This window comes from Aminobacter sp. MDW-2 (assembly GCF_014250155.1).
Lineage (GTDB): Bacteria > Pseudomonadota > Alphaproteobacteria > Rhizobiales > Rhizobiaceae > Aminobacter > Aminobacter ciceronei.
This window is the reverse complement of the sequence record NZ_CP060197.1, coordinates 2,186,797-2,415,425: the sequence shown is the minus strand read 5'-3', so window position 1 is coordinate 2,415,425 and position 228,629 is coordinate 2,186,797. Positions and strand designations below refer to the sequence as shown.

At 63.5% G+C, this 228,629-nt stretch carries 212 protein-coding genes, 1 tRNA gene and 1 riboswitch (2 of these 214 only partly in view); of the genes, 120 read left to right on the top strand and 93 right to left on the bottom strand.

The window, feature by feature from the left end; translation table 11 throughout:
* The 6 genes from phnH to H5P29_RS11710 form a co-directional block, all read left to right on the top strand.
* A protein-coding gene (gene phnH / locus H5P29_RS11735) for a phosphonate C-P lyase system protein PhnH (RefSeq protein WP_154386854.1) crosses the window boundary here: on the top strand, positions 1-234 show its 3' portion. The gene continues 372 nt to the left of window position 1, outside the view; 234 of the gene's 606 nt are visible here — the last part of the coding sequence; its start codon lies off the left edge, out of view; it ends in the stop codon at positions 232-234.
* A gap of 1 nt (position 235) precedes the next feature.
* The gene (locus H5P29_RS11730; protein WP_067958786.1) at positions 236-1,345 is read left to right on the top strand and encodes a carbon-phosphorus lyase complex subunit PhnI; all 1,110 of its coding nucleotides are present in this window, start codon (positions 236-238) and stop codon (positions 1,343-1,345) included.
* Positions 1,346-1,579: 234 nt separating this feature from the next.
* On the top strand, positions 1,580-2,461 hold the full coding sequence (locus H5P29_RS11725; RefSeq protein ID WP_154386855.1) for an alpha-D-ribose 1-methylphosphonate 5-phosphate C-P-lyase PhnJ: 882 nt from the start codon (positions 1,580-1,582) through the stop codon (positions 2,459-2,461).
* Positions 2,458-3,234 carry a phosphonate C-P lyase system protein PhnK gene (gene phnK, locus H5P29_RS11720; protein ID WP_154386856.1) on the top strand — a complete coding sequence of 259 codons (777 nt, stop codon included), beginning with the start codon at positions 2,458-2,460 and terminating at the stop codon, positions 3,232-3,234. The genes H5P29_RS11725 and phnK overlap by 4 nt, the downstream gene beginning before the upstream one ends.
* Before the next feature lie 66 nt (positions 3,235-3,300).
* Complete coding sequence (phnL, locus tag H5P29_RS11715; protein WP_067958777.1) at positions 3,301-4,008, top strand: phosphonate C-P lyase system protein PhnL; 708 nt, start codon at positions 3,301-3,303, stop codon at positions 4,006-4,008.
* Positions 4,005-4,622, top strand: a complete 618-nt coding sequence (locus H5P29_RS11710) for a DapH/DapD/GlmU-related protein (RefSeq protein WP_067958773.1) — start codon at positions 4,005-4,007, stop codon at positions 4,620-4,622. The genes phnL and H5P29_RS11710 overlap by 4 nt, the downstream gene beginning before the upstream one ends.
* A gap of 7 nt (positions 4,623-4,629) precedes the next feature.
* Here the strand turns inward: H5P29_RS11710 and gltS are convergent, their stop codons facing one another.
* The 3 genes from gltS to H5P29_RS11695 all read right to left on the bottom strand — a co-directional run bounded on the left by gltS (position 4,630) and on the right by H5P29_RS11695 (position 7,785).
* Complete coding sequence (gltS, locus tag H5P29_RS11705) at positions 4,630-5,835, bottom strand: sodium/glutamate symporter (protein ID WP_067966225.1); 1,206 nt, start codon at positions 5,833-5,835, stop codon at positions 4,630-4,632.
* Positions 5,836-6,100: 265 nt separating this feature from the next.
* Positions 6,101-7,123, bottom strand: a complete 1,023-nt coding sequence (locus H5P29_RS11700) for a Tim44 domain-containing protein (protein WP_154386857.1) — start codon at positions 7,121-7,123, stop codon at positions 6,101-6,103.
* 227 nt (positions 7,124-7,350) lie between these two features.
* Positions 7,351-7,785, bottom strand: a complete 435-nt coding sequence (locus H5P29_RS11695; protein WP_067958767.1) for a GFA family protein — start codon at positions 7,783-7,785, stop codon at positions 7,351-7,353.
* A gap of 269 nt (positions 7,786-8,054) precedes the next feature.
* Here H5P29_RS11695 and H5P29_RS11690 point away from each other — a divergent pair, with 269 nt between their 5' ends.
* The 7 genes from H5P29_RS11690 to H5P29_RS11660 all read left to right on the top strand — a co-directional run bounded on the left by H5P29_RS11690 (position 8,055) and on the right by H5P29_RS11660 (position 14,789).
* Positions 8,055-8,351, top strand: coding sequence for a helix-turn-helix domain-containing protein (locus H5P29_RS11690; RefSeq protein ID WP_246670881.1), 297 nt, complete (start codon positions 8,055-8,057; stop codon positions 8,349-8,351).
* 221 nt (positions 8,352-8,572) lie between these two features.
* Complete coding sequence (gene phnC / locus H5P29_RS11685; protein ID WP_067958761.1) at positions 8,573-9,415, top strand: phosphonate ABC transporter ATP-binding protein; 843 nt, start codon at positions 8,573-8,575, stop codon at positions 9,413-9,415.
* Positions 9,416-9,506: 91 nt separating this feature from the next.
* Positions 9,507-10,418 (top strand): phosphonate ABC transporter substrate-binding protein, encoded by a 912-nt coding sequence (phnD, locus tag H5P29_RS11680; RefSeq protein WP_067966223.1) that lies wholly within the window; start codon positions 9,507-9,509, stop codon positions 10,416-10,418.
* Between the two features lie 76 nt (positions 10,419-10,494).
* A complete protein-coding gene (gene phnE, locus H5P29_RS11675; protein WP_154386858.1) occupies positions 10,495-11,448 on the top strand; it encodes a phosphonate ABC transporter, permease protein PhnE in 954 nt (317 codons plus the stop codon).
* Positions 11,449-11,452: 4 nt separating this feature from the next.
* Entirely contained in the window at positions 11,453-12,844 is a 1,392-nt protein-coding gene (phnE, locus tag H5P29_RS11670; RefSeq protein WP_154386859.1) for a phosphonate ABC transporter, permease protein PhnE, read from the top strand.
* A gap of 99 nt (positions 12,845-12,943) precedes the next feature.
* Positions 12,944-13,651, top strand: coding sequence for a DUF1045 domain-containing protein (locus H5P29_RS11665; RefSeq protein ID WP_067958747.1), 708 nt, complete (start codon positions 12,944-12,946; stop codon positions 13,649-13,651).
* Position 13,652: 1 nt separating this feature from the next.
* Positions 13,653-14,789 (top strand): alpha-D-ribose 1-methylphosphonate 5-triphosphate diphosphatase, encoded by a 1,137-nt coding sequence (locus H5P29_RS11660; protein ID WP_067958745.1) that lies wholly within the window; start codon positions 13,653-13,655, stop codon positions 14,787-14,789.
* Between the two features lie 45 nt (positions 14,790-14,834).
* On the opposite strand, the gene H5P29_RS11655 is transcribed toward H5P29_RS11660, so the two are convergent.
* A complete protein-coding gene (locus H5P29_RS11655) occupies positions 14,835-15,458 on the bottom strand; it encodes a helix-turn-helix domain-containing protein (protein WP_154386860.1) in 624 nt (207 codons plus the stop codon).
* A 114-nt stretch (positions 15,459-15,572) separates the two neighbouring features.
* Here H5P29_RS11655 and H5P29_RS11650 point away from each other — a divergent pair, with 114 nt between their 5' ends.
* The 3 genes from H5P29_RS11650 (at position 15,573) to H5P29_RS11640 (ending at position 19,536) form a co-directional block, all read left to right on the top strand.
* Positions 15,573-16,727, top strand: coding sequence for an FAD-binding oxidoreductase (locus H5P29_RS11650; RefSeq protein ID WP_246670882.1), 1,155 nt, complete (start codon positions 15,573-15,575; stop codon positions 16,725-16,727).
* Between the two features lie 79 nt (positions 16,728-16,806).
* Positions 16,807-18,405 (top strand): ABC transporter substrate-binding protein, encoded by a 1,599-nt coding sequence (locus H5P29_RS11645; RefSeq protein ID WP_185910338.1) that lies wholly within the window; start codon positions 16,807-16,809, stop codon positions 18,403-18,405.
* Between the two features lie 27 nt (positions 18,406-18,432).
* A complete protein-coding gene (locus H5P29_RS11640; protein ID WP_154386861.1) occupies positions 18,433-19,536 on the top strand; it encodes a serine hydrolase in 1,104 nt (367 codons plus the stop codon).
* A 60-nt stretch (positions 19,537-19,596) separates the two neighbouring features.
* Here the strand turns inward: H5P29_RS11640 and H5P29_RS11635 are convergent, their stop codons facing one another.
* Positions 19,597-20,205: a hypothetical protein gene (locus H5P29_RS11635; protein ID WP_067966218.1), complete on the bottom strand. Its 609-nt coding sequence runs from the start codon at positions 20,203-20,205 to the stop codon at positions 19,597-19,599.
* Positions 20,206-20,226: 21 nt separating this feature from the next.
* On the opposite strand from H5P29_RS11635, the gene H5P29_RS11630 reads away from it, so the two are divergent.
* Entirely contained in the window at positions 20,227-20,565 is a 339-nt protein-coding gene (locus H5P29_RS11630; RefSeq protein WP_154386862.1) for a hypothetical protein, read from the top strand.
* 67 nt (positions 20,566-20,632) lie between these two features.
* Here H5P29_RS11630 and H5P29_RS11625 read toward each other — a convergent pair whose 3' ends face one another.
* A complete protein-coding gene (locus H5P29_RS11625) occupies positions 20,633-21,844 on the bottom strand; it encodes a YeeE/YedE family protein (protein WP_154386863.1) in 1,212 nt (403 codons plus the stop codon).
* A 105-nt stretch (positions 21,845-21,949) separates the two neighbouring features.
* Positions 21,950-22,873, bottom strand: coding sequence for a sulfurtransferase (locus tag H5P29_RS11620; protein WP_067958735.1), 924 nt, complete (start codon positions 22,871-22,873; stop codon positions 21,950-21,952).
* 289 nt (positions 22,874-23,162) lie between these two features.
* Here H5P29_RS11620 and H5P29_RS11615 point away from each other — a divergent pair, with 289 nt between their 5' ends.
* The 3 genes from H5P29_RS11615 (at position 23,163) to H5P29_RS11605 (ending at position 26,190) form a co-directional block, all read left to right on the top strand.
* On the top strand, positions 23,163-24,749 hold the full coding sequence (locus H5P29_RS11615; protein ID WP_067958733.1) for an ABC transporter substrate-binding protein: 1,587 nt from the start codon (positions 23,163-23,165) through the stop codon (positions 24,747-24,749).
* Between the two features lie 74 nt (positions 24,750-24,823).
* On the top strand, positions 24,824-25,357 hold the full coding sequence (locus H5P29_RS11610) for a hypothetical protein (protein WP_185910337.1): 534 nt from the start codon (positions 24,824-24,826) through the stop codon (positions 25,355-25,357).
* Positions 25,358-25,632: 275 nt separating this feature from the next.
* A complete protein-coding gene (locus H5P29_RS11605) occupies positions 25,633-26,190 on the top strand; it encodes a transglutaminase-like cysteine peptidase (RefSeq protein ID WP_067958727.1) in 558 nt (185 codons plus the stop codon).
* 15 nt (positions 26,191-26,205) lie between these two features.
* On the opposite strand, the gene H5P29_RS11600 is transcribed toward H5P29_RS11605, so the two are convergent.
* Together H5P29_RS11600 and H5P29_RS11595 are read right to left on the bottom strand one after the other, a co-directional pair.
* On the bottom strand, positions 26,206-26,688 hold the full coding sequence (locus H5P29_RS11600; RefSeq protein ID WP_067958723.1) for a hypothetical protein: 483 nt from the start codon (positions 26,686-26,688) through the stop codon (positions 26,206-26,208).
* 7 nt (positions 26,689-26,695) lie between these two features.
* Positions 26,696-27,511 carry a response regulator transcription factor gene (locus tag H5P29_RS11595; RefSeq protein ID WP_067958720.1) on the bottom strand — a complete coding sequence of 272 codons (816 nt, stop codon included), beginning with the start codon at positions 27,509-27,511 and terminating at the stop codon, positions 26,696-26,698.
* Between the two features lie 709 nt (positions 27,512-28,220).
* Between H5P29_RS11595 and H5P29_RS11590 the strand changes: the two genes are divergently transcribed.
* The 5 genes from H5P29_RS11590 to H5P29_RS11570 all read left to right on the top strand — a co-directional run bounded on the left by H5P29_RS11590 (position 28,221) and on the right by H5P29_RS11570 (position 37,729).
* Positions 28,221-30,023, top strand: coding sequence for a hypothetical protein (locus H5P29_RS11590; RefSeq protein ID WP_067966216.1), 1,803 nt, complete (start codon positions 28,221-28,223; stop codon positions 30,021-30,023).
* A 141-nt stretch (positions 30,024-30,164) separates the two neighbouring features.
* A complete protein-coding gene (locus H5P29_RS11585) occupies positions 30,165-32,216 on the top strand; it encodes a type I secretion protein (RefSeq protein WP_154387572.1) in 2,052 nt (683 codons plus the stop codon).
* A 603-nt stretch (positions 32,217-32,819) separates the two neighbouring features.
* Positions 32,820-34,715, top strand: coding sequence for a type I secretion system permease/ATPase (locus tag H5P29_RS11580; RefSeq protein WP_371818631.1), 1,896 nt, complete (start codon positions 32,820-32,822; stop codon positions 34,713-34,715).
* A gap of 12 nt (positions 34,716-34,727) precedes the next feature.
* Positions 34,728-36,071 (top strand): HlyD family type I secretion periplasmic adaptor subunit, encoded by a 1,344-nt coding sequence (locus H5P29_RS11575; protein ID WP_154387574.1) that lies wholly within the window; start codon positions 34,728-34,730, stop codon positions 36,069-36,071.
* 35 nt (positions 36,072-36,106) lie between these two features.
* Complete coding sequence (locus H5P29_RS11570; RefSeq protein ID WP_154387575.1) at positions 36,107-37,729, top strand: GNAT family N-acetyltransferase; 1,623 nt, start codon at positions 36,107-36,109, stop codon at positions 37,727-37,729.
* Between the two features lie 37 nt (positions 37,730-37,766).
* On the opposite strand, the gene H5P29_RS11565 is transcribed toward H5P29_RS11570, so the two are convergent.
* The 13 genes from H5P29_RS11565 to H5P29_RS11505 all read right to left on the bottom strand — a co-directional run bounded on the left by H5P29_RS11565 (position 37,767) and on the right by H5P29_RS11505 (position 52,929).
* On the bottom strand, positions 37,767-38,705 hold the full coding sequence (locus H5P29_RS11565; protein ID WP_185910335.1) for an IS481 family transposase: 939 nt from the start codon (positions 38,703-38,705) through the stop codon (positions 37,767-37,769).
* An 87-nt stretch (positions 38,706-38,792) separates the two neighbouring features.
* Complete coding sequence (locus H5P29_RS11560; protein ID WP_154386432.1) at positions 38,793-39,599, bottom strand: 3-methyl-2-oxobutanoate hydroxymethyltransferase; 807 nt, start codon at positions 39,597-39,599, stop codon at positions 38,793-38,795.
* Between the two features lie 43 nt (positions 39,600-39,642).
* A complete protein-coding gene (iolB, locus tag H5P29_RS11555; protein ID WP_154386433.1) occupies positions 39,643-40,455 on the bottom strand; it encodes a 5-deoxy-glucuronate isomerase in 813 nt (270 codons plus the stop codon).
* A gap of 4 nt (positions 40,456-40,459) precedes the next feature.
* Positions 40,460-40,663, bottom strand: coding sequence for a hypothetical protein (locus tag H5P29_RS11550; protein WP_067958695.1), 204 nt, complete (start codon positions 40,661-40,663; stop codon positions 40,460-40,462).
* 148 nt (positions 40,664-40,811) lie between these two features.
* Positions 40,812-41,729, bottom strand: coding sequence for a myo-inosose-2 dehydratase (gene iolE / locus H5P29_RS11545; protein ID WP_182575638.1), 918 nt, complete (start codon positions 41,727-41,729; stop codon positions 40,812-40,814).
* A gap of 91 nt (positions 41,730-41,820) precedes the next feature.
* On the bottom strand, positions 41,821-43,671 hold the full coding sequence (gene iolD / locus H5P29_RS11540) for a 3D-(3,5/4)-trihydroxycyclohexane-1,2-dione acylhydrolase (decyclizing) (protein ID WP_154386434.1): 1,851 nt from the start codon (positions 43,669-43,671) through the stop codon (positions 41,821-41,823).
* Between the two features lie 61 nt (positions 43,672-43,732).
* Positions 43,733-45,661, bottom strand: a complete 1,929-nt coding sequence (gene iolC, locus H5P29_RS11535) for a 5-dehydro-2-deoxygluconokinase (protein WP_154386435.1) — start codon at positions 45,659-45,661, stop codon at positions 43,733-43,735.
* 170 nt (positions 45,662-45,831) lie between these two features.
* Positions 45,832-46,821, bottom strand: coding sequence for an inositol 2-dehydrogenase (gene iolG / locus H5P29_RS11530; RefSeq protein ID WP_154386436.1), 990 nt, complete (start codon positions 46,819-46,821; stop codon positions 45,832-45,834).
* 154 nt (positions 46,822-46,975) lie between these two features.
* Complete coding sequence (locus H5P29_RS11525; protein ID WP_067958676.1) at positions 46,976-48,019, bottom strand: ABC transporter permease; 1,044 nt, start codon at positions 48,017-48,019, stop codon at positions 46,976-46,978.
* 28 nt (positions 48,020-48,047) lie between these two features.
* Positions 48,048-49,589, bottom strand: a complete 1,542-nt coding sequence (locus tag H5P29_RS11520; protein WP_169808377.1) for a sugar ABC transporter ATP-binding protein — start codon at positions 49,587-49,589, stop codon at positions 48,048-48,050.
* A gap of 93 nt (positions 49,590-49,682) precedes the next feature.
* Positions 49,683-50,621: a substrate-binding domain-containing protein gene (locus H5P29_RS11515; protein WP_067958671.1), complete on the bottom strand. Its 939-nt coding sequence runs from the start codon at positions 50,619-50,621 to the stop codon at positions 49,683-49,685.
* Between the two features lie 320 nt (positions 50,622-50,941).
* On the bottom strand, positions 50,942-51,757 hold the full coding sequence (locus H5P29_RS11510) for a TIM barrel protein (protein WP_067966212.1): 816 nt from the start codon (positions 51,755-51,757) through the stop codon (positions 50,942-50,944).
* Between the two features lie 140 nt (positions 51,758-51,897).
* On the bottom strand, positions 51,898-52,929 hold the full coding sequence (locus tag H5P29_RS11505) for a LacI family DNA-binding transcriptional regulator (RefSeq protein ID WP_067958669.1): 1,032 nt from the start codon (positions 52,927-52,929) through the stop codon (positions 51,898-51,900).
* 161 nt (positions 52,930-53,090) lie between these two features.
* Here H5P29_RS11505 and H5P29_RS11500 point away from each other — a divergent pair, with 161 nt between their 5' ends.
* The 4 genes from H5P29_RS11500 (at position 53,091) to H5P29_RS11485 (ending at position 56,890) form a co-directional block, all read left to right on the top strand.
* Complete coding sequence (locus H5P29_RS11500; RefSeq protein ID WP_067958667.1) at positions 53,091-54,179, top strand: fatty acid desaturase family protein; 1,089 nt, start codon at positions 53,091-53,093, stop codon at positions 54,177-54,179.
* A 25-nt stretch (positions 54,180-54,204) separates the two neighbouring features.
* On the top strand, positions 54,205-54,519 hold the full coding sequence (locus H5P29_RS11495) for a MocE family 2Fe-2S type ferredoxin (protein WP_154386437.1): 315 nt from the start codon (positions 54,205-54,207) through the stop codon (positions 54,517-54,519).
* Between the two features lie 17 nt (positions 54,520-54,536).
* Positions 54,537-55,757, top strand: a complete 1,221-nt coding sequence (locus H5P29_RS11490) for an NAD(P)/FAD-dependent oxidoreductase (RefSeq protein WP_185910334.1) — start codon at positions 54,537-54,539, stop codon at positions 55,755-55,757.
* Between the two features lie 113 nt (positions 55,758-55,870).
* Positions 55,871-56,890, top strand: coding sequence for an aldose epimerase family protein (locus tag H5P29_RS11485; RefSeq protein WP_067958657.1), 1,020 nt, complete (start codon positions 55,871-55,873; stop codon positions 56,888-56,890).
* Positions 56,891-56,893: 3 nt separating this feature from the next.
* Here H5P29_RS11485 and H5P29_RS11480 read toward each other — a convergent pair whose 3' ends face one another.
* The 5 genes from H5P29_RS11480 to chvE all read right to left on the bottom strand — a co-directional run bounded on the left by H5P29_RS11480 (position 56,894) and on the right by chvE (position 62,820).
* Positions 56,894-57,664 (bottom strand): SDR family NAD(P)-dependent oxidoreductase, encoded by a 771-nt coding sequence (locus tag H5P29_RS11480; RefSeq protein ID WP_185910333.1) that lies wholly within the window; start codon positions 57,662-57,664, stop codon positions 56,894-56,896.
* A 10-nt stretch (positions 57,665-57,674) separates the two neighbouring features.
* A complete protein-coding gene (gene araD1, locus H5P29_RS11475; RefSeq protein WP_154386439.1) occupies positions 57,675-58,670 on the bottom strand; it encodes an AraD1 family protein in 996 nt (331 codons plus the stop codon).
* Between the two features lie 156 nt (positions 58,671-58,826).
* Positions 58,827-60,041 carry a multiple monosaccharide ABC transporter permease gene (gene mmsB / locus H5P29_RS11470; RefSeq protein ID WP_067958652.1) on the bottom strand — a complete coding sequence of 405 codons (1,215 nt, stop codon included), beginning with the start codon at positions 60,039-60,041 and terminating at the stop codon, positions 58,827-58,829.
* Complete coding sequence (gene mmsA, locus H5P29_RS11465) at positions 60,038-61,576, bottom strand: multiple monosaccharide ABC transporter ATP-binding protein (RefSeq protein ID WP_154386440.1); 1,539 nt, start codon at positions 61,574-61,576, stop codon at positions 60,038-60,040. The genes mmsB and mmsA overlap by 4 nt, the downstream gene beginning before the upstream one ends.
* Positions 61,577-61,803: 227 nt before the next feature.
* Positions 61,804-62,820 carry a multiple monosaccharide ABC transporter substrate-binding protein gene (gene chvE, locus H5P29_RS11460; protein ID WP_154386477.1) on the bottom strand — a complete coding sequence of 339 codons (1,017 nt, stop codon included), beginning with the start codon at positions 62,818-62,820 and terminating at the stop codon, positions 61,804-61,806.
* A gap of 338 nt (positions 62,821-63,158) precedes the next feature.
* Here chvE and H5P29_RS11455 point away from each other — a divergent pair, with 338 nt between their 5' ends.
* On the top strand, positions 63,159-64,145 hold the full coding sequence (locus H5P29_RS11455) for a LysR family transcriptional regulator (RefSeq protein WP_067958645.1): 987 nt from the start codon (positions 63,159-63,161) through the stop codon (positions 64,143-64,145).
* 93 nt (positions 64,146-64,238) lie between these two features.
* On the opposite strand, the gene H5P29_RS11450 is transcribed toward H5P29_RS11455, so the two are convergent.
* From H5P29_RS11450 to H5P29_RS11415, 8 genes are all read right to left on the bottom strand, one after another.
* Positions 64,239-65,417 carry a serine hydrolase gene (locus H5P29_RS11450; RefSeq protein WP_154386441.1) on the bottom strand — a complete coding sequence of 393 codons (1,179 nt, stop codon included), beginning with the start codon at positions 65,415-65,417 and terminating at the stop codon, positions 64,239-64,241.
* Positions 65,418-65,443: 26 nt separating this feature from the next.
* Complete coding sequence (locus tag H5P29_RS11445) at positions 65,444-66,640, bottom strand: serine hydrolase (protein ID WP_154386442.1); 1,197 nt, start codon at positions 66,638-66,640, stop codon at positions 65,444-65,446.
* A 163-nt stretch (positions 66,641-66,803) separates the two neighbouring features.
* Positions 66,804-67,829 (bottom strand): extracellular solute-binding protein, encoded by a 1,026-nt coding sequence (locus H5P29_RS11440; RefSeq protein ID WP_246670843.1) that lies wholly within the window; start codon positions 67,827-67,829, stop codon positions 66,804-66,806.
* Between the two features lie 117 nt (positions 67,830-67,946).
* Positions 67,947-68,981: an extracellular solute-binding protein gene (locus tag H5P29_RS11435; protein ID WP_067958641.1), complete on the bottom strand. Its 1,035-nt coding sequence runs from the start codon at positions 68,979-68,981 to the stop codon at positions 67,947-67,949.
* Positions 68,982-68,998: 17 nt separating this feature from the next.
* Positions 68,999-69,799 carry an ABC transporter permease gene (locus tag H5P29_RS11430; RefSeq protein ID WP_067958639.1) on the bottom strand — a complete coding sequence of 267 codons (801 nt, stop codon included), beginning with the start codon at positions 69,797-69,799 and terminating at the stop codon, positions 68,999-69,001.
* The gene (locus H5P29_RS11425) at positions 69,792-70,712 is read right to left on the bottom strand and encodes an ABC transporter permease (RefSeq protein WP_154386443.1); all 921 of its coding nucleotides are present in this window, start codon (positions 70,710-70,712) and stop codon (positions 69,792-69,794) included. Before H5P29_RS11425 ends, H5P29_RS11430 begins: the two co-directional genes overlap by 8 nt.
* A 3-nt stretch (positions 70,713-70,715) precedes the next feature.
* Positions 70,716-71,810 carry an ABC transporter ATP-binding protein gene (locus tag H5P29_RS11420; protein WP_067958634.1) on the bottom strand — a complete coding sequence of 365 codons (1,095 nt, stop codon included), beginning with the start codon at positions 71,808-71,810 and terminating at the stop codon, positions 70,716-70,718.
* A 126-nt stretch (positions 71,811-71,936) separates the two neighbouring features.
* Positions 71,937-73,613: an amidohydrolase gene (locus H5P29_RS11415; RefSeq protein WP_154386444.1), complete on the bottom strand. Its 1,677-nt coding sequence runs from the start codon at positions 73,611-73,613 to the stop codon at positions 71,937-71,939.
* Between the two features lie 254 nt (positions 73,614-73,867).
* Between H5P29_RS11415 and H5P29_RS11410 the strand changes: the two genes are divergently transcribed.
* A complete protein-coding gene (locus tag H5P29_RS11410; RefSeq protein WP_067966206.1) occupies positions 73,868-74,521 on the top strand; it encodes a TetR/AcrR family transcriptional regulator in 654 nt (217 codons plus the stop codon).
* A 17-nt stretch (positions 74,522-74,538) separates the two neighbouring features.
* Positions 74,539-75,570 (top strand): histone deacetylase family protein, encoded by a 1,032-nt coding sequence (locus H5P29_RS11405; RefSeq protein WP_154386446.1) that lies wholly within the window; start codon positions 74,539-74,541, stop codon positions 75,568-75,570.
* Between the two features lie 92 nt (positions 75,571-75,662).
* Here H5P29_RS11405 and H5P29_RS11400 read toward each other — a convergent pair whose 3' ends face one another.
* Complete coding sequence (locus tag H5P29_RS11400) at positions 75,663-76,850, bottom strand: TMEM43 family protein (RefSeq protein WP_154386447.1); 1,188 nt, start codon at positions 76,848-76,850, stop codon at positions 75,663-75,665.
* A gap of 412 nt (positions 76,851-77,262) precedes the next feature.
* Between H5P29_RS11400 and H5P29_RS11395 the strand changes: the two genes are divergently transcribed.
* Together H5P29_RS11395 and H5P29_RS11390 are read left to right on the top strand one after the other, a co-directional pair.
* Positions 77,263-77,964, top strand: coding sequence for a helix-turn-helix transcriptional regulator (locus H5P29_RS11395; protein WP_154386448.1), 702 nt, complete (start codon positions 77,263-77,265; stop codon positions 77,962-77,964).
* The gene (locus tag H5P29_RS11390; RefSeq protein WP_067958621.1) at positions 77,961-78,716 is read left to right on the top strand and encodes a helix-turn-helix transcriptional regulator; all 756 of its coding nucleotides are present in this window, start codon (positions 77,961-77,963) and stop codon (positions 78,714-78,716) included. The genes H5P29_RS11395 and H5P29_RS11390 overlap by 4 nt, the downstream gene beginning before the upstream one ends.
* Positions 78,717-78,843: 127 nt before the next feature.
* Here the strand turns inward: H5P29_RS11390 and H5P29_RS11385 are convergent, their stop codons facing one another.
* From H5P29_RS11385 to motA, 6 genes are read right to left on the bottom strand one after another with little or no spacing between them, the layout of a single operon-like run.
* Positions 78,844-79,281: a hypothetical protein gene (locus tag H5P29_RS11385; protein ID WP_067958619.1), complete on the bottom strand. Its 438-nt coding sequence runs from the start codon at positions 79,279-79,281 to the stop codon at positions 78,844-78,846.
* Positions 79,278-80,354 carry a flagellar biosynthesis protein FlhB gene (gene flhB / locus H5P29_RS11380; protein ID WP_067958617.1) on the bottom strand — a complete coding sequence of 359 codons (1,077 nt, stop codon included), beginning with the start codon at positions 80,352-80,354 and terminating at the stop codon, positions 79,278-79,280. The genes H5P29_RS11385 and flhB overlap by 4 nt, the downstream gene beginning before the upstream one ends.
* A 26-nt stretch (positions 80,355-80,380) precedes the next feature.
* A complete protein-coding gene (locus H5P29_RS11375; RefSeq protein WP_067958615.1) occupies positions 80,381-81,394 on the bottom strand; it encodes a flagellar motor switch protein FliG in 1,014 nt (337 codons plus the stop codon).
* A 49-nt stretch (positions 81,395-81,443) separates the two neighbouring features.
* Positions 81,444-81,848 (bottom strand): flagellar motor switch protein FliN, encoded by a 405-nt coding sequence (gene fliN / locus H5P29_RS11370; protein WP_067958613.1) that lies wholly within the window; start codon positions 81,846-81,848, stop codon positions 81,444-81,446.
* A gap of 52 nt (positions 81,849-81,900) precedes the next feature.
* On the bottom strand, positions 81,901-82,833 hold the full coding sequence (locus H5P29_RS11365; RefSeq protein WP_154386449.1) for a FliM/FliN family flagellar motor switch protein: 933 nt from the start codon (positions 82,831-82,833) through the stop codon (positions 81,901-81,903).
* Positions 82,834-82,869: 36 nt separating this feature from the next.
* Positions 82,870-83,745, bottom strand: a complete 876-nt coding sequence (gene motA / locus H5P29_RS11360) for a flagellar motor stator protein MotA (protein ID WP_067958601.1) — start codon at positions 83,743-83,745, stop codon at positions 82,870-82,872.
* 154 nt (positions 83,746-83,899) lie between these two features.
* Between motA and H5P29_RS11355 the strand changes: the two genes are divergently transcribed.
* The 42 genes from H5P29_RS11355 to H5P29_RS11150 all read left to right on the top strand — a co-directional run bounded on the left by H5P29_RS11355 (position 83,900) and on the right by H5P29_RS11150 (position 121,677).
* Entirely contained in the window at positions 83,900-85,024 is a 1,125-nt protein-coding gene (locus H5P29_RS11355) for a DUF1217 domain-containing protein (protein WP_067958597.1), read from the top strand.
* Between the two features lie 7 nt (positions 85,025-85,031).
* Positions 85,032-85,754, top strand: a complete 723-nt coding sequence (gene flgF / locus H5P29_RS11350) for a flagellar basal-body rod protein FlgF (protein ID WP_067958594.1) — start codon at positions 85,032-85,034, stop codon at positions 85,752-85,754.
* Complete coding sequence (gene fliI / locus H5P29_RS11345) at positions 85,755-87,155, top strand: flagellar protein export ATPase FliI (protein ID WP_067958590.1); 1,401 nt, start codon at positions 85,755-85,757, stop codon at positions 87,153-87,155. It begins immediately after the preceding gene.
* Complete coding sequence (locus tag H5P29_RS11340; protein ID WP_067958581.1) at positions 87,139-87,768, top strand: hypothetical protein; 630 nt, start codon at positions 87,139-87,141, stop codon at positions 87,766-87,768. Before fliI ends, H5P29_RS11340 begins: the two co-directional genes overlap by 17 nt.
* Positions 87,769-87,838: 70 nt before the next feature.
* Positions 87,839-88,219: a flagellar basal body rod protein FlgB gene (gene flgB, locus H5P29_RS11335; RefSeq protein ID WP_067958577.1), complete on the top strand. Its 381-nt coding sequence runs from the start codon at positions 87,839-87,841 to the stop codon at positions 88,217-88,219.
* Between the two features lie 5 nt (positions 88,220-88,224).
* Positions 88,225-88,641 carry a flagellar basal body rod protein FlgC gene (gene flgC, locus H5P29_RS11330; RefSeq protein WP_067958576.1) on the top strand — a complete coding sequence of 139 codons (417 nt, stop codon included), beginning with the start codon at positions 88,225-88,227 and terminating at the stop codon, positions 88,639-88,641.
* Complete coding sequence (locus tag H5P29_RS11325; RefSeq protein ID WP_067958573.1) at positions 88,641-88,955, top strand: flagellar hook-basal body complex protein FliE; 315 nt, start codon at positions 88,641-88,643, stop codon at positions 88,953-88,955. Before flgC ends, H5P29_RS11325 begins: the two co-directional genes overlap by 1 nt.
* An 11-nt stretch (positions 88,956-88,966) precedes the next feature.
* Positions 88,967-89,755 carry a flagellar basal-body rod protein FlgG gene (gene flgG, locus H5P29_RS11320; protein WP_067958571.1) on the top strand — a complete coding sequence of 263 codons (789 nt, stop codon included), beginning with the start codon at positions 88,967-88,969 and terminating at the stop codon, positions 89,753-89,755.
* 5 nt (positions 89,756-89,760) lie between these two features.
* The gene (flgA, locus tag H5P29_RS11315; protein WP_067966205.1) at positions 89,761-90,234 is read left to right on the top strand and encodes a flagellar basal body P-ring formation chaperone FlgA; all 474 of its coding nucleotides are present in this window, start codon (positions 89,761-89,763) and stop codon (positions 90,232-90,234) included.
* The gene (locus tag H5P29_RS11310) at positions 90,231-91,508 is read left to right on the top strand and encodes a flagellar basal body P-ring protein FlgI (RefSeq protein WP_067958568.1); all 1,278 of its coding nucleotides are present in this window, start codon (positions 90,231-90,233) and stop codon (positions 91,506-91,508) included. The genes flgA and H5P29_RS11310 overlap by 4 nt, the downstream gene beginning before the upstream one ends.
* Before the next feature lie 9 nt (positions 91,509-91,517).
* A complete protein-coding gene (locus H5P29_RS11305) occupies positions 91,518-92,102 on the top strand; it encodes a MotE family protein (RefSeq protein WP_154386450.1) in 585 nt (194 codons plus the stop codon).
* Positions 92,099-92,803, top strand: coding sequence for a flagellar basal body L-ring protein FlgH (flgH, locus tag H5P29_RS11300; protein ID WP_067958564.1), 705 nt, complete (start codon positions 92,099-92,101; stop codon positions 92,801-92,803). Before H5P29_RS11305 ends, flgH begins: the two co-directional genes overlap by 4 nt.
* 9 nt (positions 92,804-92,812) lie before the next feature.
* Positions 92,813-93,322 carry a flagellar basal body-associated FliL family protein gene (locus H5P29_RS11295; RefSeq protein ID WP_067958562.1) on the top strand — a complete coding sequence of 170 codons (510 nt, stop codon included), beginning with the start codon at positions 92,813-92,815 and terminating at the stop codon, positions 93,320-93,322.
* Positions 93,319-94,050: a flagellar type III secretion system pore protein FliP gene (gene fliP, locus H5P29_RS11290; protein WP_067958555.1), complete on the top strand. Its 732-nt coding sequence runs from the start codon at positions 93,319-93,321 to the stop codon at positions 94,048-94,050. The genes H5P29_RS11295 and fliP overlap by 4 nt, the downstream gene beginning before the upstream one ends.
* A gap of 293 nt (positions 94,051-94,343) precedes the next feature.
* Positions 94,344-95,336 carry a flagellin gene (locus tag H5P29_RS11285; RefSeq protein ID WP_067958545.1) on the top strand — a complete coding sequence of 331 codons (993 nt, stop codon included), beginning with the start codon at positions 94,344-94,346 and terminating at the stop codon, positions 95,334-95,336.
* A gap of 258 nt (positions 95,337-95,594) precedes the next feature.
* Positions 95,595-96,692, top strand: a complete 1,098-nt coding sequence (locus tag H5P29_RS11280) for a flagellin (RefSeq protein WP_067958540.1) — start codon at positions 95,595-95,597, stop codon at positions 96,690-96,692.
* Between the two features lie 296 nt (positions 96,693-96,988).
* The gene (locus H5P29_RS11275; RefSeq protein ID WP_067958538.1) at positions 96,989-97,972 is read left to right on the top strand and encodes a flagellin; all 984 of its coding nucleotides are present in this window, start codon (positions 96,989-96,991) and stop codon (positions 97,970-97,972) included.
* Positions 97,973-98,262: 290 nt separating this feature from the next.
* Positions 98,263-99,240, top strand: a complete 978-nt coding sequence (locus H5P29_RS11270) for a flagellin (RefSeq protein ID WP_067958536.1) — start codon at positions 98,263-98,265, stop codon at positions 99,238-99,240.
* Positions 99,241-99,566: 326 nt separating this feature from the next.
* A complete protein-coding gene (locus H5P29_RS11265; RefSeq protein ID WP_067958535.1) occupies positions 99,567-100,568 on the top strand; it encodes a flagellin in 1,002 nt (333 codons plus the stop codon).
* 178 nt (positions 100,569-100,746) lie between these two features.
* On the top strand, positions 100,747-102,396 hold the full coding sequence (gene fliF, locus H5P29_RS11260; protein ID WP_067958533.1) for a flagellar basal-body MS-ring/collar protein FliF: 1,650 nt from the start codon (positions 100,747-100,749) through the stop codon (positions 102,394-102,396).
* Positions 102,396-103,025, top strand: coding sequence for a hypothetical protein (locus H5P29_RS11255; protein WP_154386451.1), 630 nt, complete (start codon positions 102,396-102,398; stop codon positions 103,023-103,025). The genes fliF and H5P29_RS11255 overlap by 1 nt, the downstream gene beginning before the upstream one ends.
* A complete protein-coding gene (locus H5P29_RS11250) occupies positions 103,022-104,344 on the top strand; it encodes a MotB family protein (RefSeq protein WP_067958526.1) in 1,323 nt (440 codons plus the stop codon). Before H5P29_RS11255 ends, H5P29_RS11250 begins: the two co-directional genes overlap by 4 nt.
* Positions 104,341-105,723 (top strand): chemotaxis protein MotC, encoded by a 1,383-nt coding sequence (locus tag H5P29_RS11245; protein WP_154386452.1) that lies wholly within the window; start codon positions 104,341-104,343, stop codon positions 105,721-105,723. The genes H5P29_RS11250 and H5P29_RS11245 overlap by 4 nt, the downstream gene beginning before the upstream one ends.
* Positions 105,720-107,015 carry a flagellar hook-length control protein FliK gene (locus H5P29_RS11240; RefSeq protein ID WP_154386453.1) on the top strand — a complete coding sequence of 432 codons (1,296 nt, stop codon included), beginning with the start codon at positions 105,720-105,722 and terminating at the stop codon, positions 107,013-107,015. Before H5P29_RS11245 ends, H5P29_RS11240 begins: the two co-directional genes overlap by 4 nt.
* Positions 106,945-107,535: a transglycosylase SLT domain-containing protein gene (locus tag H5P29_RS11235; protein ID WP_154386454.1), complete on the top strand. Its 591-nt coding sequence runs from the start codon at positions 106,945-106,947 to the stop codon at positions 107,533-107,535. Before H5P29_RS11240 ends, H5P29_RS11235 begins: the two co-directional genes overlap by 71 nt.
* A 212-nt stretch (positions 107,536-107,747) precedes the next feature.
* Positions 107,748-108,416, top strand: coding sequence for a response regulator transcription factor (locus H5P29_RS11230; protein WP_067958516.1), 669 nt, complete (start codon positions 107,748-107,750; stop codon positions 108,414-108,416).
* 65 nt (positions 108,417-108,481) lie between these two features.
* Positions 108,482-109,735 carry a flagellar hook protein FlgE gene (locus H5P29_RS11225; protein ID WP_067958514.1) on the top strand — a complete coding sequence of 418 codons (1,254 nt, stop codon included), beginning with the start codon at positions 108,482-108,484 and terminating at the stop codon, positions 109,733-109,735.
* Between the two features lie 36 nt (positions 109,736-109,771).
* A complete protein-coding gene (gene flgK, locus H5P29_RS11220; protein WP_067958512.1) occupies positions 109,772-111,226 on the top strand; it encodes a flagellar hook-associated protein FlgK in 1,455 nt (484 codons plus the stop codon).
* Positions 111,227-111,230: 4 nt separating this feature from the next.
* Positions 111,231-112,274 carry a flagellar hook-associated family protein gene (locus H5P29_RS11215; protein WP_067958510.1) on the top strand — a complete coding sequence of 348 codons (1,044 nt, stop codon included), beginning with the start codon at positions 111,231-111,233 and terminating at the stop codon, positions 112,272-112,274.
* Positions 112,275-112,300: 26 nt separating this feature from the next.
* Positions 112,301-112,648 carry a flagellar biosynthesis regulator FlaF gene (flaF, locus tag H5P29_RS11210; protein ID WP_154386455.1) on the top strand — a complete coding sequence of 116 codons (348 nt, stop codon included), beginning with the start codon at positions 112,301-112,303 and terminating at the stop codon, positions 112,646-112,648.
* A complete protein-coding gene (flbT, locus tag H5P29_RS11205) occupies positions 112,645-113,085 on the top strand; it encodes a flagellar biosynthesis repressor FlbT (RefSeq protein WP_067958505.1) in 441 nt (146 codons plus the stop codon). The genes flaF and flbT overlap by 4 nt, the downstream gene beginning before the upstream one ends.
* Positions 113,085-113,498 carry a flagellar hook assembly protein FlgD gene (gene flgD / locus H5P29_RS11200; protein WP_154386456.1) on the top strand — a complete coding sequence of 138 codons (414 nt, stop codon included), beginning with the start codon at positions 113,085-113,087 and terminating at the stop codon, positions 113,496-113,498. The genes flbT and flgD overlap by 1 nt, the downstream gene beginning before the upstream one ends.
* The gene (gene fliQ, locus H5P29_RS11195; protein WP_067958500.1) at positions 113,495-113,761 is read left to right on the top strand and encodes a flagellar biosynthesis protein FliQ; all 267 of its coding nucleotides are present in this window, start codon (positions 113,495-113,497) and stop codon (positions 113,759-113,761) included. The genes flgD and fliQ overlap by 4 nt, the downstream gene beginning before the upstream one ends.
* A 269-nt stretch (positions 113,762-114,030) precedes the next feature.
* On the top strand, positions 114,031-115,674 hold the full coding sequence (locus H5P29_RS11190) for an MFS transporter (protein WP_154386457.1): 1,644 nt from the start codon (positions 114,031-114,033) through the stop codon (positions 115,672-115,674).
* 220 nt (positions 115,675-115,894) lie between these two features.
* Complete coding sequence (gene flhA, locus H5P29_RS11185) at positions 115,895-117,985, top strand: flagellar biosynthesis protein FlhA (RefSeq protein ID WP_067958496.1); 2,091 nt, start codon at positions 115,895-115,897, stop codon at positions 117,983-117,985.
* The gene (fliR, locus tag H5P29_RS11180) at positions 117,982-118,734 is read left to right on the top strand and encodes a flagellar biosynthetic protein FliR (protein WP_154386458.1); all 753 of its coding nucleotides are present in this window, start codon (positions 117,982-117,984) and stop codon (positions 118,732-118,734) included. The genes flhA and fliR overlap by 4 nt, the downstream gene beginning before the upstream one ends.
* Positions 118,735-118,737: 3 nt before the next feature.
* The gene (locus H5P29_RS11175) at positions 118,738-119,127 is read left to right on the top strand and encodes a hypothetical protein (RefSeq protein ID WP_067958490.1); all 390 of its coding nucleotides are present in this window, start codon (positions 118,738-118,740) and stop codon (positions 119,125-119,127) included.
* A gap of 61 nt (positions 119,128-119,188) precedes the next feature.
* On the top strand, positions 119,189-119,743 hold the full coding sequence (locus H5P29_RS11170; protein ID WP_154386459.1) for a rod-binding protein: 555 nt from the start codon (positions 119,189-119,191) through the stop codon (positions 119,741-119,743).
* A 10-nt stretch (positions 119,744-119,753) separates the two neighbouring features.
* Positions 119,754-120,164, top strand: a complete 411-nt coding sequence (locus H5P29_RS11165; RefSeq protein ID WP_154386460.1) for a hypothetical protein — start codon at positions 119,754-119,756, stop codon at positions 120,162-120,164.
* Complete coding sequence (locus tag H5P29_RS11160; RefSeq protein ID WP_182575624.1) at positions 120,161-120,700, top strand: hypothetical protein; 540 nt, start codon at positions 120,161-120,163, stop codon at positions 120,698-120,700. Before H5P29_RS11165 ends, H5P29_RS11160 begins: the two co-directional genes overlap by 4 nt.
* Positions 120,701-120,900: 200 nt before the next feature.
* On the top strand, positions 120,901-121,182 hold the full coding sequence (locus H5P29_RS11155) for an SCP2 sterol-binding domain-containing protein (RefSeq protein WP_067958475.1): 282 nt from the start codon (positions 120,901-120,903) through the stop codon (positions 121,180-121,182).
* Between the two features lie 150 nt (positions 121,183-121,332).
* The gene (locus H5P29_RS11150; protein WP_154386461.1) at positions 121,333-121,677 is read left to right on the top strand and encodes a hypothetical protein; all 345 of its coding nucleotides are present in this window, start codon (positions 121,333-121,335) and stop codon (positions 121,675-121,677) included.
* Between the two features lie 850 nt (positions 121,678-122,527).
* On the opposite strand, the gene H5P29_RS11145 is transcribed toward H5P29_RS11150, so the two are convergent.
* Positions 122,528-123,169, bottom strand: a complete 642-nt coding sequence (locus H5P29_RS11145) for a GNAT family N-acetyltransferase (RefSeq protein WP_154386462.1) — start codon at positions 123,167-123,169, stop codon at positions 122,528-122,530.
* Positions 123,170-123,285: 116 nt separating this feature from the next.
* The gene (gene odc2, locus H5P29_RS11140; RefSeq protein ID WP_154386463.1) at positions 123,286-124,419 is read right to left on the bottom strand and encodes an ornithine/lysine decarboxylase; all 1,134 of its coding nucleotides are present in this window, start codon (positions 124,417-124,419) and stop codon (positions 123,286-123,288) included.
* Between the two features lie 549 nt (positions 124,420-124,968).
* Between odc2 and H5P29_RS11135 the strand changes: the two genes are divergently transcribed.
* The 4 genes from H5P29_RS11135 (at position 124,969) to H5P29_RS11120 (ending at position 128,989) form a co-directional block, all read left to right on the top strand.
* Complete coding sequence (locus H5P29_RS11135) at positions 124,969-126,168, top strand: amidase (RefSeq protein WP_154386464.1); 1,200 nt, start codon at positions 124,969-124,971, stop codon at positions 126,166-126,168.
* Between the two features lie 4 nt (positions 126,169-126,172).
* Positions 126,173-127,081, top strand: a complete 909-nt coding sequence (locus H5P29_RS11130; protein ID WP_067958465.1) for a LysR family transcriptional regulator — start codon at positions 126,173-126,175, stop codon at positions 127,079-127,081.
* 77 nt (positions 127,082-127,158) lie between these two features.
* Positions 127,159-127,824 (top strand): DUF1007 family protein, encoded by a 666-nt coding sequence (locus H5P29_RS11125; RefSeq protein ID WP_067958463.1) that lies wholly within the window; start codon positions 127,159-127,161, stop codon positions 127,822-127,824.
* 4 nt (positions 127,825-127,828) lie between these two features.
* On the top strand, positions 127,829-128,989 hold the full coding sequence (locus tag H5P29_RS11120) for a nickel/cobalt transporter (protein WP_182576014.1): 1,161 nt from the start codon (positions 127,829-127,831) through the stop codon (positions 128,987-128,989).
* 118 nt (positions 128,990-129,107) lie between these two features.
* Here H5P29_RS11120 and H5P29_RS11115 read toward each other — a convergent pair whose 3' ends face one another.
* Positions 129,108-129,362, bottom strand: a complete 255-nt coding sequence (locus H5P29_RS11115) for a hypothetical protein (protein WP_067958446.1) — start codon at positions 129,360-129,362, stop codon at positions 129,108-129,110.
* Positions 129,363-129,415: 53 nt separating this feature from the next.
* Positions 129,416-129,937, bottom strand: coding sequence for a hypothetical protein (locus tag H5P29_RS32530; protein ID WP_246670846.1), 522 nt, complete (start codon positions 129,935-129,937; stop codon positions 129,416-129,418).
* Here H5P29_RS32530 and H5P29_RS11105 point away from each other — a divergent pair.
* A complete protein-coding gene (locus H5P29_RS11105; protein WP_185910331.1) occupies positions 129,920-130,636 on the top strand; it encodes a response regulator in 717 nt (238 codons plus the stop codon). The genes H5P29_RS32530 and H5P29_RS11105 overlap by 18 nt on opposite strands.
* Complete coding sequence (locus tag H5P29_RS11100) at positions 130,633-132,063, top strand: ATP-binding protein (RefSeq protein ID WP_154386465.1); 1,431 nt, start codon at positions 130,633-130,635, stop codon at positions 132,061-132,063. Before H5P29_RS11105 ends, H5P29_RS11100 begins: the two co-directional genes overlap by 4 nt.
* 12 nt (positions 132,064-132,075) lie before the next feature.
* Here the strand turns inward: H5P29_RS11100 and H5P29_RS11095 are convergent, their stop codons facing one another.
* Complete coding sequence (locus H5P29_RS11095; protein ID WP_067958433.1) at positions 132,076-132,282, bottom strand: hypothetical protein; 207 nt, start codon at positions 132,280-132,282, stop codon at positions 132,076-132,078.
* Between the two features lie 146 nt (positions 132,283-132,428).
* Positions 132,429-133,136: a GNAT family N-acetyltransferase gene (locus tag H5P29_RS11090; RefSeq protein ID WP_371818630.1), complete on the bottom strand. Its 708-nt coding sequence runs from the start codon at positions 133,134-133,136 to the stop codon at positions 132,429-132,431.
* A 59-nt stretch (positions 133,137-133,195) separates the two neighbouring features.
* On the opposite strand from H5P29_RS11090, the gene H5P29_RS11085 reads away from it, so the two are divergent.
* Positions 133,196-134,380 carry a pyridoxal phosphate-dependent aminotransferase gene (locus H5P29_RS11085; protein WP_154386466.1) on the top strand — a complete coding sequence of 395 codons (1,185 nt, stop codon included), beginning with the start codon at positions 133,196-133,198 and terminating at the stop codon, positions 134,378-134,380.
* A gap of 20 nt (positions 134,381-134,400) precedes the next feature.
* Here H5P29_RS11085 and H5P29_RS11080 read toward each other — a convergent pair whose 3' ends face one another.
* The 5 genes from H5P29_RS11080 to H5P29_RS11060 all read right to left on the bottom strand — a co-directional run bounded on the left by H5P29_RS11080 (position 134,401) and on the right by H5P29_RS11060 (position 138,911).
* Positions 134,401-135,096, bottom strand: a complete 696-nt coding sequence (locus H5P29_RS11080) for an isoprenylcysteine carboxylmethyltransferase family protein (RefSeq protein ID WP_154386467.1) — start codon at positions 135,094-135,096, stop codon at positions 134,401-134,403.
* Positions 135,093-135,911 (bottom strand): sterol desaturase family protein, encoded by an 819-nt coding sequence (locus H5P29_RS11075; protein WP_246341061.1) that lies wholly within the window; start codon positions 135,909-135,911, stop codon positions 135,093-135,095. The genes H5P29_RS11080 and H5P29_RS11075 overlap by 4 nt, the downstream gene beginning before the upstream one ends.
* Positions 135,912-136,024: 113 nt before the next feature.
* A complete protein-coding gene (locus tag H5P29_RS11070) occupies positions 136,025-136,780 on the bottom strand; it encodes an SDR family oxidoreductase (RefSeq protein ID WP_067958423.1) in 756 nt (251 codons plus the stop codon).
* A 330-nt stretch (positions 136,781-137,110) separates the two neighbouring features.
* The gene (locus H5P29_RS11065) at positions 137,111-137,863 is read right to left on the bottom strand and encodes a tellurite resistance TerB family protein (RefSeq protein ID WP_067958420.1); all 753 of its coding nucleotides are present in this window, start codon (positions 137,861-137,863) and stop codon (positions 137,111-137,113) included.
* A gap of 118 nt (positions 137,864-137,981) precedes the next feature.
* A complete protein-coding gene (locus tag H5P29_RS11060; protein WP_067958417.1) occupies positions 137,982-138,911 on the bottom strand; it encodes a rhodanese-related sulfurtransferase in 930 nt (309 codons plus the stop codon).
* Positions 138,912-139,050: 139 nt separating this feature from the next.
* On the opposite strand from H5P29_RS11060, the gene H5P29_RS11055 reads away from it, so the two are divergent.
* Together H5P29_RS11055 and H5P29_RS11050 are read left to right on the top strand one after the other, a co-directional pair.
* Positions 139,051-139,920, top strand: a complete 870-nt coding sequence (locus H5P29_RS11055; protein WP_067958414.1) for an N-acetylmuramidase domain-containing protein — start codon at positions 139,051-139,053, stop codon at positions 139,918-139,920.
* Positions 139,921-140,076: 156 nt separating this feature from the next.
* Positions 140,077-140,718 (top strand): 2-dehydro-3-deoxy-phosphogluconate aldolase, encoded by a 642-nt coding sequence (locus H5P29_RS11050; RefSeq protein WP_067958411.1) that lies wholly within the window; start codon positions 140,077-140,079, stop codon positions 140,716-140,718.
* Positions 140,719-140,915: 197 nt separating this feature from the next.
* On the opposite strand, the gene H5P29_RS11045 is transcribed toward H5P29_RS11050, so the two are convergent.
* Positions 140,916-142,655 carry a DUF882 domain-containing protein gene (locus H5P29_RS11045; protein WP_154386468.1) on the bottom strand — a complete coding sequence of 580 codons (1,740 nt, stop codon included), beginning with the start codon at positions 142,653-142,655 and terminating at the stop codon, positions 140,916-140,918.
* 356 nt (positions 142,656-143,011) lie between these two features.
* A complete protein-coding gene (locus H5P29_RS11040) occupies positions 143,012-144,520 on the bottom strand; it encodes a sigma-54 dependent transcriptional regulator (RefSeq protein ID WP_154386469.1) in 1,509 nt (502 codons plus the stop codon).
* 142 nt (positions 144,521-144,662) lie between these two features.
* Here H5P29_RS11040 and H5P29_RS11035 point away from each other — a divergent pair, with 142 nt between their 5' ends.
* From H5P29_RS11035 to H5P29_RS11010, 7 genes are all read left to right on the top strand, one after another.
* The gene (locus tag H5P29_RS11035) at positions 144,663-146,498 is read left to right on the top strand and encodes a M3 family oligoendopeptidase (RefSeq protein ID WP_154386470.1); all 1,836 of its coding nucleotides are present in this window, start codon (positions 144,663-144,665) and stop codon (positions 146,496-146,498) included.
* Between the two features lie 21 nt (positions 146,499-146,519).
* Positions 146,520-147,674 carry an aminodeoxychorismate synthase component I gene (locus H5P29_RS11030; RefSeq protein WP_154386471.1) on the top strand — a complete coding sequence of 385 codons (1,155 nt, stop codon included), beginning with the start codon at positions 146,520-146,522 and terminating at the stop codon, positions 147,672-147,674.
* A complete protein-coding gene (locus H5P29_RS11025) occupies positions 147,623-148,291 on the top strand; it encodes an aminotransferase class IV family protein (protein ID WP_154386472.1) in 669 nt (222 codons plus the stop codon). Before H5P29_RS11030 ends, H5P29_RS11025 begins: the two co-directional genes overlap by 52 nt.
* A 59-nt stretch (positions 148,292-148,350) precedes the next feature.
* The gene (locus H5P29_RS11020; RefSeq protein WP_067958397.1) at positions 148,351-148,632 is read left to right on the top strand and encodes a CopG family ribbon-helix-helix protein; all 282 of its coding nucleotides are present in this window, start codon (positions 148,351-148,353) and stop codon (positions 148,630-148,632) included.
* Positions 148,629-148,928, top strand: a complete 300-nt coding sequence (locus H5P29_RS32525; RefSeq protein ID WP_067958394.1) for a type II toxin-antitoxin system RelE/ParE family toxin — start codon at positions 148,629-148,631, stop codon at positions 148,926-148,928. Before H5P29_RS11020 ends, H5P29_RS32525 begins: the two co-directional genes overlap by 4 nt.
* Positions 148,910-149,842 (top strand): DUF3445 domain-containing protein, encoded by a 933-nt coding sequence (locus tag H5P29_RS11015; protein ID WP_246787039.1) that lies wholly within the window; start codon positions 148,910-148,912, stop codon positions 149,840-149,842. The genes H5P29_RS32525 and H5P29_RS11015 overlap by 19 nt, the downstream gene beginning before the upstream one ends.
* A gap of 139 nt (positions 149,843-149,981) precedes the next feature.
* Positions 149,982-151,427 carry a homospermidine synthase gene (locus H5P29_RS11010; RefSeq protein ID WP_154386474.1) on the top strand — a complete coding sequence of 482 codons (1,446 nt, stop codon included), beginning with the start codon at positions 149,982-149,984 and terminating at the stop codon, positions 151,425-151,427.
* Between the two features lie 156 nt (positions 151,428-151,583).
* Here the strand turns inward: H5P29_RS11010 and H5P29_RS11005 are convergent.
* The 4 genes from H5P29_RS11005 to H5P29_RS10990 all read right to left on the bottom strand — a co-directional run bounded on the left by H5P29_RS11005 (position 151,584) and on the right by H5P29_RS10990 (position 155,315).
* Positions 151,584-152,953, bottom strand: a protein-coding gene (locus H5P29_RS11005; RefSeq protein WP_185910330.1) for an IS1182 family transposase whose coding sequence is annotated in 2 segments (ribosomal slippage) — positions 151,584-152,395 and positions 152,395-152,953 — 1,371 coding nt in all. Because the reading frame shifts where the segments join, the coding sequence is not laid out codon by codon here.
* A 97-nt stretch (positions 152,954-153,050) separates the two neighbouring features.
* Entirely contained in the window at positions 153,051-153,338 is a 288-nt protein-coding gene (locus H5P29_RS11000; protein ID WP_067958390.1) for a PTS sugar transporter subunit IIB, read from the bottom strand.
* Positions 153,339-153,359: 21 nt separating this feature from the next.
* A complete protein-coding gene (locus H5P29_RS10995) occupies positions 153,360-153,821 on the bottom strand; it encodes a PTS sugar transporter subunit IIA (RefSeq protein ID WP_154387488.1) in 462 nt (153 codons plus the stop codon).
* A 57-nt stretch (positions 153,822-153,878) separates the two neighbouring features.
* The gene (locus H5P29_RS10990; protein WP_067958385.1) at positions 153,879-155,315 is read right to left on the bottom strand and encodes a PTS galactitol transporter subunit IIC; all 1,437 of its coding nucleotides are present in this window, start codon (positions 155,313-155,315) and stop codon (positions 153,879-153,881) included.
* Positions 155,316-155,573: 258 nt separating this feature from the next.
* On the opposite strand from H5P29_RS10990, the gene H5P29_RS10985 reads away from it, so the two are divergent.
* From H5P29_RS10985 to H5P29_RS10950, 8 genes are all read left to right on the top strand, one after another.
* A complete protein-coding gene (locus tag H5P29_RS10985; protein WP_067958382.1) occupies positions 155,574-155,963 on the top strand; it encodes a hypothetical protein in 390 nt (129 codons plus the stop codon).
* A gap of 213 nt (positions 155,964-156,176) precedes the next feature.
* Positions 156,177-158,141 (top strand): 5'-nucleotidase C-terminal domain-containing protein, encoded by a 1,965-nt coding sequence (locus H5P29_RS10980; protein WP_067958378.1) that lies wholly within the window; start codon positions 156,177-156,179, stop codon positions 158,139-158,141.
* 220 nt (positions 158,142-158,361) lie between these two features.
* Positions 158,362-159,426, top strand: coding sequence for a ferrochelatase (gene hemH / locus H5P29_RS10975; protein WP_154387489.1), 1,065 nt, complete (start codon positions 158,362-158,364; stop codon positions 159,424-159,426).
* Between the two features lie 65 nt (positions 159,427-159,491).
* A complete protein-coding gene (locus H5P29_RS10970; RefSeq protein WP_154387490.1) occupies positions 159,492-160,706 on the top strand; it encodes an FAD-binding oxidoreductase in 1,215 nt (404 codons plus the stop codon).
* A 113-nt stretch (positions 160,707-160,819) separates the two neighbouring features.
* Positions 160,820-161,770 (top strand): SPFH domain-containing protein, encoded by a 951-nt coding sequence (locus H5P29_RS10965; protein WP_067958370.1) that lies wholly within the window; start codon positions 160,820-160,822, stop codon positions 161,768-161,770.
* Between the two features lie 36 nt (positions 161,771-161,806).
* The gene (locus H5P29_RS10960) at positions 161,807-162,271 is read left to right on the top strand and encodes an NfeD family protein (RefSeq protein WP_154387491.1); all 465 of its coding nucleotides are present in this window, start codon (positions 161,807-161,809) and stop codon (positions 162,269-162,271) included.
* Positions 162,272-162,392: 121 nt separating this feature from the next.
* Positions 162,393-162,998 carry a TetR/AcrR family transcriptional regulator gene (locus H5P29_RS10955; protein ID WP_154387492.1) on the top strand — a complete coding sequence of 202 codons (606 nt, stop codon included), beginning with the start codon at positions 162,393-162,395 and terminating at the stop codon, positions 162,996-162,998.
* A gap of 93 nt (positions 162,999-163,091) precedes the next feature.
* A complete protein-coding gene (locus H5P29_RS10950) occupies positions 163,092-164,300 on the top strand; it encodes an MFS transporter (protein WP_154387493.1) in 1,209 nt (402 codons plus the stop codon).
* Between the two features lie 33 nt (positions 164,301-164,333).
* On the opposite strand, the gene H5P29_RS10945 is transcribed toward H5P29_RS10950, so the two are convergent.
* A complete protein-coding gene (locus H5P29_RS10945) occupies positions 164,334-165,332 on the bottom strand; it encodes an SIS domain-containing protein (protein WP_154387494.1) in 999 nt (332 codons plus the stop codon).
* 150 nt (positions 165,333-165,482) lie between these two features.
* Here H5P29_RS10945 and H5P29_RS10940 point away from each other — a divergent pair, with 150 nt between their 5' ends.
* Positions 165,483-167,168, top strand: coding sequence for an outer membrane beta-barrel protein (locus H5P29_RS10940; RefSeq protein WP_154387495.1), 1,686 nt, complete (start codon positions 165,483-165,485; stop codon positions 167,166-167,168).
* Here the strand turns inward: H5P29_RS10940 and bluB are convergent.
* Positions 167,165-167,920: a 5,6-dimethylbenzimidazole synthase gene (gene bluB / locus H5P29_RS10935; RefSeq protein WP_371818628.1), complete on the bottom strand. Its 756-nt coding sequence runs from the start codon at positions 167,918-167,920 to the stop codon at positions 167,165-167,167. The two genes, H5P29_RS10940 and bluB, sit on opposite strands and share 4 nt — an antisense overlap.
* Before the next feature lie 25 nt (positions 167,921-167,945).
* Positions 167,946-168,131, bottom strand: a riboswitch (cobalamin riboswitch).
* Positions 168,132-168,194: 63 nt separating this feature from the next.
* Entirely contained in the window at positions 168,195-169,082 is an 888-nt protein-coding gene (gene galU, locus H5P29_RS10930; protein ID WP_154387496.1) for a UTP--glucose-1-phosphate uridylyltransferase GalU, read from the bottom strand.
* A 247-nt stretch (positions 169,083-169,329) separates the two neighbouring features.
* Here galU and H5P29_RS10925 point away from each other — a divergent pair, with 247 nt between their 5' ends.
* From H5P29_RS10925 to H5P29_RS10915, 3 genes are all read left to right on the top strand, one after another.
* Complete coding sequence (locus H5P29_RS10925; RefSeq protein WP_154387497.1) at positions 169,330-170,547, top strand: lytic murein transglycosylase; 1,218 nt, start codon at positions 169,330-169,332, stop codon at positions 170,545-170,547.
* Between the two features lie 15 nt (positions 170,548-170,562).
* Positions 170,563-171,804, top strand: a complete 1,242-nt coding sequence (locus tag H5P29_RS10920) for a DUF459 domain-containing protein (RefSeq protein ID WP_154387498.1) — start codon at positions 170,563-170,565, stop codon at positions 171,802-171,804.
* Between the two features lie 94 nt (positions 171,805-171,898).
* The gene (locus tag H5P29_RS10915) at positions 171,899-173,269 is read left to right on the top strand and encodes an IS1182 family transposase (protein WP_185910139.1); all 1,371 of its coding nucleotides are present in this window, start codon (positions 171,899-171,901) and stop codon (positions 173,267-173,269) included.
* Between the two features lie 160 nt (positions 173,270-173,429).
* Here H5P29_RS10915 and H5P29_RS10910 read toward each other — a convergent pair whose 3' ends face one another.
* Both H5P29_RS10910 and gltB read right to left on the bottom strand, forming a co-directional pair.
* Complete coding sequence (locus tag H5P29_RS10910) at positions 173,430-174,884, bottom strand: glutamate synthase subunit beta (RefSeq protein ID WP_067958344.1); 1,455 nt, start codon at positions 174,882-174,884, stop codon at positions 173,430-173,432.
* A 116-nt stretch (positions 174,885-175,000) separates the two neighbouring features.
* A complete protein-coding gene (gene gltB, locus H5P29_RS10905) occupies positions 175,001-179,731 on the bottom strand; it encodes a glutamate synthase large subunit (protein WP_067958341.1) in 4,731 nt (1,576 codons plus the stop codon).
* Positions 179,732-180,232: 501 nt separating this feature from the next.
* On the opposite strand from gltB, the gene H5P29_RS10900 reads away from it, so the two are divergent.
* Complete coding sequence (locus H5P29_RS10900; RefSeq protein ID WP_154386972.1) at positions 180,233-181,282, top strand: low specificity L-threonine aldolase; 1,050 nt, start codon at positions 180,233-180,235, stop codon at positions 181,280-181,282.
* 74 nt (positions 181,283-181,356) lie between these two features.
* Here the strand turns inward: H5P29_RS10900 and H5P29_RS10895 are convergent, their stop codons facing one another.
* Positions 181,357-181,824: an Hsp20 family protein gene (locus tag H5P29_RS10895; RefSeq protein ID WP_154386971.1), complete on the bottom strand. Its 468-nt coding sequence runs from the start codon at positions 181,822-181,824 to the stop codon at positions 181,357-181,359.
* Between the two features lie 464 nt (positions 181,825-182,288).
* Here H5P29_RS10895 and H5P29_RS10890 point away from each other — a divergent pair, with 464 nt between their 5' ends.
* Entirely contained in the window at positions 182,289-183,248 is a 960-nt protein-coding gene (locus H5P29_RS10890) for an alpha/beta fold hydrolase (protein WP_154386970.1), read from the top strand.
* Between the two features lie 6 nt (positions 183,249-183,254).
* Here the strand turns inward: H5P29_RS10890 and hisN are convergent, their stop codons facing one another.
* Together hisN and H5P29_RS10880 are read right to left on the bottom strand one after the other, a co-directional pair.
* Entirely contained in the window at positions 183,255-184,028 is a 774-nt protein-coding gene (gene hisN, locus H5P29_RS10885; RefSeq protein ID WP_154386969.1) for a histidinol-phosphatase, read from the bottom strand.
* A 222-nt stretch (positions 184,029-184,250) separates the two neighbouring features.
* Positions 184,251-185,141 carry an N-formylglutamate amidohydrolase gene (locus H5P29_RS10880; RefSeq protein WP_067958326.1) on the bottom strand — a complete coding sequence of 297 codons (891 nt, stop codon included), beginning with the start codon at positions 185,139-185,141 and terminating at the stop codon, positions 184,251-184,253.
* A 228-nt stretch (positions 185,142-185,369) separates the two neighbouring features.
* Between H5P29_RS10880 and cpdR the strand changes: the two genes are divergently transcribed.
* Both cpdR and H5P29_RS10870 read left to right on the top strand, forming a co-directional pair.
* Positions 185,370-185,732, top strand: a complete 363-nt coding sequence (gene cpdR, locus H5P29_RS10875) for a cell cycle two-component system response regulator CpdR (RefSeq protein ID WP_018429348.1) — start codon at positions 185,370-185,372, stop codon at positions 185,730-185,732.
* Positions 185,733-185,858: 126 nt separating this feature from the next.
* Positions 185,859-185,933 (top strand) — tRNA-Val (locus H5P29_RS10870).
* Positions 185,934-186,006: 73 nt separating this feature from the next.
* Here the strand turns inward: H5P29_RS10870 and H5P29_RS10865 are convergent.
* The gene (locus tag H5P29_RS10865; protein WP_154386968.1) at positions 186,007-187,494 is read right to left on the bottom strand and encodes an NAD(P)/FAD-dependent oxidoreductase; all 1,488 of its coding nucleotides are present in this window, start codon (positions 187,492-187,494) and stop codon (positions 186,007-186,009) included.
* 109 nt (positions 187,495-187,603) lie between these two features.
* On the bottom strand, positions 187,604-188,056 hold the full coding sequence (locus tag H5P29_RS10860) for a cupin domain-containing protein (RefSeq protein WP_067958320.1): 453 nt from the start codon (positions 188,054-188,056) through the stop codon (positions 187,604-187,606).
* 247 nt (positions 188,057-188,303) lie between these two features.
* Between H5P29_RS10860 and H5P29_RS10855 the strand changes: the two genes are divergently transcribed.
* The 3 genes from H5P29_RS10855 (at position 188,304) to H5P29_RS10845 (ending at position 190,736) form a co-directional block, all read left to right on the top strand.
* Complete coding sequence (locus H5P29_RS10855) at positions 188,304-189,254, top strand: AraC family transcriptional regulator (RefSeq protein WP_246670890.1); 951 nt, start codon at positions 188,304-188,306, stop codon at positions 189,252-189,254.
* 102 nt (positions 189,255-189,356) lie between these two features.
* Positions 189,357-189,608 carry a hypothetical protein gene (locus tag H5P29_RS10850; RefSeq protein ID WP_154386966.1) on the top strand — a complete coding sequence of 84 codons (252 nt, stop codon included), beginning with the start codon at positions 189,357-189,359 and terminating at the stop codon, positions 189,606-189,608.
* Positions 189,609-189,968: 360 nt separating this feature from the next.
* A complete protein-coding gene (locus H5P29_RS10845) occupies positions 189,969-190,736 on the top strand; it encodes an aspartate/glutamate racemase family protein (RefSeq protein WP_067958311.1) in 768 nt (255 codons plus the stop codon).
* Here H5P29_RS10845 and H5P29_RS10840 read toward each other — a convergent pair.
* Positions 190,733-191,473 carry a GntR family transcriptional regulator gene (locus H5P29_RS10840; RefSeq protein WP_067958309.1) on the bottom strand — a complete coding sequence of 247 codons (741 nt, stop codon included), beginning with the start codon at positions 191,471-191,473 and terminating at the stop codon, positions 190,733-190,735. The two genes, H5P29_RS10845 and H5P29_RS10840, sit on opposite strands and share 4 nt — an antisense overlap.
* Positions 191,474-191,605: 132 nt before the next feature.
* Here H5P29_RS10840 and H5P29_RS10835 point away from each other — a divergent pair, with 132 nt between their 5' ends.
* From H5P29_RS10835 to H5P29_RS10800, 8 genes are all read left to right on the top strand, one after another.
* Positions 191,606-192,619, top strand: coding sequence for an ABC transporter ATP-binding protein (locus H5P29_RS10835; protein ID WP_154386965.1), 1,014 nt, complete (start codon positions 191,606-191,608; stop codon positions 192,617-192,619).
* A gap of 471 nt (positions 192,620-193,090) precedes the next feature.
* Positions 193,091-194,656: an ABC transporter substrate-binding protein gene (locus H5P29_RS10830; RefSeq protein WP_067958304.1), complete on the top strand. Its 1,566-nt coding sequence runs from the start codon at positions 193,091-193,093 to the stop codon at positions 194,654-194,656.
* A 60-nt stretch (positions 194,657-194,716) separates the two neighbouring features.
* Positions 194,717-195,682 (top strand): ABC transporter permease, encoded by a 966-nt coding sequence (locus tag H5P29_RS10825; RefSeq protein WP_067958301.1) that lies wholly within the window; start codon positions 194,717-194,719, stop codon positions 195,680-195,682.
* Complete coding sequence (locus H5P29_RS10820; protein WP_067958299.1) at positions 195,679-196,602, top strand: ABC transporter permease; 924 nt, start codon at positions 195,679-195,681, stop codon at positions 196,600-196,602. Before H5P29_RS10825 ends, H5P29_RS10820 begins: the two co-directional genes overlap by 4 nt.
* A gap of 18 nt (positions 196,603-196,620) precedes the next feature.
* Positions 196,621-197,820, top strand: coding sequence for an amidohydrolase family protein (locus H5P29_RS10815; RefSeq protein WP_154386964.1), 1,200 nt, complete (start codon positions 196,621-196,623; stop codon positions 197,818-197,820).
* Positions 197,817-198,779, top strand: a complete 963-nt coding sequence (locus tag H5P29_RS10810; protein ID WP_154386963.1) for an ABC transporter ATP-binding protein — start codon at positions 197,817-197,819, stop codon at positions 198,777-198,779. Before H5P29_RS10815 ends, H5P29_RS10810 begins: the two co-directional genes overlap by 4 nt.
* A 147-nt stretch (positions 198,780-198,926) precedes the next feature.
* Positions 198,927-199,745, top strand: coding sequence for a glycosyltransferase family 32 protein (locus H5P29_RS10805; RefSeq protein WP_246787038.1), 819 nt, complete (start codon positions 198,927-198,929; stop codon positions 199,743-199,745).
* A gap of 64 nt (positions 199,746-199,809) precedes the next feature.
* Positions 199,810-201,132, top strand: a complete 1,323-nt coding sequence (locus tag H5P29_RS10800; protein WP_154386962.1) for a Mur ligase family protein — start codon at positions 199,810-199,812, stop codon at positions 201,130-201,132.
* Between the two features lie 54 nt (positions 201,133-201,186).
* Here the strand turns inward: H5P29_RS10800 and H5P29_RS10795 are convergent, their stop codons facing one another.
* The 12 genes from H5P29_RS10795 to H5P29_RS10740 form a co-directional block, all read right to left on the bottom strand.
* Entirely contained in the window at positions 201,187-202,842 is a 1,656-nt protein-coding gene (locus tag H5P29_RS10795; protein ID WP_067958286.1) for a GMC family oxidoreductase, read from the bottom strand.
* 8 nt (positions 202,843-202,850) lie between these two features.
* Positions 202,851-203,627, bottom strand: coding sequence for a 3-ketoacyl-ACP reductase (locus tag H5P29_RS10790; RefSeq protein ID WP_067958284.1), 777 nt, complete (start codon positions 203,625-203,627; stop codon positions 202,851-202,853).
* Positions 203,624-205,129, bottom strand: coding sequence for a GMC oxidoreductase (locus H5P29_RS10785; RefSeq protein ID WP_067958282.1), 1,506 nt, complete (start codon positions 205,127-205,129; stop codon positions 203,624-203,626). The genes H5P29_RS10790 and H5P29_RS10785 overlap by 4 nt, the downstream gene beginning before the upstream one ends.
* 1 nt (position 205,130) lies before the next feature.
* Positions 205,131-206,246 (bottom strand): ABC transporter ATP-binding protein, encoded by a 1,116-nt coding sequence (locus tag H5P29_RS10780; protein ID WP_067958279.1) that lies wholly within the window; start codon positions 206,244-206,246, stop codon positions 205,131-205,133.
* Between the two features lie 4 nt (positions 206,247-206,250).
* Entirely contained in the window at positions 206,251-207,132 is an 882-nt protein-coding gene (locus H5P29_RS10775) for a carbohydrate ABC transporter permease (RefSeq protein ID WP_067958276.1), read from the bottom strand.
* A complete protein-coding gene (locus H5P29_RS10770; protein WP_067958274.1) occupies positions 207,129-208,046 on the bottom strand; it encodes a carbohydrate ABC transporter permease in 918 nt (305 codons plus the stop codon). Before H5P29_RS10770 ends, H5P29_RS10775 begins: the two co-directional genes overlap by 4 nt.
* 166 nt (positions 208,047-208,212) lie before the next feature.
* A complete protein-coding gene (locus H5P29_RS10765) occupies positions 208,213-209,466 on the bottom strand; it encodes an ABC transporter substrate-binding protein (RefSeq protein WP_154386961.1) in 1,254 nt (417 codons plus the stop codon).
* Between the two features lie 85 nt (positions 209,467-209,551).
* Complete coding sequence (locus H5P29_RS10760; protein ID WP_067966190.1) at positions 209,552-211,072, bottom strand: aldehyde dehydrogenase family protein; 1,521 nt, start codon at positions 211,070-211,072, stop codon at positions 209,552-209,554.
* Entirely contained in the window at positions 211,072-211,851 is a 780-nt protein-coding gene (locus H5P29_RS10755; protein ID WP_067958266.1) for an enoyl-CoA hydratase/isomerase family protein, read from the bottom strand. The genes H5P29_RS10760 and H5P29_RS10755 overlap by 1 nt, the downstream gene beginning before the upstream one ends.
* Positions 211,844-213,454 (bottom strand): acyl CoA:acetate/3-ketoacid CoA transferase, encoded by a 1,611-nt coding sequence (locus tag H5P29_RS10750; protein ID WP_154386960.1) that lies wholly within the window; start codon positions 213,452-213,454, stop codon positions 211,844-211,846. The genes H5P29_RS10755 and H5P29_RS10750 overlap by 8 nt, the downstream gene beginning before the upstream one ends.
* A 1-nt stretch (position 213,455) precedes the next feature.
* Positions 213,456-214,457: a Gfo/Idh/MocA family protein gene (locus H5P29_RS10745; RefSeq protein ID WP_067958262.1), complete on the bottom strand. Its 1,002-nt coding sequence runs from the start codon at positions 214,455-214,457 to the stop codon at positions 213,456-213,458.
* Complete coding sequence (locus H5P29_RS10740) at positions 214,454-215,497, bottom strand: LacI family DNA-binding transcriptional regulator (protein ID WP_154386959.1); 1,044 nt, start codon at positions 215,495-215,497, stop codon at positions 214,454-214,456. Before H5P29_RS10740 ends, H5P29_RS10745 begins: the two co-directional genes overlap by 4 nt.
* A 316-nt stretch (positions 215,498-215,813) precedes the next feature.
* On the opposite strand from H5P29_RS10740, the gene H5P29_RS10735 reads away from it, so the two are divergent.
* Positions 215,814-216,980: a dihydrodipicolinate synthase family protein gene (locus H5P29_RS10735; protein ID WP_185910329.1), complete on the top strand. Its 1,167-nt coding sequence runs from the start codon at positions 215,814-215,816 to the stop codon at positions 216,978-216,980.
* A 4-nt stretch (positions 216,981-216,984) separates the two neighbouring features.
* Here the strand turns inward: H5P29_RS10735 and H5P29_RS10730 are convergent, their stop codons facing one another.
* From H5P29_RS10730 to H5P29_RS10680, 11 genes are all read right to left on the bottom strand, one after another.
* Complete coding sequence (locus tag H5P29_RS10730; protein WP_154386957.1) at positions 216,985-217,479, bottom strand: ester cyclase; 495 nt, start codon at positions 217,477-217,479, stop codon at positions 216,985-216,987.
* Between the two features lie 207 nt (positions 217,480-217,686).
* Positions 217,687-219,114, bottom strand: a complete 1,428-nt coding sequence (locus tag H5P29_RS10725) for a gamma-aminobutyraldehyde dehydrogenase (RefSeq protein WP_154386956.1) — start codon at positions 219,112-219,114, stop codon at positions 217,687-217,689.
* A 19-nt stretch (positions 219,115-219,133) separates the two neighbouring features.
* Positions 219,134-219,949 carry an ABC transporter permease gene (locus tag H5P29_RS10720; RefSeq protein WP_154386955.1) on the bottom strand — a complete coding sequence of 272 codons (816 nt, stop codon included), beginning with the start codon at positions 219,947-219,949 and terminating at the stop codon, positions 219,134-219,136.
* Positions 219,939-220,910: an ABC transporter permease gene (locus tag H5P29_RS10715; protein WP_154386954.1), complete on the bottom strand. Its 972-nt coding sequence runs from the start codon at positions 220,908-220,910 to the stop codon at positions 219,939-219,941. Before H5P29_RS10715 ends, H5P29_RS10720 begins: the two co-directional genes overlap by 11 nt.
* On the bottom strand, positions 220,907-221,905 hold the full coding sequence (locus tag H5P29_RS10710; RefSeq protein ID WP_154386953.1) for an ABC transporter ATP-binding protein: 999 nt from the start codon (positions 221,903-221,905) through the stop codon (positions 220,907-220,909). Before H5P29_RS10710 ends, H5P29_RS10715 begins: the two co-directional genes overlap by 4 nt.
* 207 nt (positions 221,906-222,112) lie before the next feature.
* Positions 222,113-223,267, bottom strand: a complete 1,155-nt coding sequence (locus H5P29_RS10705; RefSeq protein WP_067958243.1) for an ABC transporter substrate-binding protein — start codon at positions 223,265-223,267, stop codon at positions 222,113-222,115.
* A 137-nt stretch (positions 223,268-223,404) separates the two neighbouring features.
* Positions 223,405-224,316 (bottom strand): LysR family transcriptional regulator, encoded by a 912-nt coding sequence (locus H5P29_RS10700; RefSeq protein WP_067958240.1) that lies wholly within the window; start codon positions 224,314-224,316, stop codon positions 223,405-223,407.
* A 544-nt stretch (positions 224,317-224,860) separates the two neighbouring features.
* Positions 224,861-225,925, bottom strand: coding sequence for an ABC transporter ATP-binding protein (locus H5P29_RS10695; RefSeq protein WP_067958237.1), 1,065 nt, complete (start codon positions 225,923-225,925; stop codon positions 224,861-224,863).
* A gap of 19 nt (positions 225,926-225,944) precedes the next feature.
* A complete protein-coding gene (locus H5P29_RS10690; RefSeq protein WP_067958235.1) occupies positions 225,945-226,736 on the bottom strand; it encodes an ABC transporter permease in 792 nt (263 codons plus the stop codon).
* Complete coding sequence (locus tag H5P29_RS10685; RefSeq protein WP_067958232.1) at positions 226,733-227,647, bottom strand: ABC transporter permease subunit; 915 nt, start codon at positions 227,645-227,647, stop codon at positions 226,733-226,735. Before H5P29_RS10685 ends, H5P29_RS10690 begins: the two co-directional genes overlap by 4 nt.
* A gap of 63 nt (positions 227,648-227,710) precedes the next feature.
* Positions 227,711-228,629, bottom strand: partial view of an ABC transporter substrate-binding protein gene (locus tag H5P29_RS10680; RefSeq protein WP_154386952.1) — the 3' portion only. The gene runs 188 nt beyond the window's last position; only the last 919 of its 1,107 coding nucleotides appear in the window; its start codon lies off the right edge, out of view — the gene reads right to left on this strand; the stop codon is at positions 227,711-227,713.

Below are 228,629 nucleotides of genomic sequence, written 5' to 3'. Positions count from 1 at the left end.
ACGACACTGATCCTGCAGGTCGACAGCCTGACCGATGGCGCGCCGCTGCATCTCGAGGGCCCCGGCATCGAGACGACTGACAGCATCGCGCCGACGCCTCTGCCGCGCCATTTCGTCGAGCAGTGGAAGCAGAATGGCGCCCGCTTCCCGCGCGGCGTCGACGTGATCCTGGCGGCGCCCGGAGCGGTCGCCTGCCTGCCCCGCACTGTCCGCGCAAAGACGATGGAGGCCTGATATGTATGTTGCTGTCAAAGGCGGCGAAGCCGCCATCGCCAACGCCCATCGCCTTCTCGCCGACCGCCGCCGCGGTGACCGCTCGGTGCCGTCGCTGCGCATCGAGCAGATCGTCGAACAGTTGGCGCTCGGCGTCGACCGCGTCATGTCGGAAGGCTCGCTCTATGACCGTGAGCTTGCCGCGCTCGCCATCATGCAGTCGCGCGGCGACCTGATCGAGGCGATCTTCCTCGTCCGCGCCTATCGCACCACCTTGCCGCGCTTCGGCTACACGAGGCCGATCGACACGGCTGCCATGCAGGTCGAGCGCCGTGTCTCGGCGACCTACAAGGACCTGCCCGGCGGCCAGCTGCTCGGCGCGACCTTCGACTACACCCACCGCCTGCTCGACCCGGAACTCGCCACCGATGCCGAAGTGGCTACTCCCGAGCAGCGCGAAGGCGACGGCCAGCGTATGGCGCGTGTGTCCGAGATCCTCGCCCATGAAGGGCTGATCGAGGCCGACGGCGAGCTGCCCGAGGACCACCTCACGGGTGACATCACCCGCGAGCCGCTCGAGTTTCCGATGGAGCGCGACATCCGCCTGCAGGCGCTGTCGCGCGGCGACGAGGGTTTTCTTTTGGCGCTCGGATACTCGACGCAGCGCGGCTATGGCCGCAGCCATCCCTTTGTCGGCGAGGTCCGCATCGGCGAGGTCGAGCTCGAGCTCGACGTACCTGAACTGCCCTTCCCCATAAGCCTCGGCCGCATCCGCGTAACCGAGTGCCAGATGGTCAACCAGTTCAAGGGCTCGGCCAAGGCGCCGCCGCAGTTCACCCGCGGCTACGGGCTGGTCTTCGGCCAGTCCGAGCGCAAGGCCATGGCAATGTCATTGTGCGACCGCGCGCTGCGCGCCGGCGAACTGGGCGAGGACATCACCGCCCCCGCGCAGGACGAAGAGTTCGTCATCTCGCACTCAGACAACGTCCAGGCGACCGGCTTCGTCGAACACCTGAAGCTGCCGCACTATGTCGACTTCCAGGCCGAACTCGACCTCGTCCGCCGCATGCGCGGCGAGCATGAAAAGCGTCAAGCTACAGATCAGACCGAGACAAGGGAGGCAGCCGAATGAGTTCTCCCAACTCAATCGCCCAAATGTCAGGAGCCGAGGTCGCGTTCCGGAGCACCATCATTCTCCCAGGCTCGCTTTGTCGGCTTTGGCTTGCTCCGCGCGAAAAATGCGACAGCAGTTACAGCAAGGGCCACCAGCACCAAGACACGAATCCACCCCGAAGAATCCATGCGGCTCCCCCTCGTTGCGATGGTCAACGCGGTAAAGAGTTAGCGCAAATCGGATCTGCCTGCCATGTCTGACATCGCAACCTACAACTTCGCCTATCTCGACGAGCAGACCAAGCGGATGATCCGCAGGGCGATCCTCAAGGGCATTGCCATTCCCGGCTACCAGGTGCCGTTCGCCAGCCGCGAAATGCCGATGCCCTATGGGTGGGGCACCGGCGGCGTGCAGGTGACCGCCGCGATCATCGGTCCTGAGGACGTGCTCAAGGTCATCGACCAGGGCGCCGACGACACGACCAATGCCGTCTCGATCCGCGCCTTCTTCCAGAAGGTCGCCGATGTCGCAGTGACCACCGAGACGGCGAAGGCGACGATCATCCAGACCCGTCACCGTATCCCGGAATATCCGCTGACCGAGGGTCAGACGCTGGTCTACCAGGTTCCGATCCCCGAGCCGCTGCGCTTCCTCGAACCGCGAGAGACCGAGACACGGAAGATGCACGCGCTCGAGGAATACGGGCTGATGCACGTCAAGCTCTACGAGGACATCGCCAGGCACGGCCGCATCGCCACGACTTATGCCTATCCGGTCAAGGTCGAGGGCCGCTACGTGATGGACCCCTCGCCGACACCGAAGTTCGACAATCCCAAGATGCACATGTCGCCCGCGCTTCAGCTGTTCGGCGCCGGCCGCGAGAAGCGTATCTATGCCGTGCCGCCCTTCACCAGGGTGGTCAGCCTCGATTTCGAGGACCATCCCTTCGAGATCCAGACCTTCGACCAGCCCTGTGCGCTGTGCGGGGCCGCGCAAGTCTATCTCGACGAGGTCATCCTCGATGACAAGGGCGGGCACATGTTCGTCTGTTCCGACACCGACCATTGCGAGACGCGCCAGGCCTGCGGCCATCGCGGCCACCTCTCGCCCGATATCCTGGAGCCTGCCCAATGACCGATGAACCGCTTCTGCGCGTTACGGCGCTGTCCAAATATTACGGTTCGCGCATCGGCTGCGAGGACATCTCCTTCGACCTCTGGCCGGGCGAAGTGCTGGCCATCGTCGGTGAATCCGGCTCGGGCAAGACCACCTTGCTCAACTGCCTGTCGACGCGGCTGCTGCCGACGTCGGGCACTGCGAGCTACCGCATGCGCGACGGCCAGTGGCGCGACCTCTACCGCATGAGCGAGGCCGAGCGCCGCTTCTTGATGCGCACCGACTGGGGTTTTGTTCACCAGAACCCCGCCGACGGGCTGCGCATGACGGTGTCGGCCGGCGCCAATGTCGGCGAACGGCTGATGGCCGTCGGTGACCGCCACTATGGCAACATCCGCGCTACCGCAGTCGATTGGCTCGGCCGCGTCGAGATCGACGAGGAGCGAATCGACGACGAACCCCGCGCTTTCTCGGGCGGCATGCGCCAGCGCTTGCAGATCGCCCGCAACCTCGTTACCGGCCCGCGGCTGGTGTTCATGGACGAACCGACCGGCGGCCTCGACGTGTCGGTGCAGGCACGCCTGCTCGACCTGTTGCGCGGACTGGTCACCGACCTCGGCCTCGCGGCCATCGTCGTCACCCACGACCTCGCCGTCGCACGGCTGCTGTCGCAGCGCATGATGGTGATGAAGGACGGCCATGTCGTCGAAGCCGGTCTCACCGACCGTGTGCTCGATGATCCGCGCGCGCCCTACACCCAGCTCCTCGTCTCCTCCATCCTGCAGGTCTGAGCATGCTCCCGAAAAGTGGTTCCCGGTTTTCGGGCAAGATCATGCTCATCAAGGAAAGATTCTGACATGGCCACTCCCCTCATCGTCTCGGAGGTCTCCAAGGCCTTCACCATGCATCTGCGTGGCGGCATCCGCCTGCCGGTGGTCGCCAATGTCTCGTTCTCGGTCAGGGCTGGCGAATGCGCCGTGCTCGGTGGCCCCTCTGGCGCCGGCAAGAGCTCGATCCTGAAGATGGTCTACGGTAACTACGGCGTCGACCAGGGCCAGATCATCGTCGATCACCATGGCCAGCTTGTCGATCTTGCCACTGCCAATCCGCGCACCGTGCTTTCGGTGCGCCGCGACACCATCGGCTATGTCAGCCAGTTCCTGCGCACCGTTCCGCGCGTCTCGGCACTCGGCGTCGTCGCCGAGCCGCTGGTCGCCCGCGGCACCGAACGCTCCGAGGCTCATGCCCGCGCCTCGGAACTGCTCGGCCGGCTGAACCTGCCGGAACGTCTGTGGAGCCTGCCGCCCGCCACCTTCTCCGGCGGCGAGCAGCAGCGCGTCAACATCGCCCGTGGCTTCATCACCGACCATCCGGTGCTCCTGCTCGACGAGCCGACGGCATCGCTCGACGCCACCAACCGCGAGGTGGTGATCGGACTGATTGAGGAGAAGAAGCTGAAGGGTGTGGCCCTGCTCGGCATCTTCCACGACGCCGACGTGCGCGAGGCGGTCGCCGACCGCATCATCGACGTCACCACATTTGCCGCCGGAAAGGTCGCAGCATGAGCCGCAAGCTGTCCGAACAGCCCTGGATCCACCCATCGGCCGAGGTGACGCAGTCGACGCTCGGCCGCTGGACCGAAGTCTCCGAGCGCACCCGCATCAGCGAAAGTTCGCTCGGCGACTACTCCTACGTCATGCAGGACTGCAGCCTGTGGTGCACGACGGTCGGCAAATTCTCCAACATCGCAGCAAGCGTGCGCTGCAACGCCACGAACCATCCGACCTGGCGGCCGACGTTGCATCACTTCACCTACCGCGCCTCGGACTATTGGGAAGATGCCAGCCACGAGACCGAGTTCTTCGAATGGCGCCGGTCGAACGCGGTGACCATCGGCCACGACACCTGGCTTGGCCACGGCTCGACGGTGCTGCCGGGCGTTACCGTCGGCGACGGCGCGGCGGTCGGCTCGGGCGCTGTCGTCACCAAGGATGTCGCGCCCTACACCATTGTCGCCGGCGTGCCCGCCAAGCCGCTGCGCGAGCGCTTCGACCGCACGACAGCGGATCGCTTCCAGGCGCTGGCTTGGTGGGACTGGGACCACGCCAGGCTGCGCGTTGCCCTCGACGATTTCCGCAACCTCTCGGCGGAAGAGTTCCTGGAAAAGCACGGCGGCTGAGGAGCCCTCACCCCGCCAGGAAAAACTGGATCGCGATCATGTTGACCAGGTCGACGAAAAACGCCGAGACCAGCGGCAGGATGATGAAGGCGTTCGGTGACGGGCCATAGTGCCTGGTCACCGCCGTCATCGACGCGATGGCGGTGGGCGTGGCGCCGAGCGAAAGGCCGGTAAAGCCGGCGCTCAGCACCGCCGCCTGGTAGTCTCTTCCCAAAAGCGGGAACAGCACGATCAGGATGAAGGCCACAGCGAGCAGCGCCTGCATGGCAACGACGACCAGCAGCGGGCCGGCAACCCCGGCAAGCGTCCAGAGCTGCATGCTCATCAGCGACATGGCGAGGAAGGCCGAGAGCGTATAGTCGGAGATCAGCGACATTGCCGGCGAGCGCGCTGGCCATGGCATGCGCGGAAAGATGTGGGGGATCGTGTTCGACAGGACGACCCCCATGATCAGGCAAGGCACGAACAATGGCAGCTTCACGCCCATCGCCGTGACCGGGCCGTGAACCAAATAGCCGAGCACCACGGCGACGTTGACCAGCAAAAGCGCCTGCATGAAGTTCGACTTGTCGATCGGTGCGGCCTCCGCCCGGGCGACGGCCGATTCCTCGTCGGGGCCGCTCGCGTCGGCGGTTAGCTTGCCACGCTCGATGAGGAACTTTGCCACCGGCCCGCCGAGGACGCTGGCGACGATCAGCCCGAGCGTCGCCGCAGCGGTGCCGACTTCAAGGGCGGTCGGAAAACCGTGCTCGGCCGCGATCGCCGGCGCCCAGGCAATCGTCGTGCCATGGCCACCGACAAAGGCGATCGACCCCATGATGACGCCTGCAGCAGAGGGCAGGCCGAACAGCCAGGCTCCAAGCGTACCGACGCCATTCTGCAGGAAGACGAAAAGCACGGTCAGCACGCACATCACCGCCAACGCCCGTCCCCCGACCAGCAGGTCGGCCAGCCGCGCATTGACGCCGACGGTGGCAAAGAAGATGACCAGCAGCCTGTCGCGCGTGGTCATCTCGAAGACGATCTCCGTGCCTGACAATTGGTAGAACGCCCAAACGGCCACGGCCGCTAGAAACCCGCCGGTGACCGGCTCTGGGATGTTGTAGTTGCGCAGGAAAGCAATGTGACGGTTGAGCAGCACGCCGACGAAATAGACGATGATCCCGAGCGTGAGCGTCAGGAAATCTGGCGAGACGAGAACATTGTCGGCCATGGCCATCCGAGCTTCATCTGGACACCCGAACGAAGGTGCCGGATCGGATGAGCCCGATCTCCTCTGCCCCTCAACCTTGCCCAGAACAATTTCAAGAGCAATCGGAATTGCGGCCCGGCTTTGCCAGGCTATGCCCGATCGTTGGCGATCACGAACCTGATGCCATCCCCGTTGTGGGCAAGGGTTCGAGCTGCCACGCACCTGAGCCCAACAAAAAAGGCCGCGCGGTGCGCGGCCTTTTTTGTTCGTTGGACGCGTCCTGCGATCAGGCTTCCTGGATAGCCGAGAGCTGCCAGTCGCCGCCGTTCTGGCGGACGAAGGTCCACAGCTCGGTCGTCTCGCTCGGCTCGTTTGCGTCGCCGTCCACCACTTCGCCGGTCGTGCGGTTGCGGGTCACGTCGATCGACGAATAGTTCATCGCCGCAGTGGCGTAGTCGCGGTCGCCTTCGTTCCAGCTTTCGGCAATGTCGGCCTGCAGGAGCTGGACGTTGGTCACGTCGTTGCGGACGCCGTTCTGGGCGTTGTCGGCCAATTCTTCCGAGAGATAGGACACCATCTCCGGCGTCACCAGGCGACGCAACGCCTTGTGGTCCTCGCGGCCAAACGCTTCCTGGACCTCGGTCAGCAGGCGCTGGAACGTGTCGAGATCTTCGCCCGACACGGTAATGTCCTTGCTGGCAGGCTGCTGCGGCGCGGCCTCGGCGCGGCTGCCACCGATGCTCGGAATGCTGAACGAACGGCTGCCGCCATTGGCCTTGCCGCTGTCTCCAGACGGTGCCGCGTCGCGGTAGTTGAAGTTACCGCCGCCGGCACCCGCGCCGGCCATCGCCGGACCGGTGGCTTGGCGCGAACGGAAGAAGCGCAGGGCGAGCCAGATGGCGCCGACGATCAGCAGCAGTTGCATCAGCATGCCGAACATGCCGGCGATGCCGCCAAAGCCTTGGCCCATCATCATGCCGAGCAGGCCACCCATCAGCAGGCCGCCGATCATCGCGCCGCCGAAGCCGCCCATGAAGCCGGGGCGCTGCGGTGCAGTCGCGCCAGGACGGGCTGCACTGGTGGCGGCCGGGTTGGTTGCCTGACCGGTGTTGGGCGTCATCGAACGCTCGACCGGCGCGGTCGGCTGCGGCGCGGTGCGGGTCGGCGGCGCCGACTGGAAGGTACGCGTACCCCTGCTGCCGAAGCTGCCGCCGCGCCGTGCATCGGCGTGGTCGACGGCAATCATGGAGAAGGCGAGGAACAGGCCCGCGAAAAGCGTGGCGAAGCGGGTCGTTCGGGACAATTTCATCAGCGGATCCTCAAAGTGTCGTCCGCCCTCATATAATGACTAACAACTGTAGTGTCAGGGTTTGCAGGCCAAGTTTTGGCAGATTCTTGCCGAAATTCGGCAAAACATTGATTCGTCATGCTTTTTCCAGGATTTCCGCAAGTGGACCTTATGTCCGACCGGCAGCTGCGGCCGTCAGCGGGCTGCGCTTGAGTACAATGCTGACAGCCAGCTGCCTGGTTTTCGTACTACTCCTTGTGATTTCCCTTTCGGGGCGAGCCCGCCTCGGGCACACCTTCGAGACAAAGCCAATCGTGCTTGCTGTTGGGCCAGTGGAGCACGACCGGCGCCGGGAACCCCTGATCCTCCAGGCAGCCAACCGAGACCGACAGCGCCGCCGTCAACGCTTCCGCCCGCATGAAGACGACCGATCCACAGGTGGTGCAGAATGTCTGCTCCAGCCATTGTCCCGACGCGCCGGCTCGCCGCCACGACCTGGTCTCGCCTTCCTGGCTGACGACGGCGGAATCCGCATAGATGGCGCGGTAGGAGAATGCCGTCCCGGTGCATCTCTGGCACTCGGTGCAACTGCAGGCATAGACTCGTCTCGGCTCCCCGGCGAGGATGAGTTTCGCGCTGCGACACGAACAGGTGGCGGTGCGTTTCGTCTCCCCGTCATGCATGCTGGTAGCCCTGGTCGAACAAAGTTCGGACAATGGACGAGCCCATACGGCCCGTGCCGAGCACGCAGACATCTATATTCACGATTTTTCTCCGAAATGCGAAGGCCCCTTGCGACGAGGGGCTGGTTCATGTTTGGCGCGCGCTCGGACCAAACATATGTACCGTCACTGCATTGAGAAGTACGCACTTTGAAGTAAGCCGTTGATATCATGACAGGAGCTGGAAGATGAGGCACAAGGAACCGGACAGCTGCGGTTTTGCCGCAGCCATGCAGGCCATCGGCGGCAAGTGGAAAACCGCGCTGCTGTGGCAACTGCACCTGCGGCCCTATCGCTTTGCCGAACTGCGCCGCTTGCTGCCGGGCATCAGCGAGAAGGTGCTGACGCAACAATTGCGGCAGATGGAGACCGACGGGCTGATCAGCCGGCATGCCTATGAAGAGGTGCCGCCGCGCGTCGAATATTCGATCACGCCGCTGGGCTTGAGCCTGAACGATGCCGTGACAGCAATGTCGGCATGGGGCAAGCAGCACGAGAACTGGAAAGACCGCCAACAGGCGGCCTGACACAGACAGAGATCACAGCGGGCCATCGCGGTTCGCGAAAGCCGATTTCAGAAACGGGATTCCAAAAAACAGCGATATTTGCCCTCAAAAGCCGTGTTTTTCGCGCGTCGGCCTGTGCATCGTAACAAAACTGACATGGTCCCGACATTGCAGCTTCACGTCCCGGGTCTAGGCCCATCGCAGACAAGGGCGAAAAGGCCCGACGGGACAGGGAAGCCAAGATGCTCGAAATCCGCAACGTGACGCGCCGCTTCGGCAAGAATGTCGCCGTCAACGGCGTCAACCTCAAAATCCAGCCGGGCCAGATGGTCGGCATCATCGGCCGCTCCGGCGCCGGCAAGTCGACCCTGCTCAAGACCATCAACCGCCTGATCGACACGAGCCAGGGCTCGATCGTCTTCGAGGGCACCGAAGTGTCGTCGCTGCGCGGCACGCAGCTGCGCCGATGGCAGCGCGACTGCGCCATGATCTTCCAGCAGTTCAACCTGGTCCCGCGTCTCGACGTGCTGACCAACGTCCTGCTCGGCCGCCTCAACCACCGCTCCACCGCGCTCAACCTGCTCTCGATCTTTACGCGTGAAGAGCGCATCCGGGCGATCGCCGCGCTTGAGCGCCTCGACATCGCCCGCACCGCCCTCCAGCCGGCTGGAACCCTGTCCGGTGGCCAGCAGCAGCGCGTCGCCATTGCACGTGCCCTGATGCAGGAGCCCAAGCTGATCCTCGCCGACGAGCCGATCGCCTCGCTGGACCCGCTCAACGCCAAGGTGGTGATGGACGCGTTGCGCGACATCAACCTGCGCGACGGCATCACCGTCATCACCAATCTGCACACGCTCGACACCGCACGCACCTACTGCAACCGCATCATCGGCATGCAGGGCGGCGCTGTCGTGTTCGACGGCGCGCCCGAAGACCTCACCATCGAGGCCGTGCGCCTCGTCTACGGTGCCGACGCCGACGGCACTGAAATTTCCGAAGCCATCACCTCGACCAGCATCCGCCCGGTCAAGGTCAGGGTTCCCGTATCCGCCGCACCTCTCGAACCGGCCTACGCCCCGGCCTGAGGCTGCTCGCGTTCGTCTCGCCCACGTCAAGGGCCGGTAATCATCAACTGCAATGACCCGGCAAGGTGCTGGGCCAAACTGGAGAACTGTGATGTTCAAGAAAGCACTTCTGGGTGCCGCTTCGCTCGCCGTGCTGGCGATCGGTTCGGCCAATGCAGCCGACCTCAAGGAATTCCGCATCGGCCTGATCGGCGGCGAAAACGAAGCCGATCGCCTGCGCAACTTCCAGTGCCTCGTCGACCAGCTGCCCAAGGCCATCGGCGTCGAGAAGGTGTCGCTGTTCCCGGCCGCCGACTATGACGGCACCATCCAGGGACTGCTCGGCGGCACGCTCGACTACGCCGAACTCGGCGCTTCGGGTTACGCCAAGATCTACCTGCAGAACAAGGACGCGGTCGAGCCGATCCTGACCACCGTCCAGACCGACGGCGCCACCGGCTACTACTCGATCATGGTCGCCAAGAAGGACTCGGGCATCACCAAGCTCGAAGACCTCAAGGGCAAGAAGCTCGGCTTCGCCGATCCTGACTCGACCTCGGGCTACCTGATCCCGGTCACCTCGTTGCCGAAGGACCTCGGCGGCGTCGCCGTCAAGGACTTCGTCGCCGAGACCGGCTTCGGCGGCGGCCATGAGAACCTCGTCCTCGAAGTGCTCAAGGGCACCTTCGACGCCGGCACGACCTTTGGTTCGGGCGTCGGCGAGTTCAAGGATGGCTACACCTCGGGCAACCTGAAGAAGATGGTCGACAAGGGCATCCTCGACATGGACGACCTGGTCGAAGTCTGGAAGTCGCCGCTTATCCCGAACGGCCCGATCGTCGTGCGCACGTCGCTCGATGCAGACATCAAGAGCAAGTTCAAGGACTACATGGTCAAGCTGCCGGAGACAGATCCGGCCTGCTTCGCGGCCATCCAGGGCGGCGACTTCAAGGGCTTCACCGAAGTCACCCCGGAATTCTACCAGCCTGTGATCGACGCCCGTAAGGCGCAGATCGGCAGCTAAGCCCCGAAGGCAACTCGGACGCGCCGCGCAGCAATCGCGGCGCGTCCCTTTTTATCCGGGATCGGACGGAACCCCAATGACAATGCCCCTCTCGGAAGCCGGCCTCGCGGTCGAGCAGCACTGGCGCGAACTCGCCAATCGCCGCCGCCTCTATTCGGCGGGTGGCCTGTTCTTCCTCTTCATCGCGCTGTCCGGATCGCTCTGGTTCGCCAATGACAGCAACGCCGGCAAGTTCTTCGACCGGCTGCCGCATTTCTTCGATTTCGTAGACCAGCTGATCCCGCGCGACGGCCTCGAGGTCTGGCGCGCCATGTTCGACCTGCCTTCGCCCTATGCCGACGGCAGCCTGAAATTCGATTACCCCGAAGGCCGGATGTATCTGTTCGGCTCGGTCTACATGCCCGAATACGTCTACAAGATGCTGGAGACGATCAACATCGCGCTGGTCTCGACGCTGATCGGTTTCGCCGTCGGCTTCCTGCTCTGCTTCCTGGCGGCTTCCAACCTCGTCACCCAGCGCTGGCTGCGCTTTTTCGTCCGCCGCTTCCTCGAAATCCTGCGCGCCTTCCCCGAGATCGTCATCGCCGGCTTCTTCCTCGCCATCCTGTCGATGGGCGCGATACCGGCGATCATCGCGGTGTCGCTGCACACTATAGGCGCGCTCGGAAAGATGTTCTTCGAGGTGGTCGAGAATGCCGACATGAAGGCCGACGAAGGCCTGCGCGCCGTCGGCGGCAACTGGCCCGAGCGTGTCTGGTTCGGCATCGTGCCGCAAGTGATGCCCAATTTCCTGAGCTACGGCCTGCTGCGCCTCGAGATCAATGTCCGCGCCTCGACCATCATCGGCGCTGTCGGCGGCGGCGGCATCGGCGAAGCACTACGCCTGTCGATCAGCCGCAACCACGAAGCCAAGACCATCGCCATCATCATCCTCCTGTTCTGCACCATCGTAGCGGTCGACCAGTTCTCGGCCTGGCTGCGCAAGAGACTGGTTGGCGAACAGGCCTTCGCCTTCGGCCGTGGGGACTAAGATCATGACCACCCTTTCCCTGACCGACATGCAGGCGATCTCCGAGCGCCATCCCGACGTTTTCGCCGGCTCCTGGCGCAAGGCCCTGACCGGCTGGGCCGTTGGTCTGGGCCTTGTCGCCTATCTCGCCTTCGCCTGGTGGTTCTTCGCCGTCGGTGCCGTGCTTGCCGGCGGCAACTGGGGCATCGCCGGCACCTACCTCGCCGACTGGGTTGCCTACGAGGTGCGGCCGCAGATCGACTTCAAGGACGACCGCCTCGACATCAGCTACCCCCGGTTTTCGGCCTACCGCGCCGACCGGCATCCGCAGTGGCTGAGCTTCGAGCAGCCATCGGCAACTGCTTCGACCGCTTCGGCCAACAAGGCGTCGGCCAGCCGCGTGACCGTCGAGATCGACGGCAGCGACCGCATCGAGGTCACCCCGACCAGTGTCGTCGTGACAAACGGCGGCGAGACGCTTGATATCGCCATCGTACCGGCAAAGAGCATCACTGTTACAGGCGAACTTCCGTCCTGGGCGACCCAGAAAAAGCCGGGCGAAAAGATCACCGTCGATTTCGGATTTGCCGGCAGTGCTCAGATCGACGCCGACGACGTCAACGTCCGTCATCGCTTCTTCGGCTGGGAAAACTTCTTCTTCGACGGCCATTCGCCCTATTGGGGCAAGTCGACCGGTGAGATCGTGTCGCTGGTCTTGTCAGGCGAACGTATCGACCCGAAGACTTCGAACGCAGCACTTGCCTGGAACAATATTGTCAACAACTCCGAATGGCAGCATGGCGATGTCTGGATCAAGATGCTGCAGACCATCGTCATGGCCTTCGTCGGCACGCTGTTCGCCAGCCTGCTCGCCTTCCCGCTGGCCTTCCTGGCAGCCCGCAACATCACCCAGAACCGCCTGGTCAACCAGGTCGCCAAGCGTTTCTTCGACTTCCTGCGTTCGGTTGACATGCTGATCTGGGCACTGTTCTTCACCCGCGCCTTCGGCCCCGGCCCGATCGCCGGCATCTCGGCGATCTTCTTCACCGACACCGGCACCTTCGGCAAGCTCTACTCCGAGGCGCTGGAAAACATCGACGACAAGCAGCGCGAAGGCATGCGTTCGGTCGGCGCTTCGCCTGTTTCAGTCCAGCGCTACGGCGTCGTGCCCCAGGTACTGCCGGTGCTGATCAGCCAGTCGCTCTATTTCTGGGAATCGAACACCCGTTCGGCCACCATCATCGGCGCCGTTGGCGCCGGCGGCATCGGCCTCAAGCTGTGGGAAGCGATGCGCACCAATTCCGACTGGGAAAACGTCGCCTATATGGTGCTGCTGATCCTTGTCGTGGTGTTCATCTTCGACAACATCTCGACTGCATTGCGCCAACGCCTGATCGGCAACAAGGCCAGTCACTGAACAAATGTGGCCGGCCCTTGCAAAGGCAGCAAAGTCGGCCACTACTTCGTCAAACTGTCACGCAAATCATCTATCGCACGGCCTTCCAGGAACCTTTCCATGCGCTACGCCATCTATTTCACGCCTGAGCACGATGATCCGCTGTGCCGCATCGCGGCCGGCTGGCTCGGGCGCGATGCGTTTGGCGGCGCAGTCACGGCAGCAAAGGCGTTTGGCGCGCTGTCGGCCGCGGAGGTTGCGTTCCATACGGCGGCAGCCCGGCGCTACGGCTTCCATGCCACGCTCAAGGCACCGTTCCGCCTCGCCGACGGCATGACCGAGGTTGGCCTCATCGATGCGGTCGACGCCTTTGCAAATGCCACCGTGCCGTTCGACATACCACGCCTGAAACTCGCCCAGATCGACGGCTTTTTCGCCCTCGTGCCGGCGGAGCCGCTGCCTGAGCTCGACCGCTTCGCCGGCGATGTGGTGATGGCGTTCGAACCATTCCGCGCACCGTTGAGCGACGCCGAGATTGCCCGCCGCAACCCCGATGCGCTGTCGCCGAGGGAATGCCGCAACCTCAGCCAGTGGGGCTACCCTTACGTTTTCGACACCTTCCGTTTCCACATGACCCTGACCGGCCGCATCGCGGCCGAAGAAGCCGCGCGCGTGCGCGTCGCAATCGAGGAATGCCTGGGCGACACACTCGACAAGCCGGTGCCGGTGGATGGCCTGGCCGTGTTCGTCGAGCCGTCTCCGGGTGCGCCGTTCGAAGTGCGGACCTATCGCGCACTGGGCAAGCAAGCTGAAAGAAAGACCGCCTGAGATGACCGACCTTGTCCTGAAGAATGCCCGCATCGTCCTGGCCGACGAGGTGATCGACGGCTCGATCGTCGTCCGTGACGGCAGGATAACAGAGATTTCGACCGGCCCGAGCGCCATCGGCGAGGACATGGCCGGCGACTACGTCATTCCCGGCCTCGTCGAGCTTCACACCGATCACCTCGAAGGCCACTACGCGCCGCGACCGCGCGTGCGCTGGAACCCGATTGCCGCCGTGCTCGCCCATGACGCACAGGTGGCGTCGGCCGGCATCACCACCGTCTTCGACGCGCTGCGCGTCGGCATGGACGAGGATGCCGACATGACGGCCGCCGACATGCGCCTGCTTGCCGATGCGATCGAAGACAGCGTGCGCGCCGACCGCGTCCGCGCCGATCACTTCATCCACCTGCGCTGCGAAGTCTCCGCCGGCGACTGCCAGGACAGCTTTGCCGTCTTCGACGGCGACGACCGCGTCAAGCTGGCCTCGCTGATGGACCACGCGCCCGGCCAGCGCCAGTTCGTCAACCTCGAAACCTACGCTTACTACTACCAGCGCAAGCTCAAGCTGAACGACGTCGAGTTCCAGAAATTCTGCGACAAGCGCATGGGCGATTCCGCCCGCAATTCGGCCCCCAACCGGCAGGCGATCTCAGCTGCCTGCCACGCGCGCGGCATCGTCTTGGCGAGCCATGACGACGCCACCACGGCACATGTCGATGAGGCGATCGCGCAAGGCATTCGCGTTGCCGAATTCCCGACCACGCTCGAAGCCGCCAACGCCTCGAAGGGGGCCGGCCTCGGCGTGCTGATGGGCGCGCCCAACGTCATGCGCGGCGCCTCGCACTCAGGCAACGTCTCGGCCCGTGCCCTTGCCGAACACGGCCTGCTCGACATCCTGTCGTCCGACTATATCCCCTTCAGCCTGATCCAGTCGGCCTTCTTCCTTGGCGAAGTCGTCGACGGCATCTCGTTGCCGCAGGCAATGGCGATGGTGTCGAAGAACCCGGCAGACGCCGTCGGCCTGACCGACCGCGGCGTCATCGAAGCCGGGCGCCGTGGCGATCTGGTGCGAGTGCGGGTCGACGAGCATGTGCCGGTCGTGCGCACCGTCTGGCGCGAAGGCCGCCGCGTCGCCTAAGCCACTCCAGGAACTGGCGCGTTTTGCAACTTCCAGCAAGACGCCCTAGGCGCCGACCTTCTCTTCCTCATTGAGGCCGATCAGGGTCTGCTCCATATCGGGCTCGTCGCCGGAGCAGACGCACAGCATTTCCGCATCGCCCTCGCCGACCGAGAGGTAGGCGTGGCCCATGGTGCTGTCGATATAGACGCTTTCGCCAGCCTTGAGCCGCACCGGCGCATATTGCTCGGTGTGGACCTCGATCTCGCCTTTCAGCACGATCAGGAACTCCTCGCCGGCATGGCTGGTCAGCGGACCGAACTGCTCGAGTGTGCGCGCCCGTGCATCGGCCAGAATCGGCACCATCCGCTTTCGCACCAGATCGGTGGCGAGATAATAATAGTCGTAGTTGCGCGTCAGCTGGCGCAGCGTCGTGCTCTTCGACGTCACCGACCGGCGCGTACGCGCCGTGGGCTGCTTTGAATCGCCACTCAACAGCTCGGTGACATGGATGCCGAGCCCGCCGCATATCTGCAGCAGCTTGTCGTAGGTCAGCGACATCTGGTCGTTCTCGACTTTTGACAACGTCGACACCGCGACGCCGGTGAGGTGGCTGACGTCCTGAAGCGTCCAGCCATGTTGCCGTCTCAGGTTGCGCAGGCAGTCGCCGAGATTCGGCTGTTCGGACATTGGCATCTCCATCACCTGACTATGTTAGCTAGTCCAACTCCTTCCTTGTCGCAAGATTCACCCATATTTTTCCTATCCGCTAATTATTGACCAGATCAGAAAATGATTTTACGAATGGCCATGCATTCCACGTCCCACACCCCCAGAGTTATCGTCATTGGCGGCGGCATTGCCGGCCTTTCGCTCGCAGCCGCAGTCCAGCAATGGGCCGAGGTGACGGTGATCGAACGCGAATCCCAGCTCGGCTACCACGCCAGCGGGCGCTCCGCTGCCCTGTTCACCGAAACCTACGGCAACACGCTGGTCCGCGCCCTGTCGGTGGCAAGCCGGCAGGCCATCATCGATGGCGGCTTCATCGAGCATGTGCGTGGCGCCCTGCATTTCGGCGGCCCCGACGACGACGATGCCATCGACAAGCTCGCTGCAGAGTACCAGGCACTGGTGCCATCAGTGCGGCGGCTGTCGCCTCGGGACGTTAGCGAGCTGGTGCCGCTGATCGCGCCGGAGCGGACCTGCGGTGCCGTCTACGAACCGGGTGCCGTCGACATCGACACCGGCAAGATGGTCCAGGCCCAGGCCTCGGCACTGAAGGTATCGGGCGGCAAGATCGTTACCGGCGCTGATGTGCTCGAAATCAAGCGCACGCCGGAAGGCTTCCGCGTCGTCACGGCATCGGGCATCCACGACAGCGACATCGTCGTCAACGCGGCAGGCGCCTGGGTCGACGTCATCGCCGGCCGTGCCGGCCTGTCCGGCCTCGGCTTCATGCCCAAGCGGCGCACCGCCTTCCTGTTCGACCCGCCCGCCGGCGTCGATGTGCGCAAATGGCCGCTCGTCGTCGACCTGCACGAGCGCTTCTATTTCAAGCCTGATGCAAGCCGCCTGATCGGCTCACTCGCCGACGAGGCCGACACAGAACCCTGCGACGCCTATCCCGAGGACATCGACGTCGCCACCGCCGCCTACAACATCGAGAAAGCGACCGGTCTCGATGTCGGCCGGCCGTCGACGCCCTGGGCCGGCTTGCGAACCTTTGCGCCAGACCGCACGCCGGTCGTCGGCTTCGACCCCCGCCTGCCCGGCTTCTTCTGGCTCGGCGGCCAGGGCGGCTACGGCTTCCAGGTGTCGCTGACATTGGCCCGTTTGGGATCGGCACTGATGCGCGGCGAGCCACTGCCTGATGATCTCGTCGAACTCGGCGTAACCTATGGCGCGCTCGCGCCGGACCGTTTCGTGCAGGCGAACGGCATCGGCGCCGTGGGCACGTAGACCTCAGGCAGCAAGCATCTCGGCGCTGTGGGAGGAGAACCGCTGCGCGCCACAACCAACCATAAAGGGAGCGATAACAATGACTTCTTCTGGCATGTTTCTGCGTTCGGCGCTTGTCGCCTCGACCATGATGTTCGGCGGCCAGGCCTACGCCAAGACACTTGTCTATTGCTCGGAGGCCAGCCCCGAGACCTTCAACCCGATGCTGACGGTGGCGGACTCCACCATGGATGCGGCCGCCAAGACGATCTTCAACCGCCTCGTCGAATTCAAGCCGGGCACCACCGAAGTCGGACCTGCCCTGGCAGAGAAATGGGACGTCTCCGAAGACGGCAAGGTCTACACCTTCCATCTCCGCAAGGGCGTGAAGTTCCATTCCAACGACACCTTCACGCCATCGCGCGAGTTCAACGCCGACGACGTGCTCTACACCTTCGAACGCCAGCGCGACACCGCGAACCCCTATCACAAGCTGTCGAACGCATCTTACGAGTACTTCTTCGGCCTCGGCATGGGCTCGATGATCAAGAGCATCGAGAAGGTCGACGACTACACGGTGCGCTTCACCCTGACCGAAGCCAACGTCACCTTCCTCGCCGGGGTCGCGCTCGACTACCTCTCGATCCTGTCGCTCGAGCAGACCGAAAAGATGGTCGCCGCCGGTACGCCCGAAATCATCGACCAGCGCCCGGTTGGCACCGGCCCATTCATCCTGCAGGCCTACCAGCAGGACGCCCAGATCCGTTACGTCGCCAACAAGGACTACTGGAACGGCGCGCCCAAGATCGACACGCTGATTTTCGCCATCACGCCGGAGCCTGTGGTCCGCGTCACCCGCATCAAGGCCAATGAATGCCAGGTCGCCGCCCCGCCGCCGGCCGCAGCACTTGCCGAGATCAAGGACAATCCCGAGATCGATATCCTCAGCCAGCCGGGCCAGAACATCGGCTCCGTCGGCTTCAACACCGAGCACAAGCCGCTCGGCGACGTGCGCGTGCGCACGGCACTTGCCAAGGCGATCAACCGCCAGGCCATCGTCGAAGCGGTCTATCAGGGCGCCGGCAGCCTGGCAGGCAGCGTGGTGCCGCCGATGCAGTTGGGTGCCGTCACCGACGCAGCGATCGACTACGATCCGGAAGGTGCGAAGAAGCTGCTGCAGGAAGCAGGCCTCGACGCCGGCACCAACATCAAGCTCTGGGCCATGCCGGTGTCGCGCCCTTATAATCCCAACGCCCGCCGCATGGCCGAGATGATCCAGGCCGATTGGGCGGCTGTCGGCGTCAAGTCGGAGGTCGTCACCTTCGAGTGGGGCGAATACCTGACCCGCACCGGCAAGGGCGAGCACGACGCCTATCTGCTCGGCGGTTCGAGCGACAATGGCGATCCGGACAACATGCTGTCCTTCTCCTTTGCCTGCGACGGCGTGAAGGGTGGCTCGAACCGCTCGCGCTGGTGCAATCCCGAGTTCGACAAGCTGCTCGCTGCCGGCCGCGTCACATCAGATCCGGAGAAGCGCGCCAAGATCTACCGCGCCGCTCAGGCGATCCTGAAGGCAGAGGTGCCTGAAGCGCCGATCGCCCACTCGGTGGTCTCGATCCCGGTGCGCAAGAGCGTGCTCAACTATGTGATGGATCCGTTCGGCCGGCAGAATTTCGCCGCCGTCGACGTCGCCGAGTAAGGCAAGCAACGGAGAAAGCAGACAGTCATGCGCGAAGACCTGAACCGTCTGCTCGAAACCTACCGCGCCGAGGGCGCGGTAGGCGCCTCCCTCGCCTTCGCGCGTGGCGACGGCGAGGTCGTTGCCGTCACCGCGGGCGTATCGGACAAGCAGTTCAACCTGCCCGTCACACCGGACCAGCTGTTCAAGATCGGCAGTTGCACCAAGACCTTCGTCGCGGCGGCGCTGATGAAGCTCGCCGAGGACGGCAAGGTCGATCTCGGCGCGCCGATTTCAGCCTGGTTCCTCGACCTGCCGCGATCGGGCGAGGTGTCGGTGCGCCAGCTGATCAACCATCGCGGCGGCTTGCCGGAGTTCGAATACGACATCCCGATGGACCCGAGTCGGACCTGGACGCCGGCCCAACTGGTCGAGCTCGCCTTCAACATCGGCGGGCAGACTGCACCCGGCGGCCCTGCGGTCTACAACAACACCGGCTATGTGTTGGCCGGCATGCTGATCGAAGCGGCATCCGGCCTGTCGCTCGGCGCCTATCTCCGCGAAAAGGTCCTCGGACCGCTCGGCCTCGAGGACACATGGTCGCCGGCGACCGAAAGTTTTCCGTCCGGGCGCATCGTGCGCGGCTACTATCATCGTCCGAAGCCTGTGACAGGTGCCAGCGCGACGCTGGCCGACGGCGGCGAGATGTGGCGCATGGACGGCGTGCTGCCCTATTCCGACGATTTACAGGACTCCTCGGACAGCTTTCCCTTTTCCGGCGCCTATGGCTGCGGCGACATGGTGTCGACGCCGAGTGACATGGTGGTCTTCATGCGTGGGCTGTTTGACGGCAGCCTCCTGCCGGCACCGCTGTTCCGCGAAATGAGCGAGAACCGCGCAGAAGTCAGCTTTCCCGGAACCCGGATGCGCGAGACAGGTGCCGGCCTGTTCCAGAGCAGCTACGCCGACCGCCCGTTCTTCGGCCACCAAGGCAGCATTCCGGGCTACGTCGCCGTCATGCAGCACGAGCCCAGGTCCGGCCTGACGGTGGCCATGGCCTGCAATGCCGGCTCGGGCAACCGCCTGTCCTTCTATGCCAGCAGCATGCACACCGTGTTCGACCAGGCCATCAGGATCATCCTGAGGGGATAGCGCACCGGCCCCGAAATCGGGACCGATTTCAGGAAAGCACGACGCGCAGTTCCAATGCGTTCAGACGCCCAGGCCGGCGGCCATCTGGCGAAGGTCAACGCCGAGTTCGGACGTCACCTCCAGCGCGCGGTCGTCGCGCGCTGGAGCGCCATTCGCCTGATGATGCGCGGCCAGTACGCGGTCGCGCTCGCGGATCAGCGCCCTGATCTCCTCGCCATAGAGCGCCAGCACGGCACTCAGCCAGCGATTGACCAGGTAGGACGGCCGGGCAAAATGCAGGTCGAAGCGCGGCAAGAGCGCGATCGTCGCCTCGGCCTCCAACCAGTTGTCGCCGACGACCCATTGGTTGACGGTGAACAGACGCAGCAGCCGGCCATAGGCGTCGACGCCGACCGCCACCACGTGGTGGATCGGCCCGTTGGCGCCTTCCGGCCTGACGAAGCAATGGAAATGACCGTGTTCGGCCTGCCCCTCCTGCGGCGGGTGGCTGTGATAATACCACTGCGCACCCGTCTCAGCGTCGAACACGTCGCCTTGGGGAAAATGCTCCCAGGCGGCCACCGACTTGGCCTCGCGCAGCGTCTCGAGCAGCACGTTGCTGCTCGATTTCGCCAGCACCTGCTCGCAAAACAGCGCCTGTCGCGCCGCCTCCACTCTCACCTCGTCCATCCTTGGCCTCCGGGCCGCAGCTTGGCCTATTGCGGCTGGGCCGCGCAAGGCGAGGCTGCGGGAGCGGCAGCGCATGGAGATGCGGCAGGTGCGGGAGCTGCCGCGCAGGGCGAGGCAGCGCCGCAAGGGGCGACGGCCGCCGGAGCGGGTGCCGCCGAGCAAGGCGAAGCTGCTGAACATGGCGACGCTGCCGCGCATGGGGATGCTGCGGCACAAGGAGCGGCCGCGGCACAAGGCGATGCGGCCGAGCAGGGCGAAGCTGCGGCACGAGGCGAGCCTGCAGCGCACGGGTTACCGGCGGCGCAGGGCGTTGCCGGCGCGGCGGCAGCGGGTGCAGCCTTCGGCACGGCAAAGCGGTAATGGTCGACGGCGACGGCCGAGGTGGCGGCGAGGAAGGCCGTGCCGAACAGCAGAGTGTTGCGCGCGCTCATTTCTTGAACCCATCGAGACCGAAGAGCGGACGTAGAGCGACACCGCCGAGGCTGCCGACAAAGGCCGAGGCGAACCACAGCCAGCCATGCACACTGCCCGAGGCGATGCCGGAAAACAGCGCACCGACATTGCAGCCGAACGACAGCCGCGCGCCATAGCCCATCAGCACGCCGCCGATGGCCGCCGCCAGGAACGAGGCGAAAGGCACATGCACCTTGGGCGCGAACTTGCCGGCGAGGCCTGCCGCCAGCGCGGCTCCCAGGATGATGCCGAAATTCATCACCGAGGTGATGTCGGCGAGCACGCTGGAGCCCAGCGCCTTGGCCGGCCCGGGCCAGGTCCAGAACGCCCAGGTCTCGACCGGCACGCCGACCGCCTGCGCCACCTTGGCGCCCCACAGGCCGAAGCCGAAGGTCACCGACCACGGATGGCCGGCAGTGACCAGCGTCGCGACGTTGAGCCCGGCGAGCAGAAGCCCTGCCCCGATCAGCGGCCACGGACCGTGCAGCAAGCGGCCCAGGCCCTGGCGTGGCGCGGGTTTTGCCGTCTCGATGGCGCCATGGGCACGACGCTCGACCAGCACGGTGAGGCCGGCGACGGCCGCCAGGCCGACAAGTGTAACGATCACTCCGCCCGTCACGCCAAGTGTTTTGCCGAGACTGATCTCGGGCAGCGACGGCAGCGCCAGCCACCACGGCAGATGGGCCGTGCCGACGACAGCGCCGACGATGAAGAAGATCAGCGTCACCAGCATGCGCGAACTGCCGCCGCCGACGGTGAACAAAGTACCCGAGCCGCAGCCGCCGCCGAGTTGCATGCCGAGACCGAACATCGCGGCACCCACCAGCACCGACACGCCGACCGGCGCGAAGGCGCCGACGAGCGCCTGGCCGTTGAAGCTGCCGAGCGACAAAAGCGGAATGAAGACGACCGCTGCCGCGGCGATCATCAGCATCTGGGCGCGGATGGCATTGCCACGCTGCTCGACGACGAAGCGGCGCCAGCCGCCAGTGAAGCCGAAGGCGGCGTGGTAGAGCGTCAGCCCAAGCAGGCCGCCTATCACAAACAGCACCGCCTGGCGCGTGTCGATCACCTGGCCGATGGCGAGCCCGCCGAGGATCAAGGCAAGCCCGACAAAGACGACAGGTCCCTTGTCGAGGTTGACGCCAGCGACAGGTGCCGGCGCGGTGGCATTTATCTCAGTCATTTCAGATCAGTCCGGGACATTCTGGAAGTGTAGGCGTGGCCGCTGCAAACGAAGATGTCCAGGATCGCTCCCGGACATCGTCATGTCGGCCCTGCCCTCTGGCGATCAGTTGCCGGGCTGCACGGGGCGTGCCGGATCGGCGGCCCATTCGGCCATCGAGCCATCATACATCTTGGTGTTCTTGTTGCCCTCGACCTCGCTCAGGCCGAACCACACCACCGACGCCCAGTGGCCGGTGTTGCAGAAGGCGATGTTCTGCTCGTCCTTGGCCAGGCCAACGGACTGCGACAGGCTTCCAACCGCTTCCTTCGACGCAAAGGACGCCTTTTCCGCGTCATAGAGCTTGCTGTTTTCGAGATTCTTCGAGCCGGGAATGGTGCCGGCAACACGGACGACAGGGCTCTTCGCCTCGCCCTTGAACTGCGCGGCCGGGCGACCGTCGATCAGTTTGATGCCTTTGGCGCGTGCCTTTTCGACATCGGCGGTCGTGGCCAGAAGCTCCTTCTTCAGCTCGCCCGTGAAGGCGACCGCCGCGGGCTTGGTGACATCGGTTGCCAGTTCGCCGCCGGCGGCTTCCCAGGCGCGGGCGCCGCCATCGAGGATCGACACGGCGTCATGGCCGAGCACCTTGAAGGTCCAGTAGACGCGGGTGGCGCCGCCGAATTCCGAGGAGTCGGTGCCATTCGGTACGATGACGACATGGCTGTCATTGCTGACGCCAAGGTCGCCGATGGTTTTGGTGATGGTCTCGAGCGGCGGCAGCATCCCGGGAACGCCATTCACCTCGGCCCGCCAGCCGACCGTCGAATAGGGAGCGCTGACGGCACCGGGCACGTGGCCCTTGGCGTAGGGGTTGGCGCCATCCTTGGCGGCATCGCGCACGTCGATCACGACGAGGCTCTTGTTGCCGAGGTTGGACTTGAGCCAGGCGGCGTCGACAAGCGGCTTGTCGGTCAGGCGTTCGGCCTGCGCGCCGGTGGCAAAAGCCAAACCGGCAGTAACGACTGCAGCCAACAGAGAAAAGCGCATCGGACAACTCCAGGAGAAAACGATTCCAAAAACAGACAATGAGAGCAACAGTAATCCGGAATCGCGACATGAACACGCCATCCGAGACCCAAAGCGGCGGGGATCTCGAAACAGAATACGCGAAACATGGATAAAATTGGGAAACAATTCCATGCATCATGCCGCATGTTCATATGCGGGCAAAAGAATATAACCCCTTCACAAATCGGCCTATTACGACGAATTTCTGATCGACGCCGCCGAGCCGATGATTTGGGCCGCAGCAACGGCTCATGAGGGGACAAGAGGCATGCGTTTGTTCAAGGCGATGGTTGCGGCGATGTTGGGGATGGCGCTCGCCGTTTCGGTTGCGTTCGCCCATACGCCTGACGATACGCTTGTTGTCGCCGATGCCATCGACGACGTCGTGACCCTTGACCCGGGCGAGGTCGGCGAGGTCGGCGGCGTGCTGACCAGCAGTCAGATCTACCAGTCGCTGCTCACCTTCGACGTCGACGACCCGACCCGCATCAGGGGCCTGCTCGCCGAAAGCTGGGCGATTTCGCCCGACGGCAAGACCTTCACCTTCAAGATGAACCCGAAGGCGCGCTTTGCCTCGGGCAATCCGGTGACAGCGTGGGACGCCGAATTCTCACTGAGGCGGGTCATTCACCTCAAGTCGCGCTCGGCCTTCATCATCGGCCAGTTCGGCTTTTCGCCTGACAATGTCGACGACCGCATCAGGGCGCTGGACGACCAGACCCTGGTCATCACCCTTGCCGAAACCTATTCGCCGAGTTTCCTGTTCTACTGCCTGTCGTCCTACATGGGCGCAATCGTCGACAGCAAGATCGTCAAGGCGCAGGAAGTAAACGGCGACTATGGCAATGGCTGGCTGAAGGCACAGAACTCCGCAGGATCGGGGCCGTTTGCGCTCAGCAAATGGCAACCGAGGGAGTCGATCCTGCTGACCCGCAACGACAATTATTGGGGCGAGCCGGCCAAGGTCGAGCACGTGCTCATCCGCCATGTCGCCGAAAGCTCGGCCCAGCGCTGGTTGCTCGAAACCGACGAGATCGACATCGCAAACCGGCTCGGGCCCAACGATTTCGACACGCTCACCAACAACCCGAAGCTGTCCATCGTCCATGGTCGCTCGGGCAACATCTATTACATGGGCCTGAATGTCAGGAACCAGTATCTCGCCAATCCCAAGGTGGTCGAGGCGATGAAGTACCTCGTCGACTACCAGGGCATCGTCGACACCATTTCACGCGGCACCATGGAAGTTCACCAGACGCTGGTGCCCAACGGCTTCCTCGGCGCCATCGCCTATACGCCGTTCAGCTTCAACGTCGAAAAGGCGAAGGCGGTGCTGGCCGAAGGCGGGGTCAGCGGCGAGTTCTCGCTCGACATGGTGGTGTGGGACACCCAACCCTTCACCGATTTCGCCAAGGCAATCCAGGCCACCATGTCGCAGGCGGGCGTCCATCTCAATCTGCAGGTGATCGGCGGCCGCGAATGGCTCGAGCGCTACCGCAACCACGACCTCGACATCTGGCTTGGGCTATGGGGGCCTGACTATCCCGACCCGCACTCCAACGCCAAGGCCTTCGCCGTCAACAAACAGGATGCTCCCGACGGCTCCGACAGCCTGGCCGACCGCTTCGGCTGGAACGCCGGCCGGCTTTCGCCCGATGCCATGGCTGCGGTGCGCGAGCAGGACACGGCCAAGCGCAAGGCCATGTATGAGGCGATCCAGAAGGTGCATACGGACACCTCCCCCTTCATCATGATGTTCCAGGAAGTGCGCAAGGTCGGCGTCAGCGCGCGGGTCAAGGGCCTGATGATGGGCACGACCTTTGCCGACGACCGCTATTGGGCGGTATCCAAATAAACGGCCCCAGCCGGGGCTATATCCGCTGCATCCAACAATAAACCGGGCGGCTGTCGCCGCCCGGGATCTCCAGCATGTTGCCCGATCAGGTTCGGTCAGGCTCAGCCACCGGCGCCGCCACCCGAGCCGCCGCCGGCTCCACCGGCACCGCCACCCGAGCCGCCGCCGGCTCCACCGGCACCGCCACCCGAGCCGCCACCGGCTCCACCGGCACCGCCGCCACCAGTATCGCCATCTTCGCTGCCGCCGCCGCCGCCGCCACCGCCGCCGCCACCGCCGCCGCCGCCACCGCCGCCACCGCCGCCGTCGCCGTCGCCATCACCGTCGCCATCGCCATCACCGTCGCCATCACCGTCGCCGTCGCCGTCGCCGTCGCCATCACCACCGCCGTCACCGTCGCTTCCGGTGCCGCCGTCATCGCCGTCATTCTCGCTACCGGCCAATACGGCCGCGATCAGCGACGTGGTCAGTGGTGGGCATTGCGCCAGTTCGTCAGCCGACATGATGCTGCTGCGATTGAGCGCGATGCAGCACATTTCATAATTGCTTTGGGAAAGTGGCTGGCATTGCGCGGCCGTCATGCGTGGCCGGATGTTGCTCTGGGCTGATGCGGGGAAAACAAAACTGACCGCCGCAAGAGCCGAGGAAACCAGCAGAATCGTGTGAATCCTGCGCACGCAGGTTGGGTACGTCGTCATTTCTTCCTCCTGAGGGAAAAAACGCGCCCGTCCCCAAACTGGCGCTATGATCACGCGTTCCGATCATCGGAAACACTTTGTTAAGCATACAACCTTTTGAAATCGGTGCAAAGGCCGCCCGCATGGGTTGATTTATCTAGCTCTAATATGCTGTCTGCTAGTACCCGTTGAGAGGGGAACAGCACATGTACAAGTTCGCGGCACTTGTTGCGATCGCCTTGCTTACGGCTGGCTGCAGCCAGTCTGTCACCTCCGGATCAAGCATGAGTACGGTCGGCTATGCCTTTGCCCCGCCGGCGGCAAATACCTTTTGCACTAGACAACCCGGACTATGCAGCACCGCCGGCAAGACCAAGGTGATGGCGCTGACGGAGGCGCGCATGAACGACCTCAAGCGGGTCAATGTCTCGGTCAACCAGCGCATCCGGCAGCGCGAGGACATCGCCACGACAGGACGTGACGACGACTGGCGGCTGCCGACATCGGTGGGCGACTGCGAGGACATCGCCATTCTCAAGAAGAACGAGCTGCGCAAGCTCGGCTGGCCGGCATCCACGCTTCTGTTGACCGTCGCCACCTATGGCGGCACCGGACACACGGTGCTGACGGTCCGCACCGACAGCGGCGACCTCATCCTGGACAACCGCACCGGCGCCATCAGGAACTGGAAAAGCACGCCCTACCGCTACTTTGCGCGGCAGTCGCAGTCGGAAAGCGGAAGGTGGACGCGGATCGGCGTTTGAGGATGCCCAGCCCGCTCAGTGCGGGAATTGATTTTCCTCGACGATCTTCCAGATCTGCCGGTTGATGTCCCTGATCGCCTCGATCGAGGCCGAGATGCGATGCATCTCGTTGTCGTCCAGCTCCTCGTTCTTGCCGTAGCGGACGCTGTCCTTGCTGTCGAAGATGCGCATCAGCTGGGTGCTGGCGCGAGTGCCGGTCTCGTCGAAAGAATAGATGCAGTGGCTGTACTTGTTGCGCAGCTTGCCCTGGTGGGTCAGTTGGTCGGCCACCGACAGCACGGCGTCGCGGCAGGCCTGCGGTGTCTTCGCCATCTTTGCGAGGCGCTCGACAAGATCAAGGCGCGCACGCGTCGTATTAAGAGTGAGGAAGATGATGATCGCCGTTTCCTTGTCGACCTTGGCAAGACCGGCGATCAGATAGATGAGCAGGCTTTCGGTGTTGGTCCAGGTGTAGTTCAACTGGCCAACGGTAAGCAGCACGTCCTGGAAACGCGGCATCGCGCGCTCATGACAAGGTATGCTGAGCGTGCGGCACGACGCCGTCGCTGCTGACGCGACGATCGCCGACGCTGTCGCGCCGCTTGTGATAGACCGCCGCCGCCTCGGTGCGATTGTGCGCGCCAAGCTTGGTGATGATGTTGTGCAGGTGGATCTTCACCGTATGCTCGGACAGCCCGAGCGCCGCGGCGATCAGCTTGTTCTGCAGGCCGCGTGCAACCATCGCCAGGATCTGCAGCTCGCGCTCCGTGAGTTCGTCGAAATCGTCGGTTTCGCCGTCCTGCGCGACGGGCGCCTTCGGTGACGGGGCTTCAAGATTGGCGATCGGTCCGAGCACTCCGGCGCGGCGTCGTTCGACGATCGGCTCGAACAAGGACAGCGGGAAATACTCGCCGCCGCGCAACACCAGGCGCACCACCGACAGCCAGACGTCAAGCTTCAGGTTCATCGGCAGAACACCACGAACGTTCCGCGCGGTGACGACATCACGGATCGAAACCTCCTGCCTGCCGTCTTCCTGGATCAGCATGACCTGTGCCGAGGGGTGCAGAAGCGCCAGCCGTTCGGACTGGGCCGCGACCTGCGGCAGTTGCTTGGCTTCGACCAGGATCAGCGAAACCGGAGCCTCGAAGCCGACGCACGCATCGGCAAGCGTCGGCACCTGCTCGACAGTGATCCAGTGAAATTCGCGTTCGATTGCGAAAATCAGGCTCTCCGACACGAAATCGGCCGGAGCGACGATCAGCAACGTCTTGCAGGTCTTCTGTGCGGAGCCATCTGCTCCGTTAGCGCGGCGTGCGCTGGGAATAGCCACTCGGTACATGAGGTCTCCCACCCAATGTTCACAAAGCTATTTCTTCCCCCATTGCCGCCTAAGGGGAGCATTAGTTAATAGCATATACGTCTTGTTAACGGTTCGGTATATCCAAGATGAGCTATCGAGGGCGCTGATGTAGCCCATCCGGTCAATTGGACCGCCGCGCGAGCTAGCCCTTCGGCCTAAGCTGACCTGCCCGATCGAGCGATCAACGCTGCGTTTTTTCATCCGCAACAAGCAGCCGGAACTTGGCCGTTTCCCAGATCGACGACACGTAATTGTACAGTGATTGCAATAGCTCAATATTTCCCGCCGATTCTCGGCTGCAATAGCTAGATCGCTATCGCGAGTTCTTGGGCCGCCCGCCCAAACAGCCTAGCGCGAACTGTCAGCTTACAATTTCGGGGTCACGGCCACAGACTTTGTTGGTTCAAGCAACATGGGCGTGGGTGCTTGAGAATCCGCAATAAGTCGCGATTTGGGCCAGCTGTAGCGGCCTTGCGTTCACGACATTGTGAGAATCCAAGTCTCCCACCCCCGCCAGCAAGGGGAGGGCTTCCACCGACCAGAATGAGTTCAGGGTACCCGGCTATCAGTCCCCTCAGCCTGGCGACCCTTCGTTTCTCCATCGAAAACTCAACCGTCCGCGTGAACCCGAGACCGTGTTAGAGATGAAAACGGTCAAGTGATCGCGGTCCCAACCGAGGACAAGACGATGTCTGATCGTAACAGCAACAATCTCAATGCGTTTGGCCTGCAATTCATCGGCAACGAGATCGAATTGGGCGGCGACAGCGAGAACGAAAACAAGAACGAAAACGAGAACAAGAACGAAAACAAGTCTGAGAACGAGAACGAGAACAAGTCCGAGAACGAGAACGAAAACAAGTCCGAGAACGAGAACAAGAACGAGTCCGAAAACAAGAACGAGAACGAGAACAAGTCCGAGAACGAAAACGAGAACAAGAACGAATCCAAGAACGAGAACGAAAACAAGAACGAGAACAAGACCGAGACCAAGGTCGACGTCGACGTCGACGTTGATGTCGAGCTCGAAGGCCGTCTCGGCGACTACAAGGAAGACAACGACTTCGCCGACATCCATGCCGGCGGCGACATCAAGGGCGACGTGCTCTTCAGCAAGGACGGCGACGTCAATTACGATCCGGGCGACGACATCAGCTTCAAGGACGTGCTGACCGGCGCGATGGGCGCCAACAGCAACGCATTCGTCATCACCCAGACCGCCGACATGGTCGACAACGACAAGCTTGAAGAAGCGACCGTCAAGAACGACGGCTACTTCAAGCAAGACTTCGACGCCAAGGGCGGCCACGCATCCGCTGAAGAAGGCATCAATGCCGACGGCGGCGGCGGCGGCGGCGGCGATGCCAAGGGCGGCGAAGCCGACGGCGGCGACGGTGGCAACGCCAAGGGCGGCGAAGCCGACGGCGGCAAGGGCGAAGGTGGCCTGGCACTGAGCGCGGCCTTGGGCGGCGACGCCAAGGGTGACACCAAGGCTGACAGCGGCGACAGTAAGGGTGGCAGCGCCGACACCGACGCTGACGGCGGCAAGGGCGACGGCGGCAGGGGCGGCGATGGTGGTACCGGCCTCGGTCTCGGCCTCGGTCTCGGCCTGGGTGCCGGACTTGGAGTTGGCGCGAGCGAAGCTGACTCGGGCGATGCCAAGGGTGACGGCGGCAACGCCAAGGCCGACAGCGGCGACGCCAATGCCGATTCCGGCAAGGCTGACGCCGGCAATGGCGGCGACAGCGGCGACACCGAAGGCGGCGATGCAAAGGGCGACGCTGGCGACGGCATCGACGCATTCGTACCGATCATCCCCGTGCTGAACTTCGGTGAAGGCGGCGACGCCAAGGGCGACGGCGGCAACGCCAAGTCCGACACCGGCCGCGGCGGCGACGCCGATTCCGGCAAGGCAGACGCCGACAGCGGCGACGCCAACGCCAATGGCGGCGATGCCAAGGGCGATACCGGCGATGCACTCAGCGCAGGCTTCGGTGCCGGCTTCGGCGCAGGCTATGGCGAAGGCTCCGGTGAAGGCAATGGCGGCGGCGGTGGCGGTGGCGGCGCAGGTACCGGTGGTTCGGCGACCGCAGGCGCAGCAACGGGCGGCGCAAGCACGTCCGGCGGCGCATGGGCCTATGGCGACGGCGACGGCGGCAACGCGCTGAGCGGTGCCTGGGCTGACGGCACTGGCGGCAATGCTACGGGCGGCGCAGCCTGGGCTGGCGGCGGCGGCGGCGGCGGCACGGTCGGCGCAGCTACGGGTGGAGCCGGTGGCGCAGGTGGCGCAGGCGGCAGCTGGGGATCGGGCAACAGCGACGACGGCTATGTCACTGGTGAAAGCTTCGCCAGCGCCGACGCCATCATCGACACCAGCGCCTTCAACCAGCAGATTGTGATGGGTGCCAATCTGCAAGGCAATACGGTCGACATGACCGTTGTCGGCGGCAACTTCACCGAGACGCTGACTGGCGAAGACGACAACGCCTGATCGCCCGGCGCCGGTCGGATGATTTGCGACCAACAGCCAAACGAAACGGACTGCGCGGAGTTTTCCGCGCAGTCCTCAAACGTGACCGGCGGCGGTGCCTAGGCGCTGCTGTTCCGTTCGCAAAGGGCGGAGGCTAGGCAGATGAATTCCGTTTATTTAGACAAGGTCTCTGAAGCGATTGCCCATTTCGTCGGGTTGTTCGAGACAAACGTCGAGGAAGCGCGACAGAAGCAGGCCTATGACGGGTTCAGGGCGAACCAACAGGCCCAACAGGAGCTTCCGGACCCTCAGACCGTCGCCATCAAAGTCGATGCCTCCCATACCCTCAAGGATTTTGATCCGAATGTGCCGTATCTGGCGATGCGGCCCGAGATCGAGCAGGTCACCGTCTGGTCGAAGGTTGCCTTCACTCCTCCGGACATAGAGATACCCGACGGACCGTTCCTTCACAATTTCACCCGCCTTCCCGATGGCACCACGGTCGGATCGGGCGGTGTCGTCCTGCCTCAGATTGAGCCGCCCGGCGATTTGGCCGCTATCGTCAACCAGGAAATCCGGCTGTCCGACGACGATTATGTCGGCTTTGGCGGCAGCGGGTTGAAATTCACCCCGGCGGCGCTGGACAACAGTTCGCTCGACGAGTTGCAGCAGGCCGCGGCCGACCTGTCGCCGATCGACGACCTGACGCTTCCAGGCACGACCGAAGAGATGGCCACCTTCGTGACGACCGCCCAGGCGCGGCTCACCGGATTCAGTGGCGATGGCCATGGCAATGCGGAGGTCTTCACCACGAAGGGCGAAGCACTCGAAGGCACCTACTTCAATGGCCAGCTTGTCGACGAAGCCGACGTCCCGGACATGGAGGACTACGTCAACTTCCTCAAGGACGACGACGACGACGACGAAGAGGATGCAGGCGGCCCCGACGGCCCGCTCGACATCGACACGCCTCCGGACTCCGGCGACTTCATGGACGGCTGGGGCGACGGCACGGTGAACCCGAGCGTCGAGATCACCACCGGCGGCAACACCGTCATCAACAATGCTGTCGTGGTCAACGAATGGGTCTCGGCAGAGGTCATGGCCGTGATTGGCGACCATTACTCGCTGAACGCCATCGTGCAGATCAACGGCACATGCGATGCCGACAGCGTCGGCTCGGCGATCGGCGGCTGGCCGTTTGATCCAGGTGGCGAGAACGAGAGCTTCAACATCGCGATGTTCAAGCACATCGATCCTTCGGCAGGAGAAACCGACGCGACTCCCGACGCCCCGCCCAGCTTCCCCGCTTACTACGTGGTCACCGAAATTTCGGGCGACCTGCTGATGATGAACTGGATCGAGCAATACGCGTTCGTCATGGACAATGACATTGTCATCGCTTCCTCGTCCGGTGTGCAGTCGGTCGTTTCGACCGGCGACAACACCGCCTTCAATGGCCTCAGCCTGTACGAACTCGGCAGCTACTACGACCTCATCATAGTTGGTGGCAACGTCTACGACGCCAGCATCATCCATCAGCTCAACCTGCTGATCGACAACGACATGATCGGTGCCGTCGACGGCTTCGAGACGACTGGCGAAGGCTCCGCCTCGACGGGCGGAAACCTGCTGTGGAACCAGGCGAGCATCGTCAATGTCGGTGCAGGCACCTGCGAGCCGCTGCCGGATGGCTATGACACCGCCTCGGCTGATCTCGCTGCCGGCAACAAGGAACTGCCGACGTCCATTCTTCAGGACGCCGCCTTCGCAGGCATCGGCGTGCTGCGCGTACTCTACATCTCGGGCGACATATACAATCTGCAATACATCAAGCAGACGACCGTGGTGGGCGACAGCGACCAGGTAGCGCTTGCCATGAACGAGATGGTCGCCAATCCTGACGCGGATTGGACGATCGCCACCGGCGGCAACCAGTTGGTCAACGACGCCACGATCGTCGACGTCGACGGCTACTCCAAGATCTATGTCGGCGGCGACAGCTACTCCGATGAGATCCTAATCCAGGCCAACCTCGTGTCGAGCGAGCCGGATCTGGGAGGGCAGGACCCGGACACACTTGTCAGTGAAGCTGTGGCTTTCCTCGATGACAGCAATGGCGACGACACCGGCGACGCTTCCCAAGGCACCAACATCGCACCGCAAGCCGCAGATTCCGGATCGGCCGACGTCATGCAGCACATGCTGGGCTGAGCCGAATGAGAGGGGCGCAAGATGACTGACGACCGTGAAAGCTGGAGTGGTTTTCATAATTTGCCTGATGAAGGCGACAACCAGGACTGTTCGCCGGCACCTCCGCGGACATCGGAGCCCAAGCCCTTGCCGCAGGCTCGGCTGTCGAGTGCAATAGCTCCCCAGGAGCAGGCGCTCGACAGGCTGGAACGCTACATCGACAACGTGGTGGGCGAGTTGCGCGACGCTGCCGGCGACAAGCCGACCGCTCAGGCAGAACGCAAGTCACCGGAAACCTCGACCCCTGCGCCGCAGGCTGTACGGGCGGGCCCGCATCAACCACCCCAGAGGCCATCAGAGCCCTCGATCATACCTCCGGAGCGGAGCGCTACGGCTCAACGCCCCCCAGCGTCTGCCCCCGCCGAAACAGCGCCCGGCACGCCGCCGCATCAGGCTCAGCGTGCGGCTCCGGAGGAACCCATTGCCGCGCCCCAGCCCCAGGCAGTTGCTCCTCAGGCCAGGCCTGAATCCAAAGAGGCGCCGCAACCGGCAACCACGGCAGCATCGGCTCCCCCTCGCCCCGACATGCGGGTAAGTGAGCCGCAGGGACCGGCAAAGACTGAAATGAAAGATACGTCGATGCCGGTTGGCAAGGTGATCGACGCCGACAACGGCCCGATCAAGCCGAAGGAAAAACTGCCTGAAGCCAAAGGCCCAAGCGGCGGCGACATCGACAGCGGTGGTAGCGGCGGTGGTGGTGGCGGCGGCGGTGGCAGTGGCGGCGTCTTCCACAAGCGCCTTGGCCCGATCGACTTCTCCGCCTCGCTGAAGATCGGCCTCAACGTCGTCAAGCGCAACCTGTTGATCGTCATGTTGTTCACTCTGGCCAGCAACGTGCTCGTGCTCGCAATCCCGCTCTATCTGTTCCAGATCTCCGATCGCGTGCTGACCAGCCGCTCCGTTGACACTCTGGTCATGCTGACGATCGTGATCGTCGGCGCCGTGATCCTTCAGGCGATGTTCGACGCGATCCGTCGTTTCATCCTGATGCGGACCGCCGTCGAGGTGGCTGCGCAACTCGGCGCACCGATCCTGAGTGCCGCGGCGCGCGCCGCGCTGCACAGCAACGGCCGCGAATACCAGACGCTCAGCGACCTCGGACAACTGCGCTCATTCCTCGTTTCGGGCACCTTGCTGTCCCTGCTGGATGCCCCGCTTGCCCCATTGTTCGTGCTTGCCGTGTTTCTTGTGCATCCGCATCTCGGCTTCATCGTCGTCACATCGGCGTTGCTGCTGCTCGTGATCACCATCATCAACCAGCGCTCGACGGCTGCCTCCTTCAGCGAAGCCAATTCGTTCCAGAGCAAGGCCAACCTGCATCTCGACTCGATGTCGCGGAATTCGCAGATCATCAACGCGCTCGCCATGATCCCGGAAGCCGTGCGCATCTGGGGCAAGGACACGGCCGGCTCGCTCAGGGCGCAAGTCCTCGCACAGGACCGCAACATCGCCTTCGCCGCAACATCCAAGGCAGTGCGGTTGCTGACGCAAGTCGCAATGCTAGGCTGGGGTGCGCATCTCGCCCTGGATGGCCATCTCAGCGGCGGCATGGTCATCGCCGCGTCGATCATCGCCGGCCGCGCTCTCGGCCCTATCGAGGGTGCCATCGAAGGCTGGAACCAGGTCGTACAATCGCGCGCCGCCTATGGCCGCATCGCCAGCCTGCTGCAAAGCTCGCCGCTCAATTTCGAACGGCTGAACCTGCCGCGGCCAGAAGGCCGCCTCGACGTCGAACGCCTGCTGTTCGTGCCACAGGGCACCAAGCGAGTCGTGCTCAACGGCATCACCTTTGCCCTGGCCCCGGGCGACTCCCTTGCGATCATCGGCAATTCGGGCGCAGGCAAGACCACGCTCGGCAAGATGCTTGTCGGTTCGATCCTGCCGACATCAGGCAATGTGCGCCTCGACCTGATGGATTTGCGTAACTGGGATCAGCGCCAATTCGGCGAGAACATCGGCTATCTGCCGCAGGACGTTCAGCTGTTCCCTGCGACGATCAAGGCCAACATCGCCCGCATGCGCGAGGATGCCAGCGACGCCGATATCTACCAGGCGGCCATGCTCGCCGACGTCCACGAAATGATCGCCACCTTGCCGCATGGCTACGAGACCTTCGTCGCAGCCGACGGCGCACCGCTTTCCGGTGGCCAGAAGCAGCGCATTGCCCTCGCCCGCGCCTTCTTCGGCAATCCGCGCATGGTCGTGCTCGACGAGCCGAACTCCAACCTCGACGCCGCCGGCGACGTGGCACTTGCCCGCGCGCTCCAGCACGCCAAGGAAAACAAGATCACCGTCATCACCATCACCCAGCGCCCGGCGCTTCTGCAGAGCGTCGACAAGATCTTGTTGCTGGTCAACGGCACGGTGGCCCTGTTCGGTAAGCGCCAGGACGTGCTCCAGGCACTTGCCCAGCGCGGGCTGAGCATCGAGGGCGGCTCGTTCGGCCATCAGATTCCGTAAGGGGACAAAGTCATGAGCGATACGGCAATCGTCAAGGTCCACGACCTCGAATGGTACGCCGACGTGCCGCGCTCGATCGGCAAACAGACCAAGATCGGCCTCCTGCTCATAGCACTCACTTTTGGCGGCTTCGGCACCTGGGCTTTCACGGCGCCGCTCGCCGCCGCCATCATCGCCCAGGGTTCGTTCGTCGCCGCCGGCCAGAACAAGATCGTGCAGCATCTGGAAGGCGGCATCATCAAGGAACTGCTGGTTGGCGAAGGCGATGTCGTCACCTACGACCAGCCGCTGGTGCGCCTCGACGAAACGGCGGCCCAGGCCAGCGAGCGTCAGCTCTTCCTTCGCCAGGTTCGCCTTGATGCCATCGCTGCGCGGCTGAATGCCGAGATCAGCGGCGCAGCAAGCATCGCTTTCCCCAAGAATGTCACCGACAACCTCGACGACCCTGAGATCAAGCCGATTGTCGATGGCCAGCAGTTGGCCTTTGAAGCGGCGCGCAGCAAACTGCAGAGCGAGATCGGCCTGCTGAAGCAGAACATTGCCGCCTATGCCTATCGATCGGGGGGTTACGACGAGCAACTGGCTGCCGTGCGCCGACAACTGACGCTCATGCGGGAAGAATATGCCGGCAAGAAGAAGTTGCTCGACAAGGGTCTGCTCCGGGCTACCGAAATCAAGGCGATCCAGCGCGCCATGGCCGATGCCGAGGGGCAGATCGGCCGCCTCGCCGCCCAGGTTTCCGAGATCGGCGCCGAGGTCATCAGGCTCGACCAGCAGATCAAGCAGGCAGAAGAAGCCTACAAGCAGGCCGCGCTCGAGCAATTGCAGAACCTGGAGGGCGACCTCGATACCATCCGCGAGCAGCTTCGCCAGGCGAAGAGCATCCTCAGCCGCGTCACCATCAACGCACCGGTCGCCGGCACCATCGTGCGCATGTATTACCACACATCGGGCGGCGTCATCGAAAGCGGCAAGCCGATCGTCGAAATCCTGCCATCGGACGTGCCGCTGGTGATCGAAGCGCTGATCTCCCGCACCGACATTGACAGTGTCCGTGTCGGCCAGAAGGCAACGGTACAGCTTACCGCACTCAACCGGCGCACCACGCCGGTGCTCGACGGCGAGGTGATTTATGTCTCCGCTGACGCGCTGCCGGACACATCGGGTCCGGTCGCGCGCGAAGTCTATGTCGCTCGCGTCAGCCTGTCGGCGGACCAGATTGCACGTGTCCGCAGTTTCACGCCAACGCCGGGCATGCCGGCTGAGGTGCTGGTCCAGACCGAGGAGCGGACGTTCTTCCGGTATCTGACAAAGCCGATTGCCGACAGCATGTCGCGCGCCTTCATGGAACGTTGAGCGAAGGGGAAACCATGTCATCGAGGGGGACAGAGATGCAGGTCGACGTCATTACGGATGTTGAAACGCTGGCCAAGCTGCGGCAGGACTGGGAGCGCCTGTACAAGGCCGATCCGGAGGCGCAGTTCTTCGTCTCCTGGGCCTGGCTGGTGCCCTATATGCGCTTCTACAAGGGCGCCTGGTTCGTGCTTGCCGCGCGCCTCGGCAATCCGGGATCGCCCTATGTCGCGCTCATGCCGTTGCGTATGCGCACCCGCATGAGCGGCAAGACCGGACTATTCTTCAACGAAATCAGCATGGCCGGCAACAATGCCGCCGACTACACCGGCGCCATCTGTGATCCCGTCCATGCCGAAATGGCGTTGAAGGCCTTCGGCCGCCACGTTGCCCAGATGGGCTGGGCGCGGCTCAATCTCGAAAACCTGCGCATGTCGCGCGAGCGCGTCTTTGCCTTCATCGGCCAGTTCTCGCGCGACATCTTTGCCATGCGCGAGTTCAGCCGCGTCAATGCCGCCGACAATGTCGACAACTGCCGCTGCTTCGCGGCCGCCTTGCCCGACACATTCGACGGCTATCTCGACAATGTGCTGAGCACCAACACCAGGCAGAAGCTGCGGCGCTTCCTGCGCAAGGTCGATGCGGGGGAATTGCGCATCACCCGCGCCGATGCCGACACCTATGAGCGCGACATCGACACGCTGCTCGACCTTTGGCGGATAAAATGGGGCGCCCGCAAGGGCGACCGGCTCGCCGCCATCCTGCACAACAATCGCCGCGTGCTACGGGACAGTTTCCGAAACGGCACGCTTTACCTGCCAGTCCTGTGGCAGGGCGACCGGCCGCTGGGTGGGCTCGCCATCTTCGTCGATCCGGTCAAGAAGGCGTTGCTGTTTTTCATGGCCGGCCGAGACGAGGCCGTCACCTCCGTCCCCACCGGCCTGATACTGCACGGCCACTGCATCAAGCTGGCGATCGAGAACGGCCTCACCACCTATGATTTCTTGCGCGGCGACGAGCCGTACAAATTTGCCTTCGGTGTGACCGAGAGCAAGATCAACTGCGCCCAGATCTACACCAAGAGCGGACGCAACAACGGTGATCGCCTCGATACCCGGTCGCTCAACGGCATCTTCGCCGAGGTCACGCGTTTGCATCAGCAGGGGCAGCTGGAACGGGCGGAAAGCGGCTACCGCCAGATCCTTGCCACCGACGCCAGCCATTCCCGCGCGCTCTACGGCATCGGCCAGCTTTTGTCGGCCAAGGGCGAACACCGCGAGGCGCTGGCGCATTACCAGACGCTCGCCAATTCGGTGCCGACATCGGCCAAGGCCTGGCTCAGGCTTGGCATGGAGCTGCAGGCGCTGTCCCGGCACATCGAAGCGGCGGAAGCCTTCCGCAAGGTGCTGTCGCTCTCACCCGATTTCGCCGGCGCCGAATTCTCGCTCGCCAAGAGCCTCGCAGCACTCGACCGCATCGAGAACGCCATCGAAACGTTGGAAGCATTGGAGCACAAGCTTGAAGCCGCCTCGCGCGACGACACGCTGCTGGCCAAGACCAGGATCATGCTCAAGCGGCTGAAACTTGAAAGCCGGCCGAGCTACATCATGCTCAATCCGGATCGGAAGTCGGTGACGCGCGTTCTGAGTTCGGCGCTTTAGACGCCGATATGCGAACCGCCTTCCGGAGCGGGCAGGCCTAGGTGTCGTTTCCAAGAAGGTTGTTCAGTCTTTGGAACGGGCTGATGCCTCCAAGGGCCGAGTGTGGGCGTGCCAGGTTGTAGTTGGCTGCCCATTGGTGAATGGCCTTGGCGCGTTCGTTCGATGAGGCGTATGGCCTGGCATAGGCCCATTCGCGCAGCGAAGTCTGGATGAAGCGCTCGGCCTTGCCGTTGGTGCGCGGGGTGTAGGGCCTTGTGCGGATGTGTCGGGCACCGGCACCTTGGAGTGCCTGGGCGAACAGTTTGGAGCGATACGCCGAGCCGTTGTCGGTCATCACCCGCTCAACCCTGGCGCCCAGCCTGGCGTACCAGGCCAGTGCCCGGTTGAGGAACCCGGTGGCATCATCCCGGCTCAGGCTGGGCAGCAGTTCGACATAGGCGAGGCGCGAGGCATCGTCGATGGCGACATGCAGGTGTTCGTAGCCGATGCCTCGGGCGCGATGATGGCCTTGGTGCTGACCCGTGATCCGATGGCCAACGCCGTCGATACGGCCCAAGGTCTTGATGTCGATATGGATCAGTTCGCCCGGCCGCTGCCGTTCGTAGCGCAACACCGGGGGCCGGGGATCGAGCCAGGCCAGCCGGTTCAGTCCCAGCCGGCGCAGCACCAAGCCTACCGTCGAGCGCGCCAGGCCCAAGGACCGGGCAATTGCCGGCCCGGTCATGCGCTGGCGCCGCAACTGCTCGATCCGCGACACCTGCATGGCTGCCAGCCGATGCCGGCAGCGGTGCGGAGCCGAACTGCGATCGTGCAGAACCCGGTCGCCGGCCCGGTAGCGGTCGAGCCAGCGATAAGCCGTTCGTTCCGAAACCCCGGCCGAACCGGCAGCACGCCGCACGCTCCAGCCCTGTTCAATTCGTTGCACCAAAAGCACTCGACCTGACGGCGTCAGACGCGCATTCTTATGGACGTTCATTCGGGGAGCTCCACTGAAGGTTGGTTGGCTTCGCAACCCCAGCTTCTCAGTCCCTCCTCGAATGAACAACCTTCATAGCTTCGACACCTAGGCCTGCCCGCTCAGAAAATCCTCGAACTTGCGCATCTCTCCGGCGTCGACGCCGACCATATGGTTCGCCGCCGGATAGGCGCCGCTGGCAATGTCGCCGGCATATTCTTTGAACGCCGCAATCCGCTCCTGCTGGATGCGGTCATGCTCAGCCGCGAGGTTGCGATACACCTTGGCGTGGCGCGGATAATGGCCGCGATTGAGCCCGAGCACGTCCTCTGCAAACAGGTATTGCGCATCGCAGCCCGCACCGGCGCCCATCGAGATCAGCACCAGCGAGCTGCGCCTGGAGATCGCGCTCGCCACTTCGGCCGGCACCACCTCGATCTCGGCTGCAAAAGCGCCCGCCTGCTCCAGCGCCTTGACCTGCCGCCAGACGAGCTCGGCCGTTTCTGCCGTCTTGCCGACCGCCTTGAAGCCGCCCGTCCAGGTCGAATGTGTCGGGATCAGCCCGACATGGCCGCAGACCGGGATATGTTCGTCCGCCAGCCGGCGGATGGTCCGGTCGCTCGCCGAGCAGTAGACCGCATCGGCGCTCGCCGCCTTGAGCTTCACCGCCGTGCGCAGGATCTCGTCTGATGTCGCCCCCATCATGCCGTACTCGTCGCCGGGCACGGCAAAACATGTTGGGGCCGCATCGCGGAAGCGCGGGTCGAGCATCAGCGCATAGGTGACGGACAACAGGTCGATGCCGGCGCGCTCGGCCGCCTCCGCCTCCTCAAGCGACGTCACCCGCAGCTTCGACAGTTGCCTCTTGCCTTTCAACGCGCGCAGATCCGCGACCGTTGGCCTGTTGCGTGCCATCGTTTCGTCCTCGCTCCTGGAATATATTGGGCTTTCTGACGCCTCAGGCCTTCAGAAGCCACTCGTGCTCTTTGGCGTTGTGGAACTTCCAGGTCCGCTTCGGCCCCGCCATGACATTGAGATAATAAAGGTCGTAGCCGTGGCAGGCAGCGCAAGGGTGATAGCCCTTGGGCACCAGCGTCACGTCACCATCCTCAACTGCCATCGCCTCGTCGATCTCGCGATGCCCGGCATCGTTGAACTCGGTGTAGACGCGCTGGAAGGCAAAACCCTGCGGCGGGTTGAGCCGATGGTAATAGGTCTCCTCCAGCAGTGATTCAGCGGGGAGATTGTCCTCGTCGTGCTTGTGCGGCGGATAGCTCGAGGTGTGGCCGCCTGGTGTGATGACCTCGACCACCAACAGCGAATCCGCCGGATCGCCTTCGGGCAGAATGTTGGTGACGTAGCGTGTGTTGGTGCCCTTGCCGCGCGTTTCCTGCTTGACGTCGTCGGGACCGATCACCCGTACCGGCAGGTTTCCGCCGAGGCCGGGAGCCGTGCAGACGGCGAGCTCGACATTCGTGTCGGCCCTGACCGACCAGTCGCCGCCAGCCGGCACATAGACCGACCAGGGCTTGCCTTCGAAGGGCGACATGCGCTCGCCGAGCATGCCGAGATCGTCCTCGCCGACCCGCACATGCGCCTTTCCCGAAACCAGCACCAGGCAGGTTTCGCGGTCGGCCGTCCAGTCGCCGAAGGTATCGCCGGGTTCCAGCTTGTGCAGGTCGAAACCGACATAAGTCCAGCCGGCGGATTCAGGCGTGACGTGCGTGACGCGCCCGGTGCCGTGCTTCGGCTTGATCAGCAGTCTCGACATCTCGTCACTCCTTGTCGGTGGCGGCGTCGTCGCCAGGCTTGTAGGCGATGAGGAACTGGTAGGCACCGAGCGCAGCCATGCCGCCCGCGAGCGTGCCCCAGAATGCGGATCCGGTGGCAAACTCGAAGATCGACCAGGCGGCGCAGAAGCCGACCAGCGCTATGCGCCTCCACAACGGGCGAAGGAACGGATGGTTCTGGTCGTTCATCAATTGCGTGTTGCCTCGCCGATCAATTTCTGCGGATGGTAACCGGCCCCCGCGCGACGCTCAAGCACTACGCGCCGCGCGTCGGAGCCCCGCAAAGGACGCCGTGATGGAGGCAGCCATCCCGACAAATCGACGCCGACTTTCGGGGTCATGCGGCGGGAAAGCCCTGTGTTTCCACCGTGTAGCCCGCCGCAGTCATCACCCGCATCAACTCGGCATGACCGACCTGAGCCATCTTCAGCGGCGGGCTCTTCTTCGGATCCTGCTCTGCCTCGACGACGAACCAGCCCTCATAGCCATGGTCGGCGAACTTCTGCACGATCGCACCGAAATCGAGCGAGCCGTCGCCCGGCACGGTGAAAGCGCCCAGGGCCACCGCGTCGAGAAAAGACTGCCTGGTCCAGTCGAGCGCCTTGATGACGTCCAGACGCACGTCCTTTACATGGACGTGGCTGATGCGCTTGTGGTGGCTGTCGATGGCACGCAACACGTCGCCACCGGCAAAGGCGAGATGGCCGGCATCGAGCAGGAGCGGGATGCCCTCGCCCGACTGCTTCATGAAGGCATCGAGCTCGTGTTCGAACTGCACCACCGCAGCCATGTGGTGGTGATAGGACAAAGGCATGCCCTGCTCGGCGCACCACTCGCCGAATGCGGTCAGCTTTCGGGCATAGGCCTTCATCTCGTCGTCGGAGAGTACAGCCTTGGTTGCCAGCGGCTTCGAGCGGTCGCCCTGGATCGAGCGGCCGACCTCGCCATAGACGATACAGGGGGCATCGACCGCCTTGAACAGCTCGATCATCGGCTGGATGCGATCCTTGTTGGCGGCGAGGTCGTCGTTGACGAGCGTGCCCGAGAACCAGCCGCCGCACAAAGTCACGTCCGCCTTCTTCAGGATCGGCAGCATCTCCTCAGGCGTGCTCGGAAACCGGCGTCCCTGCTCCATGCCGGTAAATCCAGCCGAGCGCGATTGCGCCAAGCATTCCTCCAGCGACACGTCATCGCTCAGTTCCGGAAGGTCGTCGTTCCACCACGCGATGGGGGACATGCCCAGTTTGGCTTTCACTTCAGTTCTCCAGTGTCATTCTCTGCCGTCGCAAAAGACAGCCTCAATTCGCTACCATCAGCGCCAACATCCCAGGTCCAATCACAACCCCTCAATCCCCCACCCGCTGCAGCTTCAGTTTTTCCTCATAGCCCTTACGCGCGGCATTGACCTCGGCGCGTGCGCTCACCTCGGGCACGGCAACGTCCCACCAGTGCCCCCCCTCGCCGGTCGAGATCAGCGGGTCTGTGTCGATCAACACAACCGTCGTCCTGTCGCTCTTGCGGGCGCGGTCGAGCGCGGCCTCCAGGTCGGCAATCGACGCTGCCTTCTCGGCATTGGCGCCCAGGCTTTTCGCATGCGCGACGAAGTCGATATCAGGCAAGATCTCATGCCTGGAGTCGCGCAAGAGGTTGTTGAAGTTGGCGCCGCCAGTGGCCATCTGCAGCCGATTGATGCAGCCATAGCCCCTGTTGTCGAGCAGCACGATGGTGAGCTTGAGACCCAGCATGACAGACGTCGCAATCTCGGAGTTCAGCATCAGATAGGAGCCGTCGCCGATCATGATGACGACCTCCTTGTCAGGCCGCGCCATCTTGGCGCCCAGGCCGCCCGCAATCTCGTAGCCCATGCAGGAGAAGCCGTATTCGGAATGGTAAGAGCCGGGTTCGCCCGCCTGCCACAGCTTGTGCATCTCGCCCGGCAGGCCGCCAGCCGCATGCAGCACGATGACATCGCTGCCCAGCGTGCGCTGCACGGCGCCGATCACCTGAGCGTCTGAAGGCAATGTGGCATTGGTCGCCGCCGTCACCTTGGCGGCTGCCTTGCGCCACTCGGCCTTGGCTGACTTGGCGTTCTCTGTCCAGGTCACAGGCGCCTTGTAGCCGGCGACGGCGGCACCGAGCTCCATGAGACCTTCCCTGGCATCCGCCACCAGCGGCAGGGCCATGTGTTTGCCCGCGTCGAAGGACTGGACGTTGAGCCCGATGATGGTCTTGGCCGCGTTCTTGAACAGCGCCCATGAGCCGGTGGTAAAGTCCTGCAGCCGCGTGCCTACGGCCAGAACGACGTCCGCCTCCTCGGCAAGCCGATTGGCCGCCGCTGTGCCGGTGACGCCGACCGCCGCCATGTTCAGCCCATGCTCGTCGGTCAGCGCCGACTTGCCGCCTTGCGTCTCACAGACCGGGATGCCGGTCGCCTGGACGAAGCGGTCGAGTTCTTCCGAAGCACCGGAATAGAGCACGCCGCCACCGGCGACGATCAGCGGCTTCTTCGCCGCTTGAAGCACCTCGGCAGCGACAGCCAGTTCGTCGCGGTCCGGACGCGGCCGGCGTGGCGTCCACACGCGCTCGGCAAAAAAGCTCTCGGGATAGTCATAGGCCTCGGCCTGAACGTCCTGGCAGAGCGACAGCGTCACCGGCCCGCACTCGGCCGGATCGGTCAGCACCTGCATGGCGCGCGCCAGCGCCGGGATGATCTGCTCTGGACGGGTGATGCGGTCGAAATAGCGCGACACCGGACGGAAGCAGTCATTGGCGGATACCGTGCCATCGCCGAAATCCTCGACCTGCTGCAGAACCGGGTCGGGCACGCGGTTGGCAAAGACGTCGCCGGGCAGAAGCAAAACCGGCAGGCGGTTGACATGGGCGAGTGCCGCCGCCGTCACCATGTTGACCGCGCCCGGGCCGATGGAGCTCGTCGCCGCCATCACGCGCCGCCGAAAGTTGGTCTTGGCAAAGGCGATCGCCGCATGCGCCATCGCCTGCTCGTTGTGGGCGCGATAGGTCGGCAGTTCCTCGCGCACCTGGTAGAGCGCTTCGCCGAGACCGGCGACGTTGCCGTGGCCGAAGATCGCCCACACGCCACCGAACAAAGGCACCATCTTGCCGTCGATCACGGTCATCTGCCGTGTGAGATAGCGCGTCAGCGCCTGCGCCATAGTCAGGCGAACGGTCTTGGTCATCGTCTTCTCCTCCCGCTTCAGCGGCGCATCCTGAGATGCCGGCCTCGCCTCAGCTGTCTGTTTATGCCGCCCGACGGTCGCGCGCGGCAAGCCATGCCTTGGTCAGCTGCTCGAAACGCTGGGCCATGTCGTCGACTGCCGCCTTGTCGTCCATGCGGCCGGCCATCCACTCTTCCGCCGCGTGGGCAAAGATGCTGCGCCCGACGGCGAACCCCTTGACAATGGATGCGTCAGACGTCGCGGCGAAGGCCACTTCGAGCTCGGCCAGCGGTGCCTCGAGCCCAAGCAGCACCACGCCCCGGCAGTAGGGATCGTTGGTGGTGATGACCGCCTCGATCTTCTGCCACGCGGCGGCCGAAGCCTGCGGCTCGAGCTTCCACCAGTCGGGCTTGATGCCGAGCGCGTAGAGTTCTTCCAGAGCGCGCGGAATGGTGTTCTCGTCGAGCTTGCCGTGCTTGCCGGCGATGATTTCGATCAACAGCTCACGGCCGACCTTTCGCGCGGCCTCGAACAGGGTGCGCAGCTTCTGCTGCTGCTCGGCCTTGAGCTCAGCGGAATCGTCGGGATGGTAGAAGCACAGGCACTTGATGCAGTGCTCGACCGGCCACTCCACCAGCTGCGAGCCGATGTCCTGCGAGAATTCGAAACGCAGCGGCCGCGAACCCGGCAGCTCCACCGGCCGTCCCAGCCAGGAGAAGGGATGGCGGGCGAATTCGAACATCGCATCGCGACCGAACTTCTCGTCGATCAACATGCCGTAGCCGTCGCGGCCATCGGCAACCTTGGCCGCCGCTTGCACAGCCAGCACCTTGAAGTCTCGGACACGCTGAGCATCCGCACCCGTGCGAGCGGCGATGTCTTCCAGCTGGATGCGGTGGTCGCAGGCGAGCGCCATCATTGACGGGATCTCATGCCGGCGCGTGGTTGCCCAATGCACGTGGTTGATCGCCTCGTCCTTGCGCAGCGCGCGTTCCTTGCTGCCGTTCCTGAGGAAGAATTGCAGCTCATCGAAGGTCGGAATCTCCGGCGAGCAGAGCAGACGCGACACGGCGAAGGCACCACAGGCATTGGCCCAGGTCGCCGATGTCGCCAGGCTCTCGCCGCCCAGCCAGCCACGCAGGAAACCGGACATGAAGGCATCGCCCGCACCCAGCACATTGTAGACCTCGATCGGAAACCCCTTGCCGACGATGCCAGCCTCGAGATCGTCCGAGATCGCCCCGTCATAGACGATGCAGCCCATCGGCCCGCGCTTCAGCACGATCGTCGCGCTGGACAGCGACCGGATGGTCTTCAGCGCGGCGAGCAGCTCGCTTTCGCCCGACGCGATCATCACCTCTTCCTCAGTGCCGACGATCAGGTCGCAGCCGGCCAGCACACCCTTGATATGGTTCGACACCTTGTCGGACGCGATGTAGCGGCTTTCACCGGCGGCGTGGCCGGCAAGGCCCCAGAGGTTCGGGCGGTAGTCGATGTCGAACACCACCTTGCCGCCGCTTTCCTTGATCAGCTTCATCGCCTTGCGCTGGGCGGCATCGGTGTTGGGCCGCGAGAAATGCGTGCCCGTGACGACGATCGCCCGCGCCGACTTGATGAAATCGGGGGCGATGTCGGCTTCCGACAACGCCATGTCGGCGCAGTTTTCGCGATAGAAGATCAGCGGAAACGTCTTGTCGTTCTCGACCGAAAGAAGCACCAGCGCCGTCAGCCGCTCCTTGTCGGTGACGATGCCGCCGTCTGATACACCCTCGCGCAGCATCTGCTCGCGGATGTAGCGGCCCATATGCTCATCGCCGACGCGGGTCAAAAGCGCCGAGCGCAGCCCGAGCCGCGCCGTGCCGATGGCGATGTTGGCGGGGCAGCCGCCGACAGACTTGGCGAAGGACGCCACGTCCTCCAGCCGCGATCCGGTCTGCTGGCCGTAGAGATCGACCGAGGCGCGCCCGATGGTGATGACGTCGAGTGTAGGCTGGTTCTTGGGGTCGGTCATTTTGTCCTCCCGGTCGCTCCGCCGCGCCGGCCTGCCCGCAGATCAGTTAGCAGGCCACACAATGCAATTTAAATTCCAATTGTCCGTCATCAGGAATTTTTATTCCATCAACAGATTGTGGCTGTGCGCCCCGAGTCCAATTGCCCCGAGGCGACTGTCCGCCCGTTGGCTTAGAGCCGTACGGTCTTGCCGTCCTTGGCCGACTTCAGCGCCGCATCGGCCAGCTTCAGCGCCATCAGGCCGTCCTTGCCGTCGGGCGAGATCCTGGCACCCTTGGTCACCGAAGCGACGAAGGCGGCGATCTCGGCGGCATAGGCTTCGGTGTAGCGGGTCATGAAGAAGTCGTGCAGCGGCGGGCGAGTATAGCCCTTGCCGTTGGCGACCTCGATTGAAACGGCGCGCTGGTTCTCCGCCGCCACCATGCCATCCGAACCATGCACCTCGATGCGCTGGTCATAGCCATAGGTTGCGCGACGCGAATTGGTGATGACGCATTGCTGGCCGGTCGCGGTCTCCAGAATGACACTGACGCTGTCGAAATCACCGAGCTCGCCGATCTTCTTGTCGACCAGCACCGAGGCGGTTGCCGTCACCGCCACCGGTTCGGCACCGAGCAGGAAGCGGGCCATGTCGAAGTCGTGGATGGTCATGTCGCGGAAGATGCCGCCCGAACGCGTGATGTATTCGGCCGGCGGCGCGCCGGGATCGCGCGAGGTGATCACCACCTGCTCGACCTTGCCGATGGCGCCGTCGTCGATCGCCTTGCGCACAGCGGCGAAATGCGGGTCGAAACGCCTGTTGAAACCGACCATCAGCGTGCCGCCGGCCTTCTCGACCACGGCAAGGCACTTTTCGACACGCTTGGCGTCGAGGTCGATTGGCTTTTCGCAGAACACCGCCTTGCCGGCGAGCACGAAGCGCTCGATCAGGTCGGCATGGGTGTCGGTCGGCGTGCAGATCACCACCGCGTCGATGTCGGCCGCTTCCTCGATCTGTTCGATCGTACGTACGTCGCAGCCGTAGGCCTCGGCGAGATCGTTGGCCGCCTTTTCGAAGGCATCGGCCACCGCAACGAGCTTGGCCTGCGGGTTGGAGGCCACGGCCTTGGCGTGGACCTTGCCGATGCGGCCTGCGCCGAGGACACCGAACCGAACTGTCATGACAACCTCATTTCCTTGGCCCGCGCCGTCCGGGCCTGCAATCTTGATCTTTGGGGAGGGGCCGCCCGCCGACGGGAAGCCGGGCGGCCTGATTCTGACATGATCCCGAAAAGTGGAAACCGGTTTTCGGATAAGATCATGTCCAAAGCACTCTTTACGCCTTCTTGCGCTTGTTCTGGCGATGCTGGTCGATGATCACGGCCGCAACGATGATGATGCCCTTGATGATTTCCTGATAGTAGGCGCCGACCTTGAGGAAGGTGAAGCCCGAAGTCAGCACGCCGAGGATGATCGTGCCGATCACAGTGCCGGTGATGCGCCCGACGCCGCCCGAGAGCGAGGTGCCGCCGATGACCGCAGCAGCGATGGCGTCGAGTTCATAGGCCACGCCCATGCCCGGCTGGCCTGAGGCGGCGCGGGCCGCGGTCATCACGCCGGCCAGTCCCGACAGCAGACCGGCAATGGCATAGACCTTGATCAGGTGGCCGCCGATATTGATGCCCGAAACGCGTGCCGCCTGCGGGTTGGCGCCGATGGCATAGGTGAACTTGCCGTAGCGTGTGTAGGTCAGCGCGATGTGGCAGATGACGGCAACCAAGAGGAAGATGATGACCGGCAGCGGCAGCGGAAAGCCGAGGATGTTGAAGCTCTTGCCAAACCAGGTGAAGCTGTCGTCGAGCAGCGCCACCGGCTGGCCGAGCGTATACCATTTGGCGAGGCCGCGCGCCGACACCATCATGCCGAGCGTGGCGATGAAGGGCGGTATCTTGGTCCGTGCTACCAGGGAGCCGTTGACGATGCCGGCGAGAAGGCCGACGCCGAGGCCGGCGAGGATCGCCCAGATCGGCGACATGTCGGTCAGCGCGGGATAGACGGCGCGCGGATTGGCCGATGTCTGCGCCAGGCTCGCCGCGACCATGGCGGCGAGACCGACGACCGAGCCCGACGACAGGTCAACGCCGGCGGTGATGATGACCTGGGTCACTCCGACCGCGATGATGCCGATCACCGACACCTGCAGGATGATGATCGACAGGCGCTGCTTGTTGGCGAGGAAGCTGTCGCCGACGAAGATCCAGCCAAGAATCTCGAAGACGATGGCGATACCGATCAACACGCCGAGGATGGACACCTCCGGCGGCAGGCGCTTCTTGCTTCCGATGATGTTTGCGGGACCCGCAATCTCGTTCGTCGACATGGTTCTTCCACCCTTGAGCTGATTGGCGTCAGTGCGACGCGAGTTCCATGATCTTGACCTGACTGGCCTCGGCGCGGTCGAGGAAGCCGGTGACGCGGCCCTCATGCACCACCATGATGCGGTCGCTCATGCCCAGGCACTCGGGCATCTCGGACGAGATCATGACCACCGCCACCCCCTGCCCGGCGAGCTTCGAGATCAGGCGGTGGATTTCGGCCTTCGCGCCGACATCGATGCCGCGCGTCGGCTCGTCGAGGATGAGGATCTTCGGCTTGGTCAAAAGCCAGCGCGCGATCAGCACCTTCTGCTGGTTGCCGCCGGACAGGTTGATGATCGGCTCGGCCATGTCTGGGGTCTTCACCCTCAGCGCCGCGCTGATCTCGACCGAATCCTTGCCGAGTTGTTTTTGCTGCACGAAACCGTTCTTGACATAGTCTGACTGCAGCACCGCCATCTGGGTGTTTTCCTGGATGTCGAGCAAGAGGAAGCAGCCGGTTTCCTTGCGGTCCTCGGTCAGGAAAGCCATGCCGTGCTTCATAGCCGTGGCCGGGCTGTCGACACGGACCGTCTTGCCGAACAGCTCGATGGTGCCGGCGTCCGACGGCGTCACGCCGAAGATCGTTTCGGCGATGTTGGAGCGGCCCGAGCCGACGAGACCGGCAATGCCGAGGATTTCGCCTGAACGCACGTCGAATGAAACGTCGGAGAAGACGCCCTTCAGCGTGAGCCCCTTCACCGACAGCACGACGTCGCCGATCAGCACCTCCTCCTTGGGGAACATCTGGGTGATCTCGCGCCCCACCATCATGCGGATGATGTCGTCGCGGGTCACCTCGGTCGACGCCTTGGTGGCGATGTACTTGCCGTCGCGAAACACCGAGAACTCGTCGGCGATCTCGAACAGCTCGTTCATCTTGTGGGTGATGTAGATGATGCCTTTGCCCTGGGCGCGCAGCGCACGGATGATGGTGAACAGGTGGTCGACCTCGCGCTCGGTCAGCGCCGAGGTCGGCTCGTCCATGATCAGCACGTCGGATTCGTAGGACACCGCCTTGGCGATCTCGACCATCTGGCGGCTGGCGACGGTCAGCGTACCCACCTGAACCTCGGGATCGATGTCGATGTTGAGGCGCTTGAACAGGTCTGATGTCTTGCGGCGCATCTCGCCATGGTCGACGAAGCCAAGCCGGGTCAGCGGCTCGCGGCGGATCCAGATGTTCTCGGCCACCGTCATCGGCGCCATCAGGTTGAGTTCCTGGTGGATCATGGCGATGCCGTGTTCGAGCGCATCGAGCGGCCCCCGCAGCTTGATGTCTTCGCCGCGCAGCTTGAAGCTGCCGGAGTCGGGCGTGTAGATTCCGGCCACGATCTTCATCAGCGTCGACTTGCCGGCGCCGTTCTCGCCCATCAGCGCATGTACGCTGCCGCGTTTCAGACGCAGCTGGACGTTGTCGAGGGCGACGACACCCGGGAATTCCTTACGAACGTTTTCGACCTCGAGAAGATAGCCGCCATCCACCGCGGCACCGCCCGCAGGCGCCGCTTCCATCGTACCGGTGCTTTGCATGATTGGTCCTCCCAGGCCCGCCCGACTGTTGCGCGGGTCAAGGTCCTCTTGGGGAAAATGCGCCGCCGTTTGCGACGGCGCATTGGTCAGATCATATCAGTTCTTGGTGGTGTACTGGTCCATGTTCGCCGGGGTCACCAGCTCGAACGGCACCCAGACGGGCGACGTCACGGCTTCGCCCTTGGCGAGCTTCATGGCGGTTTCGACCGCACCGCCACCCTGGGCGGCGGCGTTCTGGAACACGGTCACATCGAGGTCGCCGGCCTTCATGTAGGCGAGCGCTTCCTGGGTCGCATCGACGCCGGCCACGATCACGGTCTTCATGTCCCAACCGGCCGCCTTCATGGCGTTGATGGCGCCGATGGCCATGTTGTCGTTGTTCGAGATGACGGCGTCCGGCTTGTGGCCCGCGGCGATCCAGTTGGTCATCAGGTCCTGTGCCTTGACCGGATCCCAGCCAGCGGTCTGTTCGTCGATGACGTTCAGCTTGACGCCGCAGTCGCTGCCGGCGTTGACATCATGGATGTCCTTGGTGCGCATCACAGCCGCCTGGTTGGCGAGGTCACCGACCATGATCAGGATGCCAGCCTCGGTCTTGCCGGCTTCCTTGAGGATGCGGCAGACTTCCTTGGTCTCAAGCGTGCCGGAATCGACTTCGTTCGAACCGACGAAAGCACCCTTGGCACCGAGCGCGCCGACGTCGATCGGCTCGCGGTTGACGTAGACGATCGGAATGCCGGCGTCGGTGGCAAGCTTGGTCATCGGCCCGGTGGCCGAGGTGTCGACCGGATTGACGATGATGGCGTCGACCTTGGCGGCGATGAAGTTCTGGACCTGGCTGAGCTGCTTGTTGACGTCGTCGTCGGCGATCTCGATGACGACCGGCTGGCTGGCGTCAGCCGCGGACTTCTCGATACCCTTGCGCAGGACGGTCAGGAAGGTGTCAGAATTGGCCATGCTGACGCCGATATCGCCGGCAAACGCAGTGCCGGACATCAGCGCGGTCATGGCTACGCCGAGCAGGAATTTCCTCATGTTCACTCTCCTCCAACAATGGTGCCCGGCTGCACCCCGACGTGCCGGAAGCCCGCGGTCGGCCGCAGGCTCGTCTCTACGAGAGGCACCATCGCTCCTCCGCGATGCAAGATGCGCCACTCGCTTCCCGATGCCGGCCCAAATTCAGAATGTTCGGGCCGTGTTTTTTGTATATGAAATGTTTATTCCATATTGAGGCCAGACGTCAAGAGACATTCCATTGCCTGCCTATCAATCCTTCGGGGAGCAACGAATTGCGCCGCCCGGTCGCCCGGGCGGCGCTGGAGATGACGGCTATTTCGCTGGATGGAGCCGTTGCGTCAGACCCGCGAGCGGATGAACGCAATGCTCTCGGCAAGCGCTGCGCGCGGCTCGGTAAGCTTCTGCACGACAGGCGAAAACGGCTCGAAGGAGAGCAGCCCCTGATAGCCGCCAGACACCAGCGCACGGATCTGGCCGACATTGTCGAGCCGGTCGGCTGCATCGACCAAGACCCGGTGCGGGTCGCGCATGTCGGAGACCGTCACCGCAGGGTCGTCGACGCCTGAAATGTGCACTAGGCCGGTCATGCCTGGGAAGATGTCGGGCTCGCCGGCAAGATGATGATGGAACGTGTCGTGCACCATTCGAAAAGTGTCAGTTCCATCGACATCCTCGATCGCTTCGGCCGCCTCGCGCTTGGAGCGCAGCGAGCAGATCTCGAAGCCGAGCGGCTCGACAAGTCCACGCACGCCGCGATCGCCGAGGATCGCGGTCAGCGCCGTCAGCGCCGTCCTGAGGTTACGCTGGCGCTCGCCATCGGCCTTCCCCGTGCCGTCATTGACCGGAACCAGGACCAGCGCCGCAGCACCGGCGTCGCGGGCATAGTCGGCGAGTTCGATCGCCTCGGCTTCGCGCGCGGCGCTCCATTCGTTGAAGCGCTGCAGGGCGTTGATGGTTGCAATGGACATTCCATTTTCCGCTGCCTGCGCCTTGATGGCCGCAGCCGGCGTGCCGTCGATGATGGCGTTGCCTGAGAGGTCGTTGCGGATTTCGACATCGCTCAGGCCAAGGTCCCGGCACAATGCGAAGAACGCTGCCGGCTTCAGCCCGGGTGCCACCATATGGTTCAGCGCGAATGTGAGCTTGCTGGGCATGCCGAATTTCTCCTCCGGGATCGCGGGGCGGCGCATCGATATTTATGTTCCAATCTACCTATAAAATAGAACAGTCAATCCGAAATATGATGCGAATCTATCATTTGATGATAGATTCGCATGGCCGGCAGGCCACACCGTCAGATATTCTCCGGCAGGAAGATGTCGAACGGCAGGAAGGTCTGACCGGGGGCGTTGGCCGCCCCCTCCTCGATCGCATGCGCCATCAGCCCGACAAGTTCGCGGCACAACGACGCCAGCGGCGTCGCAATCACCATCGTTGCAAGGTTGTCGGCCAATGCCACGCGTGTGTCCAAGGTGATCTCGTTGCAGATCAGCACCGGCAACGGATCGGGCTTAGCCTGGCGTAGCGCCGAGATCGCCCCTTCGATGCCACCGCCGGCAACGTAACAACCGACGAGATTGTCATGCTTGCGGAGCAGGTCGTCGACGACCTCGTGGGTGGCTTCCCAGGACTCGTTGTTGACGATGGTTTCGAGCAGCGTGAAGTCGGGCGCATGTTCGCGGAAGAAAGCGCGAAAGCCGATCTCGCGCAATTCGTGGCCATGGAAGCGATGGCTGCCGACGAACAACGCCACCTTGCCCGGCCCCCGCGCGCATTTGGAGATCATCCACGCGGCGGTGCGTCCGACCTTGAGGTTGTCGATGCCAACGTACCCCTCGCGAATGCCCGTCGCGAAGTCCGACAGCAGCGCGAAGACGGGAATGCCGCGCTGCTTGAGTTCAGCAACCGCCGCCGTCACGCTGGGATGGTCGGGGCTTACCAGCGCCACTGCATCGCAGCTTGCCGCCAGCCGCCGCAGCCGTTCCAGAATCTCCTCCGGCGAGAGCGTCTCGGCAAATTCGATGACACCAGCACCGCGAAACCCCGTCGCCTGGGTTATCGCCTTCTCCAGTTCACCGGCGAAGGCACGGTAAAACACGTCTTTCGGCCGCAGCAGCACGAAGCCGAGCCGATACACCGGCAGTTCCTTGCGCATGCGCTGCGCGATCAGCCCGGCCGCATGATAGCCGATGGATGTCGCCGCCTCGTAGACGCGGCGCTGCGTTTCCTCGCGCACCGGCAGGCGCCCGTTCAGCACACGGTCGATGGTTGCAACGCTGACGCCCGAGGCGTGGGCGAGATCGGCGATTGTCGGGCGCTTGCTCATGTCCAATCCCTGGGTTTTGTCGCAGCTTAGCGCATCATGATAGAAAATGATAGAAACCATCATGCAATGATTGAAAATATTGCATCATGAGTTAGCATTCTTCCAGTGAACGATGTCCAGCGCCCATCGCGGACCTGTTTCCGACTTCCAGGGAGAGAGCCATGACCGTGACGCCTTTGGCGCGCGACTACAGCCTTGTGGGAGAAAGCGCGCATCGCGCCGTCGAAAGCGGCCTTGCGGCTGCCGAGTGGTACCACACCGACATTCCGCGCAAGCAGATGAAGGAGCTGATGCAGCGCTCCGACGGTCCGGCCATCCGCGACACCGCAATCTGGCTCGGCCTGCTCATCGCCTTCGGTACTGCCGGCGCGGCGCTGTGGGGCAGCTGGTGGTGCGTGCCCTTCTTCCTCTGCTACGGCGTGCTCTACGGCTCGGCAACCGACTCGCGCTGGCACGAATGCGGCCACGGCACCGCCTTCAAGACGCAGTGGATGAACGACGCGGTCTATCAGATCGCCTGCTTCATGATCATGCGCAATCCGGTGACCTGGCGCTGGAGCCACACCCGCCACCACACCGACACCGTCATCGTCGGCCGCGATCCAGAGATAGCGGTCATGCGCCCGCCAGACCTTCTGCGCGTCGCGCTCAATTTCTTCGGCCTGCTCGATGCCTGGCACGCCATGGTTGACATGGTCCGCAACGCGGCCGGCATCATCGGCGCGGAGGAAAAGACCTTCATCCCCGAGAGCGAGCAGCCCCGCGCCATCCGCATCGCCCGAATCTGGCTCGCCATCTATGTGGCCACCATCATGCTGGCACTTTATCTCGGCTCATGGCTGCCTTTGATGCTTGTCGGCCTGCCTCGCCTCTACGGCGCCTGGCATCACGTGCTCACCGGCCTTTTGCAGCATGGCGGCCTCGCCGACAACGTCATCGACCACCGCCTCAACAGCCGCACGGTGCTGATGAACCCCGTCAGCCGCTTCATCTACTGGAACATGAACTACCACGTCGAACATCATATGTTCCCGATGGTGCCCTATCACGCGCTGCCGAAGCTGCATGAGCTGATCAAGCACGACCTGCCTGCGCCTAGCCCCTCCATGTGGGACGGCTACCGCGAGATGCTGCCGGCCTTCGTCCGCCAGCTCCGCAACGAGGACTACTTCGTCAAGCGCGAGCTGCCGCCGACGGCACGGCCCTACCGCGAGGACTTCCATAGCGAGACGGCGCTGGCTGCCGAATAGCCGTTCGAAACCCAGGGAGAGAGACATGAGCGACTGGATCGAGGCCTGCGCGGCCGACGACATCGACGAGGAAGACGTGATCCGCTTCGACCATGCCGGGCGCACCTTCGCGCTTTACCGTAGCCCGGAGGACGAGTTCTTCGCCACTGACGGCTTGTGCACCCACGAGCAGATCCATCTGTCGCAGGGCCTGGTCATGGGCGACATCATCGAATGCCCCAGGCACAATGGCCGCTTCAACTACAAGACCGGTGCGGCGCGCGGCGCGCCCGTCTGCGTCAACCTCAGGACCTATCCGGTGAAAATCGACGCCGGCAAGGTCTTCATCCAGCTGGGCTGACTGACATGGCGGCGGGAATGATCATCATCGGCGCCGGCGAAGGCGGCACGCGGGCCGCCTTCGCCCTGCGGGAAGCCGGCTATGACGGCACCATCACGCTTGTCGGCGCGGAGAGGCATCTGCCTTACGAGCGTCCACCGCTGTCCAAGGAGGCGATGACATCGACCGATGCACCCGCCATCAAGGCGATCGCCGACGCCGCACGCCTCAAGGAACATCGCATTGACCTGGTCGGCACCACCACCGCGACATCGATCGACCGCGCCAACCGCTCGGTCCGTCTCACCAACGGCTCCGACCTAGAATACGACAAGCTGTTGATCGCCACCGGAGCCACACCGCGCCGGCTGCCGCTTGCCGGTCTCGGCTCGCGCTGCGTCTATCTCCGGACCTTCGATGATGCGTTCGCCATCCGTTCGCATCTCGGTCCCGGCTGCCGGATAGCCATCGTCGGCGGCGGCTTCATCGGCCTCGAACTCGCGGCATCCGCCCGCAAGCTCGGTGCGGACGTCACCGTCATCGAGGCTCAGTCACGCATCCTGATGCGCGGCGTGCCGGAAGACATCGCAACCGTCGTCCACGAGACGCACGCAACCGAAGGCGTCGACATCGTCTGCGGCGACGGCATTGCGACCATCAACGACAGGGCTGACGGGGTACGCATCACGCTTGCCAGCGGCCTGCAGGTCACGGCCGATCTCGCCATCATCGGCATCGGCGCCGTGCCGGTCACGACACTTGCCGAAACCGCGGGCCTCACCCTCAACAACGGTATCGCCGTCGACGCGCAGCTACGCACCAGCGACCCTCTGATCTTCGCCGCCGGCGACTGCTGTTCGTTCCCGCTTGCCGTCTATGGCGGCCGCCGCGTCCGGCTGGAGGCCTGGCGCAGCGCCCAGGAGCACGGCGCGCTCGCTGCGCGCAACATGCTCGGATCAGAGGAGGCCCATGCCTGCGTTCCCTGGTTCTGGTCCGACCAGTACGGGCTCAGCCTGCAGATCGCCGGCTTGCCCGACGAAGGCGAGCGCACCGTCCGCCGCGACCTCGACGACGGCGCCTTCATCCTGTTCCATCTCAAAGAGGACGGCCGACTCGTCGCCGCCAGCGGCATCGGCCCGGGCAATGCGGTTGCGCGCGACATTCGCCTCGCCGAAATGCTGATCGCAAGATCCGCCCGCCCCGACATCGGCGCGCTGGCCGCGCCCTCGGTCAAGCTCAAGAGTCTGCTTGCCGCGTGACACGGAGCACGCACCCGTCAGGACGCGCAAGGCAGCTGGCAAAAGCCGCTTGAGAATCGTGCCGGTTTGCAGGAACCTGCGCTGGGCGCGAGGGCCGCGCGGAGCAAACGACAATGCCGATCAGCGAATTCGGTCAGATGGCCGACGGCACGGTGGTGCAAGCGATCGACATCGCCGCCGAAGGCATCGAGGCAAGGATCCTCACCTTCGGCGCGACACTTGCCGACCTCGTCGTCGCAACGCCTGACGGCCCGCGCTCGGTCATCCTCGGCTTCGACGATCTTGACGGTTATCTCAACCATGGCGGCTATTTCGGCGCTATTGCCGGACGTTGCGCCAACCGCATCGCCGGCGGCAGCTTCGAGCTCGACGGACAGACGTTCGAGCTCGATCTCAACGAGGCGGAGCGCACGCATCTCCATGGCGGCAGCGACGGTTTCTTCCGCCGCAACTGGCTCGTCGTCGACGCCAACGACAGTTCGGTGCTGCTGGCGCTGATCTCGCAGGCAGGGGATCAGGGCTACCCCGGCAAGGTTATCGCCACCTGCCGCTATTCACTCGACGCCGGACGCCTCACCATTGCGCTCGGCGCCCGTGCCGATGCCCCCACATTGGTCAACCTCGCCGCCCACGCCTATTTCAATCTCGATGGTGGCGGCTCGATCCTCGACCATCGTCTGAAGATCGCCGCCGAGGCCTACACACCTGTCGACGCGAACAACATCCCCACCGGCGAGGTGCCTGCCGTCGACGGCACGCCGTTCGATTTCCGTGAGCTTCGCCCGGTCCGCAACGGAATGGACGAGGCACACAGCCCTTATGACCACAACTGGGTACTTGCCATGCAGCCGGCGCCCGAGCCGTGGCATGCGGCGAGGCTCGAAGGCCCGCTGTCCGGCATCCGGCTCGATCTCTGGACCACCGAGCCAGGACTGCAGCTCTATGACGGCGCCTTCCTGCCGGTTGTCCCGCCCTTGCGCGGCGGCATCGCGCCCGTCCGCCACGGCGCGCTGTGCCTCGAGCCGCAACGCTTCCCCGACGCCATCCACCACCCGCACTTCCCGAGTGCCGTGCTGAGGCCTGACGAGATCTATTCGCAGGTCACCGAATATCGCTTTTCGATGGTCGAGTGACCGTTACACCCAACCGCCATCGACGACAAAATTCTGTGCCGTGCACATCATGGAATCGTCGGCCGAAAGAAACAGCGCCATGCGCGCGATGTCGTCGGGCAGCACCCGCCCTGCCAGGCACTGATTTGCATCGATCTCGGCATTGGCTGCATCGTCAACCCAGAGCTCAAGCTGGCGCTTGGTCATCACCCAGCCCGGTACCAGCGTATTGACCCGGATGCCATGCTTGCCGAGATCGCGGGCGAAGGAGCGCGTCATGCCGTGCACGGCAGCCTTGGAAGCGGCATAGGCAGGATAGCCGCCCGAGGCCTTCATCCAGCCGATAGAGCCGAGATTGACGATCGCACCGCCGCCGGCGGCGATCATGCCGGGTGCCACCGCCTGGATGGCGAAGAACGAGTGGCGCAGATTGACCGCGACACGCGCATCGAAATACTCCGGCGTCACCGCGCGCCAGTCGTGGCGGGTGTCGCTCGCGGCGTTGTTGACCAGCGCCATGGTCGGACCCTGCAAGGCCTCGATCGCGGCTATCGCCTCGCGGTAGGCCGCGATATCGGTGATGTCGCAGGCATGGAAGGCGACGGAAGCGCCCATGCCCGCCAGCTCCTCGGCAAGCGCCATGCCCTCGGCTTCGGCAAGGTCGACAAATCCGACTTTCGCTCCCTGAGCGGCAAAGGCCCGCACCATCGCCTCGCCAATCCCTGTCGCTCCGCCGGAGACGAGCACCGGCCGCCCGGCCAGGCTCGGATATCTAGCCATCATGGCGTCGCTCATCGCCATCACCTTACAATGTCCTGACCGCGATGGGGGCCGCTGCCCGCGCCTGTTTCAACGGATTGCGCAGCGGCAGTCCGAATTCCGCCGCCTCGATCTCGAACACGTCACCGGGCTCCGTCTTCACCCCGTCAGCGAATGACAGCGTCGCCGTTCCGAACATGTGCACGTGCACGTCGCCCGGTTGGCGGAAGACACCATATTTGAAGTGATGATGTTCGAGATTGGCGATGGTGTGGGACATGTTGGCCTCGCCGGACAGGAACGGCTTTTCCCAGATCGGCTTGCCGGCGCGAATGATACGCGAGGCACCCTTGATGTCGTCAGGCAGTTCGCCGACGAGGATTTCCGGGCCAAACGAGGCATTCCGCAGTTTTGAATGGGCGAGATAGAGATAGTTGATACGCTCGGTGACGTGGTCGGAGAACTCGTTGGCGAGCGTGAAGCCGATGCGATAGGGCGTGCCGTCGTCGCCGACGAGATAGACGCCTGCAATCTCCGGCTCCTCTCCGGCATCGAGCGCGAAGTGCGGCGACACCAGCGGCTTGCCGGGATCGACGACCATGTTGCCGTTGCCCTTGTAGAACCATTCCGGTTGCACACCGACCTGGCCTCGCGCCGGCCTGCCGCCCTCCAGCCCCATGCGGAACATCTTCATGGAATCGGTCAGCATCTCCTCGCCACTGGCGTCCAGCTTCTTGTGCATGCTGTCCCGCGTCGCCGCCGAGCCCAGATGGGTGAGCCCGGTGCCGGTCAGATGCAGATGCGCCGGATCGGGATGCCTGACCGGCGACAGCACCTGGCCGGCGCGGCCGGCGGCCTCGATGTCGACGGCCTCGCCAAGGCCGCGGTCGGCGACGATGGCCGCAAGCGTGGTTCCGGCGCGCACCGCCTCCAGGGCCAGCGCGTAGATCGACTTGGCGTCGTTGACCAGCCGCGCGGTCCCGCCTTCCCGCACCGCCACACGGCTCTTGCCGTCGGCCAGGATTATCTGGGACATCAACATTCCTGCACTCCTTCCGTCTCGCCCCGGCCGGCCTCGTTTCCGGCGCCCGGCAAGACTTTCCCGTCGCGCCACGCACATGCGCAGCACGCCTTGCCTGTTATCTTCGAGATTGCGGGCCCGCTCCCCCGGGCGCCGCGGCCGGTCGCTCCCTGCGGCCTAGGCCTTCTTCTTGTTGTAGAGGTCGAAGGCGACAGCACCGAGCAGAACCAGGCCCTTGATCACCTGCTGCCAGTCGATGTTGATGCCCATGATCGACATGCCGTTGTTCATCACGCCCATGATGAAGGCGCCGATGACCGCGCCCGCCACCTGACCGACACCGCCCAACGCCGAAGCACCACCGATGAACACCGCAGCAATCACGTCGAGCTCCATGCCGGCACCTGCCTTAGGCGTCGCCATGTTCAGACGGGCGGCAAAGATCAGTCCGGCAAGTGCTGCCAACGCCCCCATGATGGCGAAGATGTAGAATGTCAGCCGCTCGGTGTGGATGCCCGAGAGAGCAGCCGCCTTGACGTTGCCACCCATCGCATAGATGCGCCGGCCAAAGGTCATACGCTTGGTCACGAAAACGAATGCGGCGATGAGCACGCCCATCACGACAAGCACGTTGGGCAGGCCGCGATAGGACGCCAGCATATAGAGCAGGAACAGCACGATACCGGCCATGACGGCATTCTTCAGCACGAAGAAGCCGAAGGGCTCGGCATCATAACCGTGGCTCTCGCGGTTGCGCCGGCTTTTCAGCGCCGCAAAGAGCATTCCGGCGACGATCAGCAAGGCAATGACGATGGTGGTAGCGTGCAGCTTGACCCCGCCGATCGTCCACGGTCCGATCGGGTCGGGGATGAAGCCCGCCGACAGCATCTGGAATTCCGGCTGGAAAGGCCCGACCGAGCGTCCGCCGAGCAACCACAGTGCCAGCCCCTTGAACACCAGCATGCCGGCAAGTGTGACGATGAAGGACGGGATTTTCATATAGGCGATGAAGTAGCCCTGGACGCCACCGATGACGGCGCCGACGCATATGCATATCAGTCCGGCAAGAAACGGGTTGAAGCCGAAATCGACCATCAGCACCGCCGCGACCGCGCCGATGAAGCCGGCGACCGAGCCGACCGAGAGGTCGATATGCCCGGCGACGATGACCAGCAGCATGCCGAGCGCCATGACGATGATGTAGGAATTCTGCAGGATCAGGTTGGTCAGGTTGACCGGTTTGAACAGCACACCGCTGGTGGTGAACTGGAAGAAGATCATGATAGCGATCAGGGCAAGCACCAGCCCGTATTCGCGCAGGTTCGCCTTGATGGCATCTTGCGCCGTCGCCTTGGCGGAATTGACCGTCGGGGCAGCTGTTTCCGTGCTCATGCGGCTTTCTCCTCGCCGCGGACGATCGCCCGCATGATCTTTTCCTGGCTGGCTTCGCTGGCCTTCATCTCAGCGACGATGCGTCCCTCGTTGAGCACATAGATGCGATCGCAGATGCCGAGAAGTTCCGGCATTTCCGACGATATCACCAAGATGCCCTTACCCTCGTCGGCGAGCTTGTTGATGATCGTGTAGATTTCATACTTGGCGCCGACATCGATGCCGCGCGTCGGCTCGTCGAGGATCAGCACGTCGGGGTTGGCAAACAGCCACTTCGACAGCACCACTTTCTGCTGGTTGCCGCCGGAAAGGTTGCCGGTGATCTGGTAGACGCTGGACGAGCGGATGTTGGTCTTCTTGCGATACTCGTTGGCGGCCCTCAGTTCGGCATTGTCGTCGATCACGCCCAGCTTCGACGAGACGCTTGGCAGGTTGGCGACCGTCACATTGTGCTTGATGTGGTCGATCAGGTTGAGGCCGTAGACCTTGCGGTCCTCGGTGGCATAGGCGAGGCCTGCCTTGACCGCCTTGCCGACCGTCGAGGTGTCGGCTTTCTTGCCGTGCAGCAGCACGTCGCCGGTGATGTTGGTGCCGTAGGACCTGCCGAACACGCTCATCGCGAACTCGGTGCGCCCGGCCCCCATCAGGCCCGCAATACCGACGACCTCGCCCTTACGCACCGACAGGTTGACGCTCTTGATGATCTGCCGCTCCGGATGCAGCGGGTGGTGCACCGACCAGTTTTTCACTTCGAAGATGGTCTCGCCGATGTTCGGCTCGCGGTGTGGATAGCGGTTCTCAAGGCTGCGCCCGACCATCGAGGTGACGATGCGGTCCTCGGTGATATCGGCCTTGTCCATCGTCTCGATCGACTGGCCGTCGCGGATGATGGTGATCTGGTCGGCGATGCGCTTGATCTCGTTCAGCTTGTGCGAAATCATGATCGAGGTCATGCCTTGCGCCTTGAACTCGACGAGCAGGTCGAGCAGCGACTGGCTGTCCTTCTCCGACAGCGAGGCCGTCGGCTCGTCGAGGATCAGAAGCCGGACGTCCTTGGCCAGCGCCTTGGCGATTTCCACCAGTTGCTGCTTGCCGGTACCGATGTTGGTGATCAGCGTGTCGGGATCCTCGCGCAGGCCGACCTTCTTCAACAGCTCGGCGGCACGCCGGCGCACCTTGTCCCAGTTGATGATGCCGTTTGTTGCCTGCTCGTTGCCCAGGAACATGTTCTCGGCGATCGACAGCATCGGCACGAGCGCAAGCTCCTGATGGATGATGACGATGCCGCGTTTTTCGGAGTCATGGATGCCGTTGAAATGGCATTCCTGGCCTTCATAGCGGATGTCGCCGGAATAGCTGCCGAAGGGATAGACGCCGGAGAGGACCTTCATCAGCGTCGACTTGCCGGCGCCGTTCTCGCCGCAAATGGCGTGGATATCGCCGCGCCTCACCTTGAGATTGACGTTCTCGAGCGCCTTGACGCCCGGGAAGGTCTTGGTGATGTCGCGCATTTCCAGAATGATGTCGTCACTCATGGTCCCTCGCTCGAAGTGGCGCCCCGCCTGTCCAGGAAAATGCACCCGGAAACGGAGGTAGCGTACTCTCTTTGGAACGGAGCTCCACCCCCTCCTTGCGCGGGTCTCGACACGCGCCCGCGCCCGGCATTGGCTGCCTTCGGCGTTGATGCGGGGAGCCCGCCAAGCGGGTGTCCGGTCCCTTGAACCGCTCCCCGCAATTGCAGGGGAGCGGCAAGGCGGAAGGCTTACTTTATCTCCTCGGCCTTGATGTAGCCGGAGTCTACCAGGACCTTCTGGATGTCGTCCTTGACCACCGACACGGGCACCAGCAGGTAGGACGGAACCACCTTGACGCCGTTGTTGTAGGTCTTCTCGTCGTTGATCTCGGGCTTGCCGCCGGACAACGCCGCATCGACTAGGTTCGCGGTTACCTTGGCCAGTTCGCGGGTGTCCTTGAACACCGTCGAGTACTGCTCGCCGGCGATCATCGCCTTGACCGAAGGCACCTCGGCATCCTGACCGGAGATAACAGGCCATGGCTGTTCGGCCGTGCCGTAGCCGACGCCGCGCAGCGACGAGATGATACCGCGCGACAGGCCGTCATAGGGCGCGAGCACCGCATCGACACGGCTGCCGTCGGAGTAGTTGGCCGACAGGATGTTGTCCATGCGGGCCTGCGCCACCGCCGCATCCCAGCGCAGCGTACCGACCTTTTCCATGCCCATCTGGCCCGACTTGACGACCAGCGTGCCCTTGTCGATCAGCGGCTGCAGCACCGACATGGCGCCGTCGTAGAAGAAGAAGGCGTTGTTGTCGTCGGGCGAACCGCCGAACAGCTCGATGTTGAACGGACCTGGCTTGTCAGGATAGCCGAGGCCCTTGAGCAACGAGTCTGCCTGGAGCACGCCGACCTTGAAGTTGTCGAAGGTGGTGTAATAGTCGACATTGCCGCTGTCGCGGATCAGGCGGTCATAGGCGATGACCTTGACGCCCTTGTCGGCCGCCTGCTGCAGCACCGCCGACAGCGTGGTTCCGTCGATCGAAGCGATGATCAGGGCCTTGGCGTCCTTGGTCACCATGTTCTCGATCTGGGCGAGCTGGTTCGGGATATCGTCTTCGGCATACTGCATGTCGATGGTGTAGCCCTTGGCTTCGAGGGCCGCCTTGAGCGCGTCGCCGTCATTGATCCAGCGCAGCGACGACTTGGTCGGCATGGCGATGCCGATCGTCCCCTTGTCCTGGGCATGGGCCTGATAGGACATGGCGGCGAGGCCAACCGCGAGGGCGGCTACGAACGTCTTGATGATCTTCACCTTCTCTCTCCCTTGTGAAGTGCCGGCGCGCGGACGCAAGCGCTCGCGCGTGGCCCCGCCATGAACGGCGCGGCAAAGCCAGGTATGATGCGTATTCCTCCAAAAGGCCGCGAGCCCTGCGTTTCCTCCGCTCGATGCTCCAGCGCCCGGCTGGCTGACATCGAACTCGCGACGGTCTCAACGTCGGGGAATGTGGCATAACAGTCAAATGCAAAATCGGCTGCACGGCATATCATTTCTGGTATGCTTCAAAGCCAGTTCAAGGCTGCGCAGGAGGGAAGGACGCGATGGTCGACATCCGGGACGACGCCAGGGTAAGCGGCACCAGCCTGCGCATCAACGACAACGAAACCTTGCTGCGCAGCGGCCTCAAGCTGCGCCATATGCGCATGGTGGTGGCGCTGGAGGATCACGGCCAGATCAGCGCCGCCGCCCAGGTCATGAACATCTCCCAGCCCGCTGCCTCGCGCATGATCTCCGAGATCGAGGACATCCTCGGCGTCGAGGTCTGCGAGCGGCTGCCACGAGGCGTCCGGCTGACGCCCTATGGCGCAGCCCTTGCCCGCCGTGGCCGCGCCATCCTGCTCGAGATGCAGCAGGTCGACCGTGAGATCTCCGACCTCAAGTCCGGCAAGGGCGGCTCGGTCGCCATGGGCGCGGTGACCGCACCCGCGATCGAGCTGGCGGTACCTGCCATCCGCAAGATCCGCGAGCGCTATCCGCGCATCGAGATCAGCGTGCAGATCGAGACAAGTGCCGTCCTGGCACGCGAACTCCTCGCCTCGCGCCACGATTTCATCGTCGCCCGCGTCCCCGACGATCTCGATCCGCGTTTGTTCGAAAGCCGCATCATAGGCATTGAGAAGGCCTGCCTCATCGTTCGCCGCGGCCATCCCCTGGCCGGCTCCGGCACTGTTCCGCTGGAACGCCTTGCCGAATTCGACTGGGTTTTCCAGCCCGGCGGTTCGCTGCTACGTCAGACGGTACAGGGCATCTTCATGAGCCGAAACGTCCGCATGCCCGACCGCATCCTCAACACCAGCTCATTGCTCTTGACGCTGGTGATGGTGGCGCAGTCGGACGCCATCGCGCCGATCGCGACTGACGTCGCCAATTTCGTCAACGCCAAGAGCGGTCTCGACGGCACGATCGAGATCCTGCCGATCGCCTTCGACATCAACGTCCAGCCCTACAGCCTGATCACCGTGCGCGGCCGCATGCTGTCACCGACAGCCCAGTTGCTGCACGACCACATCCTGCGTGAGATCGCATAGGCGACCTCACGGGACCGGAGTGCCTTGCCCCCAGGAAGTGAGGAGAGTTAGCCCGGCGAAACCGTGTCGGATGGACACTCGAGAGTTCGGCCCTCACACCCTGGCGCACATCGCCTCGAAGAACGCGACATTGTCGAGGTCAAGCGGATCGTCGACCGGCAGCGCCTGCGACGACATCTTGGAGATCACCACCTCGGCCTTGGGGTCGATGTAGAGCCACTGGCCGTGGATGCCGATGCCGCAATAGGCTTGGGCAGCATTGGCGCTCTGGTACCACTTGTTGCGATAGCGCCCGTGGGCGAACAGGTTGGTCATCGTACCGCGCTGCCAGGCCACTGCATCGCCGCCATGGATGGTGTCTTCGACCCAAGCCTGCGGCACGATCCGGCCGCCTTCGGCAACACCGCCCTGCCGCATCATCTCGCCGACACGCGCGAGGTCGCGCACCGCCACCGATACGCCGCCCGCCGCGCGCGCCGAGCCTTCCGAATCGACGCTGACGAAGGCATCGCGCACCGCGCCCAGCGGCTGCCACAGCTTGTCCGCCATCAGCTCGGCATAACGCTGGCCAGAGGCGCGCTCGACGATGATGCCGAGCAGGTCTGAATTGGGCGAGCGGTAGCGGAAGGTCTGGCCGTGCGGCTCGTCCAGCGGCTGCAGTGAGACGAGGAACTCGCGCAAAGTTTCCGATCCGCCGCCCGGGTTCCACATCGTGGCGCGGCGATAACGGGCAAAGGCGCTTTCGGGGTCGAGATAAGCCTCCTCGAAATCGAGGCTGACGGTCATGTCGAGCACGTGACGCACAGTGGCTTTGGCGTAGACCGAGCCGGTCGCTTCGGGCACGTAGTCGGTCACCGGCGCATTCGGGTCGAGCTTGCCCTCGCCTTCGAGGCTGCCGGCAAGGACCGCCGTCAGCGACTTCGAGATCGAAAAGATGATGTGCCGTGCCTCGGGCCGCATCTCGGGCGCGAACCAATCGCCGACGAAGCGCCCCTTCTTCATCACCGCAAGCGCATCCGTCGACGAGCGCTCGAGGAAACCGGCCACGCTCTCGTTTCGGCCGTTGATATCAACGATTTCCGTCAGAAGCCCGGCGAGATCGACGGGCGCGCTCTCGACCTTGCCCTCCAGGGCCGGGATTCGCGTGCTGCGCACCATCTCGCCGACATTCTGGAAAGCCCAGCGGTTGAACGGCTTCTCGCGCCAGTTGCCGAGCGTCACGGCCTGGCGCGCAAAACCGAATGCCTGCTCGAAGGCGTTTGATGACGTCATGATATGTCCTTGCTGCTATGTTCCGGTCAGGCGAGTGCGGCTGCGATGGTGTGCACAGCCTTCAGGGTCGCCACCGAATAGGGAACCGAAGTGAAGTCGGGCCAGGTCGACAGCTTCACCGTGACCATGCCGGCGTCGAAATTGATATGGATCAGTTGCCCGAACACGCCGCGGCACATCAGCGTCCGCGAGCGCGGGTCTTCGATCCAGAACTGGTTGCGATAGCTGGCCTCGGGCATCGAGGTGCTGAAGTTGGGGCCATGCATTCCCCGCCGGGTCTCGGCGATCCAGCCGGCAGGCACGATGTCGGCGCCGTCCTCCAGGATCGTCTGGCCGAAGCGGGCATAGTCGCGCAGCGTCGCGTTGAAGCCGCCGTCGGCAATGGCGTAACCGGCGCTGTCGACGGTGAAACAGGCGCTCTCCTCGGCGCCGATCTTCTGCCACAGCTCTTCGGACACCAGTTGCGGCAGCCGCCTGCCGGTCGCCCGCTCCATGATGAAGGCGAGCACATCAGTCTCGATCGAGCGGTACTCGAAGGCAGCGCCATGCGGCCTGGTCGTTTCGGTCAGGCGCTGGATCAACTCGAACATATGCCGTGGCCAGTGGAAGCTGGGGTCGGCATCCGCGGGGACCGGCTTCCAGCCGCCGGCGACGTCGACCTGGCCGATGTCGGAATAGGGGTCGGTATAAGCCTCGCTGAAACGGACACCCGTGGTCATGTCGAGCACCTGCTGAACGGTCGCCCCCTTCCAGCCGGTCGTTGCCAGCTCCGGCAGATAGTCGGTCACCAGCTTCTTCGGGTCGACGATACCTCGCCCCGCAAGAATGCCGCATACCGTGCCCGTCACCGATTTCGCCACCGATTGCGACAGATGCAGCGTGCGTGGCGTCATGCCGTTGAAGTAGCGCTCATAGGCGATCTTGCCGTCCTTGAGCACGAGGAAGCCATCGGTGTAGGTCTCGTCGAGCAGCCCCGAAAGCGTCGTCGGTTTGCCCCCGCTGTCCACGACCGCCAGGCCGTCGAGATCTGTCTCGGCGCGCGGCAATTCACGAACCGGACCTTCGCCGCGCCATACCTCCGCCGTCGTCACGATCTCGCGCACGTGCTGAAACGCCCAGCGGTTCCACGGCGGCATGTCCCATTGCGCCTTCGGTACCTTCATCGCCGGTGGCGAGCCCTGCATGATGGGTGGCGGCGCATCGCTGTTTCTGTAGGAGCTCATGTCTCTCAACCTTGTCTCTTCGCCACCCATGGTGGAGACGATGTCGGACCTTCGACAAACTCAAAACCAGATGCGGGACGGCACAAACGCTTCAAGGCCTGGTGCTGCCCCTCATCCGCCCTTCGGGGCACCTCCTCCGGCAAACGGGGAGCAGGAACAGCCCCTACTTCTGCAGGTCGGTCCAGATCTTGGTGTAGATCGCATCGACCTCCGGCGGGCACATCAAGGCCATCGTGCCATGCGCCTTGCTCGCTTCCGGAATAACGATTTCAGGCGCGTCCTTCATCTCGGCGGGCATGAACTTTTCCGAGCCTGCAATGCCGTTGGCATAGCGGTGATAGGCGGAAAGCCCCGCCGCGATTTCGGGATCCATGATGAAGTTCTGGAACAGCTTGGCGTTCTCGACGTTCTTGGCGTCCTTCAACACCACCACGTTGTCGCTCCAGTAGGTGAAGCCTTCCTTCGGATAGCCGAAATTCACCTCAGGACGCGCCAGCCGGATGCGCAGCGCGGCCCCGTTCCAGGTTGTCGAGGCCTGGAAGTCGCCGGCCTTCATCTTGTCGATCGCGCCATACTCCATAGCGACCCAGTTCGGTTTCGCCGCCACCAGCAGGTCGCGCGCCTTCTTCAGCACCTCCTTGTCGTCGGTGCATTGCTGGCCGCCGACATAGCGGATCGCCGCCGTCACCACGTCCTTCATCTCGGGGACGACATTGACCTTGCCCTTCAGCTCGTCGGGTGTCTCGAAGATGATCTTCCAGCTGTTGATGTCGCCCTTGTAGGTGCTGGTGTTGACAACCGTGCCGACCGTGCCCCAAGCCCAGGGCACCGAGTATTTGCGGCCGGGGTCGAATTCGGGGTTGGCCCAGTCGGGCGACACGTTCTTGAAGTTCTCCATGCCGCCCGGATTGGTCTCGAGCAGCAGACCTTCCTTGATCCAGATCGGCAGATGCGTCTGGGAGGGAACCGCGATGTCGAAACCGCTGCCGCCCTGGCGCACCTTGGCGAGTGCGGTGTCGTTCGAGTCGTAGTCGGTGATCGTCACCTTGACCTTGTACTTTTCCTCGAACTTCTTGATCACCTCGGGGTTGGTGTAGTTGCCCCAGTTGTAGATGTTGAGCTGGCCTTCGGCGCGGGCAAAGCCGGTCGCCGCAAACAGCGCGATCGCCGCGACGGCAGTGGACATCATTGGTTTCACAGCAGGTCTCCTCTTCATTTCAGACTGTGAGCACCCTGCCAGTGGCAGGCTACATCAACATCACGGCCGGACCGGGTCCGGCCGTGATTGTTTCTGATCGGGCAGAACTTACTTCTGCAGTTCGGTCCAGATCTTGGTGTACAGGGCGGTCACCTCGGGCGCGCAGGTCTGGAGGATTTCGCCGTTCTTCTTGAACTCCTCCGGCACCACGACTTCCGGCGCGGACGTCATGTCGGCTGGCATGAACTTCTCCGAACCGGCGATGCCGTTGGCATAGCGATGGAAAGCCGAGTTCATCGCCGCGTTTTCCGGATCCATCATGAAGTTCTGGAACAGCTTGGCGTTCTCGACGTTCTTGGCTTCCTTCAGCACCACCACGTTGTCGGACCAGTACTGGAAACCTTCGGTCGGATAGCCGTAGTGGATGGCTGGGTTCTTCAGCCGCTGGCGCAGGGCCGAGCCGTTCCAGTCGCTGGTTGCCTTGAAGTCGCCGGCGCCCATCTTTTCGATGGTGTTGTATTCCATGGCGATCCAGTTCGGCTTGGCGGCAACGAGAACGTCGCGCACCTTCTTCAGCACTTCCTTGTCGCCGGTGCACTGCTCGCCGCCGACATACTTGATCGCGGCATGCAAGACGTCGTTCATCTCGGGAACGACGTTGACCTTGCCCTTCAACTCGTCCGGCGTGTCGAAGACGATCTTCCAGGTGTTGATGTCGCCCTGGTAGACGTCGGTGTTGACGACCACGCCGACGGTGCCCCAAGCCCACGGCACGGTGTACTTGCGGCCCGGATCGAAGGCCGGGTTGGCCCATTCGGGCGCGACGTTCTTGAAGTTCTCCATGCCACCGGGATTGGTCTCGAGGATGAGCCCTTCCTGGATCCAGATCGGCACGTAGGTCTGCGACGGCATGGCGACGTCGAAGCCGGTGCCGCCCTGGCGCACCTTGGCAAGTGCGGTGTCGTTCGAGTCGTAGTCGGTCACTGTTACCTTGACGTCGAACTGCTTCTCGAACTTCTTGATCATGTCGGGGCTGATGTAGTTGCCCCAGTTGTAGATGTTCAGCTCGCCGGCTGCGGAGGCGAGGCTGGTCGAGGCAAGCAGCGCAAGGCCGGCGGCCATCGACATGGATTTCAGATTCATCATTCCACTCCCGTTGATTAATCCCGTTTCCTGCTCAAGAAGAAGAACAGCGTGACGATGACGACCGACAAGAGCAGGAAGACGGTCGATATCGCATTGACCTCCGGCGTGATGCCGCGGCGGATCTGCCCCAGCATGTAGGTTGGCAAGGTGTCCTGCCCGCCCGACTTGACGAATTCGGTAATGACCACGTCGTCGAGCGAGATGACGAAGGCGAGCATCAGGCCGGCGATGATTCCCGGCCAGAGCAGTGGCAGCGTCACGCGGCGGAACGCCTTCCATGGCGTGGCGTAGAGATCGGCCGCAGCCCGTTCGAGCGTCAGGTCCATGTTCTCGAGGCGCGCCCGGATCGGCAGATAGGCAAAGGGAATGCAGAACGCCGTGTGCGCCGCGATCAGGTAGCCGAGGCCGTTGTAGCCGCTGGCGATCTTGATCTGCGCAAAGAAGATCAGCAGCGCCACGCCGGTGACGATCTCCGGCACCATCAGCGGCTGGTTGATGAAGGCGTATTTGAACGTCAGGCCGCGATAGGTGCGCGTCCGCGTCGTCGCCAGTGCCGCCATCGTTGCCGCGATGGTGGCGATGATCGCCGCCGAGGAGGCGATCTTCAGCGACCGCCAGGAGGCGTCGACGACCTGCTGGTTGGACCAGGCGGCGACGAACCAGCGCAGCGAGAAGCCGCCCCAGTCGGACACCGAGCTCGACTCGTTGAAGGCGAAGATCACCAGCACGGCAATCGGCAGGTAAAGCAGGAAGAAGCAGGCGCAGGCGATCGTCGTAAAACCGGTCTGCTGCCTGATCGAGAAGCGCTTAGCCATGACGCACCTCCGAGCCTGCGGTGTTGCGGACGTAGACGAGAAGCGCCACCATCACGATCGCCATGACGGTGATCGAAAGTGCTGCCCCCAGTGGCCAGTTGCGCCCTTGCCCGAACTGCAGCTCGATCAGGTTGGCGAACATCATGTTCTTGCCGCCACCCAGAACGCTCGGTGTCACATAGGCGCCGATGGCCGGGATGAACACCAGGATCGAGCCAGCGACGACACCGGGCCTGACCAGCGGGAAGATGATCCGCTTCAGCACCTGCCAGCGCGTGGCATAAAGATCGTAGCCGGCCTCGACGAGGCGGAAGTCGAGCTTTTCCATGCTGGCATAGAGCGGCAGCACCATCAGCGGCAGGTAGACATAGACCATGCCCACCATGATGGCGAAGTCGGTGTAGAGCATCTGGATCGGCTGGTCGATGATGCCGAGATTGATCAGCGCCGTGTTGATCAGGCCTTCGTTGCGGATCACCTGCAGCACGGCAAAGGTGCGGATCAGCAGGTTGGTCCAGAACGGAATGGTGATCAGGAACAACCAGATGTCGCGCGTCCGCTCCGACCGCGTTGCGATGAAATAGGCCGTCGGAAAACCGAAGACCAGCGTCGCCACCGTCGCCATGAGAGCGAGTTTCAGCGAGCGCCAGAAGATGGTGAGATGGGCGCTGGCAAAGGACAGCGTGTCGTCGAAGATGTCGCGTTCGAGGAAAACCGAGACCCAGCCCTCGGTCGAGAACTTCCACTGGACGTCGCCGTAGGGTCCGGGCGTCAGGAACGAATAGAGAAGCACGATCAAGAGCGGGCCGGATGCGGCCAGAAGGATGATGATCAGCGCCGGCGCCGAGAGATACCAGCGGTTCCTGATCTCCCGCGCCTCTGCCTGCTTTTCGATTTCGGCTGCGGTCGCCATGGCTCAGTCCTTCAGGATCTGGGCCGCATCGTCGCCCAGGACGATGCCGACGCGCTCGCCGCGCTCGAATTCCACCATCGCGCCGCGCGTGTTCTGCTGGCGCACGGTGAAAGCCTCGCCGTCATCCAGCCTGACATGCACATGCGTGTCGGTGCCGAAATAGACGACGTTTTCGACCAGGCCCGAAATGTCGCCCTTGCCCTTCACCGCCTTGGCGTGCTCGGGCCGGATGACGACGGTGGCATCGCCGTCGGGCTTGAAGCCATCGGCGACCGTCGCCGAGATCGTCGCGCCGGACTTCAGCGTCACCTTGGCCTTGCCGCCGTCGATGCTGTCGATGCTGGCGTCGAGGAAATTGGTTTCGCCGATGAAGTCGGCGACGAAGCGAACCGCCGGCCGGTCGTAGATCTCGCGCGCCGACCCGACCTGCAGGATCTTGCCCGACGACATCACCGCGATGCGATCGGACATGGTCAGCGCTTCTTCCTGGTCATGGGTGACGAAGATGAAGGTGATGCCGGTCTCGTGCTGCAGACGCTTGAGTTCGATCTGCATTTCCTTGCGCAGCTTGTAGTCGAGCGCCGACAGCGGCTCGTCGAGCAACAGCACCTTGGGCTGCGGCGCGAGCGCGCGGGCCAGCGCCACGCGCTGTTGCTGACCGCCGGAGATCTGGCTGGTGCGGCGCTTGGCGAGCTTTTCCATGCGCACCAGCTTCAACATCTCGGCGACGCGGGCGTCGATCTCGGCGCGTGGCTTGCCCAGCATCTCAAGGCCGAAGCCGATGTTCTCGGCCACCGTCATATGCGGAAACAGTGCGTAGGACTGGAACACCGTGTTGACCGGCCGCTTGAATGGCGGCAGCGGCGCGATATCGCTGCCATAGAGCAGGATCTCGCCTTCCGAAGGAAAATCGAAGCCGGCGATCAGGCGAAGCAGCGTGGTCTTGCCGCAGCCGGAAGGTCCAAGCAGCGTGAAGAACTCGTTTTCCCTGATCGAAACCGAAACGGTATCCAGCGCTGCGACCTGCGCCTCTCCCGTCCCGAATACTTTACGAACCCCACGAACTTCGATCGCATTCTTACCCGGTGTGTCCGGCACGCAAACGCCCCATTTGTTTCGTCCACTTTTGCAGTGAAACTTTTTTCCCCGTTCAATTGTCACCACACCCCGTCAGGCTTGGCAACAACGGCTCGTCGTCATGTCGCCAGGCATCCGCCCTGCGGCTCATGCCTGGTAGCTCACCCGCCCTCCGCAGATGGTCGTCACAGGCCGCACCTGGTGCAACACCGCCGGATCGGTTGCCTCGATGTCGGCCGAGAGCACCACCAGGTCGCCGAAATAGCCTGGTTTCAGCTGGCCCTTGCGGTCTTCCTTGAACTCGGCGTAGGCGCCCTCGACGGTGTAGCCGGCCAGCGCCTGGTGCAGCGAAACGCTCTGGTCGGGCATGTCTTCAGCCCATGGCTTTCGCAGCATCGCTGCCTGCATGCCCTCGATCGGATCGATCGGCGCCACTGGCCAGTCGGAGGCAAACACCACATGCGCGCCTGCCTCGATCAAGGTCCGGGTCGGATAGGCATAGGGCCAGCGCTGGCGACCGATGCGCGATACCGTCGGCTCAAGAGGAAAGCTCATCGCACCCGGCGGGTGCGGAGGCTGCATCGAAGCGATCACGCCGAGGTCGACGAAACGCTGGATGTCGCTGGCCGTGGTCAGCTCGACATGCTCGACACGGTGGCGGCTGTCGCGCTTGCCATTGACCTTCGCGGCCGCCTCGTAGCCGTCTAGTACGGCGCGTGTCGCGCCATCACCGATCGAATGCACGGCGATCTGCAGGCCGCGCCGGTCGATCTCGGTGGCGATACGTTTGAACTCCTCGGGCGAAAACAGCGGCTCGCCGACCCAGTCGGGACGATCCGCATAGGGCTCGATCATCACGGCCGTCCAGGAGTCCAGCACGCCGTCATAGAACATCTTGACGAGACCCGACGACAGCCAGTCGCCGTCGTAGCGCTCGGCCATGACGGACGCCTTGTCCAGCGCGTCTGGCGTCATGAAGTTCTTGTAGTGGAACGGGATCTGCACCCGGCAGATCAGATCGCCCTCTGCCTGGACTTCCGACAGCAGCTCCAACTGGTAGAAATTGCCGTCCATGTTCTGGATCGAGGTGATGCCGTGGCGCGCGCACCAATCGAGGCCGCGGCGCATGATGGCGCGGTCGCCAGCGCGCTCGTCGCCTTCGGGCACAGGATCGGGCTCGCCGCCGGTCGACAGGCCGAGCCGCACACGCTCCTCGCCGGCAAGCTTGAGCACCGGGTTGAACGCCTCGTTCTCGCGCAGCTCGCCCTCGGCCAGGCCATCGTCGCCCATGACGATCTCGTTGCCGGGCGTAAGTTCCCGCCCGTGCAACACATCGGCCATTTCGAGCGCCTTGGTGTTCGCCCAATAGGTGTGATGGTCGGGGGCCGCCATGATGAAGGCCCGGTCGGGCAAGATGGCGTCGAGGTGATGGCGCGTCACGCGCTCGCTGCCGAGAATGGTGTAGTCGGCGCCTTGGCCGACAAGCATGCGCTGGTTCGGGCGAGCAGCCGCATAGGCCAGCACCGCTTCGCGCAGAGCATCAAGGCCACTCACGCCGGCAAGCTGAAGATGCGCCAGTTCGGCCGCACCCGAGAAGAGATGCATGTGCGCTTCGATGAAGCCAGGAACCACCGATCCGCCGCGCGCGTCGATAATCTTTGTGTCGGGGCCGCGCAGCGCTTCAACGGTGGCGTTGTCGCCAACGGCCGCGATCAGTCCATCTACGACTGCCACCGCTTCGGCCGTGGGCCGGGTCGAGTCCATGGTCAGCACGCGGCCGTTGATGACGATCAGATCGGCATTGCGAACCGGTTGGACAGACATCGCGACTCCGCGCACTTGACTGACTGATACCGTTCACGCCCGCACCGGCTGCCCCGTCCCAAGGAGTGGCGCAACCAGACAGCAGGCTGAGGCCGGTTCGCTGTCCCAAGGAATTCCTCTTTCCCTAAAGACAGCATCGAGAAAAAATGCGACTAATTATTCGCGTTTGTCAATATGCGGGTTTTCCGGGGATGCGTTGTGGAGGACGCCCCTGGTGTATGCTGGCGACGAGCAGGGAGCGAGAAGTCCAGTCCGTGAAGAGCAGTCTCACAAAGAAGGCCACGACGGCGCTTAGCCCGCGCAAACAGCCGCGACAGGAACGGTCGAGCAAGGTCGTCGACAGGATCCTCGACGCCGCCCTGATCCTGACCAGGGAACAGGGAACCAAGACGCCGACGACGCTGGCCATCGCCCAGCGCGCCGGCCTGTCGGTCGGCTCGATCTACCAGTACTTCCCCAACAAGGAAGCCATCCTGCTCGACCTTGCCCGGCGCTGGCTCGGTGCCTTCCCGGAAGTGATCGCCAAGCGCATTGCGGCTCCCCGCCCGACCAATCGCGACGAATTCCAGCAGGAGGTGGACAAGCTCTTCGTCGACACCTCCCGGCTCTATCTCGACAACGCCACGCTGATGCCGGTCATCGAGGCGATCACCGGCAATCCCGACCTCCGTCCGATCCAGAACGAGTATGACGACCAGATCATCGCGCTCTATGCAGCCTGGCTGCAGCATGTGAACCCGGCGCTCGACGACGGCATCGCCAGCCGGCTCGGCGTGGTGATGATGGAAGTCGGCCACGTCTGCCGTCTCGTCGGGCTCAAGCGCGACCGCAAGGCCTTCGATCTCATCCAGGACGACGTCAAGACCATGTGGCTTGCCCTCGTCGACCCCTATCTCGACCTCAACTAGAACCAGGAAGGATTTTCATGAAGACAGTCTTTTCGCCGCTTCACGCCGGCCACAGCGGCCAGATGGAGCTTGTCGCCGGCGCCATCGTGCCCGGCTTCGAAAAACCCTCGCGGGCCGAGATCATCAAGGCGCGGGTCGAAGACCAGAAGCTCGGCGATATCCTGGCGCCCGAGATACATGACCTCGCCGCCGCCAAGCGCGTGCACGCGGCCGACTATATCGATTTCCTGCCGACCGTCTGGCCGGAATGGGAAGCAGCAGGGAAAACCGGCTCGGCCATCCCCTTCGCCTGGCCGACACGCGGCCTGCGCGGCGACGTGCGCCCGCAGACCATCGAGGCATTGCTCGGCTACTATTCCTTCGACGGCGGCGCGAGCTTCGTGAAGGGGACCTGGGATGCCATCAAGTCATCCTATGACGTGGCGCTGACAGCAGCTCAACTCGTCAAGGCCGGCGAACGTGCCGCCTTCGCGCTCTGCCGTCCGCCGGGCCACCACGCCGGTGCCGCCTTCATGGGCGGCTACTGTTTCATCAACAACGCCGCCGTCGCCGCCCAGTGGTTCCGCGACCAGGGCGCAAAGCGCGTCGCCGTGCTCGACGTCGACTATCACCACGGCAACGGCACTCAGGAGATTTTCTACTCACGCGCCGACATCCAGGTCATCAACCTGCATGGCGACCCGATGACCGAGTATCCGTTCTTCCTCGGCCATGCCGACGAACGCGGTTCGGGCGAAGGCGAAGGCTTCAACATCAACTACCCGATGCCCTTCGGCACCACTTTCGACAAATGGAACGAGGCACTGGAAGACGCCTGCCGGAAGCTCGCTGCCTATGCGCCTGACGTGGTCGTGGTCTCGCTCGGCGTCGACACCTTCGAGAAGGACCCGATCAGCCACTTCAAGCTGACCAGCGCCGACTATCCGAAGATCGGTGCCCGCATCGCCAAGCTCGGCCTGCCGACCTTGTTCGTCATGGAAGGCGGTTACGCCGTCGACGAGATCGGCGTCAATGCCGTCGGCGTGCTGACCGGCTTCGAGGGACGGTAATCCTCAAGCTCTCCCTTCTCCCCGCTTGCGGGGAGAAGGTGCCCAGAAGGAGCGGATCAGAGGCAGCACCGGGCTGCCCAGCCGTTCTCAGGTCACTGCGCCGAAACAGTTCCCGCAGCCGCCAGTGCCGCTGCCTTCTTCCGTCCAAGCCGCGTCAGCAGCCAGGCAACCGCAAGCCCGCCAAGCGCGATGCCTATCGCCAGCAGCGGCCGGTACCAGAACCATGCGACCGCGATCGTTGCAGTGCCCACCAGCAAGGCCAGTACGAAGGCGACAAGCCCGGTGCCCATGCGCACCATCGAGCCTATGAAGGGGATCACATCGGCAATCACGCCGAGTGGCGCCAGCAGCAGCCCGAAGCCGATTGCCAGCAACAGCAGGCAGCCGACGCGCACCAGCCAGGTGATGATGGTGTTGGCACTGACTGCGTCGGCGAACATCTTTTCCGCCGGCACCCTGCCGCTGTCGACAAGCAGCAGCTCGTCGCCGGCCACCGTCTGGTAGGGCGCAAACCGCTCGCCCGTCTGGCGGCCGATGACACTGATGTCGCCGAGCGGTACCAGCCGGTACTCGATGCGGTAGTCACCGATGGCTGGAGAAGCCGGATTTGCGCCGAGATAGATGCGCCCGTCCAAGACGTTGACGCGCTCGGTGCCGGGATAGGCGGCGGCAATGTCCGGCAACTGGCTCGGCGTGATGGTCAGCGGATTGCTGTCGCCGATGCGGTCGAACACCGGCTCGTCAAGCGTAAAGGCGCCAAGCTTGCCTTCACGGATCTGAAACGTGCGCGAGCCGAGCGCCATGGCGGGGTTCTGATGATTGGCCGGCTGCTTGAACTCGGCCGAGTCGATCGGCCGGTCCTGCCATTCCTTGGCGTAGCTGTAAGTGGTGACGGTTTCCTCGCCACCGCCCAGCTTGGTGTTGGTCTCCGATTTGGAATTCTCCACCCACTGGAACATCTCGACGGTGCGCACCAGCCGCACGCCCTTGGCCTCGATGGCAAAGTCCGGATCGCTGACTGCGTCAGAGGTCATCACGGGCCCCGTGGTGTGCACCAGCTCGCCCTCATTGGCGGCGTCGATCTTGTCGACGGGCACCGACACAACCGCACCGGCGCCCTCCGCCAGCGAGCGCGCCGTGGTCACCGCCCGGCCCTCGTTCCAGAACAGCACCACGACCATGGCAAGGACGAGGACGAGCCCAACCAGCACGCCTCCGACCGAGCGCCTGATGCGCCCGAACCACGACACGCTGGTCACTTCACGAAACTGATCGCTCATCTGCTATCCCTGCCCCACGCGACGCAGCGTTAAGCCGAACGGGCCAGGCGATCAATGGCCATTCTCGCGAAGCTTTCCCGAAGGTTTCCGCAGCGTTTCCGGCTGCCTTGAGTCTGTCGAAGGACTCTGAATTAACTTTTTGTCAATTCTGTTTGCGGAGCGATTCGCGAGGGGTTAAATTGAACCCGAATCAGCCGGTCCACGGGGGGCGCGGCGAACCACCAACTCTCTGAAATACCGGGATTTTTCTCGGTTGAGAGCGCGTCAGGCTTCGCGCGACCCGCACGGATTCGGCCGATGGATGCATAAGGCGTCCGCGTCGCGTTTCTAGCGTCATAGTCACGAGTATTTCGACCGGTTCGGGCGCCGCCCAGACCAGGTACCCTTATGGATTCCGGCAGAAGTTTCTGAAATGACCGCCCTCGCCGCTCGCAACGAACAGACCACCGTCGCAGCAAGGCTCGCATCCAGAAGCGATCTCACCGCTTTTTTCATGAACCTGACCGACGAGATCGGTGCAGACGGCTACATGCTGGTCGCCATCGCCCAGGATCAGGAGCGCGACAATCTCCAGATCATCGCCTCGAACTGGATCTACGACGCCATCCAGCTCGCCGGCCATGCACTGATCGCCGGTCTGGCTCGGGGCCCGTTCGCCAGTGCGCCGGGCGCACGCCCGCAGAGCGTGCTGGCCTCCCAGGCGCCCGCCATTCTCGGCGGCGAGGAAGCCCGCCTGCTCGACGTGCTCGGCCATGCCGAAATCTTCGCACTTCGCCTGCATGTCGGCCGCCAACGCCTGTTCGTATTGTTCTCGGCTGCCGAGGCCGGTCGCATCGATCCGAACGTCATGCCGCGCACCCAGCTCGAATGTTGCTATGCCCTGTCGCAGGCGCCCAGCGTGCTGGCCGCAGCGACAATGCAGGACCCCTTGTCGGACCGCGAGCGGGAGTGCCTGTTCTGGGTCTCCGAGGGCAAGACCACCGACGAGGTGGCGCTGATCCTCGGCGTGTCGTCCAACACCGTCAACAGCTACATCACCCACGCGATCCAGAAACTGTCGGCCTCCAATCGCGCCATGGCGATTGCGACCGCAATCAGGAGCGGCATCATTTGAGCTACGCCCAGGCAAAGCAGCTGAGCCGCGCACGCGATTATGAACAGGATGTTCCGTCCGCCCCTCACCCGATCGGCCTGCAAGCCGTAACGCTCGCGGACGCCGCCAAGCGCTGCCGCTGGATCTCGGTCGATCTCGGCGCGCGCGATTTCGCGCTGTGCCTGGCAGGTCCACCCGCAGAAAGCGGCCGGCTGACGGCATGCTTTGATTCCGACTATCCCGGCTCCATGTCGGCTGCCCGCCTGCTCGGCGGCGGCATCGGCGAACACCTGATGCGCCATGCGCGCCAGTCGACCGCGCCATGCTGGTGGACGGATGACGCTGATGCCCCTGAGGTCTTTTCAGCACTCACCTGGACCAGCCGCATCGAACCACTCGCCCAGAGTGGCCGCGGCATCGCATTTCCTGTTTACACCGATCGCGGCCAGGTCGGCCTCTTCATCTTCGGCGGCCCGGAGCTTTCGCCCAACCCGCAGACGCTGCACGACCTGCACGGCCGCTGCTTTGCGCTGTTCGATGCGGTGTCGCGCATCATCTCGCCCCAGTCACGCGACCTCCCGTCGATGTCGCGCCGCGAGATCGAGTGCCTGAAGCTGACCTCTCGCGGCTACACCAGCGAAGAGATCGCCAAGCTGCTCAAGCTTTCGGTGCACACCGCCAACCAGTATCTCACCCAGACGACGCAGAAGCTCAACGCCGTCAACCGCATGCATGCGGTCGCCAAGGCGCTGCGGCTGGGCCTGATCGACTAGCGCTGGTCGGGGTTTCGGGTCAGGCCGAGCCAAAAATGGCCGGTACCGAGAACCGGAGCGTACATTCAACCTACGTGAGCACCGGAAGCGCAGGGAGCAGGCATTCGCAGGCCGGCATCACTCGAATCTAGGCAGCTTCGGCCTGCGGAGTCCGCCTGATCATCGCATGCTGGATGGCGGCGGCGAGATATTCCGTGTTCTTTTCCGGCTCCGGATCCGGTTTCTCGAACGACACATAGTGGACTTCCACTGACGCGTTGGTCGCCGTCATCGACAGCTGGAAATAGACCACCGCCCCTTCCGGCCTGAGCTCGAGGTCAAGAACGATGCGCGGGCTACCCGTCCAGCTGACATGCGCCTCACCGCCCAGTCCGAGGCGCAGCGCGCCCGGCATGAAATAGAGCTCCGCCGCAGAATCGACCAGGTCGGCCACGTTGGCAAAATGCTCGAGCCTGATGAAGGCGATGTAGTCGGCAAGGTCGACGAGGCGCAATTCGCGCACCACCGGCTGGATCGCCGTTGCAACAAGTACTTCACGGGTCGAAGCGTACTGCTGATTTTTCATGACGGATTGCGCTGAGCCTTGTTTCCGTAAACGATCCGCACCAGTTCGGCGACGGCCTGGTAGAACTGCGATGGAATGACACTATCCACTGAAACTTGCTTGTACATGGAGCGGGCGAGCGCCACGTCTTCGAACACTGGAATGCCGTTCAGTTCGGCTATTTCGCGGATCTTCAAAGCGACCAGGTCCTGCCCCTTGGCGAGCACGACAGGTGCTGCATCCTCGTTGCGGACGTAGCGCAACGCGATGGCGAAGTGAGTCGGATTGGCGATCACCAGCGTCGCCTTGGGCACCGCGGTCATCATGCGCTGGCGAGCGCGGTCGCGGGCGATCGAGCGCAGCCGGGCCTTGACGATAGGATCGCCTTCCGACTGCTTCATCTCGTCCTTGACCTCCTGCTTGGTCATGCGCTGTTCCTGGAACCAGTGGAAGCGTGACCACACGATGTCGGCGACGCCGATCACCCCCATGACGAAGACGATCGCCACCAGGATGTCGACGGTGATGCCGCGGATGACGTCGCCAAAGGCCACCGGATTGGTGATCATACCGGCCAGCAGCCGGCGATGATCGTCCGACAGCACGAAGTAAAGCACGATCATCACGAAGCCGAGCTTGCCCAGCGACTTCAGGAATTCGACAAGGCCCTGGGCGCCGAACATGCGCTTCCAGCCCTTGGTCAGGGAAATGCGTTCGGCTTGCGGGCGGATGCGCTCGCCGACGAACTGCGGCACGTTCTGGATCAGCGACGCACCGACGCCCGCCACGATCAGCATCACGAACAGGCTGGCGACCGCGCGTGCGATCTCGACCGCCACCGCCTGGTAGAGTTCGATGACGTCGCGCTCGGTGCCGAGCGGCCAGGCCTCGGGCTTTTCGAGGAAATTGGACAGGAAGACGCCGAGTTCGGCGACCGACGAGCTGGCAAAGAACACGGCATAGACCATGATCGCCAGGAACGAGGTGAAGATCGCGACTTCCTTGGAGACGGGCAGCTTGCCCTTCTCCATCGTGTCGCGGATTTTCTTCTCTGTCGGCTCTTCTGTTTTGGAGTCTTTGTCCTCGTCCGACATTGCTCAGCAGACCGCGTCGGATAAGGTCAGGCGGCGTCTTGCGCGGATGGCAATTCGAGGAGGCCCTCGTTTGACATGCGCAAGGCAGTAGAAGCGATGGTCTTGCGGGCACGCAGGATGTCGGCCGGTTGAATGCCTTCCGATCCCTGGCTCAGTTCGGACTCGATCATGCGGCGCGAGCGCGCGCTGATCGACGACAGCACGGCCTCGGCGAGCGGCAGCGGCGTTCCACGCAGGGCCATGGTGATGAGTTCGGTCGAGAGTCCATCGAACAGAGCCACGCGCGCCTTCTGCGACATCGACGTGATGTCCTCGAAGGAGAACAGGCGGGCGCGGATGGCATCGAGATCGGCCATGCCGACTTCCCGCAGGTCGCTCATCACCTCTTCGAGCTGCGACTTGTCCAGTTCGTTGAGGACGCTGGCGACGCGCGTTTGTCCGACCGATGTATCCTTCTGGGCGCTCTCGGTCAGCACGTGGTTGCGCAGCTGCTGCTCGACCAGCTTGGTCGCCGCCTCGGGCACGTTGGCCAATTCCATCATGCGCTTGATGATCTCGCTGCGCACCGGCTTTTCCATCGACAACACCACGCGTGCCGCATAGGTCGGCGCCAGGTTGGACAGGATCATCGCCGCGGTCTGCGGATGCTCATTCGCAAGGAAAGTGCCGATCTGCGTTGCTTCGAGCCTTTCGACCTGCGGCCACACCGGCGGCAGGTTATCCTTGATCATCAAGGGTTCGCCATTGCCCATCAGGGCGTTCATTTCTTCCGGCGACAGCGACTCGTTGAGGATGGTGTCCATCTTGTCGGCGGAATCGAGCAGGCCGGCACCTTCGGTGAATTCGGCCTCGAACTCGGCGACGATCCGTTCGAGATCGGCCTGGGGAATCGTACGCAGCAGCCGCGCGCCTTCGATGAGCGCCTTGAGCTCCTCCTGCTTGAAGAACTTCAGCAGACGGCTGGCCGAGGGCTTGCCCATGGCCACCAAAATAGCCGCAGCCTTCTGTGGCCGCGTCAGCGACGCCAGCGACGTGGTCATGCGGAGGTCTCTCTGGAAGCAGGGGTAAGCACAGTCAAAAGTCCAGTCCTCAGGCGCTCTTCGTCGCCGCTACGATTTCGGTCAGGCGGATGCCGAAACGCGACGGATCGCTCTCAAGTACCGTGATTTCGCCACGTGCGATACGCCTTCCGTTGACCACGACGTCGACAGGTTCGCCGATGCGGCGGTCGAGCGCAACCGTCGAGCCCTTCTGCAGCGCCATCAGCTCCGACACCGGCATTTCGGTGCTGCCGAGCACGATCTGCACTTCGACCGGAATGCCGAAGATCACGCTGCTGTTGCCGGCTGCCGCCGCTGCACCGCCGGCGCTTGGCCGCTTTTCCTCTTCGCTCAGCACGCCGCGCAATTCTTCGATGGCACGATTGAGCTGATCGTCCTCGACTTCTTCGATTTCGGGCTTTTCGACCTCGGGCTTGGACTGTGCCTTGCTCATCGGTGTTCTCCAGTTCTGTCGTTCGCGGCGGCTGGTGCTGCTGGGCAGCAGCTCAACCCGCGACGATCCCTTCAATTGTTTCTTCTGTAGAGTCGAACGGACGCCGGATGCGTACTGTGTAATTCTGGCCGAGCTTGCCGAACTCGCAGGCAAACAGTGTCTTGCCGCGAGCGGCGATGACAGCGTTGGACTGGGTGTTCTCGGCGAGCTCGATGACCTGCCCGACCTGGAGACCAGTCAGTTCGCCAAGCGTCATGCGCCCGATCGGCATCGAGGCCTCCAGCCTCACGGTCGAGCGCATCAGCTCGTCGGAGAAGCGCGAGCGCCATTCGGTGGTCGGAGCAGCACTCGTCTCGACCTCTGCCGGGCGGCGATCCGAAACCAGCACGCGCTGCGGCAGCGTCAGCGTCAGCGTACCGCGCGAAGCCGTCGTCGACACGGTCAGCACGATGCGCGCCGACGGCCCGTCGCGAAACACATGCTTCTTCATCATCGCGCCGGTGATCGCTTCGGGCGCCGGCAGCTTGACGCCAAGGCCACCGTCCGGTCCCTGCGCGTTCATCGCGCGCGCCACATCCTGGATCAGCAGCGAGACAACGCCAAGCTCGATCGACGACAGATCGCGGTCGATCGGGGCAATGTCGCGGCCGGCATCACCGCCGAACATCAGGTTGACCAGGATGGCGATCGCCTGCGGATCGAACGTCATCACCAGGCCATCGGGCGAAAGCTTGGTCGGGGCGACGGTCATCGCCTGGTTGCTCTTGCCTGCCTTGGCATCCGTCATGCGGCCAAGCTTGATCTCGCCAACCTCGACGAAGACAGACGTTGGCAGTGCGTGGTTGATGGCCTCGGCAATAGCGGTTGCCGCGCGTTCGGCAAGGCGGCGCGCAGCGGCAAGCACTTTCTCCGGCTCGCCGGTATCGCCCAGCAGGCGCTCGATGACGACATCCCGCGGTTCCGCCGGGCTTGCGGTGGTATTCATGACTTGCGATGCCCTTTGTCAGCGTCCCGCATTGGCTCAGGCGGCCTTCTTCTCGACGATCGCCGTGTTCAGCGTGCTCTGCTCCACCGAATCGATCGATGGACGATCATAAGACGAGATCGTCTTGCGGCCGAACTCGATTGCAACCTGCGGCAGCGAGCCGTTCATGTAGGCAAGCAGCGTCTGCTTCACGACGATGTAGAGGCGGTTCTTCTTCTCGCGCACCGTCTTGATCTTGGTGGCGATCGGCGCGACCACGGCATAGGACAGGAAGATGCCGAGGAAGGTGCCGACCAGTGCCGCACCGATCAGGCCGCCGAGGATTTCGGGAGACTGGTCGAGCGCGCCCATCGCCTTGACCACGCCAAGCACCGCAGCAACGATGCCCAGCGCCGGCAGGCCGTCACCAACGGCGATCAGCGCGTGATAGGACTTGAGCTTGTCGGCGCGGATGGTCTGGATTTCCTCGTCCATCAGCGCCTCGATCTCGTGCGAACGGGCATTGCCGATGATGATGATGCGGCAATAGTCGCAGATGAAATGCGTCAGGTCGTAGTTCTTGAGCACCAGCGGATAGGCCTGGAAGATCGGCGAGTCGTCGGGGTTGTCGATATGCGCCTCGACCTCGGACCGGGTCTTGGTGCGCAACTCGCGCATCAGCGAATGCAGCACGCCCAGCGTCTCGAGATAGTCCTGCTCTTTCGGCACTGCCTGCTTGAGCGCTTCGACGATCGCCTTGCCGGTATCCTTGACGGTGGCCATCGGGTTGGCAACCAGGAACGTACCGAGGGCCGCACCGCCAATGATGACGAGTTCCCAAGGCTGCATCAGGACGTCCAGGTGTCCACCCATCGCCATGAAGCCGCCGAGCACACAGCCCAGCGTCACGACGAGTCCGATCAGAATGCCCACAGCAGGTCCTTCCGCACTTTCAAAGCAACATACAGGCACAGATAGCGGCCGTGCCTTGTGTGAGGCTTGAAGGATCATCGCAATGCCATTCAGCCTCGCGCAAGCAATGGGGCGTAGCCTTCACCGTCTATGCTGCGGCGGAAGGGCTGTTGTCGTGCTCAATACCTATACAAGCTACCACCTGATCGCGCGGGATCTCGGCAAGGCCTTGGATCGCGTGGAGAACCAGCCCACTGTCGAGCGCGACACCGAGTACTATCTCAAGAACATCACCAAGGTGAAAAGCATCGACGAGTTCGTCAAGAACGACCGTCTGTTCAAATACGCCATGAAGGCGCACGGCCTGCAGGACATGGCCTACGCCAAGGCCTTCATGGTCAAGGCCCTGAAGGAAGGCGTGGCCAAGGAAGACAGCTTCGCCAACAAGCTGACCGACAAGCGCTACGCCGAATTCGTCAAGAGCTTCAACTTTGCCGAGCTCGGTGACAAGGCCACCGTCTACACCAAGGCGCAGCAGGGCGCGGTCGACAAATACCTGATCCGGGTCAAGCTCGATGGTGTCGACCCCAACTCCGAAGCGGTCAAGAAGGAGGTCAAGTATTACCTCGACAACATCGTCAAGGTGACATCGGCCAAGGACCTTATGTCCGACACCAGGCTCTACACCTTCGCCATGAAATCCTTCGGCATCGAAGGGTCGATCCCCAACAAGGAGATGATGGAAAAGGTACTGGCCGGCGGCGTTCGCGACCCGAAGAGCTACGCCAACCAGATGACGGACAAGCGCTACGCCGCGTTTGCCAGCACCTATAACTTCGAAGCACTCGGCAAGGATGCGACGACCTACAATGCCGCGCAGCGTCCGGCGGTCGACAAGTATGTCCGCCAGACCCTGGAAGAGGACGCCGGCAAGGACAATGAGGGCGTGCGCCTCGCGCTCTATTTCGAGCGCAAGGCCCCCTCGATCACCAGCTTCTACGAAGTGCTCGCCGACCCAGCGCTGGCCAAGGTCGTGCGCACCGCGCTCGGCCTGCCTGAATCATTCGCCTCGGCCAACATCGACCGTCAGGTCAAGCTGTTCGAGGACAAGCTGAAGATCGAGACCTTTGCCAATCCCAAGAAGCTCGGCGAATTCCTCAAGCGCTTCACCAGCCTCTGGGAAATCAACAATCCGTCCTCCCCGGTGCAGGCCTCCGTCGGCACCCTGTTCGGCTCGTCGTCGCCGGCCTACGGCGTTTCGACTGACGTGCTGTTTGCCATGCAGAAACTGAGGTTCTGAGAACATCATGCAGAACGGTCTCTACGTCGCCCTTTCCGCCCAGGTGGCTCTGGAAAAGCGTCTCAACACCATTGCCGACAACGTCGCCAACGCCTCGACTGTCGGCTTCCGTGCCACCGGTGTGAAGTTCGAGGACGTCGTTTCCGGCCTCGGCCCGAAATCCGTCTCCTTCACCTCGCCGGGTGATACCTACCTGTCGACCCAGCATGGCGCGATGCGTGAAACCGGCAACCCGTTCGACTTCGCCATTCGCGGCGACGCATGGTTCGGCATCGAAACGCCTGCTGGCGTCGTGATGACGCGCGACGGCCGCTTCTCGATGACGGCGGAAGGCCAGCTCGTCACCGTCGAGGGCCATCCGGTGCTCGACGCCGGCGGCGCGCCGATGCAGCTTGACCCACGTGCCGGACCGCCCACCGCGGGTTCCGACGGCTCGCTGCGCCAGGACGGACGCCTCGTCGGCGCCATCGGCCTCTATGAGTTCAACCCTGGTACCAATTTCGTCCGTTACGGCAACTCCGGCGTCATTCCGCCGACGGCGCCCGAGCCGGTGGTCGACCGCATGGACGCCGGCATCGTCCAGGGCTTCGTCGAGGAGTCCAACGTCAATCCGATCAAGGAGATGAGCAAGCTCATCATGGTGCAGCGCGCCTTCGAGAACACCGCCGCTCTGATGCGCCAAACCGAAGCGTCGTTCTCCGACGCCATCAAGACGCTCGGCTCGAAGTAAGTGAGCAACGCGCTGGCCAACATCCGCGACGAGCCCCAGGCGGTCCACGACAACCGGCTCGAAGCGCTCGAGCGGATCCAGCACCGCTTCGCCGACGACCGCCTGCTGGTCAGACGCGGCGGGCAAGTGACCGAGATCGCATCTACCCACTACAAGGTCGGCGGCCTGTCGCTCAGCGCGCGCCTCGGCGACATCGTCGAACACCGTGGCCATGGCCGCAACCGGCGCGGCGAGATCGTGCAGATCGGCCGCGACGAGGTGCTGGTGGCGCCTTATGAAAGCAGCGGCGAGGTCGGCGTCGGCGATGCCGTCTTCACGCGTGGGCCGATCGCCATCACGCCGCATCCGAGCTGGCGCGGCCGTGCCATCGACGCGCTCGGCCGCCCCATAGACGGCGGCGCACCGTTGGTCCGCAGTGCCAGGAACGATGCCACCGAAGCGATCCCGCCTGCGGCGCTCGCCCGCCAACGCGTCGAAACAGGCTTCCTGACCGGCGTCCGCGTCATCGACATCTTCACCCCGCTGTGTTTCGGCCAGCGCATGGGCATCTTCGCCGGCTCCGGCGTCGGCAAGTCGACGCTGCTTGCCATGCTCGCCGGTGCGGATGCCTTCGACACCGTCGTCGTCGCCCTGATTGGCGAACGCGGCCGCGAGGTGCGCGAATTCCTCGAAGACACCATCGGCGTCGCTGCCATGGCCAAGACGGTCGCGGTCGTCGCCACCTCGGACGAGAGCGCGATGATGCGCCGCCGCGCGCCCGACACCGCGATGCGTGTCGCCGAGCATTTCCGCGACAAGGGCCACCGCGTCCTGCTGGTGCTCGATTCCATCACCCGTTTTGCCCATGCCCTGCGCGAGGTCGCCATCGGCGCCGGCGAGCCGCCGGTGGCGCGCGGCTATCCCGCCTCCGTCTTCACCGAACTGCCCAAGCTGCTCGAACGCGCCGGCCCCGGCATGGAGGGCACGGGATCGATCACCGCCATCATCTCCGTGCTTGTCGACGGCGACGACCACAACGATCCCGTCGCCGATTCCGTGCGCGGCATTCTCGATGGCCACGTGGTGCTCGACCGTTCCATCGCCGAGCAAGGTCGCTATCCGCCGGTCAATCCACTGGCTTCGATCTCCCGTCTCGCCTCCAAGGCCTGGACGCCGGAGCAGCGCCAGCTCGTCAGCAAACTCAAGGCACTGATCTCGCGCTTCGAGGACACGCGCGACATCCGTCTGCTCGGCGCCTACCAGCCGGGCGCCGATCCCGACCTCGACCTCGCCGTGAAGCAGGTGCCGGTAATCTACGAAGCGCTCGGCCAGTCGCCTGCCGACGGGCCCTCGCTCGATCCGTTCTCCGACCTCGCACGCCATCTGAAATCCAGGGATAGAACACATGTTCAGGCGGAATGACCCGGCAAGCGAATTCCTGGAGATGATCGGCTCCAAGGATGAGCCGCGCACGCTGATGCAGCGGCTCGGCCTGAAGCGCGGGCCGCTGACCATCACGCCGAAGCACGAGAAAAAGCGTGATCACCGCAGCGATTTCATCATCGCCGCCCTCGGCATCGCACTCGGGCTCACCTGCGCGCTGTTTCCCTGGTACATCTTCTTCAATCAGGACAAGTTCGGCATCCGGGCGATGAAATTCTCCGGCGGCGGTCAGAACGACCAGGCGGTCCCGCTTGTCATGGGCGAGCAGGTCGAACGTGTCGGCGCGCCGATGACGGCCGAAGACATTCCGCCGATGAAGCTCGACCTGTTTGCCACCGGCTCGCTGCGCCCCAACAAGGATGAAGCTGGTCTTGCCGGCATAGCCGAACAGCCCTTTCCCGGACCGAAGATCGAATTCAAGCTCGTGCACATCGCCAATGGCCGCGCCATGGTCGAGGACGACGCCGGTGTCTGGGTGGTGCAACGCGGCTCCGTGCTGCCCGATTCGAGCCGCGTTGCATCGATCGAACAGCGCGACGGTAAATGGGTGCTTGTCACCTCGCGCGAAGAGGTCTTCCAGGTCGCGCAGTAGCGGCCGGGCCCCGCGCAAGGCCCGCGCAAGACTGAGGCCATAGTGTTTGGAAATCTGCTCGGAGATTTCCATGGACCCCGTCAACCTGTTCGATCTGGCTGCCCAGCAGGCTCGCTGGCTCTCAGTGCGCCAGAACGCCATCGCCGGTAACGTCGCCAACGCCAACACGCCCGGCTATCGGACCAACGACATCGAGCCCTTCGAGAAAGTGCTCGACCGTTCGCGCGTCGCCATGGCGTCGACCCAGACGGGCCACCTCACCGGCGGCGCCACCGAAGCCGGTTACGCCATCAGGCCGGAGGATCCCAAGCACGCCGTTCTGCCTTCGGACAATACAGTTGCCGTCGAGGAAGAGCTCATGAAAGCCGGCGAAGTCCGCCGCTCGTTCGAACTCAACACGGCCATCGTCAAGGCCTTCCACCGCATGATCATGCTGAGCACGAAGGCCTGACCGGGATGGATCCGCTCGTCGCCGCCCTCAAGGTCGCCGGTTCCGGTCTCGGAGCCCAGTCGGAACGCCTGCGCATCGTTTCGGAAAACCTCGCCAATGCCCAGTCGACCGGCAACACGCCGGGCGCCGATCCCTATCGTCGCAAGACCGTCAGCTTCGCCGCCGAACTCGACCGCGCCACCGGAGCCTCGACCGTCGAGATCGCCTCGATCGGCCACGACCAGACGGCTTTTCCGCTGGAGTTCCAGCCCGGCAACGAGGCCGCCGACGCCGCCGGTTTCGTCAAGATGCCCAACGTCAATGTCATCATCGAAATGGCCGACATGACCGAGGCCAACCGCTCCTATGAAGCCAACCTGCAGGTCGTCAAGCAGGCGCGCGAACTCATTTCCATGACGATTGATCTTATGAGGAATCAGTAATGATCGGCTCCATCAGCCCAGTCGGCACCCAGCTACTGTCCAAGCCGACCAGCGTTGTGCCCGAGGCCGGCGCGGCTGCGGCAGGCGGCGGTGTCGCCTCGTCCTTCGCCGCCGCCCTCGCCGACGCAGCGACCGAAGCGCACAACACCTTGCGCCAGGCCGAGCAGCTGTCGCTCTCCGGCCTTCAGGGCAAGGCCGACACGCGTGAGGTTGTCGATGCCGTGATGAGCGCCGAGCAGGCCCTGCAGGCCGCCGTCGCCATCCGCGACAAGATCGTCACGGCCTATCTCGAAGTCAGCCGCATGGGCATCTGAGGAACAACCCGATGAAAGCGCTTGCAATTGCCGCCACGGGCATGAATGCCCAACAGACAAATCTCGAGGTGATCGCGAACAACATCGCGAACATCAACACGACCGGCTACAAGCGCGCCCGCGCCGAGTTCTCCGACCTGCTCTACCAGGTCGACCGCACCCAGGGCGTGCCCAACCGGGCCAATTCGGCGATCGTGCCGGAAGGCGTCTCGATCGGCCTCGGCGTCAAGACATCTGCGGTGCGCAACGTCCACATCCAGGGCGTGCCGACCAACACCGGCAACGAGTACGATCTCGCGCTGACCGGCAAGGGCTGGTTCCAGATCGAAGGCGCCGACGGTCAGACGCTCTACACCCGCGCCGGCTCCTTCAACAAGAACGCCACCGGCCAGCTCGTCACCGTCGACGGCTTCAACGTCATCCCAGCGATCAACGTGCCGCAGGACGCCGTCGAGGTCATCGTCAACAATTCCGGCCAGGTCTTCGCCCGGCTCGACAACCAGACGGCGCTCCAGCCGCTCGGGCAGCTGACGCTTGCCAACTTCGCCAACGAGGCCGGCCTCGCGCCGCTCGGCGACAATCTCTTCGCCGAAACCGAAGCGTCGGGCGCGGCCAATGTCGGCATTCCCGGCGACCCCGGCTACGCCACCATCCGCCAGGGCTACCTCGAAAGCTCCAACGTCGATCCGGTCAAGGAAATCACCGAGCTGATTTCGGCACAGCGCGCCTACGAGATGAACTCCAAGGTCATCCAGGCGGCCGACGAAATGGCCGCCGTCGTCTCCAAGAACATCCGGTGAAGATTATGCGGCGACGGCACGCCCTCCTCTACATCCGCTCGGCAGTCCTTGCTTTCGCCATGCTTGGCGGCGCAGCGCAGGCTGCCGACCAGGAGGTCGTGCTCGTTCCCAACCGCGTCATCTATCCCGGCGAGACGATCGCCTTGTCCTCGCTCAAGGAAGTCACCCTCAAGCCGGGCAAGGTGCGCCCCGACGCAGTCGCCACCATGGCCGACGAGCTCGACGGCCGCATCGCCAAGCGTACGCTTTTGCCCGGCCGCTATGTTCCGATCACCGCGCTGCGCGAGGCCTGGCTGGTCGACCGCGGCGCTTCCGTTCAGGTCGTCTTCGCCTCCGGCCCGCTGATGATCTCGGCCGCGGCCGTGACGCTCGAGCCAGGTGCAGCCGGCGACGTCGTCAAGGTCCGCAACCTCGACAGCGGCAAGGTCTTCACGGGCACGGTCATGGCCGACGGCTCGATCCGCGTGGGTGCCATATGATCCGTAGACTGTTGCTCGCCGCAATCGCCGTGTTCGGCCTGCAAACCGCTTATGCCGACGGCCCCGATGGCGTTCCGGCCGGTCAGCTGAAGGCCGGCGGCAAGGCGGCTGCCGGCGGTTACGCCACAACCGAATTCGGCGGCGGCAATGGCGGCGACGGCGACTTCATCGCCACCTCGGGCGATGGCGGCCGTCAGACCACGCTCAATTCGGGCACCGCCGCCAATCTCGTCAATGTCCGCATCAAGGACGTCGCCTCGCTCCAGGAAGCCCGCGACAACCAGGTTGTCGGTTACGGTCTCGTCATCGGCCTGAACGGCTCGGGCGACAGCCTGCGCAATTCGCCCTTCACCGAGCAGTCGATCCGCGCCATGCTCGAAAATCTCGGCATCGCCTCCGAGGATGGCCGGGCGCGCGTTCGCAACGTTGCCGCCGTCATCGTCACCGCCAACCTGCCGGCCTTCGTCCAGGCCGGCGCACGCATCGACATCAACGTTTCCTCGCTCGGCGACGCCTCATCGCTGGCCGGTGGCACACTTGTGATGACCCCGCTCAAGGCGCCCGATGGCGAGATCTACGCCGTCGCCCAAGGGTCGGTGCTGGTCTCCGGCTTCAACGCGCAGGGCAAGGCCGAGCAGGTCACGCAAGGCGTTCCGACCTCCGGCCGCGTTCCCAACGGTGCCATCGTCGAACGCGAGGTCAAGGCCCGCTTCGCCGACGAGAACGTGCTCACGCTGCAGCTGTTCAATCCTGACTTCTCGACCTCGGTGCGCATTGCCGACGCCATCAACGACTATGCCCGCCACCGCTTCGGCAAGCGTGTCGCTGGCGAGCAGGATTCGCGTGTCGTCGTCATCCGCAAGCCCGAAGGCGTTTCGACCGCACGCTTCTATGCCGAGCTTGAGAACCTGATGATCATGTCGGACGTCCCCGCGCGGGTCGTCGTCGACGAGCGTACCGGCACCATCGTCATCGGCAACGAGGTCAAGATCTCGCGCGTCGCGATCAGCCACGGCACGCTCACGGTTCGCATCACCGAGCAGCCGCGCGTCGTCCAGCCCGAGCCGTTCTCGCGCGGCGAAACTGCGGTCGAAGATGCTACAGTCATCGAGACAGAGCGTGCCGATTCCAAGCTCGCCTTGCTCGACGGCCCGGATCTGCAGACGCTGGTCGCCGGCCTCAATCGCCTCGGCGTCAAGCCGGATGGCATCATCGCAATCCTCCAGGGCATCAAGTCGGCAGGCGCGCTGCAGGCCGACCTGGTGGTCCAGTAAGCCATGGCCATGACCAACGCCCTCTCGCACATCCGTCGCCACGCACTTGCCGCGGCAGCACTCGGCGTCGTCTTTGCCGGTGCCGCATCCGCCGAACAGGCCGCGCCGAAGGCGCCCGTGGTCCAGGGCACGCCGACGCGGGTCATCGAGCGCGAGGCCCCGAAGGAACCCGTCGAGGCTGCCGTGCCGCCGGTCGAACAGAGCGAGGTCGAGCGCTTCTGTTCCAACATTGCCGACGCTGCCCGCGACCGCCGTTACCAGTTGCAGGCCGAGGAGTTGAAGAAGCTGCAGGCCGAGGTCGACAAGCGCATCGCCCTGCTCGAGGAGCGCAAGACCGAATACGAAACCTGGCTGAAGCGCCGCGAGGTCTTCCTCGCCCGCGCCGAGGAAGGTGTCGTCCAGATCTATTCACGCATGAAGCCCGATGCCGCCGCCGAGCGCCTGGCGGTGATGAACACCGACCTCGCCGCCGCCATCATGATGAAGCTCGACGCGCGCAAGGCGAGCGTCATCCTGAATGAAATGGAAAGCAAGGTCGCGGCGGAACTGACCCGCATCATCGCGAGCGCCGCACGCCGGGAAGACCCCACATGATCAGAAAAGCCCTCCTCGCCGCAGCCATGGCCAGCCTTGCCGGCTGTGGCTCCAACCTCAAGGAAATCGGCAAGGAGCCGACGATGTCGGCCGTCGGCTCCGGCATCGAGGATGGCAGCTCGTCGATGTACCGCTATCCTGAATCGCCTGCCGCACCGCCGAAGCGCTTTTCGCTGTGGCAGGACAAGCAGAGTCGCATGTTCACCGACCCGCGCGCGCTGCAGCCGGGCGACATCCTGACCGTCAAGATCGAGATCGACGACAGGGCCCGTTTCCAGAACGAGTCCGAGCGCAACCGCGTCACCAACCGGACCATTGCCGCTGGCCTCAATGTCGAATGGGACGGTGCCAAGACCGGTGGCAAGGGCGATGGCAGCGCCGGCTCCAAGTCGATTTATTCCGGCGACGGCGCCACCACGCGGTCCGAGAAGCTCAACCTGCTCCTCGCCGCCGTCGTCACCGACGTGCTGCCCAACGGCAATATGATGATCCGGGGCTCGCAGGAGGTGCGCGTCAACGCCGAGCTGCGCGTCTTGACCATCGCCGGCATCGTCCGTCCGTCCGACATCGGTCCGGAAAACACTATTCCCTACGAGCGTATCGCCGAAGCCCGCATCTCTTATGGTGGCCGCGGCCGCATCACCGAGGTCCAGCAGCCGCCATACGGCCAGCAGTTCCTCGATCAGGTCCTCCCCTTCTAGGTCCGGGACATGTCAGACATAGATCAGTTCCTCCCCCAGAAGCCCGGCCCCTCGCTGGTCGTCCAGCTCGGCATCCTGGCGGTGCTGACCGTCGGAGCCATCGGCATGGGCTGGCTGTCGGGTGGCTACCTCAAGGGCGAGAGCACACCTGTCGAGCAAGCTGCTCCCGAAGCGCCCAAGGCCCACGCCGCCAAGGAAGAAGCGCCGGCCGAGCATGGTCCGGCCAGCGAAGCTGCAGGCACTCTGGTGCAATTGCCGGCCATCACCGCCAATCTCGCGGCACCCGACACGATGTGGATTCGCCTCGAGGTCTCGCTGGTGCTCGACGCGCCGCAATCCGCAGACCTCGCCGAGCGCGTCCACCAGGACCTGCTCGCCTACGTGCGCACGCTCCGGATCCACCAGGTCCAGGGCGCCAGCGCTTTCCGCCACCTCAAGACCGACCTCGACGAACGCGCCGCGATCCGCAGCGATGGCCACGTCAAGGAAGTGCTGATCAGAACGTTGCTCTTCGAATGAAAAAGTTCCTGGCCACCGCAGCCATCCTCGCTGGCGCAATTGCGCCGGCGAGCGCGCAGCAGCTCGACCTGAGCCAGCTCGGCAACACCGATGGCGCCACCATCGGTTACATCATCCAGATGTTCGGCCTGCTCACCGTGCTTTCGGTGGCACCGGGCCTGCTGATCATGGTGACCAGCTTCACCCGCTTCGTCATCGCCTTCTCGATCCTGCGCACCGGCATCGGCTTGCAGTCGACGCCGGCCAACCTGATCCTGATCTCGCTGTCTTTGTTCATGACCTTCTACGTCATGGCGCCGACCTTCGATCAGGCCTGGCAGAACGGCGTCAAGCCGCTGATGGACAACCAGATCACCCAGGTTGAAGCTGTCGACCGCATTTCCGACCCGTTCCGCACCTTCATGATGCGCAATGTCCGCGACAAGGACTTCAGCCTGTTCGCCGACCTCGCCCGCGAACGCGGCCAGACGGTGTCGGAAGACAAGGTCGACCTGCGCATCCTGGTCCCGGCCTTCATGATCTCCGAAATCCGCCGCGGCTTCGAGATCGGCTTCCTGATCGTGCTGCCCTTCCTCGTCATCGACCTGATCGTCGCCACCATCACCATGGCGATGGGCATGATGATGCTGCCGCCGACAGTGGTGTCGTTGCCATTCAAGATATTGTTCTTCGTGCTCATCGACGGCTGGAACCTGCTCGTCGGCAGCCTCGTTCGATCTTTCACCTAGATCACCGCGCGTCCGCTTGCGGGCGCGCCATCACCGGAATCCGGGATGACGGCCGCAGTCCGCTTTGCGCGAACTGCGGCCAACGTGTTTTTGGGGCGCGCACAAATCCCGGGAAAATCAGCAAGTTAATGCGCGTTAACCATACCGCTTAGACCTTTGGTAGCTTCTATCGTGGAGATTGCCGGGCATGGCGGGTGATCCTCACGGAGAGATCATGGGCATGATGCCGCTCCGCCATACCGGTCGGTCCGGTATGTCCCTGTACTTCAGCATATCCTAGGGGCGTAATTCCCATGTCCAGCATCAATACCAACGCGTCAGCAATGACCGCGCTGCAGACCCTCGCAGCCACCAACAAGTCGCTCAACGTCACCCAGGGCCGCATCGCCACGGGTCTCCGCGTCGCAGAAGCTTCCGACAACGCCGCCTACTGGTCGATCGCCACCACGATGCGTTCGGACAACAAGGCCCTCTCGACGGTCCAGGATTCGCTCGGCCTTGGCGCTTCGAAGGTCGACACCGCCTACACCGGCATGAACAAGGCCATCGACACGCTCAACGACATCAAGGTCAAGCTGGTCGCCGCCAACGGCGCTTCGGCTGCCGACAAGGAAAAGATCGACACCGAAATCAAGGCGCTGCAGAGCCAGCTGAAGGCCTATGCCGACGGCGCCACCTTCTCGGGCTCGAACATGCTTTCGGTCGACACGACGACCGGCCATGCCGTCGCCGGCACCGCCGACGACGTCAAGATCGTTTCGGCCTTCAACCGCGATGCATCGGGCACGGCCTCGATCTCGACCATCGACGTCAAGGTTCAGGACATCAAGCTCTATGACGCCTCGGCTGCCTCCACCGGCCTGACCGATGGTATCCTCGATGCACACCGCCTCGGCACCGGCGCGCGCGTCGCTGCCGCCTCGAACCCGACGGCCGGCGCTGCCGCTGTCGGCACCGACACCTACACCGTGGCGACGCTTTCGGTTAAGGGCTTCAGCGATACCCAGATCGGCGCCATGCTCGGCGTTGTCGAAGGCGCGCTGAAGGAAATGACGACTGCCGCCACCAACCTCGGCGCCGCCAAGAGCCGCATCGAGCTGCAGAAGGCCTTTACGTCCAGCCTGATGGACTCGATCGACCGCGGCGTCGGCCAGCTCGTCGATGCCGACATGAACAAGGAATCGACCCGCCTGCAGGCCCTCCAGGTCCAGCAGCAGCTCGGCATCCAGGCGCTGTCGATTGCGAATGGCAACTCGCAGTCGATCATGTCGCTGTTCCGCGGCTGACCGAACCGTCTCAGGCATTCCGTATCAGGACGGGCCGCACCTCAGGTGCGGCCCGTTTTGCGTCTGCCCGGAGCATTCAAAATAAATCCCAAGATTATCCGCAATGTTTCTAACGCTTAGCGATTTGGTAGGGAGTATCGGAGAGATTACCCGGCATGGCGGGTGATCCCTCGGGGATCATGGGCATGATGCCGCTCCGCCATACCGGTCGATCCGGTATGTCCCTGTACCTTTGCATTTCCTAGGGGCGTAATTCCCATGTCCAGCATCAATACCAACGCGTCAGCAATGACGGCGCTGCAGACGCTTGCAGCCACCAACAAGTCGCTCAACGTCACCCAGGGCCGTATCGCCACGGGTCTCCGCGTTGCAGAAGCCTCCGACAACGCCGCCTACTGGTCGATCGCCACCACCATGCGTTCGGACAACAAGGCGCTTTCCACCGTTCAGGATTCGCTCGGCCTCGGCGCGTCGAAGGTCGACACCGCCTACACCGGCATGAACAAGGCCATCGACACGCTCAATGACATCAAGGTCAAGCTGGTCGCCGCCAACGGCGCGTCTGCCGCCGACAAGGCCAAGATCCAGACCGAAATCAAGGCGCTGCAGGGCCAGCTGAAGGCCTATGCCGACGGCGCGACCTTCTCGGGTGCCAACTACCTCTCGGTTGCCTCCGACAAGAACGCCGCGGGCGCCGCAGCAGCCGCCGACACCGGTGTCCAGCAGGATGCCAAGATCGTTTCGGCCTTCAACCGCGACGCGTCGGGCACCGCGTCGATCTCGACCATCGACGTCAACGTCGAAGGCATCAAGCTCTATGATTCGGGTGCCGGCACCCCGGCCAACGTCAAGAACGCCGGTATCCTCGACCGCCAGACCGCAATCTGGAGCTCAAAGGCTGCCCAGACTGCCTACGACAGCGCCTATGCTGCCTCGGTGGCAGGTGGCGGCACCGACACCGCATCGGCGACGGCTGCCGCAACCGCGGCCGCAGCAGCTGACGGCACGGCTACGTCCATCGCTGGCGTCTCCGTCGCCAACCTCGACATCACCGCTGCCGGCGTCACCGACGCCTTCATCGGCTCGATGCTGAGCAAGGTCGAAGGCGCGCTCAAGTCGATGACGACCGCTGCAACCAACCTCGGCGCTGCCAAGAGCCGCATCGAGCTGCAGAAGGCCTTCACCTCGAGCCTGATGGACTCCATCGATCGCGGCGTCGGCCAGCTCGTCGATGCCGACATGAACAAGGAATCGACCCGTCTGCAGGCCCTCCAGGTCCAGCAGCAGCTCGGTATCCAGGCGCTGTCGATCGCCAATGGCAACTCGCAGTCGATCATGTCGCTGTTCCGCGGCTGATCGAACCGTCTCAGGCACATCTTGGGAAAATGGGCTGCACTTCGGTGCGGCCCATTTTTATTTCGGATCTTCTTCCGCTCGACACGCCACCGGGCAGCCCGGTCAGCCAAATATTCTACAAATCGGCGTTGGTTAATCGGCCATTTTCTCGAAAGTTAGAGTTTTAGAAATGTCTATACGACATTGATGCTTCATGGCGGGTGATCGACAACGATCATGGGCATGATGCCGCTCCGCCATACCGGTCGGTCCGGTATGTCCCTGTTTTTTGTTGTTTTTTCGGGGCGTATTTTCCCATGTCCAGCATCAATACCAACGCGTCGGCAATGACCGCGCTGCAGACCCTGTCTGCCACCAACAAAGCTCTCAACACCACCCAGGGCCGTATCGCAACGGGTCTCCGCGTCGCGGAAGCTTCCGACAACGCCGCTTACTGGTCGATCGCCACCACCATGCGTTCGGACAACAAGGCCCTGTCGACGGTCCAGGATTCGCTCGGCCTCGGCGCGTCGAAGGTCGACACCGCCTACACCGGCATGAACAAGGCCATCGACACGCTCAACGAGATCAAGGTCAAGCTCGTCGCCGCCAATGGCGCGTCGAACGCCGACAAGGCCAAGATCCAGACCGAAGTGAAGGCCCTGCAGGACCAGCTCAAGTCCTATGCTGACGGCGCGACCTTCTCCGGCACCAACATGCTGTCGGTCAACAGCGGCGCCGCCGCTTCTCCCGACGTCAAGGTCGTTTCGGCCTTCAACCGCGATGCATCGGGCACGGCCTCGATCTCGACCATCGACATCAAGGTCGAGAGCATCAAGCTTTATGAAGCCGGCACTGGCGTCGCCACCACCGGCAAGGGCATTCTCGACTCCGAGCGTACCTCTGCTGGCGTCGAAGGCACGGCCAATGCCGTCACCCTCGGCACTTACGATGCCGCCGACACCTTCCAGGTCGCCACGATGAAGCTGACGGACGGCACGCTGTTCGCCAACGACCAGCAGCTGACCCAGATGCTCGGCGTTGTCGAAAGCGCGCTCAAGGACATGAACACGGCCGCCACCGACCTCGGCGCCGCCAAGAGCCGCATCGAGCTGCAGAAGTCGTTCACCTCGAGCTTGATGGACTCCATCGATCGCGGCGTCGGCCAGCTCGTCGATGCCGACATGAACAAGGAATCGACTCGTCTGCAGGCCCTCCAGGTCCAGCAGCAGCTCGGCATCCAGGCGCTGTCGATCGCCAACGGCAACTCGCAGTCGATCATGTCGCTGTTCCGCGGCTGATCGAATCGTCTCTGGCATTTTGCATCAGAGCGGGCCGCACCTCAGTGCGGCCCGCTTGCGTTTGGGTCCGCACCCGTGTTGTCGCGCTGAAAGATCGAGGAAACTCCAAATATTTCAATGTTCTAACAAACGAACCTCATACGGTTGTTAGCAGTTCGGTAAGGTTAAGATGCGATAGTCCTTGGCATGGCGGGTGACCCCTTCTTGGCGATCATAGGCATGATGCCACGCCGCCATACCGGTCGATCCGGTATGTTCCAGTATTGCTTTTTCCTAGGGGCGTAATTCCCATGTCCAGCATCAACACCAACGCGTCGGCAATGACGGCGCTGCAGACGCTTTCCGCCACCAACAAGTCGCTGAGCACCACCCAGGGCCGCATCGCCACAGGTCTGCGCGTTGCTGAAGCTTCCGACAACGCGGCCTACTGGTCGATCGCAACCACCATGCGTTCGGACAACAAGGCGCTCTCGACCGTGCAGGATTCGCTTGGCCTCGGCGCTTCGAAGGTCGACACCGCCTATACCGGCATGAACAAGGCCATCGACACGCTCAACGACATCAAGGTCAAGCTGGTCGCCGCCAACGGCGCATCGGCTGCCGACAAGGAAAAGATCGACACCGAGATCAAGGCCCTCCAGAAGCAACTCCAGGCCTATTCCGACGGCGCCACCTTCTCCGGTACCAACATGCTCTCGGTCAAGAGCGGTGCTGCTGCAACCGCAGCCGACGACGTCAAGATCGTCTCCGCCTTCAACCGCGACGGCGCCGGCTCCGCTTCTGTGTCGACCATCGACGTCAAGGTCGATGACATCAAGCTGTTCGAGACCGGCGGTGCTGCCGCCATCAAGACCGGCATCCTGGATGGCCAGCGTCTCGGCACCACCGGCGTCCGTGCCGCCCTGTCCGCCCCGACCCCCGGCACCGATGCCGCAACCGACACCTACTCGGTCATGACAGTTTCGGTCAAAGGCTACTCCGATGCGCAGCTCACCAAGCAGCTTGGCGTTGTCGAAGCAGCACTCAAGGAAATGACGACGGCCGCTACCAACCTCGGCGCTGCCAAGAGCCGCATCGAACTGCAGAAGGCCTTCACCTCCAGCCTGATGGACTCCATCGACCGCGGTGTGGGCCAGCTCGTCGATGCCGACATGAACAAGGAATCGACCCGTCTGCAGGCCCTCCAGGTCCAGCAGCAGCTCGGTATTCAGGCGCTGTCGATCGCCAACGGCAACTCGCAGTCGATCATGTCGCTGTTCAAGGGCTGATGCCCCGGCGCCAAAACATCTCCAGTCGTGAAATCGGGCCGTACCCCATGGGTGCGGCCCGATTTCATTTTGCCCTGTCCGCCGCCTTCTCCTCGCCTGGCGGCGCCGGATAGCTTCGCGCAAGTTACGGCGAGCATAGATTCCGCCACGTAACGGTAAATGCGAAGGCCTGTCGTCGTGTGGTCTTTAATCTGCCGTTAACCATAAGTTCGTAGTTATGGTTAACCAATTGCTATGACGGTTCGGCTGCCACGGGCAGAACGTACGGCATCCGCAACCGGTTCGCGGCGGCAGATCGCGCGGCTCTGACAGAGGGGTTTATTTCGATGTCCAGTATTATGACCAATGCTTCGGCGTTGACGGCGCTTCAGAGCCTCAACACCACGAACAAGGCTTTGAACACCACCCAGGCCCGCATCTCGACCGGCTTCCGCGTCGCGGAAGCCTCCGACAACGCCGCCTACTGGTCGATCGCCACCACCATGCGCTCCGACAACAGGGCACTCTCGACGGTCCAGGACGCGCTCGGCCTCGGCGCCTCGAAGGTCGACACCGCATATACCGCGATGCACAAGTCGATCGACACTCTCAACGACATCAAGGTCAAGCTTGTCGCCGCCGCCAATGGCTCGGACGCCGACAAGAACAAGATCGACGTCGAGATCAAGGCGCTGCAGGCACAGCTCAAGAGCTATGCCGACAGCGCCAGCTTCTCCGGAGCCAACTGGCTTTCGGTCAATTCGACGACAGCTGCCGGCCATTCGGCGGCCGGCGTCCACAATGACGCCAAGATCGTTTCGGGCTTCATCCGCGACAACTCGGGCACAGTCACGCTGGCAACGATCGACATCAAGGTCCAGAGCGTGAAGCTCTACGACGCCGCAGCCACCAACAACGTCAACAAAGGCATCCTCGAAGGCCTTCGCCTCGGCACCACGGGCGTGCGCGACAACACCGCCGTCAACCCGACGACCCCGGGTGCAGCGGTTGCCGCCACAGACGGCTACGCCGTTGCGACCCTTTCGGTGAAGGGCTTCAGCTTCGACCAGATCCTGCAGATGGTGAAGGTCACCGAAACGACCCTCGCCGAGATGACCGACGCCGCCACCACGCTCGGCGCGGCCAAGAGCCAGATCGACCTTCAGAAGACCTTCACCACCAGCCTGATGGACTCCATCGACCGCGGCGTCGGTCAGCTCGTCGACGCAGACATGAACAAGGAATCGACCCGCCTGCAGGCCCTTCAGGTCCAGCAGCAGCTCGGCATCCAGGCGTTGTCGATCGCCAATTCGAACTCGCAGAACATCCTGTCGCTGTTCAAGAGCTGACGCCTCGGCCCCGAAAGCCGGTTTCGGCGTTCGGAAACGCCTGAATCCAGGTTGCACTTCGGCAACAACAATCCCGACGAAATGCCATGGGCCGCGCAACTTGCGCGGCCCATAACATTTTCGCACAAGCTTCGCGGGCTAGGGTCTCTCCGGAAAGTATTGCGGGGAACTTACGCACGTGCCCGAACAGCTACAGAGCATCGTCGCCAATCTCAGGAGTTTCGGCCCACGCCGTCTCGCCATGCTGGGTGGTATCGCAGCACTGGTGATCGCCATCGTCGGCGTGGCATCCGTCTATCTCAACCGTCCTGCCTACGAGACGCTCTATGTCGGCCTCGAACGCTCCGACGTGAACCAGATCGGCATGGTGCTGGGCGAAGCGGGCATCGGCTTCGACGTCGCCTCCGACGGCACCACCGTGCTGGTCCCTGCCGGCAGCACCGCGCAAGCCCGCATGCTGCTCGCCGAAAAAGGCCTGCCCACCAGCGCCAATGCCGGCTACGAGCTGTTCGACAATGTCGGCTCGCTCGGCCTCACCTCCTTCATGCAGCAGGTCACCCGTGTCCGCGCATTGGAAGGCGAGATCGCCCGCACCATCCAGTCGATATCAGGCATAAAGGCCGCCCGTGTTCACATCGTCATGTCCGAGCGCGCCAATTTCCGCCGCGACGAGCAGAAGCCGTCGGCCTCGGTCGTCATCCGCGCCGCCAGCATGGATGCCGACAAGAGCGCCATGTCGATCCGCCATCTCGTTGCCGCAGCCGTCCCCGGCCTCGATGCCGAGCGTGTGACGGTTCTCGATTCGAGCGGCAATTTGCTCGCCGCCGGCGACGACCCCAACAATTCGAGCGCCGCCCGCTCCATCGGCGTCGAGCGCACCGTCGAAACCCAGATCGAGGACAACATCCGCCGTGCGCTGGCAGCCTATCTCGGGCCGGACAATTTCCGCGCCAGCGTCAAGGCTGACGTCAACACCGACTCGCGCCAGACCGAAGAGACGATCTTCGATCCGGAATCACGCGTCGAGCGCTCCGTCCAGGTGGTCCGCGCCAACGAGAATTCCAACCAGAAGCAGTCGTCGACACCTGCCACCGTCGAGCAAAACTTGCCCGATGCCGAGGCCGCTGCCACCGACGGCCCGCAGTCGACCTCGGCCAGCGACCGCAAGGAAGAGATCACCAATTACGAGATGAACTCCAAGCGCATCGCCACGGTGTCGAATGGCTATTCGGTAACCAAGATGTCGATCGCCGTGGTTGTCAACCAGCAGCGCCTGGCAGCCATCCTCGGCAAGGACGCGACGCCCGAGGCCATCGCCGCCCGCGTCGCCGACATCCAGAAGATGGTGACCTCGGCCACCGGCTTCGACGAAAAGCGCGGCGACCTGATCAACGTCTCGGCGGTCGAGTTCATCGACGGCCTCGACGGCGAGGTCATCGAGAGCCCCGGCATCATGGCCTCGATCGGCCAGCACGCAGGAACGATGATCAACGCCGCAGCCTTCATCGTCGTCGTTTTCCTCGTCGCCTTCTTCGGTCTGAGGCCGATGGCAGCCGCACTGTCCGGTTCGTCCGCAGCTCCTGCCCTGCCCACCTTCGCCGGGCCGAGCTTCGAGGAGATGCAGCGCGCCTTGCCGAATGCAGAGGGCATGGCCTCGTTCGAGGAAGAGCCCGCCGCATTGTCCGACCAGCGGCCGCACGCCATGGACGACCTGCGCAACAAGCTGCGCCCTGCCCCGCAGGACCGCCTCGCCCGCATGGTCGACATCAATGAAGAGCGCACCGCACTGATCCTGCGCAAATGGGCCGGTAACGAGGTTGCCGCGTAATGTCGATCGCAGCGCTTTTTGAACGGCTGACCGATTTCGCACCGCTCGCGCCAAATCCGCATCCGCATGCCGGCCAGCCCGAAACCTCGGCCACGGAATATCCCAAGGCGGTTCCGGATCTGGATATCCCGGCAATCATCGCCGAAGCCGTCGCCCAGGCCGAGGCCGATTTGACCACACGCCTGAGCGAGGAGTACGAGATGGTGCTCGAGGCCGAGCGCCAGCGCCACGCCGAGGAGGTCGCCTCGCTTGGCGCCCGCTTCGGCAGCGAGGCCGGCGAGGTCATCGCCAAGCGCATCGCCGAGATGGAGACGCGTATCGTCCACCTCACCACCGACGCCGCCGCCCGCGTTGTCGCGACGCTGGTCAGTGACGACATCCGCCAGCGCTCGATCGATGCCCTGTCCAGCGCCATCATTGCCGCCTGTGCCGACCGCGAAGCGGTGCGCATCAAGGTCAGCGGCCCACAGTTCTTGTTCGACGCGCTCGCTGCAGCCATCGGCCATCGCATCGACAATGTCGACTTCATCGAAGCAGTCGGCTTCGATCTCAGCGTCGCGATCGACGACAACCTGTTCGAGACCCGCCTCGGCGAATGGTCTTCGGCGCTTTCCGAGACCTTGCCATGAACGGTCCTGACGGCGCCGAGCCACGCCACGAGATCGTCATCGTCAGGCGAGCCCATTCCGACCATGACGACGGCCACCATGGCGGCGCCTGGAAGATCGCCTTCGCCGACTTCATGACGGCGATGATGTGCTTCTTCCTCGTCATGTGGCTGATCAGTGCCGCCAACGAGCAGACCAAGGCGGCTGTCGCCAGCTACTTCAACCCCGTCAAGCTGGTCGACCGCAATGCCAGCCGCAAGGGCCTCGAAGAACTCGGTGACGGTCCCAATTCGGTCGGCCTGACTGCCGAGAACCCGCAGGAAGCCAGCGCCAAGGCAGGCTCCGATGGCCGCGGCAATGCCGGCCCGTCGACGGAGAAAAACTCCGCTGACGCCAGCCCTGCCGCCAACCGCTCCGACGAGCACCTGTTTGCCGACCCCTACGCTGTGCTCGCCGAAATCGCCCAGGACACCGGCGCCAAGGCCAACATCTCGGAACGCAACGAAGGCGGTGCCCAGAATGCCGGTCCGGCCAGCGGCGCCTCTGGCGGAGAAGCCTATCGCGATCCGTTCGCACCCGATTTCTGGACCGAGCAGGTGGCAACGCCTGCCGCCGAAGCAAGTGCCGAGCGCGCCGCGATCGAAGGCGAACCGGCAAAGCCCGGCGACAAGACCGAGCGTTCGGCCAAGACCGATCCGGTGAAGGCCGAAGAACAACAAGCCAAGCCCGCCGAGCAGGCGCCACCAGTCCAGGCAGCACCGGCTCCCGCAGCGCGCGAAACCGCCGCCAAGCCGGGCGATGCTCCCGAGCGCGACACCAACGAAGCTGGAGAATTGGCCGAGGCGCCAAAGCCCAGGGACGAGGCACCGACACGCGAAACCGTCAACGATGCCGACGCCATCCGCCGCGAACTCGCCGAGGCGATCAAGTCGGGCGGCGCCCTGCCCGACGGTCTCTCGGTCGTCGCCACAGACAAGGGCGTCGTCATCTCGGTCACCGAGCAGTTCGATTTCGGCATGTTCGAAATCGGCTCCGCCGTGCCGCGCAAGCAGCTTGTGCTCGCCATGGAAAAGATCGCCAAGACGCTTGCCACCCACGAGGGCAACATCTCGATCAACGGACACACCGACGCGCGTCCGTTCCGTGGCGGCGGCTATGACAACTGGCGCCTGTCCACCTCGCGCGCCCACTCAGCCTACTACATGCTCGCCCGCGCCGGGCTTGACGAAAAGCGTATCGTCGAGGTCGCCGGTTTCGCCGACCGCAAGCTGAAGGATAAGGCCGAACCGTTCTCGGCCACCAATCGGCGTATCGAAATCCTGCTGGAGCGCGCCGAATGAGGCTGGCGGCAACCCTGTCCGGTGCCGCGCTGATCGCCCTGCTAGTCGCGGGCGTACCCGGCCGTGCCGTGGCCAGCGAGGCGCCGGCGCTCGAGCCTTACCAGCTGGTGCGCTGCCTGCAGCTGTTGCAGGACCGCATCGCCTCCGGCGATCAGGCTTCGCTGCCGTTGCAGCGCCGGCTGCTCGAAATGACCGACGAGCGCATGCGAACCGCCGATGTCGACGCATTCAAAGATCCCAAGAATTTTCGCGCCCTGCTGATCTATGCGATGAGCGGCGGCAACCCGCTGACCATCGAGCAGGTGGTTTCGCGTCTGGAGCTTGAAGAGGCCGACCAGAAGCTGGCGCAAGGCGTCATCGATTATCTCCGAGGCAAGCCCAAGGGCACGGTGGAGGCGCTGGCCGCGGTCGACCCGCTGACGCAGATTTCTGAACTCGGTGCCTTTCTGGCGCTGGTCAAGGGTTCGGTCAGCATCGCCGAACAGCCCGAGCAGGCGATGAAGCTGTTCGACCAGGCCAGACTGCTCAGCCCCGGCACGCTGGTCGAGGAAGCCGCCCTGCGCCGCTCGGTTGCGCTCGCTACCCGGCTTGAAGATGGCGGCCGCTTCCTGCGCAACTCGACGCAATATGTTCGCAGCTACCTGCGCTCGCCTTATGCCAGCCAGTTTGCCGATGCCTTCGTTGGCGGCGTCGTTGCCCTGCACAAGTCGATCAATCTCGACACGCTCGCCGAAATCACCGCGATGATGGACGCCGAGCAGGAACGGGTCGTCTATCTCCGTATCGCCCGCCGTGCCGCCATCGACGGCCTGACCGAACTGTCCACCTTTGCCGCTGCCAGGGCCGTGAAGAGTCGTGACGGCGCACCCGGCGGTGCTGACCCGCGCGCCCAGCTTTATTCCGGCCTGTCGTCGGTCACTTCCGGCACCGCCGCAGACATACTTGGCAAGCTCGGCGGCATCGATCGCGACAAGCTGTCCAAGGGCGACCGCGCCTTGCTCGACGCCGTCGAGGCCGTTGCCTCGGAGCTGACGTCGGCTGTTCCGGCGGCACCCGCAAGCGCATCGAAACCGCTGGATATCGGCGATCTGCCGCCGGCGGCGATCGAGATCACGCCGCCACCGGCGGATCCGATGATCCCCGACGCCGTCGAGGCATCTGCAGAGGCTGCGCCCGCCCAGTCGGCGGCCCCCGAGGTCCCGGCAGCAGCACCCGCGTCGCCTCCGGCTGAGCAGCCGGCAACGGTCGCGGCGCCCAGGGTCGTGCCACTGACAGCGGAACAGCAACCGGAACCAGCGGAACCGGAAGATCCCAAGATCACTGAAGCGCGCCGCACGCTTGAATCCATTGACGAACTGCTAGGAGGCTCCCCCAAATGACCGACGCCATCAGCGCGGCCCTGGTGAGCCCGCTCGCGCGCCATTCATCCGGCCATGAGCGCAATGCCCTCGCCAGCAATGACGACCAGCCTGATTTCGGCCAGGCGCTGGGCTCACCGAACAAGGGCGAGCCGAAATCGAAAGGTCATGCCGCCGATCACGATGCCCCGCGCCAAAAGGGCCTGAACAAGCTCGCAGAGCGGCTTGCCGCACGTGACGCGCTCGCCGAAGCCGAGGGCAAAACACCCAGGATCGGCGAAGCTGCCGAGGACGCGACACCCGAAATAGCCGAGCCACAGCCGGATGCCACGACGAAGGACGTCAAAGCAGAAAAGACCGAAGAGCCTGCATTGCCGCTGGTGCTTGCACTGAGCGAATTACGCAAGGCGGGCGCCCAGCCGGCAAAGGCTGGTTCCGCCGACGCGACCGAAGTCGAGGAGAGCAAGGCCAGCGCACAGCCAGAGGCTGCAGGCGATGCGTCTGAGCCGGAACTCGCAGCCCTCGTCACGAGCGGCAAGACCGCGCGCCAAGCTACCACCGGAGCCGCGCCGCAGTCCGCGGCACCTGTTTCGGCACCCGCGACAGGCTCCACGCCCGAGACGCAGCAGGCAGCACAATCCGGCACGCCGGAAACCGCCAGCGACGTCGCAGCCAGGGCCGACAAACCGGCACGACCGACACCTGTCAGGCAAGCCGAACAACCCTCCGTCGGCAACACCGTCACCGTCATGTCGGAGCAGTCGATCCCCGCACCGGCGAGCACTGGCGCGGGCAGCACCGCGGGTGCGCTGGCGCTCGACATCGCCTCCGCGGCTACGCGCCATGTCGCTGCCGTATCATCGGTCCAGCAGCTCCAAAACAGCGCATCCAGCACACCCGGCGCGCAGGCTCTCAAGATCCAACTGCGCCCCGTCGAACTGGGCATGGTCACAGCCAATCTTCACCTCGCCGGCGAGCAACTGTCGGTTGAAATCGAGGTTGAGAACACCGAGGCCTACAACAGGCTTTCGTCCGACCGCGAGGCGATCAACAGCGCCCTTCGCGGCCTCGGTTTCGACGTTGACCGCGTCACCATCCTGCAGCCGCAGTCGACGAATGCCCGCGCTGACGGCGGCGCTGCCAACGGCTTCGCAGGCCGTGACCAGGCATCCGCCCAGTCGGGCGGGACAGGTGGTGAAGGTGGCAATTCCAGCAATGGGCGTCAGAGTGGGAACGCTGCAAATGACGAAAGCAATTCGCGCAACATCTCGTCGTCTGGCGCTGATCGCCCTGGCAGCAGCCGCTACATCTAGCGCCGCCACCACGATCGCTGCAGCTGCGGCCAATCCGTGCGAGCCTGAGATCCTGCGCGCCGCCGACCGCTACGGCGTGCCGGTGGGCATTCTCTATGCCGTTGGTCTGACCGAAACCGGAAAGAAGGGCAGCTTGCAGCCTAACGCCTTGAACATAGAGGGAAAAGCCGTCTTTCCCAGGAATGAGGCCGAAGCCGTTGCGGCCTTCGAGACTGCGCGTCGCGAAGGCAAGACACTGATCGATCTCGGCTGCATGCAGATCAACCACCGATACCACGCAACCGAATTCCGCTCGGTGCGCGACATGCTCAATCCGCGCCTCAATGTCGACTATGCCGCGCGCTTTCTCGTCAGCCTGCACTCGCGTCATGAGTCCTGGTCGATGGCGGTCGCGCGTTATCATGCCGGCCCCAACAACGACCCTGCACAAAAACGCTACGTCTGTCGCGTCATCGCCAACATGGTCGCCACCGGCTTCGGCCGCTGGACGGAAAACGCCCGGACCTTCTGCAACCCATAGGCGTTTCCAGCCGAACCGAACCAGACACGGGCCGTTACCCCGCCCCTCATTACAGGCTTGCGCAAGGATGCACGCATATCGTGCAACCTGTTCAACCCATGCGATTCCAGACTCCCTAAAAAATAGCGGCAAGAATTCACGATTGGTCGCCTTGGTCCCGACCCATTACCGATTGGTTAACAGGGCATTTTTACTGATTCGGGGGCGGAATCATGATCGTAATCGTGGACGAGCGAGAGCTCGTCACCAACGGATATAATTCACTCTTCGACCGGGAAGGTGTGGCGTGCGCAGGCTTCCGTTCGACCGAATTCGGCGAATGGGTTTCCAGCGCTCCCGACGAGGATCTGCGTTCCGTTCGCGCCTTCCTCATCGGCGACTGCAACGAGGGTTCGATCTCGCCGCGTCAGCTGCGAGACCGTACCAAAGCCCCGGTCATCGCCCTCAGCGAACAGAACAATCTCGAAAACACGCTCAAGCTTTTCGAGTCGGGTGTCGACGACGTCATCCGCAAACCCGTCCACATTCGTGAGATCCTTGCCCGCATCTCGGCCATCCGCCGTCGCGCCCAGGAAGACACCGGCTTCACCCAGATCGGCGCAATGCGCATCTTCATGGACGGCCGCGACCCCGAGATCGACGGCGAGCCGATGCCGCTGCCGCGCCGTGAGCGTCGCATCCTCGAGTATTTGGCAAGCAACAGCGGCCGTCGCGTCACCAAGACCCAGGTCTTCAACGCGATCTACGGTGTCTTCGACGAAGAAGTCGAAGAAAATGTCGTCGAAAGCCACATCTCGAAGCTGCGCAAGAAATTGCGTGAGCGTCTTGGCCACGACCCGATCGATTCGAAGCGTTTCCTCGGCTACCGGCTGATCGTCTGACCAGCCTCGCGCAAGACATGCCACGTAACTTCACCAGCGTGGCATGAGATTTGAGGAGACCACCGATGAGCCTTTACGGAATGATGCGAACCGGCGTTTCGGGCATGAATGCCCAGGCGAACCGGCTGTCGACGGTCGCCGACAACATCGCTAACTCGAGCACGACCGGCTACAAGCGCGCCTATACCGAATTCTCGTCGCTGGTGCTGCCCAGCACGCCCGGCGCCTACAATTCCGGCGGCGTCACCACCAAGGTTCTAAACGCAGTCGCCAAGGACGGCACGCTCCAGTACACGACGTCGGGCACCGACCTCGCGGTCCAGGGCAACGGCTTCTTCGTCGTCCAAGACGCGTCCGGTTCGCCCTACCTCACCCGCGCCGGTTCGTTCGTGCCCGACGGCCAGGGTCGCCTCATCAATGCCGCCGGTTACCAGCTGATGGGCTACAGCTACGCAAATGGCATTCCGGCCGCCACCGCCAACGGCTTCGATGGCCTGGTGCCCGTCCAGATCTCGAGCTCCGAGCTCACCGCGCTGCCGACCAAGAACGCCACCTTCACGGCCAACCTGCAGAGCGACGCTGCCGTCTCCGCCGGCCCGCTCCCGAGCACGAATGCCGCCGGCGCGACCTATACGTCGAAATCGTCGATGGTCATGTACGACAATCTGGGCGCCAAGAAGATCGTCGACATCTACTACACCAAGACCGGCGCCAATACCTGGGACGTCGCCGTGTACGACCAGTCCAAGGCGGCGGCCGGAACCTCATTCCCCTATGCCGCAGGCGGTCTGCTGACCAACAGCACCATGACCTTCGACGGCACCACCGGCAAGCTGACCAGTGCCGGCAGCCTCAGCTTCACCGTCCCGAACGGTGCGCCGGTGACTCTCGACATCTCCAAGATGACGCAGCTGGCATCGCCCTACACCGTGACCAAGGCCGTTGCCGACGGCAACGGACCGAGCACCATCGAACGTGTCGAGATCGACACCGACGGCACCATGTACGCCCAGTACGCGGACGGTTCGATGAAGCCTCTGTTCAAGATTCCTCTGGCCGACGTGGCAAGCCCCGACCGTCTCAACAGCCTTTCGGGTAACGTGTTCCGCGAGAGCGCCGACTCCGGCCCGGTCCAGATCGGCTTCGCCGACTCGGGCGGCCTCGGTAAGATGATCTCGGGCGCGCTCGAAAACTCCAACGTCGACATCGCCGAGGAACTCACCGCGATGATCGAGTCCCAGCGTAACTACACTGCCAATTCCAAGGTCTTCCAAACCGGAGCGGACCTGATGGATATCCTCGTCAACCTGAAGAGATAGGACTGACGGGCTTATCGCCCGCTGGAAAAACATAGCATGTCGCTGTCGTCTGCCATTAGCATAGCCCAATCTGCGCTTCGCAACACGTCGCGCCAGACAAGCACTGTTTCCCGCAACGTCGCGGATGCATCAAATCCTGACTACGTGCGCCGCACAGCCGTGCTCGCCAGCACCGGCCCCGGGGCGCGCGTGGTCGAAATCCAGCGTGCGACCAACGAGCAGCTGTTTCGCCAGAACCTGTCTGCCCTGGCCGACTTCACCGGCCAGAACACCCTCCTGGAGGGGCTGCAGAAACTTTCACTCGACGTCAACGGCTCGGAAAACAAGGGCTCGGTCGCAACCCAGCTCGGCAAGTTCCAGCAAGCGCTGCAGCTTTACGCGGCAGCCCCCTCCAACCAGAACCTCGGCACGGCGGCGATCGACGCCGCCCGCCAGGTGGTGCGCTCGCTCAACGACGGCAGCGATGCCATTCAGCGCATCCGCACCGAGACCGACAGCGAGATCGCGACCACCGTCGATGATCTCAACAGGCTTCTCGCCGATTTCGAGCAGGCCAACAAGACGATCATCCAGGGCACCCGCGCCGGCCGCGACGTCAACGACTCCCTCGACCAGCGCGACGCAATCCTGAAGAAGATTTCCGAGATCGTGCCGATCTCGACCTTCAAGCGCGGCGACAACGACATGGTCATCACCACAGGTGATGGCACCACCCTGTTCGAGACCGTCCCACGGGCGGTCACCTTCCAGCCGCTGGCGGGTTACTCCGCCGGCGTGACCGGCAACAAGATTCTCATCGACGGCGTGCCGCTTCAGCCAGGCGTCGGCGCCAACACCAACGCCGGCGGCAAGCTCGCCGGCATGATACAGCTCCGCGACAGTGTCACCACCACGATGCAAGCGCAGCTCGACGAGATGGCGCGCGGACTGATCACCGCCTTCTCGGAGACGGCACCAGCCCTTGCCGACCAGGCCGGCCTGTTCACCTGGTCCGGCGGCCCGGCGGTCCCGCCGGCGGGCGTACTGGTCAATGGCCTTGCGCGCTCGATCAAGATCAATCCGGCGGTCGACCCGCAGATCGGCGGCAATCCCAAGCTGTTGCGCGATGGCGGCATCAACGGCGCGGCCTATGTCAAGAATCCCGCCAGCAACGCTTCTTATGCCGACCTGCTGATCTCCTATGGCAACCGCATCGACCAGACGATGACTTTCGATCCGGCCGCGGGTATCGCCACAAGCTCGAGCCTCAGCACCTTCTCGACCAATTCGATCGGTTGGTTCGAGGGCATGCGCAAGCAGGCGGACACCGCCGCCCAGACCAAGGAAGCGCTGGCTATCCGCACCGCCGAGGCCCTGTCAAACGATACCGCTGTCAATGTCGACATCGAGATGTCGAAGATGCTGGAACTCGAGCAGTCCTATCAGGCCACAGCCCGGCTGTTGAAGGCGGTCGACGACATGCTGGCAGCCCTCCTGGGCGCGGTGAGATAGCGCGATGAAAGCGACGTTCGTCTCCTCCTCCGCGGTCACCAGCGCCCTGCGCTACTCGATGCTGCGCCAGCAGTCCGAGCTCATCAAGGCGCAGAAGGAGGCCAGCTCCGGCTTTGTCGCCGACACCGGCTTGGCACTTGGCGCCCGCACCGCGCAGTCGGTCACACTCCATCGCGACCTCGAGCGCCTCGATGGCATTGTCGACAGCAACGGCCTGGTGTCGTCGCGCCTGTCAGCGACGCAGAAGTCGCTCAACGAGGTCGGCAAGGCCGCACAGACCTTCCTTGCCAGCCTGACCAGCAGTTCCTCCGGTGATGCCGCCTACGCGCTGACCCAGAAGGCGGCGCGCGGCACGCTCGACACGTTGACCTCGGTGCTCAACACCAGCCTCAACGGCGAATATCTGTTTGCCGGCACCAACACCGACGTCAAGCCGATCAACGAATTCAAGGCCGGCTCGCCGGCCAAGGCGGCATTCGACACTGCCTTCCAGACACATTTCGGCTTCACGCAGAACGATCCGGCGGCGCAGTCGATCTCGGCCACCCAGATGGACACTTTCATGACCTCGGTCGTCGAGCCGATGTTCCTCGGCGCCGGCTGGCAGGCCAATTTCTCCAATGCCACCGACCAGGGCATCACCAGCCGCATCACGCTCAACGAAACCACCGAGTCCTCGGTCAGCGCCAACAATGCCGGCATCCGTAAGGTCGCCATGGCCGCCGCCATGGTCAGCGACCTGCTCGATTCCAATGTCGGCGCTGCGGCCCGCGGCGCGCTGGTCACCCGCGCCGTGTCGATTATCGGCAGCGCCATCAGCGACATAGGCCAGCTGGAATCGCAGACCGGCATCATCGAGCAGCGCGTCACCAACGCCACCGATCGCATCAAGATGCAGATGGACCTGTTCGAGCGCCACATCATCAACACCGAGGGCGTCAACCCCGAAAAGGCGGCGACACGCGTCAGCGACCTGATTTCGATGATCGAGAGATCCTACGCATTGACGGCACGTATCCAGAAGCTCAGCCTGATGAATTACCTCTGACCTGAACGGCAACAAACGGGACGCATATGTATCAATTCTCCTATGCCGACATTCAGACCGACTCCGTCGCCGATGCGCGGGATCGCGAACGTCAGCTTCTCAGCCGCTCAATCGACATGCTGATAAGGGCCAGCGAAGCCGGAGCCAATTCCAACGAGGCGATCGCCGCACTGAACTTCACCAACCGCGTCTGGACCTCCCTGATGGACGATCTCGGCAACCCCGAGAATGCTCTCCCCAAGGAGCTCCGCGCCAACCTCATTTCGATCGGCCTGTGGCTGCTACGCGAGTCAGAAGACATCCGCCAGGGCCGCTCCGAAAGCTTCGAGGGCCTGATCGAGGTCTCGCAAATCATCCGCGACGGCATACAATGAAAAACACGCTCAAGATCTCGCTGAAGGCCAACGAGAAGATCTACATCAACGGTGCCGTGGTGCGCGCCGACCGCAAGGTCTCGCTCGAACTGCTCAACGACGTGCAGTTCCTGCTCGAAAGCCATGTGCTGCAACCCGAGCAGGCCTCGACGCCGCTGCGCCAGCTCTACTTCATCCTGCAGGTCATGCTGGTCGATCCGATCGGCGCGGTCCAGGCGCGCGACATGTTCCGCCGCTCGCTGCCGCTGCTGCTCGCCACCTTCGACAATGCGGAAATCCTCTCCAGCCTGAAGCATGTCGACCGCCTCGTTGCCGAGGATCATGTCTACGAGGCGCTGAAGACCATCCGCTCCCTCTATCCACTCGAACAGCGCATCATCGCCGGCGAAGAGACGGCAACGGTGCAACCCGCCCGCGCAGCCGGAGGCAGATTCTGATGCCCATCGATTTCTCCGTGACGCCGCCTGTCGGCTCCAACACCGGCGCCAACAAGTCGACCGGCTCCAAGACGCAGGTCGACTACCAGTCCTTCCTCAAGCTGCTCATGGCGCAGATGAAGAACCAGGACCCGACCAAGCCGATGGAATCGACCGAATATGTGGCGCAGCTCGCCACCTTCTCGCAGGTCGAGCAGTCGGTGCAGATGAATGCGCGCCTCGACCAGATCCTGCAGTCCTCGGCGCTCGCCCAGGCAGACGCCCTGATCGGCCGCAACATCACTTCGGCCGACGGCAAGACGTCGGGCACGGTCACCGAGGTCCGTCTCGCCAAGGACGGCGTCACCGCCGTGCTGTCCGACGGCAAGACCGTCGCGGTCGTCGCGGGCGTCAAGGTCAAGGCTGCCGCGTGAACGAAGCCGATGCCCTCGACCTTGTCCAGTTCGCCATCTGGACGGTGCTGACTGCCTCCGCGCCCGCGGTGGCGGCAGCCATGCTGGTTGGCGTCGGCATCGCCCTGATCCAGGCCCTGACCCAGATCCAGGAAATCACGCTCACCTTCGTGCCCAAGATCGTCGCCATCTTCCTGGTGGTGGCGCTGACCGGCCCGTTTATCGGCGCCCAGATTTCCAGCTTCACCAACGTCATCTTCGAGCGCATCGAAAACGGCTTCTGATGGCTGCGTGGCAAGCCTGTTCGCGCACCGCGACCTGAGACCGTCCCTGTGGACCTTAGCCGCGCCGCCACTGGACCATGCCGGCATCGTACAAATGGGTTCACCCGGCCAGCCGATCATGGTCTAGTCATTCCTGCATGATCGAAATCGATTCCCCGAACAGGTCGTGCATCCACAGGAGGGCCACGGCGTCCTTTGCGCCTCCCGAAGGAGGCTTGGCGCCGTAGCGGCAAATCACACGAGGGCACCCGGCTCAGCCGGCTTGGCGCATGGACGACGACCACCAGTACGAGCAAGGTTCGGCGCTCGCGCCCTTCAAGCACGGCATTTTCCGTTCCGTCTGGTTCGCCAGCCTGGCTTCGAATTTCGGCAGTCTGATCCAGTCTGTCGGAGCCGCCTGGTTGATGACCTCGATCGCCACCTCCTCCGACATGGTGGCGCTGGTCCAGGCCTCGATCTCCCTGCCGATCATGCTGTTTTCGCTCGCGTCGGGCGCACTCGCCGACAGCTACGACCGCCGCCGCGTCATGCTGACCGCGCAGTGCTTCATGTTCGCCGTCTCGGCGGCGCTGACGCTGTTTGCCTATCTCGGCCTGATCACGCCCTGGCTGCTGCTCACCTTCACCTTCCTCATTGGTTGCGGCACCGCACTTAACAACCCGTCCTGGCAGGCCTCCGTCGGCGACATGGTGCCCCGCACGGTGATGCCGGCGGCCGTCGCGCTCAACTCGATGGGCTTCAACATGACGCGCAGCGTCGGCCCGGCCATCGGCGGCATCATCGTCGCCACCGCAGGTGCTGCGGCCGCCTTCGCCGTCAACACGCTGAGCTACTTCGCCATCATCTTCGTACTGTTTCGCTGGCGCCCGCAATATCCGGCAAACCCGCTGCCACGCGAAACGCTCGGCCAGGCCATGGGTGCAGGCCTGCGCTACGTCGCCATGTCGCCCAACATCGGCAAGGTGCTGCTGCGCAGCTTCGCCTTCGGCTTCACCGCCGTCGTCATCCAGGCACTGCTGCCGCTGGTTGCCCGCGACCTCGTCGCCGGCGGCCCGCTGACCTACGGCATCATGCTCGGCGCCTTCGGTGTCGGCGCGGTCGGCGGCGCGCTGATCAGCGGCCGCATCCGCAGCAGCATGACGAGCGAAACCATCGTGCGCTCGGCCTTTCTCGGCTTCGCCCTCTGCAGCTGGATCGCCGCCTTCAGCTCCAATGCCTGGCTCACCTCGGCCGGCCTGCTCGTCGGCGGCGCCTGCTGGGTGCTTGCGCTTTCGCACTTCAACATCACCGTGCAGATGTCGACCCCACGCTGGGTCGTCGGCCGGGCGCTGTCGATCTACCAGATGGCAACCTTCGGCGGCATGGCGCTGGGCAGTTGGATCTGGGGTCTCGTCGCCGAAAGCAACGGCGCGGCCACCGCCCTGATCGTTGCCGGCATCGTCATGCTGGTCGGTGCGGCGATCGGCTTCCTGCTGCCGCTGCCCGAGCACACAGCGCTCAACCTCGACCCGCTCAACCGCTTCCGCGAACCACACCTGGCGCTCGACGTCCGGCCGCGTTCGGGGCCCATCGTCATCTCGATCGAATTCATCATCCGCGAAGAAGATGTACCGGCCTTCCTCGACGCCATGACCGAGCGCCGCCGTGTCCGCCGCCGTGACGGCGCCCGCAACTGGGTGCTGGCGCGCGACCTTGAAAACCCCGAGATCTGGGTCGAAACCTACCACACCCCGACCTGGCTCGAATACATCCGCCACAACCAGCGCGCCACCCACGCCGACGCCGTCATCGGCGACAAGCTGCGCGCCTTGCACAGCGGCCCCCAGCCACCGCGCGTCCACCGCCTGATCGAACGCCCCACCAGCCTGGCGGCAGCCCTCGGCAGTCACAAGGGGCATATCGAGCTGCATTAGGCGTAAGGCCGCAGCGACCGTCGCGAAGCCTGCCCTCCTTGCCAGCTCCATCGCGCGGTCCTTCGACGCCGAAGATTGGCATAAAAAGGCGCCCGTCGAAGCTCCGTTGCGTGCCAGCTGCCAGATCTTTTCGCCTGCCTCCCACCCTCGCGCAAGCTTGGCGCAATAGGGTCAGGAAGCCGTGGCATTGGCGCGCGGCGGGATTCGATCGGAAGCATCAATGGCGATCAGCGAAACCATTTCAGGCGCAGGCGTTCCAGCCAGGAACGGACGCGACGTCTTTTTCGCCGTCGGCATCGTCATCATCCTCGCCGTCCTGTTCCTGCCGATCCCGGCCTTCCTGATCGACGTCGGCCTTGCCTTCTCGATCGCCATTTCGGTGCTGATCCTGATGGTCGCGCTGTGGATCCAGCGCCCGCTCGACTTCTCGTCGTTCCCGACCATCCTGCTGATCGCCACGATGCTGCGCCTGTCGCTCAACATCGCCACCACGCGCATGATTCTGTCGCATGGCAATGAAGGCACGCATGCCGCCGGCTACGTCATTTCGGGCTTCTCGAACCTCGTCATGTCCGGCGACTTCGTCATCGGCCTGATCGTGTTCCTGATCCTGATCGTGGTGAACTTCATCGTCATCACCAAGGGTGCGACGCGTATCGCCGAAGTCGGCGCCCGCTTCACCCTCGACGCCATTCCCGGCAAGCAGATGTCGATCGACGCCGACCTGTCGGCCGGCATGATCGACGACAAGACAGCGCAGTTGCGCCGCCGCGAACTGGAAGAAGAAAGCTCCTTCTTCGGCTCGATGGACGGTGCCTCGAAATTCGTCCGAGGCGACGCCATCGCCGGCCTGATGATCACCGCCATCAACATCGTCGGTGGTATCGCCATCGGCTATTTCCGCCACGACATGGGCATGGGCGAAGCCGCTGACGTGTTCATCAAGCTGTCGGTGGGCGACGGCCTCGTCACCCAGATCCCGGCGCTCATCGTCTCGCTCGCCGCCGGCCTGCTCGTCTCCAAGGGCGGCACCCGTGGATCGGCCGACCAGGCGGTGTTCGGCCAGCTCGGCGCCTATCCACGCGCGCTCTATGTCGCCGCCGGCCTGCTGTTTCTGCTCTCGCTCGTGCCCGGTCTGCCGATGTTGCCGTTCCTCTCGCTTGCCGTTGCCATGGCAGCACTCGGCTACTTCATCCCGATGCAGCACAAGCGCCGCATGGCCGAGGTCGACGCTGAAAGGGAGCAGGTCGAGGCCGACAAGGTCGAAGAGGAAAAGAACTCGGTCAAGGCATCGCTCGCCACCGCCGAGATCGAGCTGCTGATCGGCAAGCAGCTGTCGACGCGCCTGCTCGCTACCCATCAGGAACTCGCCTTCCGCATGTCGAAGATGCGCAAGAAGTTCGCCACCCAGTACGGCTTCGTCGTGCCGGAAGTGCGCATGACCGACGACTTCTCGATTCCGCCCAAGAGCTACCAGATCAAGGTGCACGGCACCGTCGTCGCCGAATACCAGATGCGCGTCGGCGAAATCATGGTGCTGCTCGGCTCGCGGGATCTGCCAGACATTCCGGGCGAGGAAGTGCGCGAACCGGCTTTCGGTATGCGCGCCTTCTCGGTGCTCGATTCCTTCGCCGAGGACCTGAAGCGCGAGCAGTTCACCTTCGCCGACAACATGTCGGTGCTGCTCACCCATCTCTCCGAAGTGATCCGCAACAACCTGCCGCAGCTCCTGTCCTACAAGGACATGAAGGCGCTGCTCGAGCGCCAGGACCCCGAATACCGCAAGCTCGCCGACGAGATCTGCACCTCGCACATCACCTATCCCGGCCTGCAGGCGGTGCTCAAGCTTCTGCTCGCCGAGCGCGTCTCGATCCGCAACCTGCACCTCATCATCGAGGCAATCGCCGAGATCTCGCCGCATGTCCGCCGCACCGAGCAGATCGTCGAGCACGTCCGAATCCGCATGGCGCAGCAGATCTGCGGCGACTTGAGCGAAGGCGGCGTGCTCAAGGTGCTGCGCCTCGGCAACCGCTGGGATCTCGCTTTCCACCAGAGCCTCAAGCGCGACGCCAAGGGCGAAGTGCGCGAGTTCGACATCGATCCGCGCCAGCTCGAGGAATTCGGCCAGGAAGCCTCCAAGGCGATCCGCACGCATCTCGAAACCGGTGAGCGTTTCGTGATCGTCACCGCACCCGACGCACGTCCCTATGTCCGCATGATCATCGAAAGGCTGTTTCCGACCCTGCCGGTGCTCAGCCATGTCGAGATCGCCAAGGGCGTCGAACTGCGCGTGCTCGGTACCGTCTCATGAATGCCGCCGCGCAAGGCATGGTCCTTGGGGCGTTCCTGGCCTTCTGTCGCATCGGCGCCTGTTTCATGCTGATGCCCGGAATCTCCAGCGTGCGCGTGCCGATGCATGTCAGGCTGTTCGTCGCCGTCGCCGCCACCGGCGGGCTGCTGATCCACCTCTGGGACCAGATCTTCCCGTTCGTCGACGCTCGTCCCGGCGTGCTGGTGCCGATGATCGCATCCGAGCTTCTGATCGGCGGCCTGATCGGGCTGATGGCCAGGCTCTACATCCTGGCGCTGATGTTCATGGGCTCGGCGATCGCCATGCTGATCGGCTTCGGCGGTGTCGGCGGCCACGCGATCGAGGAAAACGAGCCCCAGGCAGCGCTTGCCTCGATCATCTCGATCGCGGCGCTGATCCTGCTGTTTGCCTTCAATTTCCACCACGAGATCATCCGCGCACTGGTCGCCTCCTACCAGGTCGCGCCGGTCAACATGTTCTTCAATCCGCAGGCAGCCCTCGTCGACGTCACCGACACGCTGTCGGAAAGCTTCATGGTGGTGCTGAGGCTGGGCAGCCCCTTCGTCGCCTATGCCATCCTGATCAACCTGACGATCGGCTTCGTCAACAAGCTGACGCCGCAGATCCCGGTCTACTTCATCTCGCTGCCCTTCGTCGTCGCCGGTGGCCTGGTGCTGATGTATTTCGGCATCGCCACCATGCTCAGCCTGTTTGCCGACGGCTTCGTCGACATCACCGTGGGAAGGTAAGGAATGGCCGCGTCGCGCAGGGATCGCCTGAAGAAGCTGGTAGCCGTGCAGGAGCAGCTCAAGGCGCTGCACGAGACGCGCCATGCCGGTTTTGTCGCCAATGCGATTGCCGCCGAAGCCGAGGCGCAATCGCTGTCGGACAGCTTCGACAGCACCGAAGGCATCTCCCAGCTGTTCCCTGAGCTCTACCATCGCCGCATCAAGGAGGCGATCGACAAGAAGCAGCTCAATCTCGGCCTCGCCAATGTCGAGGTCGGCAAGATCGCCACTGCCACCGCCCGCACCAACATGGTCGAGCGCGCCTACCGCGAGGTCCGCCGTCAGGATGAGCGTGACAGCGCCGACCGCGAACGTCTCGAAATCATTGAAAGAAAGTCGGCTGAAGACAAGTAAGGTTGCCGCAAGCTTGACCCTCCACAATCAGCAGTAACGTAACCCGGAAAGGCGAGCCGCTTTGGCCATCTCCCCACCCAGTGACATCATTCTGGATGTAGCCAAGGCCGTCGAGCCATCAGGCATCCAGGCTGCGCGCGCGGCGCTTGCCAACCGGACCGCCAGCGCGGCCCCGGCCGGAACATTTTTGCTCACCGAAGCCGCCGTCACCGGCGGTGTCACGCGCCAGCCGGACAAGACCTCGGCCGATGCGTCGATGAAGAAGTTCGAGGCAATGGTCCTGCAAACCTTCATCGGCAACATGATGCCGAAGAACACCGAAAGCGTGTACGGCAAGGGCATGGCCGGCGACATGTGGAAGTCGATGATGGCCGAGCATCTCGCCAACCAGACCGCCGAAGCCGGCGGCATCGGTATCGCCAAGACCGTTATGCGCGACCACTACATCAAGGACGAGCAGGTGGTGCCGGTCAGCGGCGTCGCTGGCGGGCCTGAAAAGGCGGCACTCGATGAACAAATGAGCCAGGCCACTGCGCTCATTCAGGAATTGCAGCGGAAGATGGTGCGCTCGCTGGGAAGCGACGATGCCGCCTCCGCCACTGACACAAAATCGTAGAGGATAAGATATGTCGGATCTCTCCGAATACAGGACGAACCTGCCGGTGACGGCCGATCTCATCGACGCTGCCCGCCCGGGCAACGTCGCGGCCATCATCAGCCGGATCGAGGATGCGGTCGAAGAAGAGACCGCTGCGATCCGCACCGACGTCCATTTCGACATCAAGGCATCGAACGCCCGCAAGAGCCGCTATCTCTACGAACTGACCCGCGCCACCAAGGGCCTGGTCGAGGGCGACTACCCGAGCGAGCTCAAGGTCGGTGTCGAACGCCTGCGCGACAAGCTCGTCGCCAATGAACGTGCGATCCTCGCTCATCTCAGCGCCGTCAGTGAAGTCGCCTCCCTGCTCCGCGACGCCATCCAGCGCTCCGAAGCGGACGGCACCTATTCGGCAAACGAATTCGGGTGGGCGCGGTGATCAAGTTCATCGCGGCGGCGCTGTGGATTGTCGCCGTGACCCTCGGCTCGGTCTTCTATTCGTTCCAGGCCGCCGCCAACCTGCCGGCGACCGAAGAGCAGATGCCGCTGCTCGGCGGTCTCGACTATGTCAAGACCGACGTCATTTCGGTGCCGTTGCTCAAAGGTGAGCGCGTGCACGGCTATTTCCTGACGCGCCTCGTGTACACGGTCGAACCCAAGGAAGTCGGAAAGCTATCGGTGCCGATGGCCTCGCTGCTTGTCGATCAGGTCTATTCCTATCTCTACGGCAATCCGCAGATCGACTTCACCGCATATGAGAAGCTCGATCTGGACGGCTTTCGCAACGGCATCCGCGACGCCATCAACGCCCGTGTCGGTTCGAAGCTGATCCACGAGGTAATGGTCGAGCAGATCGACTTCCTGACCCCCGACGATGTCCGCGACAATGCCGTGCGCCAGCGTGAATCGGCTGCTGCCGCAGCAGAGGCCGAGGCGGCAAAGCCAGCCGAAGCAGGCCCGGCCAAAGCACATTGAACCCGACAGGCAGCCAAATTGGCTGCCTTTCGCGCCACGTCGCGTGACCATCGCCAGCCAATTCTACGTTGACGTAAACGTAAGATGCCAGTTATAGGACCAGTTATAGGAATTGCAGTCCTGTGACATGGCCGGCTCGTCCGGATTGGTCCGGGGAGGCCGGGCGCAAAGCGCCTTTCAGGAAAGACCAGGAGAGAGCCATGAGCATTCAGGCAGTCGCAGACAAGATCAAGGCGAAGGTGGAGAGCGCCGGCTTTGGCCGCTCGATCAAGTTCGACACCGGCAGCGACGGCGTCATCGTCATCGATGGCACCACCCTGTCGACGACCGATGGCCCGGCCGACTGCACCATCAAGCTGTCGCTCGACGATCTCGAGTCGCTGATCGCAGGCGAGCTCAACCCGACGATGGCGTTCATGACCGGCAAGATCAAGGTCGAGGGCGACATGTCGGTGGCCATGGGCCTGAGCCAGCTGCTCTAAGCCGACAAGACCATCGGAATTGGAAAAGCCCGGCGGTGACGCCGGGCTTTTTCTATGCAACCCACGCACTTTCGACACACACGCAATGCAACCGTAATGCACGTGGTCCACATCGCTCGCCAGGGACGATTTTGCGACGTGGAGTATCATATGACCCGAAATCGACTGGCCGCATTGGCCGCGACCCTGTGCGTCGTCGCCCTCGCCGGCTGCGTGGACGACCGCTATGGCCGCGACTGGGACGGTCCCAGGCACGGGCCGCGCAGCTGGGACGGCCCCAGAGGCGGGCCCCGTAGCTGGGATGGTCCGCGCGGGCCGCGCAATTGGGATGGGCCGCGCGGGCCGCGCAATTGGGATGGGCCGCGCGAATACCCCAGGCATGGCCCGCCGCCGCGTCCCAGCAGTGAACCGCTCGACTGCCGAGGCGGACCGGCAACGACGCCGTCGCCCGATTGCATCGACCGGCCGCGACCGCGCCGCTTCTCCAACGACTGACTGCAAGGGCCGGGCTCGCCCGGCCTTTCTCATTCGTGAGGGACAAAGGTCCGACCCCGGCGGCCCGGTAATGTCCCCACAACAATTGAAGCCCACATCGCCCCGGTCAATTCCAGCCGGAGTGTCCTGTGAATCGAAATCGACTGATTGCCCTGGCTGCGACCCTGAGCGTGCTTACGCTCGCAGGCTGCGTGGACGATCGCCACGGCCCGCCGCGCTGGGACGACACGCGCTATCCGCCGCGCCACGGCGGCGATTACACTCGCTACCCGCCGCGCCATGGCGACAACTACACGCGGGATCCGCGGCGTCATGGCGGAGATCAGCCGCGCTGTCACCCCCGCCCACCTGTGCCGCCAATGCCGCCACGCCCACCCCGTGCACCACGCCCGCCATTCTCGGAGCCGATCTTCTGCACCCAGGAATATGGTCGCCCGCGGCATTCCCATTGCGACGACAGGCGGCGGCCACACCGTGGCGGCGACCAGTACTACACCACCAACCAGTGAGCGACGGCGCCGTGCCTCGTCGAGGCACGGCGCTTTGCCCGTCCCATAGCCGACGTGGAGTCGAAAGTGCGTCGAAACCGCCTTGCAGCAGTGGCAATGGTCATGGCTTGCGTTATGCCGCTGTCGGGCTGCGGCTACCTTGTCTCGGCAGTCGAGTTGAGTGACGAGCACACCACAAGCCAACAGCGGCCCTCGCTGTTGCCGCAATCGCCGCAGCCGTCAATCGCCTGCGTCAAGGAGAGAACGCCGTCGCCGACCTGTTTCCCGGCTGCGCCAGGCCGTATTTCGGCCTGGAGATAACGCGTTCCGGTTCACCTCAGGCAGCCGGGCGGACACTCCGGCTAGAGTGCGGCACGGCCCGTCGGACGCGCAAAGGACACGCCAGCGTTTTCCGATCCCGCACCGCCCTTACCGAACGTCGAGTCCGCCCTGCGCGCCGGGGCGCCGAGCTTGCGCCCGGCCGCCTTGAGCACGCCTTTGGCGCCGTCGAGCGCACCGGAAACGAGTTCCAGCGCGAGGAAGCGGTCGCGCTCATAGGGGCCGGGCATGGCAAGCTGGCCGGTCTTCGCGGCGGAGAAGCCGAAACGCGCATAGTATGGCGCGTCGCCAACGAGCAGGATGACGCGGTGGCCAAGGCGGGAGGCTTCGGCGATAGCCAGGCGCATCAGCGCCGAGCCGATGCCGGTGCCCTTTGCCGCCGGATCGACGGCGAGCGGGCCGAGCAGCAGCGCAGCAGGACCGCCCTCGCCCAGCCGCACGTCCCACAGCCGCACGGTGCCTACGACCGAGCCCTTGGCATCGCGCGCGACCAGCGCCAGGCCCTCGGATGGGCGGCGACCGCGGCGCAGCTTCTCCGACGACTTCTTGCGCCGCTTCGGGCCCATGGCACGGTCAAGCAGTACCTCGCGCGCGGCGATGTCGGCCCGGGTTTCAGCCACGATCACGATGTCGGGCAAGATTTTGGCAATTTCTTCAACGTTCATTTCCGCGATCCTTCACGAGCGGAGATCTGTTCCACAAGCGAACCCGATCGGGCGTGCAGAGGCACGCCCGCCGGGGTGATCTGAACGGCTCCGGCGCCAGGCGCCGTTTCGAGCCGTCAGATCACGTAGGATCGGAGAGGCTCGAAGCCGTTGAAGGCGACAGACGAGTAGGTCGTGGTATAGGCGCCGGTACCCTCGATCAGCACCTCGTCGCCGATGGTCAGCGACAGGGGCAGCGGGTACGGTGTCTTTTCATACATCACGTCGGCCGAGTCGCAGGTTGGGCCGGCGAGCACGCAAGGTGCCACCTCGTCGCCGTCGCGGTCGGTCACGATCGGGTAGCGGATCGCCTCGTCCATCGTCTCGGCGAGACCGCCGAACTTGCCGATGTCGAGGAACACCCAGCGCACATTGTCGTTGTCGGCCTTCTTGGAGATCAGCACGACTTCCGACTTGATGACGCCGGCGTTACCGACCATGCCGCGACCCGGCTCGATGATGGTCTCCGGGATGTTGTTGCCGAAGTGCTTGGACAGCGCCTCGAAGATCGCCTGGCCATAGGCCTGGGCCGCCGGCACGTCGCGCAGGTAGCGCGTCGGGAAGCCGCCGCCCATGTTGACCATGCCGAGCATGATGCCTTCTTCGGCGAGCTTGGCGAACACCTTCTTGGCGTCAGCAAGCGCACGATCCCAGGCCGTCAGGTCGGTCTGCTGCGAGCCGACATGGAACGACACGCCAAAGGCATCGAGGCCGAGCGACTTGGCAACGCGCAGCACGTCGACGGCCATTGCGGGCACACAGCCGAACTTGCGCGACAGCGGCCATTCGGCGCCTTCGCCGTCGGTGAGCACGCGGCAGAACACGCGGGAGCCGGGAGCGGCACGCGCCACCTTCTCGACCTCTTCGACAGAGTCGACGGCGAACAGGCGGATGCCGAGTTCGAAGGCACGTGCGATGTCACGCTCCTTCTTGATGGTGTTGCCGAAGGAGATGCGCTCGGCCGGGGCGCCGGCATCCATAGCCATCTCGATTTCGGCGACCGAAGCGGTGTCGAAGGACGAGCCCATGCCGGCGAGCAGGCGCAGGATCTCAGGCGCCGGGTTTGCCTTGACAGCGTAGTAGACCTTGGACTCAGGCATCGCCTTCTCGAAGGCGCGGAAATTGTCGCGCACGACATCGAGGTCGACGACCAGGCAAGGGCCGGACGGACGTCGGGTGGCGAGGAAGTCGAGGATGCGCTGAGTGGCCATAGGTCTCTCCATCGCGCGGTCCTGCCGCGCAAAAATCATCAAGCTGCGGGACGGCCGTTCCCGGCCGCGGAATCCCACGGTGGACAAAGACATGACCGCTATTTGATGGATCCAGCCTGTGGAGACCCTGGAACCACAAATGCGCTTCACGCGGCGATGAACCTGAGCCAGCCCGGCTTCGGTTCGCTTTGTCTGCCTTGGCTTGGAAATGGGAAGACCCGTTCCGCACTGCCGGCAATGAAGGTGTGCCTCTTCAGTAACCCCGGCTTTTGGACAGCCGGAAGAGAACCAGAAAGGCCCGCACCGTCGTTGCTTCAAGGTGTCCTCGATTTTGCGGTTGGCCGCCAAATCGACTGGAGGGGTTAGCTCCAGTTACCTTACCGATTTCCTCGCCATTCGAGGGATCGGCGGACACCCACAGGCACGTGCGACTTTGGGCAAGCGCGGATATATGGCTCGTCACCGTCACAATCAATTAAAATCTCATGGCGGGTTGAAAAAATTCAACCATCGAACAATGTTGGAGACATCGTAAACAGGCTTCGAACGATGACCGGCACATCCGACCGCTTCAACGCTTTTCTCGATGTGCCGCAAGCACCTGTTTTAAATGCGAAAACCGGGTCCTTGGCGAGGCTTCGGCTGGCAGTCAAGGATATCTATGACGTCGCCGGCCACAAAACCGGCTGCGGCAACCCGGCAAAGGCTGCAAGCGCCGAAACAGCCACAAGAACCGCGCCTGCGATACAGATCCTGCTTGATGCCGGCGCGCGATTCGTCGGCAAGACCCAGACCGACGAACTTGCCTTCTCGCTGATGGGCCAGAACGCGCACTTCCCGCACCCGATCAATCCCGCCGCGCCGGACCGCGTTACCGGCGGTTCGTCGTCGGGCTCGGCTGCGGCGGTCGCCGGCATGCTCGCCGACATCGCCATAGGCTCCGACACCGGCGGCTCGATCCGGGCACCGGCGAGCTTCTGCGGACTGATCGGCCTGCGCACCACACATGGGCTGATTTCGCTCGACGGCGCGATGAAGCTGGCGCCGAGCCTCGACACATTCGGCTGGTTCGCACCCGATATCGACGTCTATGAGACCGTGGCGAAGCTGCTCATCGGCGAGGACGCCCATCGCGGCCAGCTGAAAAGGCCCGTGGCGCTCGACTGGCTCGACAGCCTGCCGACCGGCCCGGATGAAGCGGCAGAGTACCAGCGGATGCGCCGGCGTGCCGGAACCGCCCTTGGCCTGATCGCCAAGGCTGGCCCTCTCTCTTTTTCATCAGACGAGCTCTATTGGTGCTTCCGCAAGATCCAGGCCTTCGAGGCCTGGCAAGAGCATGGAGCCTGGATCGCTTCCGGAGATCGTGGCCTCGGGCCGGGCGTCAAGGAGCGTTTTGAGTTCGGCGCCACCATTTCCGCGTCAGACTATGCCGCCGAGATCGAAAGGCGCGACGCGTTTCGCCAGGAGCTGGGCGTGCTGCTCGGCACGGACGGCATTCTGGTCCTGCCGACGGTACCGGGAGCCGCGCCCCTGGCCAGCGGCAGCCATGACGAACTTCTCGCCTATCGCGAGCGCGCTTTGATGCTGCTCTGCCTGTCCGGCCTGTCGGGCTTCCCCCAGATAACGCTGCCGATCGGCACGGTCGACGGCGCGCCGTTCGGGCTGTCGCTGCTCGGCCCGGCCGGCAGCGATCTCGCGCTGATCCGGTTGGGACGCCGCGTGCTCGACACTGCCGGCACAAAGGACTGATGCCATGGACACACTCACCCGCATGCGCGCCTTCATCGACGTGGTCGAGGCCGAAGGCTTTTCCGCCGCCGCGCGCAAGATCGGCCGCTCCAAGGCGCTGCTGTCCAAATATGTGCGCGAGCTCGAGGACGAACTCGGCGCGCTGCTGCTCAACCGCACGACACGGCAGTTTTCGCTGACCGAGGCAGGCCATACCTATTACAGGCGTGCCTCCGAGATCATCCGCGAGGTCGACAGCCTAGCCGATGCTGTGCGCGAATCCTCGGGCGACGTGCGCGGCCGGGTCAAGCTGTCGGCGCCGCGCACCTTTGCCGACGCGCCGATCGGCCGCTCGCTGATCGAATTCGCCAAGGCACATCCTGATATCGTGCTCGAGATTCATCTCGACGACCGCTTCGTCGATCTTGTCGAGGAAGGCTTCGACCTCGCCATCCGCATCTCCAGGCTGGAGAACTCGTCGCTGATCGCCCGGCGCTTGGCGCCGTTCGGCATCCGGGTCTGCGCCTCGCCCGAGCTGATCGAAAAATACGGCATGCCGACAAAACCGGCGGATCTCGCCAACGTGCCCTGCATCATCGACACCAACGGCCGATACATGTCGAACTGGCCATTCTCCGGCGAGACCGGCGACGTCATGACCGTATCGGTCTCAGGTCCGATGGAGGTCAACAGCCCGATGGCGGCGCGGGCCGCGGCCGTTGCCGGACTCGGCTTTGCCATCCTGCCCGATTTCATCGCCGCCCCCGATCTCGATTCCGGCCGGCTGGTACCGGTGCTCGACGACCGCCGCCTCGGCGGCGGCGGCATCTTCGCCGTCTACCCGCACCGGCGCTACCTGCCGGCGAAGATCCGGGTCTTCGTCGACTTCCTGGTGCAATGGTTCAAGACCAACCCCTGCAATCATGCCGTTTAGTTGAACGGCCGCCGTCCCACTTTCGCCCGGTTTCTGATAATTGTCGGCATCACCCAACATGTCGGGCCGCCGGAGCAATGATTCTGAAGATTTCCAAGACGACGCTAGCCACGGCGGCAGTGGCCTTGCTGACCATGACGGTGCCGGCGAGCGTTCACCCGCACGTCTTCGCCGAAGCGCGGCTCGACGTCGTGCTCAATCCCGACAAGACCGTGAAATCGCTCAGGCATCTCTGGCGCTTCGACGACCTGTTTTCCAGCACGGTGCTGATGGAGTTCGACAAGAACTCCGACCTCAAGCTCGACGACAGCGAACTGGCCGAGGTCTCCAAGACGGTGTTCGAATCGATCGGCGAGTACAATTACTTCCAGGTCGTGACAGTCGACGGCAAGGACATCGCCATGAAGCCGCCGGCCAATCTCGTCGCCAATTTCGAGGACCAGCAGCTCATCATCCTATTCGAGACCGAGCCGAAGGAGCCGCTGAAGCTTGCCGGCAAGATCGATTTCGGCGTCTACGATCCGACCTTCTACACGGCGATCGATTTCACCGAAGACACCAATCTGAGCGTCGCGGACCTGCCCCCGATCTGCACCAAGACAGTGGTCCGGCCCGACCCGGACGAAGCAATCGCGCAGAACCAGTCGAAGCTGACCGATGCGTTCTTCAACGACCCGTCGGGCACCGACATGAGCAAGATTTTTGCCACGCGCCTGGAATTGAACTGCCCAGCCAAGGGGTGATGCAGTGAAGAAGACGACCATCCGAGTGATTTTCGCGCTTCTGGCGCTCAGCTATGTGCTCAGCCATTTCGCGGTCCGGGCGCATGCCCAGAGTTCACTCGGCATCGGCACCAACGAAGCGATGGTGCCGTCGACCGGCCTCTTCTCCGAGCTGCTCAACTGGATCAACGTTCATCAGCAGCAGTTCTACCGCTCGCTGACCGGCTCGCTGAAGGCGATGCGCGACGGCGACAGCGGCGGCATCTGGCTGCTCGTCGGCTTGTCCTTCGCCTATGGCATCTTCCACGCCGCCGGCCCCGGCCACGGCAAGGCCGTAATCTCGTCCTATATGCTCGCCAACGAAGTGGCGTTGCGCCGCGGCGTGATGCTGTCCTTCGTCTCGGCCTTCCTCCAGGGGGCGACTGCCGTTGTGCTGATGACGCTGGTGTTCCTCGTCCTGCGCGGTACATCGGTGTCGATGACCAACGCAACCTGGTTCCTGGAAACGGTGAGCTACGCCCTGATCGCCGCCTTCGGCGCCTGGCTGCTGTGGAAGAAACTCAAGCCGATGGCGTTCCTGGCAGGTGCGGCTCCGGTACACAGCCTGTCGGCAGCCCATGTCCATGCGCATGGTCATCATGATCACGACCACGCCACCTCAGGCCACGACCATCATGACCACGCCACGTGCAGCCACGATCATGCGCACGATCATCACGATCACGCTCACCAAGCCCACAACCACGCGCATCATGACCACGGGCACAGCCCGCATGCTCACGCCCATCACGCTCACGCCGTGGGTGAAGTCTGCTCGACCTGCGGCCACTCGCACGCGCCGGATCCCAGGATGCTCGAAGGCAAGCATTTCGACTGGCGCACCGCATGGTCGGCGGTTGCAGCGGTCGGTATCCGCCCCTGCTCCGGCGCGCTGATCGTGCTCAGCTTCGCCTTCCTCAACGGACTTTGGGCCGGCGGCATCCTGTCGGTCTTCGCCATGGCGCTCGGAACCGCCATCACCGTCTCGGCACTTGCCATCATGGCAGTGACGGCGAAGAACTGGGCCGTTGCGATAGCCGGCGACGGCCGCGCCGGAAACCGCGTCCACAATGCCATCGAGATCGGCGGCGCGGCACTCGTCATGCTGCTTGGCCTGGTGTTGCTGGCCGCTAGCCTGAAGGCCTGAGCGGGCTTGGCGCCCGCGACGTCCTGAACTGCCAATCTGCGCGCAAAAGAAATCCGCCCTGGAGTTGCGGCTGCCAGGCCGGATTTTTGTGGACCACGACCTGCGTGGCGTCGGGTGCTTACATCGTGGTCTTCTTGGTCGTGGCGGCCGGCGCGACGTGCTTCTTGTGCTTCTTGACCTTCTTGTGCGTCGGCTTCTTGCTCGCGACCTTCTTCACCAGCGGAGTGACCGTCTTGGTTGTGGTCGTGGCGGCAGCCGCCGGCGCTGCCGTGTAGCCGGCAGCGTTGGCCGAGCTGGCGGTGAGCACCGGGGCCGAGAAGGCCATGGCGACGGTCATGCCGAGAGCGGTCAGCAGGGTCTTGTTGACGTTCATGATCAGTTTCCTTTGCACAAGTGCATTGTTGGGGGCCTTCTTGAGCTTGCCGATCAGGGTTCGATCGGTTGCGCTCCAAGCATCTTCAGTGCTGTCGCATAGGCGCGGATGCCCTGGGCCTGCTGGTTGCCGGCACAGAATTTCATCGCCTTTTTCTGAAGGGCTTTCGCTTCGGCGGCCCGTTTCGCCTCGGCATGTTCAGCGATTTCATCGGTGAATTGCTGCTGCAGCCTGTTGCAGCGATCGGTCCTCGTAACTGTTCCCTTTGCCTGCGGCTGGGTGCTGGCTGCGCCAATTGAAAGTGCGGCGAGCAGTACGATCATCGAACTGGCCACTAACTTTCGCATGTCGGTTCCAGCACCCGTGGTTGAAGCAGCACGGTTGTTATCGCGGACCGACTTGTCGGGTTTCTTTCCGGTTTGCAGTGTTTTGTTTCTGGATTGTAACTGCCGCCTCAGGCGCTCAAGTTCTCGTGTTTTCTGGTCAAAACCTTGGTTCGACCTCATTTCGCCAAGGTCCGCGCCGATGCCGTTCGCATCGACCTGAGGTGCGAAAAAGTGAAGACTGATGCCCATGTCCTGATCGTCGACGACGACAGGGAAATCCGCGACCTGCTCCAGGAATTCTTCGTCAAGCACGGCATGCGCGTCTCGGGCGCGCGCGACGATGACGAGATGCAGGCAGCCCTGCGCCGCGCCTCTGTCGACCTGATCATCCTCGACGTGATGCTGCCCGGCAAAAGCGGCCTCGACATCTGCCGCGACCTGCGCACGCATTCGAGGATCCCGATCATCATGCTGACGGCGGTCACCGAAACCATCGACCGCGTCGTCGGCCTGGAGATGGGCGCCGACGACTACGTGCCAAAACCCTTTGACCCACGCGAACTGCTGGCCCGGGCACGCGCCGTGCTGCGCCGGCCGAGTGCCGCGGGAACGACGCACCGGCCGGTGCCGCAAGTCTACAAATTCGCCGGCTGGACGCTCGATGCCTCCCGCCGCCGGCTGCTCAGGCCCGACGATATCCGGGTCGAGCTGACGGCCGCCGAGTTCAACCTGCTGCACACGCTGGTGCGCTCGGCGCAACGTGTGCTGAGCCGCGAGCAACTGGTCGAGCTCTCCAACCAGAACGGCGACTACAGCTATGACCGCAGCGTCGACATCCTGGTGAGCCGCCTGCGCCGCAAGATGGAGGACAATCCGCGCGCACCGAAGCTGGTGCTGACCGTGCGCGGCGGCGGCTATCAGTTCGTGCCCGAGGTATCAGCCGAATGAGATGGCTCCTGCCACGGTCGCTGCCGGCCTGGGTGCTTCTGATCGTCATCGCCGGGCTGCTGTCCATCCAGGTCTCGACGCTCTCCATCGTCTCGCGCGAACGCGTTGCCTCCAACAATATCCTCGACCTGTTTCGCCTCAACGACCGGGCGTTGTCGCTGGCAAAGCTGATGTATGCGGAACAGCCGCTCGATCGCACCCGCATCGCCGCCGGCCTCTCCGTTCCGCCGCATGTGCTGACCACTTCGGATGCGCCTGCCGTCAGCTCGGTCATTCCCGCGGATGACGAAATGGCAGAGCTCGAGGACATCATCGTCGGCAGGCTGTCGAAATACGGCATCCAGGAAGCTCGCGTGCGCCGCGAAATGCCGAAGGCACGGCCGAGCCAGAATTCGGCGGAACCCGACCAGAGCGTCGGCAGCGTCGAACGGGAACTGCTCGACCTGTCATCCGACATCACCAACAGCGACACGCTGGTGGCGTCGATCGAGTTCAAGGACGGCCAGTGGCTCAATTTCACCATGAAGGCGACGCCACCCGGTCCGGTCCTCAACAGCGACAGTCTGCCGCTATACGGATCGGTGGCAGCCCTGGTGGTGGCGCTGTCGATCTGGTCGCTGCGCCGGCTGACGGCACCTTATCGCGCGCTCGAAAGTGCCGTCCGGCGAATCGGCGCAGACCTGAAAAGCCCGCCTCTGGATGAACGCGGCAGCAGTGAATACAAGTCGGCGGCACGGGCGGTGAACACCATGCAGGCGCGGCTGAAGGAATATGTCGAGGACCGCGAATTGCTGGCGGCCGCGCTCGCGCATGATCTCAGGACGCCGCTGACGCGCATTCGCCTGCGCCTGGAATTGCTGCGCAACTCGCCGCTTCGCACCGCACTTATGCACAATCTGGCCGACATCGAGGCGATCTCGGCCTCCGTACTCGACTTCGCCACCTACGAGGCCAGGGACGAGGCGTTGGAACGGATCGACTTCTGGTCGCTCGTCGATTCGATCGCCGACGGCAATCCGCATGTCGTCTTCGACGGCGCTCGCCACCACGCCCGTGGGCTCGTCTGCCAAGGCCAGGCGATCGCGCTGCGCCGATGCGTGGCCAATCTCGTCGACAATGCGGTGAAGTATGGCGGCAAGGCCCGCCTGGCCTTGTCGCAGGTCGACGGGCACGTGCTGCTCACCATCGACGATTCCGGCCCGGGCATTCCGGAGACAAAGATGGAAACCATCTTCCGCCCGTTCATCCGTATCGAAGGTTCGCGCAACCGCCAGACCGGCGGCTTCGGGCTCGGCCTGACGATTGCCCGCAACATTGCCCGCCGCTTTGACGGCGACGTTGTCCTCAAGAACCGCAGCGGCGGCGGCTTGCGCGCCGAGCTTAAGATACCGCTGGCCGGAACCGTGAAGGCCGCAGCGGTCGGATAGGATCAACTTGTTTCAGTTGCCGTTCTTGCGCTGGCTGCGGCCGCGCAGCCAGAACACGCCGAAGAAGGCAAGAACGAAGCATACCGCGATGACACCGGCGGCGGCGGTCGAATAGTTGCCGACGGCGAGCATCACCTTGGGCAGGAAAAACGCCGCGACGCCGAAGATGATCATGATCCATGCGGCGGCGACGGCGGCATGGCGGGTCTTGGTGTCCATCGGCGTGGCCCTAACATCTCGTTGCGTCCGGACCGATGCCGGCAAGTTCAGCTACATAGCGCCCGTTGCCGTTTCAGCCAACGCGCCATCACCGGTTCGATTGTCGCACGCATAGCTGTTGGGGCCAAAAGGCGCCCGTGGCACCTTCAGGCGCCGAACTCGGCGCGGAAATCCTCAAGCTTGCGCTTCTGCTGGCCTGCGGCATCGAAATTGGCCGGATCGAGCCAGGCGTCGTAGGCCTTGAGCAAGGCCGGCCATTCCTTGTCGATGATCGAATACCAGGCGGTGTCACGGTTCTCGCCCTTGGTCACCATGTGCTGGCGGAAGATGCCCTCGAACTTGAAGCCGAAACGTTCGGCCGCCCGCTTGGACGGTTCGTTGCGATTGTTGCACTTCCACTCGTAGCGCCGATAGCCGAGCTCGAAGATGTGGCGCGCAAACAGGAACTGGGCCTCGGTTGCCGCCGGCTTGCGCGAGACGATGTCGCTCCAGTAGATGTTGCCGATCTCGATGACGCCGAAATTCGGGTCGATGCGCATCAGGGTCTGCCGCCCGGCCATCTTGCCGCTGGCCTTGTCGATGACGACGAAAAACAGCGGGTCCTCGCTCGCCGCCGATTTTTCGAGCCAGGGTTGGAAATCGGCGCGGGTCTGCGGCTGGGTGTCGAAGAGCCAGCGGAAGCGGCCCTCGGCATCTTCGGCGGTCGCCATTTCGTACAGGCGTTCGCCGTGTCTTGCGGCGTCGAGCGGCTCCAGGCGGACATACCGTCCCTCGAGATTTATGCGCTCGGGGCGCGGCCGCGGCTTCCAGTCCTGCAGGTTCTCGGACAAGGACGTCTCCAATTCGTTTGACATGGTCGCCCCAACTCTCGCAAAAATCCGGTGCCCCCAACAGAACCAGACGGATAGCCGGAATGCTCCACACGATTGCCGCCTTCGACCGCCTCGGCGAAGAAAATGCCTTTGCCGTATTGGCCCGCGCCACGGCCCTGCTCCATGAGGGGCGCGATATCGTCAACCTGGGCATAGGCCAGCCCGACTTCCGCACGCCCGAGCATATCGTCGAGGCCGCGATCAAGGCCTTACGTGATGGCCATCACGGCTACACGCCGGCCAATGGCCTGTTGGCAACGCGCGAGGCGGTGGTGCGGCGCACCCTTGCCACGACAGGCGTCGAGGTGTCGCCGGAGAGCGTCATGATCATGCCCGGCGGCAAGCCGACGATGTTCGCCGCGATCCTGATGTTCGGCGAACCGGGGGCTGAAATCCTCTATCCCGACCCGGGTTTCCCGATCTACCGCTCGATGATCGAGTTCACCGGCGCAACACCGGTGCCGGTGCCGATGCGCGAGGCCAACGGCTTTGCCTTCTCGGCCGAGGAGACGCTTGCACTGATCACGCCAAAGACGCGGCTCCTGATCCTCAATTCGCCGGCCAATCCAACCGGCGGGGTGACGCCGCGCGTCGAGATCGCCAAGCTGGTCAAGGGCCTCGAAGCCCATCCGCATGTCGCAATCATGTCGGACGAGATCTACGACGTCATGACCTATGACGGAGAACGCCACGTCTCGCTGCTGACCTACCCTGAAATCCGCGACCGGCTGATCGTGCTCAACGGCTGGTCCAAGACCTGGGCGATGACCGGCTGGCGCATGGGCTGGTCGATCTGGCCGAATGCGACCGTAGGTGGCCGCCTCTACGACAAGGTGCGCAAGCTCGCCGTCAATTGCTGGTCCTGCGTCAACGCGCCGAGCCAGTTCGCCGGCATTGCCGCCATCGACGGCCCTCAGGACGACGTCGAGCGCATGATGCGCGCCTTCGACAACAGGCGCCGTATCGTCGTCGAAGGCCTGAACGCCATACCGGGCATTTCCTGCGTCACGCCGAAAGGCGCCTTCTACGCCTTCCCCAACATCAGCCAGACCGGATGGAAGGCCAAGAAACTGGCTTCGGCCCTGCTCGAGGACGCCGGCGTAGCGCTGATCGGCGGGCCGGACTTCGGCATATTGGGTGAAGGCTACATCAGGCTGTCCTACGCCAACTCGGAAGAGAACATCCTGCGGGCGCTGGAACGCATCGAGGCGTTCCTGGCGAAATAGCCGGCGTTTCGATCTGCGCCTTACTCGGCCGGCAGCGTAGGCGTCGCTGCCGTGCCGGGCCGGTACGGCGTCAGCGTCGGGATGACCATCGGAACGTGGCGGGTATAGTCTTCATACTCCGGGAACGTCGCGCGGAGGATGCGTTCCTCGTTGACCATGCGGCGGTACTGCAATGCCCACCACAGGATGAAGAGCAGGGCAGACCAGATCGACCAGCCGGCGACAACCGCGCCGAGCGTCGTGACGGCTTCGGCAGCGTAAAGCGGGTGCCGGACGATCGCATACGGCCCCTGGACGACCAGTTGGCGGGCGGCGGCCATGATCGAGAACGAACGTCCGAGATAGATCACGCACCAGATCGACAAGACAGTACCCGCAACCATCAGGCATGAGGCAAAGATGCGCAGGCCGATGCCTGGGCTTCCGGTCGGCAGGACGACGAGGAACATCAGGCAGAACGTGCCGGCGATCGCCGTCAGGCGAGGTTCGATGCCCGATGATACGTTCTTCGGCGCGTGCCGGATGACGGTGAGGAACACGATCAGGGCAAGGAAGACCAGGCCCGCGACGCGCGACGCGAGCACGAAGCCCCAGAGATCGATCTGCTCCCGCATCTGGACGGTCGCGATGATCGAAACCGCCTGCATGATCGCCAGGTACAGAAAGATCGAAATCATCAGGCCCTTGCCGGCCACATCTTCCAGGCGGCTGTTCATTTCTGGGTCTCTCCGATTGCGGAAGGCAGGCTGACGTCGTCGAGCGGCTTTCCGGCCACAAACGGGTAGGCCAGCTGCTCGTGATAGAGCTGAGGCACCGGATCGTCGGTGCCGTATTTCGACGGCATGCGGTCGGGCATGTAGAGCGTGCCGCCGATCACGTCGAGGAACGGCAACTGGCCGGCGAAGTTCTTGTCATAAGCCTGGCGCTCATTGGCGTGGTGCCAATGATGGAACTTCGGCGACGCAAAGATCCACTTCAACGGGCCGAAGCCGATGCGGGTGTTGGAATGAACCAGCACCGACTGCCATTGGTAGATAACCGCATAGATGACGATGGCCGCAGGCGAGAAGCCGAGCGCGAACAGCGGCAGATAGGACGCCGACTTGGTGAGGATCTGGTCGACCGGATGCACCCGGTGCCCAGCAAGCCAGTCCATCTCCTCGATGCTGTGATGGACGGCATGAAACCGCCACAGGAACGGCACGGCATGGAAGGTGCGGTGGGCGAGATAGAAGCCGATATCGGCGAGGATGATCACCTCGATCGTCTGGAGCCAGATTGGTTGGCTGCGGACTGCCGCGCCTACGCTCCCCGGCACGATGTAGCCAAGGCCGACCATCATGAGTGCAACCACCGACAGCAGGCCGATCTTGATGACGATGCCGTTGAACAGGAGGTAGAAGACGTCGTTGAGCCAATGGCGGCGCAGCGTCTTCTGCTCCTCGTGATGCGGGACCAGTTGCTCGAGGGGGATGAAGATCAGCGCGATGACGAGAAGCGCCTTCAGATCCACCAGATCGCTCAATTGCATGCCAAAATCCGCCTTCAGAAGCCACTTCGACGCGTAAGCACCGTTGTGTACTACTTCTGGGTTAACGGCTGTTTGCGACGGACCGGGGGATTGTCGGGATTTGACCGGCCGCCTCAGCCGCGTCCGACATAGGGCATTTTGGTTGCCATGACAGTCATGAACAACACGTTCGCGTCAAGCGGCAGGCTGGCCATGTAGACGACGGCCTCGGCGACACGGGCGACGTCCATCACGGCTTCCGCAGCGATCGAGCCATTGGCCTGCTGCACGCCCACGGACATCGGCACGGCCATCTCGGTCAACGCATTGCCGATGTCGATCTGGCCGCAGGCGATGTCGAACGGGCGGCCGTCGAGCGCCAACGTCTTGGTGAGACCCGTGATGGCGTGCTTGGTCGCGGTGTAGGGCACAGAGCCGGGGCGCGGTGCATGGGCAGAGACCGAGCCGTTGTTGACGATGCGTCCGCCCATCGGCTCCTGTCGTCGCATCGCCGCGAAGGCTGCCCGCGAGCACAGGAAGGTGCCGGTGAGATTGACGGACACGACCTCGTTCCAGGCCTCGACCGGGATTTCGTCGATGGTCGACGCCTTGTAGCCCATGCCGGCATTGTTGAAGAGCAGGTCGACGCGGCCGAAGGCCTCGGTGATGGTCTCGAACATGTCGTCGACCTGGTCGGGCCTGGTCACGTCGCAGACGATGGCCAGCGCCTTGGCGTCTGTCTTGCCGGCGTCTCGGATCGCTTCATCGAGCGCATGCTTGCTGCGGCCGCAGAAGACGGTGTTCCAGCCCTCCTTGAGCAAGGCTGTCGCCACAGCCTTGCCGATGCCCTTGCCGGCGCCCGTAACCACCGCAACCCTGTTGCTTGCCATGATGAAGCTCCTCCCTGCGCATGACCGATCGCCGGCGGCAGATCATTGGTAGCGCGAGCAGTCTAAAGCACGGCCCCGAAAATCGAAATAGACGGCGCGCCGTTGGCAAAGGGCCAGAACGGACCTGCGCGTCGGTCATCGAGGATTGGGTGCGTTGGTGAGGATAAGACACACAAAAAGGGCGGTCATTGGCGACCGCCCAGTCTTTGATCGAACCGTGCTTGGGAGGAGGAGAGCCGATCCGAGTAAGAAAATGATGCGCCCGGGCGGTTAACAAATCCTTAACGCAAAAAAACGCCTTTTAGGCACCGCCCGGCGCCTCCCGGTCTGTTACCAGCGCGGGTTGACTTGCGGATTGGCCGATGCCTCGACGACCGGCACCTTGACGCTCGAAACCGTCGCCTCGATGTGGTCGACAAGCGCGTCCGGCAGTTGCAGCCGGCCGGCGAGCAGGTCGAGATAGCCGCGCTCGGCGCGGGTGTCAGGATCGATGGCCAGGCGTGAGGCGGTGTAGAGCTCGACCTTCTGTGCCTCGGTCTGGGCCGCAGCGACGATCGCGTCGAGATCGAGCGGCGAATTGAGCTCCTCCATCAGGAACTGCTCGGCGTCGGAGCCGATGCCCGACAGGCTGAGCTTGTCGCCGATCTTCTTGCGCTCGTCATCGTCGATATGGCCGTCAGCCTTGGCGGCGGCGATCATGGCGCGGATCAGCATCAGCGCGAACTCGGTCTCGCCCTGTGGCGCCTGCGATGGGTGGAAGGAATTGTCGGACGGCGGCGGCAAAAGCTGCGGCTCGGCATCGGGGGCGGCAGTTGCCTGCTCGGGCGCATTGCCGGCCTTGTAGTTCTGGTAGGCCTTGTAGGCCAGGCCGCCAATGGCCGCGAGACCGCCGACCTTCAGCGCCGTGCCCGCAACCTGGCGGCCGGCACCGGTGCCGAGCAGCACGGCAACCAGCGCGCCGGCCGCAAGCGGATTGTCCTTGGCGAGTTGGGTCGCCTGCCCGGCCTTGTCGCGCACGGTGGAGCCGGTTCCCGGAATCTTGGAGCCGAGGAGATCGTCGAGCAGCTTTTTGGGGTCGAACATGGATGCCTCCGGTTGGAATATCGGTCGCCGAGAGGTAGGCGGACGATCAAGACATTACAATGACGCCCGTCAATTTGGCACGGTCGTCAATTTGGCGAGATCGGCCGGAAGCGGAGGGCTAACTGCCGATATGAGGGCTGGAGCCACGCTTTTCCGCCAATTCCACCTGGCGATGGCGCTCAGCATAGCGCGCGCGGTCTTCGTCCGTGCGGGCATCATGGCAATGCGGGCAGGACACGCCCGCCTCGAATGTCGGCGACAGAAGCTCTTCCGGCATCAGCGGATGCCGGCAGGCGCGGCACAGCTCGGCCTGCCCTACGACAAGCCCGTGCGACACCGACACACGCTCGTCGAAGACGAAGCACTCGCCCTTCCAAAGGCTCTCTTCGGCCGGCACGTCCTCGAGATATTTGAGGATGCCGCCCTTGAGGTGGAAGACATCATCGAGGCCGATCGACTTGACGTACGCCGTGGCCTTCTCGCAGCGAATGCCACCGGTGCAGAACATCGCCACCTTCTTGCCTTCGAGCTCGCCGCGATGGTTTTCGACCCAGGCCGGGAACTCGCGGAAACTCTTTGTCCGCGGATCGACAGCGCCGGAAAAGGTGCCGATCGACACTTCATAATCGTTGCGGGTGTCGACGACGATGGTGTCGGGATCGGAAATCAGCGCGTTCCAGTCGCTCGCCTCGACATAGGCGCCGACGCTGGCGAGCGGATCGATACCCTCGACGCCCATGGTGACGATTTCGCTCTTCAGCCGCACCTTCATGCGGTGGAACGGCATCTCCCCAGCCGTGCTGTACTTGACCTCAAGACCGGAAAATTCCGGCATGGCCTCGAGATGGGCGATCAGCTCGGCGATCGCCTCTGCGGTGCCGGCGACGGTGCCGTTGATGCCTTCGCGTGCGAGCAGCAGCGTCCCCTTGATGCCACGGCCGCAGCAGAAGGCGGCGAGCGGCGCGCGCAAAGCCTCGTAACCCTCGAGCCGGCAGAAGCGGTAGAGGGCGGCAACGCGGAAAAGAGACTGCGGTGTAGACAGGTTCATCGCCGAGCCACTAACGCTTTGGCCATTTTTTTTCAACGTGCAGCTGAAAGCGGAACGATTACAGTCTGTTGTCGATTCGACCTGCGCCCAGCGGTAAAATCTTTTTCCACCGGACGCCTGGATATGGAGAAGACCGCGCATGTTCAGCAGGCAAACGGCAACGGAAATCGAAAAGGCGGCCAGCGAGTTCGGACTGGAGCCGGCGGCGCTGCTGGCCATCGCCGAGATCGAGAGCGCCGGCCAGGTATTCGCCAAGATCGACGGCCGCAACGAACCGCTGATCCGTTTCGAGGGGCACTATTTCGACCGCAGGCTTTCCGGCGCAGCGCAGGAGCGTGCCCGCGCCGAAGGGCTGGCCTCACCGAATGCGGGTGCAGTCGCCAACCCGCGCGCCCAGGCAGCGCGGTGGCAGATGCTCGAACGGGCAGCCTCCATCGACCACCAGGCCGCCTATGAATCGACGTCCTGGGGGCTCGGTCAGGTGATGGGGTCGCATTGGCAATGGCTCGGCTTTGACGATGTCGATGCGCTTGTGACCGAGGCACGTTCAGGCGCCGCCGGCCAGGCCCGGCTGATGACGCGCTATCTCGACAAGGCGGGGCTGACAAGTGCGCTGAACGATCACGACTGGGAAGCGGTCGGCCATGGCTACAACGGACCCGGCTTCCGCAAGAACGGCTACCATCTCAAGCTGGCGGAGGCCTACAAGCGGCAGATCGACGGCCCTGCCCCCGGCGACCTCACCATGATGGTCGGAACGCGCGGTGAGTTGGTCACCGAACTGCAGGAAGCGTTGGTTGCCCTGGGCTATCCCGTCGACACGGACGGCATCTACGGCCAGGGCACTGCAGCCCAGGTCAAGCGTTTCCAGGCTGATCATGGCCTGGGCGCCGATGGCATCGCCGGTCAGCGTACCCAGGCAGCCATCATCCAGGCTCTGTCTCTTGGCAACCGCCACTTGTGGTCGAGCCTCAAGCGCTGGTTGGCCGGCATTTTCCGCCAGGCATAGACTGCTTGCGCTCTAAGGCGTAGGGCTTCGGCGACAGCGACGGCCTTCGACCCACCGCGCTCATTCGGGGCGCAACACCATGTCGCCAAAGGCTTCGTGGACTTGGAATGGCGGGTCTGTTAAATCGGTTGAAAATTGACAGCGGAGTGAGATGCCATGACCAGCAAAACCCAGAAACTGCTTGCGCTGCTGGATGGCCAGCCGGTCATTCCTGTGCTGAAGATCGAGCGCGCCGCCGACGCCGTGCCGCTGGCCCGCGCGCTGGCGCGAGGCGGTCTCCGGGCGATCGAGATCACGCTCAGGACCGATGAAGCACTGGAATGCATCCGCCGTGTCGCCGCCGAGGTCGAGGACTGCATCGTCGGCGCCGGTACCATCCTCAGCGCGCGCCATTTCGACGAAGCCGTCGCCGTCGGCTCGAAATTCATCGTCAGCCCCGGCCTGACGCGCGAGCTGGCAGCACACGCCGCGCAAAGTGACGTGCCGCTGTTGCCGGGCACCATCACGCCGGGCGAAATCATGGGCGCGCTTGAAGCCGGGCTCGACTTCCTGAAGTTCTTCCCCGCGGAGCAGGCCGGCGGCGCATCGTTCCTCAAGGCACTGGCCTCGCCCATTGCCGGAGTAAAATTCTGCCCGACCGGTGGCATCTCGGCCAAGAACGCCAGGGATTATCTCAGCCTGCCGAACGTCGTCTGCGTCGGCGGCTCGTGGGTCGCCCCCGACGACATGGTCAAGGCAGGCGACTGGGCCGGCATCGAGGCGCTTGCCGCCGAAGCGAACAAGCTGCGCAAGAACTGAGTTTCTTGCCTTGGAGCAATTCCAGGAAAAGTGTGCAGCGGTTTTCCGTCCGCAATGCACAAAAACAAGAAGATAGAGAGATTCCACGATTCGAAGAAACGCGGAAACGCTCTAGCCCCCAGCGGGAAAAGGTGAGACCAAAAACAAAAAAGCCGCGCAGGTTTCTCCGCGCGGCTTTTTGATTGTCTTGATGTTGATCAGTTCGTCGAGAACCGGGCCACCGAGAGGAATTTCACGGCTGTGCCGGAGAACTTGTGGGCACTTGCCGACTGGTCGCCCTGCTGGAAGCCCGCCGTGTAAACCTCGGTCGGAGCCGTCCGAACCATGTTGTAGGCAAAGCCGGGCGCCTTGGTGTTGGTCGTGACCGTCGTCACCTGCGTGCCGCTGCGCAGTGCCCAGCGTGCGGCGTCGGGCGCAGCGGCAACGACCACGGCCTTGGGATCCGGCTTGGCTTCCTGAGCCAACGGGCGGGCCGACTTGCGCGTCGTCTTGACGTTGCCACCGACGGCCGCGGCAGGGTCGGTGCCGGCCGAGGCAGTGGCGATCGCGTTCTTGGGCGTTGCAGCTGCAGGAGTTGCGGTTGCAATTGCCTCGGGCTGGTCGAAGACCGAACGCGGCTCCGGCTGCGGCGCAAGCGAGGCGATCTCAAGTTCGTCCTGGGCGGACTCGTCTTCGGCGGGAATGTCGTTCGCAGCGGCCAGGGCAGCTTCAACGGTCATGTCCTGCGGACGGGCCGACGGCAGCGGTGCGTCGACGTCGCTGGCAATTGCAGGCGCGTCATCCGTCGAGGCCAACGCCATCAGCACGTTCTGGCTCTCGGGCTTGAGCTCGGCCGGCGGAGTGTGGTTCGGGCGCCAAGTCGGCAGCGGCACATTGGCTGCGATCTGCTGCTCGACGGCGGTCGGCTGCTCACCTTCGGCCAGCGGTGCCGAAGCAGCACCGAACGGCACGTTCTCGGCGGTCGCCATGCCAACCTCGGCCTGCGGCCGCGGGGCTACACCTGGCAGTGGAACGCTGCGCGCCGGCAAGGCCGCGATGATGGTCTCGGGCGCTTGCTGGTCAGGTGCCTCTTCGGCCACCTGTGGGATCTCGGCGCGCTGCGCATTCTCGGGCGCCACGATCTGGATGCCGGGCAGCGCCTTCTGAACCGGTGCCTCCGCTGGTATGGCCTTGGTCGGCGCCTTCTTGGGCTGAACGGCGGCCACTGCGATTTCGCCGGTATCCTCTTCCTCGTCGGCACCACCGCCGAACAGCGCGGCAAACAGGCCGCCGCTACGCTTGGCAGGCGTCGCACTGGCAAGCACGAAGTCACCGCTCGCCTTGCGCGACTGATAGGAGGCCAAAGCCTGCTCGAAGCCGGGCAGCGGCTTGCCGTCGCTCGGCACGTGCAAGGTCTTGCCCGATGGGAACACCGCGACGAGTTCCTTGCGGCTCATGCGTGGCCAGTGGCGCACATTGCCGACGTCCATGTGGACGAAGGGCGAACCAGAACGCGGATAATAGCCAACGCCGCCGGCCTGGACACGCAGGCCCGCGTCACGCAGTTTCTTCAACGGCACGCCCGGAATGAAGAAGTCCATCGCCTTGCCGAGCATGTGCTGGCTTTTTTCCGCAACGCCGCTGGAGCGGCTGCGCAGCAGCGAATTGGTCGCCGGCGAGCGATAGGCGGAGACGACGTGGATGTAGTCACGGGCACCGGAGGAACGATAGGCCTCCCAGACCACGTCGAACAGACGCGGGTCCATCTTGGTCGGCTCGTTGCGGCGCCAGTCGCGCAGGAACTGATTGAGCTTCTTGAGGCCAGCCTGATCATAGCGGCCATTGCGCTTGAACGTGATCTCAGCCCGCTCACCCGTGTGGGTGTAGTACAGCTTGAGTGTCCGCGTTTCGGCGGAGGCTGTCGCCTGAGAGGCTGTCAGGAAACCAAACGTTAGCATCGCGGCTGTAAGCCACTTCTGCCAACCATTCGATTTCGAGCGACGCCCTTCGGTGTTCTCGATCCTATTCAAATCAAAAGGCCCTGTTAGGCTGCCATCTGTCCCCGGATTTGAAGCCCGGACACGATTACGGATTCGCGTCCGAATATCGATCCTAATGGTTAATCACTGCTTATTGAAGGCGAAATGCGGTAACACCATGGCGATATCCCAGCAAAAAGGAATCGCACCTTTTCATGGTAAACCACTGGTTTAAACCACAAAAACACCACTGAACAAATACGCACGAAACTGTAGTGCGCTGCGCCCCGCAAGCGACACGCAAGCTTTAAATCAAAATCAGCGGCAACAAAATTTCAAGAGGCCAACCGCTCGCTGCGACCGGTTTCGGGATCGATGCCGTATTCCTTGAGTTTACGATACAGCGTCGAGCGGCCGATTCCCAGCCGCCGGGCGACCTCGCTCATCTGGCCGTTGTAGTGATCGATGGCGAGCCGGATCATCTCCAACTCGACATCGGCAAGCGCCCGGACATTGCCGCGCTCGTCGAGCGCACGCAGCATTCCCGGCCGAAGCCGCTCCGGTGCCGGCGGCTGAAGGGCTGCGGCAGACGTCGGCCTGTCCACGACGATCTTGGCCGCCGCGGGCACGGCTTCGCCGCCAAGATCGACCACGCCTTCGACCTGGGCGCGGATCTGCGGGAACTCGTCCTCGGTAAGGATATCGCCCTCGGACAGCACGCAGGCGCGGAACACCGCGTTTTCGAGCTGCCGGATGTTGCCCGGCCAGTCATAGGCCTGAAGCAGCCCCAGCGCACCTTCCGAGATCATCGGTATGCGGCCATGCGGACTGGCGGGCGCGACACGCGAGATGAAATGGCTGACCAAAAGCGGGATGTCGTCGCGACGGTCGCGCAGCGGCGGCACGAAGATCGGATAGACGTTGAGGCGGTAGAAAAGGTCCTCGCGGAACTTGCTGTCCTTGACCTGCTGCAGAAGATTGCGGTGCGTCGCCGAAATCAGCCTGATGTCGACCTTGACCGTGGCGCGGCCGCCGACCGGATCGACCTCGCCCTCCTGCACCGCGCGCAACAGCTTGACCTGCACGTCGAGCGGCAGGTCGCCAATCTCGTCGAGGAACAGCGTGCCGTGGTTGGCCTCGACGAACTTGCCCGGATGTTTCTCCGTCGCACCGGTGAACGAGCCTTTCTCATGGCCGAACAGGATGCTCTCGACGAGATTGTCGGGAATGGCGCCGCAATTGACGGTGACGAAGGGTTTCGAGCGGCGGTCGCCGGAGCCCTGGATGGCGCGCGCCACGAGCTCCTTGCCGACACCCGATTCGCCCTCGATCAGGATCGGGATGTTGGAAGCTGCGGCCTTCTGGCCGAGTCGGATGACACGGTCCATGGCCGGGCTGCGGGTGACCATGTCGCGGAAGGTGAGCAAGCCGCTGCCGCGGCGTGCCGTACGGCGCACCTGGTCCTCGACCGCTTCGACCTTGAGCGCGTTGTCGATTGCCGCAGCCAGCCGGTCTGGCGAGGCCGGCTTGACGACAAAGTCGAAGGCGCCGTTGCGCATCGCCAAAACCACGGTTTCGATGCCGCCTTGGGCGGTCTGGACGATGACCGGAAGGGCGATGCCGCGCTCGCGCATCGCCTTGAGCACGCCGATGCCGTCGAGCCCGGGCATGGACAGGTCGAGGATGATCACGCAGATCTCGCCCGCGCGGGGTCCGTCGAGCATGCGCAGCGCGGCTTCGCCGCCGTCGACAGTTATGGCGGTGTGGCCGAATTTCGTCACCGCGGCGTCGACGAGGCGACGTTGTACGGGATCGTCATCGACTATGAGAATCGAACCTGCCATGAATGTCCGCAATATGCCCGCAGTTGCTGATTGGATGTGGATCATCCTGGCACAGGGTTCTAAATAAGGTTTCAAGAAAGCCGGTGAACGAATCCCTTAGGATTGAATCCAACCGGTCAAAGTCAGTGAAAAGGAAGACGCAATGCGTTGGAATTCCAGGCAACAGATGTCGGCCACTGCCTCCGCCGGGAGCGCGGCAGGGCTGGGCGAACTGCCCGAATGGAACCTTGCCGACCTCTATTCCAGCATGGACGCGCCGGAGCTTGCCCGCGACCTCGAGAAAGCCTCGGCCGATGCCGTTGCCTTCGAGGCGCGCTGGAAAGGTACGCTTGCCATCGAGGCCGGGCGCGGGGGCGCCGGCAAGCTCGGCGAGGCGATGCGCACCTATGAGGCGCTGGAAGAGCTGGTCGGCCGCGTCGTTTCCTACGCCGGGCTCGTCTATGCCGGCGACACCTCCGACCCCAAGCGCTCAAAGCTCTATGGCGACGTGCAGGAAAAGATGACGGATGCCAGCGCGCATCTTCTGTTCTTCGCGCTCGAGCTGAACCTGGTCGATGACGACCTCATCCTCAAGGCGCTCGATGCCGACCCGGCTTTCGGCCATTACCGTCCCTGGGTGCTCGACCTACGCAAGGACAAGCCCTACCAACTCGAAGACCGCGTCGAGCAGCTGTTCCATGAAAAGTCGATCACCGGGCGCGGCGCCTGGAACCGGCTGTTCGACGAGACCATGACCGACCTGCGCTTCAACATCGGTGGCGAGGAGCTGGCGCTCGAGCCGGCGCTGAACATGCTCCAGGATCCCGATGGCGAGGTTCGCAAGGCAGCATCAGACGCGCTTGCCGCGACCTTCCGCAAGAATCAGCGCGTCTTTACGCTGATCACCAACACTTTGTCCAAGGACAAGGAAATCTCCGACCGCTGGCGCGGCTTCGAGGACATCGCCGACTCGCGCCACCTCGCCAACCGCGTCGAGCGCGAGGTCGTCGACGCGCTCGCGGCAGCCGTCCGCGCCGCCTACCCGCGCCTGTCGCATCGCTACTACAAGATGAAGGCCAAGTGGCTCGGCATGGAGGTGATGAACCACTGGGACCGCAACGCGCCGCTGCCCGAGACGCCGCAGGCGACGATCGGCTGGGACGACGCCAAGGATACGGTGCTGACCGCCTACCAGCGCTTCTCGCCCGAAATGGCCGAGATCGCGCGTGACTTCTTCGACCGCCGCTGGATCGACGCCCCGGTCCGCCCCGGCAAGGCGCCGGGCGCCTTTGCCCACCCGACGGTGCCGTCGGCGCACCCCTACGTGCTGCTCAACTACATGGGCAAGCCGCGCGACGTGATGACCCTTGCCCACGAACTCGGCCACGGCGTGCACCAGGTCCTTGCAGCCGGCCAGGGCGCCCTGATGGCCTCGACGCCGCTGACGCTTGCCGAAACGGCAAGCGTGTTCGGCGAGATGCTGACTTTCCGCTCGCTGCTCGACCGCACCACGGACAAGCGCGAGCGCAAGGCGATGCTGGCGCAGAAGGTCGAGGACATGATCAATACGGTCGTGCGCCAGATCGCCTTCTACGAATTCGAGCGCAAGGTCCATTCCGAACGCAAGAACGGCGAGCTGACCTCGGACCAGCTCGGCCAGTTCTGGCTCGAGGTTCAGGCCGAGAGCCTGGGGCCGGCGATCAAGCTGCGCGAAGGCTACGAGGTGTTCTGGTCCTACATCCCGCACTTCATCCACTCGCCCTTCTACGTCTATGCCTATGCCTTCGGCGACTGCCTGGTGAATTCGCTCTATGCCGTCTACCAGAATGCCGAGCGCGGCTTTCAGGACAAGTATTTCGAGATGCTGCGCGCCGGCGGCACCAAGCATCATTCGGAGCTGCTGAAACCGTTCGGGCTCGACGCCACCGATCCCGCCTTCTGGCAGAAGGGGCTTGCCGTCATCAGCAGCCTCATCGACGAACTGGAAGCGCTGGACTGATCGCGTCCCCAGGCAACTGTCATGACTGGTCCCCACTCCCCCTTCGTCCTGTTCAGGGACGACCCCGCCGGCCGCGAGGTGCTGTTCGAGGCACCGCGCGAGATCATCGTTGCCCAGGACGCTGCGGATTTTTTCCCGGCATTGCAGGCAGCCCAGAAGGCGCACGAACAGGGCAAGTGGCTCGCCGGCTACTTCTCCTACGAGGCCGGCTACCTGCTCGAACCGAAGCTGCGGCCGCTGCTTCCCCGCGGCCGACGCGCGCCGCTGGTCTGCCTCGGCGTGTTCGACCAGCCGTCGGACAACGACCGTCCGGCATCGCGCGCGGCCGTCACCAACGGGCCGATCTTCGATGCACGGGCGACATGGTCGGAAGCGGACTATGAGCGCCGCTTCAACAAGCTGCACCAGCACCTGCGCCAGGGCGACTGCTACCAGGCCAACCTGACCTTTCCGGTCCAGGCGCAGTGGTCGGGCACCCCGCTAGACGCCTTCGACGCCTTGATTGCCCGGCAGCCGGTGAAATATGGCGCGCTGGTCTCGCTCGGCGGCCCCACGGTGCTGTCGCGCTCGCCCGAACTGTTCTTCGAGATCGACAGCGACGGCTGGATCGAGACACATCCGATGAAAGGCACCGCCCCGCGCGGCAAGACGCCGGAAGAGGATGCCGCCCTCAGGGAGTTCCTGCGCAACGACGAGAAGAACCAGGCGGAAAACCGCATGATCGTCGATCTGCTGCGCAACGACATCTCGCTGATCAGCGAAGTCGGTACACTCGACGTTCCCGAGCTGTTTCGCATCGAGAGCTACCCGACGGTGCACCAGATGGTCAGCACCGTGCGGGCGAAGCTGTTGCCCGATCTCAGCATCGAGCAGGTCTTCGCGGCTCTGTTTCCGTGTGGCTCGATCACCGGAGCTCCGAAAATCCGCGCGATGGAAATCCTGCGCGAACTGGAGAGCACCCCACGTGACGTCTATTGCGGCGCCATCGGCTGGATAGCGCCCGGCGGCACGATGCGCTTTTCGGTGGCGATCCGCACCATCACGCTGCATGAGGACGGCGAGGCCGTCTACAATGTCGGCGGCGGCGTGGTGTTCGATTCGACTGCGGAAGCGGAGTATGCGGAATGTCTTCTGAAAGCACGCTTCGCCACGGGCACGGTTCCGGCTTCGACCTGATCGAGACGATGCGCTGGGAGCCGGCTGGCGGTTTCCTCCGCGGCGATCTGCACCTTGCCCGGCTCGAAGCTTCAGCACGGGCCCTTGGCTTCGGCTTCGACCGCGAAATCGTCGGGCAAAACCTGAAACGTGCAGCCACCGGCGACGCTGCCTTGCGGGTCCGGCTCGCCCTTGCCGCCGACGGCAGCACAGACGTCACCACCCAGCCATTCGCAGCGCTTGCGCCTGATGCCATGTGGACGATACGCATCGCCGCGACTCGTCTCGACAGCTCAAATCTGCTGCTGCGCCACAAGACCACGCGCCGCGAAGCCTATGACCGTGCCCGCGCCGAGTTTTCCCGCGAAAAAGCCGACGAGATGATCCTGCTCAACCAGGCAGGAAACGTCTGCGAAGGCACCATCACCAGCATCTTTGTTGATCTTGGCGAGGGTGGACCACTCGGGACGCCTGCACTTGCTTGCGGCCTGCTTGCCGGGGTTTTGCGCGGCGAAATGCTTGAGCGCGGCGAAGCCGTCGAGACCATTTTGAGCTTAGATGACCTTGGCGGGGCATCAAGACTATGGGTCGGGAATTCGCTACGCGGGTTGATACCGGCAAAGCTGGTGCGAGGTTAGGTTTGACTCACCGCGATAGTCGACTACATTGTTCCCAGGTGCATTTGTAGAGCCTGAACATGGCCAGCGAATCCAAATTCTCTATCAGCCTGCCCGACGATCTGCGCTGCGAAGTAGACGATTATGCAACGCTGACGAGACGTTCGCGCGCCTTCATCATCAAGGAAGCAGTGGCCGCTTATGTCGGAGACCAGCAGGCCTATCTCGCCAGCGTGCGCGAGGCCGAACGCGAGGCCGATGAAGGCACATTCGTGCTGGGAGAAACCGTGACGGATTGGCTGGCGTCATGGGGATCCGAGAGTGAACTGCCAGCTCCAGAAGCAGGCGCCGCCGAGACATGACGCTACGCATCCTTCCCCGCGCCGTCCGTTATCTCGCCGAGCTCCGCACAACCATTGCCGCTGATGACCCAGAAATGGCGCAGAAGGTCGGCGAGCGCATCATCAAGGCGCTGCGGCTGATCGAGGAGCGGCCCGACATCGGGCGCCCGACCGCCGGTCGCGAGTCCGTACGCGAATGTGCGGTGCCCGACCTGCCCTATTTCATTCCGTACCGCGTCAAGGACGGCAACATAGAAGTGCTGCGTGTCTACCACACCAGGCGCAATCGCCCGCCGCAGTGGCCGACCACCCTGTGATCCCTGCGCATACGCCTTACGACGGCACCTCCAAACCTTTCGCCATCGGACTGAAACAGGCCGAAGCGCGCGACTGGATCGAGCTGGACGAGCATCTCGAAGCCTATCTCGCGGAGAAGGACCGGCTCTACGCCGAGATCCCCGACAAGGTCTTCGTCGCCGAGCCTGAGACGCGTGCGGCCCAGCAGGAGGTGCTTGACCTTCTGGTCGCGCACTTGGTCGAGCGCTATCCGGAGACCTATCACCTCGAAGGCGGGCGCTGTGTGATCGCAGGCTCCGGCCGCTCCGTCGACGTCACCAACGCTGGCGACAACCCGTTGATTGCCGCGTCAAAACTCGTCCAGGAAGACCTGATCCTGATGCGGCAGGGTGAAAATGGCTGGAGGCTGGCCGCCGGTTCGCTGTGCTTTCCCTCGTCGTGGCGGCTGACCGAGAAGTTCGGCAAGGCGATCCACGACATTCACGGCCCCGTCCCCGGATTCGGGCCGGGCACTCGCATGAACGAGCTGATCGCCCGCATGTTCGACAAGCTCGCGGTCTTGGTCGAGCGCTTCAACTGGTCGGTTCAGGCCAATGGCGAGCTCTATCACCCGCTGTCCGATCGTCAGCGTTTAGCCCGCTCGGCGGAAACGGATTCGACCTTTCCCTGTGCCGACGTCGCCGCCCACGCCTTCATCCGCGTCGAACGCCAGACCCTGCGCAAGCTGCCCATCTCAGGTGATATCCTTTTCACCATCCGCATCTATCTCGACCCGCTGGCGGTGCTTGCGCGCAATCCCGACAGGGCCCAACTGGCCCCGTCTTTCGCCGGACAACTGATGAGCCTCGACCGGGATCAGCTCGACTACAAGGGCCTGACCGCCGACCGCGACAGGTTGGTCGGTTTCCTCAACGGCATCGCCTCCGCCGGCTAAGAATAGCGGCATAACGTCCGGTTCCTACAGGATGTGGGAACTGGATTCGCTTTATTGTGACAAGCATGTATGGTTTAGCCGTTGAAGCCGGGTCAATCGGGGCCCGGCTCTTTTAGTGTGAGAAGGAGTGCCATAAAAAATGGCGAATGAAAAATGGCCCGTTTACGGTGAGATTACTGGTCCTGTTGTGATGATCGGCTTTGGTTCGATCGGCCGCGGAACGCTCCCCCTCATTGAACGCCATTTCAAGTTCGACAAGTCGCGCATGGTGATTATCGATCCCAGCGACGAAAACCGAAAACTCGCGGATGAGCGTGGCATCAAATTCATCCAGGAGGCGGTAACCAAGGACAATTTCAAGGCGCTTTTGACGCCGCTGCTGACCAATGGCGGTGGCCAGGGCTTCTGTGTCAACCTCTCGGTCGACACCGGTTCCGTGGAGCTCATGCATCTGTGCCGCAAGCTCGGCACGCTCTACGTCGACACCGTCATCGAGCCGTGGCTCGGCTTCTACTTCGACAACAGCGCCGACAATGGCGAGCGCACCAACTACGCGCTGCGCGAGACGCTGCTGGAAGAGCGGCGCAAGCACCCGGGCGGAACGACAGCCGTTTCGACCTGCGGCGCCAATCCCGGCATGGTCTCGTGGTTCGTCAAGCAGGCGCTGGTCAACCTGTCCAGGGATCTCGGCCTCGACTTCGAGGAACCGGCGACCAACGACCGTGACGGTTGGGCCGCGCTGATGAAGAAGGCCGGCGTCAAGGGCATCCACATCGCCGAGCGCGACACCCAGCGCACCAAGAATCCCAAGCCGATGAACGTGTTCTGGAACACCTGGTCGGTCGAAGGCTTCATTTCGGAAGGTTTGCAGCCGGCAGAGCTCGGCTGGGGCACCCACGAGACCTGGAAGCCCAAGAACGCCAAGAAGTTCAAGAAGGGCACCAAGGCTGCGATCTATCTCGAGCAGCCCGGCGCCAACACCCGCGTTCGCACCTGGTGCCCGACACCCGGCCCGCAATACGGCTTCCTGGTCACCCACAACGAGGCGATCTCGATCTCCGACTTCTTCACCGTGCGCTCGAAGAAGGGCAAGGTGACCTACCGCCCGACCTGCCACTACGCCTACCATCCCTGCAACGACGCGGTGCTGTCGCTGCACGAGATGTTCGGCGCAGCCGGCAAGGCACAGCCCGTCCATCACGTGCTTGACGAAAACGAACTTGTCGACGGCTCGGATGAACTCGGCGTGCTGCTCTACGGCCACGACAAGAATGCCTACTGGTACGGCTCGCAGCTGACGCTCGAACAGGCGCGCAAGCTTGCGCCTTACCAGAATGCCACTGGCCTGCAGGTCTCGTCAGCCGTGCTCGCCGGCATGGTCTGGGCGCTCGAAAATCCGGAAGCCGGCATCGTCGAAGCCGACGACGTCGACTACAAGCGTTGCCTCGACGTGCAGAAGCAGTATCTCGGACCGGTCAACGGCTACTACACCGACTGGACGCCGCTTGAAGGCCGCCCCGGCCTGTTCGAGGAGGATCTCGACAAGGAAGACCCCTGGCAGTTCCGCAACATCCTGGTGCGCTGAACGCGTTGCCGGAAAACGAAAAGGGCGCCGCGAGGCGCCCTCAGACTGCTGACAAACCCCGTCGAATTTCGGCGGGGTTTTGTTTTGTGGGTTGATTGAGCTTTTGGATTGATTTCGGGGAGCAGATGCCGGTGCCGTTGCGAGCCGGCTTTGGCCTCATGCGAGGCTTGGTTCTGGCTTTGGCCAGAGGCTGATTGCGATCTTTTTCATGTTCTGGGCGGCGGCTGCGATCAGGCACTGGCAGGCGACGCGTGTTCGCCCTCGGAAGCGGGCATAGCGATGGCCGAGGAGCTGCTTGGCATCGGCGAAGGATCGCTCGACCGTCTCCTTGCGGCGTCGATAGATCGCCTTGCCCCATGCGGTTAAGCGGTTGGCATCGACCCGCTCGCGGACATCCTGCCAGACATGGCGCGTGATGGTGCGCTCGGCCTTGGCGTTTGATGTGCAAGACGCCAGCAGCGGACAGTTGCGGCAGATCGTCGGGTCGCTCCTGTAGTGGCGATAACCGCCGCGATCGGTGGTGGCGTAAGTGAGCAACTGGCCCTGCGGGCAACGATAGCCGTCAAGGTCCGGCTCATGGACGAAAGCGCCCTTCCTCATCTTGCCAGGCTTTGGCCGGGTCGGGTTGCGATAGCCGACGACACCGTGGATGTTGCTGTCCTCCAGGCCCTTGGCGATGCCTGGCGTGGCATAGCCGGCATCCAGCCCCGCCGCCGTGACATCGAAGCCGAAACGCTCCACCTGGCGGTCGAGCCGGTCGAGATAGACGATCGAGTCATGCACGTTGGCCGGCGTGGCAAACGTGTCGGTGATGATGCCGAAGCCGCCATCCACCGTGCGGTGATCGAGATAAAAGAAGCCCTTCGGCTTGCCCTCGCGCACCATATAGCCTGCCTCAGGATCGGTGCGCGAGACCTTCGTCTCTTTCACCGCAGGCTGCCGCTCCTGCTCCTTCAGCGCCTTCTGGCGTGCAACGCCCGTTCGGCATCGATCGCCCGGTCGAGCTCGCCCCAGTAGTCGGCACGCGACTTGGCGACCATGGCAAGGTCGTACTTGCCCTTGTTGGCATTGGCCTTCAGGTGCGTGCTGTCGGTGTAGAGCACCGTGCCGTCGACCAAGCCTGCCCCGATCGCCTGCTCGACAATGCGGTCGAAGATCGCCTGCGCGATCGTCTCGTCCTGGTAACGCCGGCGTCGGTTCTGCGACAATGTCGAGGCGTCGAACACCTTGTCCGTCAGCTTCAGCCGCAGGAACCACCGGTAGGCGACATTGACCTCGATCTCTCGCACCAATTGCCGCTCCGAGCGCACCCCGAACAGGTAGCCGATGAACAGCGCCTTGAACATCAAAGTCGGATCAAGTGGCGGGCGACCATTGTCGGCGCAGTAAAGCGGCGCTGTCAGATCGTGGATGAACGAGAAATCGATAACACCATCGATCTTGCGCAGAAGGTGATCAACTGGAACCAGTTGATCGAGCGTGACGATCTCAAGTGCGGTTTGTTCAGGGCCGGCTCGCTTCAACATCACCCACTGAATCACAACCCCCCAACTCTCGCCAGGGGTTTGTCAGCAGTCTGAAGGCGCCGCGAGGCGCCCTTTTTGCTTGCTCGCGGAGGTGGAGCTACTTGCGCAGCTCGGCCTCGATGTCGTCGAGCGCCTTGTCCTTGCCGATGCCGGTCAGGAAGGCGAGCCCCTTGATGACTGGGACAGTCACCGACGCCGAAATGGGCGTGGTCGACACGATGAGGTCGACATTGTCGGCGAGGCTCGGCACTTCGGTCGCCTTGCACTGCATGGCGTTGAAGATCAGCCCGCGCGATTTCATGGCTTCGGTGACGGTAGCGTTGACTGCCGTCGAGGTGGCGACGCCGGTGCCACAGGCAAAGAGAACGGTCTTCTGTTTGGCCATCGAGTAAATCCCTTCCTATGGCTAGCCGAGCACTGCGCCGATGTCTTCGATCGACCTGGCGTTGCTGAGGCTGGCAAGCGCCGCCTCGCTCTGGATGGTGTCCATGATTTCCTGAAGCATATCTATCTGCTTGTCCTTGTCGTTGATGGCAAGCAGGAACACGTAGCCGACCGGCACCGCCTCGTCGGGATCTTCCATGTTGGCGAAGTCCACCGGCTTTCGCAGCACGGCCAGCGCGATACCCGGTTTCAGGACATGCTCCGGGTCGGTGTGCGGAATGGCGACATTGAGGGCGTAGCCGAGCGGCAGGCCGGTCGGCATCGTCGCCTCGCGCTTTACCACGGCGCCCGCATAGGACGGCCGGACATAGCCGAGCGCCTCGAGCTTGCCGGCAAGCAGGCGGATGACCGCTTCGTTGTCTTGTGCCTCGACCCCCAGGGCAATGGCTTGGGGATCGAGAAAGTTCATCAGGGCTCGCGCCATTCAACTACTCCAGTGTCCGAAACCGGCGGCACGCGCCGCCGGTCCGGGTTTTCGATGTCAGGCGTGTGCCGAAGCCTTGGCGCGGACGGCAGGGGCTGCCTGCTCGGCTTCATCCTCGGCGCCCGCCGCACGCTCCCATGCCGCGCTGTTGCGGCGGTAGAGGACGAACAGCAGAGCAATCACCGCCGCGAGCAGAACCAGGCCGGCGATGGCGAGGCCCTGGATCGCTTCGATGATCACGTAAGGGATCCACAGGAAGCCGTCGACGACAGAGGTGATCTGCACCGCATTGGCCGGCATCTGGAAGCCCGACGAGACGGCAGCACTTGTGAACAGCGGCGCCAGCGCGTTTGCAACATAGAAGCCGAGCGCCAGCGTGACGGTGCCGACGATGACCATGCGGAAGACGTTGCCCTTGAGCAGCGGCGCGGTCATGGCGACAATGAACGGAATGACTGCAAGATCGGCGAACAGGATGACGCGGTTGCCGGGCAGGATGACCGACAGCACGATGGCGATCGGTACCAGGATCAGCGACGACGAGATGGCGGCGGGGTGACCGATCAGGATCGCCGAGTCGAGGCCGACGAGCAGCTCACGGTCACCGGTGCGCTTGCGGACGAATTCCTGGGCGGCGTCCGAAACTGGCAGCAGGCCTTCCATCAGCACCTTCACCATGCGCGGCAGAAGCAGCATCACAGCAGCCAGCGTCATGCCCGTCGTCAGCACCTTGGACAGCACGGTGCCGAAATCGCCGGCGTTGTAGTAGGCGATCACACCAAGCACGAGGCCGATGATCAGGCCGAGCACGACCGGCTCGCCGAACACGCCGAAGCGCTTCTCGATGGTCTCGGTCGAGATATTGATCCTGTTGATGCCAGGAATGCGGTCCATGATCCAGTTCAGCACGATGGCGATGGGCAGGATCTGCGCCGAGGCCAGATGCGGCACCGACACACCGGGAATGCCGTAGAACTGCTGCACCGCGCGTGCCGACCAGTCGGCGAACAGCAGCGCAAGCGCTGCGACGAGCGCTGCGACCGCCAAGCCGTAGCCGAGGCTGCCGGTAGCGGCGGTGGCCAGCGAACCGACGAAGGCAAAGTGCCAGAAATTCCAGACGTCGACGTTGAGCGTGCGCGTCAGTCGCAAAAGCAGCAGCGCGATGTTGACGGCAATACCGATCGGAATGACCCACAGGCCGACCGACGAGCCGAAGGCAATGGCGGCAGCCGACGGCCAGCCGACATCGACGATGTCGCGCTGGATGCCGGTGTTGGTGACGATCGCCTTGGCGACGTCGCCGATCGAGCCGAGCATCAGCCCAAGCACCAGGTTGATGCCGATGAAGGCGACACCGATGGTGATGGCGGCGCGGAACGCCTTGCCCACCTTGGCGCCGAGAACCACAGCGATGATGAAAATGACGATGGGCAACAGTACCGTTGCTCCAAGCGTGTCCACGGCCGCTTTCAGGCCGGTCAGAAACGAATCCATGTTGCCTCCCCAAGGCGTCTAAGTTGCTCCAGGCACATCCCTTGCCTAGAACATTTGTGTTTTACGGCATACGAAAGTTGCATCGTTTACAAAAACTGTCAATCTACCCATGCGGTCCTGACGGCCCAACGGGCGGGCAAATCGGCCACAGTCGCAGTCAATTCGCAATTGCCCGACCGACGATGTCGGCCGGCAAAGCCTTGCCTTGAAAGCAAAATCGGGCGATTGAAGGCTGCGGACTGAGGAGAGGATTCTTTCATGACGACTTCGCGCAAAATTGCTTCGGCCGGAGTGCTTGCCTTGCTTGCGGCCGCCATTGCCGGCTGTTCGACCAGCGGCGGCGGATCTTCGGGCGGCGGTGGCGTGAGGCCAGCGCCGACGGGTGTGGAAGGTGCCTGGCTCGACGCCAAGGGCACTGGGCTCTCCACCTTTGCCGCCGGCTCGTTCCAGACGGTCGCGACCGACACCGGCCAGAAGCTCTCGGATGGTACCTACATCCTGACTGGCGCCAACTCGGTCCAGATCAACGGCACGTCGCTGATCCGCCAGTCGCCGATCAGCTTCAACTGCCTGCTGATCTCGGCCAACCAGCTCAACTGCACCAGCTCGGCCGGCCAGCAATTCACCCTGACCCGGCGTACCGCCTGACGGCATTCCAAGCCCGCTTCGGCGGGCACGGCATCTCCTTTCAGGCTTCCGGCGCGGCCGGAAGCCATGCCCGGCAAGTAAGCCGGCTTTTCGTTTCCGATTCTCCCTTGCATCCGAAAATTCGGAATGTGAACATGGCGCCAAGGAATGTGTAACATTCCGATCAAGCGAAGACGCTAAACGTCTCGCGGGGGTCATTCGGGAGATTTCATTATGAAAAGATTGGCTGCCATTGCGGCTTTGTCGGCCTCGGCATTCGGCTATTCCGCCGCGCCGTCATTCGCCGACTATACGTTGACCATCATGCATATCAATGACTGGCACAGCCGCATTGAGAGCAACAACAAGTTTGAATCGACCTGCTCCGCCGAAGAAGAGGGCAAAGGCGAGTGCATCGGCGGTGCCGCGCGCCTGGTCACGGCGATTGCCGAACAGCGCAAGAAACTCGAAGGCCAGAACGTTCTCTTGCTCAATGGCGGTGACAACTTCCAGGGCTCTTTGTTCTACACCACCTACAAGGGCGCGGTTGAAGCCGAATTCCTCAATCAGATGAAGTTCGACGCCATGACCGTGGGCAACCACGAGTTCGACGACGGCGAAGAAGCGCTGGTGCCTTTCCTCGAGAAGATCCAGTTCCCGGTTCTCTCGGCCAACGTCCACCCGAATGCCCAGTCCAAGGTCGGCGACCGCATTAAGCCGTCACTGGTGCTCGAGGTCGGCGGCCAGAAGATAGGCATCATCGGCGCCGTCACCACCGATACCCCGGAAATCGCCTCGCCCGGCCCGAACATCGCCATCGAAGACGACATCAAGACGATCACCGCCGAAGTCGAGAAGCTGAAGGCCGAGGGCGTCAACAAGATCATCGCGCTGACCCATGTCGGCTATCCCCGCGACAAGGAACTGATCGCCAAGATTCCCGGCGTCGACGTTGTCGTCGGCGGCCACTCGCATTCTCTGTTGTCGAACACCGACGCCAAGGCCGAGGGCCCCTACCCGACGATGATCGACAATCCCGAGGGCTACAAGGTTCCGGTCACCCAGGCCGCGTCCTACTCCAAATATCTCGGCGAGTTCACCGTCACCTTCGACGACAACGGCGTGGTCAAGGGAGCCAAGGGCGACCCGATCTATCTCGACAACTCGGTCAAGCCGGACGAGGCGGTTCTCGCCCGCATCAAGGAACTCGGCGCGCCGATCGAAGAGCTGAAGAACAAGGAAGTCGCCGAGGCCACCGACCTGATCGACGGCAGCCGCGATAATTGCCGTGCCCGCGAATGTGCGATGGGCAACCTGATCTCCGACGCCATCCTCGACCGGGTCAAGGACCAGGGCGTCACCATCGTCTTCCAGAACGGCGGCGGCATCCGCGCCTCGATCGACAAGGGCGTGGTGACGATGGGCGAAGTTCTCACCGTCTTGCCGTTCCAGAACACGCTCGCCACTTTCCAGCTCTCCGGCAAGGACATCGTCGCCTCGCTCGAGGCAGGCGTCAGCGAGATCGAGGAAGGCAAGGGCAAGTTTCCGCAGGTCGCCGGCCTGAAATACTCCTTCGACAAATCGGTCGCCGCCAATGCCGGCCGCATCAAATCGGTCGAGGTGATGGACGGCGGCGCCTGGAAGCCGATCGACGAAGCCAAGGTCTATACGGTCGCGACCAACAACTACGTCCGCCAGGGCGGCGACGGCTACAAGCTGTTCGCGTCGAACGCCACCAACGCCTACGACTATGGTCCGAGCCTCGAACAGGTCGTTGCCGACTATCTCGGCAAGAACCGTCCGTTCACGCCCAAGCTCGACGGCCGCATCACCGAGATCGCCGCGACCGTTGCCGCAGCGCCTGCTGCCGAGCCGGCCAAGCCGGCTGAAGCCGCCCCCGCGGCAACGACCGAAGCCACACCGGCAACGCCTGCGCTGCCGAGCGCCTCGGGCGAGATCGCCGGCACGCCTCCGACAGTCGAGCCAGCCAAGCCTGCCGAGGCAACTGCACCCGCTGCGGCGTCACCGGCTGCCGCCGGCAAGTCGCACACCATTGCCCGCGGCGACACCTTCTGGGATCTGGCCAAAACCTATCTCGGTGACGCGACCAAGTGGCAGGCGATTGCCGCGGCCAACCCGGACGCCAAGGCCGAGGACCTGCATATCGGCGGAACGCTTTCGATCCCGTCGGCAAACTGAACAGGGCTACTTGCCTGAGCAAACCCGCCCGGCATGCCGGGCGGGTTTTTACATTCCGGGCAGGAGAATCGGGCAATAGGGCAGTACGCAATAAGGTACTGGGGCGACAAAACCCTACTCCCAGCTGCCCTGTTGCCCTATTCCCTTGCAGGGTGCGGCCAGACGCGACATTGAATGCCCACCCCATTCAATTAGGTATCCCGCCTAACGGAGACACCGAATGAACCTGACGACCACAATCGACGAGACATCGGCCAAGGCACTGGGGGCGTTTCCAAACGGTCATCCGGCGGTGCGCAAGGGCAAGGTCGGCGTTCTCCTGGTCAATCTCGGCACGCCCGACGGCACCGACAAGAAGTCGATGTGGCGCTATCTCCGCGAATTCCTGTCCGACCCGCGCGTCATCGAGATGCCCAGGGTGCTTTGGTATCCCATCCTCTACGGCATCGTTCTCAACACACGGCCGAAGAAGTCGGGCGAGAACTACAAGAAGATCTGGAACACCGATCGCGATGAGTCGCCGTTGCGCACCTACACCCGCGCCCAGGGCGAGAAGCTGGCAGAAGCGCTCAGCGACCTGCCTGACGTCGTCGTCGACTGGGCCATGCGCTATGGCAACCCGTCGACCGAGAGCGTCGTCAAGAAGCTGATCGCCCAGGGTTGTGACCGCATCGTCATGTTCCCGCTCTATCCGCAGTTTTCGGCAACGACGACGGCGACCGCCAGCGACCAGCTGTTCCGCGCGCTGATGAAGATCCGCGCCATGCCGTCGATCCGCACGGTTCCCGCCTATTATGACGAGCCGGTCTATATCGAAGCGCTGGCCCGCTCGATCGAGCAGCACCTGGCCAAGCTCGACTTCGAACCGGAGGTCATCCTCGCCTCCTATCACGGCATCCCGAAGCCCTATTTCGAGAGGGGCGACCCCTATCACTGCCATTGCGTGAAGACGACGCGGCTGCTGCGCGAGCGCCTGGCGATGAGCGACAAGAAGCTGATGACCACCTTCCAGTCGCGCTTCGGTGCGCAGGAATGGCTGCAGCCTTACACCGACAAGACCGTCGAGCGGCTGGCCAAGGAGGGCGTCAAGTCGATCGCCATCGTCAACCCCGGCTTCTCGTCCGACTGCATCGAGACGCTGGAGGAGATCGCCGGCGAAAACGCCGAGATCTTCCACCATGCCGGCGGCAAGAATTTTTCCCACATCCCTTGCCTCAACGACAGCCCGGAAGGCATGGCGGTGATCGAGACGATCACGCGTCGCGAGCTCATGGGCTGGGTCTAACCGCCGGCGGCGGAACCTCCACCGGCGCGCGGCGTTGACCACGGGCCAGGGAGATCCGCCCGTCTATGACCCGCAAGCTCGACCTCAGGACCGGACGGCCCGTCTGGCACGCCTACCGCGCACCGTCCGTTCCCACAGGCCGGCTCACCCGCGACATCAGGACCGACGTAGCCATCGTCGGCATGGGCATCAGCGGCGCATTGATCGCCGAAGCCCTGACCGATGCTGGCCATGCTGTCGTCTGCATCGACAGGCGCGGACCACTCCTCGGCTCGACTGCCGCGACCACCGCGCTCGTCCAGTTCGAGATCGATCAACCGCTGTCGAAACTCGCCCGCAGCATCGGCCGTGAACAGGCCGAACGTGCCTGGCGACGTTCGCGTCTTGCGGTGTTGAACCTCAGGACGCGCGTCGGCGAACTTGGCATCCGTTGCAACATGGAAACCAGGTCTTCGCTCTATCTTGCCGGCGATGTTCTGGATGCGCCGGCATTGCGCGACGAGGCAGAAGCCCGGCGCCTTGCCGGCATTCACGCCACCTATCTTGCCGCATCCGAACTGCAAGACCAGTGCGGCATCCGACGCCAGGGCGCCATCCTGAGCCACGACAATCTGGCACTCGACCCGAGAAAGCTGACCGCCGGGCTGTTGCACAGGGCGCTGGAGTGCAAGGCACGCTTCTACGCCCCCGTCGAGGCTGTCTCCATCCAGACCGGACGCGAAGAGGCGGTGGTGGTGACGGCGGAAGGCCCGACGATTACGGCCGGCCATGTCGTGCTGGCGACCGGCTACGAACTCGTCGCCAACCTGATACCCGCCACCGACCACAAGATCATCTCGACCTGGGCGATCGCAACAAAACCACAAAGGCAGGCGCTTTGGCCGGGCAGGCATCTGATCTGGGAGGCCTCCGACCCCTATCTTTACTTGCGCGCGACGACGGACGGTCGGGTGATCTGTGGCGGCGAGGACGAGGATTTCGCCGATGAGGTTCGGCGCGACGCGCTGATCGCCGAAAAATCGGATCGCATTTCGGCGAAGCTGAAGCGGCTTTTCCCGCGACTCGATGCCAAACCGGCATTCGCCTGGGCCGGTTCGTTCGGGACCACGCCGACCGGCCTGCCCTGTATCGGCACCATCCCCGGCCACCCGCGCATCCATGCAACCATGGGTTATGGCGGCAACGGCATCACCTATTCACGCATCGCGGCGGAGATCGTCAGCGCCGGCATTTCCGGCCACCGGGATGCCGACGCCGACCTGTTCGCCTTCCCACGCTAAGCCGGACGACATTTCCGGCTTGCTGTGTTGTATCGCCGCTGAAACGCCCTTAAGTCTTCAACGCATGTGGCGCGACTTGTGAATCGCGCACTCAACTTGCGGGGGAGTTTCGCATGGGCTTCAGCGGCTTCGATATCGTCATCCCGGTACTTGTCGTTCTCGTGCTCCTGGTGCTGTTCGCCGGCATCAAGACGATTCCCCAAGGTTACAACTACACTGTCGAGCGTTTCGGTCGTTACACCCGGACGCTGACGCCCGGCCTCAACCTGATCATCCCCTTCATCGACCGCATCGGCGCCAAGATGAACATGATGGAGCAGGTGCTCGACGTGCCGACGCAAGAGATCATCACCAAGGACAATGCGATGGTCGCCGTCGACGGCGTTGCTTTTTATCAGGTGTTGAACGCGCCGCAGGCGGCCTATCAGGTTGCCGGCCTGCAGAACGCCATTCTCAACCTGACCATGACCAACATCCGCACCGTGATGGGTTCGATGGATCTCGACGAGCTGCTGTCGAACCGCGACGCCATCAACGAGCGCCTGCTGCGCGTCGTCGACGAAGCGGCACACCCCTGGGGCATCAAGATCACCCGCGTCGAGATCAAGGACATCAATCCGCCGGCGAATCTGATCGAATCGATGGGTCGCCAGATGATGGCCGAACGCAACAAGCGCGCCCAGATTCTCGAAGCCGAGGGCATGAAGCAGGCGCAGGTTCTGGAAGCAGAGGGCCGCAAGGAAGCCGCCTTCCGCGACGCCGAGGCGCGTGAACGCTCCGCCGAGGCCGAGGCACGCGCTACCCAGGTGGTTTCGGAAGCCATCGCCAAGGGCGACGTCCAGGCGATCAACTACTTCGTCGCGCTGAAGTACACCGAGGCGCTGGCCAAGGTTGGAACAGCCAACAACAGCAAGCTTGTCCTGATGCCGATGGAGGCGTCGTCGCTGATCGGCACACTTGGCGGTATCGGTGAGATCGCCAAGGAAGTCTTCCGCGACGGCGGCACGGCAGGCGGGCAGCGCCAGGCCTCCCGTCCGCCGAGGATTCCGCCCGAACAGGGCTGAGCCTCTGACCGGACGAGGTGAATTGAGGAACCGCACATGATCGCCAGCATCGTTGCCGAACTTGGTCCCTGGAACTGGATGCTGCTCGGCTTCATCCTGCTGTGTCTGGAAATCTTTGCGCCGGGCGTATTCCTGCTGTGGATCGGCATCGCCGCGCTGATCGTCGGCTCGGCGTCGCTGCTGCTCTGGGACGCGGCGTTCTGGACCTGGCAGGTGCAGGTCCTGATTTTCCTGGTGCTCTCGCTTGCCTCCGCCTATGTCGGCAAGAAGCTCGTTCGCGACCGCGAACAGGCATCCGACCAGCCCCTTCTGAACAATCGTGGCGCCCAGATGATCGGCCGCACGGCAACGCTGGCCGAACCGATCAGGGAAGGCCGGGGCCGCATCAAGCTCGGCGACACGACTTGGCGGGTCTCCGGCCCCGATTTGCCCGTCGGCGCGCAGGTGCGTGTCATAGGCGCTGCCGACACCGATCTGGAACTGGTGGTGGAGCCGGTCTGAGGCAAGCTCTCCTGATCGCTTGAGCGGCACCTCGCCCGCCCCCTGGAGCATCCCTTTGACTTGACCACATGACCACGCTCAATTATTAGATTGATCAATCTAATAATAAATGAGAGCGCGGATGCGCAAGGTCGACCCAGAAAAGTTCGAGGCAAAAAAGCAGCAGATCCTGACTGCGGCGATCACCTGTTTTACCCGGAAAGGTTTTCACGGCACCTCGACCGCGGAAATCTGCGCCGAAGCAGGCATGAGCCCCGGCAACCTGTTCCATTACTATCCGACCAAGCACGCAATCATCGCGGCAATCGTCGAGCAGGATCGCCGCGAGACGGCGGCCTATTTCGCACAGATCGACAACAGCCAGGACCTGTTCGGCGAGATCCTCAAATTCATGGACGTCGTGCTCGAACTGGCCGCCGACCCGGCCTATTCGAGCCTCGCACTCGAAATCGCGGCGGAGGCGATGCGCGACCAGCAGATCGCAGCCCTCGTCACGGCCCATGACGCCGAAATGCGCACAGCACTCGCCCTGATCCTGCGCGATGCCGCCGCGCGCGGCGAGATCGGGCCGGGGCTCGATCCTGCCGACGGCGCCCAATGGATCTCCGCGCTCATCGACGGCGTGTTCGGCCGCGTCGCCGTCGACCCCGGCTTCAAGCCGCTCGAGCAAAAGAAAACATTGCATCTGCTGTTGACCCGCTTTCTCAGGCCGGGAGCAACGACATAGGCGAGACAGACGGGCACAGGCCGGCAAGGCTTGCCCCGGAAATCCTGGAAACCAGAACCAGCAAAGGATGCTGCGGCTCGCAGCGAAACTGTCATGAACACCTTGCGCCTTGCCAGGACACGCGCCCCGTTTGCCGGGCTGCAGCTGGCCAGTATCTTCTTCAGCCTGGGCAATGCAATCACCGCCATCGTCTATCCCTGGCTGGTCTACGACCTCACCGGCAGCGCCAGTTGGATGGGCATCGTCGCCTTCGTGACACTCGCTCCGGCTATTCTCGGCAGTGCGTTTGGCGGCCCTGTCGCCGAAAGACTCGGCATCCGCCAGACCGCCATGATCGCTGTCGGGCTCGGCTGCGCAGCGTCGATTGCCGCCGCCCTGCTCTACGGCTTCGGCATGCTGACCATCGGTGCACTCGTCGCGCTTGCCTTGCTCGGCGCCATATTCGACGGCCCCGGCAGCGTCGCGATCGAATCCCGCGTTCCCGAAATCGCGCGTCTGGCGCGCATGCCGCTGCTGCGCGCCAATGCCATCGACGACCTTGTCGACAACGGCGCTGCCATCGTCGGGCCGGCGATCGCTGCCTTGCTGGTGGCGATCGTCGAGACCTCTACGCTGTTGTGGATCATCGCCGCACTCAACATCGTGACCGCATTGATGACCGCGCTCAGCCTGCCCCAGTTCCGCCTGCGGCAGATGTCCTCAACCGCGTCCACTGAACTGGCTGGCGCGATGCGCATCATCTTCGGATCGGTCCGCCTGCGGACGGCCCTGCTGCTGGCAAGCCTTGGCACCGGCACCTTCGTCGCACTCGAAAATGTTGCCCTGCCGGCAATTCTGCGCGCCGAAGGGCAGTCGGCTTCGACATTGGGACTCTATCTCACCGCCGCCGCGGCCGGTGCGATAGCGGTCAACCTTGCAATGGCCGTAATCGGCGGTCGGCCCGCCTTGCGCAGTGTCTTCGTTGCCGCCTTCGTCGGCCTGGCCGCCGGCGTCATCATGCTCGTGATCGACCGCGCGGTGCCCACGCTGATTGCATCAGGTGCAGTTCTCGGCATCGCCGCCGGCCCGCTCTCGCCTGTTTTCACCACCCTGTTGCAGACCAGTGCGCCGAAGAACCTGCGCGCCCATGTCATCGGCGCATCGATCGGAATGATCCTCGTCACGGCCCCGCTTGCCGCTCTCGTTGTCGGTGCCGCGCTGGATCTGTTCGGCCCGACAGCTGTTCTATCGGCATGCGCGGCCATGCTTGCCGCCTGCGCGGTCATCGGCGCGCTCGCCCTCGGTCCGGACGAAGCTGAGTAGGGGGCCGTCAGGCAGTTGGCAGCAGGGCGCCGGTCAGGCGGCGCCAACCCGGAGCAGATCGTGGAAGTGGATGATGCCGACAGGCTTGTCGCCTTCGACCACCGGGATGGCGCTGATGTTGTGCTCGTTGAGCATTGCCGTCGCAGTGCCCGCCAGCATCTGCGGCGGTACCGTCTTGGGCTGTCGGGTCATGATGTCCTCGACATTGGTCTCGGCGAGATTTCGATCGAGATTGCGCGCCAGGTCACCGTCGGTGACGATGCCGGCCAGCCGGCCCTGCTCGTCGACGACAACGACGCAACCGAAACGCTTCTTGGACAGTGTCTTTACTGCCTCCGGCATCTTGGTGCCGACGGCGACGATCGGCATTTCCTCGCCCTTGTGCATCAGGTCGCCGACCGGCATCAGGCTCGCGCCGAGCTGGCCGCCGGGATGGAAGGTGCGGAAATGATCGGCAGTGAAGCCGCGCGCCTCGAGCAAAGCTACGGCCAGCGCGTCGCCGACGACGAGTTGCAGCAGCGTCGACGTCGTCGGCGCAAGACCGTGCGGACAGGCTTCCGGCGCCCGGGGCAATGACAGGACGACGTCGGCCTGACGCGCCAAGGCGGACGTATCGCCGGCCGTCAGCGCAATCAGCGGGATCGAAAAGCGCCTCGAATAGGCAACGATACCCTTGAGCTCTGCTGTTTCACCCGACCAGGAGAGTGCGACGATCGCGTCTTCCCTGGTGATCATGCCGAGATCGCCGTGAATGGCTTCCGAAGGATGGACGAAATAGGCCGGAGTCCCGGTGGAGGCCAAGGTCGCCGCCAGCTTGGAGCCGATATGCCCACTTTTGCCGACGCCGGTGATGATCGCCCGGCCGCTGAGCTGGCCCAGGATCGAGACAGCCCTGGCGAATGGCTCGGCGAGCGGGCCTTCAAGCGCTGCGACAAGCGCGGCGATGCCGGCCTGCTCGATGGTGACGGTGCGGAGCGCGGAGGCGATCGACGCCTGCCCGTCCGGCTCTTTTTTCAGCGATCCAGCGTGCATGGCGCATGCGTTAGCGCGTCGGCGTGCGGCTGTCCATGATTATCCGCCCAAAACGAGGCCTCTCAGGGCGTGCGGGAAACGCTCCGTTAACCATGGCGATTTACCAGTTGGTAAGTGCGACGCCCTTGCGTCGGCGAAGCAGTGGGAAAGATGGCGCAGATCAGGCCGGAGCAACGGACACAGACCACGGCACTCCGCATCTTGCTGGCGACGGCAAGCGTGGCGACGTTGCTGTGCGCCGCACCGCTGCATGCCCAGGAAACCGCCTTGCGCGGACCGGTCAGCGAAGACGACATCAACAACACCCTGCGGCTTTACAAAAGGCGCCCTGCGGCCGAGCAGGCGCAGGACCAGGCACCGGCCTACCAGCCGGTCAGCCCCGGCGCGATTCCAACCCAGGCTGACGCTGAGGCCACCGATTTGTTCAGCGAACCGCCCAACGCCGACGGCACATCGGCCGGCTCCTTGCCATCCGCCCGTCCGCCCACGACCGCGCGCCAGCGCGCCCGCGAGGCACGCGAGCGGCTGGCCGGCACCGCCGCGCCGACGGCTGCCGAGCGGCCAGCAGTGCCGGCAGCCGACGAAGAGCTGACCACCGGCACCGTACGCCAGGGCACCGTCGATTCCGAAACGGAGATCGAGAACGGACCCGAAGCCGAGCGCCAGCGCGCCATCGAAGGCCGCAGGCCTCAGCCGGATGCGAACCCGTTCGAGCCGACTGGCATCCGTTTCGGCACCTTCGTTCTGAAGCCGAGCCTTGAACAGGGCGTCACCGCGACGTCGAATGCGGATTCCAGCTTTAACGGAAAGTCGGCCGTTCTGTCCGAGACGACTCTCAGGCTGAACGCCGCGTCCGATTGGGAGAGCCATTCGGCGACCATCGACGCCTATGGCAACTACCGAAAATCCATCTCCGGCCAGGAGGTCAAGGATCTCAGCGGCGGCATCGACGGGCGGCTGCAGCTCGATCTCGCCGACGACATGCGCGCATTGGCGCAGCTCGGCTACAGCATGCGCCCGGAATCGACGTCGTCGCCCGTGGTCATCTCCGGCACCGCCGAGCGGCCGACCCTGCACACGCTGAACGGCGCGCTGGGTGTCGAAAAGGCCGTCGGCAAGTTCCGCTTCGGAGTGACCGGCGAAGCTGTCGACGAAAGCTACAGCGACGCCGAACTGACCGACGGCACCACGCTCTCACAGAAGGACCGCGACTCCAGACTCTATACCGGCAAGGTCCGCGTCGGCTACGAGGTCTCACCGGCGTTGACGCCCTTTGGCGAGGTCGAATTCGGCCGCCGGGTCTATGACCTGCGCTTCGACACCGCCGGTTTCGAGCGCTCGTCCAAGCGTACCGGCGCCCGCGCCGGCGTCGAGATCGACATGGGCGAAAAATTCGGCGGCGAGATTTCGGCCGGCTGGATTTCGGAGGATTTCGACGACGACCGGCTGAAGACGGTTTCCGCCGCGACGATTGCCGCTGATCTCAGATGGTCGCCGATGCGCGGCACGATCGTCGGCCTGACCGGCGAAACCCTGGTCGAGGGATCGACGACCCCGGGCGACAGCGGTTCGGTGCTCTACAACGGCCGCCTCAGCGTCGAACGGCAGATCCGTTCCAACCTGACTGCATTCCTCGCCGGCGGCGTCGGCTACCGCGACTATGCCAGCTCGAACGACCACGAGCTGAGGCTCAGTGCCGAAGCGGGCCTGACCTGGTGGCTCAACCGCTACGCCGGCCTGACCGGCAAGCTGCGCCATGAGACCTTCGACAGCACCTTGCCGTTCCGCGACGCCAAGACCAACAGCGTCTTCGTCGGGTTGAAAATCCAGCGCTAACCTGCTTGGGGCAAACCGCCGATCGCGGCGGCTGCGGCCCTCAAGGCCGTCTCCCCCTGCCCCGCATAGACCTCGCTCATGATCAGCTCGGCAAGCGGCAGACGGCATCCCCAGCCATGGCGCTCGAGATCGGGCTTGTCGGCGAATTCGCTGACGTGGCCGACGCAGAGATAGGCCACCGGCACGACGTGATCGGGAATGCCTAGCAACTGCTTCAGCGCCTCGCGATCGAGGATGCTGACCCAGCCGACGCCTATGCCCTCGGCACGCGCGGCGAGCCAGAAATTCTGAACTGCGCAGACGGTGCTGAAGAGGTCCATCTCGGGATTGTGCCATCGCCCGAGCGGAGAGGTTGCCGAACGGCTGCGGTCGCAGGTGACGACCAGGTTGAGCGGGCTTTCGCAGATGCCTTCGAGCTTGAGCTTGCGGTACAGCTCCCGCTGCTCCTCGGCGATCTCAGGCAGTTCCTGCTGCCGCGCCGCAAAGAACAGGTCGCGGACGCGCTCGCGTCGTTCGCGATCTCTGATGACGATGAAGTTCCACGGCTGCATGAAGCCGACCGACGGCGCGTGATGGGCCGCCAGCAGCAGCCGCGCCAGCACATCGTCGTCGATCGGATCAGGCAGAAAATGGCTGCGAACGTCGCGGCGCGTGAAGATGGCGCGGTAAACGGCATCCTGTGCGGCGATATCGAAACAGCCTGAAACGGCCTTCAACTGGTCAGCAAGCATCGCATATCCCCTGGCGAGCATGTCGGTTCCCTCCGCCTGACCATGCGGAGGTCGATGTCTGCCGGGCCGGTCTTCTGGCTCGAGTTCAACCCGTCTGCGGCGCCTTCCCGTTCAGGATGAACAGTGGCCTCTGCCGATACGGTCCCTCTTACAGCGTTGGGCACGCCACGGATTTGCACCGTGTTCCCGATTCTCCCGCATCGCTGCGGGCACCTGGCAGGGTATTTCTAGCGGCAGCAGCGGCCGAAAGCCATCGCACCGTGCGTCCAATCCTGACGCACGGGCGACATGTGGCTTACTTGCCCGGCTTGATCTCGCCGAGCAGCCCTTCGATGACGCCGGCCATGCTCCTGCTGAGATCGGAGCGCGACAAGGCAAAGGCAACGTTGGCTTCGACGAAACCTTCCGGCGAGCCGCAGTCGAAGGTGCGGCCGCGATAATGATAGCCGTAGAAGGACTGCATCTTCTCGAGCTTGAGCATGGCGTCGGTCAGCTGGATCTCGTCGCCGGCGCCACGCTCCTGGCTTGCCAGGATGTTGAAAATCTCCGGCTGCAGAATGTAGCGGCCATTGATGAACAGGTTCGAGGGTGCCGTACCCTGCTTGGGCTTTTCCACCATGCCCTCGATCTCGAAGCCGGTGTGAACCGACTTGCCCTTGCCGACGATGCCGTATTTGTGCGCCTCGGCCGGGTCGCATTCCTGGACGGCGATGATGTTGTTGCCGGTCTCGGCATAGAGCTCGACCATCTCGCGCATGCAGCTCTTTTCCGACTGCATGATCATGTCGGGCAACAGCAGCGCGAAGGGCTCGTCGCCGACCAGCTCGCGCGCGCACCACACTGCGTGGCCAAGGCCGAGCGGTACCTGCTGGCGCGTGAACGAGGTCTGGCCCGGGGCCGGCTGCAACCGCTGCAGGCGCTCCAGTTGCTCGGTCTTGCCGCGCTGGGCCAGCGTATCATAAAGTTCGAACTGGACGTCGAAATGGTCTTCGATGACCGCCTTGTTGCGGCCCGTGACAAAGATGAAATGTTCGATGCCCGCTTCGCGCGCCTCGTCGACCACGTACTGGATTACAGGGCGATCGACCACAGTCAGCATTTCCTTGGGGATAGACTTGGTGGCAGGCAGAAAACGCGTGCCCAGGCCCGCGACCGGAAAAACTGCCTTGCGAACTCTTTTCATTGCGTGGTCGTCCGATAGAGGGATGTATCGGACGCCAACTTTGCCACGCCCGAATTGATGAATACTGAATGCGTTCACATATTCGGCGACAGCGGGCAAGACCATTGATCACGCGATCTTGATTGTCCGAACAGCTAGGTGGACAATCCCTCAACCCGCTTTTCGTTCCCCAACGGGTCTATGGTAAACTGATTGATAACCGGCATCGGCGATGAATCGTGTTTCTGATCTCTCCAAGGAGGAAAGAATGCCCCTTCGCAAGACCGCCAAAGGCCTCCTGAGCGCCGCTGCCCTTTCGCTGGCATTGATGCTTCCGGCCGGCCCGGCGGCCGCCGAAGCCGGTTTCCAGCGCTGGGTGGCGAGCTTCCGCTCCGTCGCCGCAGACAACGGGATTTCCGGTTCGACCTATGACCGCGCCTTTCGTGGCGTGACCTCGGCCGACCCCGAAGTACTTGAAAAGGCCCGCTTTCAGCCCGAATTCACCGCGCCCGTCTGGGACTATTTCGACAATCGCGTCCATGACCAGTCAATTGCTGTCGGTCGCGAGATGGCGCGCAAGTGGAAACCTTGGCTCGACCGCATCGAGGCCAAGTATGGCGTCGACCGCTACATCCTGCTCGCCATCTGGTCGATGGAATCGAACTACGGCGAGATTCTCAAGAACGACAAGGTGATGCGCAATGTCGTGCGCTCGCTGGCGACGCTCGCCTATGGCGACCAGCGCCGGGCGAAGTTCGCCCGCACCCAGCTGATCGCGGCGCTGAAAATCCTGCAGCGCGGCGACATCGACGAAAGTCACCTCGTCGGCTCCTGGGCCGGCGCGATGGGCCACACCCAGTTCATCCCGACCAGCTACCAGGCCTACGCGGTCGATGCCGACGGCAATGGCAAGCGCGACATCTGGAACTCCGTGCCCGACGCGCTCGCCACCGCAGCCAACCTTCTGAAGAAGAACGGCTGGCAGGCCGGTAAGACCTGGGGTTACGAAGTGGTGCTGCCCGAGGGTCAGAAGTTCCCGACGGGATCGCTGACGCTCGACAAATGGGCATCGCTCGGCATCGAACGCGCCAACGGCAAGGCCTTCAAGCGCGGCTCCGACGTTGCCACCCTCAAGGTGCCGGACGGCCGCGGCGGACCGGCCTTCCTGATGACCAAGAATTTCTCGGTCATCAAGCGCTACAACAACGCCGACAAATACGCGCTCGCCGTCGGCCTTCTTGCCGACGAGATCGCCGGCTATGGTGGCCTGGTGCAGGACTGGAAGCGGCCGTTCACCAAGCTCAGCTTCGAGGAAAAGCAGGAGTTGCAGAAGCGCCTGTCGGCGCATGGCTATTACGACGGCAAGAGCGACGGCAAGATCGGCGAAGGTTCGCGCTCGGCCATCAAGGCATTTCAGGCACAGCTGGGCTTGACGCCGGACGGTCATCCGAGCATGGAAGTGCTGAAGTTCCTGCGGCGTAACTAGCAACCGGAGGCTGTATTGGCATTCACGCGTCGTCCGCGGTTTTCGCTGTTGCGCCTGACGACGCCACTGGTCGCGGTGGCGGTCGCCTTGACCGCCATTTCGTCGACAATGCCGACGCCGGCCGTGGCGCAGGAAGGCATTCTGCGCAAATGGTCCCTGCGCGACCTGTTCATGCCGCGCCGCGAACCGCGCGTCGATCCCTTCATCATTGACGAGCCACAGCCGCGCAAGAAGATCCGCAAGACGCCACGCAAGCCAAAGGCAACCGCCGGCAATGTCGGCAGAGCTGCCGATCCGGCCGTTCCGGTGGTCGAAAAGCTGGCTGACGCGCGTGTCGTGCTGGTCATCGGCGACTTCCTCGGCGGCGGCATTGCCGAGGGGCTGGGCACGGTCTTTGCCGAGAATGCCAAGATCAGGGTCATCGACAAGACCAACGGCTCGTCGGGCCTCGTCCGCGAGGACTATTACAACTGGCCCGAGAAAGCCAAGGCGCTGATCGAGCAGGAAAAGCCTGCCGCCGTCATCATCATGATGGGCTCTAACGACCGCCAGCAGATGCGGGTCGCCGACACCCGCGAGCCACCGATGAGCGCCGCCTGGACCAAGGAGTACACGGCGCGCGTGGACAAGCTGGCCAAGGCCATCGCCGACACCAAGGTGCCGTTCCTGTGGGTCGGCATGCCCGCCTTCAAGTCGTCGAAGATGAACACCGACATGCTCGCCTTCAACGACATCTACCGTGCTGCAACGGAAGCCGCAGGCAGCGAATTCGTCGATGTCTGGGACGGCTTCGTCGACGAGGCCGGCGCCTTCGTCACCAGCGGCCCCGACATCAACGGCCAGCCGGTGCGCCTGCGCGCCGACGACGGCATCAACGTCACCCGCGCCGGCAAACGCAAGCTCGCCTTCTTCGCCGAAAAGCCGCTGAACAAGCTGCTCGGCATCACGCCTCAAGGTACCGAAACCGTCGTGCCGGCAAGCCTGCCGCAGGCGACGCCCGGCGAACTCAATGTGCCTGTCAACATCGACCGGACGGTGCCGGTCTCGCTCTCCGATCCGGAACTCGACGGTGGCACGGAGCTTCTCGGCGGCCAGACGGCTGCCACGTCCGACCCGCGTTCTCCAGGCGAAAAGCTTGCCGTGCAAGGCATCGCCCCCGCAGCACCTGCCGGCCGCATCGACGACTTCTCCTGGCCGCCAAAGCCGCTGCCTGCAGCGCAAGGAACCGAAACGACGACCGCCATCATCAGGCGCTAAGGTTGTCGACCGGAAACGAAAAAGGCGCCTCGCGGCGCCTTCAGACTGCTGACAAACCCCTGGCGAGAGTTGGGGGGTTGTGATTCAGTGGGTGATGTTGAAGCGAGCCGGCCCTGAACAAACCGCACTTGAGATCGTCACGCTCGATCAACTGGTTCCAGTTGATCACCTTCTGCGCAAGATCGATGGTGTTATCGATTTCTCGTTCATCCACGATCTGACAGCGCCGCTTTACTGCGCCGACAATGGTCGCCCGCCACTTGATCCGACTTTGATGTTCAAGGCGCTGTTCATCGGCTACCTGTTCGGGGTGCGCTCGGAGCGGCAATTGGTGCGAGAGATCGAGGTCAATGTCGCCTACCGGTGGTTCCTGCGGCTGAAGCTGACGGACAAGGTGTTCGACGCCTCGACATTGTCGCAGAACCGACGCCGGCGTTACCAGGACGAGACGATCGCGCAGGCGATCTTCGACCGCATTGTCGAGCAGGCGATCGGGGCAGGCTTGGTCGACGGCACGGTGCTCTACACCGACAGCACGCACCTGAAGGCCAATGCCAACAAGGGCAAGTACGACCTTGCCATGGTCGCCAAGTCGCGTGCCGACTACTGGGGCGAGCTCGACCGGGCGATCGATGCCGAACGGGCGTTGCACGGCCAGAAGGCGCTGAAGGAGCAGGAGCGGCAGCCTGCGGTGAAAGAGACGAAGGTCTCGCGCACCGATCCTGAGGCAGGCTATATGGTGCGCGAGGGCAAGCCGAAGGGCTTCTTTTATCTCGATCACCGCACGGTGGATGGCGGCTTCGGCATCATCACCGACACGTTTGCCACGCCGGCCAACGTGCATGACTCGATCGTCTATCTCGACCGGCTCGACCGCCAGGTGGAGCGTTTCGGCTTCGATGTCACGGCGGCGGGGCTGGATGCCGGCTATGCCACGCCAGGCATCGCCAAGGGCCTGGAGGACAGGAACATCCACGGTGTCGTCGGCTATCGCAACCCGCCCCGGCCAAAGCCTGGCAAGATGAGGAAGGGCGCTTTCGTCCATGAGCCGGACCTTGACGGCTATCGTTGCCCGCAGGGCCAGTTGCTCACTTACGCCACCACCGATCGCGGCGGTTATCGCCACTACAGGAGCGACCCGACGATCTGCCGCAACTGTCCGCTGCTGGCGTCTTGCACATCAAACGCCAAGGCCGAGCGCACCATCACGCGCCATGTCTGGCAGGATGTCCGCGAGCGGGTCGATGCCAACCGCTTAACCGCATGGGGCAAGGCGATCTATCGACGCCGCAAGGAGACGGTCGAGCGATCCTTCGCCGATGCCAAGCAGCTCTTCGGCCATCGCTATGCCCGCTTCCGAGGGCGAACACGCGTCGCCTGCCAGTGCCTGATCGCAGCCGCCGCCCAGAACATGAAAAAGATCGCAATCAGCCTCTGGCCAAAGCCAAAACCAAGCCTCGCATGAGGCCAAAGCCGGCTCGCAACGGCACTGGCATCTGCTCCCCGACATCAATCCAAAAGCTCAATCAACCCACAAAACAAAACCCCGCCGAAATTCGACGGGGTTTGTCAGCAGTCTGAAGGCGCCTCGCGGCGCCTTTTTTGTTTGCTTGGTTCCGGCCAGCTTAACGCGGCAGGACGCTCGACCCCATCAGGTCGGCATCTATCGAATGCGCGGCCTGGCGGCCTTCGCGGATCGCCCAGACAACAAGCGACTGGCCGCGGCGCACGTCGCCGGCGACATAGAGCTTGTCCACATTGGTCTTGTAGTCGCGGTCGTTGGCGGCAACATTGGTCGAACGGCGGCTGTCGGTGGTGATCTCGAGCTTGCCCTCGAGTTCCTTGACCATACCGTCGGCGAGCGGCCCGGCGAAGCCGATGGCGATGAAGGCGAGATCAGCGCGGATGACGAACTCGGTGCCCGGGATCGGCTTGCGCTTGTCGTCGACTTCGCAGCACTTCACGCCGGTCAGCTGGCCTTCCTCGCCGATGAACTCCAGCGTCGCCACCTGGAACTCGCGCTGCGCGCCTTCGGCCTGCGAGGACGAGGTGCGCATCTTGGTCGCCCAATAGGGCCACACGGCGAGCTTGTTCTCGCGCTCCGGTGGCTGCGGACGGATGTCGAGCTGGGTAACGCGCACGGCCCCCTGGCGGAATGCGGTGCCGACGCAGTCGGACGCCGTATCGCCACCGCCGACGACGACGACATGCAGGCCACCAGCGACGATCGGTTCCGACTGCCAGGCAACCGACTGGATGTCTTCGCCGCCGACGCGCTTGTTCTGCTGGACGAGGTAAGGCATCGCGTCATGCACGCCCTTAAGGTCGTCGCCGGGAATGCCCGCCGGACGCGGCGTTTCGGAGCCGCCGCAGTAAAGCACGGCATCATATTCGGCCAGGAGCTCGGTCACCGGCTTGTCGACGCCGACATTGACGCCGCAATGGAACGTCACGCCTTCGCCCGTCATCTGCTCGACACGACGGTCGATATAGTGCTTCTCCATCTTGAAATCAGGAATGCCGAAACGCAGCAGGCCGCCGGGACGGCTCTCGCGCTCATAGACATGCACGTCGTGGCCGGCGCGGCCGAGTTGCTGCGCCGCTGCCATGCCGGCAGGGCCGGAACCAATGACAGCGATCTTCTTGCCGGTCTTCTTCTCCGGCGGATAAGGCCTGATGTAACCGGTCTCGTAAGCCTTGTCGGCGATCGCCTGCTCGACGGTCTTGATGGCGACAGGAATGTCCTCGAGGTTCAGCGTACAGGCTTCCTCGCAAGGTGCCGGGCAGATGCGACCGGTGAATTCGGGGAAGTTGTTGGTCGAATGCAGGTTGCGGATCGCGTTGTCCCAATCGCCATTGTAGACGAGGTCGTTCCAGTCCGGGATCTGGTTGTGCACCGGACAGCCCGTCGGGCCATGGCAGAACGGAATGCCGCAATCCATGCAGCGCGCAGCCTGCTTTTCGACTTCCTTGTTCGACATCGGCAGCGTGAATTCGCGGAAGTGCCGGATGCGGTCGGAAGCCGGCTGGTACTTGTGCACCTGCCGGTCAATTTCGAGAAAACCTGTAACCTTGCCCATCGTAACTCTCGTCAGTCATGCCCAGCACCTCGGCGCGGGCTTAGAATTCCACCACTTCAAATGAAGCATGCGATGGCAGGCGCCCTGTTCGGGCGCCGCCGGAAGATCGTCACGGCTTACTCCGCCGCGACGCCCATCCTCATGCGCTCCATCTCGATCAGTGCGCGGCGGTACTCCACCGGCATGACTTTGCGGAATTTGGGTCGGTAGCTCGCCCAGTCGTCCAGGATCTGCTTGGCACGGGTCGAACCGGTGTAGTGCATATGGTTCGAGATCAGCTGAACCAGGCGCTCCTCGTCATGGCGTGTCATGTCGCCCGAGACGTCGACACGGCCCTTATGGGCGATGTCGCCACCGTGATGGTGCAGCTTCTCCAGCATGTCGTCCTCTTCAGGGACCGGCTCGAGCTCGACCATCGCCATGTTGCAGCGCTCGGCGAAATCGCCTTCCTCATCGAGGACATAGGCGACGCCGCCCGACATGCCGGCTGCGAAGTTGCGGCCGGTCTTGCCGATGACCACCACCACGCCGCCCGTCATGTATTCGCAGCCATGGTCACCCACGCCTTCGACGACGGTAACGGCGCCCGAGTTGCGGACGGCGAAACGTTCGCCGGCGACACCGCGGAAGTAGCACTCGCCTTCGGTCGCACCGTAAAGCACGGTGTTGCCGACAATGATTGAATCCTCGGCAACGATCCGGGCGTCATCCGACGGGCGGATGACGATGCGGCCGCCGGACAGGCCCTTGCCGACATAGTCGTTGCCGTCGCCGACCAGCTCGAACGAGATACCGCGTGCCAGGAAGGCACCGAAGGACTGTCCGGCGGTCCCGGTCAGCTTCACCGAGATGGTGTCCTCGCGCAGGCCCTTGTGCCGGAAGCGCTTGGCGACCTCACCCGACAGCATCGCACCGGCTGAGCGGTCGACGTTGCGGATGGTTGCCTCGATCTTCACCGGCTGGCGCGTTTCGAGCGCCGCCTTCGCCTCGGCGATCAGCTTGCGGTCGAGAACGTCGTCGATCGGATGCTTCTGGCGCTCGGTCCAGTGGACGGCTTCGCGCGGCGCATCGGGCTTGTAGAACACCTTGGAGAAGTCGAGGCCACGCGACTTCCAGTGGTTGATCAGCTCACGCTTTTCCAGCAGGTCGGCGTCACCGATGATCTGATCGAGGTGGGTGTAACCCATTTCGGCCAGCAGCTCGCGCACCTCTTCAGCGACGTAGAAGAAGTAGTTGATGACGTGCTCGGGCGTGCCCTTGAAGCGCTTGCGCAGCACCGGATCCTGGGTGGCGACGCCAACCGGGCAGGTGTTGAGATGGCACTTGCGCATCATGATGCAGCCCGCCGCGATCAGCGGCGCGGTCGAGAAGCCAAACTCGTCGGCGCCCAGCAGAGCGCCGACGACGACGTCGCGGCCGGTACGCAGGCCGCCGTCGACCTGGAGCGCGACACGCGAACGCAGGCCGTTCAGCACCAGCGTCTGATGCGTCTCGGCGAGGCCCATTTCCCATGGGCTGCCGGCATGCTTGAGCGAGGTCAGCGGCGATGCACCGGTGCCGCCGTCATAGCCTGATATCGTGATGTGGTCGGCGCGCGCCTTGGCGACACCTGCCGCAACCGTGCCGACGCCCACTTCCGACACCAGCTTGACCGACACGTCGGCTGCCGGGTTGACGTTCTTCAGGTCGTAGATCAGCTGCGCCAGATCTTCGATCGAATAGATGTCATGGTGCGGCGGCGGCGAAATCAGGCCGACACCTTGGGTCGAGTGGCGGGTCTTGGCGATCGTCGCGTCGACCTTGTGACCAGGCAACTGGCCGCCCTCGCCGGGCTTGGCACCCTGCGCCACCTTGATCTGCATCATGTCGGAGTTGACGAGATACTCCGTCGTCACGCCGAAGCGGCCGGAAGCCACCTGCTTGATCGCCGAACGCTCGGGGTTCACGCCGCCACCGGGCAGCGGCAGGTAGCGGTCGGGCTCCTCGCCGCCCTCGCCGGTGTTCGACTTGCCGCCGATCTTGTTCATCGCAACGGCAAGCGTGCTGTGCGCCTCGCGGCTGATCGAGCCGAAGGACATGGCACCGGTCGAGAAACGCTTGACGATCTCGGCCGCCGGCATGACGTCGTCGAGCGCGGCCTTCTTGCGCCCGCTCTCCTCGGCCAGCTTGATGCGGAACATGCCGCGGATCTGCTGGGCACGTGCTGTTTCGCTGTCGATCTGGGCGGAGAACTCCTTGAAGGTCGCCCACGAGCCCGAACGCACGGCGTGCTGCAGCGAGGCAACCGCGTCAGGCGTCCACACATGGGCTTCGCCGCGCATGCGATACATGTACTCGCCGCCGACTTCGAGCGCATTGCGCAGAACCGGGTCTTCGCCGAAGGCCGATTCGTGACGGCTGACGGTCTCGGTCGCCACCTCTTCCAGCCCGACGCCTTCGATGTTGGTCGCCGTGCCGGTGAAGTACTTCTCCACGAAGTCGGTCTTCAGCCCGATGGCGTCGAAGATCTGCGCGCCGCAATAGGACTGGTAGGTGGAGATGCCCATCTTGGACATCACCTTGAGGATGCCCTTGCCGATCGACTTGATGTAGCGGCCGACGACCTCCGAGCCATCCACTTCAGGCGGGAACTCGCCCCGCTTGTGCATGTCGGTCAGCGTGTCGAAGGCCAGATACGGGTTGATCGCCTCCGCGCCGTAGCCGGCAAGGCAGCAGAAGTGATGCACCTCGCGCGGCTCGCCCGATTCGACGACAAGGCCGACCGAGGTGCGCAGGCCCTTGCGAACCAGGTGATGGTGCACGGCCGCCGTCGCCAGCAGCGACGGGATGGCGATGCGGTCCGGACCAAGCTGGCGATCGGACAGGATGATGATGTTGTAGCGGCCCGCGACCGCCGCCTCGGCGCGCTCGCACAGACGCTCGATCGCACCCTGCATGCCGGCAGCACCTTCCGATGCGGCATAGGTGACGTCGATGGTCTTGGTGTCGAAGCTTTCCTCGGTGTGGCCGATGGAGCGGATCTTCTCCAGGTCGGCGTTGGTGAGGATCGGCTGACGCACTTCCAGACGCTTGCGGCGCGACGTGCCGACGAGGTCGAGAATGTTCGGGCGTGGACCGATGAACGAGACCAGGCTCATCACCAGCTCCTCGCGGATCGGATCGATCGGCGGGTTGGTGACCTGGGCGAAGTTCTGCTTGAAGTAGGTGTAGAGCAGCTTCGACTTGTCCGACATCGCCGAGATCGGCGTGTCGGTGCCCATCGAGCCGACTGCTTCCTGGCCCGTCGTCGCCATCGGCGACATCAGGAGCTTGGTGTCTTCCTGGCTGTAGCCGAAGGCCTGCTGGCGATCGAGCAGCGAGACGTCCTTGCGCAGCGCACGCGGTTCGACCGGCTTCAGTTCCTCGAGGATCAGCTGGGTGTTGGACAGCCACTTCGTGTAGGGGTGCTTGGTCGCGATCTCGGACTTGATCTCCTCGTCCGAGATGATGCGGCCCTTGACCAGGTCGATGAGCAGCATCTTGCCGGGCTGCAGACGCCACTTCTTGATGATTCTCTTTTCATCAACCGGCAGCACGCCGGCTTCGGACGCCAGGATGACCCGATCGTCGTCGGTGACCATGTAGCGGGCGGGACGCAAGCCGTTGCGGTCGAGCGTGGCACCGATCTGGCGGCCGTCGGTGAAGCACACCGCAGCCGGACCGTCCCACGGCTCCATCAGGGCCGCGTGATATTCGTAAAAGGCCTTGCGGTCGGCATCCATCGACTTGTTGCCGGCCCAGGCTTCCGGGATCAGCATCATCATGGCATGCGCCAGCGTATAGCCGCCCTGGAACAGGAACTCGAGCGCGTTGTCGAAGCACGCCGTATCCGACTGCCCCTCATAGGAGATCGGCCAGAGCTTGGAGATGTTGTTGCCGAACAACTCGCTGTCGACCGAGGCCTGGCGCGCCGCCATCCAGTTGTTGTTGCCGCGCACCGTATTGATTTCGCCGTTGTGGGCGACCATGCGGTAGGGGTGCGCCAGCTTCCATGACGGGAACGTGTTGGTCGAGAAGCGCTGGTGGACGAGGATCAGCGCCGTCTCGAAGCGCGGATCGGAAAGGTCCTTGTAATAAGCGCCGACCTGGAAGGCCAGGAACATGCCCTTGTAGACGATGGTGCGCGCTGACAGCGACACGCAATAGGCGCCGATGTCCTTGTTGTTGTGCTCGGCATAGATGCGGCCGGAAATGACCTTGCGCAGCAAATAGAGGCGCGCCTCATACTCCTCATCGTCGTCGACTTCGGGCGTGCGCCCGATGAACACCTGGCAATGGAACGGCTCGGAAGCAGCGATATCAGGTGCCTTCGACAAAGAGGCGTTGTCGACCGGCACATCGCGGAAGCCGATCAGCGGCAAACCTTCCGACTGCGCCGACTCGCGGATGATGTCCATGACATGTTCGCGCGTCGCAGCATCCTGCGGCATGAACCAGTGGCCGACGCCATACTGGCCGGGTGCCGGCAGATCGATGTCCTGCTTGGCCATCTCCTCGCGGAAGAACCGGTCGGGGATCTGCACCAGGACACCGGCGCCATCGCCCATCAGCGGATCGGCGCCGACGGCGCCGCGATGCGTCAGGTTTTCGAGCATGAACAGACCGTCCTTGACGATCTGGTGCGACTTGATGCCCTTCATCTGGGCGATGAAACCGACGCCGCAGGCGTCATGTTCGTTGCGCGGATCGTAGAGGCCATGCGCTGCATAGCCGGTGGTGGTTCGGAGATGATCGGTTTTATTGTTGGCCGCTTTCGTCTGCGCGGCCGGCACAAAACCCGTCGTCACAGATGGCGTCAACTCCGTCATCGTCTATCTCCATTCCAGCCCGATCCGGGCAGTTTGCCTTGGGACGGCAGTATGCCGATCCGTTCACCTTCAGATATGCTCGATATGCAGCGGCCCAGCGCCGTTCGTCGGCGCTAAACCGCAGTCGGGACAGACGTGAACGGATTGCTCCGACCTCAGCCCTGACCCTAGCCCGCAGCGGAAGCCGGACGCAGCGTCATCATACGCCAAATCCGGTTCGTATTGGGCAGATAAATAAGACAGCACTGCTGTCCTAAATTTTGTATGACAGAATTCTTGAATACGCACAAGACCGATTCACGAATTTTCCGCCTCTGCAAAGACCGAAAATTACGTCAAACCGTCGCATGGCGTAATTTTTGAACACCCGGTCAAAACAGCACTTTTCCTGCCTCAATCGATTTCTGGACCCCGCACTTGCCGAAGATCGGCAAATCCGGTCTAGCTCGCGCCTACCCCCTGCCACGCAGTCTCCCGCAGCCATATTACGGACCGACGAAAATGTTCTTCGCATCAGACAATTGGGCCGGCGCTCACCCCAAGATTTCCGAGAGACTGCATGCCAGTGCTGCGGGCTTCAGCCGCGCCTATGGCGACGGCGAGCTCGACAAGGCCGTCTATGCACGGTTCTCCGAAGTTTTCGAGCGCGAGGTGGCGGTGTTCTTCGTCGCCACAGGCACCGCAGCTAATTCGCTTTCGCTCGCCGCATACGGCAAGCCCGGTGGCATTTCCTTTGCCCACCGCGAGGCGCACATTCTCGAGGATGAATGCGGCGCGCCTGAGTATTTTTCTCATGGTTCGCGGCTCTACCCGGTCGATGGAACGCTCGGGCGCATGGACATCGGCAATCTCGAGCGAGCGATCGGCCGCTACGCCTCCGAAAACGTCCACGGCGGACGCCCGGCGGCGATTTCCATCACCCAGGCGACCGAGGTCGGCACCATCTATCGTCTCGACCATATCGCGGCCGTCTCCGCCGTCGCCCGCAAGCATGCGCTGCCGCTGCACATGGATGGCGCCCGCTTTGCCAATGCGCTGGTGTCTCTCGACGTCTCGCCGGCGGAAATGACCTGGAAACGCGGCGTCGACATCATCTCCTTCGGCGGCACCAAGAACGGCTGCTGGTGCGCCGAGGCGATCGTCATGTTCGATCTCGACCGTGCCAGGGAAATGGCCTTCCTGCGCAAGCGTTCGGCCCAGCTGTTCTCCAAAGCGCGTTTCATCTCGGCGCAATTCGACGCCTATTTCGACGGCGGCCTGTGGCTGGAAACGGCGCGTCACGCCAATGCGATGTCGGCGAGTCTTGCCCAGGCTTTCGAAAGCTCGGCCGTTGCGCGCCTCGGCTGGCAGCCTGAGGCCAACGAGGTCTTCGCCATCATCAGGAAGGATGTTGCCGAAAAGGCCCAGGCGGCAGGTGCCGCCTTCTACACCTGGCCGACCCCGACGTCGCTCGCCGGGCAGATCAGCGATGACGAGGCGCTCTATCGCTTCGTCACCTCCTTCGCCACCACCTCAGACGACATCGGCCGGTTCAGCGAACTGCTGCGTTAGGCGCAGTTACGGATAGCGGACAACAAAAAAGGCGGCGCTGGAGGCGCCGCCTTTGCTGCTTGGGAGGAGCAGTCTTAGTTGACCGTGTTGGCCTCGATCTGCTTGGCCTTCGCTGGAGCAGCGGAGATCTCGATCTTGCGAGGCTTGTGCTCTTCAGGAATGTTGCGCTTGAGATCGATGTGAAGCAGGCCGTTCTTGAGGGTCGCGCCGACGACCTCGACATGGTCGGCAAGCTGGAAGCGCCGCTCGAAGGCACGCGAGGCGATGCCGCGATAGAGCAGCTCCGAACCTTCGCCGGCGCTTTCATTGGCGCGCTCGCCCTTGACCGTCAGCACATTGCGATGGGCTTCAATCGAAATCTCGGTTTCCGAGAAGCCTGCGACCGCCATGCTGATGCGGTAGGCGTCCTCGCCGGTGCGCTCGATGTTGTAGGGCGGATAGGTGGTGCCGCCGTCAGGCTGGCCAAGGCCATCAAGCATGTTGAACAGACGGTCGAAGCCGACAGTCGAGCGGTGGAGCGAGGAAAAATCAACGTGACGCATGGGTGTTCTCCAGTGAGCAACAAGGTTTGCGCATGACCTGTGCCGAAACCCATTCTGGCGTCCCGGCGGTGATCAGCGGCCCCGATATTGGGCGCCGCAGGAGACATTTGGGGGGCGCCCAAAGCCATTTCAAGACATCTTTGCGAGAGCTTTTTCACCGCCGCCAGGATGAACCGAAGATGAACCGCCCCTTCGGTATCCGTTCAGGTCGGCCGGCCTAGAGTGCACCCAAGTTCAAGAACAGGCGGCACCACATAATGCCGCCGACGAAGCCGAACCGGGTTGCAACGTCCCTTCCTCCCGGAACGACAGAGGCCGAAGGCAACCCGCAAGCTGCCTTCGGCCTCATTCGATTCCGATTGGCGTTTCCGCTTCGCACGGATTTCCTTTGATTTTCTCGGTGCGGCTTTCTATCACCCTCGTATCGCCAGATCCCACGGCAGCGAGTGCCAAGCCGAGCGCTGATGACGGACGTGTTCCACGAAATCCCCGGCAATCCGGTACCCGAGCGGGCAACCGTCGGCCACTTCAACGCACATGACAGCAAGCAGTTGCGTTATGGCCTGTTTCCCGCGACTTCGCACCCGTTCAAGGGCACGGTGATTCTGCTGCCGGGCCGCAACGAGTGTATCGAGAAGTATTTCGAGACCATTCGCGATTTGTCAGTACGCGGCCATGCCGTCGCCACCTTCGACTGGCGTGGCCAGGGTGCATCCGAGCGGCTGCTGCGCGACCGTCACCGCGGCCACGTCAAGACATTCGACCACTATGTCAGGGATCTCGAGGCCTTCTTCGAGCAGATCGTCTTGCCCGACTGCCGCGGCCCATTCTTCATCCTTGCCCATTCAAGCGGTGCCTTGATCGCCCTTCTCGCCGCACCGGCGATGATCAACCGCGTTCAGCGCATGGTGCTGGTGGCGCCGTTCCTGTCGGTCGTCGGCGCGCCGTTCTCGATGTCAGCTATCAGGCGCATCACGACGCTGCTGTGCTGGATCGGCCTCGGCAGGCTCTACGCCGCCTGGGGCCCGCGGCCGCGCGAAGGCACGCCCTTTGCTGTCAACAAGCTGACCAGCGACGAACGTCGCTATCGCCGCAACATCCTGCTCTACGAGACCTATCCCGAACTCTCCGTCGGCGGGCCGACGATCGCCTGGCTGCGGGCGGCTGCGACGGCCTCGGAAACCGTGCGCGACCCAGCCTTCATGGCCTCGCTCAAGGTGCCGATGCTGATTGTCACGGCCGGGGCCGACCAGGTGGTCTCGACGCGCGACGTCGAGCAATATGTCCACGGATGCCGTGTCGCCTCAATGCTGACCATCGATGGCGCCCGCCACGAGATCCTGCAAGAAGTCGACATCTACCGCGAGCAACTGCTCGCGGCGTTCAGCGCTTTCGTGCCGGGAACGCCTGTGACGGTCGAATAGGCTGCTTCAGCCCATCAGCACCTTCAGGGCCGCAGCATGCAGCTCGGGCGTTGCCGCCGCGATGATGTCGCCACCATTTTCCGCCGGGCCGCCCTCGAAGGTCGTGACGATGCCACCGGCCTGCTCGATGATGGGGATCAGCGCCACGATGTCGTAGGGCTTGAGTCCCGGATCGACGACGATGTCGACCTGGCCCGCCGCAACCATGGCGAAGGCGTAGCAATCGGTGCCGTAGCGGGCGAGCTGGACCTGGGTCTCGAGATGGTCGTAGCGCTTGCGCATCTCGCCCTTGAACAGGCTTGGCGTCGTGGTGAACATCGTCGCATCGGCAAGCGACGTGGTCTTGCGCACGGCAAGCTTGCGCGGCCCGCCCGGGCCCTCGTAATGCGCGCCCTTGCCGTCGGCGTAGAACAGCTCACCGGTGAAAGGCTGCGACATCAGGCCGGCGACCGCATCGCCGTCGACGGTCAGCCCGACCAGCGTGCCCCAAACCGGCAGGCCGGAGATGAAGGCACGCGTGCCGTCGATCGGGTCGATCACCCAGACATGGCTGTTGCCGAGGTTTTCGCTGCCATGCTCCTCGCCGAGAATGCCGTGATCGGGAAATTCGGCATTGATCAGCGCGCGGATGGCACGCTCGGCCTCCTGGTCGGCCTCGGTGACCGGGTCAAAACCGCTGGCAAGCTTGTTTTCCACCGCCGCGAGACGCCGGAATCTCGGCAGCGTCTCGGCTGCTGCTGCAGTTGCGATCCGTCGCATAAACCCGGCGTCGACCATCATTCACCCCATCTCCAACTGTGGCGTGGATGACACGCCACGACCCCGCTCGGCAATAACCACATCACCGTGAATTAAAAAGCCCAAAGGCGCCTTGACTTTTGTGCAGCGCACAATAATCTCGACTTCGGACAGTTCTCCTGTCCATGCCCTCCTTGGGCGTTTCCTCCCTAGACTTCGACCGCTCTCCGGAGCGGTCTTTTTTTAACCACCGGCCTCAGGCGGCTACTCTGCGGCCAATGGCAGGTCGAGGAAATGATAGTCTGGTATTGCCATGAGATCCCCGGAAAACCGGGCCAGATCGTCGGCAAGCGCATAAAATCCAGCGGATTTCTTGAACGTTCGTTCGTCCATATAGAGCCCGCGATTGATCTCGATCTGCAGCGCGTGAAGCTTCCGGGCCGGGCGGCCGTAGTGTTCGGTGATAAAGCCGCCGGCGTAAGGTTTATTGTGCGCCACAGCATAACCCATGGCCGCCAGCAGCCCGATTGCCCGCTCTGACAGAGCAGATGCAGCAGAGGTCCCGAAACGGTCACCGACGATGAAATCAGGCCGTGTGCCATTGTCGCCGAGGCGGACCGACGCCGGCATCGAATGGCAGTCGACGAGCACGGCATAGCCAAACCGGGCATGGGTCCGGGTGACCAGCCGCTTCAGCGTCTCATGATAAGGCTTGTAGACGGATTCGATTCGCCCGATCGCCTCCGACAGCGGCAGCCGGCCGGGATAGATATCCAGCCCCTCGCCCACCAGCTTCGGCACCGTGCCGAGCCCTCCGGCGACGCGCGCCGAGCGGACATTGGCGAAAGGCGGCACCGGCTCGGCGAACATCCGGGGATCGAGTTCCCACGGCTCGCGGTTCACATCGAGATAGGCGCGTGGGAAGTGAGCGGTCAGCATCGGCGCGCCCAAGGCGACGGCCGCGCCGAACAACTCGTCGACATAGCAGTCCTCCGAGCGCCTGATCGCGACGGCATCGAGCCTGGACATGGCGAGGAACCGGTCGGGATAACAACGTCCGCTGTGCGGCGAATTGAACACGAATGGCACACGCTGCTCGGCACTCGTCCGGACTTCGAACGGCGGCAGCTCGGCGAAATCTTCGGCTGGCGTCATCTTTCGTGATGGACCTGCGAAATGCACTCACTCATCTATCGAAAGTGCCACCTGCGGCGGCCAGTGTCCAGTCGTTCAGGCGGTGGAAAGTCGGCTCTTATTATGCCTTTGCGTCACTCTGCTGACACGGCATTCACTTGATGTTTACCGTCCAGGACTCATATACAAGATGGTTAACGAAGCCCCTGCTGGGGGGCGGCTTCGACCGCTGATTCGGACGGGATACTTATGGCACGCATTCTTCTGGCAGAAGACGACGACGATATGCGTCGCTTCCTGGTCAAGGCGCTGGAACGCGCAGGTTACCAGGTAAGTGACTTCGACAATGGCGCGAGCGCTTACGAGCGGCTGCGCGAGGAACCCTTTTCGCTGCTTCTGACCGACATCGTCATGCCGGAAATGGACGGCATCGAACTGGCGCGCCGCGCAACCGAGATCGACCCCGATCTCAAGGTGATGTTCATCACCGGCTTTGCGGCAGTCGCCCTGAACCCTGATTCGAAGGCGCCACGCGACGCAAAAGTGCTGTCGAAGCCCTTCCATCTGCGCGATCTCGTCAACGAAGTCGAGAAGATGCTCCACGCCGCATAGGCGTTTCCCCAGCGTCGCCAAGGGAATTGATGGCGCCGCGACAGGAATTGATGATCCGGCGCATTTTTCCGCCAAACACGCTATTGACGCGCCGGATCAAAAATGGTGTATCCGCCCCCATCGGATGGGCGTGTAGCTCAGCGGGAGAGCACTGCATTGACATTGCAGGGGTCACAGGTTCAATCCCTGTCACGCCCACCATCCGAAGTCCCAGACATCACAAGCCACATCGCGCCCGACGCACTGTCCGGCGCGTCATAGTCTTTCGCCGCCTCTACGCCGCGCGGTAATCCGGTGCGCTTTTGAGATAGCCGGCATAGGCATCGGCATTCGGAGGCGCGAAGTTTTCGGCCAAGGCATTGCGCCGTCTTTTCGTTGCGCCGATGTCAGCCAGCAGTTCGTCGAAATGTTTGAAATGATAAGGCGCGACGCACAGGCCGCCATAGACGCCGGCGGCAGGGCGTTCGTCGCGCTTCCAGCGCAGCATCATCTCGATGTTGTCGGTCATCTCCTGGTGCGTCGGCTGACGCCCCAGCTTGCCGTCCGCATATCGCACCAACCAGTTGGCGGCGAGTTCAGCACTCAGAACGGTGCAGAATGACGAGTTGAAGCCGACGAAGCCCATGTCGGGCAAATCGGGGTTGGCGATGACGCGATAAAGCCGGTACTGCCCGTCTGGCTCGACAAGCTTGCGCCGGTGTTCTTCCGGCAGGAAGGGCAATCCGGATTTCCAGCCGACGGCGAGTATGGCCATGTCGGCCTTGACCCGCTCGCCGCCCGACAGGATCACCGTGGCCTCGTCATAAGCAGCAATAGTGCCCTGGATTGCCTTTATGCGTCCGTCGGCGACCATGTCGAAGAAGCCCGGCGTCACGATCGGCACCGAGCAGTTGATGCTGGTCTCGATCGGCACTTTTGGCCTCAGGCCGGTCTTCTTCAGCTTGAGCTGCAGCGAAAGCAGGCTTTCCAGCCCGCGCCAGTTGGCCCAGACGAACGGCTTGGCCATGGCATGCGCCAGTCGCGCCAGCAGAGGCTGGTTCCAGCTCGGGAACATCACCTCCTGGGCACGGACATAGAGGATGCGCTTGAAGTTGATCAGGCCGCCGATGAAGTAGGGAATACGCCAGACCGGCTCGAGATAGACGATGGTGACGGCGGCTGCACCCGAATTGACGGCGTTGACTGCAATGTCGGTCGCCGACTTGGAGAAGCCGAGCACCACGACCCGCTTGCCCCGCACCGTCGCCGGATCGGTGTATTCGGACGAGTGCAGCACCTGGCCGCCGGCCGCGACGAACGCGTCCTGGCCTGGATGCACGAGTTCGCGTTTCTCGCTGAAATTACCCGTGCAGACGGCGACGAAATCAAAATCCTCAGTGGTCGTCGTGCCGTCGCCAGTTTCCAGTTCGACGGTCCAGCCTTTGGCGCCATTGCGTCGCTGCATGGAAACAACCTTGGTGCCGTAGCGGATCAGCGGCACGAGCCCGTTCTGCTCGGCGTAACTCTTGAGATAGGCGTGGACCTGAGTGCCTTTCGGCCATTCCGGGTAATTGTCCGGCATCGCCATGGAGGTGTAGCGATAGAGATCCTTCGGGCTTTGCGTCTGCACCTCGGGATAGGATCGCGACGGCTCCCAGACCCCGCCCAGGTCGTAACCGCGCTCGACGATTTCGACGTCATGCCCGCGCTGCCTGAAGGCGAGTGCTGCCGCAAGCCCGCTGACGCCGGCGCCGATGACGCAGACTTTCTTCTTCTCGACCATCTTGCTGTTCCTTGTGTGCCAGGATGCAGGGTTCGCCAGGACGCGAGCCGGCCTTCGCACGCGACCCGTGTCGCGCGCGCCAGGCAGATTCCCGTTGGAAGCTGGCAGCCTAGTCGTTGGCTTCGGGCGGCAGGAAATTGACCTCGTGCTGGGCCGAGACCTTCACCACTTCGGCCGGGTCGGCGAGGTTGTCGAGCCGGTTGAACAGTTCTTCCAGCATTCCAGCCGGCGAAACCCAGAACAGGGCCTTGGTCGGCTTGTCGGACTTGTTGAAGTAGCCGTGCGGAATGCCCCTGGGCATGCGCACAAGATCGCCCGCCTTGGCCTTGACCCATTCGCCGTCGAGCTTGAGGTCGAGCTCGCCTTCCTGCACCAGGATGAACTCTTCCTGGTTCGGATGGATGTGCACGGGCACGAACTGGCCCGGCTCGCTGTTGGTCTCGAAGGCGAAGGTGGCGTCGCACACCGCCTTCGGGAAATAGACCTGTCCAAGGATGTTCCAGGTCTTGCCGGCATAGCCGGTGCCCTGGCGCGTGATGCCCTTGGCGAGTTCATTGCTCATGTGATGCTCCCTTTGCTTTCGAAGGGCCTACCCGAGGCGACCCTTTCATTTGTTCCACGCAGAGATTGCTGCGGGTATCTCCAAAGCACTAGCCGGAATGCGCGATGACTATCCAGAAAGCGCAAAAATGCTGCCGGCGCGACCTACTGCCGCTCATTTTCATTGGCAGCTGGAGGATCGGTGCTAGTCTGCCCGAATGCTGATGGAAGAGGCGTCCGTCCGAAGGGTACCGCTTTCAGACCATGTCTTGTTTCAGTCGAACGATCTCGACTGCGCCAGGGAGCGGGTCGCCCAGAAGTTTTGCAATCACCGACTGGACATCATCGGTGAGAGGAAAGCTTTTCGCGTCACGCACAATCATGCGCCCGGCGAGATGATCTCGCTGAACTACATCAGCTATGGCGCCGATGTGCTGATCGATCCGGGCGAACTCGGCGACTTCTACCTGATCCAGATGCCGATCTCCGGTTCAGCCACCGTCCGCAACGGCACACGCGAGTTTCTGACCGACCGCAGCGTCGCCTCCGTCCTCAACGCCGACCTGGCGACAAGGATGAAATGGTGGCAGGGCTGCGCCCAGTTGCTCGTCCAGGTGCGAAAGGCGCCGCTGCATGCCTTTGCCATGCGCTTGCTCGACCGCGATATCCAGGGGCCGCTGATCTTCGACCCTCTGATCGATTTCTCCCGGCCCGAGATGCAGGCATGGCGCCGTCTTGCCAATTCGCTGTTCCATGCCGCCGATGCGAAGGAACCGCTGCACGGCCCGGGCCTGCACAACGTTCTGCATGAGCAGCACCTGCTCGAACTGTTCCTGCGCAACCAGCCCAACAACATGAGCCTGTTCTTCAACGAGCACAGGCCGGGTGCAGCCCCCCGCCACCTGAAGCGGGCAGAAGAATTCATCCGCGCCAATGTCGCGGCACCCATCGGTCTGCATGAGATCGCCGAAGCCGCCGGCGTAGCCCCCAGGACCTTGCAACTGGCTTACCGCAACGCCTTCGGCATCTCGCCCATCCGTGCCCTGACCCGCGAACGCATGCGCCGTGCCCGTTTCGACCTCGTGGCGGGCGAAGCCAGCGTCACCGACGTCGCGCTGAGGTGGGGCTTCACCCATTTCGGCCGCTTCGCCGCCGAGTACCGGCGCGAGTTCGGCGAGCTCCCTCGCGAGACGAGAAAAGCCAGCGCTCTGCCGCAGTAGCTTGCAGGCGCTTGGCGCAACGCTTTACCCTCCTTCCCGACAAGCAAAACCGTCAGATGGTGTTCGTCGCCCGAGCCACTCGACAATCACTGGAGCATACCCATGTCCGACCTCCCCCGGATGGCGTCGCCCTTGCAGGCGATCCTGATGTCGGAGCTATCAAGGGGAAACAGTATTCTCTCGGTCGGCGACTGGCCGCCGGGCTGTCGACTGTTCGTCATGCTGGCGCGTCCGTTCAGGAAGAAATACGCCATGTCTGGCGATGTGGAATATGCCTTGGTCAACGACCCGCACTATTGGAAAGCCGAATATCGCTACAGGAACGGCGAGGAATGCCTTGCCTGCGGTTTCTAGGTCTGTTCTCGACCGAAGCTGAGGTACTCAACATGTATACAATTAGCATAGCCTCCTGAGGCGCAAGCCGCCGCGGAAAACCACGCAATGATTGGCTTTACGCTGCAGCCCGTTGCAGCGCAGCAAAATCCCAAATCGTTCAAATGCTTGTGCTGCCAGCTAGGATAGCCCGGGCATCCGTGCGCAAACCCGCCGCCATCAGTCCTGCGACGGGCGGCCACTCGTATTCGTCTATCCCGCAGAATCGCCGGATACCGTGTTGACAACAGCAAATTACATCCAATACGAATACATGATAGTATACAATTTAAGGCTGGGAACTACCGACACCCGGCGAGGCCAGCGGCTTCAGAGGATCGCATGAGAATTAAGCTCATCAATCCCAACACCACCCAGTCGATGACCGATCTCATCGGTGATGCGGCGCGGGCGGTTGCAGCACCGGCAACCGAGATCCTGGCGGTGACCTCCCGCTCCGGCGCCGCCTCGATCGAAGGCCACTACGATGAAGCGATGAGCATCATCGGCCTTGTCGACGAGATCATGGATGGGCCGGCCGCCGACGCCTACATCATTGCCTGTTTTGGCGATCCCGGTCTGCTTGCGGCGCGCGAGATATCAGGCGCGCCGGTGTTCGGCATTGCAGAAGCCGCCATGCACGCGGCAAGCTTCGTCGCCACCGGCTTTTCAGTGGTGACGACGCTCGAACGCACGCGCATCATCGCCGAACAGCTGGTCCGCAACTACGGCATGCAGCATCATTGCCGCCGCGTGCGCGCCACCGACGTTCCGGTGCTGGAGCTGGAAAAGCCGGAATCGAACGCCCGCGCGATCATCCTTGCCGAGTGCGAGAGGGCGCTGTCCGAAGATCGCTCCGAGGCCATCGTGCTCGGTTGCGCCGGCATGGCCGATCTTGCGCATTATCTCGAAGACCGGCTGCAGGTTCCCGTCATCGACGGCGTGGTTGCCGGCGTCAAATTTGCCGAGGCCATTGTCGGCATGGGCCTGAAGACCTCCAAGCGCGGCGATCTCGCCTATCCGCTGCCCAAGACCTATCGCGGCAAGCTCGCCGGCTATGCACCCGAAACGCGCCTCGCAAACGCCGGAACGACGAGAAAGGTCAGTTAGGCCAACGGTTTGAACAGCGTCTTGAAGTCGACGCGCACGGGGTGGTCGGACAGGTCGATCTGAGCCTCGATATGACGGAGATGGTGGTCCATGTACTGCGCAGCTTTCTTGCCGTCCCGCCGCTTCAGGGCGTCCACGATCTCCTTGTGCTCGCTGTACGAGCACGGCACCGCACCCGGCGATTCGTACAGCGCGATGATCAGCGACGTGCGCGACACCAGTTCGTGCACGAAGTCACGCAGCACCTCGTTTCCGGCAAGCGAAGCGAGTTCACGATGAAAATCCCCGGAGAGCTGCAGCCGCCTATGTTTGCTGTCTTGCTCGACTGCCTCCGCCTCGGCGCTCACCATGGCCGTCAGCCGATCGACGTCTTCCCTGGTGATCGTCGAGGCGAGCTTTTCCGCAAGGATGCATTCCACGCCGCGCCTGGCTTCGAACACCTGCCGCGCCTCCTCGATCGAAGGCTTGGCGACGAAGGCGCCCTTGTTGGGGATCAGGTCGACCAGCTTCTCGTGCGACAGCCGCTGCAGCACTTTGCGGATGATGGTGCGGCTGACGCCGAAGGCAGTCGCCAGCGCATCCTCCTGCAAGGGCGTGGCCGGGCGGATCTGGTGGTTGATGATCGCCGCGTAGATTTCGCCGTGAATATGCTCGTCGGTCGGGCCGCCACGCTTTTTGGTCTTGCCGCTCTGGCTCGACGAAACGGCGGTCTTCGAAGCGCGGGGCTCGCGTAGCATGTCACGATCCTGGTGAATTGGCCTGGTGAATTGGGCATAAGGAGGACTTGGTATGTATTCTATCCTCTACAGTTGCTGCTTGGAACATGCCTTTTCCCTTGGCACAACCCTTGAACGCATGGCGGTGCTCCCATGACTGGACTGGCCTTTGATCCGGGAGCGGCGGCGCAAGCTGCCGCCGTCCTCGATGTACACAATCTGCGCATCGAGTTTCCGCTGCGCCAACGCTCGCTCGTCGCCGTCGACGACGTTTCCTTCAGCATCGGCCAGGGCGAAATCCTCGGCGTCGTCGGCGAATCCGGCGCCGGCAAGTCGCTGACCGGAAGCGCCCTGATCGGGCTGCTTCAGCCGCCCGGGCGCATCTCGGGCGGCACCGTCCATCTCTCCGGCCAGCGCATCGACGACCTGCCCCAGGCCGAACAACGCAAGCTGCGCGGCCGCCATATCGGCGCGATTTTCCAGGACCCGCTGACCAGCCTCGACCCGCTGTTCACCGTCGGACGCCAGTTGACAGAAACCATCCGCGCGCATCATCCGGGCAATGCCGAGACCGCACGCGCCAAGGCGCTGCAGCTGCTGCGCGAGGTCGGCATCGCCGATCCGGAAAACCGCTTCAGCCAGTATCCGCACCAGTTCTCGGGCGGCATGCGCCAACGCATCGTCATAGCACTGGCGCTTGCCGGCGAGCCGGAGCTGATCATTGCCGACGAGCCGACGACGGCACTCGACGTTTCGGTCCAGGCCCAGATCATCGGGCTGTTGAAGCGGCTTGCGGCGACCCGTGGCACCGCGATCATGCTTGTCACCCACGACATGGGTGTCATCGCCGAAACCGCCGACCGGGTCGCGGTGATGTATGCCGGCCGCGTCGTCGAGATCGGCCCCGTCGACGAGGTCATCCACCGGCCACGCCACCCCTATACTGCCGGGTTGATGGGCTCGATCCCGTCGCTCAATCGCAAGGCCGACCGGCTTGCCCAGATCGATGGCTCGATGCCGCGCCTGGGCAGCTGGCCGGAAGGCTGCGCCTTCAATCCGCGCTGCCCCAAGGCCGGAGACCGCTGCCGCAGCGAACTGCCCCGGCTCGCCGATGCCGGCGGCACATCCGCCGCCTGTTTCATCCACCAGGGCGGCACGACGCTCTGACGGCAGAACAGCCGCCCCAAGGATGGCGCTGCCGCGGTCTGAACATGGCCTTCGATTTCGATAGCGTCGCCCGTTGCGACGGCGCTGGTTTCGCCACGCCCATGCCCCTGCCGCACAGCTCAAATTTCAGGCATTGTTTGTATACAATTGATGCCATTTTACGCATACAACACTGTAGACGAAGCGTATTCGATGTGAAATCATCCCTCCTGTCGGCTCTCAACAGGCTAGGCTCCAAGTGACAAGTGCTCGAGATCAGAACGGATCGAAATGGGCATTCCCCGGACCTCGGGGGATGAGAGGATCACGGTTTCGTTCCTGTCACGCCGGCCACACAGCCTTGTTGAACCAGTTCTCGAACCCGATGGATGCGGCGGCTTTCGGCATGCTCGACGCCCTGGCCCATCGGCATGCCGACGCCCGAACGAGACAAGACAAGTCCAACAATCAAGAACTGTGTGGGAACAGCCGATGAACCGTTATCTGAAACTCCTTCTCCTCGCCTCCTGCGCCGGCCTCGCCGTCAGCGCGGCTGAAGCCAAGACGCTGCGGTTCGCTGAATCGCAGGAAATCAGTTCGATGGACCCTCACGCGGCGCGTGAGGATTTCACGCTCAGCCTGATCGGCAACGTCTATGAAGGCCTTGTCCGCTGGAACAAGGAGCTCAAGATCGAGCCGGCCCTGGCCGAAAGCTGGGAAACGCTGTCCGACACTCAGTGGCGCTTCCACCTGCGCAAGGGCGTGGAGTTCCACAACGGCAACCCGTTCACCGCCGACGACGTGATCTTCTCCTATGAGCGTGCCGGTTCGCCGGGCTCGCCCTTCGCTGGCCTGCTCGAGCCGATCGCCGGGATCGCCAAGGTCGACGACCACACCATCGACATCACGCTCAAGCGCAAATACGCGCTGCTGCTCAACGATTTCGCCGGCTGGTACATCCTCGACAAGGAATTCCAGGAATCGATCGGCGCCCAGAAGCCGCTCGACCTGTCGACCAACACCGGCGGCGCGATGATCACGCAAGGGATCGGCACCGGACCGTTCAAGGTCGCCAGCCGCGAGCCCGACGTGAAGACCGTCTTCGTCGCCAACGAAAAATGGTGGGACAAGCGCGAGCACAACATCGACGAGATCGTCTACACGCCAATCGCCAACAATGCCACGCGCGTCGCGGCCCTGCTCTCCGGCGAGGTCGACTTCATCCGCAACGCGCCGCCGCAGGACGTCGCGCGCATCGAGGGAACACCCGGTATGCAGATCATGCGCGCGCCACATCTGCGCAATATCTTTTACGGCATGGACCAGCAGTCCAAGACCTTGCCCGGCCTCGATTCCAACCCGCTCGCCGACGTACGCGTCCGCAAGGCGATCTACCAGGCCATCGACATCGACGGCATCAAACGCTCGATCATGCGCGACAACAGCCGCCCGTCGGCGATCATGATGGCGCCGCAGTTGCCCTTCTACGACGCCAGCCTCGACGTCCGCTCCCCCTTTGATATCGAGGCGTCGAAGGCACTGCTCAAGGAAGCGGGTTATGCCGACGGCTTCACCTTGCCGATGGATTGCCCGGCCGGTTCGTTCATCAATGACGAGCAGATCTGCCAGGCAACTGTCGGCATGCTCGCCAAGGTCGGCATCAAGGCGCAGCTGACGATGCACCCGCCTGTGCAGTTCGACACCGAGCTGCCCGCCGGCAAATACTCTTTCTACATGCTCGGCTGGGCCGGCCTGCCGACGCTGGACGCCTATAACATCATCTCGGCGACCTTCCACACACCCACCGGCGACCTCGGCGCCTGGAACCCGAAAGGCTATTCCAACGCCCGCGTCGACGAGCTGATCCCGCAGATCGGCACCGAATACGACACCGAGAAGCGCCAGGAGATGATCTCCGAGGTGATGAAGCTGCACCGCGACGAGGTCGGCAAGATCATGCTGCACCAGCAGTTCCTGACCTGGGGTATGAGCGACAAGGTCCACGCCATCGTACCAGCCGACGAATACACGCGGTTCTGGTACTACACGATGGACTGACGATTGATCGGAGGCTGGGCGCCACGCGCGCCCGGCCTCTTCTCCATTTCAGAGGCTGAGATGATTTCCTTGCTCGCCACGCGACTGACCAGCGTCATCCTCGTGATGCTGGTCGTGTCGGCGCTTTCGTTCTCGATCTTCAATTTCCTCGGCGACCCGGTGAACAACATCCTCGGCGTCAACGCCACGCTTGCCCAGCGCGAGGAACTGCGTGTCGCCCTTGGTCTCGACCAGTCGACTTTCGTCCAGTTCTGGCGCTTCGTCGAACGTGCCGTGGTCGGCGATTTCGGCATCTCCTATCGCAACCGCCAGCCGGTGGTCGACCTGATCCTCGCCCGCCTGCCGGCGACGCTGGAGCTCGTCATGTGCGCGACCGTCATTGCCCTTGCCATGGGTATCCCGATGGGCGTCTATACGGCGCTCAAGCCGCGTGGCCTGTTGAGCCGCAGCCTGCAGTTTGGGTCGCTGCTCGGCATCTCCATGCCGCAGTTCCTGATCGGCATGCTTCTGATCCTGGTGTTCTCCGTCGAACTGCGCTGGCTCTCGGCCTTCGGCCGCGGCGAGGTCGTGACGCTGGGTTGGTGGACGACTGGCCTGCTCACCACATCAGGCATCAAGGCTCTGATCATGCCGACCATCACGCTCGCCGTGTTCCAGGTGTCGATGATCATGCGGCTTGTGCGCGGCGAAATGCTTGAGGTGGTACGCACGGATTTCGTCAAGTTCGCCCGCGCCCGCGGCCTGTCTGACCGCGCCGTCTATCTGACGCATGCGCTGCGCAACAGCCTGTTGCCGGTCATCACCATCACCGGCCTGCAGATCGGCTCGCTGATCGCCTTCGCCATCGTCGTCGAGGCGGTCTTCCAGTGGCCCGGCATGGGCATGCTGATCCTGCAGGCCATCGAATTCGCCGACTTCCCCGTCATGGCCGCCTATCTCGCCTTCGTCGGTTTCAGTTTCGTCACGATCAACCTGGTCGTCGACCTTATCTATCTCGCCGTTGATCCAAGGTTGCGCGCAAAATGAGCCAGCTCGTCCTCCGACTAAAAGCCTTTGGCAACAGCGAACTGGCCTGGCGTTTCAGGAACTCGCCGCCGGTCATCTTCGCCGCTGTCGCGCTGATCGGGCTGGTGTTCTGTGCCGCCGCCGCAAGCCTGATTGCGCCTCACAATCCGTTCGATCCGGCCACCCTCAACATCATGGACGCCCGCCTGCCGCCGGCATGGATCGACGGCGGCAGTTCGACCTACCTGCTAGGCACCGACGAGCAGGGCCGCGACATCCTCTCCACCATATTCTACGGTATGCGCGTGTCGATCCTGGTCGGCATCGCCGCCGTCGCCTTCTCGATGACCATCGGCGTCGCACTCGGCCTGATCGCCGGCTATCTCGGCGGCTGGGTCGACACGGTCATCATGCGGCTCGGCGACATCCAACTCAGCTTCCCGACCATCATGATCGCCTTTTTCATCGACGGCGTCGCCAAGATCGTCATGCCGATCGGCATGCGCGAGGAGATGCGTTTCTACGTCGTCATCCTGGCGATCGGCGTCGCCGACTGGGTGCAGTTCGCCCGCACCGTGCGCGCCGCCACCATGATCGAGCGCCGCAAGGACTATGTCGCCGCAGCCCGCATCAGCGAGGTCGGCAACGTCCGTATCCTGCTTGCCCACATCCTGCCCAACACCATCGGCCCGGTGCTGGTGCTGGCAACGCTCGGCCTCGGCGTCGCCATCCTCACCGAAGCGATCCTGTCCTTCCTCGGCCTCGGCATGCCGCCGTCGCAGCCCTCGCTCGGAACCCTGATCCGCGCCGGCAACGACCTGCTGCTGTCGGGCGAATGGTGGATCTCGCTGTTCCCCGGCGCCGCACTCGTGCTTCTGGTGCTGGCCGTCAACATCGTCGGTGACTGGCTTCGAGACGTCCTCAATCCTCGCCTTCGCTAAGACCACGGAACAGCAATCATGACCAACCTTCTGCTCACCAATGTCCGCCCCGATGCCGGGAGCGCGGGCAACATCCTGATCGAGAACGGCCGCATCGCGGCGATTGGCAGCAATGTGACGGGCCCTGACGGCATCACGGTCGTTGACGGCAAGGGCGCGATCGCCATTGCCCCCTTCGTCGAGGCGCATGTCCATCTCGACAAGATCCTGTGGGGCCTGCCCTGGCACAGCATCAATGTGCCGGATTCACTCCGCGCCATGATCGACAACGAGGTCGAGATCCGCCGCAGCTTGCCCTGGTCTGTCGCCGAGCGCGCCGGCAATCTGATGCGCCAGTGCGTCGCCAACGGCTCGACCCACATTCGCAGCCATGTCGACATCTCGCCCGAATACAAGCTCGACAATCTGCATGGCGTGCTCGCCGCATGGGAAAAGACCAAGCACGCCGTCGACCTCGAGATCGTCGCCTTCCCGCAACTCGGCATGCTGATCGAGCCGGGTACGGCAGAGCTTATGGAAGCAGCCCTTGACGAAGGCGCCTCTGTAATCGGCGGCATCGACCCGGCCAGCGTCGACGGCGACGCGAAGGGCCATCTCGACACCATTTTCGGCATCGCCCACCGCAAGCAGGCCAAGATCGACATCCACCTGCATGAGCGCGGCGAGCTCGGCCTCTATGAACTCGGCCTGATCGCAGAGCGCGCCAAGGCGCTTGGCATGCAGGACAAGGTCATCGTCAGCCATGCCTTCTGTCTCGGCACCGCATCGCGCGACGAGCTCGCCCGCATGATGGACCTGCTCGCCGAGGCCGGCATCGGCATCATCTCGGCGGTGCCCGGCGACATCCCCTTCCCGCCGATGTTCGAGCTTGCCGACTATGGCGTGCGTTGTGCTGTGGCGTCGGATTCGTTGCGCGACACCTGGAACCCGCATGGCAATGGCGACATGCTGGAGCGCTGCTGGCTGTTGTCCTGGCGCAGCAACTGCCGCACCGACGCCGAGCTGACGGCTGCCCTCGACATGGGTACGAAGCGCGGCGCCGACCTGCTCGATCTCGCCGGCCATGGGCTGGATGTCGGCTGCGACGGCAGCCTCGTGCTGATCGAGGGTGAAAACCAGGCCCAGATCGTCGTCGACCGGCCCAAGCGCGCGCTGGTGGTCAAGCGCGGCCGTATCGTCGCCCGCGACGGCAGTTGGATCGATGGTGGCGGCGCATGAACGCAATCGTCACCGAACAGCCCTTGCTCAAGGTCGCCAATCTCGGCCGCACCTTCGATGTTTCAGCACCCTTCCTGCAACGCCTGGCAACCGGCGCCCCGCGTCGCAGCGTCAAGGCCGTCGACGGCGTCAGCTTCGCCATTCGCCCCGGCACCACCTTCTCGCTGGTTGGCGAATCCGGCTGCGGCAAGTCCACCGTCGCACGCCTCGTCGCCGGACTGGAAAGGCCGACCGTAGGCGCCGTCGAGATCCGCAAGGACAGCGGCGAGCGTGTGCGCTTGCAGATGGTGTTCCAGGATCCGGTCGGCAGCCTCAATCCACGCTGGCGCATCGGCCAGAGCATTGCCGAGCCCATGGCGCGAAAGCTTGGCCGCATTGAGCGCCGCAAGCGCATCGGCGAGCTGCTGGTCACCGTAGGCCTGGCACCCAGCGACGCCGACAAATATCCGCACGAATTCTCCGGCGGCCAGCGCCAGCGCATCTCGATCGCCCGCGCGCTTGCCGCCGAGGCCGAGCTGCTTTTGCTCGACGAACCGACATCCGCCCTCGACGTGTCTGTGCAGGCACAGGTGCTCAACCTGCTCAAGGATCTGCAGCAGAAACTAGGGCTGACCTATCTGTTCATCAGCCACAATCTGTCGGTCGTGCGTTTCCTCACCGACCGCATCGGTGTGATGTATCTCGGCCGCCTCGTCGAGGAAGGACCGGGCGAAATCATCCTCGAAAACCCGCAACACCCCTACACCAGGCTGCTGCTCGAAACCGTGCCCGACCTCGAAGCGCCGAAGCGCGACCGCGCGCCCTTGGGCGGCGACATTCCGAGCCCGCTCAACCCGCCCAGCGGCTGTACCTTCCACCCGCGCTGCCCGCTGGCGATGGACGTCTGCAAGAAGGAACGGCCGGAACTAAGGCACTCGGCAGCCGGCGCCAACGTCGCCTGCCACGCCATTCAAGACTGAGCAGCAACGCACAACGCAAGGCCAGTTCCCGCACATTAGATCCGAAAGGTTGCCAACCTTCGGCATGCGCCGGCCGTTCATTCGGGCGCGGTCGGCAAAGAAGGGCTCGACCTTTCGGTTGACGAGCCTCTCATCACACGCCAGAAAGTGTTCACCAAAGCCGCGCTTCGCCTTCTGGTTGCTCGCCACGGCTCTGCTGGACGGCCGCATGCCGGGCACCTGTCTTGGGCCTATGGAGCTTCGCACCCCATGAAAATTCCCCGGAAGCTCGGTCATATCTGGATAGGCCCGAAGCAGCAGCCGTCGCAGTGGATGCAGAGCTGGATCGAGCGACACCCGGACTGGGAATACACGCTCTACGACAATGACTTCCTCCGTAACGGCACGTTCAGGACTCGCGCCCAGATCGACGAGTACATGAAGCGCGGCACTTATGCCGGTGCCGCAGACCTGCTGCGCTTCGAAATCCTGTACGCCCAGGGCGGCTACATGGCCGGAGCGGACAGCATTTGCGTCCACCCGGTCGATGAATTGTTCGATGACGGTGGAAGCCTCTACACTGTCTACGAAAATGAATTCCTGCGCGGCCAGTTGGTTGCCCCGATCGTTGCGGCTGCGCCAGGCCATCCATTCCTGGACCTGATCCTCTCCATACTGGAAAAGACCCCCCCGGCCGAACTGGACCAACCCTGGAGGACGACGGGTAATCTGTTCATTGCCGAGCTGATCGAAACGCACCGTCCGGATATCGTCATCTGGCCCTCTCATATCCTCATTCCCGAGCATTTCATCGGGCGAAAATACTCCGGGACCGGCAAGATCTATGCACACCAGATGTTCGGAGAAACGACTGGCGCCTATCGATTCAGCTCGATCTTTTCCAACATGCTCGAATACCGGCGGCGTATCTATGCTTCGATTGCGCGTAAGCGATTGAGAGCGGTCAAGAAGAAGAAGGCGGCATAATGAGCGCGCAGCGTGCCGTGGAACTACGTGGCGCGGATCGAGCGCCCGCTGGAGAGGGGCATTGATGTATCAGGCGTTCAGGAATGCCACCCGGTCCGTCCGCCGAAAGCATGGGCCACGGGCCATCATCGCTCGCCTCGGTAATGGCCTCCGGTTGAAGCTGGCGCAACTGAGACGTGGCCGCTCCAAGGCGCTGCACATCGGCATAACGGGCAGTTCGGCGAAATCGACGACCACCGCCCTGCTTGCGCACATTCTGGAGGGCCAGGGCAGCGTATACGCCCAAGTCTACGAGAACACGATCCCGCAGCTGGCAAGAACGTTGTGCCACGCGCCATCGCAGGCGGACTATGTCGTCGCCGAGGTTGGTGCCACCGTCAAAGGCTCGATCACGCCGATGGCTCACCTCCTCCGCCCTGACGTCGCCATCATCACCAAGGTCGGCCTGGAGCATTATTCGGCCTTTCGCGGCAAGGACGCCGTGGCTCAGGAAAAGGGAGAGCTTGTCGCGGCCTTGTCACCATCGGGGCTGGCTGTCCTCAATGCGGACGATCCGCATGTCATGGCAATGGCAAAGCGTACTCAGGCCCGGATCGTCACCTTCGGCCGGTCGAAAGGCGCCGACTACAGACTGGACGCTGCCGAGGCTGCTTTCCCACGACGCCTCAAAGTGACGGTGTCCTGCCGGAAAGGAAGCTTCGAACTGCAGACGGCTTTTGTAGGAGAGGAGTTCTGGATCGCGACCCTGGGCGCTTTCGCCGCCGCTGTCGAACTCGGCGTGCCACCAGCCTTGGCGGCATCTCGCATTGCCGGCTTTGCAGCCCCATGGAACCGCTGCGGCATCCTCGCCACCGCCGGAGGCCCCGCCTTCATCGTCGATACGGTGAAGGCGCCCAACGACAGCATTCCGGCCGCCATCGCCATTCTCCGCAATGCCCAGCCAGCCAACAAGCGCGCAGTGATCGGCTTTATCTCCGACTATACCGGTGGCCCGAGGAAGGGCACCGCACTTGCATACGACCTCGCCTACCAATGTTCGGACCAGTTCATCTTCGTCGGCGAAAACGGCCATCGCGCCCGCCCTACCGCAGAGGATAGGAACAGCGGCAAGTTCATCGACTTCCTCTTGCCAAAGGAGGCATCTGACTATGTCAAGGCAACCTCGCGGCCGAACGAACTGATCCTTCTGAAGGGGTCACAGACCCAGCATCTTGAACGGATCGCGCTCAGTTGGACACACGATGTCCAGTGCTGGGAAACCAATTGCGGCAAGTACATCGACTGTCTGCAATGCGGAATGGTCGAGGTTCCCTACCACGATCATCGCAAAGCCCGGAAAGCTCGTTCGCGGGCCATGCGGAACAAAGGCAGCCAATCCACGGACTGAGGGCATGCCCCCTCGAGCAGGAGTGACGGGCGAGGCCTGGCCCTCCGGGTGAAACTAGCTTATCTCGGCCCTGGCCCGTGGTCGGGTGTCGTTGCGCTCATATGTGAAAATCGCCGGTGGCAGCGGGTCGCGGTTGCGGATGATGTCGGCGCCTTTCTCACCCATCATGACAGTCGGGCCATTGGTGTTGCAGGAGGGCACGCGCGGCATGACCGAGCTGTCGCAGACACGCAAGCCCTCCATGCCATGTACCTTGAGCTCGAGGTCGACGACAGCCATATCGTCGGTGCCCATCTTGCAGGTGCCGACAGGGTGATGGTCTGTCTTGGCGTTGGCGCAGCCATAGTCGAACAGCTGTTCCTCGGTCACCTTGTCCGGCCCCGGCAGCCGCTCGGCCAACACGAAGGGTTTCAGGGCGGCCTGCTGCATGATTTCGCGCGCCACCCGCAAGCCCTCGATCGACATCTTGCGGTCGTGCGGATCGGCCCAGTAATTGGGGTCGATCAGCGGAGCCGCCGCCGGGTCGCTGGACGCGAGCCGCACCGTGCCGCGCGAGCGCGGATGCAGATAGGCGGAGTTGAGCGTCACGCCGGCGTTCTTGAGCCTGGCGACGCCGGCCTCGATGCCCGAACCAAGGCCGAGATGGAACTGGATGTCCGGCGAACGCGCGTCGGGATCGGCGTACCAGAAGCCACCCGTTTCAAAGAGGCTCGACGTCACCGGCCCGGTGCGGAACAGCACATATTGCAGTCCTGCCCACAGCGTCCGATGCAGCTTGGCGACGTTGTCGTAAGTGTGATCGCCCGTACATTCGGAAATGACGAACAGGTCGAGATGGTCCTGCATGTTTTCGCCGACACCCTTGAGGTCGTGGACGACAGGCACGCCGACGCTCTTCAGGTGATCGGCCGGGCCGATGCCCGACTGCAGCAGAAGCTTGGGCGAGCCGATGGCCCCGGAGGACACCAGCACCTCGCGCTCGGCGCGGATAATTTCGCTGCCATTGCCGCTCGCGACCTCGACACCGACAGCCCTGCCCTTCTGGACCACGATGCGCGTTACCCGTGCGCCGAGCCGGACGGTAAGGTTGCGCCTGTCCTTGATCGGGGCGAGATAGGCCATCGAGGCCGACGAGCGCCGCTTGTTGCGCTGGGTCAATTGATAGAAGCCGACGCCGGCCTGCTGTTTGCCATTGAAGTCGTGATTGTAGGGAATGCCGAGCTCCTGGCCGGCGCGGATATAGGCATCGCAGATCGGCAGGGCAGCCGACGGCATCGACACGCCGAGTGGCCCGCCATAGCCATGATAATCGTCGGCGAAACGCTGGTTGTCTTCCGAGCGCTTGAAATAGGGCAACACCGAGCGGTAGTCCCAGCCGGTGCAGCCGTCCTCGCTTGCCCACAGATCATAGTCTGCGGCGTTGCCGCGCGTGTAGAGCTGGGCGTTGATGCTGGAGCCGCCGCCGATCACCTTGGCCTGGGTGTAGCGCAAGACGCGGCCTTTCATGTGCTTCTGCGGCACGGTTTCCCAGCCCCAGCTGGCCACGCCCTTGGTCATCTTGGCAAAGCCCGCCGGCATGTGGAACAGCGGGTTCCAGTCGCCGCCGCCGGCCTCAAGTAACAGTACGCGCACATCGGAATCTTCGCTCAACCGGTTGGCCAGCACGCAACCGGCTGGACCCGCACCTGTGATGATGTAGTCGTAAGTCATCTCTGATCTCAAAGTCGCGCGACCGACAGCGCACCGTCAGCCCTGATGATGGAGCCGGTGGCAAAGCCGAAGCCGCCGCTGGCGAGTGCCGCCGCGATGCGGCCGATGTCGTTCGGCTCGCCCCAGCGTTTGACCGGCACGAGGCCGTCAGCGATGAGCCGGTCGTATTTCTCCGAGACTTTCGCCGTCATTTCGGAGCGGATGATTCCGGGCCGGATTTCGAACACGTCGATGCCGGTGCCGGCGAGCCGCAGCGTCAGCCCTTGGGTGAATGCGGCAAGCCCGGCCTTCGACATGCAGTAGTCGAGCCTGTCGGGCGACGTCATCTCGGCCGAGATCGAGGTGATGTTGATCACCGAGCGCGGATGCAATGTCGGTGGTGCGATGAGCATGGCCCGCAGCACCGCCTGGGTGAAGAACACCGTGCCGCGCAGATTGACCGCCATGATGGCGTTGAAGTTCTCGGGCGTCATCTCGAGGAAATCGCCGCGCACCCTGGACGCGACACCGGCATTGTTGACCAGGCAGTCGATCTGCCCGAAATGCCCGACGATCCTGTCGACCGTGCCGGCATGGCCGTCGAGGTCGGCAAGGTCGGAGGCGAGGAATAGCACGCGCGCACCGTGTTTCTCCAGCCCCGATACCGCCTCTGCCGAGGCAACGTCATCCTCGCGATCGGTGATGGCGAGGTCGAAGCCCGCCCTGGCAAGCGCTTCGGCAACGGCAAGGCCGATGCCGCGCCGCGCGCCGGTCACCAGTGCCACCGGTTTTGCCGCCACTTTCATGCCGCCAGATCCTTTTCAGCGATGTGGTCGGCAACCCGCAGCGCCTGCGCCGCGATCGTCAGCGCCGGATTGACCGCCGCCGATGTCGGCAGGAAGCTCGCATCGACCACGAACAGGTTCGGATGGTCGAAGGCGCGGCAGAAGACGTCGAGCGGGGCGTCCTTGGGGTCGCTGCCTATCCTTACCGTGCCGCACTGGTGCGACGGCGTGCGCTTGTCGAAGGCGCGTGAGACGACGACCGGGAAACCTGCGCTGCGCAGCACCTGCTTGAGCTTGGCCACCAACCGCTCATGCGCCTGCCAGTTGCTGCGCACCCATTTCAGCACGATGCGGTCGCCATCGACCATGACCCGGCTTTCCGGCGACGGCAGGTCCTCGCTCATGGCGTAGAAGTCGATCGAATGCGCCGTCGTCAGATTCAACAGCCACTCCGGCACGGCGGGCATCGCGCCCTTCAGGATGGTGCCCGAGATGCGCCCGAGCAGTTGGACGTTGCCCAGTGGCGGCCCGCCCTCGCCGTCGGAGAGATAGAAATCGTTGAAGCCGAAGGTCTTCTGGTAAACCGAGTCATTGCGGAACCAGGGGCTCATGGCGATGACAGCCGTCGAATTGTGGTTCATGAAGTTGCGGCCGACCTGATCGGAGCGGTTGGCGAGGCCGCTGGGGTTGCTGTCGTTGGCCGAGCGCAGCAGAAGCACCGCCGATTGCACAGCCCCTGCCGACAGGATCACCAGCTTCGGTCGCAGCACTGTTGCCTCGCCATTGCGCAGGTAATGAACCGCAACGATCCGCCCGTCGGCGGCCGCCTCCAGATGCGTCACACGCGAGCCGGTCTGCAGCTTGACGTTCTCATGCTTCAGCGCCGCGGCCAGCGCCGTCGTCTCGGCATCCATCTTGCCGTCAAAGCTGTTGGGGTGGGCGTCCCACGGCGTCTTGCCCTTGGCCAGCCAGCGCTCGATATCGACACCGAGCGGCAGCGAAAAGGGATGCATGCCGTTGGCCTTGAGGCGTGCCCGCACCTTCGAGATCGCGGGCTCGTCGGCAACGGGCTTCAAGCCATAGGGCTGCGAATGCACGGGCTCTGTCGGGTCTTCGCCGAGCGTACCGCGCACCTGATAAAGCTCTTCGGCCCTGCCGTACCACGGCTCGAGGTCGTCATAGGCAATCGGCCAAGCCGGCGACACACCGTCGAGATGCTGCATCTCGTCAAAGTCCTCGCGGCGGTAGCGTGTCAGCACGGCGCCGTAGAACTTCGAATTGCCGCCGACATTGTAATAGTTGCCCGGATTGAAGCCGGTACCGTCGGCCTCATACCAGGTCTCGTCAGGGCGGAAATGCCCGCGCTGGAAGATGGCGCGCTGGTCGCGGTTCTCCGGCCGGTCGGCGATATGGCCACCAGCCTCGAGCACAAGAATCTCCGCGCCGGTGGTGGCGAGCCCTGCAGCAACAGTAGCGCCGCCGACACCCGAGCCGATGATGACGATGTCAGGCTGTCCGGACATGTCAGGCGATGCGCAGCTGGCTCTTCGGGTCGAAGAACACCGCCTTGTCCAGGTTGAAGGCGAGCTTCGTCTTCTGGCCGGCATGGATCGCGGCGTCGGCACGCAGCCGCGCCACCACTTCCTTGCCGCCGAGCTTTGTCACAGCGAAGGTGTCGGAACCGGCAGGCTCGACCACCTCGATCAAACATTCGCCCTCGGCGATCGACCTGGCGTTGCGATCGGCACCATCCGGGTCGGTCAGTGCTTCCGGACGGACACCGAAGATGATCTCCTTGCCCGAATAGCCACCGAGCACACCATTGGCATTCTTGATCGGCAGCGCCAGCGGCTTCTCGCCCGGCCTTTCGAGCATGACGTTGAGCCCGCCCTCGCCGTTTTCGAGGCGCGCGGTCAACAGGTTCATCGCCGGCGAACCCATGAAGTCGGCGACGAACATGTTGGCCGGACTGTTGTAGATCTCGGCCGGCGTGCCGAACTGCTGCAGAGTGCCGTCCTTGAGCACGGCGATCTTGGAGGCCAGCGTCATCGCTTCGATCTGGTCGTGGGTGACATAGACGATCGTCGTCTTCATGCGCTGGTGCAGGCGCTTGATCTCGGTGCGCATGTCGACGCGCAGCTTGGCGTCGAGGTTGGACAGCGGCTCGTCGAACAGAAAGACCTGCGGATTGCGCACCAGCGCCCGGCCCATGGCAACACGCTGGCGCTGGCCGCCGGAGAGCTGGCTCGGCTTGCGGTCGAGCAGGTGGCCTATCTGCAGGATGTCGGACACCTGCTTGATCGCCTTGTCGCGCTCGTCCTTGGGCACGCCGCGGATTTCCATGCCAAACGCGATGTTTCCGGCCACCGTCATGTTCGGGTAGAGCGCGTAGGACTGGAACACCATGGCGATGTCGCGCTTGGACGGATGCAGCCCGGCGACCGAATTTCCGTTGATGGAGATCTCGCCCGAGGTGATCGGCTCGAGCCCGGCTATGGTGTTGAGCAGCGTCGACTTGCCACAGCCCGACGGGCCGACGAGCACCAGAAAGCCGCCCTTGTCGATCTCGATATTGATGTCCTTGAGGATCTCCACCTGGCCATAGTTCTTGTAGAGATTGCTGATCTTGAGAAACGACATGGGCTTACCCCTTGACCGCGCCGGCCATCAGGCCGCGCACGAAATAGCGTCCGGAGACGATGTAGACGATGAGGGTGGGCAGGGCGGCGAGGATCGCGCCGGCGAAATGCACGTTGTATTCCTTCACGCCGGTGGACGAGTTGACGAGGTTGTTGAGCGCTACCGTCAGCGGGATCGAGTTGAAGCCCGAAAACGACGAGCCGAACAGGAAGTCGTTCCAGATGTTGGTGAACTGCCAGATGACGGTGACGACGATGATCGGCCCCGATGACGGCAGCAGGATGCGCCGAAAGATCTGGAAGAAGCTCGCGCCGTCGATCTGTGCTGCACGCACGAGTTCGGTCGGGAACGCCTCGTAATAGTTGCGGAAGAACAGCGTGGTGAAGCCGAGGCCGTAAATGGCGTGGATCAGCACAAGGCCGGTGATGGTGCCGGCAAGGCCGGTCAGGCCGAGGATGCGCGCCGACGGGATCAGCACGATCTGGAACGGAATGAAGCAGGCCAACAGCATCAGGCCGAAGACGATGTTATCGCCCTTGAAGCGCCATTTGGTCAGCACATAGCCGTTGAGCGCCCCGAGGATGGTCGACAGCGCCACCGCCGGAACCACCATCATCACCGAGTTCAGGAAGTAGGGTTTCAGCCCCGTCGGCGAGACGCCGATCTGCGCAGTCGACCAGGCAGACAGCCAGGGCGCTATCGTCCATTGCTGCGGCAGCGCCAGCATGTTGCCCTGGCGGATCTCGTCCAGCGGCTTCAGCGAATTGACGACCATCACATAGAGCGGCAGCAGGTAGTAGACCGCAAACAGGATGAGAACGGCATAGATCAGCGCACGGGCGAAGATGCCGTTACGGGTGGCGACGTCCTGGGAGGCGGCACTCATTTCTTCTTCCCCCCGAGTTCGGAGTAGAGGTAGGGCACGATGATGGCGAAGATCATCATCATCATGATGATCGCGGACGCAGCACCCATGCCCATTTCATTGCGGCCAAAGGTGAACTTCTGCATGAACAGCGCCGGCGTCCAGGTCGCAGTCCCCGGTCCGCCGTCGGTCATCGCCACCACAAGGTCGTAAGACTTGATGGCGAGGTGGGCGAGCACCACGAAGGCCGACAGGAACACCGGCCGCATCAGTGGAATGATGATCCGGCGATAGATGGTGAGCGTCGAGGCGCCGTCGATCTGGGCGGCCTTGATGATTTCGTTGTCGACGCCGCGCAGGCCGGCGAGGAACATCGCCATGACGAAGCCCGACGATTGCCACACCGCAGCGATGACGATGGTGTAGATCGCCATCTGGCCTTCCTTGATCCAGCGGAACGAGAAGCTTTCCCAACCCCATGACTGCATCACGTGCTCGAGGCCGATGCCGGGGTCGAGAAACCACTTCCAGGCGACGCCGGTGACGATGAATGACAGCGCCATCGGGTAGAGATAGATCGGGCGCAGCACGCCCTCGCCGCGGATTTTCTGGTCGAGGAAGATCGCCAGCGCCAGCCCGATGAAGCTGCAGATGACGATATACAGCACCGAGAAGATCGCGAGGTTCTTCAGCGCCGTGATCCAGTTGGGATGGTTGAACAGCCTGACATAGTTGTTCAGGCCGACCCAGGTCGAGAAATCGGGCAAAAGCTTCGAGCCCGAGAACGACAGGAAGGCCGTGAAGACGATGAAGCCGTAGACGAAGATCAGGATCAACGCGAAGCTCGGCGCCAGCACGATCTTCGGCAGCAGGTCCTGCAACGTCGCGCGCGGGTTCGTCACCGCGCGGGGTGCGGTCGTGGTGAGATCGGCCATGGGGTGTCCAGCCTCTGGGTTGTCAGGTCAGGATGTGCCCCGGCCGAAGCCGGGGCACGAAGTTCGGTGAAGGGCCTGCCGTGGCCCCGCTGCTACGCAGCTCCCAGGCGTTCGCCGCCTGCCATCGTGCCACCGGCACGATGGATTTGCTGTGCATACCGGCGTCTCACCCCTTGGCGGCGGCAACCGCTTCGGCCAGCGCCTTGGCGGCGGCCTTGGAGTCGAGTTCGCCGTTGAAGTGACGGGTAACGACGTCGTAGAGCGCGTTCTTCACCGCGGCCGGTGCGGCATAACCATGTGCCATCGAGCCGAACAGCTTGCCACCGGAGCTGGCTTCCGCCAGGTCCTTGATGCCCTTCTTACCGCAATCGTCAAAGGCGGTGTCAGGCACGTCGATGCGTGCCGGCACCGAGCCCTTGACCACGTTGAACGACGACTGGAAGGCCGGATCCTCGATGTCGGCAGCCATCTGCAGCTGCGCCTTCTTCTTGTCGTCGCCAACCTTGAACATCATGAACATGTCAGAGTTGAAGGTGACGGCGCCCTGCGTCCCGGGGAAGCGGATGCAGACGAAGTCGGTGCCCGGCTTCTGGCCGGCCTTGAGGAACTCACCCTTGGCCCAGTCACCCATCATCTGCATGCCGGCCTTGCCCTCGATGACCATGGCCGAGGCAAGATTCCAGTCGCGGCCAGAGAAGTCCTTGTCGACATAGGTCTTGAGCTTGGCCATGCGGTCGAAGGCTTCGACCATCTTGTCGCCGCCAAGTGCGGCCGGATCGAGATCGATCATCGACGACTTGTAGAAGTCGGTGCCGAGCGACAGCACGACGGCGTCGAAGATGGTCGCATCCTGCCAGGCCTGGCCGCCATGGCCGAGCGGGGTGATGCCGTTGGCCTGCATCTTGTCGAGCACCGCGACCAGCTCGTCCCAGGTCTCGGGCGCCTTGCCGCCGGCAGCGTCGAGCGCCTTTTTGGAGATCCAGACCCAGTTGGTCGAGTGCACGTTGACAGGTGCTGCAATCCACTTGCCGTCATGCTTGGCGAAGTTCTGCAGTGCGGCCGGAACGACCTTGTCCCAGCCTTCCTTGTCGGCCACTTCGCCGAGATCGCCGACGACGCCCTGGTTGGCCCAGTCGGTGATGTCGAAGCCAAGCGCCTGCACGGCGGTGGGCGGATCGCCTGCGGTGACACGGGCGCGCAGCGCGGTCATCGCCGCTTCGCCGCCGCCGCCGGCAACCGGCATGTCTTTCCAGGTCACGCCCTGGCCTTCCAGGTTCTTCTTCAGCACGTCGAGTGCTGCTGCCTCACCGCCTGACGTCCACCAGTGCAGAACTTCGACGCTTTCCTCGGCCTGTGCCATCGGCATAGGCGCGGCAAACAGTGCCGCCACGGCTGCCGTACTCATCAAAAACTTACGCATTCCAGTTCCTCCCGGGTTGCAAGTTCCTCACGCGTCATTGCGTGTCATAAAATCCCTTCGGCCCCGCCTCTGGGAATTCCTCCGTTCAGCCGCGCGCCTCCTTCGGCATCCAATGGCCGGTGCGCGGTCCGATATGCATGTTGAGCGTCTTGGTCTCGGTGTAGTCCTCGACCGCATGGCGGCCGAGCTCGCGGCCGATGCCCGATTGGCGGTAGCCGCCGAAGGGCAGCTCCGAGGCGCCGTCCATGAAGGTATTCATCCAGACGGTACCGGCACGGACTCTACGGCCGACTGTCAGGCAGGTGTCGAAGTCGCGGCTCCAGACGCCTGCCGACAGACCATAGTCGATCGAATTGGCGATACGGATCGCCTCGTCAGTGGTCTCGAAGGCAAGCACCGAAAGCACCGGTCCGAACACCTCCTCTTTCGCCACCGCCATGTCGGGGGCGACCGACGACAGGATCGTCGGCTCCATGAACTGGCCGAGGCCGAGATCAGCGGCAGACCCGCCGACAGCAACCCTCGCACCGTTCTCGCTCGCACCTTTCACGTAACCAACGATCTTCGCAAGATGCTGCGGCGTGATGATAGCACCAACCTGCGTCGATGGGTCGAGCGGATCGCCGACCTTGACCTTGGCCGACAGAGCGGCAACGCGGCTGGTCACCTCGTCGGCGACGTCGCGATGCACGATCAGGCGCGAGCCGGCATTGCAGCACTCGCCGGCGTTGAAATAGGCGCCGAAGACGGCCGCATCGACGAAGTCATCGAGATTGGCATCAGGGAAGACGATCTGCGGGTTCTTGCCGCCGAGCTCCAGTGACACTTTCTTCAACGTTTGCGCGGCGTTGGCCATTGTCAGCTTGCCGATACCGGTCGAGCCGGTGAACGACACCATGTCAATGTCGGGGTGGCTGGTCAGCGGCGCACCAGCCTCCGGCCCGGTTCCGACGATGATGTTGACCACGCCCTGGGGAACCCCTGCCGCCTCCAGAATCTCGCCGAGTACCAGCGTCGAGCCTGACGTCAACTCCGACGGCTTGACCACTGCCGTACAGCCGGCGGCCAGCGCAAAAGGCAACTTCTGGCTGACGATCAGGAACGGGAAATTCCACGGCGTGATGATCGACACGACGCCGATCGCCTCGCGCAGGACCACGCCCAGCGTGCCGTCGCCCAGCGTGTTGTAGCTCTCGCCATGCAGGTCCCGCGCAAGTGCTGCCGCATAGCGCCAGATGTCGGCGGCACCGCCAAGTTCGCCCTTGGCCTGGGAGATCGGCTTGCCTGACTCGATACAATCGAGGAAGGCGAGTTCATCGGCACGCGCGTCGATGATGTCGGCGGCCCTGAGCAGGATGCGCGAGCGCTCGGCGCCGGTCATGCGCGGCCAATGTCCATCGTCGAACGCCTTGCGTGCCGAGGCAATGGCGCGGTTCGCATCGATAGCGGTAGCGGCCTCGTAGCGGCTGACAACGGCGCCATGGCCGGGGCTGGCGCGCTCGATGGCCTTGCCTTCGGCGCCGGCGGTCCATTTGCCGTCGATCAGCATCTTGAACTCGCGGACCTTGAAGCCGTCGAGCGGCTTGGGACGCATCAGGACCGTCATCACCATTCTCCTGCAAATTTGGCGGCACGCTTCTCGCTGAAGGCCGCGACCCCCTCCTTGAGGTCTCCGGTCTTGGCCACGAGAATCGAGCCCAGCGCCTCGACGGCGGTGCCATTGTCTTCACCATTCGCGGTGGCGATCATCAGTTTTGCGACCTCGACTGCCGCAGGCCCCCGCGCCGCGACCCGGGCCGCATAGGCGCGCGCCGCAGCCACCGCCGCGCCGGTCTCGACCACATGGTCGACCAGCCCGAGCCCTGCTGCCTCGTCGGCGGAAAACACCTCGCCGCCCAGCGCCATACGCCTCACCACCTGCGCACCGGCGCGCCTCACCAGACGCTGTGTGCCCGACCAGCCCGGCACCATGCCGAGCCCGGTTTCCGGCAGGCCGATCTTCACATGACGCTCGGCAATGCGGATGTCGGCGGCTATCGCCAGCTCCAGTCCGCCGCCCAATGCATGGCCGTTGATGGCAGCGATCACCGGTACGCGCAGCGTCGCCAGGCGTTCGAACACGCGGTGGCCGAAACGCACCCAGGCATGGCCGAACTCGTTGGGTGTCATTTCGCCCCAGGCCTTGATGTCGCCGCCGGCCGAAAACGCCTTGCCCTCGCCGGTGAGGATGGCGACGCGGATTTCCGCATTGGCCTCGACCTCGTCGCAGGCCTGGGACAGCGCCTTCAGCATGTCTATATCGAAGGCGTTGAGCTTGTCCGGCCGGGCCGCCGTGATGATCGCGACAGGACCCTCGAACTCGACCCTGATGCGCTGGTCAGCCATGGATGCCCTCCAGCTTGCGCACCGGCTTGCGCGGCAGCTTCAACCTGATCGGCGCTTCGGCGAACAGGGCAGCATCCATCTGCTTGAGTTTGTCCGACACGATCAGCGGGAATTCCGACTGGTCGAGAATATGCGTCTGCAGTTCGACGCCCGGCGCGATCTCGGTCAGCACAATGCCTTGAGGCATAAGCTTCATCACACAGCGTTCGGTGACATAGGTGATGTCCTGGCCCTGTTCGACGCCGCGGCGCCCCGAGAAGGTGACATGCTCGACCTCGTTGACCAGCTTCTTGAGCTTGCCTTCTTTCTCGACCACCAGCTTGCCAGCCTCGATGTCGAGCTTGGCGCCGGCATTGAACATGCCGGAGAAGACGATCTTCCTGGCTCGCGCCGTGATGTCGATGAAACCGCCGGCACCCGCCGTCACGTGTGGCCGGAAGCTGAGCTTGGAGACGTTGACCGAGCCGTGGCGGTCGATCTCGAGGAACGACAGCAGCGAGGCGTCGAAACCCGCGCCCTGGAAGTAGGTGAACTGGTAGGGCGACGGCATAAAGGCATCGGCATTCGACGCGCAGCCGAAAGCGAAATCGAGCAGCGGCACGCCGCCGACGGCACCCTGCTCGATCACCCAGGTGACCTCACCATGCAGCCCTTCTTCAAGCAGGATGCGCGGCACGTTGGCCGAAATGCCGAAGCCGAGATTGACCGCGCTGCCGGCCTCGAGTTCCTGAGCGACCCGGCGGGCGATGACCTTCTGAATGTTGAACTCGGGCACGCGGAAGCTGTCGAGCGGCCGCATGATCTCGCCTGAAATCGCAGGGTCGTAGAGCGTCTGCGTCGTCTGCTTCTGCTCGGGGTCGACGACGATGTAGTCGACCAGCATGCCCGGCACGCGCACATCGTGCGGGCGCAGCGAGCCGTCCTTGGTGATACGCTTGACCTGGGCAATGACGATGCCGCCATTGTTGCGCGCGGCGAGTGCCTGGTCGAGCCCGCCGAGATAGGCGCCTTCATGTTCGTAGGTCAGGTTGCCGCGCTCGTCTGATGTCGTCGCCCGAATGATCGCCACTTCAGGCTTGATAGCTGGGAAGAACAGCCAGTCCTCGCCCTCGAAGCTGACCTTCTTGACCAGCGGTTCGGCCGCAGCACGCGCATTCATGGCGCAGCCCTGCCGCTCGGGATCGACGAAGGTGTCGAGCCCGACCTTGGTCATGACGCCCGGCCGCTTGGCGGCAGCCTCGCGATGCATGTCGAACATGATGCCGGACGGCACGTTGTAGGCAGCCACCTCCTCATTGCCGATCATCTGCCAGATCAGCGGCGGCTCGGCGCTCGACGGCCCCGACGGATAGGAGCCGCCGATGATCGTCTTCAGCAGGCCCTTTTTGGCGATATGGTCGACACCCTTGATGCCGCTCATGTCGCCGGCGGCGATGGGGTGCAGCGTCGTCAGGTCGCGCGGATGGCCTGTAGCCTCGAAGCGTTCGCCGATCGCCTTCAGCGTCAGGTCGGGACAGCCTAGCCCGCTCGACGACGACACCGAGACCACCGCACCATCGGGTATCAAAGCAGCGGCCTGGGCGGGAGTGATGTGCTTGCTCATGTCAGAGCCCCGCCTCGATCGCCACTGCCTTGCCCGTCGCCGCCGACTTGACCACGGCAAGACCCGTCGCCAGCGACCATACGCCGTCTTCGCCCGTGGCAGACGGTCTGCCCTTGCCGGCGACAGCATCATGGAACGCCTGCAGGCCCGCTTCGTAGAGATTGCGCTGGTCGAGATCGAGCTCGTGTTCGCCCTCGGCATTGCGCAGCACGACCGAGCCGACCGGCTTCTGCGTCATGACATTGCGCGCGATCAGCGAACCCTCGGTGCCGTGCACCTCGAAACCGGTCTCGGCGAACTTGGTGGTGAACGCGTCATGGAACTGCGCGATCACGCCTGACCTGAAGCGCAGCACTCCCATCACTGCGTCTTCGAGGCCCGCCTGCCCCATGCCACCCGCCTGGCTGAAGGCGACGGCCTCGACTGGATCGTCATTGAGCACGAAGCGCAAAGTGTCGGCGTCATGCACCGTGATATCGAGGATCACGCCACCGCCGGCCTGCGGCTTGTCGAGCCGCCAGCCCTGCAGATGCGGCGGAAGATAGACGGCATGAAACACACGCGCCGCCAGCGGCTTGCCGATACGGCCTACGGCAATTGCGTCGCGCATCGCCCGGTGGCTTCCCGCATTGCGCAGATGGTGGTTCGTCGCCAGGACGACCCCGGCATCCTTCGCCTCATGCACCATTGCCCGGGCGTCAGAAATGGTCAGCGCCAATGGTTTCTCGCACAGCACATGCTTGCCGGCCTTAGCCGCGGCAATCGCCTGTTCCACATGCAATTCGTTGGTGGTCGAGATGTAGACGGCGTCGATACCGGCATCGCCTGTAATGTCCTCAAGCGACGTCACCGACTTCGCGATGCCGTTCGCCTGGGCATAGTCGCGGCCGCGCTCGGCATTGGTGCTCATGACGGACACCACCTCGCCGCCGGTCGCACGGATCGCGCCGATGACCCATTCCCTGGCGATGGTGCTCGCCCCGATCAGACCCCAGCGTGTCATGCCGTCATCGCCTCTCGTTTCATCCGCTGTGCCGCGCCGCAGCTCTCGCGCACCACCAGCCGCACCGAGGCGACCAGCGCCTCAGGCTCGAAATCACCTGAATTGATCTGCTTGAGCAGGAGTTGCGCCGCCCTCCGGCCCATGCCCTGCGGATCGACCGAAACAGTGGTCAGCGCCGGCACCGCCGTTTTTGCCTCGATCACGTCGTCGAAGCCGATGACGCCGAAATCGACGCCCGGTTCGATGCGGGCGCTGCGCAGCCCGTCGCATGCGCCGAAGGCTACCGCATCATTGAAGCAGAGCGCCGCCGTCGGCCGGTCGGCCATAGACAACAGCCGCTCGACCGCCGCCACTCCGCCTGCACGCGACGGCGCCGAACTGATCACCAGCTCGTCCGAGGCATCGAGCCCCGCCTCCACCAGAGCGTCGCGAAAACCGCGCATGCGTTCGTCGAATACAGCCGTGTCGTTGAAGCCGCCGAGGAAGGCGATGCGCCGATGACCGAGCTCGATCAGGTGGCGCACGGCAGCTGCAGCCCCGGCATGTCCGTCCGACACCACGGAGGAGACCTTGAGCCCCGGCACGTTGCGCGCCACCAGCACGACAGGAATGCCGCTGTCGACCAGCGGCCGGAGATCGGCTGATGTCGTCCCGCGCGCCGGCGACAGGATCAGCCCGGCCATGCCATGCTCGCGCATCGAGGCGATCACCTCGGCCTGGCGGTCGGGATTCTCGGCCGAGTTGGCCATGAACTGGATGTAGCCGGCCGACTGCACCACCATGTCCATGCCCACCGCCAGTTCGGCAAAAAAGCTGTTGGTCAGGTCATTGACGACGATGCCGACGATCTTGGATTTCGACTGGCGCAAATTGGCGGCGCTGCGGTTGTAGACGTAGCCGAGCTCGCGGATGACGGCGCCGACCTTGGCGCGGGTCGTTTCATTGACCAGCGAGCTGCCTTGAAGGACGAGCGACACGGTCGACTTCGACACGCCGGCGGCATGCGCAACATCGACAACTGTCACCTTCGGCTGCTTCAAAACGATCCTCCTGGCGAGCGTCTCTGGCTCCCTTTTCCGAGTCCATTAATTGGAACGTTCCAAACTGTCAAGCAAGGAAGAACGGCGATACCATCCTTTTCACATCGGCAGAACCCAAAGGCCTTGGCCACCAGAATGCCAGAATTGTACACAATTCGCGCTTTCAAACGATTTGTAATGCTATTTTGCCCTGAAGCCGTCCCAGCATATCGATGCACCGCCCGATCGACCGGCACACCTGCGCCAGACCTCACAATTCCGGCTTGAAATTTGGAACGATCTAAATTACCAGATGCAACCGATCAGGGAGGAACCCATGGCCAAGGCAGTGAAGCTTCCGCGGACAGACCGCTCGATCGAGACCTACACACTTGTCGGCACACCGATCGAACGACCTGAAGCCGCCCCCGTTTTCAATCGTATCGCCTACGCGGCTGCGCATGTCGTCTCCGACCCGTGGGCCGACACGCTGCCCTGGAACAGCCCTGTAATCGACTGGGATGCGACCATGGCCTTCCGCCATCATCTCTGGTCGCTCGGCTTCAAGATCGCCGAGGCGATGGACACCTCGCAGCGCGGCATGGGGCTGGATTGGGCGGGCGCGCAGGAGCTGATCAGCCGCTCACTCGCCGAAGCGCGCACGGTGCCGGGTGCCGACCTCGCTTGCGGCGCGGGCACCGACCAGTTGCCCAAACAGGATGCCAAATCACTCGATGACGTCATCTCGGCTTACGAGGAACAGCTCGGATTCATCGAGAAGCATGGCGGCCGCGCGATTCTGATGGCGAGCCGGGCGCTCGCCCATGTCGCGAAATCCCCCGACGACTACCGCAAGGTCTACGGCCGCATCCTTGGCCAGGCCAAGGACAAAGTCGTCCTCCACTGGTTGGGCGACATGTTCGATCCCGAACTCACAGGCTATTGGGGCGGCGACCGTTTCGAGGACACGTTGCTGACCGTGCTGTCCATCATCACCGATCACCAGGACAAGGTCGAAGGCATCAAGATCTCGCTGCTTGACCAGGCCTATGAGGTCGAGCTGCGCCGGCGTCTGCCCCAGGACGTGATCTGCTTCACCGGCGATGACTTCAACTATGCCACCCTGATAGAAGGTGACGGCACGCGCCACAGCCACGCGCTGCTCGGCATCTTCGATGCGGTAGCGCCCCAGGCATCCAAGGCGCTGGCAGCCTTGGCCAAGGGCGACCTCGCCACCTTCCGTGGCACCATCGAGCCGACAGTGCCGTTGTCGCGCAAGATTTTCGAGGCGCCGACGCAATATTACAAGGCCGGCGTCGTCTTCCTCGCCTGGCTCAACGGCCACCAGAGCCACTTCACCATGCCCGCCGGCATGCAATCGGCAAGAGGTGCACTGCACTACGCCGACATCTTCCGCCTCGCCGACCAGGCCAATGTGCTCGACAAGCCTGACCTCGCTGCATTGCGCATGACGGCGCTGATGACACAGTACGGCTTCGCCTGACCGGCTACATCAGGCCAAGCTGCTTGTAGAAACCGAGCGCGTCATAATAGTCGCTCTGGCTGGCGATCTTGCCATCCTTGACCGAGAACATCGAGGCGCCGGTGAAGGCAAACTTCTTGCCGGTCGCCTTGGTGCCGTCGGCCCAGTCGCCGGTGTTGGTGCCGGAGAATTCCCATTCGAACGACACGCGGTCGTCCTGCACCACGGGCTTGCCCTTCATCGTCCAGACGGCATCGGGTACAGCCTTCAGGAAATTGTCGATGACGCCGGTCTTGGCAGCTTCCTTGCCCTCGACGGGCTTGCCGACCGAAGCGTCGTAGTAGACGACGTTGTCGGCGAAATGTTCGGCCGCCTTGGCCGAGTCATGGGCATTCCAGGCGGCGAGATAGGCGTCGACGACAGCCTGCGGCGTGTCCTGCGCCAGCGCCGGCCCGATGGCTGGAGCCGTAGCGAGGAATGCAGCAACGGCTGCGGATGCGAGAAACTGACGACGATGCATGTCTTTTCCTCCCTTGTTTCCTTTGCCCCGTTCACGGGGAGAAGGTGGCCCGAAGGGCCGGATGAGGGCGGGTACGACAAGCTGTGCTCCCTCATCTGCCTGCCCGTCCAGCCGGATCCCGCAGCCTGCGGCAGCGTCCCGGCATTCGCTGGCCTGCCATGATGCCACCGGCATCATGGCTTTCGCGCTGCGCGCGAAAACGGCCGCTCACCCATGCGCGATCATGACATGGCGTACGGCGGTGTAGTCCTCCAGCGCGTAGACCGACATGTCCTTGCCGTAGCCGGACTGTTTCAGACCGCCATGCGGCATCTCGTTGGTCAGCATGAAGTGCGTGTTGATCCAGGTGCAGCCATATTGCAGCCGCGCCGCGGTCGCCATGCCGCGCGAGATGTCCTTGGTCCACACCGACGACGCCAGGCCGTAGTCGCTGTCATTGGCCCAGTTGACCGCCTCGTCGACGTCGGAGAAACGCGTTACCGATACCACCGGGCCGAACACCTCGCGGCGCACGATCTCGTCCTCCTGCAGCGCGCCGGCGACGACCGTCGGCTGGTAGTAGAAGCCGCCGCCCTCGCCCGGCTTGCCGCCTGTGGTGATCTCGATGTGCTTGAGCTCGGAGGCCCGTTCGACGAAGGAGGCAACGCGGTCGCGCTGGCGCCTGGAGATGAGCGGCCCGATCTCGTTTTCGGTGTCGTCGGCCTGGCCGTAGCGGATGGTAGACACTGCTGACGACAGGTCGGCGACGAGCTTGTCGTAGACCTTTTTCCCGGCGTAGATGCGGCAGGCCGCCGTGCAGTCCTGGCCGGCATTGTAGTAGCCGAAAGCGCGCAGGCCGCTGACCACGGCGTCGATGTCGGCATCGTCGAAGACGATGACCGGCGCCTTGCCGCCGAGTTCGAGATGCGTGCGTTTGACCGACTTGGCCGCCGCCTGCAACACCTTCTTGCCGGTGGCGACGTCGCCGGTAATCGAGATCATGCTGACCGCCGCATGGTTGATCAGCGCATTGCCGACACTCTCGCCGCGGCCGAGCGCGACATTGACCACGCCTTCCGGCAGGACCTCAGCGAGAATCCTGGCGAGCTTCAGTGCCGTCAGCGGCGTCTGCTCCGAAGGCTTGAAGACGACAGTGTTGCCGCCGGCGATTGCCGGTGCCAGCTTCCAAGCCATCATCATCAGCGGATAGTTCCACGGCGCGATAGAGGCGACGATGCCTACGGGGTCGCGGCGGATCATCGAGGTGTGCCCGGGCAGATACTCGCCCGCCACCAGACCCGGCATCGAGCGCACCGCGCCGGCGAAGAAGCGGTAGCAGTCGACGATAGCCGGAATCTCGTCATTGAGCACGGCGTTGATCGGCTTGCCGCAGTTGAGTGCCTCGAGCCTGGCAAAGGCTTCCGCCTCGGCCTCGATGCGGTCGGCGATCTTGAGCAGGTAGCCCGAGCGCTGCGCCGGCGTGGTCTTCGACCACGTCACGAACGCCGTCTGCGCTGCCGTAACCGCCGCCTCGATCTGCGCCGGCGAGGCCTCCGGCAGGCTGAGAATCGTCTCGCCGGTGCGCGGGTTGAGGATCGCTTCCTCGGTCTCTGTTCCCCGCTCGAATTTCGAGCCGATGAGCATCTGGGTGTCCATGATTTCTCCCTTTCGAGGCTTATTTGCCGGCGCCGGCGATCTGGTCGCCTTCGCGGGTCAGGTAATAGGCGGCAAGGATGGGCAGCAGGGTCGCGAGCACGACGACCATGGCGACGACATTGGTGACCGGGCGCTGGCGCGGCCGGACCAGTTCCTCCAGCATCCAGATCGGCAGCGTCTGCTGCTGTCCGGCGGTGAAGGTGGTGACAATGACTTCGTCGAAGGACAGCGCAAAGGCGAGCATGCCACCGGCCAGAAGTGCCGTGCCTATGTTGGGCAGGATCACATGCCTGAACGTCTGGTAGCCGTCGGCGCCGAGATCCATCGATGCTTCGATGAGCGAGCCCGAGGTCCGGCGGAACCGTGCCACCGCGTTGTTGTAGACGACCACGACGCAGAACGTCGCGTGTCCCAGCACGATCGTCCAGAACGAGAACGGGATCTCCGCCAGGCTGAAGGCCGAGCGCAGTGCGATGCCGGTGATAATGCCGGGTAGCGCGATGGGAAGGATGACCAGCAGCGAGATCGCCTCGCGGCCAAAAAACCTGGTCTGGCTGACGGCAGCGGCACAGAGCGTGCCGAGCACCAGCGCGATACCGGTCGAGATCGCCGCGACCTGCACCGAAAGCCCCAGCGCCTGCCAGACGTCGGCACGTCCCCACGTCACGGCGAACCACTGGGTGGTAAAGCCGGGCGGCGGCCACTGGTAGCTCTTCTCTTCGGTGGTGAAGGCGTAGACGAAGATCAGCAGGATGGGCAGGTGCAGGAAGGCAAGGCCCGCGGCAGCTGCGATCTTGAGGCCGGTCGGGGCAGATTGCGAGCGGTCAGAGCGCATCGAAGGCTCCCATGCGTTTGGCGCCCCAGAGGTAGAAGCCCATAATGACGACGGGCACCACGGTGAAGGCGGCGGCGAGAGGGATGTTGCCGGCGGTTCCCTGCTGGGCATAGACCGCCTGACCGATGAAAAGCCTGGACGTGCCGATGATCTGCGGGATGATGTAGTCGCCCAGCGTCAGCGAGAATGTGAAGATCGAGCCGGCAACGATGCCGGGCAGCGCCAGCGGGAACAGCACGTTGCGGAACGTCTGCCTTGGTGACGCGCCGAGGTCTGACGAGGCCTCGACCAGATTGCCCGGCACACGTTCGAGTGCTGCCTGGATCGGCAGGATCATGAATGGCAGCCAGACATAGACGAAGACGATGAATGTGCCGGTGAACGATACCGACAGCGAGTTTCCGCCAATGACGGGCAGCGACAGCCAGCTGTCGAGCAGCCACGACAGATGCAGTTTGGCAAACAGCCAGGTCAGGATGCCTTCTTTGGCGAGGATCAGCTTCCAGGCATAGATCTTGACCAGGTAGCTCGACCACAAGGGCAGCATGACCCCGAGATAGAACAGCGCTTTCCAGGTGCCGCGGGCATAGCGCGCGGCGTAGTAGGCGATCGGGAACGCGATGATGGCTGAAGCCAGCGTCACCACTGCGGCCATCGTCACCGTCCGGACGATGATGTCGAGATTGGCCGCCTGCAACAGGTCGCCATAGGTCTTCAGCGTCAGCTCGCGGCTGATCAGCCCGGAGAACTCGTCGATCGAAAAGAAGCTCTGCGCCAGAAGTGCGATCAGCGAGCCGATATAGACGACGCCGAGCCAGAGCAGCGGCGGCGCCAGCATCAGGAACAGCAGCAAGCCCGGCTTGCGCCACAAGAGGTCCGAAAACGAGCCGGCCAGTCCGCCGCGCCGGGGCAGGATCGCCGCAGCCACGTTGGATGTGCCTGACACAGCCTGGACGCTCATGCCTGCTCCTCCATGAGGTGGAGCTGGTCGCGGTTGAAGGTCAGCATGACATGGGCGCCGTCCTCGGGCACGGCAGTACCTGACGGCAGCGTCGCGTGCAGTCTCAAGCCGTTGGCGTCGAGCGAAAGTTTGGTGGCCGCACCCAGATAGTGACGCGAGACGACGCGCGCCGCGACGCCGTCGCCAGACGTGTCGGAGCGGACACGGATCTGCTCCGGCCTGAGGCTGCCCCAGCGGTGCTGGCCGGCATAACGCTGGACAAAATCGGGCGGTAGCACGTTGGACGAACCGACGAAATCGGCGACGAAGCGCGAGGCCGGGCGCTGGTAGATTTCTTCCGGGGCACCGACCTGCATGATACGGCCGTCATTGAACACGGCGACCCGGTCGGCCATCGACAGCGCTTCGCCCTGGTCGTGGGTGACGAAGACGAAAGTGATGCCCAGCGCCTTCTGCAATTGCTTGAGTTCTTCCTGCATGCTCTCGCGCAGCTTGAGGTCGAGCGCACCGAGCGGCTCGTCGAGCAGCAGCACCTTGGGCTTGTTGACCAGCGCACGCGCCAGCGCCACACGCTGCCTCTGGCCGCCGGACAGCTGGCTCGGCTTGCGGCCGCCGTAACCCGGCAGTTGCACAAGCTTGAGCGCATCTTCGGCGGCGCGATGGCGCTCGTCCTTGCCAACGCCCTTGACCATCAGGCCGTAGGCGACGTTGTCGAGCACGTTGAGATGCGGAAACAGCGCGTAGTCCTGGAACACCGTGTTGACGTTGCGCCGGTAAGGCGGCACGCCCTCGGCACGTTCGCCGAAGATTGAGATGCTGCCCGAGGTCGGCTGCTCGAAGCCGGCGATCAGCCGGAGGCAGGTGGTCTTGCCCGAACCCGAGGGACCCAGCATGGCGAAGAACTCACCAGGCTTGATCTCGAGGTCGACGGCATCGACCGCGCGCACCGCGCCGAAATGGCGCGAGGTTTTCTGAAAGGCGACTGCTGGGGTCATCGTCTTTGGCTTCCGATGTCTGGGCCATGTGCGCCCGGGTGATGGCCTGGCCATGGCAACGCATCCGGCCGACCCACGGCCGCCGATGCTTGTCTGCCGCCGTCAGGCGGTCGTTTAAGCTCGGTTGGTGCCTCCGCCCCCTCTCCCCGTGGGGAGAGGGTCGGCCGCAAGCGGCCTGGCGAGGGGGGCATCGTTTCGTTGCCGGCCTCAGCGGCCGCCGATCACGCCGATATAGTCTGACACCCAGCGATAATAGGGCACGCATTGGTCGTTCTGGCTGGCGCATTTCGACACTGGGGTCCGCCAGAACTTGATCTTGGCGAAGTCCTCGAAGCCGTTGGCCTTGCAGCCCGCATCGGTCAGCAGTTCGTTGCCCTTGCAAGCAGCCGGCACGACCGGGTTAGACCCGAACCACGCAGCAAGATCGCCCTGCAGCTTGGGGTTCAGCGAATGCTCGAGCCACATATAGGCGCAGTTCGGATTGGCGGCATCGACATGCATCATCGTCGTGTCGGCCCAGCCGGTGGCGCCTTCCTCCGGGATCGTCGAGCCGACGGGCTGCTTTTCCGAGCCAAGCAGGTTGACCTGGAATGGCCACGATCCCGAAGCCACGACGCCTTCGTTCTTGAAGTCGTCGACCTGGATCATGGCGTCGTGCCAGTAGCGGCCGACAAGCGTACGCTGGACGCGCAGCAGGTCGAGGGCCGCCTTGTACTGGTCCTCGTTGAGCTCGTAGGGATCCTTGATACCGAGGTCGGGCTTGTGGGCCATCAGGTAGTTGGCAGCGTCCGCGATGTGGATCGCGCCGTCATAGGCCTGGACGCGTCCCTTGTTGGGCTTGCCGTCGGGCAGGTCCATCGGCTCGAACACGACGTTCCAGCTCTTCGGCGCTTCCTTGAAGACGTTGGTGTTGTACATCAGCACGTTGGGCCCCCACTGATAGGGCACGCCGTAATGCTGGCTGTCGACGGTGAACCACGGCGCATCCTTGAGGCGCTCATCGATGGTTGACCAGCTCTTGACCAAATCGGTATTGATCGGCTGGACGCGCTTGCCGGCGACGAGGCGGAGCGAGGCGTCGCCCGAGGCAGTGACGAGGTCGAAGCCGCCTTCGTTCATCAGCGCGACCATTTCGTCAGACGTGGCTGCAGTCTTGACGTTGACCTTGCAGCCCGACGCCTTTTCGAACTCCGTCACCCAGTCGTAATTCTTGTCGGTCTCGCCACGCTCGATGTAGCCCGGCCAGGCGATGATGTTGACCTGCCCCTCGCCCTTGCCGATTTCCTTGACCTGCGCCACCGCCTGGCCGGAAAAGCTGCAGGCCAAGGCGATTGCCGTGCAGGATTTCAGAAATGTCTTCATCTCGATCCTCCCATGTGCAGGAACCGCTCTCCCATTGGCGGTGTTGCCCTGAGACGAAAGGTGCTGCGAAAGCGCAGGTTTCGCAAATTCATTCGAAAGAAGGGTGATATCGGTTTTTCCGATACCGAGCAGATGCGTCAAAGCTTCTGGCGAACAGTCCGCTGTGCTTGCGCGATGCCGATGAAATCGCGCGCCGCGGCTGGCAACGACGAGCCGCGCCGCCACACCATGCCGACCTGCACCACCGGCAGCGAACCCGAGACGTCGCGGGACTCGATACGATCGCCTTCCAGTGACCACGGCCGGTAGACGAGGTCGGGCAGCAGTGCCACCCCTGCCCCTGTCGCCACCAGCGAACGCACCGCCTCGACCGAACGTGTCCGGAAGGCGACATGCGGCTTGGCACCGATCGCCGAAAGCAGTTTGCCGGTGTTTTCCTCGATCTCGTCGACCGACAGCATGATCAGTGGCTCGGATGCGATGTCGCCCACGCTGATGATTTCTGCCGAGGCGAGCGGATGGCCGAGCGGTAGCCAGAGACGATAGGCGGAGACCTCGAGGATTTCCGATTGCAGAGCCATGCGGTCACGCAGGTTGGAGGTGACCATGACGGCGAGATCGAGCTTGCCGCCGACAAGCAGATGCTCGAGGTAGTCGCCATTGTCCTCGATAGCCGAGATCTCGACAGCCGGATGGGCGCGGCGGTAGCGCGCAAGCAGATCGGACAGCACGTAACCCGCAACCAGCGAAGTGACGCCAAGTTTGAGCTGTCCGGTCGCGGTCGCCTGCCCGCCGAAAAAGGTGCGCCGGGCGTCGGAGACGTCGGCCAGGATCTTGGTGGCGTGGCGCAGGAACTGGTGGCCCTTATGGGTGATGTTGAGTCCGCGCGGATGACGCTCGAACAGCTCGACGCCGAGGTCGGCTTCCAGCTCCTTGATCGCCTCGGTCACCGACGACTGCGAGATCGACAGGTTCTGCGCCGCGCGCGAGATCGTGCCCTGCTCGGCGACGGCAACGAAGAACTGAAGCTGGCGAAGCGTGAAGGCCATGGCCGGAGTAGACAGGGCGGTGGGGGATTTGGGAAGGCCCTCGCCAAACCACGCTTGTTGTTACGATGGGGAAAGGCCCGCCACCATCGATCGTATCCCGGGCGAGCGAAGCGAGACCCGGGATGACGTGTCAGAGTCGACAGAGCGCGAAAGGTCCGATGCCAAATTGCGCAGATAGCGATCCTTTGCCCCCCCCTCTGGCCTGCCGGCCATCTCCCCCACCAGGAGGGAGATCACCCCTTCATCCCCGTCCCAGCCAAACACCAACGTCGCAAAGCCAATCCTTACGACGCAGCAGGATGGGCGCCGACCGCGACGCGACTAATCTCCCTCCTTGTGGGGGAGATGGCCGGCAGGCCAGAGGGGGGGGCGAAGGGATGAGGCAGTCGAGATTGGCACCGACACGCTCGGAGCAGCCTGCCAATAGAACTTCACGACCGTAGGAGTTCTCTCCCCGCTCAAATCGGAAAACGTGCCCAAAAATAAGGCGGGAAATCCCCGCCTCTTTGAAATGCCAATGGTCCGCGCGAAGGGCAGCGGCCCCCTAGTGCAGCACCAGCACGTCTCCGGAGGAGAAGCTGATTTCGGTCTTCTGGCCAACGACCGGCGGTGGGCTGCTCGGGCTGTTGAAGGTGTCGAGCGAGACGACGTTCTGGCCGACGCCGACGCGGACGCGGATGACCGAGCCCAGGAAATGCACGTCGGCGATCTGGCCGGTGAGGTTCGAATCGTTGCCGGCCTTGCGGCCGAGCGAGATCGCCTCGGGACGCAGCGCCAGCGACAGCGTATCGCCTGACTTGGAGCCGTTGAGCTTGCCCTTGAGGCCGATCTCCTCGGCGTTGATCTTGACAGTGCCGGAGGCGGCGTCGCTGATCGTGCCTTCGAGCACGTTGAGCGTGCCGACGAAATTGGCGACGAACTTGGTCGACGGGCGGTTGTAGATCTCGAACGGCGTGCCGGTCTGGTCGGCGCGGCCCTCATTCATCACCACGATGCGGTCGGACATCGACAGCGCCTCCTCCTGGTCGTGGGTGACGAAGATGGTGGTGATGCCGAGCTTCTTCTGGATCGAACGGATTTCCTCGCGCAGCGAGATGCGAACCTTGGCGTCGAGCGCCGACAGCGGCTCGTCGAGCAGCAAGAGCTTTGGCTTGGGTGCCAGCGCGCGGGCAAGTGCTATGCGCTGCTGCTGGCCGCCGGAAAGCTGGTAGGGATAGCGGTCGCCGAAGTCGGGCAGCTTGATGATGCCGAGCATCTCGTCGATGCGCGCCTGGGCCTCCGCCTTGGGCACGCCGGCAACCTTGAGGCCAAAGCCGATGTTCTGGGCGACGGTCAGGTTGGGGAACAGCGCATAGGCCTGAAACACCATGCCGATGTTACGCTGGTTGGGCTTGAGGCCGGTGACATCCTTGCCGCCGATCAGCACCTTGCCGGCGCTGGGCTCCTCGAAGCCGGCGACGATGCGCAGCATGGTCGTCTTGCCGCAGCCCGATGGTCCGAGAAACGAGACGAACTCGCCGGCACCAACGTCGAGGTTGAAGTCCTTGACCACGGCGACGTTGCCGAAGGATTTCTTGACGCTCTGGATGGAAAGGAAGGGATCGGCCATTGGCTTGTGCTCTTCTTGTTCAGTTCGGGCGGTTTGCCGACTTCGGCGCGAAACGGGCGAGGATCTGGATCACCGACATGCAGCCCCAGGTGATGGCAAAGGCGATGACCGCAAGTGCCGCCGGCTCATAGGCGCGGTTGGCGCCGATGTTCTGCAGATACGGACCGAAGGCCGGACGGTTGAGCAGGCTGGCCAGCGTGAACTCGCCGATGACGATGGCGAAGGTCAGGAAGGCGCCCGACAGCACGGCGATCAGCACGTTGGGCAGGATGACGCGGGCGATGATCGTGGCCCAGCCGGCACCGAGGATCTGCGCGGCTTCGGTCAGCGTGCGCACATCGATGGTGCGCAGGCCGGTGTCGACCGCACGGTACATGTAGGGCAGCGCCAGCGTGGCATAGCCGATGACCAGCAGCGCATCGGTGCCACGCGCCGAGCCGAGGAACGGCAGCGGCGAGTTGGAGCCATACATCCTGATGTAGCCGAAGACGATGACGATGGCCGGGATGACGAGCGGCAGCAGCGTGATGAACTCGACGATCGGCCGGAGATGCGGCATGCGCAGCCTGATCCAGTAGGCCGTCGGCACGACGAGGAAGACGCCGAGCAGGATGGTGAAGACTGCAACCGTTACCGAATAGCCGAAGGTTTCCTGGAAACGGCTGTCGCCGAGCACGACACGATAGGCGTCGAAGGAATATTCGCCGCGGCGCATGCGCAGCGAGAACTCGAAAGTGGCGATCAGCGGGATGAAGAAATAGGCGGCGCCGACGGCAAAGACGAGCCAGGCCCAGAAACGGGAGGTCTTCATTTGAGCCACCTCTCCGAGCGGGTTCGGAACCAGATGTAGAAGATGTTGGCGAGGCCGGTGACGACGATCATGCCGAAGGCCAGCGCATAGCCGAGATGTGGGTTGTGCAGCACGTCGCCGCGGATCTGCGCATAGAGCTTGATCGGCACGATGTTGAGCGATGAGCCGGTAAAGGCATAGGCCGTGGCGATGGCGCCGAAGGAATTGGCAAACAGCAGGATGACCGTGCCGAGGAAGCTCGGCCACAGCACCGGGATGACGACCATGCGCCAGTACTGCCAGGTGGTGGCGCCGAGCGTGGCGGCCGCCTCGCCCCATTCACGCTTCAGGCCGTCGATCGCCGGCGTGATGATGACGATCATCAGCGGGATCTGAAAGAACAGGTAAACGATGATCAGGCCCCAGGACGTCAACACGTTGAATCCCAGCGCGTAGATGTCGATGCCGATGCCGCGCAGCAACACCGTGACCAGGCCGAGGCGGCCAAGCGTCGCGAGGAAGGCGAAGGCCAGCGGCACGCCGGCGAAATTGGAGGCGACGCCCGAAAACGTCATCGTCGACGAGCGCACCCAGTTCGGCAGGCCGCCGCGCACGATGGCGATCGCCATTGCAAGACCGATGAAGGCGCCGATAGTGGCCGACCAGAAGCTGATCTTGATCGACACCCAATAGGCGTCGCGGATCGAAGCGTCGAGGAACAGCTGGCGGATGTTGTCGAGCGTGTACTCACCCTGGTCGTTCTGGAACGCCCCGATGACGAGATAGAGCGTCGGCAGGATCAGGAACATCAGGGCAAAGATGAAGAAGGGTGCGACGCCGAGCCAATGGGTCGGCAAGCGGAAACCGCGGGTCGCATCCGGCGGAGCGGAGCGTGCGGCGATGGCCGGGTCGGATATGCTGGCTTGGGTCATCGGAGCGCCGTCTCTAGAGAAAATGCGGGCGGCCGCGAAGCCGCCCGCGATGGCAGAGATCAGTTACTGAACGTTGGCGCCGACAACGGCATCCCACTGCTTGGTGATCGCTTCCTTGCCCTTGGCCTGGTCTTCAAGCGTCGGGAACACGGCCTTTTCATAGGCAGCGGCCGGCGGCAGCTTGTCGAGCATTTCCTGCGGGATCTTGCCATTCTTTGCGAGATCGTTGAAGCGGATCGGGTGGCAGTAGCCCTTCAGCCAGCCGAGCTGACCTTCGTCGGAATAGAGATACTCCATCCACAGCTTGGCAGCGTTCGGGTGCGGCGCATAAGCGCTGATCGCCTGGACGTAGACGCCAGCAACGACGCCCGAAGCCGGAACGATGACGTCGACCGGCGGGTTGCCGTTCAGCGTGTCGCGGCCCGCAAGGGCGTTGTAGTCCCAGGTGATCAGGATCGGGGTCTGGCCCTGGGCGAGCGTCGCCGACTTGCCGATGACCGGCACGAAGTTGCCCTTGGCGTTCAGTTCCTTGAAGAAGGCGAGGCCCTTCTCGGCGGCCGAGGCGGCGTCGGTGGCACCCGAGCCGAGACCGGCGGCATAGACGCCCTGGATCGCCTGATTGGACGCGCGCGGATCACCGGCAAGCGCAACCGAGTTCTTATACTCGTCCTTGAGCAGGTCGGCCCAGTCGGCCGGCGGGTTCTTGACGAGGTCCTTGTTCACTTCGAAGGACAGCACGCCGTAATAGTCGCCGTACCAGTAGCCTTCGGCGTCCTTGGCGGTGTCGGGGATCGAATCCCAGGTCGCGACCTTGTAGGGCTGGATCAGGCCGTCGGCCTTGGCCTGCGGACCGTAGGAGAGACCGACGTCGATGACGTCAGGCGCCTGCGGGCCCTTGTTGTCCTTGTTGGCCTTGATCGCCTCGATCTCGTCGCTGGAGCCCGCGTCGGGGTTCAGCTCGTTGATGGTGATCTCCGGGTAC

Excerpts from the sequence above, each read along its gene's own strand:
- H5P29_RS10715 (WP_154386954.1), bottom strand. The coding sequence starts at position 220,910 with ATGAGCGTCCAGGCTGTGTCAGGCACATCCAACGTGGCTGCGGCGATC.
- H5P29_RS11070 (WP_067958423.1), bottom strand. The coding sequence starts at position 136,780 with ATGGCAAGCAACAGGGTTGCGGTGGTTACGGGCGCCGGCAAGGGCATC.
- H5P29_RS10710 (WP_154386953.1), bottom strand. The coding sequence starts at position 221,905 with ATGACCCCAGCAGTCGCCTTTCAGAAAACCTCGCGCCATTTCGGCGCG.
- H5P29_RS10960 (WP_154387491.1), top strand. The coding sequence starts at position 161,807 with ATGATCGCCAGCATCGTTGCCGAACTTGGTCCCTGGAACTGGATGCTG.
- H5P29_RS10895 (WP_154386971.1), bottom strand. The coding sequence starts at position 181,824 with ATGCGTCACGTTGATTTTTCCTCGCTCCACCGCTCGACTGTCGGCTTC.
- galU (WP_154387496.1), bottom strand. The coding sequence starts at position 169,082 with ATGAAAAGAGTTCGCAAGGCAGTTTTTCCGGTCGCGGGCCTGGGCACG.
- H5P29_RS11445 (WP_154386442.1), bottom strand. The coding sequence starts at position 66,640 with ATGAGCTCCTACAGAAACAGCGATGCGCCGCCACCCATCATGCAGGGC.
- H5P29_RS11450 (WP_154386441.1), bottom strand. The coding sequence starts at position 65,417 with ATGACGTCATCAAACGCCTTCGAGCAGGCATTCGGTTTTGCGCGCCAG.
- H5P29_RS11065 (WP_067958420.1), bottom strand. The coding sequence starts at position 137,863 with ATGTTCGACCCCAAAAAGCTGCTCGACGATCTCCTCGGCTCCAAGATT.
- H5P29_RS11665 (WP_067958747.1), top strand. The coding sequence starts at position 12,944 with ATGCGCTACGCCATCTATTTCACGCCTGAGCACGATGATCCGCTGTGC.
- H5P29_RS11595 (WP_067958720.1), bottom strand. The coding sequence starts at position 27,511 with ATGTACCGAGTGGCTATTCCCAGCGCACGCCGCGCTAACGGAGCAGAT.
- H5P29_RS10995 (WP_154387488.1), bottom strand. The coding sequence starts at position 153,821 with ATGGCGCGAGCCCTGATGAACTTTCTCGATCCCCAAGCCATTGCCCTG.
- H5P29_RS11615 (WP_067958733.1), top strand. The coding sequence starts at position 23,163 with ATGCGTTTGTTCAAGGCGATGGTTGCGGCGATGTTGGGGATGGCGCTC.
- H5P29_RS10925 (WP_154387497.1), top strand. The coding sequence starts at position 169,330 with ATGCCCCTTCGCAAGACCGCCAAAGGCCTCCTGAGCGCCGCTGCCCTT.
- H5P29_RS11425 (WP_154386443.1), bottom strand. The coding sequence starts at position 70,712 with ATGGCGACCGCAGCCGAAATCGAAAAGCAGGCAGAGGCGCGGGAGATC.
- H5P29_RS11255 (WP_154386451.1), top strand. The coding sequence starts at position 102,396 with ATGTCGATCGCAGCGCTTTTTGAACGGCTGACCGATTTCGCACCGCTC.
- H5P29_RS11710 (WP_067958773.1), top strand. The coding sequence starts at position 4,005 with ATGAGCCGCAAGCTGTCCGAACAGCCCTGGATCCACCCATCGGCCGAG.
- H5P29_RS11490 (WP_185910334.1), top strand. The coding sequence starts at position 54,537 with ATGATCATCATCGGCGCCGGCGAAGGCGGCACGCGGGCCGCCTTCGCC.
- H5P29_RS11560 (WP_154386432.1), bottom strand. The coding sequence starts at position 39,599 with ATGGCACGCAACAGGCCAACGGTCGCGGATCTGCGCGCGTTGAAAGGC.
- fliN (WP_067958613.1), bottom strand. The coding sequence starts at position 81,848 with ATGAGCAAGGCACAGTCCAAGCCCGAGGTCGAAAAGCCCGAAATCGAA.
- mmsA (WP_154386440.1), bottom strand. The coding sequence starts at position 61,576 with ATGAGTGACGACATCATTCTGGAAATGCGCGACATCACCAAGACCTTC.
- hisN (WP_154386969.1), bottom strand. The coding sequence starts at position 184,028 with ATGATGGTCGACGCCGGGTTTATGCGACGGATCGCAACTGCAGCAGCA.
- H5P29_RS10705 (WP_067958243.1), bottom strand. The coding sequence starts at position 223,267 with ATGAAGACATTTCTGAAATCCTGCACGGCAATCGCCTTGGCCTGCAGC.
- H5P29_RS10745 (WP_067958262.1), bottom strand. The coding sequence starts at position 214,457 with ATGACACGCTGGGGTCTGATCGGGGCGAGCACCATCGCCAGGGAATGG.
- phnE (WP_154386858.1), top strand. The coding sequence starts at position 10,495 with ATGACAATGCCCCTCTCGGAAGCCGGCCTCGCGGTCGAGCAGCACTGG.
- H5P29_RS11240 (WP_154386453.1), top strand. The coding sequence starts at position 105,720 with ATGACCGACGCCATCAGCGCGGCCCTGGTGAGCCCGCTCGCGCGCCAT.
- H5P29_RS11095 (WP_067958433.1), bottom strand. The coding sequence starts at position 132,282 with ATGGACACCAAGACCCGCCATGCCGCCGTCGCCGCCGCATGGATCATG.
- flgF (WP_067958594.1), top strand. The coding sequence starts at position 85,032 with ATGCAGAACGGTCTCTACGTCGCCCTTTCCGCCCAGGTGGCTCTGGAA.
- iolD (WP_154386434.1), bottom strand. The coding sequence starts at position 43,671 with ATGACCAAGACCGTTCGCCTGACTATGGCGCAGGCGCTGACGCGCTAT.
- H5P29_RS11395 (WP_154386448.1), top strand. The coding sequence starts at position 77,263 with ATGACCGCCCTCGCCGCTCGCAACGAACAGACCACCGTCGCAGCAAGG.
- H5P29_RS11585 (WP_154387572.1), top strand. The coding sequence starts at position 30,165 with ATGAATTCCGTTTATTTAGACAAGGTCTCTGAAGCGATTGCCCATTTC.
- H5P29_RS10760 (WP_067966190.1), bottom strand. The coding sequence starts at position 211,072 with ATGACGGTCCTGATGCGTCCCAAGCCGCTCGACGGCTTCAAGGTCCGC.
- H5P29_RS11055 (WP_067958414.1), top strand. The coding sequence starts at position 139,051 with ATGTTCAGCAGGCAAACGGCAACGGAAATCGAAAAGGCGGCCAGCGAG.
- H5P29_RS10690 (WP_067958235.1), bottom strand. The coding sequence starts at position 226,736 with ATGAAGACCTCCCGTTTCTGGGCCTGGCTCGTCTTTGCCGTCGGCGCC.
- H5P29_RS11635 (WP_067966218.1), bottom strand. The coding sequence starts at position 20,205 with ATGGACGAGGTGAGAGTGGAGGCGGCGCGACAGGCGCTGTTTTGCGAG.
- H5P29_RS32525 (WP_067958394.1), top strand. The coding sequence starts at position 148,629 with ATGACGCTACGCATCCTTCCCCGCGCCGTCCGTTATCTCGCCGAGCTC.
- H5P29_RS10980 (WP_067958378.1), top strand. The coding sequence starts at position 156,177 with ATGAAAAGATTGGCTGCCATTGCGGCTTTGTCGGCCTCGGCATTCGGC.
- H5P29_RS11510 (WP_067966212.1), bottom strand. The coding sequence starts at position 51,757 with ATGCCCAGCAAGCTCACATTCGCGCTGAACCATATGGTGGCACCCGGG.
- H5P29_RS11035 (WP_154386470.1), top strand. The coding sequence starts at position 144,663 with ATGCGTTGGAATTCCAGGCAACAGATGTCGGCCACTGCCTCCGCCGGG.
- H5P29_RS11600 (WP_067958723.1), bottom strand. The coding sequence starts at position 26,688 with ATGCCGCGTTTCCAGGACGTGCTGCTTACCGTTGGCCAGTTGAACTAC.
- phnL (WP_067958777.1), top strand. The coding sequence starts at position 3,301 with ATGGCCACTCCCCTCATCGTCTCGGAGGTCTCCAAGGCCTTCACCATG.
- H5P29_RS11700 (WP_154386857.1), bottom strand. The coding sequence starts at position 7,123 with ATGAAATTGTCCCGAACGACCCGCTTCGCCACGCTTTTCGCGGGCCTG.
- flhA (WP_067958496.1), top strand. The coding sequence starts at position 115,895 with ATGGCGATCAGCGAAACCATTTCAGGCGCAGGCGTTCCAGCCAGGAAC.
- H5P29_RS10835 (WP_154386965.1), top strand. The coding sequence starts at position 191,606 with ATGACTGGACTGGCCTTTGATCCGGGAGCGGCGGCGCAAGCTGCCGCC.
- H5P29_RS11575 (WP_154387574.1), top strand. The coding sequence starts at position 34,728 with ATGAGCGATACGGCAATCGTCAAGGTCCACGACCTCGAATGGTACGCC.
- H5P29_RS11620 (WP_067958735.1), bottom strand. The coding sequence starts at position 22,873 with ATGCGCTTTTCTCTGTTGGCTGCAGTCGTTACTGCCGGTTTGGCTTTT.
- H5P29_RS11455 (WP_067958645.1), top strand. The coding sequence starts at position 63,159 with ATGGTCGACATCCGGGACGACGCCAGGGTAAGCGGCACCAGCCTGCGC.
- H5P29_RS10720 (WP_154386955.1), bottom strand. The coding sequence starts at position 219,949 with ATGCGCTCTGACCGCTCGCAATCTGCCCCGACCGGCCTCAAGATCGCA.
- chvE (WP_154386477.1), bottom strand. The coding sequence starts at position 62,820 with ATGTCCTATCAGGCCCATGCCCAGGACAAGGGGACGATCGGCATCGCC.
- phnD (WP_067966223.1), top strand. The coding sequence starts at position 9,507 with ATGTTCAAGAAAGCACTTCTGGGTGCCGCTTCGCTCGCCGTGCTGGCG.
- odc2 (WP_154386463.1), bottom strand. The coding sequence starts at position 124,419 with ATGGCCACTCAGCGCATCCTCGACTTCCTCGCCACCCGACGTCCGTCC.
- H5P29_RS10695 (WP_067958237.1), bottom strand. The coding sequence starts at position 225,925 with ATGGCCGATCCCTTCCTTTCCATCCAGAGCGTCAAGAAATCCTTCGGC.
- H5P29_RS11155 (WP_067958475.1), top strand. The coding sequence starts at position 120,901 with ATGAGCATTCAGGCAGTCGCAGACAAGATCAAGGCGAAGGTGGAGAGC.
- H5P29_RS11040 (WP_154386469.1), bottom strand. The coding sequence starts at position 144,520 with ATGGCAGGTTCGATTCTCATAGTCGATGACGATCCCGTACAACGTCGC.
- H5P29_RS11045 (WP_154386468.1), bottom strand. The coding sequence starts at position 142,655 with ATGCTAACGTTTGGTTTCCTGACAGCCTCTCAGGCGACAGCCTCCGCC.
- H5P29_RS10990 (WP_067958385.1), bottom strand. The coding sequence starts at position 155,315 with ATGGATTCGTTTCTGACCGGCCTGAAAGCGGCCGTGGACACGCTTGGA.
- gltB (WP_067958341.1), bottom strand. The coding sequence starts at position 179,731 with ATGACGGAGTTGACGCCATCTGTGACGACGGGTTTTGTGCCGGCCGCG.
- H5P29_RS10970 (WP_154387490.1), top strand. The coding sequence starts at position 159,492 with ATGACCCGCAAGCTCGACCTCAGGACCGGACGGCCCGTCTGGCACGCC.
- H5P29_RS11570 (WP_154387575.1), top strand. The coding sequence starts at position 36,107 with ATGCAGGTCGACGTCATTACGGATGTTGAAACGCTGGCCAAGCTGCGG.
- H5P29_RS11275 (WP_067958538.1), top strand. The coding sequence starts at position 96,989 with ATGTCCAGCATCAATACCAACGCGTCGGCAATGACCGCGCTGCAGACC.
- H5P29_RS11280 (WP_067958540.1), top strand. The coding sequence starts at position 95,595 with ATGTCCAGCATCAATACCAACGCGTCAGCAATGACGGCGCTGCAGACG.
- H5P29_RS11500 (WP_067958667.1), top strand. The coding sequence starts at position 53,091 with ATGACCGTGACGCCTTTGGCGCGCGACTACAGCCTTGTGGGAGAAAGC.
- H5P29_RS11025 (WP_154386472.1), top strand. The coding sequence starts at position 147,623 with ATGTCTTCTGAAAGCACGCTTCGCCACGGGCACGGTTCCGGCTTCGAC.
- H5P29_RS10840 (WP_067958309.1), bottom strand. The coding sequence starts at position 191,473 with ATGCTACGCGAGCCCCGCGCTTCGAAGACCGCCGTTTCGTCGAGCCAG.
- H5P29_RS10765 (WP_154386961.1), bottom strand. The coding sequence starts at position 209,466 with ATGCGTAAGTTTTTGATGAGTACGGCAGCCGTGGCGGCACTGTTTGCC.
- gltS (WP_067966225.1), bottom strand. The coding sequence starts at position 5,835 with ATGGCCGACAATGTTCTCGTCTCGCCAGATTTCCTGACGCTCACGCTC.
- H5P29_RS10985 (WP_067958382.1), top strand. The coding sequence starts at position 155,574 with ATGACGACTTCGCGCAAAATTGCTTCGGCCGGAGTGCTTGCCTTGCTT.
- H5P29_RS11365 (WP_154386449.1), bottom strand. The coding sequence starts at position 82,833 with ATGAATACCACCGCAAGCCCGGCGGAACCGCGGGATGTCGTCATCGAG.
- H5P29_RS11010 (WP_154386474.1), top strand. The coding sequence starts at position 149,982 with ATGGCGAATGAAAAATGGCCCGTTTACGGTGAGATTACTGGTCCTGTT.
- H5P29_RS10685 (WP_067958232.1), bottom strand. The coding sequence starts at position 227,647 with ATGACCCAAGCCAGCATATCCGACCCGGCCATCGCCGCACGCTCCGCT.
- H5P29_RS11125 (WP_067958463.1), top strand. The coding sequence starts at position 127,159 with ATGATTCTGAAGATTTCCAAGACGACGCTAGCCACGGCGGCAGTGGCC.
- H5P29_RS11580 (WP_371818631.1), top strand. The coding sequence starts at position 32,820 with ATGAAAGATACGTCGATGCCGGTTGGCAAGGTGATCGACGCCGACAAC.
- H5P29_RS10800 (WP_154386962.1), top strand. The coding sequence starts at position 199,810 with ATGTATCAGGCGTTCAGGAATGCCACCCGGTCCGTCCGCCGAAAGCAT.
- bluB (WP_371818628.1), bottom strand. The coding sequence starts at position 167,920 with ATGCTCGCCAGGGGATATGCGATGCTTGCTGACCAGTTGAAGGCCGTT.
- H5P29_RS10750 (WP_154386960.1), bottom strand. The coding sequence starts at position 213,454 with ATGAGCAAGCACATCACTCCCGCCCAGGCCGCTGCTTTGATACCCGAT.
- flaF (WP_154386455.1), top strand. The coding sequence starts at position 112,301 with ATGTATCAATTCTCCTATGCCGACATTCAGACCGACTCCGTCGCCGAT.
- H5P29_RS11385 (WP_067958619.1), bottom strand. The coding sequence starts at position 79,281 with ATGAAAAATCAGCAGTACGCTTCGACCCGTGAAGTACTTGTTGCAACG.
- H5P29_RS11525 (WP_067958676.1), bottom strand. The coding sequence starts at position 48,019 with ATGTCGACGAACGAGATTGCGGGTCCCGCAAACATCATCGGAAGCAAG.
- H5P29_RS10725 (WP_154386956.1), bottom strand. The coding sequence starts at position 219,114 with ATGGACACCCAGATGCTCATCGGCTCGAAATTCGAGCGGGGAACAGAG.
- flgB (WP_067958577.1), top strand. The coding sequence starts at position 87,839 with ATGGACCCCGTCAACCTGTTCGATCTGGCTGCCCAGCAGGCTCGCTGG.
- H5P29_RS11495 (WP_154386437.1), top strand. The coding sequence starts at position 54,205 with ATGAGCGACTGGATCGAGGCCTGCGCGGCCGACGACATCGACGAGGAA.
- flgD (WP_154386456.1), top strand. The coding sequence starts at position 113,085 with ATGCCCATCGATTTCTCCGTGACGCCGCCTGTCGGCTCCAACACCGGC.
- H5P29_RS10830 (WP_067958304.1), top strand. The coding sequence starts at position 193,091 with ATGAACCGTTATCTGAAACTCCTTCTCCTCGCCTCCTGCGCCGGCCTC.
- H5P29_RS11690 (WP_246670881.1), top strand. The coding sequence starts at position 8,055 with ATGCAGGCCATCGGCGGCAAGTGGAAAACCGCGCTGCTGTGGCAACTG.
- H5P29_RS11075 (WP_246341061.1), bottom strand. The coding sequence starts at position 135,911 with ATGCAATTGAGCGATCTGGTGGATCTGAAGGCGCTTCTCGTCATCGCG.
- H5P29_RS10730 (WP_154386957.1), bottom strand. The coding sequence starts at position 217,479 with ATGCATCGTCGTCAGTTTCTCGCATCCGCAGCCGTTGCTGCATTCCTC.
- H5P29_RS11645 (WP_185910338.1), top strand. The coding sequence starts at position 16,807 with ATGACTTCTTCTGGCATGTTTCTGCGTTCGGCGCTTGTCGCCTCGACC.
- flbT (WP_067958505.1), top strand. The coding sequence starts at position 112,645 with ATGAAAAACACGCTCAAGATCTCGCTGAAGGCCAACGAGAAGATCTAC.
- H5P29_RS10900 (WP_154386972.1), top strand. The coding sequence starts at position 180,233 with ATGTTCTTCGCATCAGACAATTGGGCCGGCGCTCACCCCAAGATTTCC.
- H5P29_RS11235 (WP_154386454.1), top strand. The coding sequence starts at position 106,945 with ATGACGAAAGCAATTCGCGCAACATCTCGTCGTCTGGCGCTGATCGCC.
- H5P29_RS10785 (WP_067958282.1), bottom strand. The coding sequence starts at position 205,129 with ATGTCCGGACAGCCTGACATCGTCATCATCGGCTCGGGTGTCGGCGGC.
- H5P29_RS11610 (WP_185910337.1), top strand. The coding sequence starts at position 24,824 with ATGTTGCCCGATCAGGTTCGGTCAGGCTCAGCCACCGGCGCCGCCACC.
- araD1 (WP_154386439.1), bottom strand. The coding sequence starts at position 58,670 with ATGTTGATGTCCCAGATAATCCTGGCCGACGGCAAGAGCCGTGTGGCG.
- cpdR (WP_018429348.1), top strand. The coding sequence starts at position 185,370 with ATGGCACGCATTCTTCTGGCAGAAGACGACGACGATATGCGTCGCTTC.
- H5P29_RS11725 (WP_154386855.1), top strand. The coding sequence starts at position 1,580 with ATGTCTGACATCGCAACCTACAACTTCGCCTATCTCGACGAGCAGACC.
- flgC (WP_067958576.1), top strand. The coding sequence starts at position 88,225 with ATGGATCCGCTCGTCGCCGCCCTCAAGGTCGCCGGTTCCGGTCTCGGA.
- H5P29_RS11655 (WP_154386860.1), bottom strand. The coding sequence starts at position 15,458 with ATGTCCGAACAGCCGAATCTCGGCGACTGCCTGCGCAACCTGAGACGG.
- H5P29_RS10790 (WP_067958284.1), bottom strand. The coding sequence starts at position 203,627 with ATGAAAGTGGCGGCAAAACCGGTGGCACTGGTGACCGGCGCGCGGCGC.
- H5P29_RS11435 (WP_067958641.1), bottom strand. The coding sequence starts at position 68,981 with ATGAATCTGAAATCCATGTCGATGGCCGCCGGCCTTGCGCTGCTTGCC.
- H5P29_RS11215 (WP_067958510.1), top strand. The coding sequence starts at position 111,231 with ATGAAAGCGACGTTCGTCTCCTCCTCCGCGGTCACCAGCGCCCTGCGC.
- H5P29_RS10915 (WP_185910139.1), top strand. The coding sequence starts at position 171,899 with ATGTTGAAGCGAGCCGGCCCTGAACAAACCGCACTTGAGATCGTCACG.
- H5P29_RS10700 (WP_067958240.1), bottom strand. The coding sequence starts at position 224,316 with ATGGCCTTCACGCTTCGCCAGCTTCAGTTCTTCGTTGCCGTCGCCGAG.
- flgH (WP_067958564.1), top strand. The coding sequence starts at position 92,099 with ATGATCAGAAAAGCCCTCCTCGCCGCAGCCATGGCCAGCCTTGCCGGC.
- H5P29_RS10755 (WP_067958266.1), bottom strand. The coding sequence starts at position 211,851 with ATGGCTGACCAGCGCATCAGGGTCGAGTTCGAGGGTCCTGTCGCGATC.
- H5P29_RS10780 (WP_067958279.1), bottom strand. The coding sequence starts at position 206,246 with ATGTCGTTTCTCAAGATCAGCAATCTCTACAAGAACTATGGCCAGGTG.
- H5P29_RS11080 (WP_154386467.1), bottom strand. The coding sequence starts at position 135,096 with ATGAACAGCCGCCTGGAAGATGTGGCCGGCAAGGGCCTGATGATTTCG.
- H5P29_RS11020 (WP_067958397.1), top strand. The coding sequence starts at position 148,351 with ATGGCCAGCGAATCCAAATTCTCTATCAGCCTGCCCGACGATCTGCGC.
- H5P29_RS11085 (WP_154386466.1), top strand. The coding sequence starts at position 133,196 with ATGCTCCACACGATTGCCGCCTTCGACCGCCTCGGCGAAGAAAATGCC.
- H5P29_RS11550 (WP_067958695.1), bottom strand. The coding sequence starts at position 40,663 with ATGAACGACCAGAACCATCCGTTCCTTCGCCCGTTGTGGAGGCGCATA.
- phnE (WP_154386859.1), top strand. The coding sequence starts at position 11,453 with ATGACCACCCTTTCCCTGACCGACATGCAGGCGATCTCCGAGCGCCAT.
- H5P29_RS11090 (WP_371818630.1), bottom strand. The coding sequence starts at position 133,136 with ATGTCAAACGAATTGGAGACGTCCTTGTCCGAGAACCTGCAGGACTGG.
- H5P29_RS11060 (WP_067958417.1), bottom strand. The coding sequence starts at position 138,911 with ATGAACCTGTCTACACCGCAGTCTCTTTTCCGCGTTGCCGCCCTCTAC.
- H5P29_RS10880 (WP_067958326.1), bottom strand. The coding sequence starts at position 185,141 with ATGACGCCAGCCGAAGATTTCGCCGAGCTGCCGCCGTTCGAAGTCCGG.
- H5P29_RS11325 (WP_067958573.1), top strand. The coding sequence starts at position 88,641 with ATGATCGGCTCCATCAGCCCAGTCGGCACCCAGCTACTGTCCAAGCCG.
- hemH (WP_154387489.1), top strand. The coding sequence starts at position 158,362 with ATGAACCTGACGACCACAATCGACGAGACATCGGCCAAGGCACTGGGG.
- H5P29_RS11150 (WP_154386461.1), top strand. The coding sequence starts at position 121,333 with ATGACCCGAAATCGACTGGCCGCATTGGCCGCGACCCTGTGCGTCGTC.
- H5P29_RS11050 (WP_067958411.1), top strand. The coding sequence starts at position 140,077 with ATGACCAGCAAAACCCAGAAACTGCTTGCGCTGCTGGATGGCCAGCCG.
- H5P29_RS11250 (WP_067958526.1), top strand. The coding sequence starts at position 103,022 with ATGAACGGTCCTGACGGCGCCGAGCCACGCCACGAGATCGTCATCGTC.
- H5P29_RS11030 (WP_154386471.1), top strand. The coding sequence starts at position 146,520 with ATGACTGGTCCCCACTCCCCCTTCGTCCTGTTCAGGGACGACCCCGCC.
- H5P29_RS10940 (WP_154387495.1), top strand. The coding sequence starts at position 165,483 with ATGGCGCAGATCAGGCCGGAGCAACGGACACAGACCACGGCACTCCGC.
- H5P29_RS11605 (WP_067958727.1), top strand. The coding sequence starts at position 25,633 with ATGTACAAGTTCGCGGCACTTGTTGCGATCGCCTTGCTTACGGCTGGC.
- H5P29_RS10825 (WP_067958301.1), top strand. The coding sequence starts at position 194,717 with ATGATTTCCTTGCTCGCCACGCGACTGACCAGCGTCATCCTCGTGATG.
- H5P29_RS11190 (WP_154386457.1), top strand. The coding sequence starts at position 114,031 with ATGGACGACGACCACCAGTACGAGCAAGGTTCGGCGCTCGCGCCCTTC.
- flgG (WP_067958571.1), top strand. The coding sequence starts at position 88,967 with ATGAAAGCGCTTGCAATTGCCGCCACGGGCATGAATGCCCAACAGACA.
- iolB (WP_154386433.1), bottom strand. The coding sequence starts at position 40,455 with ATGTCGAGACTGCTGATCAAGCCGAAGCACGGCACCGGGCGCGTCACG.
- H5P29_RS11230 (WP_067958516.1), top strand. The coding sequence starts at position 107,748 with ATGATCGTAATCGTGGACGAGCGAGAGCTCGTCACCAACGGATATAAT.
- H5P29_RS10775 (WP_067958276.1), bottom strand. The coding sequence starts at position 207,132 with ATGAGTGCCGCCTCCCAGGACGTCGCCACCCGTAACGGCATCTTCGCC.
- flhB (WP_067958617.1), bottom strand. The coding sequence starts at position 80,354 with ATGTCGGACGAGGACAAAGACTCCAAAACAGAAGAGCCGACAGAGAAG.
- H5P29_RS11625 (WP_154386863.1), bottom strand. The coding sequence starts at position 21,844 with ATGACTGAGATAAATGCCACCGCGCCGGCACCTGTCGCTGGCGTCAAC.
- H5P29_RS10795 (WP_067958286.1), bottom strand. The coding sequence starts at position 202,842 with ATGACTTACGACTACATCATCACAGGTGCGGGTCCAGCCGGTTGCGTG.
- H5P29_RS11650 (WP_246670882.1), top strand. The coding sequence starts at position 15,573 with ATGGCCATGCATTCCACGTCCCACACCCCCAGAGTTATCGTCATTGGC.
- phnK (WP_154386856.1), top strand. The coding sequence starts at position 2,458 with ATGACCGATGAACCGCTTCTGCGCGTTACGGCGCTGTCCAAATATTAC.
- fliP (WP_067958555.1), top strand. The coding sequence starts at position 93,319 with ATGAAAAAGTTCCTGGCCACCGCAGCCATCCTCGCTGGCGCAATTGCG.
- H5P29_RS11515 (WP_067958671.1), bottom strand. The coding sequence starts at position 50,621 with ATGAGGAAATTCCTGCTCGGCGTAGCCATGACCGCGCTGATGTCCGGC.
- H5P29_RS11135 (WP_154386464.1), top strand. The coding sequence starts at position 124,969 with ATGACCGGCACATCCGACCGCTTCAACGCTTTTCTCGATGTGCCGCAA.
- H5P29_RS11115 (WP_067958446.1), bottom strand. The coding sequence starts at position 129,362 with ATGAACGTCAACAAGACCCTGCTGACCGCTCTCGGCATGACCGTCGCC.
- H5P29_RS10910 (WP_067958344.1), bottom strand. The coding sequence starts at position 174,884 with ATGGGCAAGGTTACAGGTTTTCTCGAAATTGACCGGCAGGTGCACAAG.
- H5P29_RS11640 (WP_154386861.1), top strand. The coding sequence starts at position 18,433 with ATGCGCGAAGACCTGAACCGTCTGCTCGAAACCTACCGCGCCGAGGGC.
- H5P29_RS10770 (WP_067958274.1), bottom strand. The coding sequence starts at position 208,046 with ATGGCCGATCTCACCACGACCGCACCCCGCGCGGTGACGAACCCGCGC.
- H5P29_RS11375 (WP_067958615.1), bottom strand. The coding sequence starts at position 81,394 with ATGACCACGTCGCTGGCGTCGCTGACGCGGCCACAGAAGGCTGCGGCT.
- H5P29_RS11565 (WP_185910335.1), bottom strand. The coding sequence starts at position 38,705 with ATGAACGTCCATAAGAATGCGCGTCTGACGCCGTCAGGTCGAGTGCTT.
- iolG (WP_154386436.1), bottom strand. The coding sequence starts at position 46,821 with ATGACAGTTCGGTTCGGTGTCCTCGGCGCAGGCCGCATCGGCAAGGTC.
- H5P29_RS11480 (WP_185910333.1), bottom strand. The coding sequence starts at position 57,664 with ATGAGCGACGCCATGATGGCTAGATATCCGAGCCTGGCCGGGCGGCCG.
- mmsB (WP_067958652.1), bottom strand. The coding sequence starts at position 60,041 with ATGAGCACGGAAACAGCTGCCCCGACGGTCAATTCCGCCAAGGCGACG.
- H5P29_RS10735 (WP_185910329.1), top strand. The coding sequence starts at position 215,814 with ATGGCCAAGGCAGTGAAGCTTCCGCGGACAGACCGCTCGATCGAGACC.
- H5P29_RS11000 (WP_067958390.1), bottom strand. The coding sequence starts at position 153,338 with ATGGCCAAACAGAAGACCGTTCTCTTTGCCTGTGGCACCGGCGTCGCC.
- H5P29_RS11245 (WP_154386452.1), top strand. The coding sequence starts at position 104,341 with ATGAGGCTGGCGGCAACCCTGTCCGGTGCCGCGCTGATCGCCCTGCTA.
- H5P29_RS11505 (WP_067958669.1), bottom strand. The coding sequence starts at position 52,929 with ATGAGCAAGCGCCCGACAATCGCCGATCTCGCCCACGCCTCGGGCGTC.
- H5P29_RS11695 (WP_067958767.1), bottom strand. The coding sequence starts at position 7,785 with ATGCATGACGGGGAGACGAAACGCACCGCCACCTGTTCGTGTCGCAGC.
- H5P29_RS11430 (WP_067958639.1), bottom strand. The coding sequence starts at position 69,799 with ATGGCTAAGCGCTTCTCGATCAGGCAGCAGACCGGTTTTACGACGATC.
- H5P29_RS10845 (WP_067958311.1), top strand. The coding sequence starts at position 189,969 with ATGAGAATTAAGCTCATCAATCCCAACACCACCCAGTCGATGACCGAT.
- H5P29_RS11590 (WP_067966216.1), top strand. The coding sequence starts at position 28,221 with ATGTCTGATCGTAACAGCAACAATCTCAATGCGTTTGGCCTGCAATTC.
- H5P29_RS11295 (WP_067958562.1), top strand. The coding sequence starts at position 92,813 with ATGTCAGACATAGATCAGTTCCTCCCCCAGAAGCCCGGCCCCTCGCTG.
- iolC (WP_154386435.1), bottom strand. The coding sequence starts at position 45,661 with ATGACCGACCCCAAGAACCAGCCTACACTCGACGTCATCACCATCGGG.
- H5P29_RS10965 (WP_067958370.1), top strand. The coding sequence starts at position 160,820 with ATGGGCTTCAGCGGCTTCGATATCGTCATCCCGGTACTTGTCGTTCTC.
- fliR (WP_154386458.1), top strand. The coding sequence starts at position 117,982 with ATGAATGCCGCCGCGCAAGGCATGGTCCTTGGGGCGTTCCTGGCCTTC.
- H5P29_RS11175 (WP_067958490.1), top strand. The coding sequence starts at position 118,738 with ATGGCCGCGTCGCGCAGGGATCGCCTGAAGAAGCTGGTAGCCGTGCAG.
- H5P29_RS10945 (WP_154387494.1), bottom strand. The coding sequence starts at position 165,332 with ATGCACGCTGGATCGCTGAAAAAAGAGCCGGACGGGCAGGCGTCGATC.
- phnC (WP_067958761.1), top strand. The coding sequence starts at position 8,573 with ATGCTCGAAATCCGCAACGTGACGCGCCGCTTCGGCAAGAATGTCGCC.
- H5P29_RS11165 (WP_154386460.1), top strand. The coding sequence starts at position 119,754 with ATGTCGGATCTCTCCGAATACAGGACGAACCTGCCGGTGACGGCCGAT.
- H5P29_RS11225 (WP_067958514.1), top strand. The coding sequence starts at position 108,482 with ATGAGCCTTTACGGAATGATGCGAACCGGCGTTTCGGGCATGAATGCC.
- H5P29_RS10865 (WP_154386968.1), bottom strand. The coding sequence starts at position 187,494 with ATGGTCGAGAAGAAGAAAGTCTGCGTCATCGGCGCCGGCGTCAGCGGG.
- H5P29_RS11440 (WP_246670843.1), bottom strand. The coding sequence starts at position 67,829 with ATGATGTCCACTGCCGTCGCGGCGATCGCGCTGTTTGCGGCGACCGGC.
- H5P29_RS11145 (WP_154386462.1), bottom strand. The coding sequence starts at position 123,169 with ATGAACGTTGAAGAAATTGCCAAAATCTTGCCCGACATCGTGATCGTG.
- H5P29_RS11485 (WP_067958657.1), top strand. The coding sequence starts at position 55,871 with ATGCCGATCAGCGAATTCGGTCAGATGGCCGACGGCACGGTGGTGCAA.
- H5P29_RS11730 (WP_067958786.1), top strand. The coding sequence starts at position 236 with ATGTATGTTGCTGTCAAAGGCGGCGAAGCCGCCATCGCCAACGCCCAT.
- H5P29_RS11270 (WP_067958536.1), top strand. The coding sequence starts at position 98,263 with ATGTCCAGCATCAACACCAACGCGTCGGCAATGACGGCGCTGCAGACG.
- H5P29_RS11415 (WP_154386444.1), bottom strand. The coding sequence starts at position 73,613 with ATGTCTGTCCAACCGGTTCGCAATGCCGATCTGATCGTCATCAACGGC.
- H5P29_RS32530 (WP_246670846.1), bottom strand. The coding sequence starts at position 129,937 with ATGGGCATCAGTCTTCACTTTTTCGCACCTCAGGTCGATGCGAACGGC.
- H5P29_RS11405 (WP_154386446.1), top strand. The coding sequence starts at position 74,539 with ATGAAGACAGTCTTTTCGCCGCTTCACGCCGGCCACAGCGGCCAGATG.
- H5P29_RS11310 (WP_067958568.1), top strand. The coding sequence starts at position 90,231 with ATGATCCGTAGACTGTTGCTCGCCGCAATCGCCGTGTTCGGCCTGCAA.
- H5P29_RS11285 (WP_067958545.1), top strand. The coding sequence starts at position 94,344 with ATGTCCAGCATCAATACCAACGCGTCAGCAATGACCGCGCTGCAGACC.
- H5P29_RS11265 (WP_067958535.1), top strand. The coding sequence starts at position 99,567 with ATGTCCAGTATTATGACCAATGCTTCGGCGTTGACGGCGCTTCAGAGC.
- H5P29_RS11130 (WP_067958465.1), top strand. The coding sequence starts at position 126,173 with ATGGACACACTCACCCGCATGCGCGCCTTCATCGACGTGGTCGAGGCC.
- H5P29_RS10810 (WP_154386963.1), top strand. The coding sequence starts at position 197,817 with ATGAACGCAATCGTCACCGAACAGCCCTTGCTCAAGGTCGCCAATCTC.
- H5P29_RS10890 (WP_154386970.1), top strand. The coding sequence starts at position 182,289 with ATGACGGACGTGTTCCACGAAATCCCCGGCAATCCGGTACCCGAGCGG.
- flgK (WP_067958512.1), top strand. The coding sequence starts at position 109,772 with ATGTCGCTGTCGTCTGCCATTAGCATAGCCCAATCTGCGCTTCGCAAC.
- H5P29_RS10815 (WP_154386964.1), top strand. The coding sequence starts at position 196,621 with ATGACCAACCTTCTGCTCACCAATGTCCGCCCCGATGCCGGGAGCGCG.
- H5P29_RS10955 (WP_154387492.1), top strand. The coding sequence starts at position 162,393 with ATGCGCAAGGTCGACCCAGAAAAGTTCGAGGCAAAAAAGCAGCAGATC.
- H5P29_RS11660 (WP_067958745.1), top strand. The coding sequence starts at position 13,653 with ATGACCGACCTTGTCCTGAAGAATGCCCGCATCGTCCTGGCCGACGAG.
- H5P29_RS11100 (WP_154386465.1), top strand. The coding sequence starts at position 130,633 with ATGAGATGGCTCCTGCCACGGTCGCTGCCGGCCTGGGTGCTTCTGATC.
- H5P29_RS11400 (WP_154386447.1), bottom strand. The coding sequence starts at position 76,850 with ATGAGCGATCAGTTTCGTGAAGTGACCAGCGTGTCGTGGTTCGGGCGC.
- flgA (WP_067966205.1), top strand. The coding sequence starts at position 89,761 with ATGCGGCGACGGCACGCCCTCCTCTACATCCGCTCGGCAGTCCTTGCT.
- H5P29_RS10820 (WP_067958299.1), top strand. The coding sequence starts at position 195,679 with ATGAGCCAGCTCGTCCTCCGACTAAAAGCCTTTGGCAACAGCGAACTG.
- H5P29_RS10860 (WP_067958320.1), bottom strand. The coding sequence starts at position 188,056 with ATGAGCAATGAACTCGCCAAGGGCATCACGCGCCAGGGCACCGGCTAT.
- H5P29_RS11305 (WP_154386450.1), top strand. The coding sequence starts at position 91,518 with ATGACCAACGCCCTCTCGCACATCCGTCGCCACGCACTTGCCGCGGCA.
- H5P29_RS11340 (WP_067958581.1), top strand. The coding sequence starts at position 87,139 with ATGTTCAGGCGGAATGACCCGGCAAGCGAATTCCTGGAGATGATCGGC.
- H5P29_RS10850 (WP_154386966.1), top strand. The coding sequence starts at position 189,357 with ATGTCCGACCTCCCCCGGATGGCGTCGCCCTTGCAGGCGATCCTGATG.
- H5P29_RS10950 (WP_154387493.1), top strand. The coding sequence starts at position 163,092 with ATGAACACCTTGCGCCTTGCCAGGACACGCGCCCCGTTTGCCGGGCTG.